Source organism: Bacteroides faecis MAJ27, assembly GCF_900106755.1.
Lineage (GTDB): Bacteria > Bacteroidota > Bacteroidia > Bacteroidales > Bacteroidaceae > Bacteroides > Bacteroides faecis.
In genome coordinates this window covers 1-230,686 of record NZ_FNNN01000007.1, presented here as the reverse complement: position 1 = coordinate 230,686, position 230,686 = coordinate 1, and the positions used below count along the sequence as shown (strand labels likewise).

Genomic DNA, 230,686 nt, shown 5'->3' with positions numbered 1-230,686 from the left:
AGGCAGGAGAGTATTGTAACGGATAAGGTATGCCCACTTATAGACGATTCCTACTATAAAACGGTTCTTAATACAGTCGATTTATCCTATCAGATTTTTCAATGGTTTGGAGAGCCGGTTGATTCTTCCTGGAATTTCGATGGTGAAGGCTGGGCATTAGATTACGTTTCTTTAAATAATTAAATTAGAATGCAATATGAAATGCTTTAATAAACTAAAAGCCGATTATGCAGTTTTGCTGTCATTCATTTCCTGTATGTTTTTTATGGGAAGCTGCAACATTGCTTATCAATATGATATCGAAAGCGGGACAGAAGATGATACCGCTGATTCTACCAATGTAACCATAGTAACAGGTGAAGGAATTGATGTCAGTATGTATGAAAGTGCCCGTGTTTTTCCGGGTTTGGTAGATACTTTAGTCGATAATACTGTCAATACACTGCTTGCGCTTGATTTAAGCAAGAGATACATTCCTGCATACGATCTTGACGTGCAACAAGTTCCTCGTCCGATATACAGTACCGGGCTTTATGCCGGAGCAGGTGAACTGATTACCATAACCATTAATGACAACACTATGGGGTTGACGGTTATCATCGGTTCTCATTTAGACGATTTGACGGATATTTCTCCCTACTTGCGTTTGCCGGTAGTTACTACTTCGAAGCAACTGTTCCCGGGAAAAAACACGATTCGTAATCCTTTGGGAGGTATGATATGGATCGAAAAAAGCAAGGATGTGAATGGCAGTGCGGATTTTGTAATGGAGATTAACGGGGCTTATCGTTCGCCTGATTTTATTGTCGGTTCTACTGATGTAACAGCGTGGGTTGAGCAGTTGCGTACAACGACTGTACCGTGGCTCGAGTTGCGTGGCCGGCATGTCGCTTTTTCCGTTCAGCGTGAACGATTATTGGATATGATAAATGATGATCCTTCTATAGCTGAAAAGATGCCGAACACACTGGAAGCATGGGACAATGCTGTCGAGACCTATTATTATAACTATTACAGTTTGCAGGTTGGGGCACAGGATTTTTCAATGCGTGCTCCCGATTTTCCTGAGCGTGTGGTGCTGGATGTGGAGTTGTTGGACAATCTGTATATTCGTAATGCCGATTATGGTGTAGTGGCATTGAATACAAATTATCTGTTGAATGAGCTGGCTAGCTATCAAACGTTGAAATCCGGTAATTCTATTGCTATTTTTAATGCGTTATATAGAAATTACTCTTTCAGAGATATAAAATCACCATGGTGGAGCGAAGTATCTGATGCAGTAAAAGCAATTCCCCTATATCGCATGGCTGAGAAAGGGTTAAGAGAGGATGGGTATCTGATGGGGCCGATTTTCCCGGAAGAAGGCAGCAGCATTGCGGAGCAATTCCCTAAAGCATTGGCATATGCAGATACCGATAGTAGTCGCTGGTTTGTATCTGATATAAAGTCGGAAGTACGGCCGACATACGCATTGGCAAGCCTTGTCCAATTAGCTAACTACAAAAATGATGATTGGGCCTTTTATATAGAGTTGAACCGTATGATTAAAGATAAAATTTCCGTAGATCATTCTACTTCTACCTATTTCTTTAAGGCTTTATGTGACTATTTTAAGGAAGATTTTTCACCATTCTTTGAGCATTGGGGCTATTCGCTGACAGACGAAGCCCGTGGTTATGCATCGAAATATCCGCTGATGGATAAAGCAATATGGAAATACTCGCCTCTGGCAGAAAATCCATCAAGTGGTGTGGTTGATTTCCCAAGTAACGGATATCACTACCGTCATAATCGGACTGACTGGGAGATTTATGCACTGGATGCAAACGGAAGCGATAACTTTAATTCCGGGCAGTCGCCGGACCGATTGCTGGACAGCGACAAATCAACAGGATGGACTTCATATTACAACAATGATACAAGTACTCCGCCACTTCCGTATTATTTGTTTATTGATATGAAAGAGACGACAGATGTGAATGGTGTATTTCTGACAGGCAACAATTCTGACTTGGCAGCAACTAAGCTGATTATTGAGACTCCGGTAAATCAGGGAGAAATAATTGAGAACCCACTTGATGATAACATAGCTTGGAGGGAGATTATGCAGGTAGACTCCATTGCATATCCCGAACTGCCATATACTAAAAATGAAGGTTTCTATGATTTTCCATCGAAAGAACAAGTGAGGTACCTGCGTATTAAACTTCCTGATCCTAATCGCAATGATAACTGGAATGAAACGGACATGTCTCGCTTCAAGTTCAGACAGCATTCGTTTACCGAGTTTGGGACATTTTATTATAAACCGTAAATTTATATCAGATGAATAAACTATCACATATTTTCACATACAGCTTGCTTGTTGTTTGTGTCCTGGCATTTAACTACGCTTGCACGGAATACGATACACCTGCTGAAATAGCAGACGATGGAACTATAGATACCGGCATATCTACCAAAATCCATCGTAAAGTATTGTGGATAAATATAGATGGTGCGGTTGGTGAAGTGGTGAAGAACTCCCTTCCTGCCGACGGTGCCATCGCTAAGATGCTGAAAAATAGTAAATATTCGTGGGCGGGAGTGAGTGACAATCGTACTCTGTCTGTCGAAAGGAACGAAGACCCTGTAACGTGGGCAACCATGCTCACTGGGGTCATACCCGAAAAACACAGTATAACAGATGATTCTTATACTGCTAATGTGGAGTACAATCCGAACAATCCGAATGAAAAGGTCATTCATTATCAAAATGTAATTAGTTATATTTCGAATAATGACGTGAATATGCTTTCATTATGTGTGACACCTTGGGCGAAACTGAACAAAAATATGCTTAATAATGCTAAGACTACCATTACTTCAGAAAATGACGTTCAAACCCGGGATGTGGTTCTTAATCATATTGTGAATGAAGATTACACATTCATTTTGGCCGATTTCTCAGGAATGTTGGAGGCCGGGAAGAGTGGGGGATTCAAAGCGGACAACGCCTCTTATGTCAGTGCACTTAAAACTATAGACGGATACATTGGTGAATTTTTGTCGGCGATTGATGCCCGTGAGAATGCATTTTACGAAGACTGGCTTATTGTTGTAACTTCCAATCACGGTGGATCGGCTGACGGTCGTTATGGTGGCGCTTCGGAAGTGGAGCGTAATACGTTTGGTCTGTTTTACTACAATCATTATACGGAAAAACATTTGAATGGTAATAGACTATACGGCGCATATTTTGATTCTCAGAATGAATACAAGGCTGTCGTTTTTGATAGTATAGGTAAATATTATTCTTTAGGTATGGATGCATTTTCAATGGAGATCATAATGCGTATGGTTCCTAGGCAGGACGGCACATATAATGGTAACAATTGGGATCGCATACTTGGAAAAGCCGGCTGGGGACTATATAGGCAGAGAGGAACTGTATCCATGAGAACAAATCCTAAGGAAGGTCCTGCTCTTGAGCAAGCTATTACCGGATACAATGATTCTAAATGGCATCACTATGGTGTTAGCATAAGTTCTGCTGCCTCCGGAAGGAGAAAGTGGCTCATCACTTTAGATGGTAAGTTACAGGGATCGGGAGCCACGGATACCCAGGGATTGGCTCCGGATTCAAGTCTTTTTGCGATAGGTGGTTATTCTGTACCAACTTCCTATTATATATCGGAAGTACGTCTATGGAAAAAGGATCTTGCTGAAAGAGAATTTTTGCAACTATCGGGAGAAATTGATATTGAACCTTCAGGTGATATGCTCGGCTATTGGAAATTTAAGCCAACAGAGCAACTTGAGAAATTAGAGGAGGATACATTAGTAATTAAAAATCAGATACAGGGTGGACTGAATATGTATTATATTAAAGATAAAACCAGCAGTTCTCCGGATATCGAACAGAAAGCCTCTGCCATGTTTGCAAATACCTTGCCTACCAATGTCAATGCTGAAAGAATCTGTGTTGAGAATACGCTGATAGTACCGCAAATTCTCTATTGGTTAGGCATCTCGGCGCCATCCACATTAGATGGATACGTGTTTATCAATAACTACGCGCTTTCAGAAGAATGGCGCGAAGAGGTGGATACGGAATAATCTGACGAAAATAAGAAAACTCTTGTCCGATGGTGGAATGAATGGAGGAGGACCGATTAAATATCAAATATTTGTGTCGGTACTCCTTCTCCTTGGATAAGACTTTAATCCACAGATATTTAGTTACTTGTTGATTTTGTTGGATGTAAAAGAATCTTTTATGAAAGCAATTAAATTATCAATCCTGTTTCTTGTCCAGATCCTATTTCTTTCATGTAGCGAACAAGTGTATGTCGATGGTACTTCCAAGCAAGTTATAAAAAGAGATAAGATGATTACTCAGGCTATCAGTCAACTGACACCCAAAAACAAACTGCTTGCAAGGGAAATTAATAAAAATGTTCAGGATACCATACTTGAACGGCTAAACATGAATATTGCAGGGAGATGGCATGATTCATCCTTGTCCTTAACTTTGATGAAGTCCACTATAAAGTTTGTACCGGTTATTGATTCGCCTTCAAGATTATATTTAGTGGACGATTCCGAAAAGGTATTTAGAATTCCAGAAAAGTTTGCTTGTTTTTATGGGCAGAATGATAATGGGGAAACAATCTATTTTTATGCTATATATCATGCTGAAAACTTTATGAAAGATGCTAATCCGAAAAGTTATTACCAAGGATATGTTGAAGTGTTTGGGAAGGAAGCTGCGGACAAGATGGTAGAAAGTAGCATAAAGAGGACAGAAGCGGAAAGATGGGAAATTATGCCGTTTACACCGCAAAAAAATGGAACAAAGAAGTTTGAATATGCTAGAGAACATTCTGATGATGGGACATTTTTTATTTTGACTCGCGAAAATACTTATCCTCATATATGTTTCTTTAAGGATAAAAAGCCTTATTATTGTTGGGGAGCAAATCAAGATGAATTATCTATGGAGCCATTGGAAAATTATTTGAAACCATAGTTAATACGAATTAATTGTGCATAATTAATCAGCCCTTCACCTTCTCTCTACATCCCTTATCAAATGGGAGAGAACGGGTGAAGGGCTTCCTGTTTCATCGCTCTTTCATCGTTCTTTGTATTTTAAATCTACCGATACCCTGTAATTACCCGGAACCGGAGTATAAATCGGTTGATAGATCGTCCCTTTATTTTGCAATTTCTTTTCTGCCATTAACCTCTTGATATGGCGATATGCAGTGATTTGCGTCATTCCGCAGAGGTATTGAAAGTCTTTCCGGGTGATAATCTGGTTTTCAGCAAAATATTCAGTCAGTTTCATGTCAATTTCTACTTCTGATAAATTGGCGGAGTGTGGTCTTATTTTAGAACGCTGGAATTTCATGTGACACAATTCCCCTTTCAATTCTTTATCAGCTTTAAACTTTATAGCTTTCAATTTTACCCGGTGCACACGTTTGTCTTTCGGGTTACGTATTTCTTCTTCGCAGGAAAGAGTGACCTGAAAGAATCCTAATCCGTCGACATGCACCTTTTTACCTTCCAGAAGGCACTGGGCTACTTCATTTTTCAGTTCTTCCAAGGTTGAAATAATGTCCGATACTCTTAATGTGGAGCGATCATGGATGCGATAAGCCAGTTTCTCGGTATTGACAGTTTCAAAACTTACCGGACGGGCATGATAACGCGTCTTGTTCTTTTTCTCCTTTGGCATCGGAGTCTTGTATAATTCAAATTGTACTGCCATTTCTGCTTTATCTTTAAATGATTTCTTGTTTTTAGTGCTGATATCTTATACTTATCATTGCTATGATAAGATCTTATCATAATAATGACGCTATTTTATCATAAAAGTGATAATATCTCATCACATCTGTGATAAGTATAATTTGTCGGTAACAAAGATAAGGTTTAATAGTATGATAAACAAGAAATGACAGGATAATAATGATAAGTCTGGTTTTCAAAAAATGAATAGGAAAGAAAGTTGCAAATGGCTTTTTTTTGATATTATATTCGCATCCATTAATTATAAAAAAGAAGAAAATGGAACAAAAAAATGGTTGGTTTGCCTTTTGGCAAAAATTGATGAAGTGTCTTTCAAAACAAGATGAAACGGGAGTAGGGGATACAAAAAGTGTAGCACCTGTCAATACTATTATTCAGTCGATTAAGGAGGTATCATCGTCTAAAGAAAAAGACTCATCGAAAGTGAAGTCACTAACTGAGAGCGTAGATACTTTTTTAAAATCCCGCTATGATTTCCGCTACAATGTGCTGACAGAAGAAACGGAATATCGTTTGTTGGAACGAATGGAGGAAGGATTTGCACCTGTGAGTCAGCGTGTCTTAAATACATTCTGCCTGGAAGCTCACGAATCAGGTATTTCTTGTTGGGATCGTGATCTTTCACGCTGTATTTTCTCCACCCGTATTGCAGAGTATCATCCTTTCAAACTTTATTTGGAAGAATTGCCGGTATGGGATGGAGTGGATCGCTTGGCGGCTTTGGCACGCAGAGTTTCGAGAGACCAATTGTGGGTGAAAGAATTCCATATATGGATGCGGGGTATGACAGCACAATGGATGGGGGTTACGGGAAGTCATGCCAATAGTGTGGCGCCTTTGCTTATCAGTACGGAGCAAGGATATTTCAAGTCTACTTTTTGCAAATCGCTACTTCCTCCTGCGCTTCAGCGTTATTATATGGATAAGGTGGATTTAACCAGTCAAGGGCATATAGAACGGAGATTGGCGGAGATGGGACTTCTCAATCTGGATGAGTTTGATAAATATGCTCCGACGAAAATGCCGTTATTGAAGAATCTGATGCAGATGGCTTCATTAAGCCTGTGCAAAGCTTATCAGAAAAATTATCGCTCGCTACCTCGTATAGCATCTTTCATCGGGACATCGAATCGAAAAGATTTGTTGACTGACCCGACCGGTAGCCGCAGGTTTATTTGTGTGCTGGTAGAATATCCTATCGATTGTGAGGGGATTGACTATGCGCAACTTTATGCTCAATTGAAAGCGGAGATTTTGGCCGGTGAACATTATTGGTTTACCAAAGAGGAAGAGACGGAATTGCAGCAAAGTAACATGATGTTCTATCGTCAGGGACCTGTGGAAGACGTTTTGCGTTCCTGTTATCGGGCGGCAGAAAAAGGGGAAGAGTGTGAACTGCTTTCGTCTGCTGATATCTTTCAGCGGTTGAAGAAGAAAAATCCGGCAGCTATGCGTGGGGCAAATCCGGCGAGTTTGGCACAAATACTGATAGCAGTGGGGATAGAACGTAAGCATACCAAGTTTGGGAATGTGTATCGGGTAGTCTCCGTCTGATGGGAGGTGAAGCGGATGGTGAACAAGAGACCTTCACCCGCAATCGTCGTGCCAGAGGGAGTTGTGAAGGGTGAAGGGAGGAAAGGGGATTTGCTTATTTGGGATGAAAAATTGTATCCTTTTTGGGGACACTCTTTCCTTTTCTTTTTCGTTTTTTCTTCTTATCTTGCGAATGATAATTCATCTCATGTAAAAAGGTGAAGTAGAGAGATGTTTGATTATGGACAACATAAAATTTAATAGAAAATGAAAAACATTATTTTAATAGTAAGTTTATTATTGATGGGTGTGAGTAGTCGGGCAGACATATTGAACTCTTCTGATAATAAGAATGTGGCAGATAAATTTGATCCGATGCTTAAAGCAGCGTTGTTCCAAATGAAGATTATAGCTGATACCAGCTCTATTTTATTATCGGATATTGATTACGTGGAGGATTTGGAGCTGAAAACCAGTTTATGGATTGATAATGACGTGAATAGAGCGAAAACTACGAGGCATGAAATTACCTCATTAAAAGGCCTTGAGTATTTTTCTTCTCTACGTCGGTTAAAATTGGTGGGAAATCGGACTGATACATTGGAGTGTATTCCTGATTTTTCTAGATTTAAAGAACTTCGTGAGTTGGAAATTATACAAATCTACCTTCCGAAACTGGATATAAGTGGTTGTAAAAATCTCACGACTTTAAGTTGTAGAAGTTGTGATTTGAATACGATAGACTTGAAAAAGAATATTCAATTAAGAACTTTAGATTGTACTTATAACCGACTGACAGAATTGGATCTTAGTCATAATAAACAACTTCGAACGGTTATTGTTAAATCTCAAAGAAATAAAGGATTACTTTCGGAAGGAGGTCGTGCCGGGATATTATCTAAGTTGATTCTTCCGGATAACCGATCGAATACAGAAGGAATAAGTATACTTGAATGTTCGGATAATAATCTGGAGAAATTGGATATTAGTCGATCACCGCATCTTAGAAAAATAAATTGTAGTTGGAATAAGCTAAAAGCACTTGAAACATCACATAATCAAGAATTGCGGGAACTAAATTGTGAAGCAAATTATATTGGAGAGTTGGATTTTAGTGCTAACCTAAAGATGGAATTTTTAACTTGCGGATTGCAGGGATATGAGTGGATACGCCAAGAAGGGAATGATTATCGTTTATTGAAGAAATTGATACTCCCTGAGCAAAAAGAGAATGTGGAAGGAGTTTCGCTGCGTAAACTTTCTATTAAAGAAATATCAGAAGAAGCAATTCCGGTTTTTAGTGACTACCCTTATTTAAAAGAATTAAATTGTGCTGATAACAGACTAAAAACAATTGATCTTAGTGCAAATATATATTTGGAGGTTTTGGATTGTAGTAGTAATGCTATATCTCAGCTTGATTTACATTCAAATGTCAACTTGTATTCGTTGAATATTTTAAATTGTCCATTGCAAGTACTGGACTTGTCTCAGACAAAAGTGAAGCTAATTATGTGTGATTTCTATGATAGAAGAGAGAGGGGTGTGAAAAATGGATACATATCTGCTTTGTATTTAAAATTGATTGTTCCTAAAGGATACCATGCTGAAACTATAAACTTTAGAACCCCCACCTTAGAAACTGCCTCTTTTAAAAATGGCTCTATATATAATTATTTACCTCCACAATATGTCAGGATGGTAGTGTCAGGAAAATAGATACAAAACCTGATATAGCAGATAAAAAATAGTTGGAAATTTCTGGTAATGGATTATTTTTAAACCTATTGAGCGATTTTTGAACTCTTTATTCTGTCTCATTTTAAGGAATTGGAGTATTTTGAATGATTTGAGTACTCATTTCTTTTCTATTTTTATCAACTTTGCCACCATCAATTTCTACGATGATTTTAAATTTTATAAAAATAGAATAGACATGAATGGCACAAAAATGAAGAATCTTTTTGGGAAAGGTATGTTAGGTATACTCCTTGGGGGGATAATAACACTTTCTGTTTATCCGCTTTCAGCCCAAACAAATAGTAGATCCGGTAAAGGATTATATGAAATCTTTAGTACTAAAATACCGGACGGGGCGCAGTGGAAAGCTCAGGATAATAAATTTGTCCGTGATGGGGGATACTCTAAAAAAACAGAAAATTATATATATGTAGGAGCCTCTAAAAGTCCGGCAGAGTTGACCGGGCTATCCATTCCTATTCGCGAGAATCCGGGACCGGGTGAGTTTCGCTATATCACTTTTGCCTGGGTAAAATGGGGAGGTGATCAAATTGGAATGAAATTTCATGTTTCCGAAAAGTCTGCAAATCAAAAAGGCAAGAAATATGATTTTACTTATATAGCCGGCAAATCCAAGGATTTGATAAATCCGATGGAAGGTCTTAATCTCGGTGAGCTACCGGGACACTGGATGGTGATGACCAGGGACTTATGGAAAGATTTTGGTAATATTACGTTGACCGGTATTTCTTTTATCTGCCCGGAGAGGCGTGATGCGGGATTTGATGAAATCTTTCTCGCTAAGACACAGGATGATATAAAGAATGCTCCGAAAGTACTTCCGAGCGAAATTGCAACTCCGGTACCCGTTGATGGAGAAGAGGAAGGGCTGGTATATGAAGAGGGAACAACTAATGAGGATGAACAACCGCAAGGAGTACAGATTGACTGGGCTGCACAGATTAAAGCGGGAGGATTCATGATGTATCCGTTGTATTTGCTTGGATTGCTTGCCTTAGTAATAGCTTTGCAACGCTTGCTAACTTCAAGAGAAGGAAGATTGGCACCAAAAGGACTGCGTAAAACAGTCAGCGAATGCCTTGCACAAGGAGATTTGAAAGGTGCGATTGCAGCCTGTGATAAATACCCTTCCACATTAGGAAATTCGCTGCGTTTTATTTTCGAGCATGTGAAAGCTGGAAGAGAAGCTGTCAGCCAGACAGCTGGTGATATGGCCGCACGTGATATCCGTACACATTTGTCACGCATATATCCTTTGTCAGTCATAGCTTCCCTGTCGCCCCTTATCGGTTTGCTGGGAACAGTTGTCGGTATGATCGAAGCGTTTGGTCTGGTAGCATTGTATGGTGACGAAGGCGGCGCTTCTATATTGTCCGATTCTATTTCAAAAGCTTTGATTACGACTGCTGCCGGTTTGATCATCGCAGCTCCTGCCATTGCTTTGTATTTCATTATTAAAAATCGTATTATGAAATTGGCTTCTTTGGTGGAAGTAGAAGTTGAAAATGTAATTACTACTCTCTATCTGGAAGGAGATTCGACGGATATGAACACACCGGGGAGTAAGGAGGAGAAGCATGAGACTAAACTATGATGAAGAAGACAAAGTAGAGGTGCAGATGTCGCCCTTGATAGACTGCGTCTTTCTGCTACTGATCTTCTTCCTTGTGACTACTATGATGAAGAAGTGGGAAATGCAAATACCTTTATCACTTCCTTCAATGACTTCCAGCTTGTCTACCACCCGCGCCGGAGAGGAAGCTGTTATCATAGCAGTGGATGAGGAGAAAAATGTGTATCAGGTAGTAGGACATGATGCGTATACTGGTGAGAACCACTATGTGCCGATTTTTGATCTGAATACTTTCCTTACAGAACTCCGCAACAGTGAAGGTACGGAAATTGCTATTGATGTGGCGGCTTACCGGACTGTACCCGTAAATACGGTAATAGAGATATTCGATCAATGTCAAATACAAGGATTCACGCGTACGCGTGTCCGTTTGGGTAGTAAACCTTATTAAGCTTATGAGACTATCACTATTTAATAATGAAGATGAACCGGAAGTGTCTATGTCGCCCTTGATCGACTGTGTGTTTCTGCTATTGATCTTCTTTCTTGTCTCTACAATGACGAAGGTGAAAAACAGGGATATTTCAGTGGATCTGCCGACTTCGGAATCAGCTATAAAACTGAAACCGGATGATAAACAGGCTATTGTAGGACTGGATGCTGAAGGTAACTTCTATTGGGACGGACAACCTTGTTCGACTAATTTTATGATGGAACAATTGCGGGAGACCTGTATCTCTGATCCGGGTCGGCGTATCCGCATTGATATGGATAAAAACACTCCATTCGGACGTTTTGTGGAAGTAATGGATGCTTGTCAGTTTTATAATTTAACGAATATAGGAATACGAACATATGACGAAAACTACAACAGGGAGTAGCCGTCTGACGGTTATCCTATCATGGGTTATTGCGCTGGTCTGTCTGGTAGGAGGAGCGTTGTTTATCTGGCTGATGCCATCACCAGGACAGGGAGCTATTGACTTGCAAGCGAAAAAACAGAAATCTCCGAAAAGTATCAGTGATAAAATAAAGCAGGAGCAGGCTCAGCGGGAGCTTCCCGCTAATTATTCTGAGCAATTAGTGAAGCAGTCGGAAGTATTGGTCAAGAAAAATTTGGAAGATCAGCTTCGCAAATTTCAGGAAATGGCTAAGAAGATGAGGCAGCGGAAAAATGAATTGTTGACTAAAGTAGAGCAAAGAAAGTTACCACGTACGGCACCGGATGATGCTAATGATACTTCGAAAGCAAGGAATATTCCGCAGGCGGGCAAGTTATCTGCGAATCCGTCGGTAGATGATATGTATGCTCTTTTAAGAGAATATGAGGCTGAAATACAGCAGAACCATTTGGCTGCCAATGCAGCTAAACAGGCGCTTTCCAAGGGACTTTCGTTTCCCGAGGTTTATAGTTCTCTGAAGACAGGTTCTTCCCGTATGCCAAGTTTTGATGAACTGATTCGAATGCAGACTAAAGGAGGGGAATGGGCTACTTCAGCGGGAAGTAATGCCAGCGCAGGTCTGGAAATAAAAAGTACGGCAGACTTGAACAATTACCGTGGTCTGTTGGGACAAGCGACCCGACAAGCCGGACTTGCTCAATCTCGGTTGGAAAATCTCTTTGGAGTAGTGAAGCAGGTCGGAAAGCCCGGTGGCGGCTTTGGAATTGGCAATGGTCAGCCGGGCGGAGGTGAAGGCAGTGGCAATGGGAACGGTTTCGGTGGCATGGGGGAGGCAGCTCAGGGCAGTGGAAACAGACGTCCGATGAATGCTTATGCAGGTCCCCGGCTTAATCAGGAAATGGTAAAAGCTCAGGCATTGCCCGGACGGCGTTTCTCAAAAAGTGCGGATCGTAAAGGGTGGTTATATATTAACACATGGTATATGATAGGACCGTGGGAAAGTTTTGGGCGAGAGGACTTTTCGATTGTCCATCCGCCTGAGATATCTGTGGACTTTGATGCGGTATATACTGACGGACAAGTAGGTACAGGGGTGATGGAAACGGATTCTCATCCGATAAAGGTCATAGGGGAAGAAGTGTATTTGGATGGTACGCTGCGATGGAAGTTTATGCAAAGTGAATCAATGCATAATACGGTTCCTGTCACTACCGGACATTCTACTTATTATGCTTATACGGAACTTTATTTTGATGAGGCTACTACCATGCTGGTTGCCATCGGTACGGATGATAGTGGCCGGGTATGGATAAACGGTAAGGATGTATGGCGTGATTACGGGACCAGTTGGTACAACATTGATGAACATATTGCTCCTTTCCAGTTTCGACAGGGATGGAACCGTATTCTTGTTCGATTGGAAAATGGTGGAGGAGGAGCGTGTGGTTTCAGTTTCTTAATTATTCCACAAGAATGATGTCATGGTACATATTGGTCGGCGTATAGAAGATGAATTGCATAAGCGGGGATTATCCGTGAGTTGGTTTGCTGAACAGCTTTGTTGTTCGCGAACCAACGTATACAAAATCTTTGAGAAATCAAGTGTTGATACCGAACTTCTTTTGCGAATTTCTAGTATCTTACAGTGTGATTTCTTTCAGTGCTATTCAGAATGTTTGAAAGGAGGGGGTCAAAAGTAACTAAACTCTCTGTCATTAATAATCCTTGCTCCGTGTTGACTGACGCTTTCCTTTGTTGCCGAAGGTGTTGAACCGATAGGCAATATATGCCATAAAGTATACGTTAGAAGTACTGGATTCTCTATCGGTGATTGAATTTTCGGAAATGGAACGTTCCGAACTTTCGTTCTCACGGAGGATATCATATAGGTGAAATCGGATGGTTGCTTTTTTCTTTTTGAGGAAGCTTTTTGAAATTTGGGCATTCCATAGGGTACGGTTAGTGTCATTTTTACCTCCATATCCTCTTTTTAACCTGCAATCAATATTAGATGAAATTTTGATATCCCAAGGTAAGTTTAAATTAGCTTCCGCTCCGAATGTATAATCAAATGTTTCCCGTTGGTTATCCTTTTTGATAGAATGTTCAGATTTTTGATATCTGATTCCTGCCGATAATTTTTTATTTCTTCTCCGTTGATGGTTAGCTTGCCGTCTTCGTTAATTTCTGCTCCGGGTAATTTCTTGACTAATTCTTCCAGTGCTGCTCCTTCATTGACACGGTATGCAGAGGCATTATAGGCGGTTGTGTCACCTGCAACCACTACCGGGGGAGCTTGTGCTACGATAACAGTTTCTTTTAGAAGTATAGCATCGGGTTTCAGTTCAATTTTGCCAAGTTGGATGATTGGCTTAGTTGTATTGTTTATTTGCAGGGTTTTAAATTCAGTAGTGAATCCGATAAACGACAACTTAATCAGAAAATGTCCGGGAGGAGTTGTAAGTGTAAAATTACCTTGTTCCAGGCTGGAAGCTCCTTTTACATAATTACTGTCGGGCAGAGATAATAACTGTATGGTAGCTTGTCCGATAGGGAGCTGAGTATCTTCTTCCAGAATAGTCCCCTGAATAGTGACATGTTTAGTTTGCGCTTGAACAAAAGCAACATCTATACATGATATAAATAGTATGAATAGTAGTATGTAAGTCTTTTCGTTCATAAGGTTACCCATTATGAGGCGTTTTAGTGTTTATGGTATCGGTCACAAAGGTCTTAATTTTTTTTGTAAAGTAAGTTTTTTAAGAGATAAATAAAGTTTGAATTTTGACCACAATGGTTTAAAAATAGTTCAAAATGCCGGATTCTTGCAAATTGAATGATAATTGTTCTGTTTTGACTGATTTGAGGACCTTTGTATAATAATAATGTCTCATCTTTGCAACGGATGAAGTTTTCAATAGGTAATAGTTTTGATTTTAGGGTAACAACCAGGATTAGTTTTTAAATTCTCTGTCGGTCTTAATGGAAACATTGACCGGCAGAGAATTTCTTGAGAATTTTAATGTATCATGAAAACAATAGATTGAAAATGAAAAAGCCTTTATTGTATTTACTTGTTTTATTGGTTGCTGTTTTTAGCACTTCCTGTACCCAATCTTCCAAAGGGACTTTTGAGGTAGGAGATAAGACTTTCCTGCTCAATGGAGAGCCGTTTGTAGTGAAAGCTGCGGAAATTCATTATCCTCGTATTCCTAAAGAATATTGGGAGCATCGTATCAAAATGTCTAAAGCTTTAGGCATGAATACCATTTGTCTTTATGTGTTCTGGAACTTTCATGAACCGGAAGAAGGAAAATACGACTTTACCGGTCAGAAGGATATCGCTGCATTTTGCCGCATGGCACAAGAAAACGGAATGTACGTCATTGTACGTCCCGGACCTTACGTTTGCGCAGAATGGGAAATGGGCGGACTACCTTGGTGGTTGCTGAAAAAAGAAGATATCAAACTTCGTGAACAGGACCCTTATTATATGGAACGTGTAAAATTGTTTATGAACGAAGTAGGCAAACAACTGGCTGACCTCCAGATTAGTAAAGGTGGTAATATTATTATGGTACAAGTGGAGAATGAATATGGTTCGTTTGGTATAGACAAACCATATATTGCTGCCATAAGGGATATGGTGAAACAGGCCGGTTTCACGGGAGTTCCTTTATTCCAATGTGACTGGAATTCTAATTTTGAAAATAATGCATTGGATGATTTACTTTGGACAGTTAATTTCGGTACAGGGGCTAATATCGATCAGCAGTTTGAACGTTTGAAGGAACTTCGCCCCAATACTCCGTTAATGTGCAGTGAGTTCTGGTCCGGATGGTTCGACCATTGGGGAGCCAAGCACGAGACACGCAGTGCGGAAGAATTGGTGAAGGGGATGAAAGAGATGCTCGACCGTAATATTTCGTTCAGTTTATATATGACCCACGGAGGTACTAGCTTCGGACATTGGGGCGGAGCGAATTTTCCAAATTTCTCACCGACTTGTACTTCTTATGATTATGATGCACCGATTAATGAATCGGGGAAAGTTACTCCTAAATTCTTAGAAGTCCGTGATTTGCTGAAACAGTATTTGCCGGAAGGTGAAGAACTGGCGCCTATACCGGATTCTATTCCGACAATAGCTGTTCCTGAATTTAAGTTGGATGAAGTAGCCGTCTTATTTGATAATTTGCCGGAACCGAAGATTAGCAAAGATATCAAGTCGATGGAAGCGTTTGACCAGGGATGGGGTAGTATTTTATATCGTACCACTCTTCCGGCCTCTAAAGAAGAACAAACTTTAATTATAACTGAAGCCCATGACTGGGCACAGGTTTTCCTGAATGGAAAGAAGCTGGCTACGTTAAGTCGCTTGAAGGGTGAAGGTACAGTGATACTTCCTCCGATGAAAGAAGAGTCCCGACTGGATATTCTGGTAGAAGCAATGGGACGTATGAACTTCGGTAAAGGAATTTATGACTGGAAAGGTATTACCGAAAAGGTAGAATTGCAATCGAATGATGGGAATATTACATCTTTGAAAGACTGGCAGGTATATAACATCCCGGTTGATTATTCATTTGCACAAAATAAAAAATATGAGAAACGGGATAATACAGAAAAATATCCTGCATATTATCGCGGAACATTTACTTTGGATAAAGTGGGCGATACCTTCCTGAATATGATGAACTGGAGTAAGGGGATGGTCTGGATCAATGGCCATGCAGTGGGCCGTTATTGGGAAATCGGACCTCAGCAGACATTGTATGTTCCGGGATGTTGGTTGAAAGAAGGTGATAATGAGGTTGTTATATTGGATATGGCTGGTCCTGTAAAAGCTGAAACGGAAGGATTGGAACAACCGATACTGGATAATTTACGAGTACATGGTGCTGCATATGCTCATCGTAAAGTTGGGGAAAATCTGGATTTGACAGAAGAAACTCCTGTTTATGAAGGAACCTTCAAGCCGGGAAATGGTTGGCAACATGTGAAGTTTGATAAGGAGGTGCCTACCCGTTATTTCTGTATGGAGGCTTTGAATGCTTATGATGGCAAAGATTATGCGGCTATTGCCGAACTGGAACTATTGGGAACGGACGGTAAGCCATTGTCACGTCAGCATTGGAAAGTGGTTTATGCCGATAGTGAAGAAACGGAAGAAGCTAACAATATAGCAACTAATGTATTTGATTTGCAGGAATCTACTTTCTGGCATACAAATTATTCGACTGCCAAACAGAAGTTCCCCCATCAGATTGTGATTAATCTGGGTGAAGATAAGGTGGTGACCGGATTCTCCTATCTCCCACGTGCCGAGGCGGGTAAGACCGGAATGATCAAAGATTATCGGGTATATATAAAGAAGAATCCCTTTAAGCTTTAAAAGGAAATGAATGTAGAATAACAGATATAGTGTGTATTTATAATTTATAGGGTAAAAGGTTAATTATATTGTTCATTAAATTATGAAATAGAGAGTGGCTTTCACGTGAGTGAAGGTCACTCTTTTAGTTTTGTTCGCAATTAAATTATTTTATAGTAACTAAAACCCTGATAGTGGTTATATTTGTTCTCTCATCTGAGAAGGTGATTTATATAATTAACTAGTGTGCAAATGATGAAAAAAAATGGGTTTAGCCGGTGTGCTGAAATGTACATCGGTCGTTTACGAAAAGAGGGGCGCTATTCAACAGCGCATGTGTATGAAAATGCACTTTTTTCTTTCAGAGGGTTTTGTGGTACCTCTACTGTGTCATTCGGACAAATAACTCGCGAACACTTACGGTGTTATGGGCAGTATCTTTATGAACGTGGTTTAAAGCCTAATACGGTGTCTACGTATATGCGTATGCTACGTAGTATTTATAATCGGGGAGTGGAGTCGGGAAGGGCACCTTATGTTCACCGATTGTTCCATGAGGTGTATACGGGAGTGGATGTCCGCCAAAAGAAAGCTTTGCCGGTAACAGAGTTGCACAGGCTTCTATACGAAGATCCGAAATCGGATCATTTGCGGCGTACGCAGGCTATTGCTGCTTTGATGTTTCAATTCTGCGGTATGTCGTTCGCTGATTTGGCACATTTGGAGAAGTCATCCTTAGACCGGAATGTTATTTATTATAATCGTATCAAGACGAAGACTCCAATGAGCGTAGAAGTATTGGATACCGCTAAAGATATGATTTATCAGCTCCGGAACAGGCAACCTTCGCTGCGGGACTGTCCTGATTATCTGTTTGGTATCTTGAGTGGTGATAAAAAACGGAAGGATGAAGATGCTTATCGCGAATATCAGTCTGCTCTCCGAAAATTCAATAACCAGTTGAGAGGACTTGCAAAAGCTTTGCACCTGACCTCTCCTGTCACTTCGTATACGATTCGCCATTCATGGGCTACTACTGCGAAATATCGCGGAGTTCCTATTGAAATGATCAGCGAATCGTTAGGGCACAAATCAATCAAAACAACACAAATCTACCTTAAAGGCTTTGCTTTGAAAGAACGTACTGAAGTTAATAAAATGAATTTATCTTACGTAAAGAATTGCTTTGCAAAACGGAGTAATGATACAAAGTGCTGATAACCAGTGTGTGTAAGTAGGAGTTACTTCTTAGGTAACGGAAATAATAATGACGCAAAGATAGACAAAAAAATAAATAACAAGCAAGTAAACTATCCTTTTTTTCTTTTTTGATTAAAAAATAAGATAAAAATAGTCCGGAATATGAAAGAACTCTTTTTTCATATTCTAAGATATTTACGTCCTATAATCAAAGAAATTTCACCCTACACCTAGGCTGAGCCTTCTTTGGTAGTCAGATATGTCCTTTTTTTCGTGTTTTTAGAGATTTTTCCCCTTTCCCTGCTTTTTCCGTTACCTAAGAAGTAACAGAAAAAAGAATGGTAAAAATAGAGGATTTATGAATTAAATTGGGGTAAGATCTCTATTTAGGAATACACATAGATAAAAAATGAAACAAATTGAAGCAATTTTGGGGGATATGCTATTTATTCCGTTAAAGGGTGTTGTATTAATTCTGATTCTAATCTTGACAACAAGCCAGATTCATGCACAATATGCTCTTGGGGCAACTGGGCAGATGATGATACCTACAGCCGAGATGCAGGAAACAGGAACCTTTATGGGAAGTGCAAACTTCCTTCCTGAAGAGGTTACACCCCATAAATTTAATTATCCTACCATGAACTATTCTGTTGATATGTCATTATTCTCTTTTGTAGAACTGACTTACCGTATGACATTACTCAAGATGCGAACGTATAATGGCAGAGTTGGTTATCATAATCAAGATCGCTCTAATACTATCCGTATCCGTCCATTGAAAGAAAGCCGTTATTTCCCTGCTGTGGTTATTGGTGCCGATGACCTTTTTACAGAAAAGGCGACTCAGTATTGGGGAGATTATTATGGTGTATTAACTAAGACATTCGGTTTCTGTAAAGGACATCAGTTGGCTGTTACGGCAGGCTGGTATTTTCATCAAGGCAATCAGCCTGCATTCAATAAAGGACCTTTTGGTGGTATCCGTTATACTCCCGCTTTTTGCCGTGAGTTAAAGCTTATGGCAGAATATGATACTCATGGCTGGAATCTTGGAGGAGCAATACGCCTTTGGAAACATTTGTCTATCCATGTGTTTACCCGCGAATTTACTTGTGTTTCTGCGGGCTTGCGTTATGAATGTACTTTAATACATTAAGAAGATGAAAAGAGTATTTAGTATATTATATATTATCTGTTGCTGCACATTGGAAAGTGTAAATGCACAGGCTGTACGGGTATCTGGAGTCTTGAAAGATTTGCAAATGGAAAATATCTCTGTAATACAGAAGCAGGATACGATTACGGCGGCATTTGAAACTTCCGTATATAGGGGATCTTATAATGGTATAGGTATCGCAATACGTCATTTGATAGCTGTTTCGGAGAATTCTACATTGCAGTTAGTTATATTGGATAATGCGCTGCCCCAACTTTGTATCACCTTACCTGCAAAACTGATCGAGGATTATCAATCGGGAAAGTGTGATTTGAATGAGGTGTATCGTACTATGCAGATGACTACTTCTACCCAAACTGCAATGGATGACTTGAAAGGGATAAAACGTGAGTCTACTACTTTGGGTAAGGTGGATTTAGTCGTTTATCCGGGGGTGATGTTGGTTAATAATGTTACTTACAAACTATATAAGGCTGCTTTTGAATTGCAACCGGCGGTAGAAATGCAACTTTGGAAGGGTGCTTCATTAAGGTTACAAGTTTGCTTGCCTGTCATTAACAATGAGCCGGGTAAATGGGATTGTATCCGACCGGGGTATTTGACATTGCGACAGGAATTTCGCTTGGATAATCATTGGAAAGGATACTTGACTGGTGGGAATTTCTCGGATGATCGTCAGGGGCTTGCTGCCGGTATCGGTTATTTCTCATCTGACGGTCGTTGGACAGTGGAAGGAGAAGGCGGTATAACCGGTTCCTCTCATTTATATGGCAGAGACTGGAGAATGAGTAAATGGAAGAGAGTCAATGGACAGTTTAGTGTGGGGTATTATATTCCACAAATGAATACACAGTTAAAGGTCAGTGGAGGCCGGTTTATATATGGGGATTATGGAGTATGCGGAACTCTTTCCCGCTATTTCGGTGAATATATTGTAGGGCTTTATGGTATGTACACAGATGGGGAAACAAATGCCGGATTTCATTTCTCGATTCCTTTGCCGGGCAAGAAGCGCAACCGTCATGCAGTACGTGTAATGCTTCCGGATCATTTTGCTTTTCAGTATGATATGCGTAGCGGGAATGAGTTTGCCCGCCGTGCTTTGGGAGTCAGCTATAGAACAGAACCGAAATCAGCCGAGAATAGCCGTTTCTGGCAACCGGATTATATTCGTTATTATTTGATTCGTACCAATGATAAGACAAAACTTAAATAAGAGTTGATATTAGTAATTTAAACAAAAAATGAACAATTATGAGAAATTTAAAATGGTTGTATGCATGCTCTTTGGCGATAGCCTTCGGTGTGCTGTCTTTCACTGCAGTTTCATGTCATGATGATGACGATGAACCCAAACAGGAACCGGGTGAAGAAATCGTAACTCCCGATCCGGTTGTTGAGTACTATATTATGGGTACTGTGACAGATGCTGGTAAAGGACTGTCTAATGTGGATGTGAAAATTGGTTCTGAAACAATTAAGACTGACAAGGATGGTAAGTTTTCTGTAACTGAGAAGAATACAGGCAAGTACTCAGTTGAAGTTGCCCCTAAAGGTTATCTTGCTCAGAATACATCTGTGGAAATTGCTGCTAATGCGGAGAACCGTAGTGTGGTAACAGTGGCTGTGGCTCTGACAAAGCAAAGTGAACCGGAAAATGTGAAGCAAGGTGAGGATGCTACTGTAAAAGATAATAGTGACTCTAATAAAGATATTCCGGACCCGACTACAACACCGGCAGATAAGGTTGTTGAAGATCTTCCTATTGCAACAGTAGAGGTAACTATTCCAAAAGATGCTCTTCCTGAAAGTGGAACGGGTATCAATGAAGACGGTTCTGCTGATATTAGTGTAACGACTTATGTTCCTGCTCCCGAAGAAGTAACAACAGAAGTAAAACCTGCAGAAGAGAATAAGGATGTGGAAAAGACCATTCCTTTAGCAGCTGCTCATTTTGAACCAAGTGGTTTGGAATTTGCAAATCCGGTCACCATTTCCATTCCTAATCCTATTCCTGACGTAACTTTTGCTGAATCAGATATGCAGCTTACTTATTTGAATACTAAAACAGGAAAATGGGATGTGCAAACAAGCAAGGTAAACTTGAAAGATGGTAACTATCAGGCAGCTATCACTCACTTTTCTTCTTATGCAGTAGAAAATAAAGTAACTAGTAAAGTTAGTTCTGAAACCGTTGTAAAGAGTGACATCTTGGGACAGGCAAGTCGTGATAATAGCGAGAATCCTAAAGCTGTGACTGGTATTGCATTGACTTATAAAGAGAAAGCTGGTTGGGAATGTAAAGATGCAGATATTACAAATACTGTAAAGAGCAAGCTGACGGGTGCTAGTGATGCAACAATCAATGCTATGGTAGCCTTCTTTAAAACTCGTCTGTACTCGTTAATGGGGTCAACATCTGGTGTGAAAACAACAGAACGTACCTATAATACTGTAAATGTAAATGGCTATACAACAATGAATTATACTTGCTATGCAAAGACTCGTACTACTACGTTGTCAGCTAAGGTGCTATATAAAGGAAGTCCTGTTACAATCTCAGTAACAGCAACACGCTATACCGGAACTGATCATCAGTATAAGACAGTTACTACTAATCCTACTCATAGTGGTGGTAAGGGTGGAAGTAACTAATAAATAATTCAGATCATAAAAATAACCCTTTTTTAATAAAACCCTTTTTTATAAACCCTGTTGGGTGATAATCATATGGGATATGAGGAGGAGGAAGTCACTGTGAAGTGGTTTTCTCCTTTTCGTTTTCATGTCTATGGATGTTTGAAGAGCGTTCTTTTTAGACAGAATTCTACTAATATAAGTTAATGTTTATAATTATGATTTGTTTCATGTAAATAAAGCCTATCTTTATCACCCAATACAACATAGGACAAATAAAATGTCATGAGCATAATTATTAAGAACCTTAATAAGATTTATCCCAACGGAAATCATGCTTTGAAAGATATCAATCTGGAGATTCCTGCAGGGATGTTTGGCTTATTAGGACCCAATGGCGCCGGCAAATCTACTTTGATGCGTATTCTAGTAGCCCTCATGGAACCAACTTCCGGGCAAGTAGAAATTTGCGGTTATGATTTGATGAAACAGCGGAAAGAAATACGCGGTATTCTGGGGTATCTCCCTCAGGACTTTCGTTTCTTTGCCAAATACAAAACGTATGAGTTTCTTGATTATGCGGCACGCTTATCCGGAATGACTCATAGCAGGCAGAGGAAACAGGCGGTAGATGAAATGCTCGAAAACGTTGGCTTGTTTGATGTTCGTGAACGATATGCCAATAAATTATCGGGAGGTATGAAGCGGCGGTTAGGAATCGCACAAGCGCTGATACATCATCCTAAAGTAATCATTGTTGATGAACCTACTACCGGACTTGACCCCGAGGAACGTATCCGTTTCCGCAACCTTCTTTCGGAGGTCAGCGAGAATGATGTGACTATTATTTTGTCTACTCACATTGTCGGTGATATTTCCAGTACCTGTAACAATATGGCGTTAATGAATAGGGGACAAGTTTCCTTCAACGGTTCTCCCCAGGATATGTTGAAATTAGCCGAAGGTAAGGTGTGGAGAATCAGGGCTGCCGGTGACCAGTTACATGAAATCGATAAAAAATATCCGGTAATCTCTACTATTCCATCGGGGACAATCTGGGAGGTACAAGTGGTTGCCGATAAAGTGGAGGGATACGAAGCGGAGCCATTTCCTCCTAATCTGGAACACGCCTATGTATATTACATGGAGAATCAATTAAACCTTTGGACAAACGACTAAACACGATATGCTGATATGACCTTTATATCTAATATACAATCGGTAGCAAAATATGAAAGCAAATTATTAATAAGAAGCTGGTTCTTCAGAGTATTCACGGTGCTCGCCGTAGCTATCATTACTTTTTTTAATTTCATGTTATTCGTATCGGAGGATAGCGGAGGTATTTGGATTGCAACAGCCATTCCATCCAATATTCCTTATCTAATCTTGTTATTGCTTAATACAGGACAGGCAGTTATAGCTATTTTTCTGGCCTCCGACTTTCTGAAAAGAGATAAAAAACTGGATACATCGGAAGTCTTTTATGTCCGTCCGTTGAGCAATGCTGAATATGTCATAGGTAAGATATGGGGAAACCTGCGTGTCTTTTTGCTGCTGAATCTTATTATTATGGCTATTACGGCAGCATTCAACCTGACATTGGGAGAAGTAGACTGGGTGGCTTATCTGCTTTATTTTTTCCTGATCAGTGTACCTACGTTGATTTTTATCATCGGATTGGCTATCTTTTTGATGCTGGTGCTTAAAAATCAGGCATTGACATTTGTATTGCTGCTGGGATATATCGGCTTGACGGTTTTCTATATTGAAGATAAGTTTTATTATCTTTTCGATTATATGGCCTATAGTCTTCCTTTGGTAAAGTCCAGTATTGTCGGCTTTTCCAACTGGGAAGTGATCTTGAATCATCGTGGCATTTACTTACTTGCCGGATTAGCGTTTGTCTTTTTCACTATTTCTCTGTTTCGGCGCCTTCCGAACTCATCGCGTAGTAATTATCCGTGGTTAGTTCTCTCTTTCTGTACTCTTATGTTAGCCTTCGTATGTGGTTACTGGCATATACATTCAATTTTGTATCAGAGTGATATACGGGCTACATATACGAAGATCAACAATCAATATGTTTCTACTCCGAAGATGTTCATTCATGAATATGATCTTTCAGTAGAACAGCATTCAGATGATTTTCTGTCGGAAGTAACAGTAAAAGGCGTGGCATTGGATTCATCTGCCGTATTCACTTTCTGTTTGAATCCGGGATTAACCGTGCATTCCGTCCGGTCGGGAGAACAACCGCTCAATTTTAAACGTGACAAGCAAATTGTGTTAGTGGATTTCGGAACAAACCTTGCCAAAGGAGATACGGTTTCTGTAACCTTCAGGTATGACGGGCAAATAGATAATTCATTCTGCTATCTGGATATTCCCCCCGAAGTATTGCAAGCCTCCAATAAGAAGTTTCTGTTTAACATAGACAAACAGTATAGTTTTCAGACAAAAGATTATCTGATGCTTACTCCTGAGACTTATTGGTATCCCCGTGCAGGAACAAGCTATAGTGACAAAAATCCTGATTGGCAACAAACTTATTTCAGTAATTATCGGTTGAAAGTCAAGCCTCTTCCGGGATTAGTGCCTATTTCCCAAGGTGAAGGAAAATGTGATGAGGAAGGAGTTTATTCGTTTAAAGGAGATTTTCCGTCTCAGACATTATCTTTATTAATAGGTGATTATCAGCAAAAAAGTGTCTATGCGGACAGTATTCTTTATAGTGTGTGGCACCTGAAGGATCACGACTATTTTACAGCGTCGTTCGATTCCATTCACGATACTATTCCCTGGCTTATACGTAATGTTAAAGATCAGTTGGCACGGCAATATAAACTGGATTATCCTTTTAAGCGATTCTCTATCATAGAAGTTCCGGTACAGTTTGCCAGCTATGAACGTGCCTGGTCTCAGGCCCAGGAAACGGTTCAGCCGGAAATGGTATTGTTCCCTGAAAAAGGAGCCATATTCTGGGAACTGGATGTAAAAAGGCAGGTTAAGAATCAGATCCGGTGGTCGGGAGAGAATGAGATCACTGTACAGGAAGCCCAGATGCGTACATTTAGTAATTTTGCCTGGATGTTTATGCGGACAGAAGGTGATTATAACTTTTCAACAGGTAGTAGGGGACGGGGAAATCTTTCGTCTGTGGCAAATCCTTATTTCCTTTTCCCGCAGATTTATAATTTCCGGTACAATATTTATTCCTCGGAATGGCCTGTAGCCAATCGTGCCATTGAGTTGTATCTGCAAAAGAAGTCAGAAAATGAAGGATGGGAGCGCCAGATAAATGGACTTAGTAATAACGAGAAGGCCAATCTTCTGCTGGAAAAACATACATTCAAGGAGTTGCTGGCTGATGTGGAACAGCGTAATCTGCAAAATAATATCGTAGGACTGGAGGCGAGCCGTATTTTCGCCCGATCAGAAATCAATATGGGGGTCGATGCTTTCAGAGATTCATTGTATGCGATGCTGAAGCGTAATACTTTTCTGAATATTAAGTTCGAAAATATGCTGGATACGCTAGGACAAATGAGCCGCACGGATATCTATTCCTCTTTGAAAGAATGGGAACAACTGACTCCTCTTCCTTTTTATTCGATCGGAGAGCCCGAGTTGACCAAAGTTGTCAATAAGGGGGGAGAAGAATTCTTTGTATTGAAAGTGCTGGTGAGCAATAACTCTGATTACGACGGAATAATACAGATGAATGTTCTTCAGAATGGCTGGTGGTACCAACCTCTGGAAGATCCCAGAGCCAGAAAAAAGGTTGAGATAGCTGCCCATACAACTAAAGAGTTTGTATCTGTCTGGGAAGAACAAATCCGTGAGGTAGAGGTCAACACGATGATTTCCGGAAATCTTCCTTATATGATCCGGCAATCCATAGGCAACGTAAAACAAGAACGAAATAAAATAGTCAAGGACAGTATCTATACACTACCGGAGTCGTCATTAGAAATGCCGGGAGAGATTATTGTGGATAATGAAGATTCTACTCTCTTTGTACTTTCTACTCCTCCTGTTGTAGGGCTTCTTCCTAAATGGCTGGATGAAGTAGAGGAAACTCCTTTTAAATATTCGGGTATATCCTGGTGGCGTGCGCCTTTACAATGGACGGCTACTACCAATGCTAAATATTATGGTAAATATATCCGTTCGGCTTATGTGATAAAGAGTGGAGACGGTAGTCAGACGGCTACATGGAAAATACCTGTGCCGGAAGCCGGTCAGTACGAACTCTATTATTATGTATTCAAGAACGATGAGCTGAGATGGAATGACCGCCTTCAAGGTGAATATCATTTTAGGGTGGCGTATGACAGTGAGGTAGAAGATGCCTATATCAACCTGAGAAAAGCCAATGAAGGTTGGGAACAGCTTGGTACTTATTATTTTAGTGCCGATACGGTTCGTGTCGTATTGACAGATGAATGTAAACTGCGGTCTGTGACGGCTGATGCAGTGAAAATAGTGAAACGATAATTATTAAAACAGCAAACTATATGCAAAGTGACTTACTACTATTTAAAAGAGTGCTGCTGACAATCGTAACTTTTACCGGGATTGCCCTGACATCGCAGGGGCAAATTCCCTTGACGATTGACAAGGCAATGGAGATTGCGCAGGAGAATAGTCCTTCTCTTCGCCGTTCCTATATGAATCTGGAGAGATATAAGCAGAATCTGCTGGCGCAGAAGGCTTCTTTAAAATCTCGATTTTCATTAAATTTGAATCCGGTGGACTATAACAAGAACAGGCGTTTTGATAATCGTTTGTCACAATGGTACACGAACGAAACATTCAACACCAGTGGAACTTTTCAGGTTGATCAGCCTATTTTATGGACAGACGGTACTATTTCTTTAATAAATCGTTTCGGATGGCAGGACAATAGTTCCATCATAGAAGGCGATAAGACCAGTAACCGTGCATTCAGCAATGACCTTTATCTGCAGTTGACTCAGCCTATTTTCACTTACAACAAGCGTAAAATGGAATTGAAGCAGATAGAGTATGATTATGAAAATGCCAATATTAGTTATGCTTTACAACAGCTGAATACGGAAAAAAGTATAACCGATCAGTTTTATTCGGTTTATATGGCACAAAGTAACCTGGAAATCAGTCGCGAAGAATTGGTCAATGCCCAGCAGAGTTATGATATTATAAAAAATAAAGTAGAAGCGGATTTGGCAGCTAAAGACGAACTCTTTCAGGCCGAACTGAATCTTGCTACGGCTCGTTCGTCTGTAGACGAAAGTCAGGTGAATCTGGAGAATGCGAAAGACAAACTCAAACAGACTCTCGGAATGAGGCTGGATGAAGATATTCTCGTATTTGCGGAAGTGGAGATTAAACCGATTCAGGTAAATCTGGACCAGGCCATATCGCATGGATTGGGTTCGCGTCTGGAACTTCGTCAACGTGAAATAGAGAGCAAGGAACTTGAGTTCGATATGATTAAGACAAAAGCGCTGAACGAGTTTAAAGGAGATGTATCTATCTCTTTCGGATTGATAGGAGATAATAGCCACCTGAATAAAGTTTATAATAATCCGACACAGAATCCGAGGGTTTCTATCAGCTTTGCTGTTCCTATTTTCGACTGGGGTGAAAAGAAAGCAAGGATTAAAGCACAAAAGATGGCCCAACGGATTAATGAACTCGAGTTTCAAGAGGATAAAGTGGATATCGAGCTGAATATTCGTCAGGTATGGCGTAACCTCGAAAACCTCCGGACTCAGATTAAAATCGCCGAGCAAAATGTACAGAATGCACAGTTGACCTATGATCTGAATCAGACTCGTTATCGGGAAGGTGACATAACCGGTATGGAAATGAGCCAGTTCCAGACTCAGCTTTCGAATAAGAAGATTACTTATACGCAGGCGTTGATTAATTACAGAATAGAATTACTTAATCTTAAAATCCTTTCATTGTATGATTTCGACAAGAATATCCCTCTTGTTCCTATGAAAGACATTATTGATAAAAAATAAGCAGACCATGAAACAGTATCAAATTTTTATTGCATCTTCTTTGTTAACAACCTTATTGTTAACTGGCTGTGGCAACAAACCACAAAACGCACCCAATAATATTGCAACTCCGGTATCTGTCGTGGAGCTGAAGAAAGGTTCTATCAGTAAATTAATAAATACAACAGGAACAGTGCAGCCGACTTACGGTGTATCTCAGAATGCGGAAATGAGCGGATTTTATAAACTTCAGACTAATCCGAGAACCGGAAAACCTTTCAAAATGGGAGACAAGGTAAGTAAGGGGGAACTGATAATCCGTCTGGAAGACAAGGAGTATGAAAACGGAATCGCTATTGACGCTAAAAAACTAAGTCTTGAAATTGCCGAACAGGAACAGTCAAAGCAGAAAGCTCTCTATGAAAAAGGTGGGGTGACGATGAGTGAAATGCGGAATACGGAAGTAAAAGTAACGAATGCCCGTTACGATTATGAAAACGCAAAACTTAATCTGGAGAAGATGAAAGTGAAAGCTCCGTTTGATGGTGTGATTGTTGATTTGCCTCACTATACGGCCGATACAAGAGTGGAACAGGGAAAGGCTATGGTGAGTCTGATGGCTTATGATAAAATGTATATGGATATCAATCTGCCGGAAAGCAGCATTCGTTATGTCAAGGAAGCGCAACCAGTATATATTACTCATTATACCATCCCCGGAGATACTTTAAAAGCGAGAGTCGGTGAGTTGTCTCCTGCAATCAGTACGGAGACACGTACTTTTAAAGGAAAGATTCTGATTGATAATGACCAACTGAAGTTGCGTCCGGGTATGTTCGCCAAAGCAGATATTATCGTTGACAGAGCTGATAGTTCTATCATTATACCTAAAGACGTAATCTTGTCCAATCGTCGCCGGAAATACGTATATATCGTCGAAAAGAATACGGCAAAGATACGCAATCTGCAAACAGGTCTGGAGGATGAATATAATATCGAAATTCTATCCGGACTTAATGTAAATGACAATTTGGTAGTGAAGGGTTTTGAAACACTGAAAGAAGACGCCAAAGTCAAAATCCAAAAGTAAATCATGGATGCGATATATGACCGCATCTTTTGAAAATAGGAAATACTTATGAAGAATATAATCAAATTTGCAGTAGGCAATCCGGTTACGATTTGTATGGTAGTATTTGCCCTCTTATTGCTGGGAAAAGTATCATACGATCAGTTGAGTGTGGATTTATTGCCCGATCTGAATAATCCCCGCCTGTTTATTGAATTAAAGGCGGGTGAACGCCCTCCCGAGGAGATCGAAAAGCAATTCGTTAAAAATATGGAGTCTATGGCGATCCGGCAGAGTGATGTTACTCAGGTCTCTTCTGTGATTAAAGCCGGGACGGCACGAATTACTGTAGAGTATACCTGGACAAAGGACATGGATGAGGCTTTTCTTGATTTGCAGAAAGCCATGAATCCGTTTGCCCAGAACAAGGATATCACTGAACTGAAGATTACGCAGCATGATGCGAACTTGTCTCCGGTAGTTTTGGTGGGAATGTCTCATCAGAGTATTACAGATATGGCGGAATTGAGGAAAATTGCTGAAAGCTATATCCGTAATGAGTTGATTCGTCTGGAAGGTGTGGCTGAAGTTACGCTTTCGGGAGAAGAAGTCAGCACTCTTACCATTCAGACTGATCCTTATAAACTGGATGCTTTTCAACTGAAAATAGAAGATATCGCTTCGCGCATCGAATCGAACAATCAAAGCATATCTGGGGGACGGGTCAGTGAACTGGGATTACAATATCTGGTGAAAAGTTCGAGCTTGTTTGCTTCAGAAGATGATTTTGAGAATCTGATTGTCGGATACAAAGCGATACAACAAGAGGAAGCATCTGGAAACAATGCTACGGGTACAGCAACCGCCAACAGTAATAAAGCTCCTGTTTTTTTGAAGGAAGTGGCTACTGTGCAGTTTTTGAACGCTCGTCCGGAGAACATTGTACGGATTAACGGGAAGCGTAGTATCGGACTGTCTATTTATAAGGAGATGCGTTTTAATACTGTAAAAGTGGTGGATGAGGTAACCCGCCAATTGGCAGTGATAGAGAATGCATTGCCCGGTTATCATTTTCAGGTGATTTCGAATCAGGGTACTTTTATAAAAAGTGCGATCGGAGAAGTAAAGAGCAGTGCTGTTTTGGGTGTTATCCTCGCTATTGTAGTCTTGTTTGTATTCCTTCGCCGGATGGGGACAACACTGATTGTCAGCCTTGCTATTCCAATCTCCATTGTAGCTACTTTCAATCTGATGTTCTTTAATGGGCTGACGCTGAATATTATGACATTAGGAGGACTGGCGCTCGGGGCGGGTATGCTGGTGGATAATGCGATTGTCGTCATAGAAAGTATCTTCCGAAATCAGGAAAAAGGATTGAGTATCAAAGAGGCTGCTATTAACGGGACAGCAGAAGTTGCCAATGCGGTAATTGCTTCTACTCTGACTACTATTGTCGTCTTCCTGCCGATTGTTTATCTTCACGGAGCTTCGGGCGAACTGTTTAAAGATCAGGCATGGACGGTAACTTTCTCACTGGTCTCTTCTTTGTTTGTGGCTATTCTGGTGATTCCGATGTTATATATCCAGCTTTCCGGCAAGAAGATTAAGCTGGAAGAAGTGAAGTCCATTCGTATTGCGGGATATAGCAGAGTGCTTCGCAGGCTGATTCAGCGACGTTGGCTGGTGGTCGGTATGGCAGTGTTGCTTCTTATCGTGACTGGGTTACTGACTCCGTTTATCGGAACTGAGTTTATGCCCCGTGCGGAAAGCAAGACGTTTACGGCTGTAGTCAAAATGCCCGAAGGTACACAGATGGAACGTACTTCCGCTGCTGTAGGCAATTTGGAAGAATTGTTATATACCATTGTTGGCAGTGATTCTTTATGTACGGTATACAGCCATATCGGAGAGGGAAGTGGTTCGGAAAATGCGATATTTGAAGGAGAAAATACAGCAATGATGAAAGTGATCCTTTCACCGGAATGTACACTTTCACCGGAAAAGGTGATTGCGTCTTTCGTGGAATCGGCCAAGAATCCTGACGGACTGGAACTGACGATTCAGCAGGATGAGAATTCTCTGAGTTCACTGTTAGGAAGCGAAGGGGCTCCTATTGTTGTGGAGGTCAAAGGAGAGGAGTTGGATGAGATTGCTCAGTTGACTGAAGAGGTGAAGGAACGGATGATTGGCGTAAATGGAATCTATGATGTTATTACTTCCGTGGAAGACGGTGCTCCGGAAGTTGTGATCTCGATTGACCGTACGATAGCCGGTATCAATAATCTGAGTGTGGCTATGGTAATCGAACAATTGAAGCAGCAATTAAGCGGTAAGGAAGTCGGTAAAATGGAATATCGCGGTGAGATGCGTGATATCGTCATAAAGGTGCCGGATATCCCGTTGAGTTCTCTTGGTGCTCTTGTCATCAAAAGTGGAACACAGGAATTTGTATTACAAGAGATTGCTACCATTACTCACGGACAAGCGCCCAAGGAGATTCTGCGCCGCAATCAAAGCCGTATCGGTAAGGTGATGGCTAATATGGATGCGAGTAAATCACTGGATAAAGTAGCAGCCGAAGTGCGTGAAACGGTGAAAGGTATTGAATTGCCTGCTAACTACAGTATCACAGTGACAGGAGAAGAAGAAAAACGACAAGAATCAATGAACAGTCTGTTGTTTGCTCTGATGCTTTCTGTTGTACTTGTCTATATGGTGATGGCTTCCCAGTTTGAATCCTTGCTGCATCCGTTTACGATCTTGCTGACTATTCCTCTGGCTGTAGTAGGTGCTATCTTACTTTTCTTCATTACTGGAACCACTATCAATATGATGGGAGTCATCGGTATTGTCATGCTGGGAGGTATTGCCGTCAATAACTCTATCATTCTGGTAGACCGTATCAATCAGCTTAGTCAGGCGGGAATGGAGTTGACTGATGCCATTGTAGAAGCAGGGCAACAGCGTATCCGTCCGATCATCATGACTACTTTGACTACGATTCTGGCCATGCTTCCGATGACATTCAGTTTTGGTGAAGGTGCTTCTTTACGTTCACCAATGGCTATAGCTGTGATCGGAGGATTGATAACTTCTACTCTGATGAGTTTGATGGTTATTCCTTGTGTCTATTATGTCTTGGAGAATATCAAAAGACGTATAAATCGCCGAACTAAAAACAGCTGAAGATGAACTTTTTACTAAATAGGAGAATAACGATTTGTATGCTGTTTATTGCACTCAGCCTGCTGGGCTATGTGTCGTATAAACAACTTCCGGTGGAGTTGCTGCCCAACGCAGAACTTCCGGTTCTGTTTGTCCAGGTGTCGTCACAGCAGGATATGGACCCTTCGTATGTAGAGTCGGAAGTGATTATTCCACTCGAAGGAGCGGTCAGTGCGATAGGTGGAGTAGACAAACTGCAATCCTACATTGACAGGAGGCAGTCCAGCATACAGATTGACTTTAAAAAGAATATCAACTTCAAGATGACCAGTCTTAAACTGCAGGAGAAAGTGAATGAAATCGCAGCCTCCCTGCCGACCGGTTTTACTGTACAGGTACAGAAAGTGGATATTGCTCAGATGAATAATAACTTCATGGTGCTTCAAGTGCGTGGTACGGGAGGAACTGACCGTGTCCGGAGTCTGGTAGACGAGGATGTTCGTTCTGATCTGGAGAACATAGATGGAGTAGCTTCCGTCAATATCTACGGAGGACGGCAGAAAGCCATTGAAGTGCGTCTGAATCCGGAGGCTTGCAAAGCTCTGAACCTCACAGCTTCCAAAATAAGCGGTTTGCTTTCGCAGAATACCCAGGAAAAGACATTTGTAGGCTTCGCAGATGAACCCGACAGCAAGAATTTTGTCCATGTCAATGCGATGTATACCAAAGTCTCTGATTTGGAGAATATAGTTGTCGCTCCCGGTCCTATTCTGCTGAAAGACGTGGCAACCGTCTTTTTTGACTTGAAAGATGAAACCACTTATAGTCGTGTGAATGGAAAAGAAGCCGTCTCGGTTGCTTTGATCAATGATTCACAGGCTAATCTGATTGAACTTTCACACCGTGTATCCGATGTGATTGAAAAGCTGAATGAGAAACTGGCTCCGCTCGAACTGGAAATTGTCATTCAGGAGAACAAGGCTGAAACCATGGAAAATAATATCAACCAGATTATTAATCTGGCATTGGTAGGGGGATTATTGGCTGTGTTTGTTCTTTGGCTTTTCCTGAAGAATATGCGGCTGGTGTTTTTTATCGCACTTTCCATACCGATTTCTGTCTATACGGCTTTCAACTTCTTCTACGCTTTTGGTATTACTATCAATAGTCTTACCTTGGTAGGAATGGCGTTGGCCATCGGAATGCTGCTGGATAATAGTGTCGTGGTGCTTGAGAATATTTATCGTTTGTCGGGAAACGGCTATACGCCCGAACGTTCGGTAACGCAGGGAACAAAAGAAGTGTGGCGCTCCATTGTGGCGGCTACCCTGACTACCATTACTGTATTCCTGCCGTTCGTTTTTTCTGATAATTTCCTGATAAAACTGATCGGGCACCATATCGGAGTATCCATTATATCAACTTTGACGATCTCGCTGTTTGTAGCTTTACTTTTTATACCGATGATTACTTACCTTCTTTTGAAGAGTAAGAGTGGGAACAGTGTCGTTTATGAAAAAGTATCGATCGTTCAGCGTCCGATGCAGGTCTATCTGGTCTTATTGAAGACTTGTATGCGTAATCCGGGAGTGACAGTCTTTGGAGCTGTGATCTTGCTTTTTGCAACGTTGATTTTGTCATTGACCTTGAATGTGCAACAGATGAAAGAAGTTGCTTCAGACCGGTTCAACATCAGTGTCGTGATGCCTACCGGAAGTACGCTTGAAAATACGGATAAGATTGTAAAGGTACTGGAAGAACGTCTGGAGGATTTTCCGGAAAAGAAAGATCTGATTTGCCGTATTCGGGAAAAAGAGGCGACTCTGACACTCGTTTTGCAGGAAGATTACACAAAGATCGCCAAACGGAAAATAGCTGATATAAAAGCGGATGTGCAGACTAAAGTTGCCAATATCAATGGTGCGGAAATCTATGTTTCTGATGCTATGGGAGGCGGAGGAGATAACTCGGCTCTGAGCAGTCTGGGCGGATTCATGCGTTTGTTGGGCATAGGTGACAACAGTGAACGGGTGGTGATCAGGGGATCTGATTTCGAAATGATGCAGATGGTGGCAGAGGAAGTGCGTTATTTGTTGGACGAACAGGATTTTGTACAGCATACTCATGTTTCGTATACTCCCCGTCAGGCGGAAATAAGTCTGAACTTTGACCCTATTCTGCTGACTGCCTATGATATTAACCGTGGCAATATTACCACCGGATTAACTGCGCTTAATAATGAATACTCTTCCGAAGCTACTTTCAAGGTGGGAGAGGATATTTATGATATTATTATCCGTGACGAAATACCGGAAAAGGAAATTGAAGAAGAGGCACAGGAAAAAGCTCAGAAAGAGAAAACTGTGGATGACTTGCGTGCTATCCGGATAGAAAATGCCAATGGCGGTATGCACAATCTAGAAGATATATCGTCTCTGAATTATGGACGTGGGCGTTCGCGCATCATCCGTGTCAATCAAGATAAGCAGATTGAGGTATACTATGCTTTTCCGAGAGATGTTCAGTCTTCGAAAGATTTATTGGGAGGATATCGTTCCGATATCGACCAGTTGATTGCCAGTTATAATCTTCCGTCCGGAGTCGCTGTGCAGGTATTCCATGAGGAGGATGAATTCGGGGATTTCAAATTCCTTATTCTGGCAGCTTTTCTTTTGATATTTATGATCCTTGCTTCAGTCTTCGAATCTGTAGTGACGCCTTTTGTGTTGCTTTTTACCATTCCGTTGGCTGCTATCGGTTCTTTGCTGGCATTATTGCTTTCGAGCAACAGTCTGATGAATGCGAATACACTGACAGGGTTCCTTATTCTGTTGGGAGTAGTTGTCAATAACGGAATCATTCTGATAGATTACGCCAACATTTTGCGTAAACGGGGATACCGCCGGAACAGGGCGTTGATGACTGCCGGTATGTCACGTATTCGTCCCATTCTGATTACTTCCATCACCACAATTGCTGCCATGCTTCCGTTGGCTATGGGAGATACGGAGTATGCAGGGGCTATCGGTGCACCTTTTGCCATTACAGTGATAGGCGGACTTTTCTTTTCCGCCATGCTGACGCTGATTTTAATTCCGACAGTTTGTATGGGACTGGAAAATGTGCTTCAGTGGTATCGTTCGTTATCCCGTAAACTATGGACCATTCACCTGATTCTTTTTGTGTCCGGTGTAATCTGTATCTGGCTATACACTGACGGAATCCTTTGGCAGTCAATCTATCTGGTAGTACTGATTGCAGGCATACCGGGGATGACATACTTTGCGCAAACCAGTCTTCGGAGAGCTAAGGCGGAGGTTATCAATCCGGATGAAGAAATTCGTATTTCTGTCCGCAATCTGGTTAAGATCTACGATTGGCCTGGACACATCAGCCGTCAGTGGAACAGTGGTTTGCAATTACGCAAACGTCTGGGATTGAGCAATGAATACCATTCTCTGAAGGACTTTATCAATGTGCTATGGCAGTTTGGTATTTTACTGTTTGCCATTTATTTCACCTATTTCTTCATTCATAACAGGCTTTGGATATTCCTGTTCTCGTTCGCTATTTATGCAGCGATACTGTATTTGTGGAGAAAGGTACGTTCCTATTTATATTATCGATACGGAGATAATCGGGTAACAAAGATCGTAAACCGGGTGATATTCTGGAGTCTTCCTCCCCTTATCCTGTTTCAGTTATTCCGGAAACTGGATAATAACGGGCTGGTCATCATGATCGGATTGTTATGGCTTGTGGGTATTGCCATCTATGTCACTTCCCAGTATCTGTATGATCATGATGTAAATATTGAGCGTGTCACCGGACGATTTGCAGGGCTTCGCCGTTCCTATTTCCGCATGGCGAAGAGTGTTCCTATGATTGGAAAACGACGCAAACCTTTCAAAGCATTGCGTGGGGTGTCATTCGAGATTCAGACAGGTATGTTCGGACTACTGGGACCCAATGGGGCAGGTAAATCGACCTTGATGCGTGTCATCTGTGGTATCTTTGAGCAGAGCTATGGTAGTATCTGGATCAATGGTCTGGATACACGTATCTACAGAGAAGAGCTACAGAGTCTGATAGGGTTCCTTCCACAGGAATTCGGAACTTATGAGAATATGACTTCGTGGGAGTTTCTGGATTATCAGGCTATACTGAAAGGGATTGTAGACGGTGAGTTACGAAAGGAGCGTCTGGATTATGTACTGAAAGCGGTACATATGTACGAGCGGAAAGACGAAAAGATAGGTTCTTTCTCGGGAGGTATGAAACAGCGTATTGGTATTGCGCTTATTCTGCTTCATTTACCGCGTATCCTGGTTGTGGATGAGCCTACAGCGGGACTCGACCCTCGCGAACGTATCCGTTTCCGTAATCTGCTGGTAGAGTTGAGTAAGGACCGTATCGTTATTTTCTCCACTCATATCATTGAGGATATATCCAGTTCCTGTAATCAGGTAGTGGTGATCAATAAGGGTGAACTGAAATATTTCGGTGATCCTTCGGACATGGTGGAAATGGCTAACGGGAAAGTATGGCAGTTTAATATAGATAAGACAGAATTTGAAAAAGTACTGGACAAATCGTTGGTAATACATCATATTCAGGAAGGCGATACGATTCGGGTGCGCTATCTTTCTGTCGGACAGCCTTATGAAGGGGCTGTAGAGGTAGAAGCTAATTTGGAAGACGCTTATCTCTGTCTGCTGAAGAATATGAATTAAAAAGAAAAGAAGGATATGACATTCAAACAATTGATACAACTGTTGCCTAAAGTAGTCAGGTATAACCTGAAGATTATATTTGCCGGGAAGTTTTTCTGGTTTCTGTTGGCTGCATTTGGCTTTTTTGCTCTTTTCATGTTTCAGAATGCCTGGAAACGGGAGGAGATTAACGAGGGACTCATCTATAGCATCCTGATGTTTCCGTCTATGTTGCTTATTTTCTACCCGGCTGTATTTGGCATTCAGAATGATGAAGATAGCCGGATATTGGAGATTCTTTTTGGAATCCCCGACTATAAGTATAAGGTTTGGGGCGTGCGGTTATTGATGATTTATGTGGCAATTTTTGTTATTCTGATTATCTTTTCATACATAGCCATTTTATTGCTGTATCCGGTCAATCCGTTTGAGATGGCATTACAGTTGATGTTCCCGATACTCTTTTTGGGAAATATGGCTTTTATGCTGTCTACCATTACGCGGAGTGGAAACGGAACTGCCGTATTTATGATTATTATAGGCATTGCATTGATGTTCTTAGGTAAGCCGGATTCTTTCTGGAACGTTCTGCTGAATCCTTTTCGTGTTCCCGATAATGTTCATCCGATCATTTGGGAGGGAATCCTTATCAAAAACCGCATTTTCCTTTTATCCGCCAGTTTAGTCTGGATGATGGTCGGATTACTTTATCTGCAGAAAAGGGAAAGGTTTGTATAACAGCAGATTAGGATGCTGAATATTCTCAAGTGTTCTTGCTGCGATGAGAAAAAATTCTCACTATGATGAGAAAAAAGTCTCATCGCAGTGAGAATTTTTTCTCATCATGGTAAGTATAGTCCTATATATGCGGGAACGGAAATAGGGAATCAGAAGTAGTATCCCAGATTCACATAACAGCTTCCTTTATCAGTCTGATTGGAATATCCGAACGTAATCTCCAATGGACCGAAAATACTGTCCATACCATATCCGGCACTGATACCAAACAGTTGTTTCCCTTTCAGTATTTCGAAGAAGTGACTGTCCGTCAAGCCATAATTACCTGTCAGAGTGAGATAATGAATGCTTCCCATCCGTTGTCTGAGTTTCACGGATGCAATCATGATAGAATTGTTCATCAGTTCCATATTGGTCACACCGGCAAACGGCAGTTGCTGTGGAATGTAGAGTCCGTATACTTCGCCGCCAATGGCATTTTGCAAGGGATAGGCGATGTCTTTTCCAATCAGAACACGACCATAGATGGATGGAATGATAGAAAAACGTCGGGTTACGGGAACTACGCTGCCCCACGAACCGCTCAGTGCGGAGAACGGGGCGTGATCATTATACTGAGCCATATTATCGGTGTAGAGTGAATAGGCAGCTTTGAATTCGGTTCCTTTGGAAGGGAAATATCCCTTGTCGAATGTACTATAATGTACCTGAGCGAAATAACTCAGGAAATGTTCGGATTCTACATTCAGTCCAATGAGTTCCGGTTTCTTGAAAAGAAAATCTTTGTATTTATAATATTCGAAACGAAGTCCGAGTCCGAAGCGGAGGTTTTTGTACCAGACATCCGAAAAGCCAAATTCAGCTAAATGATACTTGTAAGTAGTGTTATAGGCACGTTCACCTTCATCATAGATATTGATGTCATTATATTGAAACATATATGAGAAATTGAAATTGCGTTGCTGCATCGGTTCGAGAGTGTAATCGATGCGTGCGGCATATCGCTTTCCTAATCGGCCGGTCAGGGATAATCGGGAAGGAACATGAGTTTTGAGATCCGCTGTGGCATTAATCAGCAGGGATGCTATTTCTTCCGAGTCGAAACGGATGCCCAGATTGATTCTTTTCTCATATTTTTCTTCTAACAAGAAATTAAGGTGGTACCCTTCGGGAGTGTCGGTAAGTGTGTAGCTGGCGCTTGAGTAAGAATGACTGCCACGCAACTGATACACAGCTTGTTCTATCTGCTGAGTGGTAATGTTACTGTTCTCTTTGAGATTACACTTCTTCATCAGCCATTTTTTGTCATTAGCCTCTACACCGGAGAAAGATATATCTGTGATGTATACTGTTCGTGAATTGGAAAGAGAAGAGTACGGTCCGTGTTGTTTGGGGACATAATTGTCCGGTATACCGATTTCTTTTTTTAAGGCAATCAAGGAATTCCACTGTGCACGTGCGGCTTCTTCGCCTCGACGCATCAGGGAATCGATGGCTGCCGGAGTGAAGCTGGCGGAAGAAAATCCGTCTACATTTACCTTGATATAGGTATCAGTGAGTTCTACATTCTTTTCATGATTGGTCTGGCAAGTGAGATCAACAATCTGCCCCAATATGTCCGGAGCGCTGTTGAGCTTGTCGGCACTTTTCAGCGCATTCTGAACATCGACTCCGATAATAATATCGGCTCCCATTGCTTTGGCCACATCTGCCGGATAATTATTGACAATTCCACCGTCTACCAATATCATACTGTCTTTGCGTACCGGTGTGAATACACCGGGGATGGCCATACTGGCACGCATGGCAGTAGAGAGTACGCCATCATGGAATACGATCTGGTCTCCATTGACTACATTGGCCGATACACAGGCGAAGGGGATCGGTAACTTATTAAAATTGATCGAGTCATGGTAGCCCATTGTCAGATCAGAGAACAGATTGGCAAGATTCTGTCCTTTGATAATTCCTCCGGACATGGCAGCTTTCGGGTTCTTTGTAAAAGGAAGCGAAACAATGTATTTTGCAGAGCGTTCGCGTTCGGTGAGCGACATGGCACTGCGTTTGATACGATCGCTCAAAAGGAAAGTCCAGTCTTGCTTGCGTACCATACTGTCCAGTTGTTCCGGAGTATAACCGATGGCGTAAAGTCCACCGACTATAGATCCCATACTGGTGCCTACTATATAATCGATCGGAATGCCTGCTTCCTCGATGACTTTCAGTGCTTTGATATGTGCCACTCCTTTGGCACCACCGCCACTGAGGACAACGCCGACCTTCTTCCGTTGTTCTTGAGAATAAACAGAAAAAGGTAATATCAGGCACATTGCAAAAACTAATGTTGAAAAGATTTGTTTTTTCATTAGGACATGTTATTGTGTTGATGTACAATATAACTACAAATGTAGGGGATAAATTGTTTAGTTGATGAAACAAGAACTATAAAAAATGTTCTAAAAGTCGGAAATGTGGATAATTTCTACACTTTAAGGATGTTTTCCACACTTCTGTCTTCAAGGGGAAAAACGTAATACGTTGATAATAAACAGATAAGATAAAACAGGATATTTTGGTATGTGTATTGCATAATAGAGTGTAGAACAAACATAAGTTAAATTAAATAATAAGATTCGATATGAGATTATTCTTTTCGAAACATGAGTTGAAACTGAGGAGAAAGAGAACCATTGCTGCTGTAGTATGTATGGTAATTGTGTTGGGAGTGTATTGGATACTGACACGACCTCAGAAGGCTGCACCGGAAATGCCGACAGTGATTGTTGAACCGGTTATAAAAGACGATGTAGAAATATTCGGAGAATATGTGGGGCGTATCCGTGCCCAGCAATTTGTCGAAGTACGTGCCAGGGTAGAAGGCTATCTGGAAAACATGCTTTTTGCCGAAGGCACTTATGTAAATAAGAATCAGGTCCTGTTTGTGATCAATCAGGATCAATATCGTGCGAAAGCCGACAAAGCGCGGGCTCAGTTGAAAAAGGACGAAGCACAGGCATTGAAAGCTGAACGTGACTTGAAACGTATCCGTCCGTTGTACGAACAAAATGCCGCTAGCCAGCTGGATCTGGATAATGCGGAAGCAGCTTATGAAAGCGCTGTTGCGACAGTAGCGATGAGTGAGGCGGACTTGGCGCAGGCTGAACTCGAGTTAGGCTATACTATCGTTCGTTCACCTCTTGCCGGTCATATCAGTGAAAGAAATGTGGATTTGGGAACGTTGGTTGGTCCCGGAGGAAAATCGTTGCTGGCTACAGTTGTAAAGAGTGATACCGTATTGGTCGATTTCAGTATGACGGCACTCGATTATCTGAAAAGTAAAGAACGGAATATTAACCTCGGACAACAGGATTCTACTCGTTCCTGGCAGCCAAATATTACTATTACTTTAGCAGATAATACCGTATACCCCTATAAAGGATATGTTGATTTTGCCGAGCCGCAAGTCGATCCTCAAACGGGTACTTTCTCCGTACGTGCAGAAATGCCTAATCCGAAACAGGTATTGCTTCCGGGACAGTTTACCAAAGTAAAATTGCTATTGGACGTGCGTGAAGGAGCCATCGTTGTTCCGATGAAAGCCGTTACCATTGAAAAAGGAGGCGCTTATATTTATACGATGCGTAAAGATGATACAGTAGAGAAACGCTTTATTGAGTTAGGACCGGAAGTAGGGAATAACGTGGTAGTGGAAAGAGGACTCGCTGTAGGAGAGACAATTGTTGTGGAAGGTTTCCATAAGTTGACACCGGGTATGAAAGTACGGGCAAGTCGGCTGGATAACGCAAAAGGAGAATAATCAATGAAAGTTAGTTTTTTTATAGATAGGCCGGTATTTTCGGCTGTTATCTCTATCGTGATTGTGATTGTCGGGATTATCGGGCTGACCATGCTTCCGGTAGATCAATACCCGCAGATTACACCTCCAGTGGTAAAGATCAGTGCGTCATATCCGGGCGCGAGCGCATTAACTGTGTCGCAGGCGGTAGCTACTCCGATTGAGCAGGAAATCAATGGTACCCCCGGTATGCTTTATATGGAATCAAACAGTTCTAACTCCGGTGGTTTCTCGGCAACGGTTACCTTTGATGTATCTGCCGATCCGGATTTAGCTGCAGTAGAAATTCAAAATCGTGTGAAACTGGCTGAATCCCGTCTTCCGGTGGAAGTGATTCAAAATGGCATTTCCGTGGAAAAACAGGCACCCAGTCAGTTAATGACACTCTGTCTGACTTCTACCGATCCTAAGTTTGATGAAATTTACTTAAGTAACTTTGCTACTATTAATGTGCTTGATGTAATCCGCCGTATTCCGGGTGTGGGACGTGTTTCAAATATCGGTAGCCGTTACTATGCTATGCAGATATGGGTAGAGCCGGATAAGCTGGCTAACTTCGGATTAACCGTACAAGACTTGCAGAATGCCTTAAAAGACCAGAACCGTGAGTCGGCAGCCGGTGTGTTAGGACAGCAGCCGGTACAGGGACTGGATATAACGATCCCTATTACTACTCAGGGACGTCTTTCTACGGTAGGACAGTTTGAGGATATTGTAGTGCGTGCGAATGCCAATGGTTCTATCATTCGATTAAAGGATGTGGCACGTGTATCTTTGGAGGCTTCTTCTTACAATACTGAAAGTGGTATTAATGGTGAGAATGCCGCTGTACTTGGTATTTATATGTTGCCGGGTGCCAATGCGATGGAAGTGGCCGAGAATGTAAAAAAGGCGATGGAAGAGATCAGCGGGAACTTTCCTGAAGGATTGAGCTATGAAATTCCGTTTGATATGACGACGTATATCTCCGAGTCTATTCATGAGGTATATAAAACACTGTTTGAAGCATTGGTACTGGTTGTATTGGTCGTGTATCTGTCTTTGCAGAGTTGGCGTGCTACATTGATCCCGGTAGTAGCGGTGCCTATTTCTTTGATTGGTACTTTTGGATTCATGTTGATTTTTGGCTTCTCTATCAATATATTGACTTTGCTTGGCTTGATTCTTGCCATTGGTATCGTGGTCGATGATGCGATAGTGGTGGTGGAAGGAGTAGAGCATATTATGGAAACGGAGAAGCTAAGTCCTTATGAAGCGACTAAGAAAGCAATGAACGGATTATCAAGCGCGTTGATCGCTACTTCACTGGTATTGGCGGCTGTGTTTGTTCCGGTAAGTTTTTTGAGTGGAATTACGGGACAGTTGTACCGTCAGTTTACGGTGACCATTGTAGTATCTGTACTTATTTCTACCGTCGTTGCCCTGACGCTGAGTCCCGTGATGTGCTCGCTTATTTTAAAACCGGATAGTGGGAAGAAGAAAAATATAGTATTCAGAAAGATCAATGAATGGTTGGGAATTGGAAGCAATAAATATGTAGCTGCTGTCACTCGTACTATCAAACATCCGCGTCGGGTGTTAAGTGCTTTTGGTATGGTATTGATTGCTATTCTGTTGATTCACCGGATCATTCCGACCAGTTTTCTTCCGGTAGAAGATCAGGGATATTTTAAGATTGAACTAGAATTGCCGGAAGGAGCTACATTGGAACGTACCCGTGCTGTAACAGAGCGTGCGATTGCTTATCTGGATAAGAACCCCTACATAGAATATGTACAGAATGTGACGGGAAGCAGTCCGCGTGTGGGCAGTAATCAGGGGCGTGCCGAACTGACTGTCATCTTGAAACCTTGGGAAGAGAGAAAGAGTACCAGTATTGAGAAAATCATGGATACGGTAGAAAAACATTTGAAGGAATACCCGGAATGTAAAGTCTATCTGTCTACTCCTCCGGTCATACCGGGATTGGGTAGTTCCGGTGGTTTTGAAATGCAGCTGGAAGCTCGTGGAGAGGCTACTTTCGACAACTTGGTGGATGCAGCAGATACGTTGATGTATTATGCTTCCAAGCACAAGGAACTGACAGGTTTGTCTTCTTCTTTGCAGTCGGAGATTCCTCAACTTTACTTTGATGTGGACAGAGATAAAGTAAAGATGCTGGGAGTACCTTTGGCAGATGTGTTTTCTACGATGAAAGCTTATACAGGTTCGGTGTATGTGAATGACTTCAATATGTTCAACCGTATTTATAAGGTATACATTCAGGCGGAAGCTCCTTATCGTGAGCATAAAGACAATATCAACCTGTTCTTTGTAAAAGCCTCCAATGGAGCTATGGTACCGCTGACTTCTTTAGGTAATGCTTCTTATACAACAGGTCCGGGAAGTATCAAACGTTTCAATATGTTTACTACTGCTGTCATTCGGGGGACTGCCGCACAGGGATATAGTTCCGGTCAGGCAATGGAGATTATGGAACAGATCGCCCGTGATCATCTTCCAGATAATATCGGATTGGAATGGAGCGGACTTTCTTATCAGGAAAAGCAGGCGGGCGGTCAGACCGGTATGGTCATGGCATTGGTATTCTTGTTTGTCTTTCTCTTCCTTGCCGCACAATATGAAAGTTGGACAGTGCCGATTGCCGTATTGCTGTCTTTGCCTGTAGCGGCTTTAGGAGCCTACCTGGGAGTCTGGGTATGCGGACTGGAGAACGATGTCTATTTCCAGATCGGACTGGTGATGCTTGTCGGGCTTGCCGCTAAGAATGCTATTCTGATTGTAGAGTTTGCTAAAGTACAGGTAGATAAAGGAGAGGACTTGATACAGTCTGCCATTTATGCGGCAAAATTACGTTTCCGTCCTATTCTGATGACTTCTTTAGCATTTGTACTGGGTATGCTTCCAATGGTATTGGCAAGTGGTCCGGGCTCGGCAAGCCGTCAGGCAATTGGTACGGGGGTATTCTTCGGGATGATATTTGCTATCGTGTTTGGTATTATTCTCGTGCCGTTCTTCTTTGTGATGGTATATAAAACAAAGTCGAAAATCTTAAAACATAAGAAATAATGAAACTGAATAAACTATATATTGCTATACTATTGTTTGCAGGAATACTGACTTCCTGCAAAGTAGGCAAGAGCTACGTACGTCCTGACCTTCATTTGCCCGATAGTCTGGCCCAACATCAGGATACGGTCAGCTTTGGAGATAAGGATTGGGAAGAAATCTATACGGATTCTACACTTCGCAGTCTGATAGACCGTGCGTTGGATCACAATAAAGACATGTTGATAGCGGCTGCCCGAATCAAAGAAATGGCGGCTCAGAAACGTATCTCCACCGCTGCACTGCTTCCTGATATCAAAGGAAAAGTGACTGCTGAACGTGAACTTGAGAATCACGGGGGAGATGCTTTTAAGAAATCGGAAACCTTTGAAGCTCAGTTCCTTGTTTCATGGGAACTCGATCTTTGGGGAAATCTGCGATGGGCGCGTTCGGCCAGTATTGCCGAATATTTGCAGTCGGTAGAGGCGCAACGTGCACTTCGGATGACGATTGTGGCGGAAGTGGCACAGGCTTATTATGAACTGGTTGCGCTGGATACGGAACTGGATATTGTCAAGCAGACTTTAAAAGCCCGTGAAGAAGGGGTGCGCCTGGCACGTATCCGTTTTGAAGGAGGATTGACTTCGGAGACTTCTTATCGTCAGGCTCAGGTGGAGCTGGCACGTACAGCCACTTTGGTTCCTGATTTAGAACGTAAAATCTCGCTGAAAGAGAATGACATTGCTTTTCTGGCCGGAGAATACCCTAATCGCATCGCCCGTTCCCGACTGCTTCAGGAATTCAATTTTCCGGAAACACTTCCGATAGGGATGCCATCTACTTTGTTGGAACGCCGTCCCGACATACGTCAGGCAGAGCAGAAGTTGATTGCTGCCAATGCCAAAGTAGGGGTAGCTTATACGAATATGTTTCCTCGTCTCGCCCTGACAGGTGGTTTCGGTACTGAGAGTACGTCTTTGTCCGAACTTTTAAAATCTCCTTATGCTGTTATGGAAGGGGCTTTATTGACTCCTATTTTTGGCTGGGGAAAGAACCGTGCTGCATTGAAAGGCAAAAAGGCAGCTTATGAGGCGGAACTACATAGTTATGAGAAATCAGTTTTAACTGCTTTCAAGGAAACACGTAATGCGATTGTCAACTTTAATAAGATAAAAGAGGTGTATGCTCTTCGTGCCAATCTGGAACGTTCGGCTAAGAGTTATATGGACTTGGCTCAGTTGCAATACATTAATGGAGTAATCAATTATTTGGATGTTCTGGATGCCCAGCGTGGTTATTTTGATGCACAAATTGGTCTGAGTAACGCTATTCGTGATGAATTGATAACCGTAGTGCAGCTTTATAAAGCACTGGGTGGTGGCTGGAAGCAATAGCATCTGTACCGGTGTCACGAAATAAAATGAGAGCTTCTCTTTCATAATTCGAGGAAAAATGCGAAATTTGCAACGCTTTTCAAGTTTGACAAGAAACTTACTAACACCTTTAAATAAAAATAAAGAAAATGACTAAAAGTGCATTGCAAATCGCAAGGGCTGCTTATCAGCCCAAACTTCCGAAAGCATTGGCAACAGGAGCCGTTAAAGCTGTAGCAGGTTCTGCTACTCAATCTGTAGCCGATCAGGAAGCTATCAAAGCATTATTCCCTAACACGTACGGAATGCCGTTGATTACATTCGAAGCAGGTGAAGCTGTTCAACTTCCTGCCATGAACGTAGGTGTAATCCTTTCCGGTGGACAGGCTCCGGGCGGACACAATGTAATCTCTGGTTTGTTCGACGGTATCAAAAAACTGAATCCGGAAAATAAGCTGTACGGCTTTATTTTGGGACCCGGCGGTCTGGTAGACCACAACTATATGGAACTGACTGCCGACATCATCGACGAATACCGTAATACAGGTGGTTTCGATATCATTGGTTCGGGACGTACAAAGCTGGAAACTGAAGCTCAATTTGAAAAGGGATTGGAGATTATCAAGGAACTGGGCATCAAAGCATTGGTAATCATCGGTGGTGATGACTCTAATACAAATGCCTGCGTATTGGCTGAGTATTACGCTGCTAAAAAGTACGGTGTGCAGGTAATCGGTTGTCCGAAAACGATCGACGGTGACTTGAAGAACGATATGATTGAAACTTCCTTCGGTTTTGATACAGCTTGCAAGACTTATGCGGAAGTGATTGGTAACATTCAACGTGACTGTAACTCAGCTCGTAAATACTGGCACTTTATTAAGTTGATGGGTCGCTCGGCTTCTCACATCGCATTGGAATGTGCTTTGCAGGTACAGCCTAACGTATGTATTGTTTCTGAAGAAGTAGAAGCAAAAGATATGTCTCTGGATGATGTAGTGACATCTATCGCTAAAGTGGTGGCCGACCGTGCTGCACAGGGAAATAACTTCGGTACAGTGCTGATCCCGGAAGGATTGGTTGAATTTATTCCGGCAATGAAGCGTCTGATTGCTGAGTTGAACGACTTCCTGGCTGCTAATGCAGAAGAGTTCTCTCAGATTAAGAAGTCTCACCAGCGTGATTATATCATCCGTAAGTTGTCTCCGGAAAACTCTGCTATCTATGCAAGTCTGCCGGAAGGTGTAGCTCGCCAGTTGACACTGGATCGTGACCCGCACGGAAACGTTCAGGTATCACTGATCGAAACAGAAAAACTGTTGTCTGAAATGGTAGCTACCAAATTGGCTGCATGGAAAGAAGATGGCAAATACGTAGGTAAGTTTGCTGCTCAGCACCACTTCTTCGGTTACGAAGGACGTTGCGCCGCTCCGTCAAACTTCGATGCTGATTACTGCTATTCTTTGGGTTACACAGCTTCTATGTTGATTGCCGACGGTAAGACTGGCTATATGTCTTCTGTACGTAACACAACTGCTCCTGCTGCTGAATGGATTGCCGGTGGTGTGCCTATCACGATGATGATGAATATGGAACGCCGTCACGGTGAAATGAAACCGGTTATCCAGAAGGCATTGGTGAAACTGGATGGTGCTCCTTTTAAAGCATTCGCTGCACAACGTGACCGTTGGGCTGTTGAAACGGATTATGTATATCCGGGTCCGATCCAGTACTTTGGTCCTACGGAAGTTTGCGACCAGGCAACTAAAACTTTGCAACTGGAACAAGCTAAATAAGTAAACTTCACAGAGTTGTTGTATCAAGCAACGTTGTGATGAAGAGTTATTCAGGCACGGATTACGCAGATTAACACGGTTTTAAGAAATAGTATGCTAAAACTGTGTAATCCGTGTAATCCGTGCCTATCTTTCATATATTTATTCATCAAAACAAATGCCGTCACGTAATAATCCGATTTCTGCTGTCCAAAAGAAAAGAACAGTTGCCACTACCAGAAAAAAGGGGACCGTTTCTTCTTCCAAACCTTCCCGTGCCCAGAAAAAGGCACCGATGAAGCATGGTTATTCGATGCCCGGCTGGCTTCGCAATTTATTGGCTGTGGTGATTATCGGTTGTTTCTCCGTCATTTTCTATTATTTCTTTCTTCGTCCTTATGCCTATCGGTGGAAACCTTGCAATGGCATGAAGGAATACGGAGTCTGCATTCCTTCCGGATATGACATTCATGGGATTGACATTTCTCATTATCAAGGAAAAATAGACTGGGGAAGACTTTTACAAAATAAGCAGACGGCTACTCCTTTGCATTTCATCTTTATGAAAGCGACTGAAGGAGGAGATCATAACGATACTACATTCGAAGCCAATTTTGTAAACGCACGTAATCATGGTTTTATTCGTGGCGCTTATCATTTCTATATTCCTGGTACAGATGCTTTGAAACAAGCGGATTTCTTTATCCGCACAGTTAAACTGGATTCCGGTGACCTGCCCCCGGTACTCGATGTGGAAGTGACCGGACGAAAAGAGAAAAAAGAATTGCAGCAAGGCATTAAGCGTTGGCTGGATCGTATAGAATCCCATTATGGAGTGAAGCCCATTCTTTATACTTCTTATAAATTCAAGACCCGTTATCTGGAGGATTCTATTTTTAATGCTTATCCTTACTGGATTGCCCACTATTATGTCGATTCAGTGAAATATCAGGGTAAATGGCATTTCTGGCAACATACGGACGTTGGAAACGTACCGGGTATTAAAGAGGATGTAGACCTCAATGTATTCAACGGGACCTTAGAGGAACTCAAAAAGTTGACAATTAAGTAGCGGGTACGTTTCTTGTCATACAACTAATCTCTTCTTTCATTTGTTATAATCGTATTATTACTAAAAAGATACGATTATGAAATTTGATATAGCTATTATTGGTGGTGGCCCTGCTGGTTATACAGCTGCCGAAAGGGCGGGAGCTAACGGACTAAAAGCCGTTTTGTTTGAAAAAAAGGCAATAGGAGGAGTGTGTCTGAATGAAGGATGTATTCCTACTAAAACATTGCTATATTCTGCTAAAATACTGGATAGCATTAAGACTGCTTCCAAATATGGAATCTCAGCGGAGTCTCCTTCCTTTGACTTATCCAAAATCATGAGCCGGAAAGATAAAACAGTGAAGATGTTGACAGGTGGAGTGAAGATGACTGTTAATTCTTATGGTGTGACGATTGTAGAAAAAGAAGCGGTGATAGAAGGAGAATCCGGCGGACTGATTCGGATTGCTTGCGATGGAGAAAAGTACGAGGTCAAATATTTATTGGTTTGCACCGGTTCTGATACAGTAATTCCTCCGATACCCGGATTGTCAGAGGTTAGTTACTGGACTTCCCGAGAGGCACTGGAGATAAAAGAACTTCCCAAAACATTGGTGATTATTGGTGGCGGAGTAATCGGTATGGAGTTTGCCTCATTCTTTAACAGTATGGGGGTGAAGGTACATGTCGTTGAAATGATGCCGGAGATTTTGGGTGTAATGGATAAGGAAACCAGCGGTATGCTTCGCTCGGAATATGCAAAGCGCGGAGTCACTTTCTATTTGAATACTAAAGTGGTGGAAGTGAAGCTTGGTGGAGTTGTGATTGAAAAAGAAGGAAAGTCCTCAACGATTGAAGCGGAAAAGATATTGCTTAGCGTAGGGCGTAAGGCAAATTTGGACAAAGTCGGACTGGATAAACTGAATATAGAACTTTATCGGAATGGGGTAAAAGTTGATGAACATTTATTGACTTCTCACCCGAGGGTATACGCTTGTGGAGATATTACGGGGTATTCCTTGCTGGCACATACGGCAATTCGTGAAGCGGAAGTAGCTGTCAACCACATTTTAGGAGTGGAAGATCAGATGAACTATCATTGTGTTCCGGGAGTCGTTTATACAAATCCGGAAGTAGCCGGAGTGGGTAAGACGGAAGAGGAATTGATTCAATTGGGGCTACCTTATCGGGTTACTAAACTACCGATGGCATATTCCGGCCGGTTTGTTGCGGAGAATGAACAGGGGAATGGTATCTGCAAGTTGATTCAGGATGAGGAAGGACATATCATAGGTTGTCATATAATCGGGAATCCTGCATCAGAACTGATTGTTATAGCCGGTATTGCTATCCAGAAGGGATATACAATCGAAGAATTCCAGAAGAGTGTATTTCCACATCCTACGGTTGGGGAGATTTACCATGAGCTACTCTTCTCATAAGTAATTCTTTTGAAAGAATAAGGAGTATACATTATGGTTCGTTGTATTCATAGTCCTTTCACCGATATTTACTTCCATTTGGCGGCAGAAGAATATCTGTTGAAGCAGGGAGCTGATGATGTTTTTATGCTTTGGCAGGATACGCCTTCTGTGGTGATGGGCAAACATCAACGTGTACAGTCGGAAGTGGACCGGGAGTGGGCGGAACTGCAACAGATTCATATTGCCCGTCGATTTTCGGGAGGAGGAACGGTATATCATGATTTGGGCAATGTCAATTTGACTTTTATTGAGACAGTGTCCCGTCTGCCTGATTTCAAGACATATCTTCATCGCGTATTGGAATTTTTCGTTTCAATTGGCTTAACTGCCGAAGGAGATGAACGACTGGGCATCTATCTGCATGGCTTGAAGATATCGGGGAGTGCTCAATGTGTATATAAAAATAGAGTTCTGTATCATTGTACTTTACTCTATGATACGGATATGACCATATTGAATAAGGTTTTAAATCCGGAAGGAAAAATAGAAGAAAAAGAATCAGTGCCTGTATATGCCGTTCCTTCTGTCCGAAGTGCGGTCACTAATATTTCCAACTACTTGCCTATGGAGACGATTGAGGATTTCAAAAAGACTGTTTTCCAATATTTTAGTAAGGGGCAATCGGCTGTTGCTTTCAATGAATGGGAGCTAGGGGCTATTGACAAACTTCGGAAAGAAAAATATATCCGGGACGAATGGATATTCAGCCGCTGAAGTCCGGTTAAAAATACTTTAACTTAAAACTTTCTATTTCAGCGGGTTGTTTTAATATATCAAGGTTGAATAATAAATTTACTGTCTATGTCAAGATTCGAAATAAAAATGCCCAAGTTGGGCGAGAGTATAACCGAAGGGACTATTGTTTCTTGGTCTGTAAAAGTGGGGGATATCATTCAGGAAGACGATGTTCTCTTCGAAGTAAATACTGCAAAAGTCAGTGCGGAAATTCCTTCTCCGGTAGCCGGGAAAGTAGTGGAAATTCTATTTAAAGAAGGTGATACGGTTGCTGTTGGTACTGTGGTTGCTGTTGTGGATATGGGAGGAGAGGAAGATGATTCTTCTCAGGAGAATGTTAGTGATTCTCATGAAAAAGTATTTGCAGAGTCTGAGATTCAGAAGGGAAATCAGGAATCTATTGAGACAAAAGAGGAACGCTGGTATTCTCCTGTTGTCATTCAGTTGGCACGGGAAGCTAAAATTCCGAAAGAGGAACTGGATTCCATACAAGGTACAGGATACGAAGGGCGGTTGAGTAAGAAAGATATCAAAGATTATATTGATAGAAAGAAAAGAGGACTTTCCGGAACGCCGGAGCCTGCACCGTCTGTGCCCTCTGCATCGTCTCCAAAAACGGCATCACCGGTAGGCAGTGCACCTGCTGTATCTGCAAGTGTTGCACCTGTAACAACAGCACCCGTTGCTGTTGTATCATCCGCGGCGTCCAACATTCCGGGAGTGGAGGTGAAAGAAATGGACCGGGTTCGCCATATCATTGCAGATCATATGGTTATGTCAAAGAAAGTATCTCCGCACGTAACCAATGTTGTGGAGGTCGATGTTACTAAACTGGTTCGCTGGCGTGAAAAGAATAAAGATGCTTTCTTCCACCGCGAAGGAGTGAAGTTGACATATATGCCTGTAATAACAGAAGCTGTAGCAAAAGCACTGTCCACCTATCCTCAGGTAAATGTATCGGTCGACGGCTACAATATCCTGTTTAAGAAGCATATTAATGTGGGCATTGCTGTTTCTTTGAATGATGGTAACTTGATTGTTCCTGTGGTACATGATGCCGATCATTTGAATCTTAACGGATTGGCTGTTGCCATCGATTCATTGGCAATCAAAGCGCGTGACAACAAATTAATGCCTGAAGATATTGATGGAGGTACATTTACTATTACCAATTTCGGTACTTTTAAGAGCCTTTTCGGCACACCGATCATAAATCAGCCTCAGGTAGCTATCTTGGGAGTGGGATACATTGAGAAGAAACCGGCTGTCATAGAGACACCGGAAGGAGATACAATTGCCATCCGTCATAAAATGTACCTGTCTCTTTCTTACGATCACCGTGTGGTAGATGGTATGCTGGGGGGCAACTTCCTGCATTTTATCGCCGATTATCTGGAGAACTGGGAAGGTTGATACTTGATTATTTTATTCATTAAGAATTGCATTAACCATGAAAAAGAAATATGATATAAAGACAACAGATGTAGAAACCCTGAAAAAATGGTATCATCTGATGACACTAGGGCGTGCTTTGGACGAAAAGGCACCATCTTATCTGTTACAATCACTAGGCTGGTCTTACCATGCTCCTTATGCCGGGCATGATGGAATCCAGCTGGCTATTGGTCAGGTTTTCACACTTGGAGAGGACTTTCTGTTTCCTTATTACCGTGATATGCTGACTGTACTTTCTGCCGGAATGACAGCCGAAGAGGTCATATTGAACGGTATTTCAAAAGCGACTGATCCGGGTAGTGGCGGTCGCCATATGTCCAATCACTTTGCCAAACCGGAGTGGCATATTGAGAACATTTCTTCTGCTACCGGCACACATGACCTGCATGCAGCTGGTGTAGCGAGAGCAATGGTATATTATGGTCACAAAGGAGTGGCAATAACTTCACACGGCGAATCCGCCACTTCCGAAGGATTTGTTTACGAAGCTATTAATGGAGCCAGTCTGGAACGTCTTCCGGTGATCTTTGTTATTCAGGATAACGGATATGGCATTTCCGTACCTAAATCGGAACAAACTGCCAACCGTAAAGTTGCCGAAAACTTTTCCGGCTTTAAGAATTTGAAAATCATCTACTGCAACGGAAAAGATGTTTTTGATTCTATGAATGCTATGAGCGAAGCTCGTGAATATGCGATCAACACCCGTAATCCAGTGATAGTACAAGCCAATTGTGTTCGTATCGGTTCTCACTCCAATTCAGATAAACATACCTTATACAGGGATGAAGATGAACTGGAATATGTGAAAGAGGCAGATCCTTTGATGAAATTCCGACGGATGTTATTACGTTACAAACGTTTGACGGAAGAGGAATTGCAACAAATTGAAGTCGAGGCTAAAAAAGAACTGTCTGCTGCCAATCGTAAAGCGTTGGCAGCTCCTGATCCCGATCCTAAGAGTATTTATGACTTTGTGATGCCCGAACCTTATCAACCTCAGAAGTATAAAGAGGGGACTCATCAGGAAGAAGGGGAGAAAACTTTCCTTGTAAATGCTATTAATGAAACTTTAAAAGCTGAGTTCCGACATAATCCGGATACCTTTATTTGGGGACAGGACGTAGCAAACAGAGAAAAAGGGGGAGTTTTTAATGTGACCAAAGGGATGCAGCAGGAGTTCGGTGAAGCACGTGTGTTCAGTGCACCTATTGCCGAAGATTATATTGTAGGTACGGCCAACGGAATGAGTCGCTTCGACCCTAAAATTCACGTGGTGATAGAAGGGGCGGAATTTGCCGACTACTTCTGGCCTGCTGTAGAACAATATGTAGAGTGTACACATGAATATTGGCGCAGCAATGGTAAGTTTGCACCGAATATTACTTTGCGACTGGCTTCCGGAGGATATATCGGTGGTGGATTATATCATTCTCAAAATATAGAAGGTGCACTGACTACCTTGCCAGGTGCACGTATCGTTTGTCCTTCTTTTGCTGATGATGCAGCCGGACTGTTGCGTACCAGTATGCGTTCTAAAGGATTTACGCTGTTTTTGGAACCGAAGGCATTATATAATTCGGTAGAAGCAGCTGCCGTTGTTCCCGAGGATTTTGAAGTTCCTTTCGGAAAGGCACGTGTTCGCCGTGAAGGAACAGATTTGAGTATTATAACTTATGGTAATACTACTCATTTTTGTCTACATGCGGCTGAACGGCTGGAAAAAGAAGGAGGATGGAAAGTTGAAGTCATCGATATCCGTTCGTTGATGCCATTAGATAAAGAGGCGATTTTTGAATCAGTGAAGAAGACTAGCAAGGCATTGGTTGTTCACGAAGATAAAGTGTTTTCAGGCTTTGGGGCAGAGCTGGCAGCCATGATTGGTTCGGAAATGTTCCGGTATTTGGATGGTCCGGTACAACGTGTCGGTTCTACTTTCACTCCGGTTGGCTTTAATCCTATTCTGGAGAAAGAAATTTTGCCGGATGAAGCGAAAATATATGAAGCTGCCAAAAAGGTGCTGGAATATTAATCGAATAAAATGGAGGTATAGTTTATGAAAAAGATTGGTTTGTTTTATGCCACCAAAGCTGATAAGACTACTTGGGTGGCAGAGAAGATTCAGAAAGAATTTGGAAAAGATAAGCTAGAGGTTGTTGCTATAGAACAGGCGTGGCAGAATGATTTTACAGCATATGATTGTTTTATAGTAGGCGCTTCTACCTGGTTTGATGGGGAACTCCCAACCTATTGGGATGAACTCTTGCCGGAACTTAGGACGCTGAATCTAAAAGGGAAAAAAGTTGCCATCTTCGGATTGGGTGATCAGATACGTTATCCCGAAAACTTTGCAGATGGCATCGGACTGCTTGCCGAGGTATTTGAAGGAGATGGGGCCACATTGGTCGGTTTTACTTCTTCCGAAGGATATACTTTTGAACGTTCCCGGGCACTGCGCGGAGATCGGTGGTGTGGCTTGGTGGTAGATCTGGATAATCAGTCTGAGCAGGCGGAAAAGAGAATCAGGGAATGGTGTGAACAGGTAAAGAAGGAATTTGAATGATGTTGCCTGTGCTATGTGATTGAAAAAATAATAAGATAGCTGCGGTGATATCGCTATACTCCTTTTTTAGTATTGAGGGACATATTGCAAGAGATGCTGATCTCGTGCAGTATCAGATGAACATCTCTTGTGTGACAAGATGGGTATGTGGTACTGTACAAAATCAGCATCTCCTGTATTTTATAGTCTGAGACTGATAAAAATGTCTTAAAGATAAATTGCAAATAGCTAACCTTTGCAGACGAACTTAACCTCTGCCCAGCGATTTTTCTCCTTATAATGGACGAAAACCAGCCCATTTTTTTCTGCCTCTTCTCGGATAGCATGAATATCATCTATGTAGAACCCACTCATATAGAGTTCGGACCCCGGATGCATACAGGCAATGTAGTGTCTCATGTCGTTCAGCAGAATGTTCCGGTTAATGTTAGCGATAATCACATCAAAAGGACCTTTACCGACAAGTGATGAAGCATCTCCTTGCGAAACTGCAATTTCGTTTACACCGTTCAGTTCGATGTTTTCAATAGAGTTGCGTACACACCATTCATCAATATCGATGGCAGTACAGGGACGGGCACCTCTCATGCGTGCAAGTATGGCAAGGATCGAAGTTCCGCAACCCATGTCCAGCAGGGATTTGTCTTTTAGTTCGCTGTCCAGCAACTCTTCGATGATGAGGCTTGTCGTTTCATGATGTCCTGTGCCGAAAGCCATTTGCGGGTTTATTACAATATCATATTCTGCTTTCGGAACATCATGGTGGAATGTACTGTGAATTACACACCGGTCTCCGATAACAATCGGTTGGAAGAAATTCTTTTCCCATTCTTCATTCCAGTCCTTGTCTTCTGCCTCAGTGTAAGTATAGGTGATTTCTGTATCGGGCAGTGGAAAGTCTGCGATAGCATTTTTAATACTTGTTTCGTCACACAAGGATTGTTGAATATATGCGGTAAGTCCGCCTTCACATTCCATAAAACTCTCAAATCCGGCTTCACCAAGGACGGCTGCCAATACATCGTTCACCGTTTCGGTGCAGGGATGTGTACGGAATACAAATTCAAAGTATTTCATAATCTTTCTTTATTCTGAATAATGTGCAAAGATACTCAAAAAACGAATTATTAGCTAAGTAATTGTGTTAAGTATATGCTGCTATTGTTTTTTTGTATCTTTGTGTGAACGGTCGATAGGCAGAACCTGTTTGATAAAGAAACATGAACAAAAGAACATTCGTATTATTATTGGGCTTGGCTACGTATTTATTTACGGGTTTAGGGAATGCTGTCAATGCCCAATCCATTCATAAACTACCTCATTTATTATCTCTCTCAAATCGTAATCTGATTTATTCCACTACTTCCGTATGGAAAGATTCTATCTTGGCATTATGTGCGGAGGTAGAACAGGAAGCTTGGGAGTCAGAAGATTGGAATACTGCATTCCTGGCGGCACAGATAAAAGTCAATGCTACCTGTCTGAAAGGAGGAACAGGCGAGGCGATTGTTCAGGCGCAGGAGATGTATGAAAAGGCTAAACTGTTAAATTCATCACGGGGAAGAGCCTTGTCATTGCAGGCTATTGGGGATACTTATATGCATACAGGGCTTTATGCATTGGCAGTTGAGACGTTTCTGTCAGCCGAAGCAGAATTACAAAATAATAATGATGCCTTTATAAAGCTTCGCTTAGTTATTCAGCAGATTTATGCTTATTTGAAAATGAATGAGGTGGAGAAGGCAATGGAGTATCTGGATATAGCCGAGAGGCTTCTCCCTCAAAATTTAATAGGGAAAGAAGACTTTGAATTCTATATCCAGTCGTATCGCACACTAGGATATATTCAGGTTGGAAATAAAGAATTGGTTGAGAAATATTGGGAAAAGGCGACGAACTTGCAAAGAACAAATGAGTACTTGTCCGAATTATCACTGGATTTATATATCAGCTATTATCTTTTTCAGAAAAACTATACGAAGGCAGTTACTTTATATGATTCCCTGATTGTAGCTACAAAAGAAAGAGGGAATCTATATGAATATAAGAATGCTTTGCAGTCGAAAGGAGCTTTGTTGCATATTTTAGAAGACTTGCAACAGGCCGCTGTGCTTTATCATGAGGTGAAGGAGTTGAATCGCTCTTTAGAAACGGAACGTTTTGCAGAAGCTTTGGATTCCATACGTTCAACGTATATAGCCGATCGTATGAAATTGGAGAATGCGGAGGTATATGACGGGCTGTTGGCACGGATCATATGTTATACTCTCATTGTGCTTGTTATCATCGGAATATTAATTGTAGTGATTAAAAGAAATAATAAGGAATTAGACAAGTCACGCGTAAGATTGTCTGAAGCAAATGAGAGAGCTAAGCGGTCTATTTTATCTAAAAGTATGTTCCTCTCAAACATGACGCATGAAATCCGGACACCGTTGAATGCTATTGTCGGGTTTTCGGAAGTTCTTTCGTCTATGGGAGATGCAATTGATGATGAGACAAGGCAAATGTGTGGAGATAGTATCAGGCAAAATGCACAATTATTGCATAAACTAATCAATGATGTGATGGAATTGTCCGAACAAGAGGAGAACAATATGTCATTTAACTTAGAACGGCACGAAGTTGTAGCCTTATGTCAAAGAACCATAGAAACGATTGAAAAAGTAAAGCGGACTTCAGCAGAAATTGTATTTCATACATCGTTGAATGAATTGGTTTTAAAAACAGATAGTACCCGTTTGCAGCAAGTTCTGATTAATCTGTTGATTAATGCTACGAAATTTACTCCGAAGGGACCATTGCCCTTTTGCTTGATATCGATACCGAAAAGCAAGAGGCTGTCTTTACTGTGGAGGATACGGGGTGTGGTATTCCTTTGGATAAGCAGCCTGCTATCTTTTCTCGTTTTGAAAAGTTACATGAGGGAATTCAGGGTAGTGGAATCGGACTTTCTCTTTGTCGGTTTATTGTGGAACACCTGAAAGGGAAAATCTGGATTGATCCGAAATATACCTCCGGTGCAAGATTTGTATTTACACATCCGTTAGAAAATGATAGCCATGAGAATGAATAAAATAATATTATTGTTATCTTGGATGTTCCTTGGGGGGGTGGCGTATGTATACGCAGGTGATAGCAGTGCGAAAGAAATATTGATGCAAAAGTTGGAATCAACGGGACATGATACTTTACGATTGAAAACGTTATGCGAACTGGTTGATGTTTGCAAACCGGAACCAATCGTTAGAAAACAATATGTTGACGAACTATTGAAAGAAGCCGAGTCTCAAAAGGATAATCTTTATAAATGTCGTGCCTACCTATATCATATTTATATATGCTTCAATGAGAATAATCGGGAAGAACTTCGAAAGTGGCTTGATTTATTGGTGCCTTTAGCTAAGAAAGAAAAGTATTACGATTTAGTCTTTTTGGGAGAACAATGTGACATTGATTTATTAGTATTGAATGAGAGTTTTGAAGAGCTTGAAGACCGAGCTACGGATATGTTGCACGAAGCTCAGGCATTGAAGAATAATAAAGGCATTGTATTGGCATACCAAAGTATAGCACGAGCTTATCGTGTGACCGGTAGAGTGAAACAAGCTGGTGATATGCTGGAAAAGGCTTATGCTCAATCTCTGGAATTTAATGATTATACAATATCTGCTGATATAAATAATAGCCTGATAATGGTATATAAACTGCTTAAAGATTATCCCGGTCTGTTGAAATGCATACAGGAACGGGAGAGAATCATTCAGAATGAGATTCGCAGGCAACCGGATATGGAGCAAATGTTGCATCTTGATTTTTTTTATTTATATGTATCTTATGCCGAATATTATTTTGCAATGGGAGATTTGCCAAATGCAAAGAAGTATATTCAGTTGACCGATAAATATTATTCTGACAGATATTTTGTTAATAAATTGAGATACTACGAGATAAATAAAGCCTATTATGCGGCAACGGAGCAATGGGATGAGGCGATAGCCTGTGTGGATTCTCTTATTATCGGTTATCGAAAAGTTGACTATTCTTATTATAATAATGCATTACTCGATAAAGCTGATATTTTTCTGGATATGGAAGATTACGAACGTGCCTTGCCGCTGTATGAAAAGGCATTAAAGGCTAATGATTCAATTTCTGTTTCGATATACAACAAGCAGGTCAATTTTATTCGGAATACCCATGCTACAGAGAAAATCCAGTTGCAGACTTTACGTTTCCGTTATTATATAAGCATGTCCGTATTAATTTTGATGGCGGTGATCATTATTGTTTTATTAATTTTTTCCATTCTTAAATATCGTATCAACAGAGAACTGCGCAAGTCAGAAAGAAAAATGCGACGAATAGCCCAGGAAGTAGAAAAGGTAAATAAGGTAAAGGAATCATTTATTTCTAATATGAATAATGCGATACGGGAACCGTTGACGGAAGTTGTGGACTGCTCTCTGGCATTGGCTTCTGATAAAGAATTCACTGATGAGCAGAAGAACCGCGCCGCAGGTGTTATATCTAAAACGGCTACAGAATTATCTCAATTAATAAATGATATACTCGATCTATCCCGTTTAGAAGCAGGTATGATGAAGTTTCAGACAGCGGAGTTGTATTTTAATACTTATCTGGAAGAAGCTATCGGGACGGTTTCTGTTAATAAAGAGTTACAGATAAATAATAAATTGGAACAAGGTGTTAATTACTTGATTCGTTATGATGGAAACTGGTTGTTCAGACTTATGAAGACAGTGTTTATTCCAGTTGATGAGGTACCACGTGAGCCATTGAGAATTCTGATAGAAACGAATATGGTTAAGAATGAGATTATGGTTACTGTATATAATTCTATTTTTATCACCACTTCTCCTGTACAGAACATTGTGATTCAAAGTGAAATGAATCGTATGCTTGTGGAGCATTTCGGAGGAGCCTGGATTGTAAATGAGGAATATGTACAGTTTACTATTCCATTTGTTTGATAGACTGATTGCGGCAGTCTTGATATAACAAAATAATCTTTCCCCTTCATAAAAGTCGTGAAAATAGGGATTTCCCTATAATCGTTTGGGGAAAATCTCCCCTAAGTGGTAAATCTCTTCCTTATCTTTGTAATGTGAATAAGTTTAAGTAATTACATAAACCGAGATGATATGAAAAAGATTGTTTATTTCTTGCTAATTGCTTTATGCCTCCCTATAGGCTTGATGGCACAAAGCGTTGATGACGACCTTTATTTCGTACCTTCTAAAGACAAGCAGGAGAAGAAAGAAACGACTCCAGTGAAGAAGGAACCGAAAAAGCAACTCACGACCAACATCTATACATCACCGGGCACTACTGTTGTTGTTCAGGACCGTAAGGGAAACACACGGGATGTAGATGAATATAACCGTCGTTATGATGCAAAGGATAATGAATTCGTATTGGATAACGATACCTTATACATAAAAGAGAAAGATCAGCCGGATTTGGATGGAGAATGGGTAACTGGTGAATTCAATGGTACACAGGATGACTATGAATATGCCGAACGCATAATCCGTTTCCGTAATCCGCGTTTTGCTATCAGCATTAGCAGTCCTCTATATTGGGATGTAGTTTACGGACCTAATTCATGGGACTGGAATGTATATACTGATGGCATGTATGCTTATGCTTTCCCGACATTCAGTAATCCTCTTTGGTGGGATTGGCGTTACAACTCTTACGGTTGGGGATGGAACTATGGTTGGGGATGGAATCGTCCTTACTATGGCTGGGGATATTACCCGGGTTCATGGGGCGGCTGGTATGGTGGCTACTGGGGTGGCTACTGGGGTGGCTTCTATGGCGGCGGTGGCTATTGGGGACATCATCACCACTGGGGTGGTGGTCCTAGCTGGGGCTGGGGCGGTGGAGGCGGCAGCCATTGGGCTGGCAACTCATATACAAATCGTCGTTCTTATGCTCCTAACAGATCAATCTCTACCTCTCGTCGTTCAGATTATAACCGTTCACAGACTCGTAGAGCAACAAGTGTAACTTCGGGCAATCGTACCAGTACGACAGGACGGGTAGTTTCAAGAAGAGAGTCTGCCGTACGTTCAGGAGTAAGTACTCGCTCAGACGCATCTTCTTCAAGAAGGAGTACCTATACACGCCCAAGTAGTACTCGGAGTAGTTCTACCTATAATAGTACACGAGGAAGTAGCAGTACACGTAGTTCGTCTACATATTCTCCTTCTTCTTCATCGAGAAGAACTAGTTCTTCTACTTATAATAGAGGAAGTTCTACATCACCTTCACGTACTTATTCAGGAGGAAGCAGTACACGTAGTAGTTCTTCATCTACTCGTAGCTATACTCCTAGCAGTAGTAGCAGTTCTCGCTCAAGTGGTAGCTATTCATCAGGAAGTTCTTCTTCCCGTTCCAGTGGCGGTAGCTATTCTTCTGGTGGTAGTTCATCTCGTTCTAGTAGTGGAAGTAGCGGCGGTGGCGGGTCTTCCAGCAGAAGTAGCAGACGATAAAGTTGAGTAATATTCAAATGAATAATTTAAGATTATGAAAAAGATAATAACATTAGCATGTGCTCTATCTTGTATAATAGGTGCTAGTGCGCAATCTATATATGATGCTGCAAAGTTAGCTGAAAAGGATTTGAATGGTACTGCCCGTTTCGTAGGAATGGGCGGAGCAATGGGAGCCTTAGGAGGTGACATTACTACAATGGGGACAAATCCTGCCGGTATTGGTATATATAGAAGTAACGATGTGATGACTTCATTTAGTTTCTCTGCTTATGGTGCAGAAAGTAAATATGACAGAGAAACTTTTAATAATGATAAGAATCGGTGGTCGTTTGATAACATTGGCTTTGTTTTCTCTACCAAAGTTGGTAATGAAACTCCATTGCGTTATGTGAATTTTGGTTTCAATTACAAACGTTCGAAGTCATTGTATAAGAATATGTCAATGGCTGGATTTATGGGCGTATATGGTGATAGACCTGTATCACAGGCTAACTACATGGCGCAACAGGCTACTGACGCTGCAAAGTATGTTTGGGATTCATATAGAGAACCTCTGGACTATAGTAACAGAAATATCTATAGTGATAATGAAGCGGGATGGCTAGGAGCAATAGGATTTCAAGGTGGAATGATAGAGAAGGATAGTAAAGATGAAAATTTATATCATCCGTTAAATTATGGAGAACCTTATTCAGTTTTCAATTCTAGAGAACAAGGCGGAGTTGGAGAATATGATTTTAATATTGCTTTTAATATTAGTGATCGTGTTTATTTAGGTGTGACTGTCGGAGCCTATGACGTTAATTATAAAAAGTACTCAGGCTATGATGAATCGTATGATAATGATGAAGGTTATTTACTGGATAGCTATAGCAAGATCAAAGGATCGGGATTTGATATAAAGCTGGGAGCGATCATTCGTCCCTTTGAGAATTCTTCTTTCCGAGTTGGTTTTGCCGTACATACACCGACTTTTTATAAGTTGACTTATGCAACAAGTGCTCGTATGACTACTGATTACAAAGCGTCAACAGGTGATTGGGATCGTATAATCGTAGATACTTATGATTATGTAGGCGATATGGAACGGGATTACCGCTTGAATACTCCATGGACATTTAATGTAAATATGGGATATACAGTTGGAAATTCTTTAGCTTTGGGTGCAGAATATGAATATGAAGATTATTCTACAATGAAGTTTAAGTATCCCGGTAATGAAGGAGGAGGAGATATGGAATTTGAGACAGCTGAAGCTAAGAACTGTCTGAAAGGTACACATACATTCCGTTTAGGAGCCGAATATAAAGTAATTCCTCAATTTGCATTCCGTTTAGGATATAACTATACGTCATCAGCTTTTAAAGATGAGGCTGTGAAATATCTTCCTTCCAATTCTATTATGACTGATACTGATTTCTCTAATAAAATGTCACAGAATGTATTTACATTGGGTATAGGGTATAGGGGAAGTATATTTTATGCGGATTTAGCATATAAGTTTTCTGCATATAAAGAAGACTTCTATCCTTTCTTTAATGAATTTCAGGATGCTAAGTCTGGCGAATGGGCTTTAGTAACGCCACAGGCAACCAAAGTAACCAATACACGTAGTCAAGTACTGATGACTTTAGGTTTCCGCTTTTAATTAGAAACTGTTTTCAATTTCAATAATAACTTTTGTGTGTTAGAGTCCCTGGAATGCTGAGTGTCTACAGCGGTTCCAGGGATTTCTTTTTTTATTTTTTATTTGCTGACAAAACAGATTGTCGATGTTTCGTATATCGTAATATTCTCAGTGGATATAATTATTCTTTTTGTTTAAAGAAAAAAAACTACTTATTTTCTTGTTATTTAAAATAATTTCATATTTTTGTATTTGTAGTCAGAACCAAACTATGAAATATTGACGTCCTCTCTACACACAAACTTATTTTTATTAACCTTAAAAGAGCAGTATTATGTTTAAACCACTCAAATCAGTAAGTGTGCTGTTGCTCTTGTGTGCCATGCCGGCAGCAATTTCCTATGCAGCCTCTGACAATGGAGCAACAAGTGTGAATGTCACACAGCAAAACGGTACGTGTAAAGGTGTAGTAAAAGACAAAACAGGTGAAGCGGTTATCGGAGCTTCAGTTGTAGTCAAAGGTACTACAAATGGTGTAATTACCGATCTTGACGGTAATTTTGTTCTATCCAATGTTCCTGATGGGGCAGTTATTCAAATCTCTTATGTAGGTTATAGCCCCCAAGAAGTTAAATACACGGGCAAACCTTTAGACATTATCTTACAGGAAGATACGCAGACACTCGATGAAGTTGTAGTAACAGCTTTGGGTATTAAACGTCAGAAAAGGTCTCTCGGTTATTCTACTACGACAGTAGGAGGAAAAGACTTCACCGAAGCCCGTACTACTAACATTGGTAATGCCCTTTCCGGTAAGATTGCCGGTGTTTCCGTTTCCGGAAATGCAACCGGCCCGGGTGGTAGTAGCCGTGTCGTTATTCGTGGTAATGCTTCATTGACAGGAAACAACCAGCCACTCTATGTTATTGATGGCGTTCCGTTTGATAATACCAATATCGGTAGTGCCGGTCAGTGGGGCGGTAAAGATATGGGTGACGGTTTGTCAAGTATCAATCCGGATGATATTGCTGATATTCAGGTGCTGAAAGGTGCTGCTGCATCTGCGCTTTATGGATATCGCGGTGGTAACGGTGCTATCTTGATTACCACTAAATCGGGTCAGAAAGGGAAACCGGTTTCTGTTGAATTCAATAATAACCTGGCTTTTGATGTGATTTATGATTACCGTGATTTCCAGGATACCTACGGGCAAGGAACGCAGGGCAATCGCCCGCTTTCTGCGGATGTGGCAAAATCAACTGAAACATCCAGCTGGGGTGAAATAATGGATGGAGGAAAGGCTGTAAACTTCTTGGGCAAGGAATATGCTTATTCTCCTGTTGATAACTGGAAGAACTTTTATCGTACAGGGATTAACAATACGACAACCTTGGCTGTGAGCGGTGCTTCCGATAAGATATCCTATCGTTTTGGTGTTTCCAATATGGCGGTAAAGGGTATACTTCCTAATTCCAGTATCAGTCAGCAAGGTATCAATATGAATACGACTTATGACATTTCCTCGAAAGTTCATTTGATGGTGAATGCTAATTATGTATTTGACAAGAATAAAGGTCGTTCAAATTTGTCTGATGGTAACAGTAATACAAATGCCGCACTTCTTTATCATGCTAATTCTTTTGATATCCGTTGGTTGGAACGCGAAAATCCGGATTGTGACTGGGGTACCGGTGCTGACGGTAAAGAACTGTTAGGTGGTACAAACGGTTATTTCAATAACCCGTATTGGTTGCAGTATAGAGTTACCAATGAAACAAACCGTAATCGTCTGACTGGTGGTATGACTTTGAAGTATGATATCTTTGATTGGTTATACATCCAGGGTGCCGTAACACGTGACGGTTATAATCTGGAATATTCTGAAGTGAAGCCAATCGGTTCTGCTTCTCCGGAAGACCCGCGTGGTTATATAAAGGAATATACTCAGAACTTCTCTGAAATGAACCTGAACTATTTGATCGGATTCAATAAGACATTTGGCGACTGGAGTGTCGGTGCTACTTTTGGTGGAAACCGTCAGAGGAACATTACAAAGAAATATGGTCTGGACGATAAGGCATCTTCCTTCTTTGTTCCAGATTTCTATTCAAGCAGTAACACAGCGAAGCATCTGTACAAGAAGGAATATACAGAATACCGGGTAAATTCAATTTATGGTACCGCAGATCTTGGTTACAAGAATCAGGTTTTCTTGAACTTAACAGGACGTAATGACTGGTTCTCCACTCTGGACCCGGATAATAATCATTATTTCTATCCTTCTATTGGTATGTCATGGGTATTTAGCGATACATTCAAGACTCCCGACTGGTTTACTTTCGGAAAGATTCGGGCATCTTATGCTGCTGCATCTAACGGAACAAAAGCATATCAGAACCTTCTTACCTATAAAGTAGATAACTACCAGTCTAACGGACAGCCTGTGGTGACGATCAATAACTCTACCGTACCCAATAAAGGCTTGAAACCTGTTCAAATCTCCGAATGGGAAATTGGTTTGAATCTTTCTTTCCTGGACAACCGTTTATCATTGGATGCTGCTTATTATAAGAAGACAACCAAAGATGATATCGTACAGGTGACCACCAGTGGTGCTTCCGGATTTGAATCAGCTATTCAGAACGTTGGAGAAATCAGAAATAGTGGTGTGGAAGTGATGGTGAATGCTGTTCCTATTCATACGAAAGACTTCAACTGGAATTCTACATTCAATATAGCTTATAACAGCAGTGATGTAAAATACTTGGGAAAAGACGGAACGGGAGAAAACATAAAGAGACTGACACTTGATGGAGCTACCTCACGTTTAGGAAATGTTTCTGTTCAGAATATATTGGGACATCCTTATGGTGAATTAGTAGGTTATGAGTACAAGCGTACTCCGGACGGTCAAGTTATTTTTGAAAACGGTCTTCCCGTACATTCTGATGAAGTTCAGGTATTAGGAAACGGTGTTTATAAAGTAACCGGTGGATGGCGCAATGAATTTACTTACAAGAATATAACTCTTGCTTTCTTGATTGACTTCAAGGCAGGTGCTAAATTATTCTCCGGAACTAATTTGTCTCTCTATAGCAATGGTTTGCATAAGAATACTTTGCAGGGACGTGGCGCTGACGGTAAGGGAACAATGGTAGGCGATGGTGTAATGTCTGACGGTAAAGGCGGATATGTGAAGAATACTGTAGCTGTTTCTGCACAAGACTATTGGCAGGCTATTACCAATCAGAATATTGCTGAAGAGTTTGTTTATAATGCAAGTTTCATAAAACTGCGTGAACTTTCAATCGGATATACTTTGCCGCAGGCATGGTTGAATAAGCAGACACTTATAAAAGGTGTGACTCTTTCTTTAGTAGGTCGTAACCTTTGGACTATTTTGAAGCATACAGATAATATTGATCCGGAATCTGCTTATAATAACGGTAATGCTCAAGGTTTGGAATTGAACGGATATCCGGCTACGAGAAATGTGGGATTCAATGTAAATGTTAAGTTCTAACATCTTAAATACTGTAACAATGAAAAAGTTTACCTTATATATTTTGACAGCTTTCAGTCTGATGGGATTGACGACGAGCTGTAATGATTTTGGGGATGTGAATAATGACCCTATGAACCTGAATCCCGGAGTAGTGGATTATAAGATGGAGTTTACTCAAGTACAGGCGCAGATATGTGGTTCCGACTGGGATGTGTGGCGTAATGGCTGTATCTACACAGCCAATATGATACAGCATACAGCTACGGTGGACTGGGTGTATGGATCTTTTTATACATGGAGTGATCAGTATAGTGGTGCTTATTGGACAGGATTCTATTCCGGTGGTCGTGCGGCTATTCGTAATATAATAGATGTGATGAATAATTGGGAAGGAAATCCCGCTTATGAAAATGAGTATCAGATGTGCCGTATTATGAAAGCATATATGTTCCAGAATATGACCGATCTTTACGGTGATGTTCCTTATTCTGAAGCAGGTCAGGGATATTCTACAAATCCGATTCCGTATCCTAAATATGACACGCAAGAATCAATCTATAATGATTTGCTGAAAGAACTTGATGAGGCACAAGCCGCATTGAGCACCTCTGCCAGTAATACAATAGGAGCTGCGGACGTTATCTACGGAGGTGATGCTGCAAAGTGGAAGAAGTTTGCGAACTCACTGATGCTTCGGGTAGCAATGCGTTTGACCAAAGTTGCCCCTGATAAAGCGAAGACATGGGTGGCTAAAGCAGTAGCGAATGGTTTGTTTGTAAGTAACGATGATAATGCAATTGTCAGACATGCCAATGGTTCGCCGAGTGATGACTCTGCAGAACCTTATGGAAAAGTATTTTCCAGTCTGGATACTCAGGCATTTTTTATCAGTGAAACTTTTATAGAAATATTGAAAGACGATCCTCGCCTTCCTTTGATTGCTACGGTTTGTACTAAAGACCCGAAGCCAGGATGGGGTGATGCTGATTTTGATTTGGGAGATAATGCTTCTGATAAACAGAAAGGTATGCCGGTTGGATATGATTCAAAAGGAGGAGACTGGGATATCAGTAAAGCTCCTGGCTATCCGGGTGATGATTGGAGAAAAACTTATTCTGTTCCTAATCGCACAGTATATGCACGTCCGGATTCACCATCTATGCTTGTCACTCATGCCGGCAATCTGTTGTTATTGGCAGATGCGGTGAAACGTGGATTATATACAGGAGATGCAGAAAACCTTTATAAAGAGGGGGTGACTGCCGCCATGAAGCAATTCTCTTATTATGAAAAAGCCACTACTACAATTACGGATGCTGAGATAGCCGCCTATCTGGATGCTAATCCATTGAACGCTGATACGGAAAAGGCTTTGGAACAGATTAATACGGAATATTATATCCACACATTCTGTAATGAGTATGAAGCCTTTGCAAACTGGCGTCGTACCGGATATCCTAAGCTGACTCCGTCCCAAAATGCAGCCAGCTATCCTAATAATGTGACAAATGGAGAGATTCCTCGTCGTTTCATTTATCCGACAAGTGAAATAACAGCTAACCCTGTTAATTACAACGATGCCGTAAAGAGACTTAGCGGAGGGGATAAGATGACATCACGCGTATGGTGGGATAAACAATAAAATGTAATATATAAGCCAGCCGGTTCGCCTTGAACTAGCTGGCTTATTGTATAGTTTTTAGGTATAAACAAGAAAATGGGATTCGTGATGAGTCCCGTTCTTTTATGAATATAATCAGAAAGATTTCATTAATGTTATCTGTACAATGGAACATTACCATCGATAATACCGCCCCCGATTCTTCTTGACAGTCTGACAGAAAGTGTACTTCCTGCTTTTAAATCCAAATCTTCTACCGCACTGATTTTCTGAACTACTCCTCCGATAGTGATAGTACCGATTTCTTCTCCGGCATTGATCTTTTGCGGAAGCACATTGGTAACAGCACCTTCGGATACTTTCTTTACTTCGATATTCTCTGATAAAGCATTCTCGTTGACTTCAATAATACCGTTCAATAAATCCTGTGTACCTTCGTTTTTCAGGCTAAGTTCGACTTTAGCTTCCCCTTCATACGGATTATCATTTTCATCCAGTATAATAACCGGTACGGTCATTCGTTTGAATTTCAGGGATACATTCCGACTACCCGGAACGGCTTCTGCTGTTCCGAACAAATGTTCTTGTCCTCCTTTTAACAGGCGTTTGTTGCCACTTGATCTGGTAGCGGCTCCATCCGTCAGTGCAGGATAATGGGCGTAGAATGTAACTGTGCTTGTTGTAGCACCTATTTCACTCCAAGTACGGCTATCTTGGCCGACAATGAATGGGGTATAGTTCTGACCGGAAGCAGCCATAGAGATAACTTCTCCTGTGGTGATGCTGTTTTTGGCAGGAAACAGATCACTGCTGGTGCGGGTAAGCGGGTCAGAAAGAGCGTCGTCGATAGAGATTGAGAAGTTGGTTGCTTCTTTACTTGTTTCTTGCAGTTCATCCTGTTGCTGGCAACTGAACAAACATCCTGCGGCTAAAAGAACTAAAAAGTTTTTTCTTTTCATTTTACTAAGTATTAGTGAGTTTAAGTGAGATTTGGTGCTAATATTCTACTTTGTCTTCTTTAGACATCCAGGCTTCGAAGGCAGTAATGGCTTCGTTATGCAGCAGCACTTCGGAGGGAAGTTTTCTGTCGGCAGGCTTTAGAGCCAGTTCATCATAAATAAAGGAATCGTCGAAACCGATGTTCTTTGCATCCGTCTTATTATTACCATAATACATTTTGTCCAGTCTTGCCCAGTAAATGGCACCCAGACACATGGGGCAAGGTTCGCATGAAGTATAGATTTCGTATCCGCTGAGGTTGAATGTCCCCAATTTGGCGGCTGCGGCACGTATGGCACTTACCTCGGCATGAGCGGTGGGGTCACACGAAGAGGTTACTCTGTTGACTCCTGTAGCTATAATTTCCCCTTCTTTGGTTGCAATGACGGCTCCGAACGGGCCTCCACCATTAGCAACGTTTTCTTTGGAAAGCTCGATTGCTTTCCTCATTAGTTCTTCTTTGGTCATAGTTATAAAAAATAATATCGTTAGTTTTGCTTTTATTGCTACCTTTCGCAAATATAAAGAAAACTAACGATAGAATATAGTGATTAAATTATTTTAAGAAACAAACAAGGGCAGGCTTCTTCTTAAAGCTTCCCTAATATTTTGTCCATTACCCAGTTAGTCAAGGTAGCACTTTCTCCGTTGCAGGAACAAACGGACTTACCCAGCAGATGATCTACTACTGCCTGTATAAGTGGCTGTTGTACATGTTCGGGATTGCCGATGCAAATTTCTTCACGTCCTCGTTCGGTGTGCAGACCGATCGGTTCGTAAGTAAACACAGAGAAGCAGATCATTCCTTTATCTCCGATGATTTCGATACGGTCCTCACGGGCAGAATCATGGGCAACAAAGCACCAGGAGCCGCTGCCAACCAATCCGTTATCAAACTGAAAGCAAGCGCTCAGTGTATCTTCGGCGGGGTAAAGCCCTCCGCGGTTGCTTTTATATCCGCTGGCTTCGAGGATGCAGCCGAACATGTCTTGCAGCAAATCAATCTGGTGCGGGGCAAGATCATAAAAGTAACCGCCTCCTGCAATATCAGCCTGTACGCGCCAGGGGAGGTTTTCACGGTTGTAATCCAAATCACGTGGCGGCTGGGCAAAACGGACTTGTACGTTGATGACATTACCGATAGAGCCATTCTCCACCATTTCTTTCACTTTCTGGAAGTAGGGAAGATAGCGGCGGTAATAGGCTACGAAGCAGGGAACCCCTGTTTCCTGAGAAATACGGTTGATGCGTGTACACTCCTCATAAGTGACAGCCATTGGTTTTTCAATATAGGCAGGTTTTCCTGCTTTCATTGCCATAATGGCGTAGGTAGCGTGTGAAGAAGGAGGAGTAGCGATATAAATGGCGTTTACTTCCGGATCGTCAATCAGTTCCTGGGCGTCATCATACCATTTCTTGATTCCTCTTTCTTTCGCATAAGCCTTTGCTTTGGCGCCGTCGCGGCTCATTACAGCTACTACTTCAGAATGTTCTACCTTTTGAAAGGCGGGGCCACTTTTGGTTTTGGTTACTTCTCCGCAACCGATGAAGCCCCATTTAATCATCTTTTCATTCATAATATACCTATTGTGCTTGTTTTAACAACTCCCAAAGATAAAGCTATTTTTTATGAAGAACAACTTTATTGATTGTTAACTGTCAGAAATAGGTAAGGGGATGAGTTTTACTTTACCAGTACCAGCATACTCCGAAAGAGAAGGGATAAAGTTCGGGACCTTTGTTCTTCTCAAAAAGCCCGTATGTAGAGTAACGCATATATACACCCAGATCTGCATAACCGGCTTGCGCAAGTAAATTGATACCCAATGGACGTCCGTTCAGTCCCTTGTCAATCGTCTTCTTTGACCCGTTAACTTTTGCTTTCGATCTGAATCCGTGACGGATTTCAGCTTCGGGACCTACAGCAAAGAACAGAGGGCCTTTGCCATTGAGCCGGGTTTGCCACTCGATAGAGAGCGGAATACGGAAGTAGAAATAACGCAGACGACTTTTACTGTACTCTGTAGGTTCTTCTGCCTCTTCCCCGGAATAGATTTCGGTCACTCCGTCTATTTCACGGAATGCATAATTGCCATCCAGACGCATACTGCGGTATCCCCATCCCAATCCGATGGTAATTCCCCAGTTATAGGTAGGCGCAAAGGCGTGCGAACCGGTAAACAGATTACCGCCTATTTCCCACGAATGGCTGGAATTGAGATCGGCACCACTCGACGGATTGAATGAGAGAAAGTCATTGGACAGTCGGGTGTAGCCGATATAGAATCCGCCGGCATGAGGTTCAAATCTGTTTTTCTTGTTGTTCTTTTTGGAGAAGGGGAGGGCGCTCAGTACGGTGCGGCTTTCCGTACTCTGTCCGTTCAGGTAGACTCCTTCGAAGATTTGCGCGTTCGTTATCGTATCTCCGCCGGATGCGCGTTCGTAGAGTTTCACTTTGATCTTGTCACCTTGTTCCTTGATAACGATCTTTCGTCCGTTGACGTAAAGTGTTGTATCCTGCGGAGTGCTTTCATTTTGTGCCATGCCGCTCATTGGAGCCATCATGAGCCATAGTAATAATAGTTTTTTCATATTTGTATTTCTTAATCTGTTTTTATTCTTTCTTCATGAATAGCATGGTAATCAGGTCGTCGGCATCCAGTTCCCCTTCGATATAGATCAGGGTAGCCGAATCTTTCTTTCCGGTTTTGAAGAGGATAAACCGGTTCACATCCTCCTTAAGTTGGGGAAGCTGGTAATAACCGGATTTGATTTGCCCGTTGGAAACAACTTCTTTCACTTTCTTCGCTTTCTTCTTATCGGCTTCCAGGCAACGGAGAATAGTGGGAAGTGCATTGTTGACATCCTTGAAAACCAGACTTTTATAGAGAGTCATCTGGTAAGTTTCCAGCATTTCATTGGATAGCTCTACCATAGTCACCCCTTTTTGCTTTCCGTACTTCTGAAAGACGGTGGCAATCTGTAGTCCCTGTTGGGCGGCTGCATGGGCAGCGAATGTAAGTAACAGGGCGATTAGTGTGGTACGAATGATTTTATTCATCATAATTATATGCTGTTTTTATATTATTCATCAAATAAAGTAGCGAATATTTCTTCCTCGCTGAGGCTGACGTCACGGAAAGCGACCATCGCCTGTTCGCGGATCAAATGAACGTCCGTATATTCCTTGCCGTCAATGATCACATAGTTTGCCGGTGCAGGGGATATATGGCGGTAGATGCCCGATATGCCCAGTAATAACAGGAGGGCGGCAGCGGCAGCACCGAGGCTGTAAGTCAGATACTTTCTGACCGTTTTTGTCTTTTTCTCGAATATGGCAAGTTCAGGCATTTCGCCGGCATTACATTGACCGGAGACTTCCGTAAGTTCCTCCTGCTCTGCTTCGAAGAAGGCAAACATCGGGCGATATACCTCCAGGTGTTCCGGTACAAGGCCTTCGGCAAAGAAACGTCGTAGTCTGCGTTCTTCCTCGCAGGTGGTTTCTCCCTCGAAATATTTGTTGAGCAAGGTTTCTATATCTTTCATGCTTTGTTCCTCCTTTTTCGTTCTTGTATTGTTTGCAAATAGACTTCTCTTACTTTCTTGCGGGCTCTTGACAGATTGCTGCGAATGGCTTCTGCATTGCATCCGGTGATTTCGGCAATTTCTTCCGTTTCGTACTCTTCGATGTCTTTCATGCGGATGATTGTTCGTTGCAGCGTAGGCAAGGAGTCGATAATCTCCCGCATCAGTCTGAACTCATCTTTCTCTTCCAGCAATCGCTCCGGAGTAGCCGAAGGGGTGGGAGCCTGTACCCGGTCGAGTGATAAAGTGTCCGGTCGCTTGGCACGCCACAAGTCCATGCAAAGATGATGCGTCATGGTCATGGCTACAGCTTCGATGCTTCTGTACTCGTCCAGTTTCTGACGCAGATTCCATAGCTTCAGCATGACTTCCTGTACGGCATCTTCCGCATCCGAAGGATCATCAGTCATCCTCCGGGCATAGTTCAGTAGCTTATCTCGAAGGGGCACAACGGTTATTTTAAATTGTTTCAGTTCCATTTACACTGATAAGACGGTGCCAGATTAAAAACGTGACATCAAAAAGAGATTTTTTTCAAAAGTAGATCAATTTTTTGTCAAGAGCAACTTTATTGATTGTTAACTCTTTGGGGGACAGAGCTTCTGTTTATAGAGAATAAAGCATACTACATTCAAATACGAAAGTCAAGTCCTCGGGGGGGATCTTCACTTATTTAGTATAGTATTTCCGGTAAATTTTTTGATACTCTTTTTCTTTCTGGAATTTGTCCAGCCATGTATTCAGGCTATCGAGCAATGCGGGTGATTGTTTGCTGACTGCCCATGAATAGAACTGGGTAAAGCTGATTGCAGTATTGATGTCCAGCTGTGGCAATGAATCAGTCACTGCGCGGGCTATGCTTTCGTCGCAGACCGCATAATCGATATCTCCGTGAGCAACTAACGAAATCAGTTGCTCTGAACCGTATTTTTCTATTTCCTTTATATAAATGGTATCTCCGATTTCATTACCCAGATTATGAATACGCAGAATAGAAGGTGAGCCTTTTACCACATGAAGTGTCTTCTTGGCAAGGTCTAATTGGCTCCGGATATAAAGTGAATCATTTTCTCCGTTCGCTTTTCGCTGTACCAATACCTGCTTGTTGAGTATAATGGGAGAGGTGAGGAGCAGTGAATCCTTCAGCTCACTGGTTGCCAGTATTCCGTAAGCTATCACGTCGTAACGTCCGTCGCTCAATCCTTCCAGCCGTTCGTCGAAACTCATGACAGGAGTGATTTCAGTTTTTAGTCCCTTATCACGTGCGAACGCTTCTATCAGTTCATAGTGGAATCCGGACACAGTATCACTGTCTACATAGAAACTGATTGAATTATATTCGGTAGCTACACGTAAGATACCTTCTTTGGCAATAGCTGCATAATCGCGCGGATGTCCCGAAGGCTTTTCCTGCTTACCGCAATAGCGGACAGAGAAGATGAGTGCCAATACAATGACTACCGGCAACAGATATCTGAATAGTCTCAATTTCGGGCGCGTTTTCATAAGCCATAGAGATTTTGTTAATCATAGAAGTTCCATGAAAGTCCGAATTTCAGCACACGTGGATTGATGGGGTAATGAGGAGCCAGAAAATAATTGGGTTTGCTCATTCCCTGGTTGACGTGATACATCATCACATAAAAACGGGTACGTTTCAAGTGTAGGTTAGCATAAACATTCACTATCGGATAGCCGCCTATCTCTACTTTGCCTTCTTCCGGTTGCAGGTAGAACTGCTGTGTAGCAGGCATATAGGCAGGAGCGTCATACTTGGTGAAATAACGTACATCGGCACCTAACTGTACGCTCAATACTTTCTTCGCCAGTTTAAACTGCATATAGAAATTATGATACAGTGAGAGTTCCGGCAATGGCAGTACAGCCTGGTCACTGGATTTCTGCCAGATTACTTCATTGTCCAGATGAAAGATTCCCACCTTGAAATCCTGATTGAAGCAAGCCGACAAAACCTGCAAACTACCGCCTTTCTGTGTCGGCAAAGCCTGCTGGTTGAAGTAAGTATAGTTCTTTATATTTTCAACTCCGGCTCTCAGGCGTGTCCCCCAATTGGCTATGTTTAGTTCACCTTCGATGCGGGTGCGGAATTCCTTATCCATATCATCGTCCCACCAAAAATGTTTGGAATGATAATGGCGCATGTAGAATGGCGCAAGTTTATTACTGATTTCTCCGCGTGCAATTACACTCACTGTATCTTTCCATAAAGGGATATTTAAGTCGATATCTCCTTTTACATTAAACTGACCAATCGCTTTTCCTGCCATGCCCACTTCACCAATCGCGTGATAATGAAGAACGTTTCCTTGCTTTTTAGTCAGTTCACCGCCTATATAGATTTCCGTCTCGTTGTATTTATCCTGTCTTAGCGGGTCCAGGCTCATCAGCGAATATTTGCTCAGCTTATGGGAGGCAAAGGCTGTCAGTCCTGCTTTTGCATATTTATTGAAGCCTTCGAGGAGGGCGATACCTATTGTATTCTTTATTCCGACATAAACGGTACTGTCCCTGACGAATGTGTTTTCTTTGTCGAGATGGGTATCACTATAATAATCCTTTACGTTATCGTCCGAACGGAAATTATGGCGTGAGCGTTCTACCTGAATGGTGTGTATAAAGCTGGTGACCGGAACGAACTCTTGTTTGGCAGGCATCGTATCATTTTCCGCTTGTGGAATATCCCGCTGAAATCCCAGATTATAGCGTTGGGTCAGAAATACGTAGAAGTCGTGGTTACGGTTCGCACTGGCGTTGAGTACGGTAGGAATATTGACCGATTCATATTCCTTTCTTCCTTCTGCCATTTCTTCCGGTGCGGTAATGTAGCGGTCGTCAGTGATACCACCGTTCTCGTTTGTTTTCAGATAATTGTTGCTGTATATTCCTTGAATCTGATAGCGGTCGCCAATGTAACTACCGAAAAGTGCAGCATTAAAATAAGAAGTATTTTGATTGTTATAGTAGCCCCGGCCATACAGATAGTCGATATTAAAGCCGAAAGCCAGCTTCTTGTTTACATTGACTGAGAAATAGGATTTGAAACGTTCTTCTCCATTTTGCTTATTACCCGCCTTGTGATAGGTCAGGTTGGTATAAGGTACATTACTGTTTGTAAAGTTGAACTCCGTCGGACGAATGAAAAAGCTGGAGAAAGGCTCCATAAAGATGGTCGGTTCCGGATAATTGCGTTCAAAGAAGATACGCGACAGACGCGGAGAACCTAAATTGGCCAGGTAATTATAATGTCCGGTAATTCCGTCTGTAAGGTTTGTGTTTTGGAAATGATGATAAGTCGTATCTGCCGGAATCATTGTCCGGTCGCCTAATTGGTTCTTGATACGCCACATATATAGCGTAGGCGGCAATCCCTGTACTTCAACATTAGCACTGTCCAGTTTATCCGGAATCATGGCAGGGTCTACCTGATTACCATATTGGTCGCGTCCGTTTTCGTCGATTTGTTGGCGGGCAGGGTTGAGCTGCGCATGAATAGCACTCAATCCTACAACGGAAAATAATATATATAATAGTAAGATTCGTCTCATAATTGGAGGCAAAGATACATGAAAAATTGACAATTGACAATTGGCAATTGACAATTAACGTCTATATGCGTTATTTTGCCAATTTATGCCGATTGTAAATTGTCAATTAGTATCTCTAATTATCAATTGTCAACTGTCAATTGTCAATTATTTAGACTTCGTGGATTAATTCCATCCCTTTTTTGATCGCTTCCTCGTTCATGGGAATCAAGTGGTGATGGCGTTCCGGAAGAGTTTTCTTCAGTCCTTTGATGACATTTTCCAGTGTCACGATAGGACGGAGTTGCAGCAGTCCGCCGAGTACGATCATGTTGAAGGCTTTCGCGTTATTCATTTCGTTGGCAGCATCCATTGCGTCGATGCGATATACTTTGATATCCTTGCGGGTAGGCGGGTTGATAATTCCATATCCGTCGTAGATCAGGATACCGCCCGGTTTTACCTTGCTTTCAAATTTCTCCAGTGAAGGTTGGTTCAGTATGATCGCCGTATCATATTTGCTCAGGATCGGTGAAGATATCTTGTCATCGCTTACAATCACTGTCACATTGGCTGTTCCGCCTCGTTGTTCAGGACCATATGCCGGCATCCAGCTTACTTCTTTTCCTTCCATCAGTCCGGAATAGGCCAGAATTTTACCCATAGACAATACGCCTTGTCCACCGAATCCTGCAATAATTATTTCTTCTTTCATTGTTCTGTTGACTTTTGCGTTATTCTTTATCTTTTAAATCACCCAGCGGATAGAATGGGAACATATGTTCCTCCATCCATTTATTTGATTTTTCCGGAGTCATCTTCCAGCCGGAGCTGCAAGTAGATACGATTTCAACGAGGTTGGAACCTTTGCCGTTCATCGAATTCTCGAATGCCTTGCGTATCGCTTTCTTGGCTTTGCGGATGGCAGGTACTGATTGTACCGACTGACGGGTTACGTAAGCCGTTCCTTCCAGTTGGGCGGCAATCTCGGTCATTTTCAATGGATAGCCGTGCAGTTCTACATCACGTCCGTAAGGACAGGTAGAACTCTTCATGCCTACCAGTGTAGTCGGAGCCATCTGGCCGCCGGTCATACCGTAGATAGCGTTATTGATAAAGATAATGGTAATATTTTCGCCGCGGTTCAGTGCGTGAATTGTTTCGGCAGTACCGATACAAGCCAGGTCGCCATCACCTTGGTAAGTGAACACGAGACGGTCCGGCCATAGGCGTTTGACGGCAGTTGCTACAGCAGGAGCACGTCCGTGTGCTGCTTCTTGCCAGTCAATATCCAAATAGTTGTAGGCGAAAACTGCACATCCTACCGGAGAGATTCCCACCGTTTTATCTTCCATGCCCATCTCTTCTATCACTTCGGCGATGAGCTTGTGTACCACACCGTGACTGCAACCCGGACAGTAGTGCATGGCATTATCGTTCATCAGAGTCGGTTTCTTGTAAACCAGATTCTCGGGTTTGATTATTTCTTCTTTAGTCATAACTTCTTCTCCTTATCTGTTGGTGAACCGTATAAAAAACTCCATCAGCTTGACAAAGATTGCCGCGCCGCATATGTAGATAAACATTCTAAAATCTTCCTTTCCTGCTACGAAGTAAGTGATGATGGCGGCAAGTGCCAATATCATGAAAAGGATGTTCAGTACGTTCCTTATTTTATCGGGATTCATCGTCTTTCGTTATTTGATTATTTTTTCTTCCAAAGCAGTAACAATCTCGTCGGGATCGGGAACAATACCACCGAGGCGTCCGAAGTGTTCTACCTTTATTTTACCATTAACAGCCAGGCGGACATCTTCAATCATCTGTCCGGCATTTAATTCTGTAACGAGCATACCTTTTACTTTGTCAGCATAGGCTGCAATTGCTTTGGTCGGGAACGGCCACAGAGTAATAGGACGGAGAATACCGACTTTGATACCTTTTTCACGGGCCATTTCCATTGCTTTCTGGCCGATACGTGCCATTGAACCGAAAGCAATGATCAGGTATTCTGCATCTTCGCAGTTGATTTCCTCAAAGCGTACTTCGTTTTCTTCAATTTCGCGGTATTTAGCCTGGAAGCGGAGATTGTTTATTTCCATCGCTTCCGGTTTCAGTTCCAGAGAAGTGATAATGTTCGGTTTACGGCCTTTGGTTCTTCCGGTAGTAGCCCACGGGCATTGTTTGATGATTTCCTCATCAGTGCGACGTGGTTTCTGTGCGGGGAGAACTACTTTCTCCATCATCTGTCCGATTACACCATCGGCAAGAATGATAGCAGGATTACGATATTTGAATGCCAACTCGAAACCTAATGCAACGAAGTCCGCCATTTCCTGTACGGATGCCGGAGCAAGTGCGATCAGTCTGTAGTCACCGTGGCCACCACCTTTTACAGTCTGGAAGTAGTCTGCCTGGCTCGGCTGGATCGTTCCCAGTCCGGGACCGCCACGCATCACGTTTACGATCAAACAAGGAAGTTCGGCACCTGCGATATAGGAGATACCTTCCTGTTTCAAGCTCACGCCCGGGCTTGAGGAAGAGGTTAATACCATCTTTCCGCTACCTGCGCCTCCGTATACCATATTGATAGCTGCTACTTCACTTTCTGCCTGGAGTACTACCATGCCGGTTGTTTCCCACGGTTTCAGTTCGGCCAGCGTTTCCAGCACTTCCGATTGGGGAGTAATAGGGTAACCGAAGTATCCGTCCGCACCGCAACGGATGGCTGCGTGGGCGATGGCTTCGTTCCCTTTCATTAATACAACTTCTTCTGCCATATTCTTTTTCTTTTATTCTACTTTTACTTTATACACTGAGATACATCCGTCGGGACAAACTGTTGCGCACGAGCTACATCCGTTACAGGTATCTTCTTTTACTTGCCAGGCATAGTTATAGCCTTTCATATTTACCTCTTTATTGAGGGCGATTACATCGAGCGGACACGCTACTACACACAGGTTGCACCCTTTGCAACGCTCCGTGTCGACTACGATTGCTCCTTTAATTTTTGCCATAATCTCTATTTTATTACGTTATCTTTGAATTCGATTATTGATTGAACATATCTTTGTGGTAGAAATTCAGGATATCTATCGCCATTGTTCTTGCCTGAACAGCGGGACTGTCGGGATTGAGATCAATAGCATACTGGTAGTTATCCAGCGCTTGCTTCCAATCTCCTTTTTTTCGGTAGGCATTTCCCCGTAAATAGTAGAGCATATCTTTATCTTTCTCGACAGAATCGTCTTGGAGAAGTTGGTCCAGTTGCTTAATCGCTGTGTCCACATCCCCTTGATTGATAAGCTCTTTTAGGTTGTCTATTTGCTCCATTTTCTTTCGTCTTTCGGGATTCTGAGACGCAAAGATAGTTTTTATTTGTGTAAATGGGGGTAAATGCGGAAGGAAATTTGCGTCCTTTTGTTTTTATTGCATATTGGGTGAATAAATAGTCAATAATAAATATGCCTTAAGATAATTCTTGAGGATGAATGACAGAATTGAGAGGGAAGTAATCATATTAATAACCGGTAAAAACGTATATTTGCAAGCCGTTTGTTGATAAACAATGTATAGCAGGCAAGATGAATTACATCTTTTTTATGTGCTGAATCAAAGAATAATATGGAAATAAAAGAACGTATACAGTTGCTGCTGTCCGAAATGAACAGGGGAGTGTATGAGAAGGAGGCTGAAATCGGCTTGTCTTTGCTGGCTGCTTTGGCGGGCGAAAGTATTTTATTGCTGGGTCCTCCGGGAGTGGCGAAGTCGATGGTGGCACGGCGGTTGAAGAGAGCTTTTGTTGATGCGAGGGCATTTGAGTATCTGATGTCCCGTTTTTCTACACCTGATGAAATATTTGGACCGGTGAGCATTAGTCGTTTGAAGGAGTCGGATAAGTATGAGCATGCTGTGAACGGGTATCTGCCTACAGCGGATGTCGTCTTTCTGGATGAAATATGGAAAGCGGGGCCGGCCATTCAGAATACGTTGTTGACGGTGATCAATGAAAAGTTGTTTCGGAACGGAGATACGGAGTTAAAGCTTCCGTTGAAACTGCTGGTAGCCGCCAGTAATGAGCTGCCTACGCAGGGAGAAGGGCTGGAAGCCTTGTGGGACCGCTTTTTGATTCGTATGATCAGTACTTGTGTGAAGCAGGAGGAGGCATTCTACCAGATGTTGCTGGATGATGGTGATGAAGAAGAACAGGAAACGTGCCAGTGGCAGATTTCGGATGAAGAGTATGCCGGGTGGCAGAAAGAGATAAGACAGATCACGGTAGCTGCCGAAGTTCTGTCCTGCATCACGGAAATTCGCAGAAATCTGGAGAAAGTCGGGATCCAAGGTTCGGAAATACATCGGAATGTCTATGTAAGCGACCGTCGCTGGAAGAATATCGTGAAACTGCTGAAGGCTTCTGCTTTTGTTCACGGACGGAAGGAAGCTTGTCTGACAGATTTATTACCCATTTATCATTGCTTGTGGAATGAGCCGGACGAGTGTGCAGATATCCGGCAGATTGTTGTCCGTGCACTATTTGTACCCTGCGTAAAGGAGATTGCAGCTATCAACTTATCGTTAAAGTCGGATCTGAAAGTAAGCCGCGTGCGTGAAGCATTGGAGAAGGCCCGGCAGAAAGGGGATCGCAGGGACGATGATTTGATGATCATCGACCATTTTTATTATCAGATAGAAAATCACGGTACGGGGAATACCTATATCTTTATTGTGGACTATAAGAATCTGAAAGAATATAGTCCGAAGGATGCTCCTGCGACAGGAGTCATGTATGCTGATCCGCTGAATCTGAAGCGGACGATTATACGCACTTTCTCCGATGCCTCCAAAATGAAGGAACAAGGTGCCGAAAGGGTGACTCTTTACAGAGATGAAAAGAATCTTTATATCAATGGTGTCCGTTTTGCGATGCGGAGACTGAAAAGGGGAGAACAACAGCAGTTGTGGCTGGGCAATATGACTCTCACCGACCGGGATTATGAAACGGAACTGGAGACAGCTCACGGTAGGATAGAGAAATTAGTAAAAGATTTGTCTGAGAATATTTTCGTTTCTGAAGAAGACAAGAAAGGGGTTGCACAATATGTGGCGACCATCCGCAAAGAGATTGCCTGGGCACGCGTGGATGTCCGTAAACTGAGATACGGCGATGAGTCTTAGATATGATGCTGCATTTTATGTGCAGGTGTTGGATAGGTATGTAGCGACCGGAGAGTGTGCGGAAGCGGACAATGAACCGTTGTATGCCTATCTGCTTTCCGTCATGAACGATCCGATGATAAGGATACAGGTTTTGAGTGATGAGGTCTGTGCCCGAATTTTCTACGATGCGATGAGCCAGTTTATCCGGCTGAACCTGGAGAAACAAAGATACAATATGCAGAAAAGCCAGTCGGAACAGCAAGGAATGGAACTTGCCCTGGAATGGTCGGAGGTCAAACGGAAAGACGGATGGCAGGCTTTGCTTCAGCAAGTTTCCGACAAATATGGAGGCAATGGCTTCGACCGTGCGTTTTATCAGGGGCAATTCGGTAATGAAGGGAAATATGCCGATGATGAAGTCTGGGAAAGGATGGTGGACGACTGGAAAGAGGCTTTCCAACGGGATTTGCAGGAACAAAAGGAGAAAGAAGTAGAACAGCGCAAGGATGATTTTGAACGCAGGCTCCATGCTAATCTCAGGAATATTCCCGAATATATCCGGCAGAATAATATAGAGAAAGACGAGTTCTATCAGGCATGGGGATTGATGAGCGGTATGTGGAATACCATAGACTTTGAACGGATACGCAAAATAGTCCGTATTCAGAAAGAATATCCGGAAGTAGTCAAGGTGGCCAACAAGATGGGACGTATGGCAGACGATGAAGGAAAAGATCAGTTGCATGTTGCGCAGGGAGATGTGTATAAGATGGAGCATTCATCTAAAAGCGATATTCTGGGTATTACGACAGGAAATGACCTGAACGCATTGCTTCCTACGGAACTGGCACATTGTGCCGATGATGAACTGGAAGATTTATTTGTCTATAAGTATATTACCCGGAAACTCCAGACTTTCCGTTATAAATCTGAGATTATGCAACCTGCCCGGCGATTGGAAATAAAGCCTGCCACGCAGAAAGGACCGATGATTGTCTGTCTCGATACTTCCGGCAGTATGGTAGGGAAACCGGAAAAGATTGCATATTCACTGTTGATTAAAATATTGGAAATAGCCGACAGGCAGCGTCGGGACTGTTTTCTGATTGCTTTTTCTGTTTCCATCAATCCGATTGATGTCCGGAGAGAGAGGGCACGGCTGCTTGAATTCTTCTCGACCACTTCCTGTGGTGACACGGATGCTACCCGAATGCTGAAAGCTACATTCCGGTTGCTCCAGTCAAAAAAGGAATATATGAATGCGGATGTATTGTGGATCAGTGATTTTAAAATTCCGTTGTCTGTGCCGGAACTGACTGACCAAATGCTGGAATATAGAAAAGTGGATACACATTTCTACGGATTGCAGCTTGGAATTGCGGAGAATGAATGGATGCCTTTCTTCGATCGTATATATAGGATCGATTATACTCCTTCCCGCCGTTACTGACAGTTTTTGGAGGATTCGGTTTATTTGCTTAAATTGCTGCCGGAATAGAGGTTCTTGCTGTTCGATAGTATGAGATGTAAACTGATGAAGCAAGGATACGTATTACTTCTAATTGAGTAACTATGTTAGATATTATTTTGATTATACTAGGTGTGCTGTGCCTTATGACGGGATTGATGGGGTGTGTTCTTCCATTTCTGCCCGGTCCTCCTGTCGCATATCTGGGACTGATTTTCCTTCATTTCACGGATAAGGTGCAATATTCCACAACGCAGCTGATCGTTTGGCTGTTGATTGTTGTCGTCATACAAATATTGGATTATTTTACCCCCATGCTCGGCAGTAAATATAGTGGCGGCAGTAAATGGGGTAACTGGGGCTGTATCATTGGGACGCTTGTCGGCCTTCTTTTCTTGCCATGGGGAGTTATTTTCGGTCCGTTTCTGGGGGCAGTGATAGGTGAACTGATCGGAAACAAGGAATTTTCTCAGGCTCTTAAGTCGGGAGTCGGTTCATTAATCGGCTTTATGCTGGGAACCTTACTGAAGTTTGTGGTTTGCGGTTATTTCTGTTACCAGTTTATAATGGGCTTTCTTCGGTGATTACCTTTGGATCACTAACAATCTACCTTTTATTAAAAGTCATTTGAAAGCTACTTCAAGACAGTTTGATAGTAGTTTCAAAAAGTTTCAAGCGCTTGAAACACTTTGTTTCGTACGGTGAAACACTTTGTTTCATTGCTTAAAAGAGTGTAGTTCGTTTTAATCTTTTATAAATCAGCGATTAAAAGTGTTTTTATAAAGATGCAGGTAACGATATAGTAGTGGAAGTTCAGCTACACATTGCATTGCTCTGCATAATTTCAAATATCTCTGTAACACAAAGGTAAGCAATGTTTTTGATGCTTCCAAGTTAATCATAGCATATTTATAGAAGGGTTGACAATTAATTGTCAGCCCTTTTTTTATCCGATATCCTCTGTCATTCTATCAGTCTCTTTTTTAAGAAGGAGAATTGCGTGTATTCCCCTTTCTATCCTGATGAAGAAAAAATATTCTGAAAATTCACATTGATACCAAGTGAGTTACAAGGAAAATGTGGGGCTGGCGGTTACCGTCAGCCCTATTTTTTCATGCCTAATTTTGAAAACTTTGCAACCGAAGAAAGAAAAATAACCCATTAGAACAAAGGAATATTGTATGGAAGAGAACAGAAATGATATTGAGATACTCAAAGCAATGATAAAGGACAACTTTGAGGAACAACGAAAACTGATTGCCAAGCTGGAAACGGCTCTGGAAGCAGTAACCAGTTTCAACGGTAAGCAAATGCTGGACAGCCGGGATATGCGCCTGATGCTGAAAGTATGCGACCGGACACTGATCCGCTGGCGTAATTCCGGGAAACTCCCATTTTTCAAACTCAGCGGCAAGATTTACTTCTGGGCTTCTGACGTATATAAATTCCTGAGAGAAGAATGTCTAAACGAAGATTTCATATCCGATTCTATTAACTCATAAATAAAAATTCACATGGAAAATCAAAGTAAAGTAATCGTCATAGAACGAAACAAATTCGCAGCACTCGTCAAATCACACCGCAAATGCCTCCAGATGCTGAACATCCTGACTTACATCTACACAGTTAAGGAAGTAAGCCTTACCCTGACCTTGCAGGAAATCTGTGAAGTCCTGCACATGACTCCCGAAGAAGTGGAGATACAGCGACAGAAAGGATATATCCGCTTCACGACACAGAAAGGGATGACCGTCTATGAAATCACGGACCTGCTCCGATTGGAAAATATGCTGGAGATGGGGAGCATCTATCGTAAGATCGACAAAAAAGTAATGAACCTCGAACCTCTAAATAATGAATAAACAATGAAAGAAGAAGAGCAAGACAAGAAACAGCGGAAGCGTCTGGTACACGCTTCCCTGTTTAGTGGATTCGGCGCCCCAGACCTGGCTGCCGAATGAATGGGATGGCAGAATGCCTTCCATTGCGAGATAGACGATTTTTGTAATACCATTCTAAATTACTGGTTTAAAGATGCGAAAAGTTATACAGATGTCACAACGACAGATTTCAGGGAATGGAGAGGAAAAATCAATGTCCTTACAGGAGGTTTTCCTTGTCAACCATTCTCCGTCGCAGGCCAAAGAAAGGGAGCGGATGATAACCGCTATCTCTGGCCTCACATGCTCAGGGCCATACATAAGATCAGGCCCGATTGGGTCATTGGTGAGAACGTTGCTGGCATCCTCACGATGGTACAGCCCGGTCAGGAGACTGAAGTGGGAAGTCAATCCACTCTATTCGGAGAGAGTGAGCCTGTATTTAAAAGACGACAGCAATATGTTGTTGAAACCATTTGCCGTGATCTTGAACGCGAAGGATATTCCGTCCAGCCGGTACTTATACCGGCTTGTTCCGTCGGTGCACCTCACAGACGGGATAGAGTTTGGTTTATTGCCCACCGTGACGGCACAGGACTACAAGCGCAGGGGGCCGGGCAGCAGGCAGCAGGGACTACCGGAGATAATCCATGGAATGCTTCTGCCAACGCCAGTGGCAACAGAGATACACCATGCCGAAAGAGTCAGGAAATGGAAATCGATGAATTTATCCTCACCCCATGCCCAGATAGCCGGAGAGAAGAATCCCAACGGCCTGACGGATTTTCTGGACTTTTACGGGATACTACCGGAACCGATACCGGACAATACTGAGCTGGAAAACACGGACGGGAACAATCTGGAAGAATCGATCCTACAATGGCTGGCAGAAGGACAAGTGATGCCGACACCGACAGCGCGGGATTGGAAAGGCGCACCTTCACTGGAGAACCTGAAGAAACGGGGAAAGATACCACAGAAGAACAGCCTTCCGGATTTCTTCGCCCGGACTGGAAAGAGTTTCCAACTCAATCCCCTGTTTGTAGCCGAGATGATGGGCTTTCCACCCGATTGGACGGTATCTCCTTTTCTCGGTGAAGACAGGCATCCATTAAAGGATACGGGAACGCTATCGTCCCCCAGGTAGTCTACGAGATATTTAAAGCAATAGAAGAAACCTATAAATTAAACAGTCATGAATAAAGTATCGATATTTGAACATCCCGAGTTCGGACGCATCCGGACACTGGAAATTGACGGGAAAATATGGTTCTGCGCCTCGGATGTTGCCGCCGCACTTGGCTACTCCAATCCGAGAGATGCCGTCGTAAGACATTGTAAACCAATGGGTGTCGTGGTTTACGACACCCCTACACGCAGTGCCGTCCAGAAAATCAAGTACATCAGCGAAGGAAACGTATACCGGCTGATTGCCGGTAGCAAGCTGCCTTCCGCTGAGAAATTCGAAAGCTGGATATTTGATGAACTGGTTCCCGAAACACTAAAGAACGGTGGCTATCTTCTTAAGAAGAATGGCGAAACGGATAATGAACTGCTTGCGCGTGCCATATTGCTCGCACAGAACCGTATAAAAGAGCGAGACAGCCGTATTTCAGCATTGGAGAAGGAGAACAACTATGCTATCCTGAAACTCAAGCTACAGGCCCCAAAAGTTCAGTATTACGACAAAGTCCTGCAATCCCAAAGCACCTACACGACCACACAGATAGCGAAAGAATTGGGAATGACTGCCGGAATGTTGAACAAGCGGCTCCGATGGGCAGGCATCCAGTTCCGTCAATCCGGTCAGTGGCTGCTCAAAGCTCCTTACCAGAATCAAGGCTATACAGCAACCCGGACCCATGTATGGGAAAGCCGCACAGGAGAAACAGGCACGGCCATGTTGACGGTCTGGACGGAAAAGGGCCGGTTATTCATACATTATCTTTTTGAGGCTTATCTGGTATAGCCGGAATATAAGACCGGGATAAATAAAAAAGCTACTGAAACAAAAATTCAGTAGCTTTTTTATTGCTTTCAATTGATACTATCTCAACCGTGGTCCCGTTTTCTTCTTTTCTTTCACAGGCACAATTTCTTGTCGGGGTGCTTCTTGCGGCCTTATTCTTTCACTTACAGTCTCACTCTGAAGAAGCCTGTTTAAATACCGGAGGTCCTTCAGTAACTCCTGTTTGCATTCCATCTCCAGGGAATGGGCCATATTCGACATCGGGTTGGTACTTTTCTTGACAAGCGGACCGTTCAGGAGATCTTCTTCTATATACAGGGTACAACGCTTCAAATAGCCTTCAATGTCCTTCGGCGTTTCAGCGGTATCAATCGCCTCCTGAATGGCCTTATAATTCTTATCCATATAACAGGCCTTATACAAGTCATCGGCATGCCAGTCAAAGAAATGAAGATAGTTTTTTCCCAGTTGCTGGTTATACTCTTTTATATCGCTTTCCACAACCCCTTTCTTCTTGTCAAGATATTGCTGCAATTGTTCGATCCTTAAATCACTTTTATCCATTGTTGTCCGATTTATAGTTCCATGTCCGTTTCAGTTTCGCTCTGAAAGGATATATCCAGTTCTCTTTCCTGATGGAAATTATCCGCTATCACGAATTTAATTTCCGCATTCTTGCTGCTTCGGTTATGATAGAAGAGCGTGAATACCTGGCGGCAGGGATCGCTGTCATCCAACTCCGCTATCGAATCCAACGGTTGCATCTCCCGGTTCACCAGATAGACCTTCTTCTTGTCGTACACCTCGCCGCTACCCTCCATCTGTATATAACCGATTTGATAGCCGGCTTCCTCATAGTTTCCGCTACGATTGAGTGTCAGACGAATCTCCACGGTCTCATCCGGGGAAATGGTCTTCTGGAGATACCAGGACGTTAGCGAGAAATCATAAGCCTGCTGTACTTCCAATTTATCATCACAGCCACCCAGCAGGCAAAGCAATGTGAGCATGATACCACTTATTATTAATTTCATCTTCATGATTTTACGTATTACTAAATGAATAATTTACTTGATTGAGTCCGTTGTCGGCTAACGCCTGATGCCCGTTTTTATCTTTCTTTCAGGCGGCTCTTCTCTCTTCTTTTCTGTTTTATTAGCCGTCTGTTGCAAATTCTCTTCGGGAGGCGTTTGCGCAAGGATATTCGCGAATTCCCGGTAATCCCTAACTAACTGCTGCATACACTCCAACTTCAGGAAATGGGCAACATTCGTTGTCCGGCTGGAACTGTTACAATCCACCTGACCGTTCAACAGTTTGTTCTCACAGTAAGCAATGTTGTCCTCAACAATATTCCAAACCGTATCCATGCCCTTTGCCCCGTCCACCGCCTGCCGGAGTATCTTATAACACCCGGACATAAAATGAGACTTATACAGGCTCTCCGCATTCCATTCGAAAAAGTGTAGGAAATTCTCATTCATCTTCTTGCTTTGTTCACGTATGTTCCGGTCTTCCCGGTTTATTTTCATATCCAGCCAATGAAGCATCTCATCCACGTTCCAATTGCCTTGTTCCATACTGTTGCTGCTAATTGAAAATGTACTTGACACCGACAGCTGCCACCGTGTGGAAATTCCCCACGGATGATCCGAAGAATATCCTCTGGCGGACATTGAAAAGAAAAACCAGCCTGTCGGAAAGGAACGCCTCCATCTCGAAAGCCGGGGCAAAACCATAAATGAAGCATCCGTCATTCTTTAAAGTCGCCCCGTCATAGAGCAGCTTGCAGTTCCAGTTGGTCGTCTCATAACCCGCCAGAGCGGAAAGACCGGCAGAGAAGAACACGTTCTTACCACGGTCCGAGATGAACGGCACGAAATAACCTACCTCCCCGGTAAACTGCGCTTTGGGGATCGCAACATCCTTATAGGAATAGTGCTTTTTCACATAATCCGCCCCGAACAGCCAGCGGGAATGGTTCCGGTTATACCGACTCAGAGCCAGTCCGACCTGGAAATTACCATGCAGATGCTTCACATTTGAACCGAAGTCGTCTACACCGCCTAACGTAAGCTGGATACCTTTCTGCCCCGGCAGGTAACGCTGGGCAAAAGATTTGCCTGCCACAAAGGGCAGACAAATGCATAACAAAATAAATAAAACTCTTTTCATGATTACTCACCGATTAATTCATTCACAATACGCGCGTCCACCAGGTCACTGTTCTCAATATAGAACCGCTGGTGACGGCCTCCCCCTTTCTCGTAAATTTCCACTTCCAGCAACTTGTCGTCAGGAATGACAATTTTCGGAAAGGCATACACGATCCGTCCCGTGCTCTTTCCTTCGATGCGTGTCAGGGCATTGAGCGTGCGTACCGGTTCAATATAAGTTTCCTGCTGAGCCGTCCTTTTGGCTATCTTCTTATCCACTATCTTAAATCGCACGAAATCCACATCGAAAGGCACATTGGAATTGTTCGTCAGGGAAACATGGAAGAAGATCAGGTCCTTATGCACATAAATGCCCTTTAAAAGAGCCTGCATCCCGAACTGCCTGCATCCGATATGCTTCACGTCCCTACGGTCCAGCCGGTGGATGGTGTACATCACGCTGGCAATGACCGTCGGATCTTCCTCGCCCAGTTCCGTGACACGGATGGAGCTGCCTCCTTTCTTTTCTCCCTCGTCCGGGTTCATCCACTGGTCCATATTGATATTCAGTGTGGAAGGCTCTTCCTTATAAACGACATTGAAGGAAAAGAAAGAGCCGTCTCCTGTAATCACGGAGAAGTTCGTCTCTCCCGGAAACTCCTTCACCGCCGCTTTGACACGTACCACGTTCTCGACTCCGTCAGCCTTGCCTGCGATGATATTGTTACTGCCCAAATCCACGTAGCGCACTTCCGAAGGGAAGAGGATATGCACCGTCTTCCCAAAAGTGACCTCTATTTTATAAGGGATGATATGCTGGCCCGCCGTCAGAATCCTGACGGGATTTACCGGCCTTTCCTCCTGTGAAAAACCGGATACCGAGGCCAGAACAGCCATCAAGAATGCTATAACTATTTTCATTGTCTTGTCTTTTTTATTAAAGTGAATAATCCGTTATTGTCTCTTTGTGACCAGCAGCACCTTATATCCGGCTTTCAGTGTCACCTTGACCGCGCGAACCCGTCCGGCGATCAACCGCGTGCCGCCCTGCATGACTCCGCGCGTCAGGTCCATGACCACCTGCTGTCCGGCAGAACGTGCAAACGAAACGCTGTTTCCCATGCTCTCGCTGACCGTTCCAGCCGCATCCTTTGCCGCATTGCGGGTTTCCGATCCGGGAACGAAAATACCTTTCTGCCCGTCTATATCGTAAGTCGCCAACTGAACAGGAATGATATTCCCGGCATACTCGATGCTGCTGATCAGGATATCCAGACGCTCTCCCTGTATGACCGCCGCACCTGTTACCAGACTGTTCTCCGGAACGGTAATGTTGCCGGCTTGTAGAGGTTGCAGCAACCGGAGTTTTACCCTGCCTCCCTGTTCAATGATCTGGTTCTCCGAAATGCAGGCGGCGATGGTATTCGTCCCCATTTGGTAGCTGTTCCCGACAGCAGTATTAAAACCGTAATTCCTCTCGACAGTAAGCGAAGCGATATAGGCGGAATCCGTAACAGGTTGTGAAAGGCCGGAGGTCGTCTGATACTCCGCCCGCTGAACCGGAACAGTTTCCGTGGGTTCTTTTCCGACAGCTTTCTCCTGGACCGTATCCTTATCCGGGTTCAGATACTTTGCCGCCATCTTGTAGGACCGCTCCATCAGTTCTTCTCGGGTAGCCGCCTTGTTCTTCTCCTTTTCCGCCTCTTCCAGCTTTTTGTTCAGTTCATCTACTTTTCTTTCCAAATCGCTGTTTGCCGTCTCTTTGGGAGTCTCATAGAAGTCATTCAACTGCCCGGAGATTTGCTCGTAGGTATTAACGGACTGTTGCAACCGGTCTCCGTCCTTTTCTTTTTCACCGGTATCGGATGCCCCCTTTCCTTCGTTCATTAATGTCCCGGCAAGCTGCTCCAACGACTTCATCCGGCTTTCTTCCTCCACTTCCGCCTGTTGCTTCTCATAGGCAGCGGTCTTCTTATCCACCAGTTTGGCAGTGGTAGGTTCGGGTACGTTCACATTGAATCCTGAATTTCCGGGGGCTTCCGTCTCGTTTTCCTTGCCGGAGGGGGCAAATATTCAGTACATGACTCCCAGGAAGACCAGCACAAAGGCCGGAATCACAATGAACTTCCTTCTTTTTTCCATCTCTTCCGGTGTGAGCACCTTCTTCTCTTTTTCAGGTTCTTCCTTCAAGGCTCTGCCGTTTTCCGGCTGTACCGCCGTTTCTTCTGCCGCTTCGGGCTTTTCCAAATCTTTATCTTCCATTACTCGTTGGTTTTAGGGTGATACATTATACTGTCTTTATCCGCCCGGTGGAGGGAGTCCACCGGATGGACAAACGGCAACTCCTTTTGTGTGCCGTGAGAGAGAAAACGCCCGAAAGCGCGTGCTACGGTGATACCACATAGAACGGTACTGGTAACCAGCATGCCCACAAGCACTCCCTTACGCTCTTTTTCGGACAGCTCCTCGCAAACGTTCTTCAGTTTTTCGCTGATCTCTGTCTTTATCTTCCTGCTTTTCATTACCTTAATATATTAGCGTTCAACGGTCCTTATATCCCTGTTTTCCAAAATCTCAAAGCGTTCCGCCATGAAGCCTTGCGGATTATTATCCGACCTGACCGTACTCTGCAGGAAGCAACGGGTGACCAGGGAACGCTCGGTGATATTGCTGTTTCGGATAATCATCTGCCGGGCAAAGGTGGTGATCCGGTATGGATAGTTATCGAAATCACACTGCATGCTGTCTACCAGGACAGTCTGGTTAATATTACCGCTGATCAGACGATTATAATAGCCTTTCTCGTTCCAATCCCGGTAATAACTATAAAGACTCTTGTCCGCCAGATACATGGCCCGGTTGATATTGGATTCGATAGCGGCCTTATCGGGAGCCAGCGTAAAGAACAGTTCATGCATGCGGCGCACATGCTCGCGGGCCTCCACCGGACGGTTCAATGCCGCATCTTGGGATAACGCCACTATGAGTGACTTGCCCTGATCCAATACATATACTTTCTCCCGTTGCTGGTTAGCAAAGAGGTAGGACTTTCAGATGGCATACGTAGTCAGTGAGGCACAAATACCCAGAAAGACCAACGTGAACAGGCGGATCTGCCTGAACGAGGATTCGATGTTTTTAAAACTTTTAAATTCCATAATTTTATGTTTTTTCAATTTCTACTTTTTCAATAATACGGCACCGACATTTCCCGTCGAAGCACCCGCCGCAGCACCGGCTACATTGGTCACCTTGGATGTCGTATTGTTGACATTCCGGTTATAGGCACTCATACCTCCCGCTTGGACAATCCAGTTCGAAACAGTGGGCACACAAAAATATCCGATAATGCCGATGACCATGAATATCAGATAGATGGCCGAGGAACCGTCCACGTCAATGACACTCATCGGATCGGCCATCAGGTTCATCTCTTCCTGCAGGATTAGCGTCTGTATCTTGGCAAGCATCGCCCCGAAGAGATCAGCCACCGGTAGCCAGAGATAGACACTGATATAGCGTGCCAGCCATTGGACAAGCGTGTTCTGCAGTCCGTCAAAAACACTCAGGGCAAAGGCTATCGGTCCCAAAATGCTTAGGACTATCAGGAAAAAGGTACGGATCGTGTCGATGACCAGCGAAGCGGACTGGAAGAGAATCTCCAGCAATTTGCGCATGACCATCTGGACAATACCTTGCAGGGAGAAGGCATACGAAACCTCATACATGGTCTGCAAGGCCGTATGCTCCTCCTCACTCCAGCCCATGTTATCCAGTTCCGCATCCAGCTCCTCATTGGAAGCAAAGACACGTCCGGTCATCATCGTCTTAGCCATCATGTCCGCACGGAGCTTGTCCTTCTCCTGCTGGTACTTCTGCAAGTCGAAGGTCTGGTCACGGAGCAGCATTCCGGTTCCCTGAACGATGGGGCTAAAGATACCGTTGAGAGTTCCCAGCACCATCACGTCAAAGAAAAGGATACACATGCCCAGGACAAAAGGCCGTAACATCGAAAAGACATCGATGGGCTCCGCACGGGAGAGCGACTGCCAGACACGGTAAGCGATATAGAACAAAGCTCCTAATGCAGCGAGTGCCATCGCCATGTCCATCATCGGGTGGCAGAGTTTGGTCATCGTATCATAGAGATTCCGAAGAATCTGGTGCATATTTTCAAATGAAATGGATAATAATACCATAATTGATTCTTTTAAAATTGTAGACTACCAATAACGCTCATCCTTGCCGTACAGGTCAAATACCTGTTGCTGCTCGTTCTTCTCCTTGGCACGCAGGTAGGATACATGCAGGTTCTTGCGGGTGTAGTAGTTGGCCAATTCCTTGTAATGTGTCATTTCCCTGTATACCCGGTTCACCAGGTCAATGCGTTCCTTGTCGTTCATGGACATGCCGGTGGGATTGATGATATTCTTCAGCTCGGTAATGCTGCGGCTGCTCTTCTTCATGATGGTGTTATAACCGGCAGCTATCGCATTCAGCTCCCGCTGGCTGAAATTCTTGTCGGTTAGCATCTTGCCGAAATTGTTCACGTAAATCTCGGAGATATCACCGAGCATCAGGACGGACTCCTTGACTTTCTCGCTGCCGCTGATCAGGTCGTTCACTTTGCGCAGCTTGTCGTAATACTCACGCCCCTGCTCGAAAATCTTTGAGGTCTCCTTCCATGTGGAGAGGGCATTCTGCGCCGTTTCCGAGGTCTCCACTATTTCGTTGACACTGTTCACGATACCCTGGACGAGGTTGCCCGGATCGGACACCACCCACTGTGCCTGTACGCTTGCCGGTACTATAAAGGCCGACAGGACAAACAACATGCTTATAATTCTCTTTCTCATTGCTTCTTTATTTTAATCGTTTATTTTTTCTTTTTCTTCTCACTTGCCAACATTCGGATAGCCTGCTCCATATTGCCGCCCAGCTTCTCTGTCATTTGTGTGACTTCCAGTTTTTCGGTTTCTTCCGTGGTATAGGTGAGATACTCCTCGACAGAGGTTTCTGTGGCATAGACAGCGGACCGGACACCTCCCAAGCCTATTCAAACCTCCTTATACTTCCGTGCCGGATCGTTGGACTGATTGATAGACAATATCTGCCCTTTCTCTTTGTCGGTCAATCCGAGCAGGGACTGTACGGAGTCAAACTTGTTAATATACTTTCGCTGATCCAGCAGAATCTTACAATCGGCATTGTTGATAATGGTGTCTTTGATAATGGGACTTGATACAATATCGTCCAGTTCTTGAGTGACGACAACGGCCTCACCAAAATACTTTCTAACCGTTTTGTGTAGGCTAAGCACCCAGCGCCTTATCATATTTCTATGGTAGGTTTCCAAATGCTCGCCCCCGAACCGGACTTACACCTCTCAGCGTATCCGGCTCTCCACTAATTTCAGTCTATCTTTCCGTCATGTATCTTCTTGTGACAACTCCTGCACACGGCAATCGTCTTGCGTTTACGGGCAATCATGTGTCGTTCCCAGCTTTCCTTTCCCTGCAAGTTCTTTAGTTTCCTTACATGGTGCATAACAAGGTCGTCTGTCGCTCCACATAATTCACACTCACGGGCTTTCAGCCTTTCAACAAGGCTTGTCCGCCCCGCAGTATAAATTGTTCGTGGCATAATGTCACATTCCGATTTATAGGTGGGCTTCTTTCGTTTGAAGCCACCGTCGTAAAAGTATCTTTCCTTTACACCAGTTTTAGTCATGTGCGTTACGATAAACCTACCGTTCTTACGATATTTCTTGTTTACCTTACGTGTTCGGCACTTATATTTGCCTGCAAACGTTTTGTACATGCTGTATTCCATGATGTACTTGAAATTATTCAAGGCATGGGCGCAGTTGTTGGCTATGGAGTAGTAATTATAGAACCCCACGATTTCCCGATTATAACTATCAAGGATTTCAAGGTCGTCATTGAATATCAGTCCCGATTTACATTTCGGTTTCCATATTTCCTTTCCGTTACGGTTTGTCAGTTCCAATACTCCCCAATCGAAAAGTTTTTTACGGACTGTTTCCGTACTGACATTCAAGCAGACCCTTTTACCATAGGTTCTTCTCAATCTACCCCGTTTATCCCGTCTTTGGTCATTGGACTTTCTTACAGTGATTTCATATCCGAGAAACTTGGCCGGTCTTTCCGTGTGAGTGACAAGTGTCTTTTCATCGGACAGCTCCAATGCCAGTCTGTCAGCAAGGAAGTTTTTAATATCTTCTTTTATCTGTTGCGCATCCTGCTTGCTTCCGATAATTCCCACAAGAAAATCATCTGCATATCTTGCATATTTCATTCTTCTGTAATCGGCATCCATTTCTTCGCCGTTGGGATATTTAGCCCGTCCTTGTTCTATTGCTTTCAGTTCAAGGATTAGCTTTGTCCTTTGCCTTTCGTCTTTTACGAACTTCAATCTTCGCACAATACGTTTTCTTGCATTGCCAAAGTCCATACTTTCTCTACTGAATTTTCGTTTCTTCCCTTTGTCGAATTTGGCTGTGTATTCCTTTATATACTTATCCAGCTTGTCAAGGTATATATTAGCCAATATCGGGCTGATGATACCCCCTTGCGGTGTGCCACTGTAAGTATTGTGGAATTGCCAGTCTTCGATATATCCCGCTTTCATAAACTTGCGTATCAATCGGATGAAGCGTTCATCCGCAATACGCTCCAAGAGAATGTTTATCAATACATCATGGTTTATATTATCAAAGAAGCCTTTTATGTCTCCCTCCACAAACCATTTTGCACCATTAAACTCCTTTTGGATATGAGTTAATGCAGTATGGCAGCTTCGATTGGGACGGAAACCATGCGAGGTGTATTCAAAATTTCCCTCGTATATGGCTTCCAGTACCATTCTTACTACTTCTTGTATCAACTTGTCATTGAAAGTCGGCACGCCAAGAGGTCTTTTCTTACCGTTTTTCTTCGGTATGTACACCCTCTTTGACGGTTGGGGCTGGTACGTTTCATCTTTTAACGTATCAATCAACTTTTCAATTCGTTTCAGGCTCATGTTGTCAATGGTCTGACCGTCTGAACCTTTAGTCATGTTACCCTCTTTAGCGTAGATACGCTGATAGGCAACGTAGAACATTTCCTCATTGAACAAAATTCTGTAAAGACGTTCAAACTTATAGCTTGCATCCTTACTGTGTTCTGATAGACTGTTTAATACTCTTTCTGGACTTCTCATAATGTCTCTCACATTTTCCGTTAATTGTATTAATAATTAGCTGCTTCCCTTCGCCATGTACAAGGCGTTACCTTGCTCAAACTACTATGGAAGCTCCGTTACCACTCCGAATTTTCATAGGTCGAACCTAATAGCCTTTCGGCACTTCGGGATAGGTAATCCCCGTTTATTACATCGTAACTGTTGGCATGATAGATTGTCGGATACGACTTCCGTCCTTTACTCGCTTACTGCGGTTGTGTCGTGATAAGTTCTTGCTACCTTCATTCCTATACACTGAAGTAGTATCACGATATGGCGATTGATAGTTACCTTACGCCATAGCCTCAAGGGGGACCATTCGGACTATCGTTCAATCAATTCGGACTTTATCCTCATATCTATCTTTTCATCTCGCCATTCAGTCGCAGTTTGGTAACTAACTGACTTATGACTTTTCCGACATGCTACACTCCCTGCTCGGTTAAGTTTTCCCGAAACAGATAAGTCGGCTGATGATAGGTCATTTTCAAAGAACACTTTCCTAATCTCTTGCCAAAGAGATATTTACGATGCAACCTTTACGGGCGCACATAAAAACTTTATATAGTCAGCCATGCCTTCACGTGCGATTGCCTTCCAAGCCTCCTCTACAACTATCATCTTTCGCACCCCATGCAAACGTCTCATTTTGTTTATGAAAGCCTCCATAATGATGACAGTGACTACCGGAAAAAGAATTTTATGCTCCTTAATTTCGTCAATTTCAAATACCACAAAACGCTTGTTCAAGAGGTCGAGCTGCTCGTCGGAGTTCAGCAGATAATCGTACTCTCCACCACGATAATAAGGAGCCAATACATTCAGAAAGTTAGTGAGATCGAAATCCTTCTCGCGGTAATGCTTCTCCTCCAGTATTCCACGGAACTCTCCCTGTACGAACTCGTAGAAAGTATTAAAGGAAGGAACCAGCTCATTGTCCTCCTTTATCTTTTCAAGGAACAGGTTAACCGCCATTGAGAGTGCTACTTCCTCGGCACGGGTAATGACTTCCGTATCCCTTTTCCAGAGCGACATGATCAGCGTTTTAATGGACTCTTTCTTTTCCAGGTCAAAGACCTTGTCTTCGGTGAAAAATGGATTAAAAGCTATCGGATGTTTTTCACTATACGTATAATATATGCCATCCTCACCGTTTGTGCGCTGGTGAATCAGGTCACATAATCCCTTGTAACTGTTACCGATGTCGATCAATATAATGTGGGTATTCTGTTCCCAATACTGTCTCACAAGATGGTTCATAAAAAATGACTTGCCCGAACCGGAAGGCCCGATGACCAGCTTGTTACGGTTGGTTGTAATACCACGACGCATCGGTTCGTCCGAAATATCCAGATGCAGGGGCTTCCCGTTTGTCCGGTCTGCCATCTTGATACCGAATGGCGACAGGGAATCCGCATAGTTCGTCTCTTCCGTAAAGAAGCAGACTCCCTGTTCGACGAAAGTGAAAAAGGACTCCTCGGAAGGGAAATCGCCCTCGCCTCCCGGAATACCTGCCCAATACAAGGCAGGTGCGTCAATGGTATTATAACGGGGCTTGCATCCCATCAGGGCCAGAGCAGAACCGGTATCGTTCTTTATCACCTTGAGCTTCTCCCGGCTGTCCGACCATGCCATGACATTGCAATGGCAACGGATGGCGGTCAGCCCGAAGGAATGCGCCTCGTCCAGGTAGGCATCAATCCACTGCTTGTTAAGTTGGTTGGCTCGGCTGTATTTGGAAAGCGAGTGCATGTTGCGTGCCGTCTTCTCAAAGCGTTGCAGGATTTCTGCCGAATCATCGATGAACAGGAACTGGTTGTAAATATGGTTACAGGAGAGCATTAGCCCCACCGGAGCGGCAAAACTTAGACGGCAGTCGCTGCGGTCGGTGGAGTATTTCTCATACCGGGTATCCGTCTGGACGGAACCGGGAAGATCATCCACATCGGAAAGCGTATGTACGCAGAGGATATCATCCCCGATGCGCATCTCCGACGCGCTCATCTGTATATCCTTCAGTGTGGTCGTGTCCTGCTGCGAAAGAGAAAAATACTTTTCAATCAATCCGGCCTGCTGCGGTGTGCCGACTATCTCATCGGTGGTCAACCGCTCCAGACGGATAAAGGCCGAGTCATTCAGGATGCGCTCGAACTGGTCGACACTCTCCAAAAACAGGCTGACCGTTTCTTTGTCCCGGACTTCCTTCGGAATTATATTCCCCCGGCAGAGGATGGAGAAATTGCTCTGGCTGCGGCTGCGTTCCTTAGTCGTCTTGGTGATAAACAGGTAAGAGAAATGATTTAGGAAAGGCCGTTCATTAAAATGAAGTTCGAAAGAACGGTCCAAAAAACTCATCCCGTCTTTCTGCGTGTCGGCCTTGTAATTTTCTTTCAGAAACCAGTCCTGGCGGTGTACTATCGTATAATTCGGCAGTACCTTGACTGCCTTTGTTCATGTGCCGTGCATGGATGCATAATCTGCGGAAGTGACCGTGAACAGCTCCGGAAGAAAGACCTTGAAGCCGATGGTCACGTCCGCGTCTTTGGAGAGAATGCACCCTTCCTCCACGGACAGGATTGGAAACTTACTTTCCAGCGTTGCGGCTTTTAATATATTTCTCATGAATGCGTTTTTTAAATAAGGAAGATATACGTTTGCGATTGATGATATAGGACGGGTGGTACTTGACTGCGGCCAGCTTCATCAAGCCGTTGGGACCATACTTCTTGTTCAGGTGGAACACCCCGAAGATCAGAGAGAAAGCGGAGAGGACACCGAAACCGATACAGAACCACCGGTCAATACCTATCATATAGAAGATGACGAACAGCAGGAAAATGGCCAGCAAGCCCCCGACAAAAAAGTACAGGTATTGTGCCTGCAAGCCGTTGAATTCCACGTTGCGTCCGATTCCCTTGTTGATATTGTATTCCATAGCCTGCTATATTACAGGAAGAAGGAACGAAGGACTGTCGCCGCGACGATGAGGAAGACGCAGGCTCCAAACCAGCTCCCGGCGGTTTTACCGGTGTCGGGGTCGCCGCTACTGAACTTCGAATATACCTTAATGGCACCTATCAGCCCCACAATAGCCCCTGCCGCATATATCAACTTGGTGGCGGGGTCAAAATAACCGGTAAGCATGGATGTGGCCTTTGTTATACCGGCACTTCCGTCCCCTTCGGCATAGGCACTCAGGGTGGAAACAGCTATTCATGCGATAAGAGCAACCGTCTTTTTAAAATGTCTTTTCATATACAATCTAATTTTTTAATGTGAATAAAAACCTTGTTTCAAACAAACCGCAGGAAGTTTCCTGCCTGCGGATTTGTCCTTGCAACCACGATGTCTTTTTAGGATCAACCTGAGTCATAGTAACCAATCATAGATACCTCCGTTTTTAAGGGGTTAATCACTCTTTTAATGTTCGCTCCGGTAAAGGGTAAGGATCAACCGGAATCATAGAAGCCTCTCATATATCTATATCTTCCTTTTAACAGGTTATACACTACGTTTCAAGAACCCGTCCTGCCCGGATCAACCGGAGTCAAAGAAATCTATCATGCTTTTTCGTCTTTTTAGGTTATACATTCTGTTTTAAAACTCGCTGCACCCGGATCAACCGGAATCATAATACTGTCTCATATTCCTTACTTGTTCTATTTTATTGGGGCACATGCTCCGTAATATCAAATTCCCGGAGAATGTCGTCCCTATTCTTTCCAGTCAATAAATGGGGTTCACCCCGGTCTACATACAAACGCATATAGCGTTTCAGTTTATCGCTGCTTCCCAAGACGCTCGCCTGCAGTACCCTTTCCATGTTCGTGCCTTCCAGCTTTTGGAAAGTCTGCCGGGCCTGTTCCTGTTCCGCTTCCGTAAGTTCGTCCGATGCCATTGCTTTCTCAATCATATCCATATCGTCAAAGGTGACACCGGTTGCCCGGTGGGGATTGCTCCGCTGTACGTATCCCGTAATCTCGTAGCGTTCGGGAATCTCCTCTTTTTCTTCACCGGAAGAAGGAGAGGGCTCCTGCATATAATCAATTTCAGGATAATTCAGTTTTTGAAAAAGAGCCGGAACTTCCGGGAATTTCGTATTCTTATCAAGGGGTTCGTGTACTCGGAGAACCGGCTCTGTTTTCTTTTCGGGAGTAAAGGTATCACTCTTTTCTATGCCTGATTCAGGCTGTCCGCTATTGTCATCTATTGTCAGTGAATGTCGCATTTGGTATCGGCTTTTGCCTATTATTCCCGCCTGAGACGGAGCAATTGCCGGATGGATGGCGGCAGGTGCAGTCCGACGTTCCTTCTTGTCCTTTCTGCCTCTCCATGTGAAAATGCTGCCTGTATGCACATACTTTTCAATGCTCAGGTAAGAGGCATAGATGAACAGGATAATAAAAAGGTATTCCATGTCCTTATGATTTTAGTGATTGGTAATACTTCTCCAGCACAGCGTTTATCAATCCGCCGTTCTCTTCGAAATGATGTGCCAGCACCTGGTTTACAAAACCGGCTACGGTCACCTCGCCACGTCCCACCGCCCATACCAAGGAAGAGATGCGGCGATGCAGGTCGGCATCGATATGCAATGATTTACGGGATTTGGTCCTGACCGTATTCAGGAAGGATGCCCTGTAAGCGTCGATTTCCCCGGTGGTAAAGACCGGAGCTTCGCTACTCCCGGCAATCTCCTCTGCCGTATCCTCCGGCTTAGGGGATACACTCGTTGCAGGGGAGTCCGGTCGTATCGTCCCTTTCCTGGCGACAATATCCAATATGGCCTTCTCATCAATGCTCCGAGGGTCAAATTTCTTTTTTCCGCTGTCCATAATTCCTTTTATTATAAGGTATGGGAGGCATCCAGATGTGTTACGGCACATAACTCCTCTATCAGTTCACAGAGACCCGAACCTTTTATCTGGCGGTTGTCGGGAGGGAACAGTGTGGAACGGAAGATACTGTTCTTCAGGGAGCTCAACTCCTTGTTATAGCGTTTGGTATCCGGTATCCGTGACTCCAGCAGGTGTAACTCCGCTTTTTGTATGACACGGTTCCAGGACTCGTAGCTTTCTGTCCGTTCACGCTTGTCGACCATGTTCCAGAAAAGATAGATGCCTTTCAGGTTACAGTTGTGCCTGGCAATCAGTTCTTCCTCCACCACCTCGGCAAACTGGAGGGAACTCTGCATGACGACATTATCGGCCTTTAGGGGGATGAAAATGTAATCTATTGCGGAAATGGTATGGACAACCCCTTCGCTGCGGAGGGTTCCCGGAAGGTCGAACAGTACGACATCAAAGACGGCATCCTGCTCTTCGATGTAGCGGTACAGGTCTTCTATCGCTTTCTCCGGATTGCTTTTGATTACCGGATAGGAACGTTTCCGGATTTGTTCATGCTGCCGGTAGAGGACCACTTTGAGAAAATCACTTTCCTGCACGCTTTCTATGTCCCGGTCACGCATCCGGGAGATGCTGTGCTGGGGGGAGTCGCAATCCACGACACCCACCTTCAAACCTTTCTGGTAGTGAAGGATACTGGCCACCAGAACTGTGAAGGCAGACTTTCCGACTCCTCCTTTCTGGCTGGCAAAGGCAATTAATAACGGTTCTTTTTTCATACGCTTTCTTTATATAATCAGATAAAAATATAATGCTGTAAAACTGTAATGCTTATAATTGTATATCGTTCTACACTGCAAAAGAAAGGAATGCCGGGAAAAGATGAAATACCCTGTCACGGATAGTCATGGATAGTCAGGAATTGACAGGAGGAAACGCCGTCAGGCAGACAGGAAAGGTTGCAATGAAAAAAGAAAAATCCCTGCCTCATCTTTGAAGCAGGGACTAATAATAAAGGAGCGATACCGGTTACCGGACGTAACCGGCGGCTTGCAAGTCCGTCAGGAAATGTTCAGGGGTATCGGTGGCAACTGACACGCCATGCAGCTCCCCGTAACGCCGGGCAAAGTTCTCCATATACTCCTGATCCGTGCAATCATAGTCGAACCGGCTCCCCTCACGGAGCAGCCGGACGAACTCTTCCGGGCTGGCGGCGGTTATCTGACCGCCATCCAGCAAATGATAAGTCTGTATCATACCGCTAACTTTTTAGTTCTAAGTTTAAAAAATAATTTCTGTTTCCCGTCCAGGAAGGGTAACTCCTCCAATGTCATCCGGCTGGGAAGGCTGGATCTTTTCGCAAAGGTAATTAATCCGTTCAAGAACCGGATCCAATTCTCCATCTTTGTGAAATTGGTCGTACCGGAATGCTGGCGGAACTCAACGGTCCGGTGCCTAGAATAAGCCTCAAAATTGACCTTGTGGTATCGGTCATTATTAAAGACCTCCCGCAGGCCGTCTATCGTCCTTACCGATTTGATTCTCTCGTCGGAAACACCGGAGAGGGTTTTGCAGTAGGTATTGTTCCGGCGTGTCCTTGGCATAAAGGCATCAATCAGGTGTTCGAGATGCTTGTAGGTCAAAGTCAGATTCTTCCAGGTGTCCAGATTGAAACCAGCCGCATCCATATGGACATGGAACCCGCAACTGTCATTCACTTTTGCATTACAGATGTCAAGCACCCAGCATACCGTTTCCAGCTCTTTCAGGCCATTCTCACCCACCAGTATCGGGCTGACCAGCTCGAAAGTATTATTTCCCTGCAGGCTGCTGTCCGTCACCAGCTTCCAATGATCCTTGGTCGTGTGGTTATAACCCTCAACGGCAACATGGATACCGGCCTCCCTCAATTCGCGTGCCAGTCTTTCCATATTACAGTTATAGGCTTCAATCTCAATACCGAACTTGTGGGTGAAGGTGTAATCCATCAGGGTGGTTGCTGCCCTGTTCAGCAAGACTCCACCTTCTCTTTCAAGCATTTTCTTCTCAACATTATATACAAAACCATAGTTGCCACGTGTCACCAAATCGGCAATTTCCCTGCGCATCAGGCCCAGACGGAGCAGCTGCTCAATCTTGCTCGTCTTGGTGGTACTCTGTTCTAAGATATTTCTAACTTGTTCGTTCATAGCTTTTTATCCTTTATTATTATACCACTAAGGTAGCATAATAAACCCACATGTCATAGTATTAGAAGCCTTATTGTCAGACTGTTAGCTTAGTTTAGCTAAGGCTAAATACCCTTATTTTATGTATCCGATTATAACATTGCAGCAATCTACAAGGACAGCAATACAGCAATCTACAGTTCAGGGAACCTGTCTTTTTTTCTCATCGTTTCCCCGGTTAGGGAGATTAGATAATTATGCTTATTTTTGTGCATTGAAAACTTAACCCGTAACGAATAGATTATGATGAAATACCTGATTGTGTCCGACATACATGGCTCGTTACCGGCACTGGAACAAGTGCTGGCATTTTACAGGGAGCAGCAATGCGGAATGCTTTGTATTTTGGGAGATATCCTGAATTATGGTCCCCGGAACGGGATACCTCAAGGACTTGACCCGAAAGGGATCGCAGAACGTCTCAATGCGATGGCCGGTGAGATTGTCGCCATCCGTGGAAACTGTGATTCGGAGGTGGACCAGATGCTGCTGGACTTTCCCATCCTGTCCGATTACACCCTGTTGGTGGATAATGGAAAACGTTTCTTTCTCACCCACGGACATATCTACAATGAGGACAGACTGCCGAAGGGAAGGTTCGATTGTCTTTTTTATGGTCACACCCACCGGTGGAAACTTGAACGGACTGAGCATACAGCGGTCTGCAATACCGGCTCCATCACTTTCCCGAAGGACGGGAACATGCCAACATTCGCTATTTACTGTGACGGTACGGTATCCGTTCACCGGCTGGACGGCAGCAGGCTCAAGGAACTTTCTCTCTGATGGGGAATGTATAATAACAGCCTATTATAATTGTAGCCTTTTATAATTGCTTATCCATTATACAAATATAGCAATATCCAAAACGCCAATTATTCAGTTGTCACTGTGTAACATTCCAAGAGACTACAGATATAATAGTATTCGGATTATCCGATTATCAAAATATTCAGTTCTCTGAATATTCAATTATCACGAAAAAGAAGCCATCTGATGTGTCGGATAATCGTAGAATGCTCTACTATTACAGGAAGCTACAGCCTATTCCGCCTCCGGAATATTGGTAAAAAACGCCAACTTTCCTGAAGAAGCAGACCGAAATCGGGAGAGGTTGCCATCGGGAGGGAGGCACCAGTCGGGGCAATCTACAGTTCTACTTAAAAACGTTGTCCCCGTAGAGGGGACAGCAAGTTGTGTTTTCGTTTAACGAAAACCGGACGGTTTAACGGCATATTCCGCCGCCAAACCGTTCCTCAGAATATAGCTCCAGAGTCGCAAATTCAGCCAGAAAGAAACTGCATGTTGCAAGAGTTATTTATTGATATCTTCCTTTAAAGACTTGATTCTTTTATTATTAATCATTCTTCCCGGCTTGATTGAACTAAAAATAAAAAATAACTGTTACCCCAATTCCAATTGCAATGAATTTGGTTTTGGCATTTATCATCTTTAGTAGCTGTAATACATCCTTCTAAACTCTTCCCCTTGGTCTTGTTGGTCTGGTAACATGTTTGGATGGTCCCTACCAGAACTTATAGTTAAAGTAAAAACGGAATTGTTTTTTGTAATATCCCTTACAAAAAATAGGAAGTCCCAAATTAGATTCTGAATAATTAATTTTAAAGGCATTCTTTATGTCATCTAAAGAATTAAAAAATAGATTGCCATCTCCTTTTGTATCATCAGAAATAAGATATAATGTGATAATTGATTTTTGTAATATTTCTGTGTCTTTAGGGGAAAAACTTTGAAGACTTGACTATATCCTGTATTTTACAGGAAAGTATAAATTTGGACTGTGAACTAGAAATAAATTAGGGGATCTTTTTATTGGGGAGAACGTATGAACTGGTATATATTGGTATTGATAATTGACGTACCAGCTGTGCATCTGTCCATTTTCTATCTCGGTAGCGATATACAAGGTTGGAAGATGAATACAGAAGGGGTTGCACAAATGAGAAGAATTTAGTGGCTATACTGTTTTCGCTGTGCTGTATGCTGGCGGGAAGGATACTCCTTTTGGGAAAGTAGAAAGATAAAAGGCAGTCGGGCACTAGAGATAAAAAGTGAGAGGAGCTCCATAGAACGGAAGCTCTCCTCTTTTATTTTTTTATTTTGTACTAAGTTATAAGATTCCGGCTTGTCACAAGCAAGAATAATATAAGCAGATTCCTGTTTCACAACAGATATCTATGCCGCAAAGATACATGAAATATATATTAACACAATGATTTAACGGGTTTTGTTGGGGAAGCTGTCTGTGACGGGGGAATGGACGCTAAGGTGCTTGACATACTGGAGAACTGCTTCGAGTGGAACAGGGACAGGAAACTGATACGGAAAATAAGGAAAGAGGTGGAGGACTTCGAGCGTTGGACGGAAATGAAGGCGGCAGAAATGCTGCGTGCCAAGAGGCAGCAAAAATAAATCTCATTTATATCATATTATGCAATATACAAAGCTGATAAAATATTCAAAAAAAAATATTTTATCAGCTTTCAAATAATGAATTACTACATAACCTACATTAAGAAGTGCATTAGTATATAGAAAGTAGTGAATATACACTAGTTACGATAAGCCGAGTTTTTTTTACTAAAGATGGTGGCGAAGATTCTTGTTTCATTACTTCTCTGTCATCGAAATATGAAGTTAAAAACATAATTGTCAAAATCAACAAACGTGTATACTGTTTTATAATTAATATAATTAAGGTTAATACTGAATACGTTAAAAGTCAAAAGTGCCATGTTTATAAGAGGACCGGGAAGGTTTATAATAATCCTCACCCGGGGTCTGGGGTTGTATAAAATCTTGTCTGAATATTTCTGTAGGATTATCTGTAATTAAATCTGCATCATGGGTATATATGTTAAAATAGCACTCTGGATCTGTTTTTTGGTTATATGGTCCTTCTCCCACAAAAGAAAATTTGTAAAAAACAATTTTTTCTCCGTCTTTTCTGACTGTAAGGAACCAGACATTACCACTACTTATCGTTTTAAATCTCAATCCGTTTAATGATGAATAAGTTTCCTCTATAAACTGGCCATTCAAATATGTCTGTTTTTTACAAGTAAAAGGTGACTCAAATCTACCACCTTCAGCTGGTAGAATAAAAGGATTCTGTTCCGAATGGATTTTATACACAAATGTCAACTTTCCTTTATCTATAATTAGTGGAATTTTTTCTACTTTTATGCCATTAATAGTAGAGTAAGAAATCTGTAAATCAGCATTCAAAATTTTATCTTCTTTATTAATATTTGAGGTTATATTTAATACTACCAGATCGCCCTCCACTTTTGTTTCTATATCAGAAAAAAGAGTTTTATCAAATTCTACCGAAACATCCCTGGGAATAATCGGAACCTCTGAACTTAAAACATCATCTATTAATGTTTTTTTTATAATCGTAATCGTAATAATACGTTTCTCTCCAAGACAGCTAAACGGTTTGGATGCGTCCTTACTTGTTAATACTTGATACTCTGTTTTTCTATTGTTTTCCTCTTTTTGACAGGATAACAATGCTAAAGAAATAAACAAAAGAATAAATACCTTTCTCATATTAATGCAAATTAGTTACTATAAATAAAAGTAATATTTAATATTGTTGAAACCTCAACATCTGATACAAACTCTTTTGCGGAATCAACAAATTCATTTTTACTATTATAAGATAATTGAACAACAAGTATTTTGTTTTGAGAGCTTTATTTTGACCATTATCTTTTTTATCTTATTGGTATGATTATAAAACATATACTACAATTCTGGAAGAAGAATTGAATGTCCTTATAATGCAAAAGCTTTTTTACTAGATAAAATCAATAATATCATATTGTAAATATAAGGCTAAATCTGTATTTTACAGTTATAAAAAAAAACTTTAAATCTAACAAATAAATTTATATATGTATTATAATCAAATTCTTAAGATTAAAGTATCCGGAATTATCTAACATAAAACTAACATTTATATTTTAAAATAGAATCAGCTCACAAGCTATTTCTAGCTAAGCATTTCCGGTACCGTGAATGATGATTTCGGTCTGGTTACCGGTGCGTCAGTCTTCGTAAAAGGTACAAGCAACGGTTGTATCACCGACTGCATTAGCCAATGTATCTTCCGAAGAAACCTTGGTCATTTCATTCATTGGTTATCAAACACAAGAAGTTCCGGTAAACAATTAGCGGAAGTTTTTCATCAACTTAAGAGAGGGCTCACAACAACTGCAAGAAGTAGTGGTAATGGCAATGGGTTATGGTGATGTCCGCTGCAAACACCTAACAGGTTCTATCGTTAAAGCAGACATCAAGTTATTTGGGGATATTCCTAAAAAAATAAAATGTAAGAGGGTGCACTTCATCTTGAACAAGTATATGACATGCTCGATAAAGCATTTGATAAGTGTGATAACCTTGACGGACTCGTACTTCATTCTGATCAAGGTTAGCAATACCAACACTTCGGATATCGGAAAAGGCTTGAAGAGCATCATATAATTCAAAGTATGTCGAGAAAGGGAAACTGTCTGGACAACTCTATGATGGAGAATTTTTTCAGAATTATGAAATCTGAACTTCTATACGCTGAAAAGTTCGAGTCTCCGGAAGACTTCACAAAGGCTTTGGAAGGATATATAGATTATTATAATAATAAAAGAATTAAGTCCCGGTTAAAAGGAAAGAGTCCAGTACAATACCGAACTCTTTCTATAACTGGATAGTGTTTAACCAGTCCAAATTTTTGGGGTCACTTCATCAGTCGGACACCCTCTTTATTTTTGGAAGGAGGCTATCCCGAACTCGCGTTATAAGTTTAGTTGCCGAACCACTCTATAGCCATGGGATTTCCTATGGTGGTTATCATAGGAATAGGATTAATCTTATCTGTCTGAGGATTGAGATAATAGATGCCTTTTGTTGTCGTTGAAGCATTGGCGATTGCCAAACCGTCTTTATATTTAGACACTAACACGCCATAGCCATTGGACAAATCCAATCCTTCTATTTTCTTCATCTTCTGATTGTATAAATCAAAGACTACAGCTCGGCTCGCTATAGCGCCATGTCCCGTTTCTCCTGGTTTGTAATAACCGGGAATATCAATGTATCCGTAGGCTTTGCCATTGGCTGCATAACAAATTGAAGCGGCAAAACCAGCTACTTTCTCTTCTCCTTCGATAGAAGCTCCGGTTATCGTCCAATGGTATGTTGGATCAAAGTCTGTTTCTCCTTTCTTAATCCGAAGTATGCCGGCCTTATGACCTGCCACCATTCCGAAGTTCCCGAGACAAGAAATGTATATATCGCCTTTTTCATCCATGAATAAAGACTTGGGGTCGATCGGACGTGTGGCTTGAGAAAAACCACTGGTTTTCTCTGAAATCATCTTGACCAACTTGTCCGTCTTGGTGTCAATGACGGCTACATCTGCTTGTTTGTAATTCTCAGGGCTTGTCCAACCTCCCACCATCTGGCTTAGACCAGCAAACACATATCCGTCACGCTCAATCATGATTCCGATGTCCGGATTATTATCTTGAATACCCAAAGAGGTCAGGTTGATCTCTCCTGTCTTCTGCATCGTTTCGGGATTAAATATGTAAATCAGTCCTAGTCCGGCAAGCGATAGATAGGCTTTTGTGGAAGATAGTTTGACAAGATTGTTGGCACTGTTATTGGCAGGCAATTGCAAGCTTCCCTCTCTTTGTAAAATTCCATTCGTGCGACGGTATTTAATCAGTTCGTTTTTGTCCATTGTCAAATAATAGCTTGGGAAGACATAGACTTCCTGACCTATTATCATAGGATAAGAACTGCCAAAGGGAACATTTATACCATTGTTGTTATTGGTAGCCATCGTCTTGCCTAATACAGGCTCATCAATGAGTTGCATATAAACCGTTCCATCCATACCTGTTGCATTGGGTAGGGCTGTTGTTAGGAGAATCTTTCCCGAACCTCCTGCAATAGGATTGTCCGGATCATTCTTGTCACATGAGTTAAGGCACAATGCAGCGAATATCGCTGCTACAAAAAATACATTCTTTTTCATTTCTTTTTTTGTTTAATGATTGTTAATTTGTTACTTAAATACGTATCTGAATCTGATAGTGAAGCTACGTCCGGGTAAAGGACGGTTAAACTCGCTGATCATTTTTGTATCGGTCAGGTTGTTTATTTTTCCCATAATGAAGTAGCGCCCATTGCCAAAGCTTTGCTCAAAGCCTATATTGCACGAGAGGGCTCGAGGTATGCGATGCTGCTGGAATTGGCTTTGTTCGAAGTCGTACAGATATTCTTCCACAAATGAAGCATCGGTGAATATGCGCGTATTCATCCCGCTGCCTCCGAACAGATTTTCTTTGTGAAACTCCAATCCTGCGTTTGCCATCAGATAGGGTATATTGGGCATACGGCTACCTTTGGTAGGGTTGGCAACAATTGTATTTTGTTCATACTTACGCACATCTCGCAGATCTTGGTAAGTGGCGTTCACATAGCCATAGAGCCACCGTGTCATGTCGGCTTTCACCTCTGCTTCCATACCAAGAGTCCGCATCTCGCCGAAGTTCTGATACTGCGACTGCAAGAATCCGCCCGTAAAGCGAATCATGTCTTTGAGATGCATATAGTATCCGTTCAGTTCAATCTGTAAGTTAGAGGAGGCTTTTCCAGTTAAATCGAATAACATTCCTATGTTGACACTTATATTGCGTTCGGGAGTGAGATTGCCGGCAGGAGCTATCACGTATCCATCACCCAACAGTTCCTCTTCCGATGGAAGCCTTACATCATATCCGAACGAAGCTTTTGCCATCAGACTGGGTGTGATGCGGTAGCGAAGTGCATTGCTGATGCCGAAATCATTCTTGTGTGTGTCTATATCCTCTGCTGTCTTTACCAGGACACTTGCCATCCGCGTTTTCATCGAGTAGTAGTAATACTTGACGTTGAAAGAGTTAAGGAACTTATCGTTCGAGGTGCGATAGTCGTAATTCAAGCCTGCCACCCAACTGAACATATTGCTTGGAAAGTCGGTACGATAACCTATGACCTTGTCCTTCATCCCATCACGAGGGTTGGCATGAGCGTATTTCAGCAAAGAGTTGAAGTTTACCGAATGGTTCTCATTGACAAGATAGTTGAGATTCAATTTGTGCTGCAATTGATGCTTTTCATTCGTCAATAATGAAGCCCATTTGCCGATTTCGCCGCCGAATTCGGAAACTGCCGGATAATGCGTTCCATCCCAATGTGTGCGGTGCGAGGCGGTATCGGCAAAATGATAGTCGGTATAGATATACCCCAGCTGCCAGTCCAAGTCCAGGCCGTCTAAGAGGAAGTTTTCTTTCTCCATCTTATTGGCGAAAATAAAGGCGTTGGAATGGCTGTGTGCATGCCGGATGTTCGATTCTATCCCCTGTATATCTTTGTAAGTATGTATGAAAACGGGTTCAAACTCCACCAAGTCAAACCACCACTTCCGTGCCTTAAAGCTACCGCCGATGACTGTTTTTTTAAACTTGTCGTGATCGCGGGTTATAGTAAGCCCCTCTTGAAAAGGAGACTTCATCTTGTAGTCGTTGTCGGCATAGGTATAAAAACCTCCCAGCCCGAACTCGATTCCTTTTGGGGCAATGTTCATCTTGCTCACAACGGATGCATTGTGCGTATTGAAACTGCCGTAAGAATAGTTCACGTCCAAATATTTAGGCGGATACTCTTTGATGACAATATTGACCGCACCACCTACGGCAGAACCTCCGAACTTGGCAGGGACAACTCCTTTGTATATCTCGATGCGGTCGATCATTTCGACCGGAATATCATTGATGTCGATAAAATCGGAATTGTCGTTCATCGGATTCCCGTCAATGAAAAGCCCGATGCGTTTGCCTTCCAGTCCGCGCACCGATATGCGAGAGGTACTGCCCGTTCCACCCGTGGCACGCACGGTGATTCCGGCAGTTTTTGCCAGAATGTCTTGTACATTGTTAACCGTTCCTTGTATCTGGTTCATGCTGATAACGGATATGGGCATGGCCTGCTCCCGTAACTTACGGGCTTCGCTCTTACCCATCACTACCACCTCGTCCAACGATTTTGCTTCGGCTTTCAGGCGGATGATGATTTTTTTCCCTCTCTCTTTACCCACCGTGAGCTTGCGGGTTTGCGTGTGGTAGCCTATAAACCTTACAGTAAGCGTATAAGTGGCTGCGGGAACATCGGAAAGTAAGAACTCGCCATGCCCGTCTGTCACAATGCCCTTTTTCAGCTCTTCGATGAAGATGGTTGCGCCGGGCAGTGGTTCTTCGCCTGCATTGTCGATGACCACGCCTGCAATCCGTCCTCCACCTGTTTGGGCGGACACGCTGATACCTGTGAGCATCAGCGTGAAAAAGAAAAATAATACTTGCTGCTTCATTGTTTCTTGTTATGAATATTAAAGAGCAGAATCGGGTGCTTCGGGCAAATCTCCGGGATTCGGACTCGGTTTAGCCGATCCGGCCTCGCTTTCACGTATCACCACATGCTGTACGTTTTTTGCCTGATTGCGCATTTCGAGTTTGGGAAAAAACTGAATGCGTGGTGTTTTGAGAGTTTCGGCGGTAACGGCTTTTTCCGTTTCCACGCGTTTCCCGTTGGATACAACCTTAAATGACCCGAGGTTGGCCAGGTCAACGGTTCTGCCGCTGAGCATCTCTTCACGTACGATTTTCGCCAAGGCGGTGATGGCTGACCGCACGTCGGCACGGCTCAGGGCTGTGGCATTGACAATCCGATCCTCTAGCTGCTTGGTGGTAATCTTGTCTTGTGCAATGGGAGAGGCGTAATACATGGTTTTGCCCTTGTGTTTACCGATGCGCATCTCTTCTTTTTTTACGTTGTATAGTAACATGACTTTTGATGTTTTTGATGGTTATACTTTGAATAATTTTGCTGTTCTACTTAAACAGCTTCAGTAAACGGCTTTGATCGCTCCATTGGAACGTCTTTCACCGTTTAACTTAAACGATTCCGATTGCTTAAGTCCGCATTCTCTTTAACTGCTGTCGTATGTCTTCTTCATAATCTTTTCAAATTTTGTTTATGGTTATTAAAATGGTGTGGATCTCAAAAGCAGTATTTAGCCTTTGCCCATACTTCCGAATTGTGCTTATACGGGCCGAACATACCCTCGCTTCCTCCGAACCAGTCGTAGCCTGCCAAGAGGTGGATGTGGTCGTTCAGGGCATAGTCAGCCGTGAAACGGCTGAACCAGCCCTTGTGGTTGAGGTCGAAATAGGTGAAGTCGGAAAGCTGTAAGTTGCTGTCCAGTAACTTCTTCGACACGCAGAGCGTAAGGAGCGAATTATGGCGGGGCTGTGCGACGTAGCTTTCGTACTTGAAAATACTCTCGGAAGAGAACTGAGCCATCACTGTCCATTCATGAGGGGCATACCAGTCGGCCCCCACCAACCAATTGATGGTGTTGAATCCTTTTTGAGGGGTGGAGGCGGCTTGCTGTATGTAGCTGAAATGCTTCCCGAGGTTGAAGGCCGCTTCGCCGCGCAGCACGAACTGTCCCAAGGGCTTTGAGACATCGCCTCCGACGAATCCCATGCGGTAGTATCGGGGCGAAACCGTAAGTTGGGAGCCCGATGGTTTGTACTCGATGACGGGCATCTTGTTCCACGTATGCAGCGCGGCAAGCGAGAAGTCTACCCCCGGCAGGGCGAAAGAGAGCCTGCCCCCGTATTCTACGTTGGAGAGGCGTAGCTCGGGGCGGCTTCCCTCCGCGTCCCAGACAAGGGACCGGGGTGTTTCTTTAGGCAACACGCTCCACGGATTGGCGGCATCGGTGGGCAGCTTGTATCCTTCGAAAGTGGGAACGGCAAGCAGTTCGAGCTTTATCTTGTCGTTGAAGACGAAGAACCGCAGGGCATTGACGGGCATGCGGATGTCGTCGTAGTCTTGCGCCAAGAACTCGGTCATATCCATGGGTGAGACGAGGTCGGTGATACGTACGCCGTCGGCCGCACCCCAGATGACAAGTTGTCGCCCGAGACGAAAGCCCCAGTGCTCCTGCCGATGGTCAAGGTATGCTTCCCGCAGTTCAAAGCCGGTGCGCTCTTTCAGCAAGGCGTTGTAGGTAGCGTTGAACGAGACGAAGAGCGAAGAGCCTGCGAAGTTTTTGCCGACCTCGCCCCTGAGTCGGGTACGGGAAGACATCCAATCGTTCGGCTTTTCGGAGCGGAAGGCGTGGTAGGTGTCGACAAGGCCTTTGAGCTGCCACGACGATTCGCCCGCTCCTTGTCCCCAAACTCCATGCACGGGGCAAAACAGAAAGACCGAGAGGCAAAGCCCCGCGGAAAGACGATTGAACGCTTTCATCAGAACCTGCCTTTCTCTAACGTGGTCACGTTAAACTTGCTCTCCTCCATGGGAATGTTATACGTCGGATTCTTGATTTCGAGAACCGTCTGATGCTCGGTTTGCACGTTGGTCATGTGCATCTTCCGGGCTACCCAGAAGCCCTCTACCTTGGCAATATCCGACATCTCGAGACGACGGTGCAGCTTGCCCATCTTGTCGTAATATTCCACCCTGACAGGTATCAGACAGTCCTGACGTATCAGGGCCGTTTTCCTGGAGTAAATATCACGCTTGTCCTTAGGCAAGGATTCCAGTTTCCAGCACTTCTGTCCGTCGACGGTTTCTTCGCCCAGGAGCGTGTGCGTATCCTCGTCCACGTTGCGGCTGCCCATGTCGTCGTAGGTAAAGTCGCTACCCATAAAGTAGTCTTGCTTGGCAGACGAACCGCTGATACGGCGCGTTTTCTTTATGGCGGGCAGATAGAGCCATTTGTCATCGTCCTTGTTTAGCTCATCATAATCCCACGTCAAGAAGCCCGTCCCCTTTACATCGCCGGGATATTGGAAGAACATGATGCTCTTGCGGTCTTTCTTTTCTTTGCCCACATCGATGGAGTAGGAAATGAGCTTGCGTTCGCGCACCGCTCCGCGTTTGTTGATTAACGTCATAACCATTTCAGACCGACGGGTATCGCCGTCGGGACGGTCTTTTACCTTTTGGGCAATCTCTCTGCCCGTTTGTGCGCATGTTGTGGCAGCGAACCCCACCACAAGCATGGCTACTACTGCGATTGATCTCTTCATTTGTCCTTTTTCTTTATAATTGATTCTGATTGATTCGATTTATATTCCGGTCTCCTTCTGCCGTGCTACCATGCGGGCAAATTCGCCGTTTCGGGCAAGCAGTTCGTCGGGTGCTCCTTGTTCTGCGACGGTTCCGTCTTTCAGCACCACGATATGATGAGCGTTGGCAACGGTGCGCATACGGTGTGCGATGATGACGACGGTCTTGTTCTTGATCAACTCCGATATACCGGCCTGTATCAACGTTTCGTTCTCTACGTCCAGACTTGCCGTTGCTTCGTCCAAGAGGATGACAGGAGCATCTTTGAGAAGCGCACGGGCAATGGATATGCGTTGGCGTTCGCCTCCCGATAGCGATTCTCCGTTTTCGCCTATCAAGGTGTCGTAACCGTTGGGCAGCCGGGCGATGAACTCATCGCAACGGGCAAGACGTGCTACCGCTTTCACCTCTTCCTCGGTAGCGTCTTTCTTCCCGATTTTGATGTTGTCCATGACGGAAGCGTTGAAAAGCAACACGTCCTGAAAGACTACGGCATAGTTTTTCAAGAGCATTTCGGGATCTATTTTTGAGATGTCCCGTCCGCCAAGTGTGATCTTTCCGCCATGAATATCCCAAAAGCGGGCAGCTAATTTTGCCGAAGTGCTTTTGCCTCCCCCCGAAGGTCCCACAAGTGCCGTTACTTTGCCTTGCTTGGCAGTGAAAGAGACGTTGCGCAGCACCTGCTTGCTTGTCTCGTAAGCAAAATCGACCTTGTCAAAACAGATGTCGTAACCCTCTACCGTGCAATCCTCATCGCCTTGCTGTGCGGGCATGTCGTTCATCTCACGTATGCGGTCGATACGCACATCGAGTAGTATCAGTGTCGCCATATGGTTGAACACGTCCATGATGGGGTTGTAGATGCTGGCTACAACGAGCAGGAAGACCAAGTAAGTGAACATGTCGATGCTGCCCAAACCAAGTAAATAAGCTCCCGCAATGATAACGCTTGCCAAACCAAGTTTCAGGATAGACTGTGCACTGCCCACAAGCCCCGCTCCGAGAAATTCGCCTCGCTGCAGAGTGGCTTCATATATCTCGAGCTGTTTGTCTAAACGGTCGCAATAGGCTGCCTCTCCGTTGTACGATTTAATCTCCTGCGCCGCTTCAAGCCCTTCCTGTATCTGCTCGGTCGTATCACGCCTTACGTGATAGTACTCCTTATTAGCTTTATCCATAAGCCTTTTTCCTAAGAAGATGACCGTTGTCGCTACCGGTACGACCCCAAAGAGAGCAAGGGCCAGTTGCCAGTTGTAGAAGAACATCCCGGTGGCAATCAAGATAATGCTGATGACAGAGGCGAAGAGTTGTGGAACTGTGTGAGAGAAGAGGGTTTCCAACATGTTACAATCCTCCATCATCGTAGCGGTGAGATCCGAAAGATTCTTTTCTCCGAAGAAAGCCAAAGGCAATTTACGCAGCTTCTCGGCAATGCCAATACGACGGTTGGCACTCTCGGTATAGATTTTCGTGTAGGTGCTCTTGTACTGTATCATCGCAATCACAAAGAGTACCGTCATAAAACAGAGAGCCGTCAGCACGTAGTACCAGAGCCCGTGCGTCGTGCTGTTCCCGGCTTGGATAACAGGGTGCAGGTAATCGGTGATGAACAGAAAGATGAAGATTACCGGCAGCATCAGTGCCAGGTTGAGAAAAAGAGAAGCTATAACCCCTTTTATAAAGGTCTTTGCCCCGTCTTCCGATAAGGTGAATCTGTGTTGAAAATATTTACTAATATTCATAATGTTGTCTCCTGAGGTTTATACCGTCCATGTCACGGTTCGTTGATATTCATTCCACATGCTGTTATAGATGCCGTTTCGGGCTATCAACTCGCTGTGTGTGCCTTCTTCGGCAATCTTGCCTTGTGCTATCACCAGTATCTTGTCGGCATCCTGTACGCTAGTCAGATGATGGGCGATCATCAACACTGTCTTTCCTTTTCTCAGCTCGTGCAGGGCTTTTTGTATCAGGTGTTCGTTTTCGGGGTCGGCAAAAGCTGTTGCTTCGTCCAGGACAACAATCGGCGCATCTTTCAAGATGGCCCGGGCCAAGACAATGCGTTGCTGTTCCCCTCCCGAAAGGAATGTTCCATCTACTCCTATCTTCGTGTTCAATCCGTTGGGTAGCCGGTCGATGATCTCCCGACTTTGGGAAAGGTCTATGGCACGTTGCACGGCTTCATCACTCGCTGCCGGATTACCGTATTTGATGTTCTCCAGCAAAGAGGTCTTGAAGAGTTTTGTATTCTGGAAGACGAAAGCGATGTGGTTCATCAGGTTGTCTTTGGCAATGTTTTTCACATTTATTCCGCCAATCGTCACACTACCTGCTGATACGTCCCAAAAGCGGGGAATGAGTTGGGCAATGGTGGTCTTCCCTCCTCCCGATTGCCCCACAAGGGCAAAAGTCTTCCCTTCGGGGAGGTGGAAGCTGATACCGTCTACGGCATTTTGACCGGCATTGGGATAGGCAAACGAAACGTTCTCGAATGTCACATCGCAAGCGGTGATTTTCTCCGGATTTTCGGCTATTGGGAGTGGTTCGCTACTCGTCAGGTTTTCCACCCGGCTTATGGCTTGATCTGCCAGAAACATATCTTGTTGCAGATACATCACTTTCATCACATTGGTTGCTATCACCGGAGTAATCAGCACATACAGGAACATATCGGTGATGATGGGGGCAATGTTTTCGCTTTTGTTGCCGATAAGCAATATGACTACGGGGACAAGTAGGAAAGCAAAGCTATTGATGGCCACCGTGTAGAGTGACATCGGCTTTTGCCAACCCAGCGTGTATTTGGTAACTAAATCCCGGTAGGCGATGATGCTGTCGTAAAAACGTTTGAAAGAGAATATCGTTTGCTGGAACACTTTCACCACCGAAATACCACGTACGTATTCCACCGCTTCGCTGCTCATATGCTCTTGTGCTCCGAGGTATTCATTTTGGAACGCCTTCTGAGCAGTTGTATTCATCCGTGTCATGATGAAGACAGCCGCCGTGAGGGGGATCAGGCACGCCAGACCAAGTTGCCAGTTGAAGACGAAGATCAATATTATAACCGACAGCGGGGCTATAAAACTCCCCGCCAGGTCGGGCAAGAGATGTGCGACAAACGTGTGGGTTTCAGAAGCATTTTCATCAATAATCTTACGCATCTGTCCGCTGGTATTCCGGTCGAAGAAGCCAAGCGGCATCTGCATGATTTTTCTCATAGCCGTACGTCGCATATTGGTTTCTACCCGGAACGCCGCTAAGTGCAAAAGCATCAGCCCGGCAAAGTAAATGACAAGGCCGGCAACGGCTGTGCCTACCGCCCACCATGCATAGACGTTGATAGGGATTCCTGAGGCAACGCTGCCAGTCAATAGTAGCGAGCGTACGATAAGCCAAATGAAGATGAACGGCATAAGCGAGAGCAGACCGCTTAATCCCGACAGTGTCAGGGCTATGGGCATAAGCACCTTGCGTTTGCCCATGTAAAATTGAAGTTTCTTTAATGTATTCATATTAATTGATTGTTTCATTGGTTTCTATCTCTTTCCCGAATAACCGGAACTTTTGGAATAACACGGGTGTAACGCAGAGGTCGGCCACGAGTGCCGATACGATACCCGCTACGGAGAGCAGACCCATGTGTATAAAAGAGAGGCCTTCGGAAGTCATGTAAATAGCGAAGTTCGCACATATCACGACACTGGTCAGAATGATTGGTGTCCCGATCGTACGGAACGAGCGGAGAATGGCATCCCGATAATTACCTCGACGGTCGAACTCCAAATGCCCGTGGTTGATGAAGTGAATGGTGTCGTCGACAGCCAAACCGAGGATCATCGGCATAATGGTTGCGGTCATCATATCCAACGGGTAGCCCAGCCATCCCATCAGTCCGCCGACCACCAAAGCCGGAGTGATATTGGGTATCAAACCGATAAGCCCGATGCGTACACTGCCAAAGACCAACATCATTAGGATGCCGATAATAAGGAGAGAGATGGCAAATGAAACCATCTGCCCGCGAGCCACGTACTGCATCATCACGGTAAATTGCGGAATACTACCCACTGTAGTGACAGAAGCTTCGGGGAAGAGCCTGGCGGCATTGGCTGCAATATCGTTCAACTCTCGTTCTACCTCGCCGGAGTCAAAACTGCTGATCTCCACCATCAGGCGCAAACGTCGATAGTCGTAATCGATCCAATATTCCGCTTCGCTACCGCCTGCATTCTCGTAAAGGAGCAGCAGTTGTGCCACCTCTTCCGGATTCGTCGGAATACGATAATAAGCCGCATCTCCTTCGTGCAGGGTTTGATTCAGGTCTTTTAGGATATTCAGCACTGTAGTCGTTCGCTTGGTTAGCTTATAGCCTTCGGCCTTTTGTGCCAGAGAGTCTAAGCGTACAAGCATTGCCGGCGATTTTGTCAAGCCGTCTTCGGGCAGGTCTATCATGACGTCGTAGGTGTAGATGGATCCCAGTTCGCTTTCACCTACTTCCAGCAGATTGTTTACATAGGCTATTTTACGTCCCATGGTGCGTTCTATGTCAAAGGCGGTCTCTATCTTGGTGAATTGATAAATGAGTGCTGCGGTAAGCAGCCCTGCAATCCATAGGATCAATGTGCCATGCCGGAGTACGCTTTCTCCCAAACGCCCCAGTTGATGGTCGAGCCACCGTCCGCCGGTTTCCTGCACTTTGGGATGAGGTTTGCCGTTCTTGCCAAAACTCAACAGCACGGGCATCAGTGTAATGGCAATGAAGAAAGCCAGCATCACGCACGAGGAGGTAGCGATACCAATGAACCGCATGGGCTGCATCGGAATAGCGAGAAACGACAGCAGGGCGGCAAAGGTGGTGAGTGCACTGAACAACACAGGCCAGCCCATTTCACCCACGGTCTCTTCTACGGCTCGTCGACGTTCTCCGTGTAGAAGGAATTGCCGTTTGAAATAGGAAAAGATATGTATGTTATAGGCTATCGAGACGGCAAACGCCAACAGCATAGGTATCATCATCATACCGCTGTCTATCGTCATGCCGACATATCCCAACAGTCCATACACAATCACAATTGAGCCTGCCGCCGTGATAAGTGGAACGACAACGCCCCGTAGGGAGCGTGTTATGAGTAACAAAATAAGAATGGAAACGAGTGCGGCAATGCCCATCACACGGGGCATCTCTTTGCCAATCCATTTCATCTTCATGGCGGTAACGTAGGGCAAGCCTGTGCCTTTGGGATGGAGCTTTTGGTATTTGTCTTTAGTGATGATATGCTCCAGCTCATTCCCCGTTAGCACTTCAGGAGAAACGGCATTCTTACCTTTATTCCACACTGAATCTTTAGGAAAGGTACGCAACTTGAGAATAATCCACGAGAGCGTACCATCTTTGGAGACAAGCCGCTCGGCAATATGTGGCTTCATATAGGCTTTGCGACGTATCGTTTCCAGACTTGCCGCATCAGTGGGAATAAGGTCAGGCACTATCTGCTCGATAGTCATTCCTTCTTCATTCCCTACCATAAATTCGATGTCAGTGAGCGAAGTGATTTTGTCGGCGTATGAAATGCTATCCATCATTTCGTTCGTGAGTTCGCGGATGAGCTCTAAGTTCTCTTTCATAAACGAATTGTCGCATTGGGTCAGTACGGCGGCAAAATTGTCATTGCCGAATATATCCTTGAATTCTTTGGTCTTGACAAGCATCGGGTCGTCTTCGAGGAAGTAGTTTTCCCACGAAGCACTCACCTTGAAATATCTTAACCCTGTAAATCCTATGGCGAAGACGAGGATAAACAAGCTTAGTACAAGCCATCGTTTTTGTACCATCCATCTGCCCTGACGGGCAAACCAGTCATTGATTCTTTCTATTTTCATATCGTTTGTTATTGGTAAGTTCATTCATTTCAACACATTCAGCAGCGTGACGAGAAATAGCTTTCCACTTTGGGGCTACATATGATAATGGTGACAATGTGCGTGGACACAAGAATGCTCTTTGTGGGCATCATGCACGTGACAACGGCAGGAGTGAGAAGTGTTCATATTCTTTCTTTTTTTTACTTATGTTTTTTATATTACTTAGTCTTGCTAACACAACATCAGCAGGTTGAGTGCCATAACCGCCATGCCTGCTACCAAACCATAGATAGTATGATGGTGCTTACCGTATTCTTCGGCAGCGGGTAGTAACTCATCAAGCGAGATAAATACCATGATACCGGCAATCATCCCGAAAATAACGCCGAAAACATGGTCATTGAGGAATGGTGCCAAGATAAGATAGCCGATGACGGCTCCTACCGGCTCGGCCAATCCCGATAGAAATGAAAGCCAAAAGGCCCGTTTACGATTACCTGTAGCATAATAGATCGGAACGGAGACGGAAATGCCTTCGGGTATATTATGTATGGCGATGGCACAGGCAATAGGTATAGCAATGTTTATATCCTTCAATGCTGCAAGAAACGTAACCATACCTTCCGGGAAATTGTGTATTGCCAGCACCAAGGCTGTCACTACATCGACGCGTAATAATTGAGGCTTTATTTCAGTCTTTCGTTCTTCCTTTAAGCTCATTTCTTCCACCCGATGCATTTCGTGTGGATTTTCGTAGTGAGGAATTAGCTTATCAATAAGTAGAATCAATACGATTCCCCCGAAAAAAGAAAGTGTGGAATGAAGAGTTCCGTCGTCCTTGCCATGTATATTGGCAAGAGTCTGCAAAGAAGAGGCAAACAGATTGGCGAAAGACATATAAATCATTACTGCTGTTGAAAATCCCAATGAAAGAGAAAGGAATGAAGTATTGGTGCGCTTAGCAAAAAATGCAATCGCACTGCCTATCCCTGTGGATATACCGGCAAACGATGTTAGGAAAAATGCTATAAGTACTGGTTGAGACATGGCTATGATGGATTGGAAGTTAGTGCGTCAAAAGAGAACAAAAGTTTGTTTTGTTCAGAAGCAAAGCGAGCCGCTCTTTGCAGGCGGCTCGCTCGGTAGGAGAAACAGTTAGATTTAGAAATAAGACGTTTCATGCTTTTGGCAACTAAGTTTAGTTCGGTCAGTCTGCGGATGTACGATGTTGGTACTTTGATCTTTCGTCCCAATAATTTCTTTGGGCAAAACCTTTCCGATACGGGAGACTGCCCTGCTTTGCGTAACCCATGACTCCTCGCAGAAGAAAAGCCCGTTGACTCCTTGTACGAGTGTTAATTCGTCGTTGCTGATGATGTTGATGATACTCATATGCTGATTATTATTTAGTGATTCTTCTGGAATGACTCGGCGTTCCAACTCCTGCATCAAACGAAACGCTGCCTGACAAGATTGCAGCATCTGTCCATGCAGGCTATAGGTGTGGAGTCGAGCAGAAGGTAGCTGATGCCTATTGTCTCGGAATCAAATACAAAAGAGATTCGATTGTTTACAATCGTACAATCATTTCCGCAAGGCTTGCATTGCAGACAAGACGAGAAACGGATGTTTTGATTAGTTATCTCTTGACAGACAGGATGTTTCAATAGTTCTGCCTTCATCTTTCATTCTTTACATTCATGAGTTTCTTCCATCCTCCCGTGCTAAAGCGAATATACTCACTGATGAAACACTCTATCTCTTCGCAGGAAAGTTCCTTATGTTGCACCACCTCTTTCATCATATTAATCCACCAAGAGCAGGTGAAGTGCATGAAGAACGGAGAAATATCGGTATGTAGTTCCGGATGGAGTCTTCTCATCTTTTCCATATATTCCATCCCTATTGTGGCACTCTTCTCAATCCACTCTTCCAAATAATCTTTGAGGCGAGAATGCTGCGTAGAGAAAAACAGCAAATTTAATTCACTTCGGTAACGAGTTATAATGCCCATAAGCTCCTGCAAAGATGCACGATGATATTCATCTGAGATAAATATGTCAAGGGAGAAATTCTCCGGTCGGTTGTGATCTTCCAGCATCCTGTACATAGCAGCCAAAAGAGGACGCAACACATCAACCAGTAAATCGTCCTTACAGGGATAGTAATTGTATATATTGCTCAGACCAATGCCCGACAACTTAGAAATCTCACGCATAGACACCGACTTGAAGCCCTTTTCGAAAAAAGCTTTCTGCGCTGTTTCCAGCAATAGCTTACGTATATAATCCTTCGTTGTTTGCATAGGTCAGAACATAATTCTTTATTTTATAACGCAAAATTAGTCACATATTTTTTCGGTTGCAATACCTTAAAATGATGATTTTTTTACTTACCATTCCCCATTTATGGTAATTCAGCAAATGAAATTTATAACTTTCAATATGCTACTCCTAATCATATCAAAGCTACAAATACTCACTTATTTACAATCTCTAGCACTCACTTTTTTTTGTTTACTTTTGTCTGTAAACCGCTACTGACGTCATTAAATACATAGTAATATGAGCAAAAAAATCAAAGACCAAGAAGTTCTTTTGGTCAAAGATCAGAAGGACGATAGCCTCCGAGCCGTAGTCGGAGCAGATGGGAAAAGCGGACTGAAGTTGCATTCTTTCAAAGTCTCCTTTGAGAGTGTCGTTGCCAGCGTGCATGTATACCAATAGACGATTACTCACTACCAATATAAGGAAAAGTTGCATGCAAATGAAATTTATCATACGCCATGCAACTTTGGAGCCAATTCATAAGAAGAGGAGCTAACGGAGAAAAAGAACTTTTTCAGTGCCCTCAGATTTCGGGCTTCCTTTTTTATTTACCTTCAACAACTCCAAATATTCTTATTACATCAATCTTCGATAGTACATACACTTACACGGTTCCAATCCGGTTCGGTAAACATGTCACCTACTCCCTGATCTTCGGCAGTAATACGAGACGTATTAATCTTGTATTTATTAACAAGGATTGTTTTTACAGCTTCTGCACGTGCGGTAGCAATTTTTGCGTTGATCTCAACATTGCCTTCTGGAGAAGCGTACCCTTTAATAATGACTTTTGAATCGGGATATTTCTTCATGTAGGAGGCTACACGTTCCACATTCGGTAGCTGTGATGCATCCACTGATGAGCGACCTTGTCTGAAAGTAATGATAGATTCCGGAACGCGGGCAGTCTTGACTACTGTTTCAATGGGAACGACCTTTGTACGACATTCTTCCAACTCTTTATGCAAACCGCTAATTCTTTGGTTAGCATTGTTTAGTTCTCTGTCACGACTGCCCACCTGTTCGCGAAGTGCATTAATAGCAACATTCAAATCATCAATTTCGCTCTGATTGTAGACTTTTACTTTAGTAAAGTAATGATTCCCAGTACTCATCTTGAAGTGATAAGTCAATCCGGCAGTCAGTTCAAATGTTGCATTGTTTGCATTGAAACGACTCTTTGCCTGATTAAAATCACCTTGCATATCATATACGATAGCGGGCTTAATTCCCAATGTCCATGCTTTTGTTTCACCGAGGTTGAAATTAAGATTCAATCCGAGACGGGTAGACCATGAATTGTCATCTCCTTTACCATTTACATAATAATGCAACCACCCCATTCCGGCAATAGCTTCTATCTCAAACAAACGAGGTTTGCCCCGATAGCTTGCAAATAGATTTATTAAGTTAATTTTACTTAACAAGCTGACATCTAAAACATCAAAAGCTGTTTTACTCGGAGTTGTATTGATATATCCCATTCCCTGAAATTCCAAACCGAAAACTAGGAGTTAATTGTTTGGATATTCCAACTCCGAAACCGGGACGCATCCCTTTAAAGAAAGAGGCGTGAGTGAGAGGGGTAACTGCTCCTGCATTCACTCCTACAGACCAATTGTCCATAAACTTTGTTCCTTCTACAACTGATTGGGCATTTACAATAAATGTTCCCAAAGTAAAAACTAATAAAATAGCAATTTTCTTCATAATCTATTGTTTTATTTTTTTCGAATGCAAAAGTAAAAAGATTGCAGAGCTTTTTAGTTGTAGGACAAAAGAATAAATCTAATACATTGATTTTTATTTTACTTATAATCAGTAGTTTGCAAAAATGGTTCAATTAATAATCTAACACATATCTAACACCCTTGATAAAATTCAAAAAAGCACTTACACTTACACCTTTAGGGTAGTCAAGTTTATTTTTTAACAACAACGAGTGAACTGATACTTTTACTCTGAATAGCAATAACTTACTGCTATTTTGTACTATTACGATTATACATATTATATAATATGCTAATAAGCAATTATATATTGTTAGGCCCAATAAAAAATATATATAAATAGCGAGCGATAATCATATAAGTTAAAGAATAATTTATATTGGTAAAATATTCCTAATCGTCCATGCAAAAAATAAAACACATTATTATATTCGCAATATGAAATGTAAGATTATAATTGGACTATCAGCTATTCTCTATTTTACAGGTTGTTATAACAGGGAACAGACCCCTCGCCTTAGTGAGGCTGAAAAGCTAATGCAGAACAACCCGGATAGTGCATTAGCAATACTACAAAAACTCAAACCAGAAGGCAACCGGGCTGAACAGGCCAGATATGCATTGCTCTATTCCGAAGCTTTGGAAAAAAAACAAATGAAAGTTACTGACGATTCATTGATCCGCCAGGCTTGGCAATATTATAAACATTACCCCAAAGATTTACGTCACCAGTGTAAAACTCTATATTATTGGGGAAGAATTAAATTACGCACAGGTGATAAACCGGGAGCATTACGTCTTTTTCTCAAAATAGAAAAGAAACTGACAGATACCGATGAATCTTATTACAAAGGGCTTTTATACAGACAGATCGGTGAAGTATATTATAAACAAATGAACTACAGCCGGGCATATCATTATTTCCACGAAGCCAGAAATAATTTCCGCCAATCGGGTGATATCCAGGAGGAGACAAAGGCAACCCTTGACATGGCAGCCGCTACTTTTCACTCAAAAGATATAGAAAAAGCAATAAGGCTGTATTCGGCGGCTCTTGACTTGGCCGATGAACATAATAACAGTAATCTGATAGAAGTCAGCCTTACTAATCTTGCATCACTATATGTGATATCCAAACGGCATATATCCAATGACCTGTTACAGCGAATCGAACTTTCCGCCCGACAGGATACGGTATATGGATATCACACATTGACAGATGTAAGTCTTTTGAAGAATCATATAGACAGTGCACGGTATTATCTGGAGCTTGCAAAGGCGCACACTACTGATATTTGCGACATGGCAGAACTACAATACACTGCATACCATATCGAAGCGCAGGCTAAAAATTTTGAAAAAGCAACGGACAATGTACATCGCTATATCTACTTGAACGATTCAATAATGCGCTCAAACATGCAATTCTCCGCCGGTATGGTCGAGCGGGACTATTTTAAAGAGCGAACAAAATTCGCCCAATACAGAATGAAAAACCGGACTGTCTGGGAAATAGCTATAGCAGCCGCTACCTTTTTTATTATTGGAATTGCCTGGTATATCGTCCGCCAACGTTTACGCATGCAACGTGATCGTACCAACCATTATTTGTTATTGACAGAGAAAGCCAATTCCGAGTACAAGGCTCTTACTGAACGCGTGAAAGAACAGCAGACTACGGAAAGTTATTTAAGAGGATTGGCTGCTTCACGCTTTGACATTGTCGATAAACTTGGAAAGACCTACTATGAACGTGAAAATACAACATCGCAACAGTCAGTCATATTTAATGAAGTAAAGCAGATAATTACAGATTTTGCAGAAAGCAATGAAATACTGCAAGAATTGGAAAAAATCGTAAACACTTGTCATGACAATGCCATGTACAAGCTCAAGGAAGATTTTCCGACCATGAAAACTTCTGACACCAGGCTGTTATGCTATATTTTTGTAGGATTCTCACCACAAGTAATTAGCTTATTCATGAAGGATACGGTGGCTAACGTATATGCTCGAAAATCACGGCTCAAATCACGTATCAAATCTGCAAAAATAGTAAATAAAGAACTGTTTTTAAATCTTTTGGGATAAAACGGTACATTATTTACGGTAATATATTTTTGACAGGTAAAGGCGCATTTCAGTAATTATATGGATAAAACAAGGAATATGCTTGGCGAGATGAAATAACTATACACAATCCATCTTATAAGTTGTGATCAAGAAAAACAATATCAAAACAGATTTGAACAGTCTTCTTAAAAAGGCAAACAATCTACTTTTGCTTATATATTTGGAGAAGTAGCTAATTTGAAACATAATGCTTTAAATATATCTGACGGATACAATTCAGGAACAGATAACAGTTTATTTTTTTATTATATAAGAACATGCAAAAAAAGAATTTATTCGGAATACTTATTTTAATTGCTTATTTCGCTTCCTGTAATCAAATACATAAAACCCACTATGAGAATGGATGGTATCACATCCTATCACAGCAAAAAGACAGTATTGCTAAAGAGTCTATTGTAACAGTAAAAGATTTTGTTTCGTTACGAATGGATTCTGATGAAAATGGGACATGCGTAATTGTGGGGCAAATAAGCAAGCATAAACTAAAAAAATGGGCAAAAGAAACAGAAAAGGCAATTGGCAAACATATAGCTTTTGTACTTGACGATACGGTAATCACAAATCCAAAGGTGAATGCAAGAATTGAAAACGGTGTTTTTCAAATATCGTTACCTCATGGCTACGATTTAAAAAACATATATAATAAAATTAGGAAAGAGAAAATAGATTCTATTGAAAGTATATTCAAAGGTTGGGAGAAAGATTCCATCTATTACTCATCCAAAGAGAAAGCCGATTCAATTGTGTTTGCGATAGACTACTGGGAGGCTTCTGAATGGGTGGATATGTCGGTCAATCCCGAAGATCATTATTGGTGGGGAGATTTAGATACTGCCACCTACAGCAAATTAGAATCTGCCTTATGCGAAGAAATTGCCAAGCCAAATTTCAGCAGCCGTGCAGAAGATTATATGAAGTTGGATACATATAAGAGGTACAAGGCGTATCTTTGCGAAAATGCAGACTATATTAATCTCATGTTTCAAGGTTTCTTGTTTACAGAACCGGCTACCGGACTATGCGGGTTTCTAGTGGATGATATAGTGAGAAGCCGATATCCCACTGCCCCAAGTATTCGGGTAATGACCTTAAAGATAGATAACCAAGATGACGAGATGTTCGCCAAGTTGAAATATCAGAAAGCTATTTGGCGGTTGATGAATAAAGAAAGAGATGCGAAGAGTAACAAGCAATGAGAATGGTAGCTATGAGTAATTTGAAAAACAAAGTATTAACAGCAATGGGTATCATAAAATACTCATTTGGTTTCTGACGATTATTCCTGTCGGTATTCCTTTATGTGCTATTATTGGGCTTATGTATGGTATTAAAAATAAAGATACAATATTTACCAAATGCTCTGCCGTAGCTTTATTTGTTGGAATAGCTTGTATTGTTTATACTCTATTAGTTATAAAATCTACGTAGATTGAAATATTTACCAAATATGTGAATAAAAGATTATCAATAAATATAGGGAAACAAACCAAAGGTGTATGGATATAAATAAGGTTATTAATGATGTCTTCAAAATTGTACTAAATATTTTATTTGTATTTACAAAGAGTTATTTGACAACATAGCACCGCAAATCGCTGAAATTTGCACGGTTGCTAATTCGTTACCTCTATTTCTCAAATACTCTGCTAAAAGTTTATTCTTCAATCGGTTAAATCCAACCGATGAAAATCTAAAATAAAAATACACGATAAAGATATAAAAGAAATCGTGTTTTGTTTAGGTAGATTTTACACCGCTCGATATGCTTAAAAATTATCGTCAAAGTTGTAACGAATAAATCAGCAGCTTCCATACTCTGTTCACTTTCTTGGGAATAACCCAACAGATGCTTGACATCCTCTCCTTTTTTTTGGGGGGGGGTAAAAGTTATTTTTTTCTCCTGAAAATAAAATGGCCTTGGTAGTCTTGAAGTCCTATATCAACTTTTCATATTCATAACTGATTAAATATTTAACTAGTAATATTCGTTACCAGTTATTTAGTGGTGTTCAGATTGCCCCTCTTCATTCACTAACCAATCCTAAATCGTTAATGTGATTCGTCAGTAATTAGCAAATTTCCTTAATATTTAGTCCCTCCAGACTATTATTAAGGCAAGAAAAAACAAATCCGTTTAATTCGGAGGCAAAGTCAACAGTATACAGATAGATGAAATCTCCTTTATAGAACATATCTCCTTTACGGCTTTTAACGAAGTAATACATTTGAAAGACTGTATTCATTTACAACAACTGATCAAAGTTAGGATTAAGGTACTTGCTGCGGATTCAAGCTACACTAATAATATCAATTTAAAAAGTTTTACAAAACACTTCTTTAAGTACAAGGTCTGAGCTATCTAAATTGCTCCATTTCGTAAGATTTGATGGTCAGAACTCAGCCATGAAAGTGCTACCAGATTGAAAGGAAGTTTTAAAATGTAGAAATAATATTATTTACAGACCAGAATAAAAAGCCAGAAACAGGGAAGTGGAAATATTTTGGATTTTCTTTGGAGTACATACGTTCAATGCGGTATGTATGATTGAAAAGGTCACGAAGAAAAAAAAAGAACGGCAGCATAATCTGACTAAAATAAGAGGAGAGAGTGGGTGAACTTCACCTAAAAATGAGGTATATAATGCATGGATGGAAAAAATAGGAATATGTAAATGATATTCTATAAAAAATGGAAGACTGGGGCTTTTCGAAAAAATGAAGAGAAAAAAAATTATATAAAGTGTTTTTTTTATTAACTTATAGGAAAGAACATCTTATGAAAGAGAATCAATTTATTTTTCAAATCATTCGTATTTGTTTGTGTCATAAAAAGTCTTAAAACAAAGTTTATTTGAATATTAGATACTCATTATATCTTTGTGCCTTCAAACAAAGAGTACATTAAATCAGAACAAACAGCCGTTTGCACGAGCATTGAATTTAACTTTATAATAAATCTAGCTGTGTGGTGAGAGATGAGACTGCTAGCGAGATAATCTATTTATTAGAACTTAAGTGCCCCTATTGCATGAGTGAATGTTCAAGAGTATGGCCTGAATGATATCAAATGAGTACAGAAAGCGACTCGAAACGATATGGAAGATAGCTATATGATACCCTCTAAAAGTAAATCTATCAAGAGACGTCAGACGTTTATGACAATGTTTTTTTAACAATACGATGTCACAACACATAGCTTTTGTAGATGAGTTATTTTAAGATAATATTGGTGACAACAACCGACTTTTGTATGGTACCTCATTTCAATATCCTTAAGTTCGTCAGTATCCCCTCGGAAAACGTTTTGTCGTGGACTTGCGAGTACCTATCTCTTGCTGTTCAAGAAATCTTGTGCTATAGAAGATTTATTGTGTATGGTTTGAACACACGTTTTTGATCATCCACAATTATAGTTGAGTGATACCACCTTCAACTTGTAAAAAGAATGTTCCGTTTGTTGGATAAAATACTTTTTGAATTGGCCATCCTTTCTTGATTTTTATAGAATATGCTAAAAATACATTCAATTTTTACTTTGAATGGCTCATTCACTAATTAAGAATAATATTATAGGGAATATATGGTATTTGTGAAATATCATAAAAAGGGTCTTTTTCAAACACTGTTAGGGATACTGTAACAGTCGGTGTTATAATAGTGTATCACTCTATTATGAAGATTGACCATATAATCAGAATTAGCAATGTGAAACATATTTTTTTAAGTTTGATATTGGAATAATATTGTTTTTTTATGCTTTTCGAACAGATGTTAGTTCAATGTGAGATAAAATAATGTTTCATAACACTAAGGTGTTGATTGTTAGATGTATATGAATTGAGGTGTTAGATTTTTAAAATCATTTTATAATTCAAATACAATTTCGCTTTATTATTTTTGCTGGCAAAGAAAAAGTAAGAAAAATCTGACTTTTTTATTTATGAGTACTCATTAGCATTTTATCTATTAATTTAAATTTATCAAAAATGAAAACTAAACCTTTTTTAAAATCGATGGCATTAGTGATTTGTTGCTTAACTTCTTTTGTATTGGTATCATGTGATAAGGATGATGATAAGCCCAATTTAAAAATCAGTCCTAATAAAGTAGAAGTTGCAGTTGGTAAAACGGTTACTGTGTCTGTTAGTAATGGTACTGCACCATATACGACGAAATCAAGTGATGCAAAAATCGCAGTTGCGAAATCAGATAAAAATGCGATTGTAATTACCGGTGTAAAAGATGGTTCAGCAATGATAACTATTACGGACCGGAAGGGAGTTACAGGAAAAGTTGCTGTAACTGTAAGAACTGTAAAAGAGACCCCAAAAACTCCAAAAGGACTGGATTTTGATAAACAATCTATTACTGTGAGTGTTGGAAAAGATGGTATAGTAACAGTAAAAGGTGGTGCACAGCCATATTCTGCCGTTGCGAAAGATGTCAATATTGCTACGGTATCAGTCAAGGAAAATAAAGTCAACATAAGAGGAGTTAAGGCAGGAAAAACTACTATTACAGTTACAGATAAGGATAAGAAAACGGGAACTATCAATGTGACGGTTAAATAGTTTTCTTTTTTTTCTAATTTTATTGTAATGCATAGCGAGTGAGACGAAGATAATTTCGTTATATACTGCTATGCATTTACAATAAGTCTTTGTATATAATGATCTTGCGAGTTATAATTAACCTCAAATTATATGTTAAATATTTTAAATTATGAAATTGATTAAATTGCATTTATTGGTAGCAGCCATGATAATAGTAACATCAGGCTGTGTTGGATCTGGGAAGAAATATAAACAACAAGAAAATAGTGCTGCCGGAGTAGTGGATAGCAAAAACAAAGATTGTTATGGCACCTATGAAGGCATATTACCTTGTGCCGACTGTGGTGGCATCAAAACGACATTGAAAATTAATAGTGATGCAACTTATGATTTGCGGAGTGAGTATCTGGGTGAGGAGAATGGTATTTTTGAAGAGAGCGGTGTATATAATATGATAGGCGAAAACATCATTGAACTGGTTACTCCTTCATCGGGTGCCAAAACATATTATAAAGTTCTCGACGACGCAGTGGTCTTGTCTGACAGTACGGAAATCTTCAACAATAGCGGGCGGCTCGCAGCACAATATATATTGAAAAGACAGTAATGTTTATGTGTGATAGGACATGTGATTTGTTTAAGGTAGGAAATTTTAACATAAAAAGGTGCCTATTATTTCTTGTCTGTATAATGTTATTAGTTGCTTGTGGTGAGAATGATCCGATTGAATCCCGGAATCGACATCCCAGGCAACAGGAAGAATCTCATAGTGAACAATCCGGATCAGTTCCCGCTGTGGCTAAAGAGGATGTTGCAGCTTATTTTAGATTTGATATGTCTAGAGATATAAATGTTGCGTTAGGACTTGTTGAAGCACAGAAAGAGACGCTGCAGATAAACGGGAAAATGATAAAAATAACTGAGGCTGTAGTGAAAAGGAAAGATTATCAAAAAGGCTCATTTGTGCTATATGTTACAGGCACGGTAAATGGTTCACCTTTTAAGAATGAATTCACTTTTACCGGCTTTGTGAGCAAACCTGACGATTATCAAATGGTTAATGGTGCACAAGCTGAGTGGAAAGCAAATGCTGATTATTATGCAAAGCTTGATTTTGATAGCTTTTACAGATTACATAAAGTGAACATGTTTACAATTGAGAATTTAGGCCGGTTAGTGGACTTTTATTCTATAAATGTAGGGGGAGAAAAATATCTTTTTACTCTGGAAGATCTTGAGAAGACGGTTCTTGAAGATATAAAATATGAGCAAAATCAGCTTTCTTTCTATCTTAGGTACAATAATAGTAGGTCTAAAAAAAGAATATCACTTCTGTTTGACAAGAATAAATATTATGAAGGAAAGGTTACTGTAAATACAGATTTTATAAAACAGAAGTATATGAGAGGGATATATGAAAATCCATCTCTATTTAATGGTCACATTTTTTCATATGATGAAAGTGCGTATGCTGTGGAAATCAGTACAACTCTGAAAGAAAAAAGCGACACAGGCAACATGCTTACACTACATTTAAGCATGTATGCAAAGGGTAATGGTGGCTTGTTGCTTGCAGAATTTGATAAAATATTCACCGGTTTTAAACCCTTAAGTGAATTGAAGAATGAGTTGATAGCCTACTCAACACCGGATTTGCATGAGTTTGTGAAAAATAAACTTAAGAATAGTAATTATGGTGATGTGAAAAATAAGTTTTCCAATTCTATAGATAGATGGATACAGTATGTGGAATTTGTAATTAAGGATCATGATTCATTGCAATGGGAAAAGAATAAATGGAGCAAGAACGTCTTGAATGGTCTCTTTTCTTCTGTAAAGGATATATATTTGGATAATGTAAGATTTGAACTTAACTCCGCCCAATTAAAGGAGATTGGCGGAAAGCGTTTTTTGTATATTGTTTTTCAAATGATTGGTGCTAATGATTTGGTATTGACGAGTGACGCTATTCTTTTTAATATGTCCATACACATACCTTCTTCGTTATAAAATGATTTGTGACAAATTGATCCGGTCCAATATTGTGTTTATATTTAAATTGAAATTCACAATGATATCTAAGACAAAAATATTCCTTTTTTTTCTTGCAAGAGCTTTATTTATTAATGCACAACAATAAGAAAAAAAGAGGAAGTAAAAAATGATTCCGTTTACTAACTTCAGGAGGGTAGTAGTAGCCTCTCTCGACCAATAAATATAAAAAAATCTTTCTATTGGAATGAAGACAAGATAAAAGCTGGCATATCTGTACAAGGAAATTGGCGTAACCAAAACTTTCCAGGTACACTTCCGCAAAGAAAGAATATGGTAACCGGAACATTTGAACGCGATTTCGACATCAATCCTTTCTCTTATGCTTTGGGAATGAGCCGTACTTTGCGTCCTCGAAATATCAACGTGAACTGAAGTATTATCGTAACAATTGGACACCGTTCAATTTTAAACGAATTTAAAAACAATTATATGAGAATCGAAGTACTTGATTTTAAAATAATAATGCTCATCGGTCAAAACTTATCAAGAGATCATTACTGAATATTTTCTGGGAGAAGAATCATTTTGGTTTTAGGGGGCATCTTACACAGGCCCTCCAATATGAACAGGAATAAAAATAGGAAGATTTATTATAGCCTGTTATCATACAGCCGGTAACGATGTGTCGATTTATTTGATTCCCATATCAAAATAATCGGGACAATATATTTAATCGTACTTGATCGTAAAATCATCATTTATAGGTATTGCGTACAATTATGCAATCTGCTATCTTTACAACCTAATGGATAATGCAAGAAAAAAGCGGAAATACAGAGCCATAGTGGCATGCTTATTGTTGCTGACTATGATGCCTTTCTTCTTTGTGAAAGCCTTTCATGTTCACAAAGAAGATTTATGTATATCTCATGATGAGCAACAATCTTCCCATCATGATTCTGCCGATAAATGTGCTATCTGCCTGTTCACTTTATCTTCATTTACCGAAGCCGAGAGCTTTGAGTACAATTGCGTTCAGACAGAGAACCCCGTTGAATATCTTATCCAAAAGGAGAAGGACATTACTGTTACTTTTCCCCTATTGTCTCTCCGCGCTCCTCCTGTCCAACTATTACAATCCCTCTCATGGGTTGCATGCATTATAAGATGACATGTGAAAGAGGGATGCTGTGCCCTTTGGTTATCTTAAACAATTTATAACTTCATTACAATTTTCGTAAAGTATGACATTTCATGCATATTTCCAATATGTGTGTCTATTCATTGTCTGGCTGTGTGCAATATCTCCTACAAGGATGTATGCACAGAAATACCGACAGCAATCAGATACACATAGGACACTGTTGGTTGTAGATAAGGAAACCGGACGTCCGATTGAAGGAGCTTACATCTTATTGGAGAATCAACCCCTTGCCAGTTCAACCGGAGGAAGAATCATTATCCCTTGGAAGACAAATTCCAAGGATACAGTTCTTGTACAGAGTTTGGGCTACAAATCTCAATATATATATTTGAGTGAGGCATTCAAAAAGGTGAATATTCAAACAGTATATCTTTATCCGGAGATAAAAATTCTGGAAGAAGTCATTATTACCGGTGAGTGCTCCGGAGTGACTCGGAATACGGTAAGCAACAACCTTACTTCCTTCGCAATCAATCGCGCATTGGGAACTTCTCTCACCTCTCTGCTTGAACAGGTCAGTGGCGTAAGTTCCATCAGTACGGGGACGACAGTTGCCAAACCTGTCATCCAAGGAATGTATGGCAACCGGATATTAATCATAAACAATGGTTCCCGCCAGACAGGCCAACAATGGGGAGTTGATCATGCTCCTGAAGTGGATATGAACGGAAACGCTTCCATTCGGGTGATAAAAGGTTCTGACGCGGTACGATATGGTTCAGAAGCTTTGGGAGGAATTATTGTCATGGAACAGGCTCCCTTACCCTTCCGGAAGAAGGCCTTGAAAGGAAAGACTTCCATACTTTATGGAAGTAATGGTCACCGTTATGTGCTGACCGGACAGTTGGAAGGCACTTTCCCTTTTCTCCGTGACCTTGCCTGGCGAGTACAGGGGACATATTCAAATTCCGGAGACCGTTCCACCGCAAACTATCTTCTAAATAACACTGGAGCCAGAGAACATCATACCTCCGCTTTACTCGGCTATGACCGTGGACGTTTAAGAATAGAAGGATTCTACAGTCACTTTTACAACCGGACGGGAGTAATGTTCAGTGCCCAGATGGGAAGTGAAGATCTGCTGGCAGAACGTATCCGATTGGGACGTCCCCTGTACACAGATCCTTTCACGCGAAGTATCGCATACCCATATCAAAAAGTTACCCATCAGACAGCCATTGGTAAAATGAAGTTCAGTATGCGGAACGCAGGAAATCTTTACTGGCAAAGTTCCTGGCAGAAGGACGACCGACAGGAAAACCGCATCCGGCGTCTGGGTTCCGACATTCCAGCTGTTTCCCTGCACTTAAACTCATTACAAAACTCTCTCTGCTGGAAATTGAATTATAATTCATGGCAAACAGAGGTTGGGGGACAAATTATGTTCATTGATAATCACAGTCAGGCAGGAACAGGTATTGTTCCCGTTATTCCCAACTATACGGAGACACAGATGGGAATATATGGTATCGGGAAGTATAATTACAGTAAAGGAGGAATTGAAGCAGGTATTCGTTTTGACGGACAGGAAACCCGTGCCAGTGGTTATGACTGGACAGGAAGTCTCTATGGAGGAACAAGAAAGTTCAATAACGTATCATACAGTCTGGGAGGTCATCATCATTTCTCTGACCAATGGAAGCTCACTACTAATTTCGGGCTGGCCTGGAGAGCTCCTCACGTGTATGAATTATATAGCAACGGAAATGAACTCGGATCCGGAATGTTTGTCAAAGGAGATTCTACCATGCACTCCGAAAGGAGCTATAAATGGATATCTTCCATCAGTTACAGCAATAAGGTATTCAGTGCCCGAATGGACGGTTACCTGCAATGGATAAGCGGCTATATCTATGATGAACCGAAGAAAGAAACCATCACTGTTATTTCGGGGGTATACCCTGTATTCCAATACAAACAGACCCCGGCTTTCTTTCGCGGAATGGATTTTGACTTTCACTTCATGCCCATAAATTCATGGGATTATCACCTGATTGCTTCTTTTATACGGGCAAATGAACAGACGACAGGAAATTACCTTCCTTATATCCCCTCTTCCCGTTTCAGCCATGACCTCTCATGGCTTCACGAAACCAAATCGCATTCCAAATTACGTTTGAGTATCAGACATCGATTCGTGGCAAAACAGACCCGGTTTGACTCGAATACGGATCTTATTCCCTATACCCCTCCGGCATACCACCTCTTGGGGTTCGCTGCTAGCTTTGAGTGTCCTGTAAAATACGGATACAAACTACAATTCATGATAGCGGCAGACAATATCTTGAACAAAGAATATAAAGAATACACTAACCGTTCACGCTACTATGCACATGACATGGGATCTGATGTACGTTGTGTAGTGAACTGGAGTTTTTGATTTATAACAATTATTATTAACCAAATAAATAAAAAATGAAAACAAATGTATGTAAAATCGCATTGATGTTCCTGATAGGAACAGCTCTTTCGTTGTTGTTCAATTCATGCAGTAAAGATCCTGTAATTCCTGAAAATGAGACAGATAATAAATTGCATGAAGATCCTTCCAAAATGACTATCCGTCTTGTGGAATGTCACCTGCATGCAGACTGGAATGAAATACAGAAAGTCGGTGGACCTCACCAGAATCCGGAATCTCCGGCCAAGCACATGAAACGTATTCAGGAAATAACTTATGAGCTGAAAGCCGGCAAGGGTTGGAGGCTTGCCGAAGGCAGTCAAAGCAAGTTCTACGTGCAGAAAAATGGAGACTACTATACTTATGGGAAATACACCCCGGCTCCCGTTTATTTGATGTTCATCTATTACTATAACGCCAAAGGAGATTTGATGAACAGCCAGTTTATAGAAAACGGGCAGGATAATATTCATCAACATTTCTTCACGCCTGAAAATGTAAAACCCACATTTGACGGTCAGCCGGAAGCCGATGACAATGAACCGCAGAAATTGGTGGATTATCTTTATGTGGACACTACCCCCTGGGACAAGACCAAACATAGCAAGGAAGCTGAAATAACAGGAGACAGTAACCCGATAGGTTTGAAAGGAGTTATCCGTTTTTTGAAAGACCGTAAGGAATTCGACCTGAAAATTCGTCTTTATCACGGCTACAAATCCAAGGGCAATCCGGAAACAGGTACTTTTGATCCGTTCTATAAACCTTCCGGAATATTGATCCAGCGTGGTACATGGGATATCAACCTAAACATTCCGGTAGTGGTGTTCTGGAGCCGTGAAGAGACTGTGGGGGTAGACGAAGACACGAACCCCGAAGGGGTGGAAGAAGACGGGCTTGATGAAAAAAGTAATCGTGCCATACATTCAATTATGGGAACCTTCAATCTTACATGGAAAGAAGCGCTTGAAGAGTTTATAATTTACACTTATAAGTCAGGGGATGTGGAAGCCGGAGCGATTTGGCTTTGAAAATCGGTTTGGACTGCCATAAGTAACCATAAAACTGCCTGTTGTGACATTGGTGCCGGTATTGTTTCAACAGGCAGTTGTTCCTGTTAAACCGTTTCATCTTTTTTTGCAAGAATGAAACGGAAACAAGTGCCATTCGGCAGTGTCTCCAATGAGAACTGCCATAGGGCATTGAAAAGAAAATCATCTCGTGTTATAAACGATTAAATTCATGCTGTTTATTAGAATATTCAATATATTGTGAGATAATGAGTCATAATATTGTAAGATTATAAGAGGATTTGATTCTATGAATATCAGGAAATGGTTATTTACAATTCACATTTAAGATAAAATAGAGATTTTACAATGGAAGGCTATAATAAAAAAGTAATAATGAGTTATTGGACAATTTGCAGGATGAAAACAACGAAAAAAATCTACGTAAAGGTTAGCATTATCTTTTTATTGGGAGGAATTTTACTTTTTTCTTCATGCGAGAAGGAGGAAAATCAAAAGATAGAAGCCAACCGGAAAACATTATTCATGTATTTGCCATGGTCCTCAAATTTGACGAACTATTTTTATAATAACATATCTGACCTGGAAAAATGTATAACGAAAATAGGGCTGAACAATGAGAAAGTAATTGTTTTTATTTCTACCGGTAGTACGGAGGCCATGATGTTTGAAATTGTGTCTTCTCACGGGAGATGTAAACGTGAAATACTTAAAAAATATAAGTCTCCGCCTTTTACGACAATCGATGGGATAACAGCAATTTTAAATGATGTAAAGGCATTTGCTCCGGCTTCTGTTTATACCATGATTATAGGATGTCACGGTATGGGATGGCTTCCTGTTTATGAGATGAAAGTGCGTTCCGCACCTCACATGAAAATGCATTGGGAATATCAGGGTGTTCCATTGACACGTTATTTTGGAGGACTGACCGCCGAATACCAAACAGATATAAAATCTCTAGCCTCCGGTATTGCTAATGCAGGCATGAAAATGGAATATATTCTATTTGATGACTGTTATATGTCATCTATAGAGGTTGCCTATGAATTAAAGGATGTTACAAAATATTTGATTGGTTCTACCAGTGAGATGATGGCATACGGAATGCCTTATGCCGCTATTGGGGAATATTTACTGGGGAATCCCGATTATCAATCGGGATGTGAAGAATTTTACAATTTTTATTCAACCTATGAAATAATGCCTTGTGGGACATTAGCAGTAACGGACTGTTCAGAACTGGAGAATATGGCAGCCATCATAAAAAGTATCAATAGTAAATATTCTTTTGACAAATCCCTGAGGGGAACAATCCAACGTTTAGATGGTTATACTCCTGTAATATTTTATGATTTTGCAGATTATATAACCTCACTCTGTAACGATCCTATATTATTAAACCAATTTAGAGAGCAGCTAAATCATCTTGTTCCATATAAAACCCATACAAAAAATTTCTACACTATGGCCAAAGGTATTATTCCTATCAATACATTTTCCGGTATAACAACATCCGATCCGAGTGACAATCCTATGACTGTGCTGAAAGAAAATACATTATGGTATAAAGCAGCGCATAATTAAAGTTGATAATAAGATGAAGAATACTAAACTCCCAAGCCTGCATATTTTATAACTTTTTGGTTATTGTCTGTTTTTGGAAATGGTATATATAGGAATTGAGAACTATCATGCAGGGAATCATGCAAAAAAAGTATTTATGGTTTCTGTTGAGATACAAAGAATGTAATAATAATTATATTTCTTCTAATAAAAGCTTTCCGCATCGAAATGTGTTTGTTACTCCTAATATTCGCAATATGAAATATAAAATTATAATTGGACTATCAGCTATTCTCTATTTTACAGGTTGTTATAACAGGGAACAGACCCCTCGCCTTAGTGAGGCTGAAAAGCTAATGCAGAACAACCCGGATAGTGCATTAGCAATACTACAAAAACTCAAACCAGAAGGCAACCGGGCTGAACAGGCCAGATATGCATTGCTCTATTCCGAAGCTTTGGAAAAAAAACAAATGAAAGTTACTGACGATTCATTGATCCGCCAGGCTTGGCAATATTATAAACATTACCCCAAAGATTTACGTCACCAGTGTAAAACTCTATATTATTGGGGAAGAATTAAATTACGCACAGGTGATAAACCGGGAGCATTACGTCTTTTTCTCAAAATAGAAAAGAAACTGACAGATACCGATGAATCTTATTACAAAGGGCTTTTATACAGACAGATCGGTGAAGTATATTATAAACAAATGAACTACAGCCGGGCATATCATTATTTCCACGAAGCCAGAAATAATTTCCGCCAATCGGGTGATATCCAGGAGGAGACAAAGGCAACCCTTGACATGGCAGCCGCTACTTTTCACTCAAAAGATATAGAAAAAGCAATAAGGCTGTATTCGGCGGCTCTTGACTTGGCCGATGAACATAATAACAGTAATCTGATAGAAGTCAGCCTTACTAATCTTGCATCACTATATGTGATATCCAAACGGCATATATCCAATGACCTGTTACAGCGAATCGAACTTTCCGCCCGACAGGATACGGTATATGGATATCACACATTGACAGATGTAAGTCTTTTGAAGAATCATATAGACAGTGCACGGTATTATCTGGAGCTTGCAAAGGCGCACACTACTGATATTTGCGACATGGCAGAACTACAATACACTGCATACCATATCGAAGCGCAGGCTAAAAATTTTGAAAAAGCAACGGACAATGTACATCGCTATATCTACTTGAACGATTCAATAATGCGCTCAAACATGCAATTCTCCGCCGGTATGGTCGAGCGGGACTATTTTAAAGAGCGAACAAAATTCGCCCAATACAGAATGAAAAACCGGACTGTCTGGGAAATAGCTATAGCAGCCGCTACCTTTTTTATTATTGGAATTGCCTGGTATATCGTCCGCCAACGTTTACGCATGCAACGTGATCGTACCAACCATTATTTGTTATTGACAGAGAAAGCCAATTCCGAGTACAAGGCTCTTACTGAACGCGTGAAAAAACAGCAGACTACGGAAAGTTATTTAAGAGGATTGGCTGCTTCACGCTTTGACATTGTCGATAAACTTGGAAAGACCTACTATGAACGTGAAAATACAACATCGCAACAGTCAGTCATATTTAATGAAGTAAAGCAGATAATTACAGATTTTGCAGAAAACAATGGCATACTGCAAGAACTGGAAAAAATCGTAAACACTTGTCATGACAATGCCATGTACAAGCTCAAGGAAGATTTTCCAACTATGAAAGCTTCCGACACCAGGTTATTATGCTATATTTTTGTAGGATTTTCACCGCAAGTAATTAGCTTATTCATGAAGGATACGGTGGCTAATGTATACGCTCGCAAGTCACGGCTCAAATCACGTATTAAATCTACGGAAACAGCTAATAAAGAATTATTCTTAAGCCTTCTGGGATAGGTATTTCAACTTTATACTAGGTTCCAATGACTAATGCATCATCCGGTAATTAAATCTAGAATATGTTCAGATTGTTTTTGCCATAATACCGGAATGATGTAATTGTAGAATGGTTTTGTCATGGAGGTAAGCCATAACAGGTTTAATTCTCCTGGGAGGTATGTCCGGAAAGTATGAAGATGCTTTCATTATAATATCTGTTACTATTCCAGTCAATTGTCAGAAACTTATTGATTGCCCTATATTTTTTAAGGTTGTAAATCATCTGTTAGCGTCGTGTTAGAAAAATAAGAAGAACGAAGTCTTTATGTTTCTGTATTATAATGTTTTATGCAATGCGGACGTTAGATTTGTGGTTTCATTTTGTAACTCGTGATTTATGTGTTATTACTTTTGCAACCAGGAAAAACAAAACAGATGTGATAATATAAAACTGTTTCTTGTTCATTAAAATACTTCATTTTTACAGGTTGCACGTAGAATAAGAACAGTCTTATTATGATGACACAGCTTTTCATCCGTTTACTTTGGGTGCATGTTTTGTTTATCCACTTAAAGTTTGAGTTATCCTAGTTTGAATTATGAATTTGAATAGAAAAAAGTACTTTTTATGTTTTGCCTGTGTCTTGGCCTGCCTTGTGTATTCAGACAAGGTTTCCGCGCAGTTTTATTCTGTCAGAACCAATCTGGTGGGTTTAGGTACGGGGAATCTGAATGTGGAGGGTTCCATGGCTTTTTCCACGCATTGGTCCGCCCATCTTCCCGTACAGTACAATCCTTTCCGTCTTTGGGATGACGGCAAGCTTAAAAACTTCACAGTCCAGCCTGGTGTGCGTTATTGGATGCGCGAAACTTACGGAAGGGGTTGTTTTATCGGGCTCCACGGTGTGTTCTCCATATATAATGCGGGTGGTCTGTTCGGACATCGCTACCGTTACGAAGGCACAGCTTTCGGCGGCGGGCTTTCTGCGGGGCTGGTGCGCCCCCTTTCGCGTCGCTGGAATCTGGAGTTCGAACTGGGTCTCGGTGTTGTCTGGGCCGACTGGGAACGTTACCGTTGCGTGAACTGCGGTAAGCGTACCGGCAAGGGCTCCGGTGTCTATGTGACACCCACACGTACCGCCGTTAATCTGGTTTATCTTTTCTGAAACCATCTTATCTGTTGAAACAAGATATAAAAAGTTGAATGATGAATAAGTATCTCAAATCCCACATAACGGCCGCCGCTTTCTGCGCGGGAGTGTTACTGGCCGTGTCCTGTTCCACTTCCCGCGAACCGCGGACTATGCGGCTGTTTATGCAGTCCGGCCGTCCTAATATTTTTCTTCCCCACGAGGAGAGCGCACCTTCCGGAGTGCTTGCCGAACAGGTGGGGTTCACCACTTCTTCGGACACTCTTCCCGGTGAGTTCGAAGAGGTCTCCGACAGTACGGATGACGTATGGAAAACCATACACCTGGGCGGTGTTGACATCGTCGCTGCACGCACGGTCGTCAAGCAGGTCACCATGCGGGAAGGTTCCGTGCGTTTGGAATTCAATATCCATGTCCCTTCCCTCCTGATTGACAGTTGCTGGCGTGTCACACTCACCCCGATGCTCTGCACCTCTGACAGTTCAGGCTTCCCGCTACCACCTGTTGTGCTTTCCGGTTCTTCCTTTACCCGCATGCAGGAAGCGGACTATAAGGCGTACAGGCTGTTTCTTAATGGAATTGTCGATCCTTCGGCTTATGATAGTGTGTATCTTGACCGTAAAGGCATCAATAAGGATATCGCCTGCCGGCAGAGGTTCTTCTATGAACTTTACGGCAAGGAGCGCGACCGTCAGCTTGCCTACGAGAAGTGGAAACGCCTTGCCCTTGAACGCCAGAATTTCTGGAACACGCGTACGCAGGCCAACCGTGCGACACTCCGTCACCGCCTGGAACGCAAGCGGATCGAAGAAAGCGTACGGCGCTATGTGGCTGGTCGTGACACGCTCGGGTTGTGGGCCTCCTATGACCGTAAATATCATCGTACGGCCTCCTTTTGGCCGATGTACCGGCTGGAACGCGAGCTTACCGCCGATCGTGTACCTTCGAAATTCCGTGACCTTTATAACGGGGGGGCGCAGCCTGTCCAACATACACAACTATGTCCTCACCGCCACCGATTCGATGGACATCTCCCGCCACCGTTATTTCTACGACCGGATTGCCGAAAATGAGATGAATGACCGTAACCGTGATGAAATCCGCCGGCGTATGATTCCCTTCCCCTATATCGACTCCGTGATGGTCCGCCAGAATTCGGATTCAGTTTCCGGACATGATTATATCTACAACTATGTATATTCTCTGCCCGTCACCGATGGAATGAAAAAGCTCCGTGTGCGGCTAGAGTCTATCGTGGAAGCCACCGACCGCAGCACATGGCGGCCTGCCGCCTCGGACACGCTGCTCTTCATTGTGGCCTCGCTTAGCGACCTGGTTGACCGTTCCGCTCTGGACCAATATGTCATAGCTTCTGCGGAGACAGACTCTCTTGCGGCAAGCGGTCCCGTATATACTCCGCAGGGAGAAGAGTATGCCGAAGCCTTGCGGCTCCTTTCAGAGCGACAATACCGGCAAGCCTTGCCGATATTGGAAAAACGGCCTGACTATAACACCGCCCTTTGCCTGACACAGCTCGGTTATCATAAAGAGGCTTCCGCTCTTTTAGACCAGTTACCCGTAGATTCCCGCAAGGAATACCTGCATGCTGTGGTAAGCGCCCGGCAGGGCGATGATTACTTAGCAGTGGAACATATGCTTGCGGCCTGCCGCATGAATCCCAATCTTGTCCTGCGTATTCCCCTGGATCCGGAACTGTCGGACCTCATTCCCAAGTTCTTCGGGCTCCGTATGGAACTGGACAGGATAGCGGAAGGGAAATAGTAAAAAGTAGAAAGAACAAAACAGGAAAAAAAGTATAAGTACGAATTAAATATTAACAAGTGTTTTATTAGTGTTTATTTTTTTATTAACAATTTAATTACAATGATTATGAAAAAAAGTTTGTTAAGCGTGTTTACAATGGTTGCTATGGCTGCAGCATTCACCGCGTGCAGTAACGATGACATCGAAGTGCCTGACGTAAAGAACGGGGAAGCGAGAAGCGTATTCATGAAGCTGGAGTTGCCGACGCTGACGAGATCGACCGAGCCTCCTGTAGCCTCGGGAACGGTTGCTACGGTAAGTAATCTGCATGTATACTTCCATGACGGGACCAGCATTCTGAAATATGTGAACGCGACTACAACCACTCCCATCACGATTGCGAATCTGACTACCGGTACCCAAATAACGGATGTACCCGCGGCGGCTACCACTGTAACGGTATGTGGTAATATTCCTGCCGGAACTTCATTGCCTACAGGTGGAACCGTAGCTGCATTGAAAGCTGTACAACTGGAAATCACAAGCCAGTCTGCAGTTGCGGATGTGGTGTTGAGCGGCGATGACAAACCCCTGCAGACATGGACTACCGGTAGTCCGGCCCTGCCTTATGCCCCTGGAATAACGGACGGTGACAAGTATGCCGAAGTGGAAATCGGTCCTGCCGTGGCACGTGTCGAAATCGAAGGTCTGGCGACTACGGCCTCCAGTGCGGTGGATGGTTTTACGCTGGAAGGAATCTATGTGAATAACTTCTTTGAAAAGTTCAACCTGGCCGGTACCGTTGTGGGAACGAAAGTACAATATGGTGCTACTCCTGCTGCCTATGCTCAAGGACAGGGGCTTTACACCCCTGCTAACGCTGGAAAACTCTTTGACCAGTCTGCCGTCGCTGCTACAGGTATCCCAAAGGAAGTCATTCCGCCAACTGCAGGGCAACGTTGGGCATATCAGGTTGTTCCTAACGGTAACAGTACTGACGCGAACGAGCAACTCCAGCTCGTATTTAAGTTGAGTAATTTGGCTGCTAAGGCCGGCAGCAGCGTGAATTTCGGCACAGGTGACCAGTTTATCACCGTGAGAGGATTCAAAGATGGCAGTGGCAATATTGTAGAACTGGAAAAAGGAAAGATTTATACTATCTCGAAAGCCGACTTTACATTTGACGAGAGCAACCTTTCCACAATACCTAATACCAGTGCTGTCAGCGTTTGGTTGAAGGTGACGGTAAAAGCCTGGACGGTCGTTCCTGTCAAGCCTAATCTCTAACTGTCATACCATCAAGGTATATTGTATTTGTTTGTTTCTTTTACAAGTCCGTTTGCGTAGAGGAGATTTTTAGCTCATTTTACTAGTTCACCAGTTCCTCTCGCACGGCGGAATGTAAGCAGGTCGTGGGTGTCTTTTGCCCTGACCTCACGACCTGTATTTCTATAACCTGTTAAATCATAACACGTATATTCATATAAAGTCATAACCACAGTTATTCACCTAAAAGATACTACGCATGAAATTGTATAAAGCTATACGCTTCCTGATGCTTTCCGGTATTTTAACCTTAGTCTTGTCGAGGTGCATCAGGGAGTCCCTGGAGGGCTGCCCTCTGGATACCCTGTTACGATTTACCTACAAGCCTCGCGGCTCTGCCGCTGACCTTTTCGGAGAGCGTGTTCAGAGGGTGAGGCTGTGTGTGTACCGTCCCGATGGCAGTATTGAGCATATGCAGACGCTGGAGAAGAGTGAACTTGACCGTTTGCAGGGTGTTGAGATGTATCTGCCGCAGGGAAACTACACTGTCGTGCTCTGGGCGAATGCTTCGGATGCACAGACCAAGCTCGGCGGCTTTTCCGAAGGAGAAACCATAAGGAACCTTTCCGCCTCACACCCGCATGCGGAGACTTCCGCTTCCATCCCCACGCTTGATCGGCTTCTTTTCGCTGTCACGCCACTTACGGTCAGTGAGCACGAGACTGGAGACCATACTGTCAATTTCAGCCCCGGCACTATCCGTGTAAGTCTTCACCTTGATGGTGTGAGCGTGCAGCCTGTGGTACACATCACGGGCATGGAGTCAGCCTTGCGACCGGTGTTCGACGAAACCTCGGGCACATGGCGTCTCCAGTCCGTAAGCCGGAACAAGACATTCCAGCCTGCCGTAGCATATGATGTCACCAACCGCCATGCTAATGCCACGACTGACATCCCCCGTTTCAAGGCCGATACCCCCGGCATGGTGGAAATTATCGATCCCACCACGGGAAACCATATCGTGCCCCCGATTTCGTTGGCAGGGCTTATTGCCCGCTACCACATACCGATGGAGGAAGATATTGAAGTAACCATTCCTATCGAGATTACCTTTACAAACGGTCATGCGAAAATAACGATCAGGAATTGGGAAAATCAGAATGTAAAACCCGGAGGAGTGTAAAAAACGCACCGGTCAATCATGAAATGCAAATCATAAAACAATATATTATGCCAAGTAGTTCAATCATCATACCGTTCCGCAACCTGCTGTCGGTCCTGTTATTACTGCCGCTCGTACTTTCGTGCCGGCAAGACGAACTCATTCTTCCTGTTCCGCCCGTGTCCGGCAAAGGTGAGACGGCCGAAGTGACACTTTCTGTCAGGATTCCCGATTTCCGGGCGGCGAATACTCGTGGTGTAGACGAGAAAGGGATAACAGAGATTACCGTACTGATGTTTGCCGATGAAGGCGGTACGGAGAAAGTCAAGGTGAAATATGAGATTCTGGGCAGCTCGTTGCATACACTTTCAGGCTCTTCGGATACGAAATACTTCTCTGTGCCCGTTATTGCGGGCAGATACAAACGTATAGCTCTCATAGCTAATGCCCAAACAGAACTGGCAAATATAACAGCCGGTTCCACCTATGATGCTCTTAAGCAAGTGGAAGTCGTGGGTAGGTTCGGACAAGAAGGTACGGGCACATACATACCCATGTACGGCGAGCATGCCCCGGCGGGAGGCTTTGAACTGAAAGCCGGTGTGTCGCAAACCATTGCGCAGGAAATACCGCTTATCCGCATGCTGGCGAAGGTGGATATCATCAATCCTACAACTTCGGGAGCCACGACAGCTGCGGGAAAGGTTTACTTCGTCAATTCCGTAGGCAACGGACGCGTTTGGGTAGATCTTGCTACATACAATACCACCGCTTCACAGTCGGGATACATGACTCCCACACTGCCTGCCACATCGCAGCCAGCAGTCAGTGGCGGGCACCCGCTTGAGGGAACTGCAAACACCGCATCTCCGAATGTCATCACTTATTATTTGAATGAACAGTCGGCTATCTCCGGCGGCAGCCGTCCTTGTATAGTTATAAATCTTGCCTATCAAGGAAGAGAATACTACTACTGAATGGATTATACATGGGACGGTATCAAGGGCGGTGGCACGAGTCCTTACGAAAAGGGTAAATACATGCCCATTCTGCGCAACCACCGCTATATTTTCACCATCAAGGAAGTGAAAGGGCCGGGGTTTGCCACTTTGAACGAGGCTGTAACCAGCCCGGACAACTTTACCAACCATAACATCGTAGTAGTGCCCATCGTGATAGACGCATTCACAGATATAACGTTCAATGAATCGGGGCATTTCTTGGCAGTGACCCGAACGGCGATGACACTTCAAGGCAAGCACGATGCCACAAGCACACAGAACAAATTTTCTGTGCGCACCAATTACCCCAGTGGGTGGAAGGTCGGTGCCTATAATGCCGACGGAACAACAATTTCAGTTTCTAATTCATGGCTGAAACCCAGTCAAAACAGTGGGGCGGCTGGCGCCACTCTCACCAATCCGGTTACGGAGGAATTGCAGGCCATCACGAATGGCAAGGGATTCAAGGATGGTTATCTGTAGATACGGGCTGGACGACTTTATACTAAAATCAATATTAAGCAGATCGGTACGCCTTTGGATTATGTTGCCGAATATAACCTCGCCGGTGGCTCTATCTATAATTCTCCTTTCATTTCTTCCGTTCCTCCGGGTATTTCTCCCACTGCAGCCCAGACTGACCCTAATCTTCATTGGGCTTCGAGCCATAGCAATGACCAATCCGGTTATTATAATTGGTACGTGCTCACAGGAGAGAATAATGATACTTACAATCCAAATGCCAAGAAGCTCTTTGATGATGTCTTTTTTAAACTGGGGCATCCCGGTTATGGTTACCACCTGCCTTCCCGCTGGGAGTTGACGGGCGTTTTCTCCTACAGCGGTAATACCCAATATGATTCCCCTACTAATACTTCTAATGTCAACGAGGCTATTGAGTTCGGTGGCATCAAAAAAACTTTCGCCAACGATTATTTCTCTTCGGGTAACGGTGTTTGTTACGCTCTGCGTTTCAAACAAGGTACCGGTAATCCTATCGATGATTCTTCCCTATCCGATTTCCCTCTTGCTACTGATAATAATATGGTTTGTGCTTACCGTTACACCCGCGTGGGTTCGTTTGCCAACCATGACTTTACTTCCCTATTGAAAGTGGATTGTGTTTACTTGGGCAGCGCATTTACAGGAAACATTAGCACTATCAATAATGATTCTTGGTGGGATAGCCATACTTCCGAGGCTGTCGTTCGTATTTTTCCGGCTGCCGGTTATATCTCCTTCCCAACGTTCATTTCGAGTGGTTTGCTCGAAGCCCGAGGCGAATATGGTCGGTATTGGTCGAGCACGGAGTTTCCCAGCCTCCTCGGCAATGCTTGGAACGTGTCTTTCTACTCGTACTCTGCGTTCGCGAACTACAGAGACGTTAAACACCACGGGTTTTCCGTTCGTCTGTTCGCCGATAAATAAGTAAGACGGTATATGACCGATGCAATTTAGTTTGTAAGAAAGTTGATATAAAAAATAGATATATTACTAAAAAAAGAAGAAAAATGAATATAGGATTTCAGACTTCCGGTTTATCCGGTTTCACCCGTGTGGCATATCTGTGGAGGCGACATGCCTCAGCTGTGCTGTGGATTGCAATGGCGGCGCTCCTTCCGACCGCTTGCAGTGATGATGCGGAGCAGTCGGTGCCGCAAGCGAACGGACATACAGCCGTTATTTACCTGAACTTTAAAACCGGTGCTTCAAAACAGGCTGCTGAAATGAACACCTCGCAAAGTTCCGAAACGCGTGCGCCGCTGACACGTGCTATAGATGAAAATGGAATCAATACTGTAGATGTACTTTCATTCAAGGTTGATCCTGCAGATCCTACGAATATAAAGAAAGGTACATTCTTCTACCGTGCACAGGGTACATACGATATCGGCACACAAACCGTACGTGTACAGCTGATGGGAGCTCCCGAACATCAGACACTCGTGGTGCTTGCCAATGTCCGTGAGCAGGTGAATACCCTTGCTGCTGCATTCGGAGAACAGAAAGAGGGGGTAATGAACCGCCTGGCATTCGATGTCGGAACGGATGCCGCACCCGACTTTACGAATGGCATACCCATGTGGGGCGAGCTTCCCAACCAAGCGGTGGGCGAAGGTTTCTCTCCCTCTGGCGCTCCCCAAGAGGTGACGATGATACGTGCGGTAGCTAAGTTCACGCTTATCAATCCTCTTGAATCCGACCTAAAAGGCTTTTTCTATTATTACAACGATCTGCGGCTGTACAATTACCGGGCAAAAGGACGCATTGCACCGGACAACTATAATGTGACGGGCAAGCAAGTGAATACTCCCACCGTACCCGTCGGGGCACGGCAGACACGGGGTACATTCACCTCATTGAACAGCGATGTGTCACCCGGGAATATCGGTATTTTCAACGGCTCACAAAAGACGTTCTACCTGTGCGAGGTGGACAACAAGAACCGCCCCTCGGGCGGGAATGCGCTGGACGACCTTTGTCTGGTTATGCACGTGAAGCCGTATCTCACCGGCTCTAAGCCGTCGGTAGACGGTTACTACCGCCTCGACTTCAAGGACTACGGTTCGGGAGTGCCGATGGATATTCTGCGTAATCATGAATATAAAGTACAAGTGGAAAGTGTGGACGGGTTGCCGGCCCAAACTCCCGAGGAAGCTTTCAAAGGAAACCATACCCTTAAATGCCGTATCGTGCCGTGGAACGAGGTACAAGAAGAAGTAATAGTACGAGGGAACAAACGGCTGACGGTGGACAAACGGGTGTTCGCTTTTGACGGTGATATCCAAATAGGTGTCGCTTCATTACCCGTAAATATAACTACAGAGAATACCAATTGGCAAATAACCGGAAAACCTTCATGGATTTCACTCAGCCAAACCTCGGGTACAGCGGGAGTACCAGCCACGGTTACTATTTCGGCAAACAGTAAGAACTTTACCCAGAATATGCGTAGTGCTGTCCTTTCCATACGAACAGGAAATTCTGCTAACGAATTGGAATATCGTTTGCATGTAAGCCAGCAACCGGCTTGTGGTTTCGGAAATTCCATGAAACTTATGCGTATCGGTGGCAGTAACTATCAGACTACCCGTATGGGTAATGGTGGTGTTTGTTGGATGATAGACGCCAGTAGGGAAGGAGGTCCTAATATGGCTGCTCGTCCTCGTTCATATTCTTTGGCACCAGCTATGGTCGGACCCATTTATTATGGCAGTATTCCCCAACGTGCCTGCCCCGATGGCTGGCGACTCCCTACGGCTTGGGAGGTTATTAATCTGATACAGTCTATAACAGGCTCTTATCCTGTTGTATTTACTCGATTGATAGAAAGCGGTGCGGGAATAGCTAAGTCTTTTCCAGCCATATCTGCCCCCGATGGTGGATATGAAGAAGGCGTTTTAGCTATCTGGACACAAACTCCAATGATATATTCATCACCTCAACGACATTCTCCTGCCTCTGTATTACATACAGGAATATATTGGAATCCTGATATCGGAGCTGGAAAAACAGCGCCCACATATAGGGTTAATCGTAATAGATGGGCCTTAATGCATGGTGCCGGTAATGACATTCATAGTCCGGCCGGGTTACCTGCAGGGTTTAATGAATATTATGGTTATCATTATCTGCTGGGCGGTAGTGTCCGTTGTGTGCATGACCAGTAATTTAACCATTAAACAAACAGCACCATGAAACGATCAACTGTTTTAGTCTTTTTGTTTGGACTGTTTTTGGGGGGCTGTGGCAGTTCCCGTCAGGGCGGTGAAGAGGCGGAAGTTGTGCGACATTACGAATGTCTGCTGCGCGCCCTTGCAACAGATGATTCATAACTCTGGCGTTATTTTCATCTATTACATCTTGATATTCACTTCTTTCTATTACTCTGCCATTTTGATTTTGAGTACATTTTTCTCTTATTGAGCAATTTACACAAGCTGATGTTTTATATACTTTTGATCTATAATTGGGACGGATTCTCCATTTCCCTGTTGTTGTCATTTGTTCTCCACAAGGGCAGATATAATAATCTCCGTCATTTATATAATGAAATTCAACCAGTGGTATGGAATTCGAATTAGGTGATGTTGATGGCATAGGCGATGAATAAGTACATATTCCTGAATATTTACAGGCTTGTAGTTGGTCGCCGCTAGTATAACCGGCATCGCTAAGTGTGTTGAACGAATCTAATTGTAGTAGTTCCTGGACGGTCAATGCCGCTGTTGATAGTTCTCTTTTATCAGTTGATGCTCCAATATGAGAGTGAACCAATAATTTGTGTTTACTATCAAAGGCTGCTTGAACCGCATATTCAACTCCTGATACATTATTGGTTAACATTAATGCTCTTGAATCTTTGTCTGTTAGACTTATTTGAGTATCATTACTATTCTTCAATTCCGTATCAAGAGTTTCGTATTTCTTACGCCTGTCTTGTTGTAATTTAATCTTAGATTTAAGAAGTTCTTTTTCTTCTTCTTTATCAGTCTTATCTAAAGCTACTTCAAATTCTTCAATACGGTTATCTATATATTCAAGATGTCTGTCTATCTTCTTTTGTGTATAATTGTTTCTGAGACTATTTTGGGCAAATATCTTGAAAGAATCTATACCTATGGTTTCGCCTTCTATCAGACCCATATCCTTTAGCATAAGGACAAACTGCCTAAAGACTTTTCTAAAAGCCTCCGCATTATTTTTTTTTAAATAAGCAATTGTCCGAAAAGAGGGCATTAAGCCTCCTAATAGCCACCATAATTCCACATTTACTTTACAGGAAGTGTTCCAACTTTCTTGATGATCTTATTGAGTGCTTATAACCATATAAATACAATTTTAGTAATGTTGCAGGATTATACGGTGGTCTCCCTTCTGATTGAAGTTTGACATGTTTAAACCCAAGCTCATCTATAGGCAAGATATCCACAAATAAATCGATAAGCCTGCTCATCACCAAGAATGTTTTTCTCATAATCCAATAACTTTAGAAATTATTAATATCAACGTAACAAATCATTCATCTTTCAGATCGACAGTCGGCAAGTTAAAAACTTTTTCGATGCCAATCCAGCTTTCTGCCGCATCATCAAATAGCGTTTCATATTGATCATGGAATCCAAAAAGGTCACTAAAGAAATATGTTTTCAGTGTTGGATACATGCTTACTTTCCATTCGTTGTCAGCTCCATCAGGTACAGAAATAATAAAATCTGTGGACAAGCTACAAGTGGTTATCCCGGCCTTAGCACCTCCATTGACAGCACTCGACGCGTAACAAAACATATTAAAATGTGAAGAAGGTTCGCGTAAATTAAACTACCACCTAAGCTGTGGGCTTCCTTGGGCCGGATTGGTTCTATTGATAACTTCAATATCATTTATTGTTTCCGTATGGCTATTGGAAATGCTTATTCCTCCTGAAATCTCTGGTCCAGTGACACTGACACTTCCTCCTAACTCGAAAGAGACACTGCTGGTATAAGAGCTCTGGCGTTCCGTAGTTTGCGGGGAATGTGCATGAATAATGGCACCATTCGGGTGAACCGGAGCGAATTCCAAATTTACGTCAGTCAGGCAAAAGCCATACCCTTTCATTTTCAGAGTACTGACCTTGGTATGCCATTCTCCATAAAAAGAAGGTTCTACATAGGCTATAAAACCCAGATTTACCAAATAAAAATGTTCTTTCCGGTCTTTGCTATAAGCGGTCCATATCTTAGCTTCTACTTGAAAATTATCGGTTGTCCCTTTACCTTCATGTCCATGAACAGGAGGTGCGGTATAGCTATTTTGACCGATAACGATATAGGCAGATATCAAGTTTTTCAAATCCGACGAACCGTTTGACGGAGCTTTCGGTTCCAGGGCTCTTTGTAAACTTTGACTTGTCATGTCGCAATGAAATCCCTGCCCGTATTCATTAATCGTCTGTACAGATTCTTTGCCATCAGCTCCGGTAGCAGTACTGAGCGCATTGAGCTTGGAATAGAATCCGCTCGCCGACGGAAGCGGTCCAGAAAATACCCACAGCGGCAGTTCGTCCGAATAAGACTCATCTTCCTTCGCATAAGGATTATAGCAATCCAGCAACGTGCAGACGGTATTAAAATCCTCGTTCGTTCCTCCCTCCATCATCATCACGATGCTCCGCTTATGGAACATATCCTTGATGTCAGCCAGCAAATCGGTATCCGACTGAATCCGGTCAATGTCCTGCCGGGTAAAGAAGAACGCGTCGCCAACCTCCATCTTCTTTCCCGGAGCATAAGGAACCGCCTCCTTGTAACGGTTTATCATGTTCTCGGATATCATATGGTCTTCTTTGCTCCAGAACGAAAGGTAATAAAGCGTGTTGTTGTGTGTTACGCCTAACTGGTCGGTAGTAGGCAAAGGATCAGTTAGTTTCTCGGGATCATTTACATTGTCGGGGGCGTAGTCATCCTCGTCATCGCCGCACGATGTAGCTACCGCAAGAACCATGTAGCACAACAATAAGTAATGAAGTAAATGAATCTTTTTCATGACTTTTTAAAGGAGAATCCTATTGTTTGTATTATTCAAATTCAAGCTGTAGAACTCATTTGCCGCTTGAAATAGAGTTGTCTTTATTTGAAGTTATTTGGGTAGCATTTTCTTTTACACACGTTAAAATCACCCATAAAACCCTGTTTTACTCTTTTTGGAGATGACGCAGGCTCAACCGACAAGTGCAAAATAAGCGAAAAGATTTAAATTCAGCCCGATTCTTGCCTATAAAAATTGTCTCAATTGTCAGAATCGCACATCTTTGTGGTTTAGAACATTTTAGTTTTGTAGTTTAGGCTATTTTTTGTCGTTTGGGCTATTCCTCCATCCATAACACACCGTATTATTCCGCCTCTGTTTTCCTCCATTTAGGGGTACAGCCCGCATTTTCCTTGAACAGCCTTATAAAATGGCTTGGTGACAAAAAACCGGATTTCTCGGAGATGTCGGCAACCGTCAACCTCGGAAATCGCGCAAGCAGACGTTTCGCATATTCTATACGAAGTCCGATAATCCAATCGCGGAACGACATGTCATACGTAGTTTTGATGTACCCGGACAGGTAGGTACGGTTGGTATGAAGCACATCTGAAAGCTCCTTTATGGTAAGGCCGGGCCGGATATAACCGTCCGCATCGATACAACCTTTGATTTTTTTCGCTATTTCGGCATGGAAAAAAGGAGTATCCTGCCTCTGTGCCTGTTCCCGGTTTGTGGTGTCACACAGGTCTTCCTCTTCAGAAGTCATGCCATCTTCCATCGCGTTTTCCACCTGTTCGTAAAACAGCAGATAGTTCAGATAGCAAAGGAAGAGATAAATGTAAAACGGTACCGATGACAGAATCCAGATATAGACGTATTCATCAGGCAGGAATGTCAGCAGTCCGCATCCCACCCCGAATGTGACAGCCCAGTAGGTGAAAATGGAAAGCCATTTGATATAGGCACCGATGTCGTCCGCACGGGTGTCATCGAAAATGCGGATGACCCTGTGATAGGCCCGGAGAAGCCTACGGGTCAAGAACAGCCCATAGATAACCAACCATGCGGCCAAGGCAAACATCACCGTTGTCTGTAAACCACCTTTTGGTAACAACAGCAGAACGATGCCGGAAAGGATGGAAAACAGTATCCATAGACAGATATGCGTCCGTAACCGACGTTTGGTGATATAAAAGCGGTCAAGCAGAGTGGTGAGGGCCGAACTGAACAACTAGTAGCACAAAAAATAGGTGGACAGGTTCATCAGGATGGCGGCATCGGTATTCTTGAACCTGATTCCAAAAAAGAAATGTACCGAATAGTTGGCGGCAAGTAACAGTATGGCTACCCCCATAATTCGCCGGGAACGCAGATAATTATTGAAAATGGCTTTTTCCGAGGTTGGAGCCAACAAAAAATAAAAGCCGAAGAACAACATCAACGGTAGCGCAATACAAAGTGAATAACTGTATATAGATGGTTCCATTTTATTATGCCTAACTATTTTGAATGCAAAATTAGCGAAAATACTGAATATATGGCGGATTTGCCATGACGATTTACTTTCAACACCCTATTTTGATATAATCGAGGGCTTGTTGTATGGTATCCTTGCCATTATGTCATATTGATGGAAAAAGCAGGAAAAGGAATGGTATGTTCCCAATCCTGCCATATATATCCGCACACTCGTTCACATTTTTATACCTTTCGGTTTGCACTCGTCACGGACGTTGAATCCCGGCCGCCCGATGATGATGTGGTCGGCAATAAAATTGCCAGACGGACTGCGTTCATTCACCGAGCTGCGTATCTGCGGCACATCTTCGGTGTGTTGTGGAGATACGTTTCGTACACCTTCCGCATCCGGTTTGACCTCCTGTCCGTCATTCTCCTTTTCGGCGACTTCGGGCGTAGGCGGCTCAAGCTCCAACTGTATCTTTCGGTCGAGTGCTGCAAGTTCGGACTTCAACTGTTTCAGTTCGTCCTCCTTCTTCCATACCTTCCCGGCTATCTCCTACAACTGTGAGACCTCCTTTTCCTGCACCTCGTTCTTCGCCTTGTACTGGTCAATGATGGACGGAATCCTCTCCAATGCGTTCAGGAAATTGCGTGCGGCGGCTACCGGGTCAGCCATCGCCAGCATGCAGCCTATGTCATACAAGGATACTGATACTACGGGAGAACCTGTCGAGCATGTGACAGAACCGGACAAGCAAATTGCGCATTCGGCTCTCGGTGACTACGGACCATTCAGTGTGAAATATGCCACGAAGGACTTTCTCAGCTACGGGAACAAAAAGTTCCGCATATAGATTCTGATTTTGCTTGTTACAGATGGAAGCAACGGCAATATGCCAGAGGAGGCCGGGCTATACAAAAAATAAGGGGCTGTACACATGCGTCAGCTCCTTGTTTTTAAGGGGTAAGCGACTGCTCAACTACATCTTGTGCATTCAATTTTTCAGTGGGATGCACTCCATTGTAAGTGCATCTCAATTTCCATATACCAACTTATCTCAGGGTTGTCATTGAGTGTCAGTCTCGCTTTTTCCCGTTTTTTCCTGCATTTTCCCGGAACTGTCCTGATTATTTTCTCCATACATCCGGTAGCAGTTCCTTCAGGTCTCTGTCTGATTTGGGAGCCAGATAATAGGGGAGTTTACTGATCACATCATTCAGCCACTCTCTGGGGTTGACACCACGTTCCTTACATGAGCCAAGCAAGGAACAGATTATAGCCGTATTCTCAGCCGCTTCGTGGTTTCCGCAGAACAGCATGTTCTTTCTTGATATGACCAGTGGCCTCAGGGCATTCTCACAGCGATTGTTGTCAATGAAAATTCTTCCGTCATGGAGATACGGTTTCATTCTTGGCAGCAGGGAGTAGGCATAGGCTATGGCTTTTCCCATAAGACTTCGTTTTAGAACTTTAGGGTATGTGTTTTTAAGCCAGAGTTCAAAGCTGTCAAGCATCGGCTTGGATAGACGTTGGCGTAATTCAGCACGTCCTTCATACGGGAGTTCCTGTTTATCCGCCATGTATTCCACATTATACATATCCTGGATAAATTTGAGTCCCTGCATGGCATATTCCAGATTTTCTTCCTTGCACAGCTCTATATGTCTGCGGATATGCGCGAGACACCCACACAGACATACGTCCTCCCCATCCTCAAAGGCGTCATAAATGGGATGGCCGTCACTTTGGAGATATCCTTTGAAGTTTTTCAAAAGCCTGACCGCAACTTTTTGTGAACGCGATCCGTTGTCGTAATGGAAGAAGGCAGACGCGGCACAGCCGCTCGGACTATCCAGATGTATTCTTTTACGGCTTTATGCCTGTCGTGGTTTATAACCGGAAGCGTGGTCTCGTCAACCTGGAAGTAATCTGCGGCCAGTACTTTCTTCCTGAGTTCCAGATAAAGTGGCCTGAGAAGCTCGCAGACCGGTCTGAACCAGCCGTCCAATGTGTTTTTGGACAGTTTCACACCCAGATGTTCCAGCTGTTTCACTTGTCGGTAGAACGGGACATGATATTCGTATTTCTGTAAAAGGACCTCAGCGAGCATGGAAGCCCCTGGCATACCTTTATATATGGGCATCAGTGGCATGGGAGCGGTTATTACAGCCTTTTCTCCGTTATCAACGGCCTCCATTTCATTTTTCAGGGCGTATGTGGGACGTACCGTGTCTTTCACATAGAGGTAGCCGGGTTTCATCTCAAGGGTCCTGGTATGTTCCTCGCCTATCTTGACGTATCTGCTTAAATCGACATTCTCCGGTTCGATGACGACTGTTACAACCGGAAGGTTATCCATGACGACCCGGTTACGGCGCGGCGTTTTATTGGCGGCCCGGGACTTGAGGACGGTAATCTGTTCAGCCGCCCTGCTCCGGGCATCTTCGATTTCCGCCTCTATCTGTTCCAGGTCGCCATAGTCAAAAGGGAGCTTCGGGTCTCCGTTATCGACAGGCTTGCATTTCTCACTCATCTTTCCGAACACCTTCCTCTTCAGCCATGCCAGGGAGGCGTTCAACTCAACTATCGTACCCCGGAGTTCTTCTATGGTCCTTGCCTGGGCTGAGATGATCTCACTCTGTTTACGGTTGATATCCAGCAGCTGCTCCATTGAGGGTTCCACAGCTTGTCCGGTTGCATCTTCTTTTGCCATTCAATATCTTTTTTTTGATGATATAAAGATAGTCAAAAACAACAAGAAAAACAAGCCTTCAAGCTGTTTGTTTACAACTGTTTTACCAATGCTTTTTCAAATTGGAAAGCCGTCTTTGCCTGCCTTTGCTGACATCTTCATTGATGCCTTCCACCATAACGACCAGGTCACTCCAGGTCATGGGGTAAGAACGGGTGGCAGGATTATAGGCGGGTATCTTGAAGGTGCCTTCTTCAAGCAGTTTCTCATAAAGGACCAGACCGCCCGGTTCGGCATGGAGCAATTTTATCTTGGTCCGGAAACGGTTGTAGAAAATGAATACCTCCCCACTTCTGATGTCGCCTCCCATCCTCTCATGCACAAGGCCGCAAAGAGTGAACATACCTTTCCTCATGTCCGTATAACCGGGGCACAGGAAATATCTCATGCTGTCATTTAGGCAGAACATTGGCATTATATATTTTAGAGATCAGATTCAGGGCAGCTTCACAGCCGGAAGACCCTTTAAACTTCAACTTCAATCCGTTGGGTAATTCCAAGGATATTTCAGAGCTGTCCTTTCCTTTCAAGGGAAAGGGGACGCTAGGCTGGGGAGATGGCAGGGGAGCCTCGTGAGATATACCGGGGGATGGCGTGTCGCCATTGATTACTATGGGGACAAAGCTGTCTTTAACCCCTAAGCGGGAGGCTTCTGCCAATAACTCCCGCTCCGTTATACCGTATTTTTGTTTCCAAAGATAGAATCTACTACGGCTATAACCTTCATTCTCACAAAAATCAGCAATGGACAAACCACTCTGCTGCTGACGGAAAAGAACGGAGATAAATTTTTCTCTGCTCATCATGTGTTTACGTCGCTGCATCATAGGATATTATTTTTTTTGCAGCAAAAGTAAGGAGGGAAAATGAACTGTAGAAGATGTACTTACTCAGGCGCTTACTTTAAGGGGATATTCGACTTTTAGCCCCCAAAAAGATCAATATTGTTATGTACAACCGTCCAACCTGCGGGTAAAGTGCGCAACTCGGATCTGGACAGCAAGCTGAAAAGAGGCACAAGTATGTAGGCAACCCTGTTATAGCACCGGAATCTGCTGTGTCGCATGAATCAACCGTAGTCCCCGTGAAAGGCATGGCTATACCGCCAAGGGCTGTGGATGAAGTCGCAATGCGGAAAGCCGTCCTTTCCCAGGCAGTTCTCAGGAAGTCTTAAGAAAGAGGGGATAAACATCTGATACGGACAACTCGCAATACGATACGCAACGATGAAAGTGGTGAACAAATCTGGCACTAACGGATGCGCCTCTTTTATATGATTATAATATTAACAAGAAATGCCCGCCATTGTTCTTAAATGCGAATTATAACTTCTTACTGTTGGAAGATTATCTATAAATCGGGCATGAGGGTAAGAGTGCTTACAAACAATTCGGCCCGCTTTATTGGGGGCTGCCAAACCTCGACCGGCACCTGTACCACCCGCGGATATAAATTCGGACCGGAGGTATGGATGGTATTCCGCACACCGGACCAACGTACCCTTGCGGACAGTCCCGAGCCCGGCAAGCCATAATTCCGTCGGGTCAATTGAACAACCGCCTCTCGGAATATGTTCATATCATGGGCCGGTCCCGTATGCAGCTATTTTCCGGGGTACATGACATTGAGGACATACCGCCTGATGCCGACATCCGAGGTTATGTTTAAATTTGTATATTAATTTATATTTTTATATATTTGCAACTGTTGTTGTCTAATTTACATCAGAATGACACGTGTTCGGAATATGGGAAGAATACTGTCCGCATTCCTCATGCTGGGAATTTCCTCCATGTGCGGAGCCCAGATATATAAATACTTGGGAATAGAGGACGGATTGAGTAACCGGAGGATTTACCGTATCCAAAAAGACGGGAGGGGATACATGTGGTTCCTCACCCAGGAGGGGATGGACCGTTATGACGGCAAGCGGATCAGGCATTACACTGTTCTTGACGGCAATCTGAAGGTGGCCCCGCAAGTCAATCTGAACTGGCTCTACACCGACACGGAGAACACGCTGTGGGTTGTGGGAAGGAAAGGCCGTATTTTCCATTACGACACCCTCCATGACCGTTTCCGGATGGTATACAGGATACCCGGTCTTCAGGATGACTTCGCCACGGGCATGCTCTGTTACGCCTATATGGACCGTGGGGACCGCATATGGCTCTGTCAGGGTGACCATATCATCCGCTATGACACCCGCACAGGCATTGCGCAGCGGCTGGTCTCCCGTTTAAGAGGTGATATAACCGCTATCAGCGAGACGGACGGTACAAACCTTTTCATCGGTACCGTGAACGGACTTTTTCCGGTACGGGAAAGGGACGGTGTCCTTGAGGCGCTTGCGGACACGGACAGCATCCGGACGCCGGTCAGCGAACTCTACTACCACCCCGGTTCGAAGAAACTGTTCGTGGGAACCTTCAGGAAAGGCATACTTGTATACGGAGTGTCCGCAGGCAGTACGCTGCGGAATGTGGCCGTCAACCGGATCACCCCTCTCAATGACCGGGAGCTGCTGATAGCCACGGGCGGAAGGGGGGTATACAGGATGGATGTGGACTCGCTAGTGCCCAAACCCTATATAACCGCCGACTACGCCAGCCACAACGGCATGAACGGAGACAATATCAATGACATTTATGTGGATGGCGGGGACCGTATCTGGCTTGCCAACTACCCCGCCGGAGTCACAATCCGGAATAACCGCTACCAGAGCTATGAATGGTTCCGGCACTCACCGGGCAACAGCCGGTCGCTGGTTAACGACCAGGTGCACGATGTCATCGAAGACAGCGAAGGCGACTTGTGGTTCGCCACCAGCAACGGGATCAGCCTGCTGCAGCCTGCGGTAGGACGGTGGCGCTCCTTTCTCAGCCGGTCCGATGGGATACAGGATGGCGGGAACCATATCTTCCTGACGCTCTGCGAGGTCTCGCCGGGTGTCATCTGCGCCGGCGGGTACGCTTCGGGCCTGTACAGGATCGAAAAGAAAACCGGGAGGGTGGAATACTTTCCCCCCTCCTTTGCAGCAGAGGGGCGTCCAGACCAGTATATCAATGACATCGGAAAAGATTCCGGAGGATGTATATGGACAGGGGGCTGCCACAATCTCAAACGTTTCGATCCCCATGACGGCACAGTACGCCTGTACCCGGTCCCGGGCCCCATCACCGCCATACTGGAGAAGGCTCCGGAATGGATGTGGATCGGTACCGGCATGGGGTTGTACCTGCTTGACGGGCACGGGGGGACCTGCAGACATATCGCCTTTCCAGTCGAGGCGGTTCATGTCTATGCACTGTACCAGGCACCGGACGGGCTCCTGTATATCGGCACCGGCGGGGCGGGACTTCTCGTCTATGACAGCGTGGAGGACAGGTTCGTCCGCCAATACCAGACCGAGAACTGCGCCCTGATATCCAATAACATCCATACCATTGTCCCCCGTGCGGACGGCACCCTGCTACTGGGGACCGAAAACAGCGTGGCCCTGTTCCGGCGTGAGAGCGGCACTTTCAGAAACTGGACGGCAGAACAAGGGCTGGCAAGCGTATGCCTCAATGCCGGGGTATCCACTTTCCGGCACGGGGAAAGCTTCGTGTTCGGGAGTAACACCGGAGCCGTCATGTTCCCCTCCGACATGAGGATACCCGCCCCGCATTTTTCTCGGATGCTCCTGCGGGATTTCATGATCTCCTACCGCCCCGTCTATCCCGGGGACAAGGGATCCCCCTTGAGGGAGGATATTGACAATACCGTCAGGCTGGAACTTGCATATGACCAGAATACCTTCTCCCTGGAAGCTGTCTCCATCAACTACGACTATCCCTCGAACATCCTATATTCATGGAAATTGGAGGGGCTCTACGAGGGCTGGAGCCATCCGGTCCAGAGCGGGCGGATACAGTTCACGAGCCTGCCCCCAGGCAACTACACCCTGCGTATCCGTGCCGTCTCCAATGAGGAGAAATACAAGGTGTATGAGGAAAGAAGCCTCGGTCTGAGTGTCGCCCGGCCGCTGTGGGCGGGTACATGGGCCATTGCCGGATATGCGTCATTGTGTGTGTTGGCTGGGGTGGTGTCTTTTCGCGTTGCCATGTTGCGCAGGCAGAAAAGGATATCAGACGAAAAGACGTGCTTCTTCATACATACTGCCCATGATGTCCGTACTCCGCTTACGCTGATCAAGGCTCCGCTGGAAGAGGTGGTGGAGAAAGACATGGTGAAGGCGGAGGGGATGGACAATGTACGGATGGCCCTGAAAAGCGTGGACGGACTTCTGGGATTGGTCACCAGCCTGATAGATTTCGAGAGTACGGACAACTACACCTTGAGACTTCATGTCTCGGAATATGAGCTCAACAGTTATCTGGAGACGACCTGTGAGGCATTCCGCACATATGCCTCCATCAGGGACATCGATATCACCCGTGAGAGCGGCTTCCCTTACCTGAATGTCCGGTTTGACAAGGACAAAATGGACTCTATATTGAAGAATATACTGTCCAACGCACTGAAGTACACTCCACGGGGCGGGAGTATCCAGGTCCGTGCCTTCGCGGACCGGCATGTATGGGGTGTGGAAGTGGAAGACACGGGGATTGGCATTCCACCTGAGGAACGGAAGAAACTGTTCAGGAACCATTTCAGGGGCAGTAATGCCGTCAATCTGCAAGTGGCGGGAAACGGTGTCGGACTGATGATGGTACATAGGCTGGTAAGGCTGCACGGAGGCAGGGTCCGCGTTACCAGTACCGAGGGGAAGGGGACCATGGTATGTGTTATTTTCCCCCTGAGGAGCAGACGCCTTGACAAGGCATGCCCCGTTGCTTCGCCCAGGAAACAGGATACCGGGGAAACCCGCATGGGACCGGATTGCGGCCCCATGCGTGAGATCCTTCCAACAATGACCGGCGGGGACCGGCAGCGTATTCTTATTGTGGAGGACAATGACGATTTGCGGACCTACCTTGAGGGGCTGCTGAAAGAGGAATACCTGGTCCAAACCTGTTCCAACGGACGGGACGCGCTGCTTGTGGCGAGAGAATACAATCCGGACCTGATACTTTCGGACGTTATGATGCCTGAAATGGGAGGGGACGAACTTTGCGCGTCCGTCAAATCCGATATTGAGACATCCCATATCCCGGTCATGCTGCTGACCGCCTTGGGAGATGAGAAGGACATGCTGGAGGGGCTGGAAAACGGAGCTGACGCCTATATCACCAAACCGTTTAGCATAAACGTGCTCAGGGCGAATATCAGGAACATACTGGCAAACCGGGCACTGCTCAGACGGGCATACGCCGGTCTTGAGGACGGAGTCGGACAGGTTCCGCCGGACTGCCACAATACCCGGGACTGGAAATTCATGGCCTCCGTAAGGGAATGCGTCATGAAGAATATCGACAACCCCGGTTTCTGTGTGGACATGCTCTGTGGCATGCAGAACATGAGCCGCACCGGATTTTTCAACAAGTTGAAGGCGCTCACCGGCCATGCCCCGGCTGACTATATCCGCTCCATGCGGCTGCAATATGCGGCACAACTGCTCAGGGAAAAAGACTGTTCGATAACGGAAATCTCGGATGACTCGGGGTTCTCCGATGTCAGATATTTCAGGGAGGTGTTCAGGAAGTACTATGGAATGAGCCCGAGTGAGTACAGGAATTCGATGAGAGGATAACATCACGGGCAGACAGACTCCAGGATATGGCAGGTCTTATTGTCGGAGATGGTGTATGTTTCGCTCCGCACCGACAAGCCGGGCACGGTTAACTCGTTCACCGTAATGATGAAGGCGAACAGCCGCCCTGCCCCAGTATTGAGGCTCGTGCCTGATAGGGATAGTAGAAATAATAGTGTTCGTCCAACAGCCCGCCTGTGAGCGGTGTCGGACTTTCAGTTTTCCATACGAGACCGCCCGTGTCGGCATCCCTCTCGGCTGTCAGTTTCACGTTGGAATAGACTGTTTGAGTGCCCCGCACCACGTATAGGCCGCAGGCCCCGCCTTCGGAAAACTTGGTTTGGCAGCCATTCTCCACAGTACGGGTGGTTTTGCGAACAGCCGACGTATATCCACCATCGGTAACGGAGAAAGTAAGTTGCTGCGCCTTGTCTTGGTTGCCCGGGAGCTCTTCTTGCGTACAGGCGGCAAGCGATAGGAGCACCGCCGCCGGAATCGAATGTAGAATGCTTTGCTACAGTTTCTTTCTTTAATGTGATTAAAAAGCGCACACGGCCAGAAACCTAACTTTATAAGTACTTATCATTACTTTCCAGAGTGGCATCTGGAAAGTGTATGGCATATGCATTGTTAGGGCTATAATATGCCTCCGTAGACGACCAGTAAGAGGTGGTATAAATTGGCGTCGGACCGCCGGCAGCGACGAGGGATGGGTTGACTATATAATTCCAAATTTCGGCATTCGGAAAATCTTTCATCATAATCTTATCATCAGTAAGTCGGGCTGGGGTTAGTCTGCCTGTGGGGTCAGTGTCTTTCGGTATACAGAAGACGACACCGGCGACCGTCTTGCCCGCTACGGATTGCGGCTTCGGGTCTGCGATGACCTGAGCTTTCCCATTGGGATAGCGTTTGCGCAGTCCGCCGTCCGAAGTGCTCCTGCCCGAATAGATGTAGTCCCCAGCCTTCACTTCATCGGCAGTGTAGTGTATTGTTTTGGCTACCGCCACATTCTCCTCGCCGCCATCAATCCAGGTGTTGCCCGGCACCGTCTGCACCACGTCTATTTCATTCGTTTTTCCTCCGTGACACCTTCGCCCGCCATGAGCGTGAACTCTACTTTTGCCATGCGGTGGTTGAAACGGAGGCTGACGGCTTGGTCATAACCTCCCACTACGGTGACGTATAGAAGGCCGAAGCCGGCATACCCGCCACTTTGGTCGATATCGGCATTCGGAGTCCGTGCCGTGACACATGTCTCGGTAGTGCTCTTCCGGTAAATGGTGTTTTCAGCATCCTTTGGGACAGTATTGCCCGAGGCGTCCATTACGTACCTTTGGAGGCTGAGCATGCCATCCAGCATCACTCCTATCTCCTTGCCGCCGGCACGGGGGTGCGGTTGCGCCACCTCCGCTGTCAGTCGCAATGGGTACTTGCCATCGGGTAAACGTGTAGTAGATTCTCCCGTTTCCATCTTGCCGCAAGAGACGAGTAGCCCGCCCGCGAGCATCAACATCGGCTACCAGCCGCTGATGCGCATCCATCGTCCGGAATATCCTGTTCCTTTCACATCGTTATTTTTCTTTGTTTTATGTGGTTAGAAAGCGCACACGGCACGCACATTGAGTGCGCCGTCCTTTTCGCTGAGCTGTGCGAAGGCATTGTAGAAATACACGCTAAAAGCGCCATTCTTATTACTGGGGCTCTCCGAAGAAGACCAGAAACGTTTATGGTTATTGCGCGGTGACAATGCGTCACCGCCAACGGCGGAGATGGAGACTTCGACTATATCCCTCGTCTCTGTGTTGTCCCGTGTGTACGCAATATTATCGACATCCTTATAACATAGCATGTGCAGTTCCTTTACCGACGGCAAGAACCATCCGGTGCTGTTTGCCGGGGCTGGATTATTTGCGATAAATGTTTTCAGGACCTCAGCAGGATTGACCAAGGCATCGGTTTTGCCGTTTGTCTTGCAATATCCGTTATACGCCCACAGCACTTTCGTGTTCTGGTAACCGAGTATCCTGTTTATGTTGCCGGTCGCATCGAAACCAGTGGCAATGTTTACGTACTCATCCTTATCGACAGGATTGAAATCTGTTCCTCTTTGAAAATCCGCCACCCAGTCGTTAACGTTTTGCCACGAGACGTTGCCCGGAGCATCTTTAATCGACACGGCAAGGCCATGGGTGCAATTGGGATGTTCTTTCACCATAATCTTGTCGAAATCCAGAGACGCCGGCGTGATCCGTCCTTCAGGATTGGTCTCTGCCGGTGTCCAGAAGACGATGGCCGCCACGCTTGCCTTCTGCTCCTCGGTCAGGGTAGTACCCTTAGGCAGCAGGTTGCCGTCGGCGAGCAGGTAATCTCCCCGTTGCATCGTGTAGTCCTTTACAGTTGTCACCGCGCCGTCCACCTTGTATCTCTTGTAACTGCCGGTAGAAAGGCCGGACGGGGTTATGGTGAACTCCTTGCTTCCCTCGTCATAATGTCCTTCGATAGTCGGTGCGGGAGTCGCGTGATTCACCAAGTAGCGGTATGTACCATCGTTCACGCGCAGCGGCTGGGCAATGCCAGAGAATGTAGTGGCGGGTGACACGGCGTAATCAGGAATCCTCTCGTCGGTAAACTTGTATTTAACGGTATTCGGCATCTCGATGACGGCCAATGCCATACGATGGTTCATGGTGAAAGAGAGGTGGAGGGTGTTGTCTTCCCCTGTCGTTGCGGAGCCTTCGGCAGTCATCAAGTCGGAGGCGGTATATGCCGCATGAGTACTTTGGTCGTCCTGAGGCTGCCAAGCGGAAACCAACGGGGCGAAGAATTCCGTGTCGGTCAAGGCTGAGCCTGTGGGAGTGGCAGTCTTTCCACTCATATCCGTTTAGTAGGGATAGTAGAGGTAGTAGTGCTCATCCGACAATCCCCCCACAAGTGTCGTGTTGTCCTTGGACTTCCACACGAGGTCGCCCGTGGCGGCATCCCTCTCTGCGGTCAGTTTCACGTTGGAATAGAGGGTTTGAGTGCCGTGCGTCACGTATCGCCGTCAGGCATGTTTTTCCTGCCGCTATGAACAACGGCGGGGGTATATGGTTATCCGGATGTTGCCGATGGAAAAAATCGGCTGGAAGAAGAAATAAATTTCTCGCAACGTTTCACAACAGCTTTGACCTGATGCTTTTCAACACACGCCACACCGTCATGCCTGAGAGCTTTATTCTCTTCCTAAGCAGATAGTTGGCAATCCGTTGCGCTCCCCATCTTCTTGTCTCACGCACAGATTAAGGATAATGGTTTCAATTTCAGGTGTTATCTTCATATTGGCAAGTCTTGATGAACGTTTAGACTTATCGGACAATTCCGACTTGCCTTGTTCTTTCTCGCAATTTATCCAACGGTATAACGTGGAACGGGTAATCCCGCACCGAAGGGCAGTTTTTGTCACAGAACCCGTTTCGACGTATAGCTCAAGCCATTTTTGGCGCATCCGTATATCTTCTTTCATGCAACGAAGATACGGATTAAGATTTGCCAACGAAAAGAAAAAGTGTAGCGTATCTATTGATACTTTGCAATTAAATACTACTCCGCTTTTCAGCCATCTCCTTAATACCAGCCTGTCAATCTACACATTGTTGAGAAGCCATTCATGATTAATATGATCAAAACAACCCTTAATGTCACCTTCCAGTATCCATTGTGGTAAACAGTCTCTACTCAACCATCTATGAAGTGCGTCTATTGCATCCGCAGTACTTCTAAACTTTCTGAACCCATATGAGTTCGCATCCGCTTCACTTTCAGTTATAAGTTCTAAAGCCATAAGATATATCCTGCACGGCTCTGTCCTTCATGGTTGGTATTCCCAAAGATCTTGTCTTGCCATTTGCTTTGGCTATGTTGACCTTCCTCAGCGGGAAGGCCTTATATCCTCTCCTTTTCAATAAACATATAGCTTCTATTTTCTTGGCATCAGTGTCCCACTTCATATGGTCAACCCCTGCCGTACGTTTACCTTTATTGGAAGTTACTTTCCTTATCGCCAATGCCTTGGCTTCGTAGGAAGTGGCAAGTAGGTACCGTAAGGCCTTTACCTTGTTGTACCTCTTTTCTTTGTGGGCCTTTGCTATTCGGACCTGCAGTTTTCTCACTTTACGCTCATATTTGGAAGAATCGATATCTTTTCATGTCGTGTTTCGTACGGTTAAAGATGCACACTCGGCTTTTGCCTTGCTCATTTGCAGTTTCTTCATTTTATTAAAGTTCTACAATCGTTTCACAAAGAATTACCCTGCGGAAGTCTGCCTGATTTCGCATGGGGTGATGTTTAAACCTCTATCCTCCGCATTACACAGAATCATTCACTTTCTCCGCAATCCTTTACCCGCACCACATTCGGCTTTTCTTGCAATTGGCTTACCTGCCTGACATAGACAGGAGAAATACGGGTTTACCAAGTTCCGTACAAGTAACTGACGCCCGACTTAGAGCCCGCCCCTCCACCGCCAGTATGATGTCCGTGTAGCCTTACATTCCCAAAAGACTATCCTGACTACCCACCTTTTGGCTATAGCTTATAAATATCCGTAAGCTATTTCTTTATTACGATGGTGTAGCGATTCACATATGTTACTCATATCAGTCAGCCTAACAGCCTATACATTGGATATTTCTGTAAAGGACTGCATTGTCAAGAGGGCTTCGCACTAAACCATGACTGGTAAAGCACGCCTCTTTAGACTACTATTGACAGAACAATAGGTTCAGGCACAGTGCTGAACAATTACTTGTACGACTTCTTGTCGCACGGAATACCTAAAGATACAAAAAGGCCAACTAATTCGCAATAATTTGGCTATGAATTAGTTGGCTAATTTTATATTATTTAATAAATACCCCTATTCAGTTCGATTAATGGAGCTGAACTATAAATTTGGACGTTTGCCTTCTTATACAAGATTGACATTCATTGTTTCCGCTATTGTTTTGTTTTCAATCAGCATTCAACTGTATCAACATGAACAGTCGTTTGAAAACTTGAAACTCATTTTCCAAAAACATAAATAATCAACAGATTATTAAAGGTAATCAGTTGGACTATACATTATCTCAGAAAATATATCTATTTGACCTTCATTATATCTTTCAACAGTCCCAACGGCTCATCTGTAGTGATAAAGTCGACTTTATCCCAAAAGTATTGCATGTCCTCTTTTTTATTAACCGTCCATACATTCACTTTTAGCCCCAAGGCATGGCAACTTTCAATCCAATCGGTATAACGGTAAAATTCAGAGAAGTGATAATCCGGTCCGGCACTACCCAATTCTTTCAGTTGTTGTGGAGATAAGTCCCCTTTCAGATAATATACAGGAGTGCTTGTGGGAGCCTGACGGATCAGTTCCTTTAATGCGTGAGACGAAAAGGTGATATATATCATCCGGGGTTCGAGTCCCATCTTCTTTATCATCGAAACGATCTCTTCAACAGCTTTTATCTCCCGTTCGGGTTTACTATGAGCTTTCAACTCCAGCACCAGCTTCAAAGATGTTTTCCGCTTAGCTGTTTCCAGAAGCTCTTTTAAGGAGGGTACGCATTCTCCATTCGCTAACCATAACCCGGTTAATTCCTTCAGAGTGGACTCTTCAACCTTATGCCCTTGAATAATCCCATCATGGCTAACCACCAAACCATTATCTTTTGTCAGCCAGACATCAAACTCCGAACCATAACATCCTATAGAATCCGCTTTCAACAAAGATGTAATGCTATTCTGTGCTGATCCTTGGGTTTTCCAGAAACCACGATGGGCAATCACCCGTGTTTGTGCCGAAGTATTGGCAATCATAAACATAATTGCCAATAAACACATTACCTTTTTCATTTTGTCCTTTCCTCTAATTGTTAGTTATATAAGAGCTGATTCTCTAGTATCCCGGATTCTGCACTAGATTGGGATTTACTTCTATCTGATCTTGTGGAATAGCAAGCCAATAGTTCTTGGGAGCGGTAAAATTACGAACGCCGGTTTCTTTCATGTCCGTAAGTTTATAAAAACTATCAGCGGTTTTTCCGGATAATGTCCAGGATTTCTGATAACGCATCATTTCAGTATGGGCAATTTTCCAACGGCGCATATCATGGAAACGTCTGCCTTCCATAGCCAATTCAATGGAGCGTTCATCATGTAATATTTCGCGCAACTTCTCTCCTGAAGGAATACCACCGGCTTTTGCCCATGAATCTGCAAAGGTAGGTAATCCGCAACGTTCACGTACTTTATTCAAATAGGACAGACTGGCAGTACTCAGTGTGCCGCTATATTCGAAATCCGCTTCTGCATAACTCAGATAGAGTTCGGCCAGACGCATATAAGGAAAGCACCAACGGTTGTAGGTTATTTGATCGGTAGTCCTATTATAGGTATCATATTTAGACACCCATTTCTGACAATAATAACCGTTGTCCGTTTGATACTCATCCTTGGCATTGCCATTATTCTGCTGCATTTCACCACGTCTGCATTTGAGCACTATTGTCTTTCCCTGCACGTCATAATTTCCACGATCAAAGCCAATAGAGGCATAAAAGCGCGGATCACGATTCCTGTGAAAACGTACCGTACTATCACCTGGTGCAATGGAATACGGATCAAGCTTCTTAGTCTCGGGGTCATCTGCCCAAGGTAGACCGTTCTTGGTATAATACCTACTCACACAATCCCACGTCGGGAATAAGGACCCTCTAAAACCTTTGGTCGAATAACTTGTAAATTCAACACGAGGAGCCATATTCTTGATACAGTAGGAAATAGTTCCCTGTTCAGCAAAGCCAAACAGGACTTCATTCCAGTTAAATCCGCTACCACTGATCCCATCACCGACAAAGGCTTCATGATAGTTTTTCTTCCCTTGCTCCAAGTCATTGGTCGAATTTCCATAAAGTTTGTAACCGTTCTCTTCGCAAAGGTCTATGGCCTCTTTGGCAGCATCCATCGCTCTCTTCCACTTTTCCCGGTCATAAGTCTGGTTAATCAGAAAAGTGCCGTCGGGGTTTTTAAAGTCGGAATAAAACTCACTATTCCCATTGACTAACGGCGAGGCGGCATAAAGCAACAGCCGAGCCTTGAAAGCCAAGGCAGCAGAAGAGGTAGCCCTGTTTCTCTTACTTGAATCCCATACGCCAGGAAGTAATCTAGCTGCTTCCGAATATTTATTGGCAATGAAATCGACACATGTATCATAAGGAGAACGGGAGGTCATCATCTCGGCCGGAGAACTTTCCATTGGTATTTCCTTGTCAATAATAACTATCGGTCCATAGTACTCCAGCATGATCTGATGATAATACCCGATCAAAAACAGCGCTTCACCTTTCCACCAGCTCAGGTTTTCGGGGGTAATGTCCGATACCCTATCCAGATTATTAAGCACATTATAGCAATTGCGGATACTTTCCCATACTGCTTTCTTCACAGCACCCTGCGGATAAGATTTTGCTGTATTGCTCCATAATGAGTAATAAGTCGTTGTTGGGGATTCTTCCCCATAAACCAGACTGCGGAAATGAAACCAGCGCGTTGTTCCTCCTTTGCTCGTTATGATTTCGTTTCCTCCGGTAAAATCAGGAAATTGTTGGGGATGGAAATAGTTAGGGATATTCGCGTAGCAAGACAGTACCATTCCTTCAGCCTGATATTGTGTCCGGTAGATATCATCCACGGTAGCAGTACCTTGCGGAACCACATCAAGAAAATCACATGATGCCATCATTAAACAGCCGATTGCCGACAGGCATAACTTTGTATATATATTTTTCATAACTTATTCTGTTCTTAATTAATAATGAAACTGAATCCCGATCTTGGCCGTGCGCTGTAGCGGATATTTCAAACCATTCCCACTTCCCATTTCAGGATCCCAGGTACTGAACGGAGAGAATGTCAGCAAATTAGTACCTGCTGCATACACACGCAGCCACGGGAAGAAGGAATAGCCCAGTTCGGCATTCTTCAGGCGCAGGAAAGCTGCGTTACGTAGGTAATAAGTGCTGGTTTGCGCATTGTTCGTGATAAATTCGGGTGATAATCGGGGATAGGCGGCACCGGCTACATTATTGCTTTCCGACCAGTGGTCATCAACGATATACTGTGCAATGTTATATCCTTTATGGCCCGCTTCGCTGAACGGATGAATATCGCTCATCATTAAACTGACTTTGGCCACTCCCTGGAAAAACAGAGACAAATCCCACTTTTTATACTTCAACGTTCCTCCAAAACCATAGATAATCTCCGGAATTTCAGGATTGCCGATAATCGTCCTGTCATAACCATTCACCACGTTATCACCATTCAGATCTTTATATTTAATATCTCCCACCGTATAATTTCCGAACGACTGTTTGGGAGATCTGTCTATTTCCTCCTGAGAAGTAAACAATCCGTCAGACACATATCCTATAATACTGTTTATCGGGTGTCCGATTCTTGAAGAATAGGGTTCTACATTCACCGGTTCGTCTATCTCCGTAATCTCATTATGTGCATAGGTCAGACTACCGTTCAGGCGGAGCACCCAATCTTTGCCAATTACTTTGCTGTATGCTACACTCATATCCACACCCTTATTCTTTACCGAGCCAATGTTGGCATAAGGCAGCATACCTGTCACTCCCATTGTTGAAGGGACGGACGAACGTTGCATAAAAATTCCACTACGGTCTTCCTTGAAATAATCAATGGTTATATCCATAGATTCAAGAAGGGTCATATCGACACCTAAATTCAGCTTTTTCGATTTCTCCCATGTAGCGTTCGCATTACCATAAATATTTACAAGCGGCCCATTCACGCGGGTACCGCTACCAGTCCACCAATCCAAATTATTATTCATACTGACTTCTGTTACATAGGGAAAGCGAGTGGCAAGCGCATCATTTCCGGTCAATCCATAAGTAGCTCGGATTTTCAGAGTGGAAACTGTTTTTTTTAACGGTTGGAAAAACTTTTCATTAGAAATAGTCCATCCTAGGGCAATCGCAGGGAAGAATCCGAAACGATGCCCGCTTCTGAAATTCTCCGAGCCATTATAACCAAAGGTAGCCTCAAGCAGGTAACGCTGACCAAAACTGTAGGTCAGACGTCCGGCCATCCCTTGCTCACGGTAAGGAAGAAGATCTTTTTCAGCTCCGCCGTCCTTCACTTTCTTGGTTTCTTTCATGTGGTAAACAAGGGTAGCTCCCACATCATGTCCACCAAACTGGCGTGAGTAGTCCAGCGCTCCCTGTAAAGACCAGACACTCTCTGTCGGATCACGCCCGGAATTGCTCTTCAGATAAGGTTCTCCCGGCTCACCGATAGTCGAAGTCTTATAAAGGTAGTTTCCCTGATCATCCATCGTATAGTCATCAGATACTTTATAGTAGAAAGGTACAATCCAATGATCCAGCCAGTTAAAACTGTAATTATAGAAAGATGCCAGTCCGGTGAGTTTTAACCCTGGTGTGACAAACTTCAAGTCCTGTTCGAGATTGAAAGCGGTCGTCATATAGACATAATTTCGTTCCGTATAACCTTCACTCAATTTGGCGTAAGGATTCGGCTCTGATTTTCCCACATCCCACGGATCATTGCTACCGTAGCGGATGTATGTATCCCCTGGTTCAGCAGGAAGTGTAGCAGGAAAACGTACGGGATTCCCATGCATGGAATAGGCGAACAAATTCCGGGTACTTGTTTTGGGGGCATGGTGGTAGAACAACTGCGTATTCATATTTAGCCCCACTTTCGTCGTAGAGGTAACACGGGCTGTCACATTACTCTGAAACAGGTATTTCTTGTTGCGCATACCCACATCAAGCTTATCTTCCTTGGGTTGCCGGATGATACCATTTTCATAGAAGATTCCAGCATTCAGGAAGTAATCCACATTTTTGCTTCCGCCCTTGATGGAGATATTCAAATTCTGATTAACGGCGAAGTCTTTGAACAACATACTGTACCAGTCATTGTTTGGGAACAGGTAGGGATTTGCATTGGCACGTGTTTTATCTATCTTATCCCGGCTATAGAAAGGCTCATACTCTTGGTTATTGGCAATAGCCTGATTATAAACGGCTTCATTATACATATCCATGTAAGTCGGGCCATCTGCCATTTTCTGCACATAGGTAGGCATGGAGAAAGTATTATCAAAGCGGATATCTACAGACATTTTCTCGGAAAGCTGTCCTTGCTTGGTAGTAACGATGATAACTCCGTTAGCCCCCCGTGAGCCGTATAGGGACGTTGCCGTAGCATCTTTCAGCACAGAAAACGACGCGATAGATTCTGGAGGAATATTGTTCATCATCGTAGCGTTGATTTCCACACCGTCAAGTATGATCAGCGGTGAGGTATTCGAACCAAAAGTTGATATACCACGTATATAGAATTTCGCCTCATCAGAGCCTGGTTCACCCTGTGTTTGTACGGCGATGATACCTGGAACGTTCCCGGCAAATGAAGTACTAAGATTACTGGATGTCATCTTCAGGTCTTCCGGCTTCACTGCCTGCACAGCTCCCACGAGGGATTCTTTCTTTTGTTTGCCAAAACCGACCACGACCACTTCATCCAGCATCATACTCCTGTCCGGAGTCAAATTAACGGAAATGAACTTCTTATCTTTTACCACTACCGTTTTCTTCTGGTACCCAACATATGAAATGGTCAATGATGCGTTCTTTGCCAACTGTATAGTGAATATACCGTCCACATCTGTTATAACCCCGTTCTGCGTTCCACTTTCCAATACGGTAGCTCCAATAACAGGCTCTCCGTTTTCGTCTCCCACATATCCTTTCATTTCTGCTTTTACTTCTTTTTGCTGGCTCTCGTCGATCTTTCTATTATCTGCCGCCGTTACAACGGAAACGGGAAATAATGTGAAGGCTAACCATAACAGGATGCAACAGCTTTCGCTGGTAAGGCATCCTTGTTTTACTTTACAGTTCATATATCAATAGATTTTTTGATTAGTAGTGTAGATTTTTCTCTGAAATACAGGGAGGTGTGTCGTAATGCACGATGTACCCTCTTTTTTATTCATTACTATACAACTCTGTTCATTTTCTTTTCTATTATTCATTGTGTGTGCAATTTATTTTATAATTATTTCTTTGACTTTATATAAATTACAGTACAAATTCTCAAACTAAGAATCGTTTATATATACGATAGGAAAACAACTCTCTCTTCCGCCCGAAGGCTGGCTGGCAAAAAAAAGTAAATACCTTGTCATACATCAAATTTAGTTGTTAATATATTTGCAAAATTACCCGGAACAACTCGGATAAAATATCAGAAAATGACCTGATATTATAAAATTTAAAGCAAAATACATATTACTAGTGCGATATGAAATCTTTAGGCAGTACTCCGAACTGTTTTTTAAAACAGCTTGAAAAATAGGAGGGGGTACTGAACCCTACCATGTAAGAGACTTCCACCACTCCATAGGTTCCTTCTTTCAGTATGGAAGCTGCCTGCTTCAAACGGAAAAGGCGGAGATATTCGTTCGGACTCATATTTAGGATTCCTTTCAATTTCCGGTAAAAGTTGGAACGTCCCATATTCATTGCATCCGCTATATCATCAATTTGCAGGTCCGTATTATCAAGATGGCGTAATACATACTCATTTAACTTGCTAATAAACATCTCATCGGCCTTTGTCTGCGCCATTGCATCTGCTTTGATAAAAGGAAATTCAATAAAGTGACGGCGTAATCTTTCCCGATTACTCAACAGATTTGCTACATTGGCACGAAGATACTCCATAGAAAACGGCTTTTCAATATACGCATCCGCCCCTTCTTCAAGTCCTTCGATTCTTGATTCCAGATTAGTTTTAGCTGTCAATAATATTACAGGAATATGACTATAGTCCAGATTTTGTTTCAGATGCTTGCATAATTCAACCCCGTCCATCAGAGGCATCATAATGTCACTTATTATCAGATCCACAGATTTCTGTTCAAGAACGTCCAACGCCTCGACCCCATTTTCCGCAATCAGTACATGATACAATGAAGACAATTGCCTGAACACAAAAGCAAGCATATCCTTATTATCTTCTACAACCAATATGGAAGCAACCTCTCTTTTATCTTTATCAGAAACTTCACGATCTTCATCATCATACCCAGGTTTCTTATGTTGTTCTTCCGAATCATCCGGAAGTGTCTGGTGTAATATTGGAATGGAAAGAATGAAACGGTTACAATCTAGCTCCCGGTCCATCACCAGCATACCTTGATGCAACTCTGCCAAGTAACGAGCCATAGCTAATCCGATGCCTGTGCCCGAGACAATATCTTTCCCGTCCCGGTATTGGACAAAGGCTTTAAAAATATTTTCACGCATTTCGATAGGGACTATATTCCCATCATTACTCATAGAGATAGTGAACACCTCATTCTTCTCATCAACAGACAAATGGAGATAAACGTATGTCCGGGCATATTTCAATGCATTAGCAAACAGATTACTGAGAATTTTGGTCAAAGCCTCTTTGTCAACAGAAGCCAACAATTCTTCCTCTGGAACTTCTACTTCAAGTTTAATTCCCCTTTGCTTTGCCAAAGTGGTGAAATACTTATAAACAGAGTGGACGATAGTACCGATATTATATTCTTTCGGATTCAATTTAAAACCTTTATTTTCCGCTTTACGGAAATCAAGTAATTGGTTTATCAGGTTCAGTAACCTCTCCACGTTCTGATCCATAATTTCCAATTCCATCCTTACATTTTCGGAGAGTTCCCTATCAGCAAGTACATTCTCCAATGGGCACTTTATCAGTGTTAAAGGAGTACGGATTTCGTGTGCCACATTTGTAAAGAAATCTATCTTAGTGGTGTAGAGTTCCTGCTCCTTTTCCTGTTCGAACTTCTCCATCTCTTTACGCTGCTTTTCAATAGTACGCTTCCTTAAATAAAAGAAGAGGGCGAAAAATGTACCGAGTATCAATAGGATATAAATCAGGTATGCCCATACGGATAAATAAAACGGGGGCAATATCCTGATCCCCAATGTGCGTACATCTGGATTCCATACACCATCACTATTCGCACCTTTCACGCGTAACATGTATGTCCCATAAGGTAAATTGGAATACGTAATAGGGCCCTTACCCGCTGTATGCCATTCGGAATCATACCCTTCCAGTCTATATAGCAGTGTATTCATGCTCGGTGACTGATAACTTATCGCAGCTATCCTGAAGGAGAACGAATTCTGATTTGACTGAAGTTCGATATGGTTTGACAAAGTGATACTTTGTTTCAATGGAGAGCCTTTTTCTCCGACTACCACCTTTTTATTAAAGAGCATAAAATCGGTAATCAAAACAGAGGGTAAAAAATCATTATCAATAAAGGAGGAGGGGGCAAAGGAGATGAAACCGTTAATACAGCCAAAATAAATCCGTCCATTCTTATCCTTATAGCTGGACTGGTAATTAAACTGGTTACTCAGCAACCCATTAGCAACTGTATACACTTTAAAACTGGAATTCTTCGGGTTAAAATGCACCAGCCCTTTATTGGTTGAAACCCAGAACAATCCCTTTTCATCTTCTTCAATCCGATAAATGACGTTGCTTGGCAGACCGATACCGTCATAACGGACAAAGGTGTTGGCGGAAGGCACAAAGCGGCAGAAGCCACCTCCTTGTGTGGTAAACCATAGCTGATTTTGACTGTCTTCAAAAATACTCAGCACCTTATTGGATGGAAGGGTGGACGAGTCTGCTTCCTCATGTACGAAATGTTCCCAACCACCTGTACGGACATTCTTTTTATAGACGCCATCGGCATAAGTTGCCAGCCATAAATTCCCCTGCTTATCCTCCTTTATATAATAAACAAACGTCCACCCAAGTTCGGGGACGCGTTTAAAACGTTCCGTATCTGGGTTGTACCGAAACAATCCTATTGTTGTTCCAAGATACAGATCGCCCGCAGTTATCCGGCAGATAGAAAAGATATCACTTGCAATATTATCATAGTGCTTTACAGCGTATGTCCTCAAATCAATACGCTTCAATCCTTTTGCAAAATTCCCAACCCACAGATAATCTCCGTCCAAATACAATCCGTGAACATTATGATAAATATCCGGATGAATGAACGGTTCGATTTTTCCAGTACTAGGATAATAATGGAAAAGCCCCTTATCTTCTGTACCTATCCAGAGTGTGCCGTCATGGGCGGCACAAAACTCCCGCACCCTTTTTCCCATTTTGTTTGATTCTTTCTGGGGATAGACTTTATCAAAGTAGGTATATTGCCGGGGGTAATAATTCACACCCCCAAAATAAGTCCCTATCCACATTCCGCCTTCACGGTCTTTGAGAATCGAATAGATGGCATTGTCAGAGATTGAATAGGGATCACCGTTGACGTTCTGCAAGTGGATGATTTTTGCCGTGTGCAGATTATAGATATAAAGTCCCGATTCGGTTCCTATCCATAATTCGTCATCTGAATAAAATGCAAGTTCCCTGATATAAATATCACCTCCCAATTCATCCTTGGAAAGAAGGGTACGGATAGTCTTATTAGTTAGGTTCACTTCTTTCAGTCCGAATACAGTTCCCACATACATGCAATTATAGGGTCCGGGGAGCAATTTATAGATGTATTCATCTCTGAAAGACACTTTTGAATCTTCTGGAAAAATCGGAGTTAAAGTTTTAAGCTTGTCTTTTGAATAATACAGATTTCCATCACGTATGTCCAACCAGCAGACATCGTCCGAATCAAAATAGAGTTGGCCGGAAGTTTTAAGGTTCAGAGTACCGGACCCGTCCGACTGATAATTAACCAACTGGCTATCCTGGGGATTGTAATAGAAGATTCCCCGCGTCTGAGTTACAACCCAGATACCTCCTTTCTGGTCCCCAGTTATCAGATTGACCGTACAGTCTATATCTATGTTTGAATTACTTATCAGAGTAAAATGCCTGACCTTTTCCATTTGTGGGCAATAGACATATAGGCCTACGTCTGTCCCAATCCATATTTGCCCAAGATTGTCTTCATACAAAGAAGTGATGAAATTATTGCCCAAGGTTCCGGATTCTTTCATGAAAGTCCGAAAAGAGATACCATCATACCGGTCAAGACCATCCTTCGTCCCAAACCACATAAATCCTTGTTTATCCTGAAGGATGGCATGGACCGTATTCTGGGATAATCCATTATTGATATCAAGTGAACGGAATGCATATTGTCCTTCATTCAGAACGGCAAGGGAATAAAGAGGCATCAAAGAAAGAAGTATTAATATAACTAAAATACGTAGTCTCTGCATTGTCTTAATTGTTAGTTTCATTAATTAACATACAACAGGATATAAGAATATCCTGAAAAGTGGATATCAGAGCTATTTCAACAGTATATTCTCAGTACGTCCCGGTGTCAGCAATTCCCAAAGGGATGCTACCGTCCAACCGGGAGCAAACATGTCATTATAATATCCTTTTCCATTCCTTCCATAATCCCAGTTGGTGTGCTGGATCACTTCCGGATAATAACCAACTTTTATCACTCCACACATATGTCCTTTATAAGGAAGTAACTGGCACATGGAAGTAGAAATGACTTCAGCAAAATCAGAGAAACGAGGTTCATTATACTCTTTGGAAAGCCAACGGAGCACATCGGCAAATTCAAAAATAAATACATCAATATGATTATTCTCCACCGAGACATTTCCCCAGCCGCGAGTTTTCAGACCGATATCACCCAACATCTGCCCGGGAGCAAACGGAACGTCCCAGACGTAATACCAGGACAAGGCAAAATAAGCCGCTTTTCGTGTCAGAGAGGCATAGTGGTTATGTTCCGTACCATTTGTTATCAATGATAAATAGTAAGTTGCCGTAGCGGTATAGAGGGAAGCTTCCTTATCCTCACAGTTTGCATCCAGCGTAGAGGAGAAATAGTCAGCCTTTGATATAAGCTCTTTTTCCAGATATTCCGCAGTACGCCGGGCAGCGGACAGATAGCGTTTGTCCTTAAAATATTTATATCCCATAACCAGAGGTAATGTAGCGGATGGAGTACTTCCTCCACTTCCGTCAACAACTGTAAAGTCATCATGGAATTTACGTGGAAAACTTCCATCTGGATTTTGCAGTTGCAAGAACATATCGAGCATTTTCTTTAAGCGTTGTTCCCAATCAGGATGGTGACGTTTATACTTCTGTTCATAATTCAGATAATGAAACATGGCATAAATTCCTTCCGACTGACGACGTATGCTATGCACTGGGCGTTCTTCTTTCACATCACTATCATTTTCCAGATTTACCCATTCACGCAAATAACCGGTTTCCGTAAAGCCATTTTCTAAGTAACTATCAAATATCTTTTTACTGCTAGCTGCAAGGTCATCACGTCCATTCTCATTGCCAAACTCCCATGCATTGAAAGCGTTTAGAAGTACGCGACCGACAAAACCTATCTCTGCTACATTCATGTTGGCACAGGCTGCCACTTTCATTTCAGGGCTGGAGTAATAGGCAAGAGCTTTGTCCCCAACAAAACTTTCCACAAAATAATTGCTCAGCACTCCTTTTATCTCTTCTGGAGAAAAAGGTATTTTCACAGGTTGGGGACGGTATGTATCATAACAATATTCCCAAGTATGGCAAATAAAATCTGAGTAGTCTGTAGCCTGCCCCTCGATAAATTCCCAGGTCAGGAGTACTGTTTCTCCTTTTTTTAGATATTGGAAAGATGTAACCTCCGGAGCCAGCGTCAACTTACGAATATAGGTTTTAGGAGCTTCTCGGTAAGGAAATCCAAAAGATAGTGTTGATGTTCCGTCATGGCTCTCAAAGCCGGTGAACCCTAGGGACGTTTTGCCCGAGAGGATGATTTCGCCTGTTTGGTGGGTAGCAAGGGCATCCCATTGAAAATCGTCCTTGCGTGCCACAGTCATATAACGTCCATCTTTCTGATTGAAGATACCGGTAAGGGGTGAGCTCAGACGATCCTCACGTACCAGCCAACTCTCTGATATATGAAATGAAGGAGCACCTTTAGGAGAACGTAAATTGCGACTATACCAGAATCCTGGTAGATAAAACATACAGTCATTATGTCGGAAGCCTGTTTTCAACTGTTGTTGATAATTAAAGTACACGTCTTCCAATGCCGTAATACTTACTACCATTACACATTTAACATTGTCACGTTCTATTCTCTCTGTAATGATTAATGGTATTTTTTCTTCAGACTCTAACAGATAGATTCCCTTATCATCAACGGCTCCTTGAAAAGCAAGGGAATAGTTTCGTGATTGATTACCGGGAACCTTCAAGGAGACTTGTGCAGATATTCTTTTATATATATCATTAACAGTCCTAGCATCAATAGTAATAGTACAGATCATCAGGCAACAAAGCATACATCTTAATTTTGTCATATAAATCAGATAATTTAGTTTATTAATATTCTTTTAATTTGCGTTCCAAAATTAGGATATTACGTATACAAAGAATGTGATTTTTTGAGCAATTATTATAAGATTTCAGTAGAATTCATAAGAAACAGCCCATTAAGTATTTATTTTTTAATCCTCTATTAAGATCCCATTACAATATACACTTATATTTTTATTGGGATATTTAATACTACAAATGTAAATGTGTCAGAATGCGGGCACAACCTCAGGTCCCTAGCCTTTGTATTGACGAGACTTCTTTAAGCTGCGGAGAATTATATACTGTTGTCACTAATCGTGCGGGACGTGGTGGCAGAGGTACACTTGTGACCATGATACGTGGCACGAAGTCTGAAGACGTCATAAAGGTGCTTGAAATGATTCATGTCTCCAAGCGCAAGACAGCCAAAGAGGTCACTTTAGATCTTTTGCCGACCATGATGCGGATCGTCTGAACGGCTTTTCCCAATGCCACTATGACAGGTTATCGGTTTCATGTACCTTAATTCCGCAATACTATTGTAAATTAAATCTTTTAAGTAGAGGTTGTGTCAAAACGCTGACACACCTCTTTTAAATGCTATTTAATGCGAAATTACAAAAATACGCATTTAGATGGAGGCAAACTGTTTGCGCCATTGGCTAGGTGACATGCCCGTTTTTTGTTTGAATATACGATAAATCCATGTGTGGGATGAGAAACCGCACTCTGTGGAAATAGCGTCAATGCTATATTCGGGGTTGGCTTTCATCATGCGAACAGCCTCATTAAAACGAATGTCGCTAAGCCAGGTTCTAAAATTGGTGTATTCTGACTGATTGAAGTATTCTGTCAGTTCGTTTTTCTTGTATCCCAACTTGGTAGCTAGCGAATAGATGTTAACTTCATAGTCCTTATAAAATCCCTCTTCACACCATTTCTTGAGGGCTAATTCTATTTCCATCTTTCTATTAGCTGTCAAGATATTTGTGCCATGAGTGTTCTTGCCGTCTTTCATGTCTTCTGCTTCCGTGACTTTTGCTTCTGCGTCATTTTCCTCAGGAATGACTTCTTTGGGTGTGATGTAATAGCCCATAGCAATGAAAGTGTGGACGAAAAAGATGACAGAGAGTAATATCAAGGGACCTATTATATATAATAAGGTATTGAAGAGGATTGCTACAGGAAGGAGTCCAGCAGCAAAGTATAGCAAAATGATGCTGGCTTGCGAATAGCGCACGTATGGAATCAAGTCGATTCCGAAATTCTCCATGAGCTTCTGCTTTCGGGCTTTTGTTTCTTTGCGAATGATAAGAATAAAATATGCCATGCTAGCCACAAAAAGACCGAGCATCACATAGAGCATATTGCCAATGTGTAAACTTTGACTTTTGAACATGCCAATGACGAAAACTATGGCGATGAGTATGTATGCCATCATACCACGTAAACAATACCGTCGCACTTTGTTGCCTGTGCTCTCTATGTTGATTATGGAGAGAGTGATGGCAAATGCCACTGGAGTATAGAACAATATGTTGAATGCTGCGCCCACATCGGTACCTTGTGCACGGAGTCCATGAATCATCTGTAAGAGGTAGTGGACGGAGAAGAATAGCATGGATGCAACGAGAATCCATCTTGATATTTCGTAGCGCCACACCTTCCATCTCACCTGCAAACTTGCCATGGCTAATTGCAATGCTAGCATGGCTGTAATGACGCAACATACAAGTTGTAATATGAATAACGATTTCATAGTATTGTTATTACCTTAATTCCGCAACACTATAAATTTTAACTTTTATAATATCCTGAACAACAAAAAGTTCTTGGACAAGCCAAGCGGCAAAGCCGAGCGGCTCAGGATTTTGTCATGTCAAAGGATTCACTTAACTTAGTGTTGCAAAAATAGTCAAACAAAACCTCATCAAGCATGGTAAAAGTACAAATAAAATCCGAGAAACTCACATCTTTTGGTGGTATATTTCCAATTATGGAGAAATTCGACAGGATGTTGTCTTGTACAATAGACTCTACTTTAGGTTTGCGTAGCAAAGTGTATGGCTATCAATATAGCGAGATAATACGTTCTCTGATGTGCGTATATTTCTGTGGAGGGTCATGTGTCGAAGACGTGACCTCACACCTTATGGAAGCACTTTGCTTGCATCCACCCCTCCGTACATGCAGCGCAGACACAATACTTAGGGCCATTCGTGAATTGACCACACCGAATCTGACCTACAGGTCTGATTCGGGCAAAAGCTACGACTTCAACGTGGCTTCCGACCTTAACAATCTGCTTGTCAATGCATTGCTGGCAACTGGACAGTTGCTGCCAGACAATGAATATGACTTTGATTTTGACCACCAGTTCATTGAGACGGAGAAATTTGACGCAAAAATAACCTACAAGAAGTTTACCGGTTACAGTCCAGGAATAGCAACGGTCGGCGATGTCATCGTCGGGATAGAGAACCGCGACGGCAATACCAATGTCCGTTTCCATCAGGAAGACACTCTAAAACGTATTTTTGAGCGTTTGGAGAATGCCAGAATACATATAAACCGTGCGAGGATGGATTGTGGCTCATGCTCTGAGGCTATGGTGGAAATGGTGGAGAAGCACAGTCGGCATTTTTATATCCGCGCAAACAGGTGTGTATCGTTGTATGACGATATCTTTGCCTTGCGCGGATGGAAGACCGAATACATAAACGGTCACGAGTTTGAGATATGCTCCATCATTGCAGAGAAATGGGTCGGCAAAGCGTACCGCCTTGTCATACAGCGGCAAAGAAGCATCAACAAGGAACTCGACCTGTGGGAAGGGGAATATACATACAGATGCATACTGACAAATGACTATACTTCGACAGACCGTGACATCGTGGAGTATTACAACAAGCGTGGCGGTGCTGAGCGTGTATTGGACGACATGAACAACGGCTTTGGCTGGAAACGGCTGCCAAAATCGTTCATGGCGGAAAACACGGTGTTCCTGCTTCTGACCGCTTTAATACGAAACTTTTACAGACACCTCATATCTGACGCAAACATGAAGAGCTTTGGACTTAAACGCACAAGCAGAATCAAAACTTTTGTATTCAAGTATGTTTCTGTCCCTGCAAAATGGATTAAGACTGCAAGACAGCACATACTGAACATATACACAAGCAATGATGCATACATGATGGCCTTCAAATTTGATTTTGGGTAGCCTCAAATCTTCGTGGCCTTTTGCGTATTGCCTCAAGTCGCATCATGGGGTAAGGGGATTTTGTCTCTTGCGACTGCACCATTAGGGTTCTTTACGAAAACGAGTCGTTTTAGAGAGGTATCTGCAACCCCAGATATCAAAAATATTACAGGTTGCGGATTTTAGGATGTACAAAAGCTCTTTTATGAGGCAATTGATGAACTCAGGATTACTTATCGCTGAAGGGCACGGGATTTGGAGAGCGGAGAGCGATGAAATTCAGTGGCGCAGAGAGTAAAATAATAAAAAAGTTGGATTTTTATTGACGCGAATCAATTCTTTTAGTATTTTTGCCTTGTCTTTTACCAAAAAAGATTAATAACAGTAAGCGTTAGGCATTATCCATGTTCAGGAAATCCCCAATTTCAAGACAACAATTGGATAATACATCAGGTGTCCCTATGCACTATTATATCTTGTTAGCATATATAGGCGTGGGGCTTTGTGTATTATATGTTGTTGAGTATGGGGATACTTCTGAACGGTAATACCAAAGTTCCCACGCTTAACTTTATATAAACACAACTTCAGGGAACAGAGTTGTCATATAATCGCATTATGAAAGCAATTTGTTTCAAAACCGGACAGGTCCTGCCTTCCGTTTTCATTCCTCTGTCTGTTACTGTCTTTAGTGGAATTCTCTGCCTTTTTGTTTCCATTCCTGCCCCTTTTCGGGACTTGCGGCTATTATTACACAAATTACATGCCAAACAGTTTCTCTGAATCCATTTATGGCATTCAATAATCCCCCTGGACATACAGAAGAGGAACTTTGGCAACAAATACTCTCCCTGTCAAGGGAATTGCAGGAATGCAGGGCCTGCCTGCACTATCATAATACGCTGGATTACATATACGACAAGATCAACATGATAGAGAAAGAACTGGATATCTTGTTGAGAATGTTGTAGGGATCTTGTGACAAAAAGGCATGATAATTATACATTTTTATGACTATTTGTCTCGCAAGCATTAAAATTCATTTTACAACTCCATAAGAGTCCGATTTACAGATGCTATCACATAAATTCATGATTATTGCAGGATATGAATTACGATTTATTTTGTCTAATTTCAAATATCAGAACAGCCATGGATAAACGAATTGAATATGCGATGAACACATTGATCAATACAGAAATCTGGTCAACTAACCTGTACCTGTCATTGCAGGTCTATTTTGAGGGGCAGCAACTTCCGATATTGGCCTCATGGCTAAGTGCACAGGCACAGGACAATATGGGCAAGGTCTATCAGATGATGAACCGCATCTATCATGAAGGAGGTGCTGTAACCATCCATGAAATCAGGCGCGACATCCGGCAATGGCCGACACCGCTGGCTGCCTTGAACACCCTGCTTGAACATGAACAATATATATCCCGTCAGATATCCGAACTTCACGTACTATGCCAGAATACGGATTCATCCATCCATTCTTTCATCAAGGGGCTGTACACAAAACGGATATATGTAAGTACGGTGTTTATGGAATTGTTGCGTATCCTGGCCATGGAATATGAACGCAGGCTGCCCTGCTTCATATGATGTGTCAAATCGTGTAACCTGACCGGAGTTTATTGTTCACAGAGAAAATAATGGTCTAAAAATAAAACAAGTATCATCCTATGGATATATTCGCATACTCAATGTTGTGTTTCACTTCGTTGTTCACATTGATGGACCCCCTCGGAGTGATGCCGGTTTTCCTGCAGATGACCGAGGGCATGAGTGCCGGAGAACGCCGGAGCATCGCCTTAAAATCCTGCGCCCTCACGTTCGTCATACTGGTACTTTTCACCTTGTGCGGCAGGTTCCTGTTCCATTTTTTCGGGATCTCGACCAATGGTTTCCGGATTGCGGGAGGTATCATCATCTTTAAAATCGGATATGACATGCTGCAGGCACACTTCACCCATGTGAAACTGAACGAGAACGAGAAAAAAGAATATTCCAGGAACATCACCGTCACGCCTCTTGCCGTTCCGATGCTGTGCGGTCCGGGTGTAATTTCAAGCGGCATAACACTGATGGAAGATGCCCCTGAGCATATTTTCAAAATTGCACTGGTTTGCGTGATCGCCCTAGTCTGTCTCCTCTCTTTCATTATCCTTTGCGTGTCAACGCGGCTTTTGAAAATTCTTGGAGAAACCGGAAATAATGTGATGATGAGACTGATGGGGCTTATTCTGATGGTCATCGCCGTGGAATGTTTCATAAACGGGATGCAACCTGTCCTGACAGATATTTTGAGACAAGCACACGCTTGCCCCTGAATATGAAAAATAAAAAATAGTACCAACATTAAAAATTAGATTCATTATGACCGAGAATTTACAAAAGGCCCTGAACGGGCAGATTACTGCGGAATTATGGTCCGCCAACCTGTATCTTTCAATGTCCTTCTATCTGGAAAAGGAAGGTTTTTCCGGCATGGCCCGCTGGATGCGCAAGCAATCGGCGGAAGAGACAGGACACGCATGTGCCATCGCCGAATATATGGCCAAACGTGAGGCGGAGGCAAAAGTGGACAAGGTCGATGTGGTTCCACAGGGTTGGGGCAGTCCCACCGAAGTCTTTGAACATGCCTTGGAACACGAGAGACATGTTTCCAGATTGATTGACGAACTGGTACATCTGGCTTCCGAGGAGAAAGACAATGCCACCCGTGATTTTCTTTGGGGATTTGTCAGGGAGCAGGTGGAGGAAGAGGCGAATTTCCTGAACATCGTAAACCTGATGAAGAAAGCCGGAGAGAGCGGCATCCTTTTCATGGATGCAAAACTGGGGGAACGCCAGTCCTGATTTGGAATAAAAAAACGACTGACATGAGCACGATTATTGATTTGTTGGGAACGCAGGCAGGATACTACCTGGACCATGTATGCAAGACAATAGACAAGAAACTCATCCATATCCCCGAGCCGAATATGATAGACAAGGCATGGGTGGATTCCGACAGGAATATACGCACCTTGGAGAGCCTGCAAGCCCTGTACGGGCACGGGCGTCTGGCCAATACCGGGTATGTCTCCATCCTGCCGGTGGATCAGGGGATAGAACATTCTGCCGGAGCATCCTTTGCACCCAATCCTCTTTACTTCGATCCCGGGAACATTGTGAAACTCGCTATCGAGGGAGGATGCAACGCCGTGGCATCCACATTCGGAGTTCTGGGAGCTGTGGCACGTAAGTACGCCCATAAGATTCCTTTCATCGTGAAGTTGAACCATAACGAGCTGCTGACTTATCCGAACAGTTATGACCAGGTCATGTTCGGTACAGTGAAGGAGGCATGGAACATGGGTGCCGTTGCCGTGGGGGCAACTATCTATTTCGGTTCGGAACAAAGCCGCCGCCAGATTGTGGAGGTCTCACAGGCGTTTGAATATGCCCATGAGTTGGGGATGGCCACGGTATTGTGGTGTTATCTGAGAAACAGCAGTTTTAAGAAAGACGGGATTGACTATCATGCGGCAGCAGATCTGACAGGGCAGGCCAACCATATCGGGGTCACCATCAAGGCTGATATCGTGAAGCAGAAGCTGCCGTCCAACAATGGAGGTTTTAAAGCCATCGGATTCGGTAAGACCGACGGGCGTATGTATACGGAACTGGTCTCCGACCATCCGATAGACCTCTGCCGCTACCAGGTGGCCAACGGGTATATGGGAAGGGTTGGCCTGATCAATTCGGGGGGCGAGTCCCATGGGACATCTGACCTGCATGATGCCGTCGTAACCGCAGTGGTGAACAAACGTGCCGGAGGTATGGGACTTATCTGTGGGAGAAAAGCCTTCCAGAAGACGATGAAAGACGGGGTCTCGCTTCTGAACACCATTCAGGATGTCTATCTGGATCCTTCGATAACCGTTGCATAAAAACTATATGGCATGAAAAGGATCGTATTGTTGAGACATGGCGAGAGCCTATGGAACAAGGAAAACCGCTTTACCGGTTGGACCGATGTAGACCTGAGTGATAAGGGGATCGCAGAAGCCTGTAAAGCCGGTGATATGCTGAAAGAAGCGGGATTCTCTTTTGAGGCGGCTTACACATCCTATCTGAAACGGGCTGTGAAAACGTTGAATTGTGTTCTGGACCGTCTCAATGAAGACTGGATCCCGGTGGAGAAAAGCTGGAGGTTGAACGAGAAACACTACGGCATACTTCAGGGACTTAACAAAAGGGAGACAGCAGACAAATATGGCGAGGAACAAGTCCATATCTGGCGGAGAAGTTACGGCGTGTCGCCGGAGCCGGTGAAGGAAGACGATCCCCGCTATCCGGGGAACGACACCCGTTACGCCGGTGTTCCCGAAATGGAACTGCCACGGACTGAATCCCTGAAGGATGCCGTCATGCGTGTCATGCCCTATTGGGAATGTGTCATCCTACCCACATTGATGCATAGGGACAACCTGCTTGTCGTTGCCCATGGAAACAGTCTGCGCGGGATAGTCAAGCATCTCAAGAATATTTCCGATACGGACATATCCCTCTTGAACCTGCCCACGGCAGTACCTTATGTATTCGAATTTGATGAACGGCCGGTGCTTGTCAGGGACTATTTCCTCGGAGACCAGGAGGAGATACGGAGACGGACGGAGGCTGTAGCCGAACAAGGTATGATCAGACGATAAGAGTCAGTCAATCAGACTGATTTGTATTGTCTTTTTGAATATTTTATTTATTAACAATTTAAAAAAGGAGGTAAAAATGGTACCTGTAAAAACAAATTCAAACTGGTTGCCGAGTATTTTTAACGATTTCTTCGAGAATGAGTGGCTGGCAAAAACGGGAGTTACGGCTCCTGCCATCAATGTCATTGAGAATGACAAGGACTACAAGGTTGAAATGGCGGCTCCCGGAATGACGAAGGATGATTTCAAGGTGAATGTTGACGAAAACAACAACCTGACAATCTGCATGGAAAAGAAAGAAGAGAAGAAGGAGGAGAAGAAAGACAAGAAGTATCTCCGCCGCGAATTCTCTTATTCCAAGTTCCAGCAGACCATCCTGCTACCTGAAAACGTGGAGAAGGATAAGATTTCCGCAAAAGTCGAACACGGGATCCTGTCCATTGAAATCCCGAAAGTGAAGGAGGAAGAAAAACAAAAAACTTCCAAGGCTATCGAGGTTAAATAATTCCATATCTGGAATGGTGTAAGGCCGGACAGGCTTTTCCTGTCCGGAGAGCCGTCCGGCCTTTAACAGGCACTTCCGGAACAGGGAACCGGCACAACCGATGAAGGAATTCAATTTTGAAAAAGAGCTGCTTAGCGTACAGGACGAACTGTTCCGTTTCGCGTACAAACTGACAGCGGACAGGGAGAAGGCGGAAGATCTGCTGCAGGATACCCTGCTCAAGGCAATGCTTCACAAAGAAAGTTACAACAAGAACACAAATTTCAAAGGGTGGCTGTTTATCATCATGCGTAACACGTTTATCAACGGTTACCGGGCGGAGGTCGGTCATACCCGTCTGTACATATCCTCCGATCCTGCATATTATTCGCGGATCATGGACGAGTCCCGTACAGAGGAGGTGGACAGGAACTATGACCTGGAAAAGATACGTAATGCCATCAAAAGTATACCGGAGTCGCATTTCATACCTTTTGAGATGTACCTGTCAGGGTTCAAATACCGTGAGATAGCGGAAAGAACCGGTGTGAGTTTGGGAACCATAAAGAGCCGTATTTTTCACTGCCGGAAAAAACTGAAAGCTATATTGGCAGAATGAAACAAAACAAGAACTGAGATAGATGAAAAAAGATGAATATATAGGAATCCTTACTTCCGGAGGGGACGCTTCCGGAATGAATGCGGCAATCCGTGCCGTGACCCGTACCGCCATTTTCAACGGCTTCAAAGTCAAAGGAATTTACAGAGGGTACGAAGGCCTGATAGCGGGCGAGTCCAGGGAACTTACGACCGAGGATGTGAGCAGCATCATCCAGCGTGGGGGAACCATCCTGAAAACGGCACGTTCCGAAGCGTTCACCACCCCGGAAGGACGCAGAGAGGCATACGATACCATGAGGAAAGAAAAAATCGGGGCGCTGGTAGTCATCGGGGGCGACGGCTCACTGACTGGAGCCCGCATATTTGCCGAGGAATACCCTGTCACGTGCATAGGACTGCCCGGTACCATCGACAATGACCTGTACGGTACCGATTTTACAATCGGATATGATACGGCCCTGAACACCATTGTGGAGTGTGTGGACAAAATCCGGGATACAGCCACCTCGCACGACCGAATTTTCTTTGTCGAGGTGATGGGACGCGACGCCGGTTTCCTCGCCCAGAACAGCGCAATAGCCTCGGGAGCCGAGGCCGCCATTATTCCGGAAGACCGGACGGATGCGGATCAGCTGGAGACTTTTATCGGACGCGGATTCCGGAAGACCAAGAACAGCAGCATCGTCATCGTGACGGAAAGCCCGGGCAATAAGAATGGCGGAGCCATGCACTATGCCGACCGGGTAAAAAGGGAATACCCCGGATATGATGTCAGGGTCTCTATCCTGGGACATCTACAACGGGGAGGAGCGCCAAGTGCCAACGACCGCATATTGGCCAGCCGGCTGGGTGAGGCCGCCATACAGGCCCTGATGGAGGACCAGCACAATATCATGGTAGGCATACATAACAATGAGATTGTCTATGTTCCTTTTGACCAGGCTATCAAGAACGACAAGCCCATTGACAAAAACCTGATCCGTGTCCTTAACGAGTTGTCCATATAAAATGTTACTCCTATGTCGGAAGTTGCCCCTTTAATATCAGACCTTGCCACTATCTTGATTATAGCCGGTATCATAACCGTCATTTTCAAATGGCTGGGACAGCCGGTCATAGTGGGATATATTGTGGCCGGTATTATGGCAGGTCCTTCCATTTCCCTATTCCCGACTGTTTCCGACCAGGCCAATATCAAGATATGGGCGGATATCGGTGTTATTTTCCTCCTGTTCGCCATAGGACTGGATTTCTCGTTCAGAAAGCTGATAAGTGTGGGAGCCTCGGCCATATTCTCCACTGTTATCATCGTCTGCGGCATGATGTTCCTGGGATATACGGCAGGCAATGCGATGGGCTTCTCACACACGAGCTGTATCTTTCTGGGCGGAATGCTGTCCATGTCCTCCACCGCCATCGTATTCAAAGCATTCAGTGACATGGGGCTTCTCGATCAGAAATTTACCGGTATTGTCCTGGGGATACTAATCATTGAGGACGTGGTGGCGGTAATCATGATGGTGGTCCTCTCCACATTGGCTGTAGGCAAGCATTTTGAAGGCTTCGAAATGCTGGAGAGCATATTGAAACTTGCGGCCTTTCTTATTTTCTGGTCAGCATTGGGAATCTATCTGATTCCTACCCTTCTGAAAAGATTGAACCGCTTTATTAGCAATGAAATACTGTTGACAACCTCCCTGGGACTATGCCTGGGAATGGTGATGATAGCGACAAAGGCGGGATTCTCCGCCGCGCTGGGTGCGTTCGTCATGGGATCCCTGCTGGCAGAAACAGATAAAGCGGAAGAAATCGCACATATCGTGCAACCGGTAAAGGACCTGTTCGCCTCCGTTTTCTTCGTATCAGTGGGAATGATGATCGACCCTGCCATGATATGGGAATATGCCGTTCCTGTTTTTATCCTGACGGCACTGGTCCTATGCGGGCAGGTCCTGTTCGGGAGTTTCGGCGTGTTGCTTTCCGGACAACCGCTAAAGATTGCGATACAAGCCGGCTTTTCCCTGGCACAAGTGGGTGAGTTTGCGTTCATCATCGCTTCGTTAGGAATCAGTCTGAATGTAATGGACAAATACCTTTATCCGGTCATAGTGGCAGTATCGGTCATCACCACTTTCCTTACTCCTTATATGATAAGACTGTCGGATCCCGTCTACTGTTTTGCAGACAGGCACTTGCCACAATTCCTGAAAGATTACCTGACGCATTATTCTTCTGGAACAATGACCACAAGACATCAAGGCTCCTGGCACAAGCTCATCAGGTCCATGTTGGTATCCGTCACCCTTTATCTGGTGGTATGCCTGTTTTTCATAGCGCTGTTCTTCTCCTATGCGTATCCTCTGGTAATGGGACGTATTCCGGGGATGAAAGGAAGCCTGCTGAGCTTCGTTCTTGTCCTCCTTATCATATCCCCGTTTTTGTGCGCCATCATCATGAAGAAAAACAATTCCGTCGAATTCCGCAAACTTTGGGCGGACAACAGGTTCAACAGGGGGCTGCTGGTATCAATGATAGTGATCAAGGTGTTGATCTGTATCATTATCGTAATGGGTATCATCATCCGTCTTTTCAATGTCGCTTTGGGGTCAGGACTGATATTATCTTTCCTGATCATTGTCGTTATCTATTTTTCCAAGCGGATACGGAAACGATCGCTAAGTATGGAAAAACAGTTCCTCGAGAATTTCCAGGGTACAGCCGGGACATTTCCACAGGAAGAACCGGAAACAGGAGAAACCTCCACAGAAAAAAATCATGAACTATCAAATAAGTAAAATGTTATGGAATATTCAAGTTATCATGTAAACGTCCCACAATGGAGGGAGATTACAGTCGGTTCACACCTTCCGGCAGAATTGCGGAGATTTGCGGAGATGGCACATAATCTTTGGTGGACCTGGAACGAGGATGCGAAGAGTTTATATAGTGGTTTGAACCCGGAACTATGGGAAGAGGCGGAACAGAATCCGGTACTGTTTCTGGAACGGATGGATTATGAAGAGCTGGAGGCACTGACACATGACGGAAACTTCATGCGTAAGATGGAAAACGTATATTCCACTTTTAAGGCGTATCTTGATGTGGAGCCGGACCACAGCCGTCCGTCAGTTGCCTATTTCAGCATGGAATATGGTCTGGACAGGGTTCTTAAAATCTATTCCGGCGGTCTGGGCATATTGGCAGGTGACTATCTGAAGGAAGCTTCGGACAGTAACGTAGACCTCTGCGCTGTAGGGCTTTTATATCGTTATGGCTATTTTGACCAGGCTCTGGCGATGGACGGGCAGCAACAGGTTCATTATGACCCACAGAATTTCGGGCAGCTTCCGATAGAGAAAGTGATGCAGCCTGACGGGCGACAACTGGTAATCCATGTTCCCTATGCCGACAGTTTCACGGTCCATGCCAATGTATGGAAGGCCAATGTGGGACGTGTTTCCCTCTACCTGCTGGATACGGACAATGAACTGAACAGCGAGTTCGACCGTCCGATTACCCATCACCTGTATGGCGGTGACTGGGAAAACCGGCTCAAGCAGGAAATACTGCTCGGCATCGGAGGAATGATGACATTAAAAGTATTGGGCATCGAGAAAGATGTATATCACTGCAACGAGGGGCATGCCGCACTGATCAATATCCAGCGGTTATGCGACTATATATCCGAAGGCCTGGACTTCGGACAAGCCATGGAACTGGTTAGGGCTTCCTCGCTTTACACTGTGCATACACCTGTGCCTGCCGGCCATGACTATTTCGATGAGGGGCTTTTCAATAAATATATGAAAGGATATCCTGATAAGCTGGGCATTACGTGGGACGAGTTGATGAACCTCGGACGGCAAACTCCGGGCAACAAGGGAGAACGTTTCTGCATGTCGGTATTCGCCTGCAAAACCAGCCAGGCGGTAAACGGTGTCAGCAAGCTGCACAAGTCCGTTTCACAGCAGATGTTCGCGCCTCTCTGGAAAGGCTATTTCCCGGAAGAGAACCATGTGGGCTATGTGACGAATGGCGTACACTTTCCCACTTGGTGTACGGCGGAGTGGAAAAAGCTGTTTAAGGACAATTTCGATGAGAATTTCATGAACGACCAGTCCAATCAGGAAATATGGAAAGGCGTTTATAATATACCCGATGAAGAGATATGGAACATGCGGAAAAGGTTGAAAACCAAACTGATATCCTACATCAAGTGGAAATGCGGCCGGGACTGGCTCAAAAGCCAGGTTGACCCGGCATTGGGTGTCTCCATTTTCGAGAAGTTTAATCCGAATGCTCTTCTTGTCGGCTTCGGAAGGCGCTTTGCAACTTACAAAAGAGCTCATCTTTTGTTTACCGATTTGGATCGTCTGGCGCGGATTGTGAACAATCAGGAACATCCCATACAGTTTGTCTTTGCAGGAAAAGCCCATCCAAACGACACTGCCGGGCAAGGGCTCATCAAGCAGATTGTGGAGATATCCCGCCGTCCTGAATTCTTGGGTAAAATCATCTTCCTTGAGAATTATGACATGGACCTGGCACGGCATCTTATTTCTGGGGTTGACATCTGGATGAATACTCCCACCCGTCTTGCGGAGGCTTCCGGAACTTCCGGTGAGAAGGCTCTGATGAACGGCGTACTCAACTTCTCCGTGCTGGACGGTTGGTGGTACGAAGGCTACCGCAAGGAGGCGGGATGGGCCATCACCGACAAGGCCACCTATCAGGATGAACAGTACCAGAACCAACTGGATGCGGAAACAATTTATTTCCTGCTGGAACATAATATCCTGCCGTTATATTATGAACGGAAAGAAAAAGACTATCCGGAAACCTGGGTCAAGTACATCAAGAACTCGGTTGCGCAAATAGCTCCCCGCTTCACGATGAAAAGACAGCTGGATGACTACTATGACGGATTTTACAACAAGTTGTCGGAACACTTTCATGTTTTGGCGGCGGACAATTATGCAAAGGCGAAAACGCTTGCCGGCTGGAAGGCAGCTGTCGACAGCAGATGGAATGCCGTGGAAATCGTTTCCGTGAATGCGGGAAAAGGATTGGACGCCACGGTGGAGGCTGGTAAGGAATACGAGATGACGGTCGTCATTGACGAGAAAGGGCTGGACAACGCGATCGGATTGGAATCGGTCATTATACGGCATGAGGAGAATGAGGATCGCATCCATGAGGTCATTCCTTTTTCTTTGACATCCAAAGACGGAAACCTATACACTTTCAAGGCAATAACCAGAATGTTCAGCGCTGGAAGCTTCAAACAGGCATTCAGAATGTATCCCAACCATCCCCTGTTACCTCACCGGCAAGATTTTTGTTATGTACGATGGTTCTGAACGGACATGAATAAGCAAGAGTTACTGACAAATGGACGGTGTAAGAAGAAGGCGGACCGAGAAACCGTCTGGCCGGTTGTCATCATGAACTTCACCGGTGTGTATGCCCATGAGGTATTTGCACGGAACAATCAGTTCATTTGGCTAGACTGCCGTCACCTTTCTGGAACGAGAGGTTACTGTGACAAGGAGGGGATACGAAAATTGAAGCGGGTGATTGCCGGTTATCCAGCGGAAGGTATCCATTTCATTGATTCGGGCAATTATCATTACCTGACCAAATTATGGACAGACAAACTTCGAGTTCCGTTCTCTCTGATTGTATTCGACCATCACCCCGACATGCAGCCTCCCTTGTTCAAGGGCATGCTTTCTTGTGGGAGCTGGGTAAAAGACATGTTAGACTGGAATATGCTTTGCAAGAAAGTGGTGATAGTCGGTGCATCGGACAAACTGATACGCACCGTACCGGAAGAATACGGACAACGAGTCAGTTTTTATAGCGAAGCGACGTTAGCTCACGAGAAGGGCTGGCGCAATTTCTCCTCTGCGTATATTGAAGGACCGGTTTACTTGTCCATAGACAAGGATGTCCTGAACCCGGCATCCGCAGTAACAGACTGGGATCAAGGGTCTTTCAGCCTGCAGGAACTGGAGGAATTACTGGCAATTGTCCTTCGAAAGGAACGTGTAGTCGGCATTGATATCTGCGGGGAATGCTCCGCAACGCTTACTTTGTTTGAGGAGAGGCGGGAAGCCACCGTGGACAGCCGGGCGAACAAGGAGCTGCTCAAACTCATACAGTCATTCTCCTGTTTTTTATAAAGCTGTTGGATATTGTTAATTATATTATCACATAAACCATATTTTATTATTATGATGAAAACAATTGTTCGTAAAATCGGTCTGGTTGCACACGATGCAATGAAAAAGGACATGATAGAATGGGTTCTTTGGAACTCGGAACGTCTGATAGGGCATAAGTTCTATTGTACGGGAACCACCGGTACACTCATTAAAAAAGCGCTCGAAGAGAAACATCCTGAAACAGAATGGGATATCACGATTCTGAAATCCGGTCCTTTAGGTGGTGACCAGCAAATGGGCTCACGTATTGTGGAAGGAGAGATTGATTATTTGTTCTTTTTCACGGATCCGATGACATTGCAGCCACATGACACGGATGTAAAGGCACTGACCCGGCTGGCGGGAGTTGAAAATATAGTTTTCTGTTGTAACCGTTCGACAGCGGACCATATTATTTCCAGTCCTTTGTTTCTTGACCCGACCTACAAACGGATTCATCCAGACTATACCAATTATACACAACGCTTTGAAAACAAAGAAATTGTATCGGAAGCAGTAGAACGGGTGAAGAAACGGATGAGCCGAAATGAAAACAATATGATCGAATGAGAATGTAATGTCCAATAAAGGGGATGTGATATGTTTCAGTCATAAAAAGCAGGTTCCTATCCTTTCTGTGAGTATAAAAAAAGATTAAAAGATCAACTGTGTGATAGCAAACTTGCGAGGTATCCTCAAATGGTTTGAAACAGTAATAAACTTTTATCATAAGTTTCTATTATTCCCTTTTATATGAGCGAACACGCCTTTTTGTAGGATTCAATATAAGAATGAAGACTTCCATGTGGTTGAAACTTAAAATCCTTTTAGGATATGTCATACTGCTTCTCCTGCTCGTCCTGACCATTCATATCTTCCGCAAGGAACAGACGAGGCGGAACAGCCTGCGACAGGATGAGCATGAACTGGCCTGTATCCGGCATCTGGCCGGAGAAACATACGCGGGCTTGCTGGGACTGGCCACTTACGGTGAAACAGCCAGCGTCTGGGATGAAAGCGACCTTGGACTCTACCACACAAAAAAAGACAGTGTCTGTAACATGTTGCAGACACTGAAAAGGTATGTGAAGTCTCCCGAACAACAGTCGCGCATAGATTCGTTATGCCTGCTGCTGGAAAGAAAGGAACTGTTGTTAGACACGGTCATGGACACGTTCGGGCGTCTGCGCAAGACCGGCGAGATCGTGAACAGCAAGATTCCGGCAATCGTGTCCCATATCCAGCAGGCGGATGTCCTTCCTGCCGAGAAAAAGAAGGAGGAGGAAACTCCGAAGAAGGGTTTCTGGTCATTCATCAGGCCCGGGAGGAAAAAATCGGCCTATCTGCAGCAGAAGGAACAGCTGGAACGCCAGCGACAGTCCATTGGTAAACATCAGGGTACCACATCTGTCACGAGCATGCTGCACTCCCTTGACAGGGAGGTGACCGACATGCAGAAAGCCGAACGGGAAAGGCTGCTGGAACAGATGGACCTCCTGTACAGTAACAACACGGACCTGAACCACAGGCTACACCGGATTGTCAGGGACTTTGAGGCGGATGCTGGAATACGGCTTGATGAGCGTTACAGGCAATTCATTTCCACACGCGACCGCTCGTTCCATACGGTCTCTCTGCTGGCTGTCCTCATCTCGTTGCTGACCGTCCTCCTGTATCTTATCATCCACCGGGATCTGAACAGGATAAACCAGTATCAGCGTCAGCTGGAAGCCTCCAATCGTGAGAACACGGAGCTCCTACAATCCAGAAAACGCATGATGCTCACCATCGCTCATGACCTTCGTGCGCCACTGGCTACTATCAAAGGATGCGCCGAACTGCTCCCCGGGGAAGAAAAGAAGAGCCGCAAGGACGAGTATGCGGAAAATATACTCCATTCTTCCGATTACATGATCGGGCTGGTCAATACGCTGATCGGATTCTACCTGCTGGATACCGGCAGGAACAAACCCATCCTTTCGATTTTCCGGCTGGAGACCCTTTTCAGCGAAACAGCCCGGAACTACGGTTCGCTGGCCAAAAAGAAAAAGCTGCGGCTGACAACCGCCTTTTCCGGTCTGGATGTGGTAGTAAGCGGTGACCGTTCCCAGCTCCAGCAAATCCTGAACAATCTGCTTTCCAACGCCATTAAATTCACCCGGCAAGGTGAAATCCGCCTGCAAGCGGAATACCGGAATAAAGAATTGCATTTCTCGGTACAGGACACCGGTACCGGGATGACGGAGGAAGAAACAACCCGGATATTCACAGCTTTTGAACGGTTGGACAATGCCCGTAATGTTCCCGGTTTCGGATTGGGGCTGGCCATTGCAAGCAGGCTGGTCTCCGGGATGCAGGGAAGCCTTACCGTAAAAAGCAAACCGGGTGAAGGCAGCACGTTTACCGCATTCCTGCCACTCCTTGAGGCGGATGAATCCACCCAGATGGATGAGACACGCATCGCTACTGATTATCATCTGGATGGAATCAACGTACTGGTCATTGATGACGACCGGATGCAACTGAACATTACCAAAGAGATGTTTAACCGTAACGGAGTGCGGTGCGACTGCTGCCAGACCAGCCGTGAACTGGTTACCCGGCTACGGTCACAAAGATATGACCTGCTGCTGACGGATATACAGATGCCTGAAACGGACGGCTACGGAATACTTGAACTGCTCCGGGCATCCAATATGGAGAACGCAAAGACAATCCCCGTCATAGCGGTAACGGCACGGGTGGATGATGACAACGAGTATCTGTCGGGCGGCTTTTCGGGCTGCATCCATAAACCATTCTCTATGGAAGAACTGATAAATACAGTGGCACAAGTGATAGGAGAAAAAGACAGAAAGGAGTATGCTCCCGATTTCTCACTCATCCTTTCAGGAGAGGACAACAGGGAGGAAATGCTCGCCCTGTTTATCGAAGAGAGCCGGAAAGACCTTGCCGCATTAACCGCTGCCTTAGACCGACAAGACAAGGAGGCCGCCGCCTCCATCCTGCATAAGAACCTGCCCCTATGGGAAACCGTCCGTCTGGATTTCCCCTTGTCTCATTTACGGGAACTGGTGACAGAACCTGCGACAGAGTGGACCAATAGACAATCCATGGAAATGCGGGACATCATCCGGGCAGTGGAAAAACTGATAGTATACGCTGAAAAATACGGGAGGAAAGCCTATGAAAACAATCCTGATTATTGAAGATGATATTGTGTTCAGCCGTAGCATCAGCAACTGGCTGGTGAAAAAAGGGATGAAAACCGAATGCGTGGCAACCCTTGCGAATGCCCGTAAAGCCATCGGGCAAAAGGAGTTCGACCTAATACTGGCAGACCTGCGCCTGCCGGACGGAAATAGCACCTCGCTCCTGAAATGGATGAATGAGAAGTACTACTCTATCCCTTTTCTGATCATGACCAACTACGGACAGGTGGAGAATGCGGTGACAACCATGCAACTGGGAGCCATCAACTACCTGTGTAAGCCTGTGCAGCCAGACAATCTCCTGGCTCTGATAACGGAGATACTGGATAAAAACGATAATGAACAGGAGTTCTACCGAGGTGAAAGCCCCAAAGCCCATGAGATGTACCGTCTGATAGAGATGATTGCCTGTGCCGACATCTCCGTTCTGCTCCGTGGGGCTTCCGGCACCGGGAAGGAGCACATTGCAGCCGAGATACATGCCCGGAGCCATCGGAAGAACAAGCCGTATCTGGCTATCGACTGCGGGGCCATTTCCGATGAGCTTGCCGCCTCCGAGTTTTTCGGTCATCAGAAGGGAGCCTTTACCGGTGCGGAAAGCGACAAGGTCGGATTGTTCCGTGCCGTTAACGGAGGGACATTGTTTCTGGACGAGATAGGCAACCTTTCCTATAAGACACAGATGCTCCTGCTCAGGGCCTTGCAAGAGAAACGCTGCAAGCCGGTAGGTTCCACGAAAGAATACTCTTTTGATATCCGGCTGGTTGCCGCCACCAATGAGAATCTGGAAAAAGCCATCGGAGAAGGACGCTTCCGGGAAGACCTGTTCCACCGGCTCAATGAGTTCACTCTGCGGATTCCTACACTGGCAGAATGCCGGGAAGACATCCTTCCTCTGGCTTATTTTTTCTTGAAACTCACTTGCGCCAAGGCCCATAAATCGTTTCGTGGCTTTGACCGGCTGGCAGAGGCGGCACTGCTGGAATATCCCTGGCCGGGGAATATCCGTGAACTGAAGAATGTAATAGGTCGAGCCGTACTCATCTGCCAAGAGCAATGGATTTCCGTTTCAGACCTGAACCTTGAAATCTCCCTTCCTAAAGAAGAAGAAACGCAGTGGACGGAAGAAGAAAAAGAAAAGGCGTTGCTTCTCCAGACCCTTGAAAAGACGGGTGACAACCGTTCCAAGGCGGCCCGGTTGCTCAATATCAGCCGGACTACCCTGTATGAGAAACTAAGGAAATACCATATCATCGACTGACCGGAGGATAACCCGAAGCAAATGAGGTTTACAAAAGTGTAAGCCGTCCTAACATTCTTGTCAAGGACGGCTTACACTTTTTATTTACACCCGTTTCTATATGAAATTTGTTTATTGTTGATTGTCAGTATTTTAAAAAGGTATAGAGCTTTAAACGATAGCAGAGGCATTTCATTTGGCTTACTCCGGTATAAACAAATCAAATGTATGCCGTATGAAACCATTTACAGAATGCCGTATATTCAATTATTTATCTCTGGCTTCAAGCCCAAAACAGACAGTTTCCGATGAAGAATTCTCTTCCTCCTATACCGAATATGAACAATACCTTTACGACCTCGCCATCGAATCGGTTTCCGTATCGGAAAGGCTGCGCCATCTGCTTCACAGCAAGGTAGAACTGATTTCCCTAAAGAAGTTATTCACCCGAACAGGACATTTCCACACGGCAGTAGCCGAATTCTATCTGGACAAATGCCTCCTGCTGGTGGAGGCGGAAATAGAGCTGGTCAATTTTGGTGTACAGTACCCCGGAACCATCACGACACCTTCCTCGTTTCTTTCATCGCTCCATTGGAAAGGTTCGCTGGTCAACCTGATGGAACTGATCTCCTCGCTGGATTACAGCGGGCTGATTACGGACGAAAGCGGCAAACGCCTCTCTTTCGCCGGTATCGTTTCCGCTTTTGAGAAACTCTTCAATGTTGCCATTCCCAAACCATATGACCTGCGTGCCGACCTTGCCCGGCGCAAAAAGAACTATTCCGTCCTGCTGCCCAAACTAAAGGAAACCTTTGAAAAGAACATCGCGGCTTGCGGAAACGGGAAGTGAACAGGGGTATTTTTACCCCCTGTCACAAATAGTCATCTCTTGTCATTTGTAGTCACTTTCCGATTTTAGGTTCGTATCAAAATTATCACTTATTTTGCTGCCGGATAAATAAAACCTGAAAAGATATGGCTAAAATCAATAGTACACGCAAACCCGGACGGGCTGACACTTCGAGCAAATGAAGAGGCGGACGGAATCCCAAAGAGGAATCAGAACTTCATTCTTATTATTACGGATTCCGTCTGGACGAACTCCAGAACATCGAGTTTGAGAGGCTCTTTGAGAATTCGGGAGCTAATAATAAATCCCAGTTCATCCTTGCCGCCCTTTTCGACAAACCGATGAAAGTCGTGAAAATAGATAAGGCGGCAACGGACTACTACATCAAGCTGACCAACCTGCAGAGCGAATACCGCCGGATCGGAGTAAACTATAACCAGGCAGTCAAAGCTCTGCATACCGGACTATCCGAAAAGAAGGCTCTTGCCATGCTCTATAAATTGGAGCAACTGACTATTGAACTAATATCTCTCAACCGGGAGATTATCCGTCTCACCCAAGAATTTGAACAATGGTTGCAAAAATAACATCAGGAGCCTCCGTTTACGGGGCATTATACTACAATCAAGAAAAAGTGGACAAGCAGCAGGCACGGCCACTGGCATGAAACCGGATCATGGAACCGGCAGACGGCCATCCGACCATCCAGCACTGCATCCGTTCCTTCGAACCGTATCTGGCGGCTAACCGCCGGACTGAGAAGCCCGTTATCCACATTTCATTAAATCCACACCCGGACGATGTGCTGACCGATGAACAGTTGACCGCTATCGGCCAGGAATACATGGAAAAAATGGGATATGGCAACCAACCCTATATCATCTACCGGCATGAGGATATCGGCAGGCCCCACATCCATATCGTCTCCCTGCGTATTGACGAGCAGGGAAAGAAAATTAAAGATTACAAAGAATGGCAACGCTCGACCGCTGTTTGCCGGGAGCTGGAGAGGAAATACCATCTGTTACCCGCCGAGAAGATGGAGCGACGGGAATCCCTGCCGCTGACTGCCGTCGATTACCGGAAGGGGGATATCAAGCATCAGATAGCCAATGTGGTCAAGCCCGTCATGCAGGGATACAAGTTCCAATCCGTCAAGGAGTTTAAAGCCCTGCTTGGCCTTTTCCATGTAACGGTGGAAGAGGCCCACAAGACGATAAAGGGAAAGACCTATCATGGACTGGTCTATGCGGCTACCGATGAAAAAGGAGAACGGACCGGCGTAGCCATCAAATCCAGCAAGATCGGTAAAAGCGTAGGCTACGAGGCACTCCAAAAGAAATTTGTGAAAAGCAAACAATGAATTGCCCGACATCCCGTACCCGTACAGACGAAGGAAGCTATCGCTACCGCCCTGCAAGGACAGCCCACCCGTCAGGGATTCCTGCAGGAACTTTCTGGAAAAGGCATTGCCGCCATACTCTGGCAGAACGATTCCGGTGTGATCTATGGCGTGACCTACATCGACCATAACTCAAAGACCGTATTCAAGGGCTCGCTTCTGGGCAAAGAATATTCGGCATCGGTTATAAACCGGAAGTACGGCACGATCCCACCGGAAAAGACTGAAGAAGCCCCTGTTATCCATCCGTCCGAACCGGAAATGAAAGAGACGGAGCTGGTGGAAGGACTGCTTGATATATTCTCTTTGGAATCCTATCCGTATCCGGCAGACGACCTGACGCAAAGCCCTTACGGGAAAAAGAAAAAGAGAAAACGCAGAGGTCCGCATCTGGGCTAATAAAATGTATCACCATTAATTATCATACCGCTTATGTCACAAGACGAAACCAGAGGGCTCAATAAGAACCTTGACTTCATGAGGGCCATCAGCATCCTATTTTTAGTGATGAATGTCTATTATTTCTGCTATCCCTATTTTCTTTCCATGAACCTGAACATCGGTGTCGTGGACAAGATACTGCTCAATTTCCAGCGGGATACCGGGCTGTTTTCCCATTCGCTGGTGAGCAAGTCCTTCAGTCTGCTCTTCCTTTTCTTCTCCTGCATGGGAGCGAAAGGACGGAAGGACGTGGAGATGTCATGAAGGAGTATCGGCTGTTACCTTATAGCCGGGATGCTGCTCTTTTTTGGTAGCGAGCTCTTACTGACGGCACGCTTCCCCGTCGCGCTTCTAACCTTATTATATGTAGCTACCGTAGCTGCCGGATATATCAGCCTGCTTACCGCCGGAACCTGGATCAGCCGCCTGTTGAAGAACCAACTCATGGATGACGTCTTTAACGACGAGAACGAGAGCTTCATGCAGGAGCGCAGGTTGATTGCCAATGAATACTCGGTAAACCTGCCCACCCGTTTCCGTTACCAACGAAAGACCTATTCAGGCTGGATAAACGTGATTAATCCCTTCCGCGCCTCATTGATATTAGGCACGCCGGGATCAGGAAAGAGTTATGCCATCATCAATAACTATATCCGCCAGCAGATAGAGAAAGGATTCGCCGCCTATATCTATGATTTTAAGTATCCGGATTTAAGCATAATTGCTTATAACCAGCTGCTTAAAAACAAGGATAAGTATGCCAAGCCGGTCGGATTTTATGTGATTAATTTCGATGATCCCAGATACAGCCACCGGTGCAATCCCCTCAATCCTTCGTTTCTATCCGATATCGCGGATGCATACGAATCAGCGTATGTAATCATGTTAAATTTGAACAAGAGTTGGATTCAAAAGCAGGGAGATTTCTTTGTAGAAAGCCCGATTGTGCTATTTGCGGCGGTGATCTGGTATCTTAAAATCTATGAAAACGGGAAATTCTGCACCTTCCCACATGCCATAGAGCTATTGAATAAACCGTATTCCGACCTGTTCACCATACTGACCTCTTACCGGGAGCTGGAGAATTACCTGTCACCTTTTATGGATGCATGGAAAGGTGGTGCGATGGAGCAGCTCCAAGGGCAGATAGCTTCCGCCAAAATTCCGCTATCAAGGCTGATCTCACCTGCCTTATATTGGATTATGACCGGAGATGACTTCACGCTGGATATCAATAATCCGGAGGAACCCAAAGTTTTGTGCGTCGGCAATAACCCTGACAGACAGAATATTTACTCATGTGCGTTAGGATTGTATAATGCCCGTATCGTTAAAATGGTCAACCGAAAAGGCAGGCTCAAATGCTCTATTCTAGTGGATGAGGTTCCCACACTTTACTTTAAAGGACTTGACACCCTGATCGCTACCGCCCGTAGCAACAAAGTGGCAGTATGTCTGGGAGCACAGGATTTCAGCCAGTTAATACGTGACTACGGTGATAAGGAGGCGCGGGTGATCCAGAACACAATTGGAAATATCTTTTCCGGGCAAGTGGTCGGAGAAACAGCGAAAAACCTTTCTGAAAGGTTTGGGAAAGTGCTCCAACAGCGCAAATCCATTAATATGACCCGTGAAGACACCTCAACCAATATCAGTACCCAGCTCGACTCGCTGATACCTGCCTCCAAAATCTCCAACCTCTCGCAAGGAGAGTTTGTCGGCAGTGTCTGCGACAACTTCGGGGAGAAGATAGAACAGAAGATATTCCATTGCGAGATCGTGGTGGACAATGAACGGGTAGCCGCCGAAACAAAAGCCTACAAGCCTATCCCCGTCATAACCGACTTTACCGGTGCGGATGGTAAGGACCACATGCAAGAGGAAATCGAAAGGAACTACTATCAAATCAAGGAAGACGTGACGCAAATCATCGAAAAAGAGCTGCTTCGCATCCAAAATGATCCCAACTTGAAACACCTGCTGGAAACGGCAGACGATGAATAATCCCTATTTAATTTATTAATCATTTAAATGTTGTAAACATGGAAAAAAAGAAAAGTTCTCCGGCCAACCTGCCGGGAAAACCCTGCTTCCCCTGGGTGGGAGGTAAAAGAAGACTGCTTCCCGTACTTATCGAATCCCTTCCGAAAGACTTCGGACAGATGGATACCTATGTAGAACCGTTTGTCGGTGGCGGCGCCCTCTTCTTCTGAATAAGACAAGCCTATCCGGAAATCCGTTGCGTCATCAACGACTCCAACGAGGCTCTGATCAATGTCTACCGCGTCATCAAGGAATCCCCGGAGCAGCTTATTAAAGTGCTTGCCCGGATACAGGACGAATACATCGCGCTGGAGGAACATACCCGAAGAAGGGTCTACTTCATGGAGAAACGTACCTACTACAATGAAGGAAACCCGAATAACATCACCCGTGCCGCCCTGTTTATCTTCTTCATGCGTACCTGTTATAACGGCATCTACTCCGTGAACCATAGCGGAAAGCTGTCCGTCACTTTTGGTGCCGGGGGACGGGTAAAACTGTTGGAAGAGGAACTGATCCGCTTTAACCACAAGCTGCTGCAAGATGTTGTGATTCTGGACGGTGACTACCGGCAGACCGCAGAATACACCGGAGCCAACTCCCTATTTTATTTTGACCCGCCTTATAAGCCGGTCAATGAGGGTAACTCCTGCACCTCCTACATGCCACAGGACTTCGGAGATGAAGAGCAGATCAACCTGGCAAATTTCAATGAATAGAGGCTTTTTGTGTATTGCTTATGCTATGCTTTGTCATAGCGTGGCTTACACAGCTACTATTCATAGGTTTACCAGAACCTCCGTCTTGGAGTTGGGTAAGGCCACGCTTTCTCAAATACTTCTGCCGAATAATATTTATAGGTTAAATATTATACTTATGGCAAAACTCCAATTACTTGCAATCACTACTCTTGACGGATACCTCTTCGACAGGACTGTTTCTTCCCCTTTGTGGGATAATCCGAACAAATATGGCCTCACCAAAATACGGGAACGTGCTACACAGACTCTCGGGCCGGATGTATCTTTCATCTCATTGACACAATGGAAAAAGAAAAATGAAGGTATTTATTTCATAGAAGCGGCTCCGGATACAATTTCCGTTATAAGCAGCATGTTCAGATACTGGTTGGTGGATGAAATCATCCTTTTTGTCGCACCGTATATCCAAGGGGACGGCATACGTCTGTTTACAGAAATTCCCGGTCCTTCCTCATGGGAAATGACCGGGAACAAATGTTTCAGATCCGGTATTTGCAGGCTGGCCTACAAACGGATTGAATAACCTGCAATTATCTTCTTATCCTGACTGACTTGGTTTAGACAGGCATCTTATATTTCTCCCAATATTTTCTTGCCTTGTCCGGTCCTATCCAGTTCCGTTGGTCATCGATTCCCCTGTCCGAGAGTTGTTTCCTGACCAGCTTCTGGATATCAATCTCCCCTTTGGCTATCTTGATCAGCAGTTCGGAAGCAATCGTATTCAGCATTAAGTCCGGATTCAGTTCATCCGGTATCTCTTCCATTTCTTTTTTCATAAGTCGCTTCTTTATTTTTTAGGTTTATTATCCTTGAAAGTCATCTCAATCCTGTAATTGTCATCCAGCTCGAGTGATGCCTCATACTTCTTTCCTTTCTTGCTGGTAAACTTCAGATATCCGGTACGTTTCCCCGATAGCAGCAGGAGCATCTGATTATCCGTCAGTTCCCTGCCGTTGAACGTTCTAAATAACAGGAACCCACAATTGGGATCGCTGCATTTGGCGACCTTGTTAAAGACGATAATCGTTTCTGCTCCGCATTTGGGGCAGTTACAATGTGGCAAGTCCGGATGGTTAAGTTTCAGGGCAAGCAGTTCCGAGGTGATTTGTTGGGTATAGGAATTGATGCTCTGAGTAAATGTTTCCGTGGAAACTTTGCCGGTTTCGATTTCATGCAAGGCGCATTCCCACCCTCCGGTCATGCTCACGTTGGCGATCATCTTCTCTTTTACAATATCATATACTTCCAGTCCTTTGGGAGTGGGAATCAGTGACCGTCCGTTTCTTTCCACGTAGTGTCTGGCAATGAGCAGTTCGATGATTCCGGCACGTGTAGCCGGTGTACCCAAGCCGGAATCCTCCATTGCCTCTTTTTCCTTTTCATCGTCCAATGTTCTGCCACAACCTTCCATCGCAGCAAGCAGGCTTGCCTCAGTGAATATGGGCTGCGGTTTGGTTTTCTTGACCAATGTATCAATACCGAGCACGGGCAATATTTCGTCTTCCTGAAATTCGGGCAGAAGACTTCCTTCTTCTTTCTCACTGGGTTCGTTATAGATGCCTCTCCACCCCGGAACTTTGATTTGGCTTCCTTTTATCCCGAAAAGAACGCCGTTACAGTCCGCTTGTACGGATACCGTTTCTTTCAGGCATTTGCCGGAGAAAGCCTCCAACATGCGTCCCGCGATCATGGAATAGATATTCTGCTCGTCAAGGGAAAGCCTCTGGGGATAGTTCTCCGTAATGATTAACGCATGATGGTCCGTCATCTTGCTATCGTCCACACAGTGCCGGTTTAAAGGCTGGTTACAGAGGTTTTCCGCATGCCATGTGAAACGGGGATGTTGCTTAAGCAGGCCGATGAGGGAAGGGACTTGTTCGAAGATGTCTTCTGTGATATAGCTACATCCGGTACGGGGATACGAAATGTAGCCTCCTTCATATAATTTTTGAGCAATGTTCAGCGTCTGTTCTGCGGTCAGTCCGAGTTTGGTATTGGCACTTCGTTGCAGGGCGGTCAGGTCATAAAGTAGCGGAGCTTCTTCTGGAACCTCTTTCTTCTCCACTTGCACCACTTTGGCTGTCGTCTCTTCATACACTTTTTTACGGTCCACATCGAGTTTTTCCGGTGTATCATATTTCCCGGTACAGGTTAAGACGAGTTCTTTCCCTGCTTTCGTTGTCCGTAGCTGTAGCAGATAATAGGGTTTGGCTATAAAATCCCTGTTGTCCAGATATCGACGGCAAATCATGCCAAGTGCCGGTGTCTGTACTCTTCCCAGAGAATAGTTACTCTTGCCTGCAGCCATGCTCAAAGACAGGCTGGCATTCATACCGACGACCCAATCTGATTCTCTCCTGGCTTTAGCGGCACGGTACAGGTTGTCAAACTCCTTACTTGATTTGAGGCTATCAAATCCTTCCCGTATCGATTTTTCTGTCATGGAAGATATCCACAAGCGTTTGGTTTCCTTATGATATCCCAGATATTCAAGCACATATCTCATAATTAACTCTCCTTCCCGCCCTGCATCAGTACAGGATATCACTTGATCAGCCTGACCCAACAGTTTACGGATTACTTCCAATTGTTTCAGAGCCGTCGGATCAGCCTTGTATCCATCTTCGGTTTTAATCTGACGGACAACCAGTTTGAACGGGTCGGGAATAATAGGCAGCATCTCCTTTTCCACATGGACAATGCCGTAGTCTTGAGGCAGGGCCAATGCCAACAGATGGCCGTAAGTTCATGTGACGGCATATCCGTTCCCACTCAAGTATCCTTCCTGTTTCTCCGTTACGCCCAGGACCCGGGCAATGCTGCGTGCCACCGAGGGCTTCTCACAAATACAAATTGTTTTCATGTTACTTTCTTTTTTAATATGAATGACTATTTAATTTTTACACTCTTGACCTTTGATTTTTCTTTCCGTACCCTTTTCTTCGGTTCTTTGGGAATGGAGAGCTTCTCTTTCTTTTCCGATACTTGTATGCTTTCCGTCAGATTCGGCAGGGGTATTTCCTTTGCCGGAAAATGGCTGATTAAATCCATTGAGATTCCTGACATTCCCGCATTCAGTTTCACCTGATCTGCCGGTTGGAGGTATTTCTCCCCGTTCTTTCCGGTTGCCAGTTCGTACATGACTGTTTCACGGCCCTGGAGGATTCCTTCGTAATTTTGGTAAGGAAGGTTTGATTCAGACAGTCCGTTCTGCTGAAGCATCCCACAAATCTCATCGGGTGGCAATCCTCCGAACTTCCGGTCAAAAGGAGAAGAAAGAATGTACTTGTATGTTGCCAGAAGCTGCTTTTCATGGCTCATATCGGGACATCCTTCATATTCCTGCAGTTGTTTGATTTTCTTTTCAATGCTGTTCAGAGCTTTGAAAGTATGTCTGTCCTTATTCTGAATAGGCATACTACCCATTCGGACCAGTTCCATCTGGATACGGTTCAGGCTGGACGTTTCCCATTTATTCAACAGATTACTGCGATTGCTCCGGTAATCATCCCGGAGGATAGCGATTGGATTTTTGGTACGAAAGAATAATCCGATCCGTTTTCCCCATGAGGGTTCGTGGAGGTTGGACGCGCTCCAGCGGATCGTGTTGAAACGGTAAGTATCCATGAATCTCCTGAAATGATTCCGGCTGGTAAACAGGTTTCTGAAAGTTTGCAGGAATGCTTTCCTTCCGGCAGCCCTGCGGCTACGTGGTATCTCTTTTTCGGGAATGAATGTATTATTTATCAGTTCCATATGCATTATAATTTGGGCTTCGCCTGCTTTTTAACGGAAGCGGTTTTTGTCTTGACCTTTTTCTTTTCATTGCCACAGGACAGTCCGGGCTTGTCTTGCGGTTTTTCGGCTGTTTGAGCTTCTCCTTTCTTAGAAACAACAACAGGCGGGCTTACCCGATGATAGTTCTTCCGGACTCCATCCCTGTTTAACAGTGTTTGCGCCAATGACCTGGCAGCATTTTGTAATTCATCCATCTTCTGCCGGAAAGGATAATCCCGGTACAATTCCTTTTGCCGGGTAATCTCACGGATACCTTTCTCCACAAACAAGAAATCCTTTTTATAGGCAAACGATTCGTCTGCCGGTAAATGGGCGTATCCTCTGGCTGCTATGTCCTGAAGTGTCATAATGTTCCGGTTACGGATAGAGAGTTCCAATGCGCCGGCTGTGACAAACCGGTTGAGATTTTCTCCCGTAGGATGCATGTCGAAAGTGACGGACGGCTTGTAATTCGCCAGAATTTCCATCCCGGCCTGCGGCATGGTGGTCTGATTCCCGTTGGAGAGTTCCAGCATCCGGCGGGAGACGGTTTCTATCCGGTAAATATTCAATGACTCCACATCCTGCAAAGAGCTTGAGTAGAAATTGTCCGCTGTCGATTGCAGGTAATCCCGAAACTTTATAGTCCCGGAAAGTCCGTCATTGAATACGCGGACACCTTGTTCCGTTTCAGCTATGGTGTAGAACTGTTTGGCTTGCTTTCCTGCCGCAATCTTCTCCATCGCATCTTCGTGTGCAATAAAGCACTTATAAGCTGGTGAGTAGTCCAGATCCCGGATATTCTCTGCCGTCAGTTCCCTTTGGCATGCTCTCAAATAAGCCGCTTTCCGTAAAGGTACGGAGTTGTTTTCAGTGATGCCTCCGTAAGAGGCGATGAAACTGAGGGCTTTCTCACTGTCTTTCGCCGGTAGTTCGCTGGTGAAAGGAATATCTTTAGCAGGTATTCCCTCAAAATGCAGCAATAAGTTATCCGGTATGGTTTTCTGATCCATAGCAATCCGGGCGGTCAGATCCATAAATACCTGAAAAGAGTCCTTATCCGTCGGAACATACGACACGACCATGACAGTCGAGACTTGATTATCCGGCTGTAACACAATAAACAGGCTCTTTAAATCCGCTTTAGCGGTGAATGTATCTTTTATTTTTTCCATCCATGCAGGCATGATAATCAGTTTTAGATGCGGGGATTATGTGACTTGTTCTGACGGGAAGCCGTCTTTCTCTTTTCCGAAGCCGCCGGTCCGGTCAGTTGCAACGGAGGACAGGTCAGTCTGTATCTCAGGCCAAGTATCTTGTCCGCGAGTTGCTGCTGCCTGTTTTGAATATTGTAGAATGCCTTTTCACTATATCCCTTTTTGGATTGCAGTTCGGACATTTCTTGATCCAGCGGTTTAAAATTTCCTTTGTGGGTGAACTCCTTATAGCTTTCATTAGTATTGAAATCAGCCGGTAATCCGTATTCCCGTATAAAGAGCAGGGTGAATATCTCGGCATTCTCCGGTGTTACCGAAAGCCGGTAATCTTCCGTAAACTGTTTGAATGCATGGTATGTCGGCTCTATGGGATAGCCGCCTTTCTTCAACAGCTCGGATTGCTCTATCGGATACAATGGCATTTTCGCCAGCTGCCCGTAGAAAGGATTGGACCGGAAAAGGTCCAGATGCTTCTGCATGTAATGCTCCGTGCTATGGTTCGGGCAGGAAATATAGAATTCTCTGATTCGTCCCAGAGCCTGTACTTCCGGAGTGAAGAAACGGTCAGCCAGATATTGCAGGTAACACTGTTTATAGATGGCTCCTTCATCCGTGGCGGGCAGGTAGACGGCTCCTTTGGGAGTCTGGAGGGAAATGATGGGGTCTATCTCTTTGTTTTGCAGGCTGTCCGGGATAAGCCCGTAATCACGTTTCAGGATATAGGCCGCCTGATCCCGGATCTGTGATTTGACCTTCTCCTGTCCGCCTTTATTTTCAGCCGGAATATTCTGCAGCGCATTGAACTGGGAGTTGAAAGAATTCTTGTGTATGAACGGAATCCTTCTGGTTGTATAGTCTATCCCATAGATTCCTGCGGTTTCCTGTAAGGATAGTAACCGGAGTATCTGGGCATTGGCAATACTGGGGAGCACGTTATAGGAGGAAGCAAACTTGTCATAGGCATCGAATGTCGGTTCTATGCGGTGGCTCCTGTCCAGCCGGGCATTCCGCAGGATAGTCGCATCCAGATATTGTGCTTTCTCCGGCAGAAAAGAGTTTGTATATAAGGAGAAGGCATTGGGAGATGCTTGGAATGCCTTTACCACTTCTGCGTCCGGACGGGTCAGCTTGTACAGGTTGACAAACTCCGGTTTCTCTTCGTCCGTAATGAAGAAACGGTCGGCCAGATGTTGCATATAGGCATGGCAGCATGTCTTTCCAAAGCCGGAATATTCGAACAGAAGCACTCCTTTGGCGGTTTCCACGGCGGTCAGGGTTTCCGACGGATCGTCGTGGAGAGTATCCTGTGCCAGCGCGAACCGTTTGGCTTCCGGCTGTACAAGCAGGTGGTCGGCAAGTCCGCTGGCTACCAGCATGGGCAGGCTTTTTTCTTCATCGTGAGAATGCAGGTATTCCAGTCCGCGCAATGAGACATTGCCCTGCATGCTTCCTCCGTTCCGGGTGATGAATTTTTGTACCAAGCTGTTATCCTTGTCAAAGAGCCGGATATCCGGGTAGCTTACTCCTGCCGGAAACTGGTAGCGGCACAGATAAAGATCCGGCAAGTGGCTTTGGACAAGGGACGGCTTGTACATTTCCCTTTGCCGCTGGAGGTATTCGGTGAATCGTTGATTCATCATCGATACTTCTTTCTCCGGCATCAGGTGCATCTCCAGTTGTCGGGGTTGCCCTTCCAAGTCCTGGGTAACAAAGAAAATCATAATGTTTGAAATCTCTTGCTTTTGCATACGATTGAAATTTAAAATAGTTACATGGTGATACTTCTACTCTTTTTCTTTTCCTGTTTGGGCGGTTCATAGCCCCGTACCGCATAGTCCGTCTGTAGGATTCTCTTTGCCGTATCCTTGATGGTCCGTTCAAGTGCATTTTTCAGCAGTGTGCCATCCTGCTTCCCCACATAAGACAGCCTGATCCGTTCATCCAGGGAGACAAAGCTGTTTTGATGGTTGAACCGGCTGTCTTTTTCCAAATTCCCGATTTGCCCGGTCTTGCAGATCCGGTCGAGTACGCCTATGTTATAATTCTTCTGGCTCTTGCCCAGATTCAACTTTTCGGCCAGTTGGTTATAACATTCCAAAGAGGGAGCCATGCTGCATTCTACCGCCGGGGTATAGTTGGCTATCATATTTGAATCCAGGAAATGAGCCTTTTGGGGAAGGTATATCTTTTTTAAGCCATGTTCAAACATGTTCGAACACTTTGACGCCTCTTTGATCAGATTGATATTGGAAGTGCTGAAATAATATATTTGCAGTTTATCCGCATCCCTGTAAACCGGCGAGAAGAAATTATCGCCAATATGCTGCAGGTATTTCTGCGCACACTGTATCCCCCTGCCGGTATCATTGAACATCAGGACTCCCTGGTTCGTATTTATTGCAGTAATCACCCTGTTGTAGATATCTTTTTCCTTTTCTTGATGGAATGCGCGGTAAGCGTTCAGTTGTTTTTTCAGCAGGGGATTGTCTTTGGCCTTTTGAAGCATTCTCTGGATGCTATCCACATTATGGATGCCATAAGGAGATGTATTCTCGTAAACGAAGGCGATATCCCGCAATGGGAAATGAGTTGCACAAGACAGTCCTCCGTTATGGGTCATGTCCTTGATGAACCTTTCAATGTTCCCCGGTTGTACAGCACCCTGATATGGTATTAAATAGACTTCTTCCTTAGGAATGTAGGAGCCTTTCAAGGCCAGTTCTGCCTGCCCGAAAAGAAATTTGCCGCCATCTGAATTGATGCCATAACGATTCTCTATGGTCTGGAAATGTTCAATCTGCCTGTTGCTGTTCAAATTGAAACCAATGTATGTACTCATATTATTTTATGGTTTAGATGAATGGTTGATTAAGATAGTCTATGCCGTTTCGACGGGTCGGGAACTTTTTTATTCTTCATTTTCTGCTCCATTTTCTGTTTTTCTTCCAGGTCTATAGTCCATGGAAAACAGGTCATGATCTTGTCCGGGCAGCAAAGGGAGATTCTTTTTTGTTTCATGGACTCATCATCCAGCCGGATATAGACAAAGTAATCCAGTTCCCCTTTTCCGGTTTCTTCAATGGCTGTTACTGTTCCTTTATAGGGAACAACGGGAGTTTCCTCTTCCGGATCGTTCTCTACAATCCGCGCTCCGAGGTACATCTGACTTTTAGGTATCATATCGCTTTATTTTAAACGGTTATTGTTATGTCTGTTCTTATTCTCAGTCTTTTTAACGGTATTCTTCTCTTCCGGCAGCGGACAGAGCAGTCCGTCCTTTATCACGTATGTCCTGACGCCGAAGGGCTTGGAGGAACCCTCAATTCTGCCCTGCTCAAAGTCGGCCTTGCAAAAAAGGAGATGCCTTGTCGCCTCCTTGTTGTTTTCCGGGAGATACAGTGCGTATCCCGAAGCCAGTGCCGTCTTTTGAACTTCATTCAGTTTTCGGCTTCCGACGGTGAAGGTAACGGTGGAGTCATTCAACATATTCTCAAGGGAACGGTGCCCTCTCACATCGAAATCCCTTTTCAAAATTCCATCGGCAGCCTTCCGGATTTCCGTAGACAACCGCTTGAACTTTCCCGTATCGAATTCGCCGGCAGATTTAACCTGCGTGACTTTTTCAAATTCCTTGGCATACGGCAGCAGTTCATTGAAATAGGTAAACGGTTGTTCATGAATATTCATATAACCGTTACGCATGACGGTCAGCAGCCGGTAAATGTCATGGTTCTCCCGGCTGATGGAAACCTGCGTATCCTTATTGAAATGCCAGTCGGTGGCGAATTTTATAAAATCCCCGGCTGTCGCTTCCATCGAATGGTAGCATACCGGTTTTAAACTGTCGATGAATTCTTTGGGCAGTTCGTCAAGACCGATATAGGATGCCGGATAAAAATCGAAGGAATAATCCAGTTCCATCGGTTTGCACGGCTTGTAAGCGGCATCTATGAGAGGAACCAGGTTCTTGTCCATGAACGTACTGTCGTAGACGGCCAGATGGCCGGTATCGTAGTGCGGGTCGAAGTAATGGTCCGTGATGTACCGGATGCACTCCCTGAATCCGTTCCTGCCGATCTCGTTACCGGAAAAGATAAGGTATCCGAAGTCATTCTCCACCACTTTTAAGGGGAATGTGTACCGCGGCTGGCACCGGTACAATGTCCTTTTTTCCTGTTGCTGTAATCGAAACTCCAAGTATGCGGGTTCCTGCATGAGATACTTCTTCAATATGCCGCCGTCCGGTTCATTCTTGTATTTATAGGTATAGACCGCATCACGCAGGGAAATGCGTTTGGCAGGGGGAATGCAGTGTTCTTGAAAATACGGCAGCAGTTCCTTGCTGATATATTCCTCGAAAGGGGTATGGGTATCTACCGGTGGAACCTGCCTCATGTTCGCCAGGTCAAACCGGAGCAGTTCCGTATCCGGAATATAGGGGCAGCACTCCGCTTCCTTGATATTGTCAATCAGGAATTTGCGGAACAGGCTGTCCGCATCTCCTTTCTGAATGAATGTGAGGGCATTTCGGGGCTGGTGGGGAGAGTACTGATGGTAACGGTCCATACCGACAAAAATACTTCCCGGCTTGTCGGGATCGAAAAAAGAATTTTCCATTTGGTTTCTCTTGTCCATATTTCTACAATTTAGGGTGGGTATTTCTTTTCTTTTTCACGTCCTGCTTTTTATTCAAAGCCTTTTCGATGACTGTTTTCACTTTGAACACCTGTTTGTTCGCAGGAGGATCCTTAGAAAATACGATCCGGGTGAAATCCCCGTTTATCCATGCATAGGCATGGGACGGGTTGCTTTTTGCCTCTCCCGGCAGGAAGAGTCCGTGCCCTGCCGCCAATACTTGCCGGTGAGGGGTAAAGAGCCGGACACCGTCTACGGTGACACATTCCATCGGGTCGCGGAGGATGTTCCCAACAGTCCGGTGTCCACGCACATCGTAATACTGCTTGAGGAGTTTGTCCAGCAAGGCTTTATCCTGGCCGGTTTCTTCTATCTGCTGCCGGATATCCGATGCTGTACCTTGTTTGGAAAGCTCCAGTAATTTACGGTCCTTGCTTTCTATTTCCTCCAAAATATCAGCGATATTACGGTTGCGATGGCTGCTGGTACAATGCATATTGTGGCAGAAACTACCGAAATCCTCCCAGGTCGGCTTCATCTCATTCCGGTAGACCAGCTCCATTTCCGGTGTCTTATCCATCTGCAGGTAAGCATATTCCGGGTACAGGCCTTCACCCGGATTGACATAGGATCCATCCTTTAGGACTCCTTCTGCCCGGTAAACATTTACCGGACCAAGATTGAAATGGGGATCGAAGTAATGGTCTGCCATAAATTGCAGAAAGTCCTGCCTGTTTTTCTGTCCTTCCGTCGTATCAGTAAAGAACACAAAGCCATGGGCTGTCTCTATGGCTGTATAGGATTGTTCAGGTTGCTTCATATCATTACATTTTGAGGGAATTGTTCCTTTTCGTTTTCGATACCTTTTTCAAAGCCGGTACATATGGAATGATTTTGCCGTTTTTCTCCTGATACACGGTCTTGTTTACGGGAGATTTGGTATATGCCATTACCCGGTTGCATGTCTTTTCGGCATGGAGGAAATGTAAATCTGGCATTGACTTGGATATTTGGGGACAGTAGATCCACTTTCCTTCCAGCAAGGCTTGCCTCATGGCTTCGCCGGCATCGGTTCCATTGATGAGAAACGGGACGCTCCTGTCATTCAGTGTCCTTTCCAATGTACGGTGTCCACGGACATCGAAATCCGTCAGAAGGATATTCTTCGCTTTCCAACGCATGTCATCCAGCACATCTGACAAATCTGGCCCCGAGGACTGTCCGTTGATACAGTCGTCTATCCGGGTGACATACTCCTGAAAGACATTCCGGTATCCGAAATCGGGATCATTTATTATATCCCGCTTGAATCCGTTCTCCATCAGATACAACAGTTTGCTGATATCCGCATTGTTACGGCTCGCAGGACATCCGGCAAATTCATTCAGGCGGAGAAATTCAGAAGCGCTCGGCTCCATGTCCGTTTCAAACGCCAGTTTCCACTGTTTCCTGTCACGGAAAGCCTCTTTTGAGAATACAGCATTATCAAAATCATATTCCCCTTTTCCGCTTTGGGGATTCTTCCGGTAGCAGGCATCCACCAAAGGACAGATATCGTCGGACAGGCAGTTGACGTTGTATTGCCTGACAGGACCGGGTTCGCCATGAACCCAGAAATAATTGCCGGATAACTGTTGGTAAAAGCTCTTCAATCCCTCCCGTCCCATTTTGGTATCACTGAAAAACAAGATTCCTTTGGACGTTTCCACAGCATGCAGCGGTAATTTGTAAACCGGATTATAATCATACCTGGCAGCCAGCTCATCCTGCTTCTGATGAAAATGGACCAGCTCGTCCAACTGCTGTGTGGTCAGTTTCGGAAGTTCTCCCGATATCATGAGGATATCGCTGCGTGACTGCGCAAACAGGACATTTCTCAGATTGGTACTTATTAGAGGAGCCAGTCCCTTTTCCCGGATATAGGGTAGTAATACCTGATTGATATATTCCTTTTTGGAAATATCTCCGGAGATAGCCGGTACATCCGTCATCTTCGGGAATGAATAGATTTCCAGACGGGTATTCGGTACGAAGGCGGAGTATTTGGCTTTTATCGATTGTTGGCTGAACAAGGCCATAAACGTATAGACAGGGTCTTGCCTGTCGGGATTGGCAGGATAAAGCATATAGGAGGATTCTGCATGGGGTTTCTCCTTGCCGGTTTCATAACCGACAAGGAGCTGGCCTTCACCGTCTTTCCTGAAAAGCTCGTCCAATAGTTTGGGATCATCAGAAATATAGGTTGCCATTTTTCTTACATTTTAGGTGTGATGGACGGTTTACGGGTACGCGGTTTCTTTTCCGCTTGCTGTGAGGCTTCCTCTTTTTTCCGGGGTTTTCCGGCTACTTGTACCGGTGCATGGGGCTGCTGCTGGCTTCCGTCTTGTTCCTGACCTTGTTTCTGTGCCTCTTCCAACTTCTTGGTGCTTCTTTCCCAGAGGAATTCCACCCCTCGCTCGGCGGCACTCATCTGGATGGAGGTGGCATAAAATTTTCCATTATCAGACTTGAAACGGATCGGTACTTCCTCACCGCGCACGGCAGCATCGTATTCTTTCGGAGAAAGCGTATAATCTTTCACCTTACGCGGAATGCGTGCCTGCTCTACGGGCATATGGAACAATTCATTGGTCACCGGGTCTTTGGAAAGGTAGCAGGATTTGGTTTCTTTGGTACGGTAGTCAATGACTACATCCACCGCCTTGCCGAGATTGCCGGTCTGGTTCAGGGCCTTGAGGTCTTCTTCCGTCAGGACATGTCCCCTGTAGTCTTCCCCGATCTTGGGAGCCTGACGGATGTAGTGGATGTCGAACTTGACAGCTCCGTTCTCGTCGCGGAACAGGGAGAGTTTGGCATCCCCGTTTTCACGCCCCAGCTCGGAATTTTTTGCCACACGGAAAGCGATAGCGGAAGTCTTTCCCTGCAACATTCTTTCGAGGCTGTCCTTTGCGTTCTTCAGTCCGTCCGGGGTAATGCCGTATTTGGCGGCCTGTTCCCAATTCACTTCCCGCTCGTTGAAGCGATGGTTATTATACACCCTGGTCGAAGCCAGTTCCCTTCTGACTGCTTCGTTCTGTGGTTCCTGCGCCGCTTCGATCTTTTCTTTGGCCTGCTCTACGAGCGTTTCCTTCGGCATGTTGTAGAGGGAGTAACGACCGGGATTATTGTACTGGTAGAGAAAATTCTTCCCGAAGTTGGTGAAGAAGTTTCCACGTTGGTCCACTTTGATAAACTGGTCCCTGTTCGCCTCGTTAGCTTCGAGCGTTTCCAGCTCTCCGTTCGCTGCGATTCCTTTTACACCTTTGGCTTTCTGCTCTTTCTTGTCATACGCCATCAAATACCCGTGTTCCGGGGTTGCTTCCTTGTTTTCAGGAGCTAAATTCACATCGTTCATATACGTTAATTTTAAAGATTAATGAATCATTTACGAGGGTAAAATTACTATCTTTGTCATTAAATAGTTTGATTATGAGGAAGTTGTCATTAATTGTCATGTTCTGTCACTTATTGTCATGTCCGGCTTTTGCACAGTCCCCGTCAAAGGGATATAAAGCCGGACTCAGTGCTGTCATCTACCGTATCCACTCTGCCCGGCAGTGAAAGTCTTTCATATGAGACAGCCGGTTGCCGGTTACCGTACTGGCCGATTATCCTATTCTGTATCCATTGAATGAAAGTCGGAGGAGGTATGCCGTTTCTTCCGGTTTCGGTATAAGGATGCATCCGGTGAAAAAGAAAAGGATACTCCATGCCGGAGTGGATCTTGCCGCACCCTATGGCACGCCGGTCTATGCTTCAGGAAGCGGGAAAGTCGTTGAAGCCAGGTATAGCAGCAGTTACGGCTGGTACATCGAAATCCGGCACGCGGGCGGCTTTTCCACGTTGTATGCACACTTGAGCAAATTGCATGTGAGGAAAGGGAGCGATGTACGCATAGGTCGGCATATCGGCAATGTCGGTCATACCGGCATAGCGACCGGCAACCATCTGCATTTTGAACTGAGAAAAAACGGGAAGCCGCAGAATCCGTTGCAGTGGGTGATACTAAAGGATTCCCGTTCTAAAAAGAGTCATTAATTTAATCCGTTACACAATGAACATTGAAGAAGCCAAGAGCATTCAGTTGGAGGATTATCTCCGGCGTATGGGGTTCAACCCGGTAAAACAACAAGGGGACAGTATCTGGTATTGTTCCCCTTTCCGTGAGGAGAAGACACCTTCTTTCAAGGTGAGCGCATCCCGCAACCTATGATACGATTTCGGCATCGGACAGGGAGGGGACATCATCACCCTGGCGATGGAGCTTCAAAAGACGAAGGATATCTCTTATGCGCTTAAAACGATAGAGGGACATTTTCCGGCTGCTTTCCGTCCGGTAGCAGCCTCTCCCCGGCAGGCGGAACCGCAGGCTACCGGCTACCGGCAGGTACGCATTGATCCGCTGACGAACCCGGTCTTGCTGGGATATCTCAAAGAAAGAGGCATCTTGCCTGAAATCGCAAGGGAAGCATGCAAGGAAGTGCATTTTCAGAACAAGGGAAAATGGTATTTTGCCGTAGGCTTTGCCAACCGGAGCGGCGGGTACGAGATCCGTAACAAATACCTAAAAGGCAGCATATCGCCCAAAGAGATTACCCATATCAAAAATGGCAGCGACCGTTGCATAGTGGTTGAAGGCTTTATGGATTATCTCTCATACCTCACGCTCAAGGCTACACATCCCGGTAACGGACAGCCTAAAGGAAACGGTCCGGACTATATCGTTTTAAATTCGGTCAGCAATGTAGGCAAGGCTATCCCTGTCTTGAAAGAGTATAAGAGTGCCCTCTGCCTACTGGATAACGATTCCGCCGGAAGGCAGGCTTTTCAGCAGATGGCGCAAGCCGGATGCCCGGTCAGGGACAAGTCCGACTGCTACCGGGAGTATAACGATTTGAACGATTACCTGTTGGGCAGGAAGATGGCGCAGGAGAACAAGACGGATCATCAGCACGAAACAGCCCCGAAGCTGATTGAAAAGCCTGCAAAGAAACAGTCCGGTTGAAAATTATAAAATACTGGTCCTTGTCTGATGCATGAAAGGCAGGCAATAAAAAAGAGAGTCAAATCCCTGCTGGAGGGAATTTGGCTCTCTTTTTATTGCTACCCGGCTACCACCGGATATTTATTCTTAATAATTTCTGATCAGCAATTCATTGACCGCTTCTCTTTTCTCGGCTATGGAACAGATGGAACGGAAGATGCTGATTCGCTGGATATGGAAACCGGCATAGAGGTCGTCGAAGAAGGTGTTCTCAGGGTTCTTTTGCCGGGGATCGGAGTTGGAAAGCATTCATTTGGCACCGGTTTCACCTATTCCCTTGCAGAAATTTGCCAGATTTCCGTCTTGAGACATTCTGCGAATGTTATGTCTATATCTAATTGGAAGGCTATTGCCTGCCATTTAAATCTATATTTCGTTCCAAAGATACTCATATTTCTGATTTCTCCGAAGAAATCCATATCATAAAGAAATGTGGCAGGGCAAAAAAGGAAAAAAGATGAAAGAGTTACCATTTGTATAAGGGATGTCGGATTTCACGACTCCCCCGTTAAATAAAAAGTATAAGAAAAGCTACGCTGACAAAAAATGACTATTAATGACTATTAACGACACTGGAAACTAAACGATTGATTTATAGTAATATTCCCTTTATCTTGCACCCAATTTCATTATTCACAATTTAATTTATAAATCATGGAACTGACAATTATCGAAACAAGTGCTTATCAGGACTTGAAGAAACAACTAAGTATGCTGTCCGTGCAAATGATGGACTTTCAAAAGAAAATAGCCCCCGTAACACCGGACAAGTGACTGGATGCGCAGGATGTGTGCCTGGCTCTCAATATTTCCAAAAGGGCACTGCAGACTTACCGGGATAACGGGCTGATTCCTTATTCTAATATCGGTGGAAAATTCTTTTATAAAGAAGTGGACATCCAGCAAATTCTGGAGGAAGGACTAATCAAAAAAAGAAAATAAAGAGTATGGCAGACATTATCACTAAAGATTCGGAAGAGTTCAAGGAACTTACCGGATGGATCAAACGGACAGGAAAAAATCTGGAGGCTGCTGCGGCACGGATACGTCCGACGATTGCAGACGAACATTATCTGAGTGGAGATGAGGTATGCCGGATGCTTCATGTTTCCAAGCGTACATTACAAACACTACGGGATGAAAAGGCAATACCTTATACCTCAATTACCTCTGTCGGGGGTAAACTGCTCTATCCGGAAAGCGGGCTATACGAGGTACTAAAAAAGAACTATAAAGATTTCAGGCGTTACTTGAAATAAGCAACCTGCCTGAATACGAAAAACACCCTTCAACATTTGCTGAAGGGTGTTTTTTCATACTTATTCTAATTGGCCAAGCGATACACGGAACCAATCTTGTCGCACATCCTATCCGTATCTTCCCCAACCTTCGGATTGATCAGTTCAGCATAGACTTGTGTGGAAAGAATCGATTTGTGTCCTAATACTTTTTGCAAAGTTTCTAACGGCATGCCTTTCAATATAGCCAAAACTGCAAAGGTATGTCTCCCGATATGAGGGGTGATATTTACATTACAATCACACTTTTTCCCTAAAACCTTAAAACTACTTTTCATGGTTTCATAATCACCGACGGGGAAAACGCAATCAGGAGAATCTTTCTTTTTGTTATCACCCTTATACTTTTCTACAAGTTCAATTGCTATAGGTAATAATTTCACGACGTATGCTACGCCTGTTTTTATACGGTTTCCCATGAGCCATGTGCCACCATCAGAATCTGTATGGATATTCTTATAAGTAATTGCTTTCAGATCTGCGAAGGCGAGGCCTGTGAAGCACATGAAAAGTAGCATGTCACGCATAGCCTGCTGACGTTTATACCTCAATTCTACATGTATAAGCCTCTGCAGTTCTTCTTCAGAGAGAAATGAACGTCTTTTATATCCCGGCTTACATCCAAAACCCGTGAAGGGATGAACTTTTATTAAACCTTTCTCTTGAGCGATATGCATTAGCCATTTCATGGTATTAACACGTCCGAATGCTGTAGAACTGGCCGAGCCGCATGTGCCCAACATCCAATTATAATAGTCCTCAATAAAATCTTTGTCAAGTTCATCAAGTGCAATGTCCTCAACATTCTTTTTGTCTTTCAAAAAAAGCAATGCGCTCTTATAATCGGCTACTAAACCAAGATAGGTGCTTTTTGCCTTTTCCTTGCCTACTTTCTCCTTGTATGACTCAAGCTGTTCCCTGAAAAGCTCCATAAGGGTGTGGGAATCTTCTTTAAAACCGACATAGCGGCTATAGACTTTCTTGGCTGTGACAAAACTGTCATGATCGCATATGTATTGGTAATGCTTGGCAATTTGGGCTTTGGCATTATCAAGTTCCTGGTTTAACATTCTAGCTTCTTCGGATTTCCCTTTAGCCCTATTAGCTTTGGCGTCCCATAAAGAAATAGACACCTCCTTCTTACAGCTAAAGCAAGCTGTGGTCTTGTTGATGGTAATACGTCCCATTACAGGTACTTTACCATTCTTAATCGATTGATTTTTAGTGTAAAACAACACTCTGAATGTACTTCTCATAACTCAACTTTTTTAGTTACAAATTTAATTACTGTTGAGGTATTTGAAGTTATGAAGAATAATGCAATATATTGAAAACTAATGCCTTATATCCGATTAGTAGGCAAATTGGAAGAGGTAACAGATAAGTAACATAACTCACTCCCAAATATGCTCTATTTAGCTTTATTCACCACATCCGATTAAAACATTAGTTTTATAACTATTTGAATTTTAATAGGTTTGCACTATATTTGCGCATCTTGAAAAAACACTTTGTTTCATTGTTTGAAACACATTGTTTCAAAGCTTGGAACACTTTGTTTCAACCGATGAAACTGATCTTGGAACTACTTGTTTCGTTCTTTTCCTATAGGTACTATAAATCGGGCGTGTATATCTCCGCTAAATGGGCAAACTTAAAGTGACAATAAACGGGTGGATTTTTCTTATTGTCACTCTATTGTCACTTCCTATTATCACCTTTATTGTGTTGCAGGTCAATGTGTTAATGGCGAAAAGTGATAAGTGACAATAAGAACAGTCACTTTTTGCATGAGTAACGGTGAATAATTTTTGGATATCGATCTGTTTTTTGTAAGTCAGACAGAGTACTAAATGGATGTGTGCCCGTCCTAACTATAATAGCACATTGAGATAGTACCATGAAAAAGACTTTTACTGTTTTTGTTTTGATGGCTTCTTTGAGTATGTTTTCTATTCTTTTTGCTGGGGAGATTTACGTATCTCCTCGTGGAAATGACAAGAATGCAGGTACAAAAGAAGCTCCTTATCTTACCTTGAACCATGCCCTCAAGCAGGCTCGTGAATGGAGAAGGCTGAATGCTCCCGAAGTAGCCGGAGGAATTTCTATCCGGTTGGAAGACGGGATCTATGTACAGTCCGCTCCTTTGTTTATCAGGCCGGAAGATAGCGGTCGGCCCGATTCGCCGACACTCATAAGTGCAGTGGAGGATGCGCACCCGTTAATCAGTGGCGGAGTTGCAGTTACGGGATGGAAGCGGGGAAGCGAAGATCTGCGGATTGCCAGGGAATTAAGATCAAAAGTTTGGGTGGCAAAGGCACCTCTTGTCGGAAATAGAATGGTAGAAACCCGCCAGATGTGGGTGAATGGCAATAAAGCCCGGTGGGCGTCACAGTTCCCCGATGGAATGATGGAACGAATGATTGACTTTAATCCGGAAGAACAGACGATTACGATTCCTACCCATCAGATAGAGAAGTTGCAAAATGCAGGGCAACTGGAAATGATAGTCCATCAGCGTTGGGCAATTGCCATTCTGCGTGTGAAGAGTATAGACGTCAGAGGGGAACAGTCCGTTGTTTGTTTTCATCAGCCGGAGAGTCATCTGGAATTTGCCCATCCCTGGCCCCAACCTGTCATCGGAGAAGAAAAAGGAAATTCCTCGTTTTGCCTGACAAATGCTTTGGAACTGCTGGACCAGCCGGGAGAGTGGTTTCAGGAATATCCGTCGGGAACAATCTATTATTATCCCCGTTCGGGGGAAGACATGGAAACGGCTGAAGTTATCATTCCGGTTCTGGAAACATTGATGATTGCGGACGGTACGTTGGAACGTCCGATACGGCATATCCACCTGGAAGGAATCACCTTTGCCCATACCTCGTGGATGCGTCCTTCGTATCAGGGACATGTTACTTTGCAAGGGGGATTTCCGCTATTGGATGCTTATAAACTGCATGAACCGGGACTACCGGAAAAAGCGGAACTGGAAAATCAGGCATGGATTACCCGTCCCGAAACAGCAATACGTGTCAGGGGAGCCGAGTATTTTACGTTCAATCGCTGTACGTTTCAACATCTGGCGTCTACCGGACTGGATTATGAATGGGCGGTTTCGTCCTCCGGCGTAGAGAATTGTGTTTTTTCGGATGTCGGAGGTACAGGCATACTGGTGGGTGCATTTCCAGACGGAGGTTTCGAGACACATGTACCTTTTATCCCTTTGGACCAACGTGATTTATGCACGGATATCACTATTAAAAATAACCTGATAACGGATGTGACTAATGAAGATTGGGGGTGTGTGGGTATCGGTGCGGGATACGTGAGCGGTATCGATATTTCCCATAATGAAGTCTGCCACTTGAACTATTCGGGCATTTGTGTAGGGTGGGGATGGACCTCGCTGCAAAGCGGAATGAAAAATAACCGGATAGAAGCTAACTATGTACATCATTTTGCCCGTCGGCTGTATGATGCCGGAGGACTTTATACACTTTCCAGCCAACCGGGCTCTGTGATGCGGAATAACCGGATCGAGCATTTGGAAGAAGCACCTTATGCCACCAACGACAGGGCTTTTTATATCTATCTGGACGAAGCTACTGATGGATATACGATTGAAAACAACTGGTGTCCGGCTGAACGCTTCGACTCGAATCGCCCCGGTAACAGGAATGTATGGAGAAAAAATGGTCCGCAGGTGGCGGATGAGATAAAAAATAGTGCCGGAAGAATGAAATAGCACTTGAATCGATCAAGTAACTGAGATAGATCATAAATTAATAAGATAGATTGCAGATGAAACCTACTAATTACCATTTGTTTGATTTCCTTGATTTTGATACTGAGTTATCAAGGGATGAGTCGCTCTGGAAAGCATATAAACCGACAGCCGTTTATGAAAAGGACGGGGATGTCTGTGTGACAGTACCCTTTCAGAAACAGCAACTTGCCAATGATATGGCGGCGGATACCACTGTCCCCCAAGAGGAATATACATTAATAATACGTCAGTATAGTACAGGCATTACCCGTTTGTTTCTTGGGTTTGGTGAATATGAACTGACGGACCGGTCGGAAATGTTGCAATTCAGTGAGCGAATCCGGAAAGTACCTTTGTCTGTGGAGAAGCAGGAAGGTAAATGGGTTCTTTCGACCGAAGACGGAACGAAGCGTGCCGTTATCAATGTGGAACCATCGGTTCTGGACCGTTGGAGTGAGTTATTGCCCGACCCTCAGGAAACACTGGACATTACTTTATATCCTGACGGAAAGCGGGAAATCCGTCTGGCAGCTTATGACCATTTCTCACCTCCCCGCTACGACGGACTGCCCATTGCCTTCTGCAAACGGATGGGGAAAAAGGAACGTGCCACCCTCTCTTTCGAGAGCAAACCGGATGAGTGTTTTGCAGGGACCGGAGAACGTTTCTTCAAGATGGACTTAAGCGGACAGACACTTTTTCTGAAAAATCAGGATGGGCAGGGAGTAAACAACCGGCGTACCTATAAGAATATACCTTTCTATCTCTCCAGTCGGATGTACGGGACTTTCTATCATACGTGTGCCCACAGCAAACTTTCGCTGGCAGGACATTCCACCCGTTCCGTACAGTTCCTGAGCGATCAGGCTATGCTGGATGTATTTATCATAGCGGGTGATACGATGGAGGAGATACTTCGTGGCTATCGTGACCTGACCGGATATCCTTCGATGCCTCCTCTCTGGAGCTTCGGAGTGTGGATGAGCCGGATGACTTATTTCAGTGCCGATGAAGTAAATGAGATCTGCGACCGTATGCGCTCCGAACATTATCCTTGTGATGTCATTCATCTGGATACCGGTTGGTTCAGAACCGACTGGCTGTGCGAATGGAAGTTTAACGAGGAACGTTTTCCCGATCCGAAAGGATTCATACAGCGGTTGAAAAAGAATGGTTACCGTGTATCTCTATGGCAGTTGCCTTATGTTGCCGAAAATGCGGAACAGATCGGGGAAGCAAAAGCGAATGATTATATAGCTCCGCTGACCAGGCAGCAGGATACGGACGGCTCTAATTTTTCAGCTCTGGACTACGCGGGGACTATCGACTTTACTTATCCGAAGGCAACAGAATGGTATAAAGGACTGTTGAAGCAACTTCTGGATGTGGGAGTCACTTGTATTAAAACTGATTTCGGAGAAAATATCCACATGGATGCTGTCTACAAAGGTATGAAACCGGAACTGTTGAACAATCTGTATGCCTTGCTCTATCAGAAAGCGGCTTATGAAATAACGAAAGAGGTGACTGGAGATGGCATTGTCTGGGCACGTGCAGCCTGGGCAGGTTGCCAGCGTTATCCTTTGCATTGGGGAGGGGACTCTTGCAGTTCATGGGACGGCATGGCGGGTTCGCTCAAAGGAGGTTTACATTTTGGTCTGTCGGGGTTTGCTTTCTGGAGTCATGATGTCCCCGGATTCCATACCTTGCCCAACTTCATGAACTCAATCGTATCGGATGATGTCTATATGCGCTGGACACAGTTTGGAGTATTCACATCACACATCCGTTATCATGGAACCAACAAGCGGGAGCCTTGGCATTATCCGGCTATCGCCCCGCTGGTGAAGCAATGGTGGAAACTGCGTTATTCGCTGATTCCCTATATCTTAGAGCAAAGCAAACTGGCAATAGAGAGCGGCAGTCCGTTGTTGCAGGCACTGATCCTGCATCATCCGGAGGATAAGATCTGCTGGCATATCGACGATGAGTATTACTTCGGCAATGAGTTTCTGGTGGCTCCGGTGATGAATAGTGAGAACCGTCGTGACGTTTATCTTCCCGAAGGGCAATGGGTGAATTTCTTTACCGGAGAACGTCTGCAAGGTGGATGCTGGCTGAAAGATATATATGTGCCATTGGAAGAAATGCCGGTATATGTGCGCGAGAATGCCGTGATCCCGATTTATCCGGAAGAAGTGGATTGTACGGACGAAATGGATTTAAGCAAAAGTGTTGTTTTGCACATTGATCAGGATTACAAGGGATTTTGGAAGATATGAAATTGAACAATTAAAAAAGACTGGCAGAGTATGAAAACTTGGAAAACGAATTTAGAAGAGACTCAACAACGTTATATAAACTGGTGGAATCATAAAGGAATTATTCTCTCTATGTGGGAACACTTTCAGGAAGGTGTGAAACCGCATGCGGACATTGCTCCGCCTGCCCCGGCAAAAGACCTGGCGCAGAAGTGGTTTGATCCTCAGTGGCGGGCGGAATATCTGGATTGGTATGTCGCTCACAGTAGTCTGATGGCGGATATGCTCCCTGTTGCAAATACTCAGCTGGGACCCGGCTCTTTGGCTGCAATCCTGGGCGGAGTTTTTGAAGGAGGTGAAGATACGATCTGGATACATCCCGACCCGGACTTTAATGATGAGATTGTATTCAACCCGGAGCATCCCAACTGGATTTTGCATAAGGAACTTCTGAAAGCCTGCAAGGCTAAAGCCAACGGGAATTATTTTGTCGGTATGCCCGACCTGATGGAAGGACTGGATGTGCTGGCTGCTTTGAAGGGGACTGATATGGTATTGCTGGATACGGTCATGCAGCCCGAAGTACTGGAGCAGCAGATGCAGCAAATCAATGATATCTATTTTAAAGTATTTGATGAACTCTACGACATTATCCGCGAAGGAGATGAAATGGCATTCTGCTATTTCTCCTCATGGGCTCCGGGTAAAATGAGTAAGTTGCAGAGCGATATTTCTACCATGATCAGTCAGGATGATTATCGTCGTTTTGTACAGCCGTTTATTCGCGAACAGTGCCGGAAGATAGACTATACACTTTATCATCTGGATGGAGTAGGAGCGATGCATCATCTTCCTGCCCTGCTTGAAATTGAAGAGTTGAATGCGATCCAGTGGACGCCCGGTGTTGGTGAGCCGCAGGGAGGTTCTCCGAAATGGTATGATTTGTATAAGAAGATACTGGCAGGAGGTAAGAGCGTCATGGCTTGCTGGGTGACTCTGGATGAGTTGAAACCTTTATTGGATAATATCGGAGCGGACGGGGTGCATCTGGAAATGGACTTCCATAATGAAAGAGAAGTGGAACAGGCGATGAGGATTATAGAGGAATATACCGGTTCTTCTGTACCTGTGCCGGCGGATACGGATGGAATCCAACAAGAGGCAGGACAAAGTAATGTACAGGAAAGTATTCGGGTCAGAGAAGAAAAGAATCGGGAAGAGGACCAGCTGAAACCTTTGTATGATGCTATCGTAGCCGGAAAACTGGAACCGGCAGTTGAAGTCACCAGGAAAGCTATCGCTGACGGAGTAGTACCGCAGGATATCATCAATGGATATATGATAACAGCTATGGGAGAAGTCGGGCAACGCTTTCAGGACGGCAAGGCCTTTGTGCCGCAACTTTTAATGGCAGGGCGTGCCATGAAAGGGGCTTTGGAACTTCTGAAACCTTTGCTGGCTGGTAATGCATCAACCACAATCGGAAAAATTGTAATCGGTACTGTAAAGGGGGATCTGCATGATATTGGAAAGAATCTCGTAGCTTCCATGCTGGAAGGCTGTGGCTTTGAAGTGATCAATATCGGCATTGATGTTACCTGTGACAAGTTCGTTGAGGCAGTCAAGGAAAACAATGCTGATATTTTGTGTATGAGTGCCCTGCTGACTACTACCATGACTTATATGAAAGATGTGATTCAGGCATTGGAAGATGCAGGCATCCGCAGTCAGGTGAAAGTGATGATCGGAGGGGCTCCCGTCAGTCAGGGATTTGCCGATGAGATTGGCGCGGACGGATATAGTGATAATGCTAATACAGCGGTGGCAGTAGCTAAAGAGCTGATGGGAAATAAAAAATAACAGGCATGGATTATCTGGTTTGGCACTGTCCACCATTTTGTGTAAATAGAAAACTTCAGGATTCGGGTTTTATACTTGAATCCTGTTTTCAAATATAGTAATAAATTGGTTAAATA

Annotated in this window: 183 protein-coding genes and 14 pseudogenes (1 of these 197 cut by a window edge); 107 read left to right on the top strand and 90 right to left on the bottom strand. The window is 43.8% G+C overall.

The features are described 5' to 3' along the window. The 4 genes from BLW31_RS08745 to BLW31_RS08730 form a co-directional block, all read left to right on the top strand. Positions 1-183: the final stretch of a LamG-like jellyroll fold domain-containing protein gene (locus tag BLW31_RS08745; RefSeq protein ID WP_229035620.1), read on the top strand. 1,647 nt of this gene lie to the left of the window's left edge; the window shows 183 of its 1,830 coding nt (coding positions 1,648-1,830); the start codon falls outside the window, past its left edge; it ends in the stop codon at positions 181-183. A gap of 13 nt (positions 184-196) precedes the next feature. Beyond that, positions 197-2,317: a M60 family peptidase N-terminal accessory domain-containing protein gene (locus BLW31_RS08740; protein ID WP_010537548.1), complete on the top strand. Its 2,121-nt coding sequence runs from the start codon at positions 197-199 to the stop codon at positions 2,315-2,317. 11 nt (positions 2,318-2,328) lie between these two features. Beyond that, positions 2,329-4,101: an alkaline phosphatase family protein gene (locus tag BLW31_RS08735; protein WP_010537549.1), complete on the top strand. Its 1,773-nt coding sequence runs from the start codon at positions 2,329-2,331 to the stop codon at positions 4,099-4,101. 160 nt (positions 4,102-4,261) lie between these two features. Then, a complete protein-coding gene (locus tag BLW31_RS08730; protein WP_010537550.1) occupies positions 4,262-5,014 on the top strand; it encodes a hypothetical protein in 753 nt (250 codons plus the stop codon). 105 nt (positions 5,015-5,119) lie between these two features. Here the strand turns inward: BLW31_RS08730 and BLW31_RS08725 are convergent, their stop codons facing one another. After that, positions 5,120-5,761, bottom strand: coding sequence for an HU family DNA-binding protein (locus tag BLW31_RS08725; RefSeq protein ID WP_008760576.1), 642 nt, complete (start codon positions 5,759-5,761; stop codon positions 5,120-5,122). Between the two features lie 299 nt (positions 5,762-6,060). Here BLW31_RS08725 and BLW31_RS08720 point away from each other — a divergent pair, with 299 nt between their 5' ends. From BLW31_RS08720 to BLW31_RS08690, 6 genes are all read left to right on the top strand, one after another. Further along, a complete protein-coding gene (locus BLW31_RS08720; RefSeq protein WP_010537551.1) occupies positions 6,061-7,356 on the top strand; it encodes a DUF3874 domain-containing protein in 1,296 nt (431 codons plus the stop codon). 246 nt (positions 7,357-7,602) lie between these two features. After that, positions 7,603-9,054, top strand: coding sequence for a leucine-rich repeat domain-containing protein (locus tag BLW31_RS08710; protein WP_010537553.1), 1,452 nt, complete (start codon positions 7,603-7,605; stop codon positions 9,052-9,054). A gap of 217 nt (positions 9,055-9,271) precedes the next feature. Next, the gene (locus BLW31_RS08705) at positions 9,272-10,690 is read left to right on the top strand and encodes a MotA/TolQ/ExbB proton channel family protein (RefSeq protein WP_022302281.1); all 1,419 of its coding nucleotides are present in this window, start codon (positions 9,272-9,274) and stop codon (positions 10,688-10,690) included. Further along, entirely contained in the window at positions 10,674-11,120 is a 447-nt protein-coding gene (locus BLW31_RS08700) for an ExbD/TolR family protein (protein WP_010537555.1), read from the top strand. Before BLW31_RS08705 ends, BLW31_RS08700 begins: the two co-directional genes overlap by 17 nt. Positions 11,121-11,124: 4 nt before the next feature. Further along, on the top strand, positions 11,125-11,550 hold the full coding sequence (locus BLW31_RS08695) for an ExbD/TolR family protein (RefSeq protein WP_008760582.1): 426 nt from the start codon (positions 11,125-11,127) through the stop codon (positions 11,548-11,550). Then, on the top strand, positions 11,525-13,048 hold the full coding sequence (locus BLW31_RS08690; RefSeq protein WP_010537557.1) for a hypothetical protein: 1,524 nt from the start codon (positions 11,525-11,527) through the stop codon (positions 13,046-13,048). Before BLW31_RS08695 ends, BLW31_RS08690 begins: the two co-directional genes overlap by 26 nt. A gap of 238 nt (positions 13,049-13,286) precedes the next feature. Here the strand turns inward: BLW31_RS08690 and BLW31_RS24750 are convergent, their stop codons facing one another. Together BLW31_RS24750 and BLW31_RS24055 are read right to left on the bottom strand one after the other, a co-directional pair. Then, on the bottom strand, positions 13,287-13,670 hold the full coding sequence (locus tag BLW31_RS24750; RefSeq protein WP_231946180.1) for an outer membrane beta-barrel protein: 384 nt from the start codon (positions 13,668-13,670) through the stop codon (positions 13,287-13,289). Next, the gene (locus BLW31_RS24055; RefSeq protein WP_229035622.1) at positions 13,610-14,251 is read right to left on the bottom strand and encodes a carboxypeptidase-like regulatory domain-containing protein; all 642 of its coding nucleotides are present in this window, start codon (positions 14,249-14,251) and stop codon (positions 13,610-13,612) included. Before BLW31_RS24055 ends, BLW31_RS24750 begins: the two co-directional genes overlap by 61 nt. Before the next feature lie 369 nt (positions 14,252-14,620). Between BLW31_RS24055 and BLW31_RS08670 the strand changes: the two genes are divergently transcribed. The 12 genes from BLW31_RS08670 (at position 14,621) to BLW31_RS08615 (ending at position 37,642) form a co-directional block, all read left to right on the top strand. After that, positions 14,621-16,966: a beta-galactosidase gene (locus BLW31_RS08670; protein WP_010537561.1), complete on the top strand. Its 2,346-nt coding sequence runs from the start codon at positions 14,621-14,623 to the stop codon at positions 16,964-16,966. A gap of 231 nt (positions 16,967-17,197) precedes the next feature. Then, positions 17,198-18,163: a tyrosine-type DNA invertase cluster 3b gene (locus tag BLW31_RS08665; RefSeq protein ID WP_022302280.1), complete on the top strand. Its 966-nt coding sequence runs from the start codon at positions 17,198-17,200 to the stop codon at positions 18,161-18,163. A gap of 391 nt (positions 18,164-18,554) precedes the next feature. Beyond that, positions 18,555-19,304, top strand: a complete 750-nt coding sequence (locus BLW31_RS08660; protein WP_010537563.1) for a YjbH domain-containing protein — start codon at positions 18,555-18,557, stop codon at positions 19,302-19,304. Between the two features lie 4 nt (positions 19,305-19,308). After that, positions 19,309-20,541 carry a YjbH domain-containing protein gene (locus BLW31_RS08655; RefSeq protein ID WP_010537564.1) on the top strand — a complete coding sequence of 411 codons (1,233 nt, stop codon included), beginning with the start codon at positions 19,309-19,311 and terminating at the stop codon, positions 20,539-20,541. Between the two features lie 38 nt (positions 20,542-20,579). After that, positions 20,580-21,980, top strand: coding sequence for a carboxypeptidase-like regulatory domain-containing protein (locus tag BLW31_RS08650; RefSeq protein WP_010537565.1), 1,401 nt, complete (start codon positions 20,580-20,582; stop codon positions 21,978-21,980). Positions 21,981-22,247: 267 nt separating this feature from the next. Continuing rightward, positions 22,248-23,141 (top strand): ABC transporter ATP-binding protein, encoded by an 894-nt coding sequence (locus BLW31_RS08645; protein ID WP_010537566.1) that lies wholly within the window; start codon positions 22,248-22,250, stop codon positions 23,139-23,141. 15 nt (positions 23,142-23,156) lie between these two features. Further along, positions 23,157-26,462: a golvesin C-terminal-like domain-containing protein gene (locus BLW31_RS08640; RefSeq protein WP_010537567.1), complete on the top strand. Its 3,306-nt coding sequence runs from the start codon at positions 23,157-23,159 to the stop codon at positions 26,460-26,462. A 20-nt stretch (positions 26,463-26,482) separates the two neighbouring features. After that, positions 26,483-27,979 (top strand): TolC family protein, encoded by a 1,497-nt coding sequence (locus tag BLW31_RS08635; protein ID WP_010537568.1) that lies wholly within the window; start codon positions 26,483-26,485, stop codon positions 27,977-27,979. Between the two features lie 7 nt (positions 27,980-27,986). After that, positions 27,987-29,048, top strand: coding sequence for an efflux RND transporter periplasmic adaptor subunit (locus tag BLW31_RS08630; protein WP_010537569.1), 1,062 nt, complete (start codon positions 27,987-27,989; stop codon positions 29,046-29,048). A 48-nt stretch (positions 29,049-29,096) separates the two neighbouring features. Continuing rightward, positions 29,097-32,213, top strand: coding sequence for an efflux RND transporter permease subunit (locus BLW31_RS08625; protein WP_010537570.1), 3,117 nt, complete (start codon positions 29,097-29,099; stop codon positions 32,211-32,213). Between the two features lie 2 nt (positions 32,214-32,215). Further along, entirely contained in the window at positions 32,216-36,925 is a 4,710-nt protein-coding gene (locus tag BLW31_RS08620; RefSeq protein ID WP_029425483.1) for an efflux RND transporter permease subunit, read from the top strand. Between the two features lie 15 nt (positions 36,926-36,940). After that, on the top strand, positions 36,941-37,642 hold the full coding sequence (locus tag BLW31_RS08615; protein ID WP_010537572.1) for a hypothetical protein: 702 nt from the start codon (positions 36,941-36,943) through the stop codon (positions 37,640-37,642). A 149-nt stretch (positions 37,643-37,791) separates the two neighbouring features. Here BLW31_RS08615 and BLW31_RS08610 read toward each other — a convergent pair whose 3' ends face one another. Then, complete coding sequence (locus BLW31_RS08610; protein WP_022302276.1) at positions 37,792-40,008, bottom strand: patatin-like phospholipase family protein; 2,217 nt, start codon at positions 40,006-40,008, stop codon at positions 37,792-37,794. A 272-nt stretch (positions 40,009-40,280) separates the two neighbouring features. Between BLW31_RS08610 and BLW31_RS08605 the strand changes: the two genes are divergently transcribed. The 10 genes from BLW31_RS08605 to BLW31_RS08560 all read left to right on the top strand — a co-directional run bounded on the left by BLW31_RS08605 (position 40,281) and on the right by BLW31_RS08560 (position 54,984). Next, positions 40,281-41,459 carry an efflux RND transporter periplasmic adaptor subunit gene (locus tag BLW31_RS08605; protein ID WP_010537574.1) on the top strand — a complete coding sequence of 393 codons (1,179 nt, stop codon included), beginning with the start codon at positions 40,281-40,283 and terminating at the stop codon, positions 41,457-41,459. A 3-nt stretch (positions 41,460-41,462) separates the two neighbouring features. Then, complete coding sequence (locus BLW31_RS08600) at positions 41,463-44,567, top strand: efflux RND transporter permease subunit (RefSeq protein WP_010537575.1); 3,105 nt, start codon at positions 41,463-41,465, stop codon at positions 44,565-44,567. Then, positions 44,567-45,940, top strand: coding sequence for an efflux transporter outer membrane subunit (locus BLW31_RS08595; protein WP_010537576.1), 1,374 nt, complete (start codon positions 44,567-44,569; stop codon positions 45,938-45,940). The genes BLW31_RS08600 and BLW31_RS08595 overlap by 1 nt, the downstream gene beginning before the upstream one ends. Before the next feature lie 128 nt (positions 45,941-46,068). After that, complete coding sequence (locus tag BLW31_RS08590) at positions 46,069-47,715, top strand: diphosphate--fructose-6-phosphate 1-phosphotransferase (protein ID WP_010537577.1); 1,647 nt, start codon at positions 46,069-46,071, stop codon at positions 47,713-47,715. Between the two features lie 157 nt (positions 47,716-47,872). Continuing rightward, positions 47,873-48,766 (top strand): glycoside hydrolase family 25 protein, encoded by an 894-nt coding sequence (locus BLW31_RS08585; protein ID WP_010537578.1) that lies wholly within the window; start codon positions 47,873-47,875, stop codon positions 48,764-48,766. A gap of 76 nt (positions 48,767-48,842) precedes the next feature. Further along, positions 48,843-50,189, top strand: a complete 1,347-nt coding sequence (gene lpdA / locus BLW31_RS08580; protein ID WP_010537579.1) for a dihydrolipoyl dehydrogenase — start codon at positions 48,843-48,845, stop codon at positions 50,187-50,189. Between the two features lie 33 nt (positions 50,190-50,222). Next, on the top strand, positions 50,223-50,945 hold the full coding sequence (locus BLW31_RS08575) for a lipoate--protein ligase family protein (protein ID WP_010537580.1): 723 nt from the start codon (positions 50,223-50,225) through the stop codon (positions 50,943-50,945). Between the two features lie 87 nt (positions 50,946-51,032). Then, positions 51,033-52,379, top strand: coding sequence for a dihydrolipoamide acetyltransferase family protein (locus BLW31_RS08570; protein ID WP_029425484.1), 1,347 nt, complete (start codon positions 51,033-51,035; stop codon positions 52,377-52,379). A gap of 37 nt (positions 52,380-52,416) precedes the next feature. Continuing rightward, complete coding sequence (locus tag BLW31_RS08565) at positions 52,417-54,453, top strand: alpha-ketoacid dehydrogenase subunit alpha/beta (RefSeq protein ID WP_010537582.1); 2,037 nt, start codon at positions 52,417-52,419, stop codon at positions 54,451-54,453. Between the two features lie 24 nt (positions 54,454-54,477). Further along, positions 54,478-54,984 (top strand): flavodoxin, encoded by a 507-nt coding sequence (locus BLW31_RS08560; protein ID WP_010537583.1) that lies wholly within the window; start codon positions 54,478-54,480, stop codon positions 54,982-54,984. Between the two features lie 228 nt (positions 54,985-55,212). Here the strand turns inward: BLW31_RS08560 and prmA are convergent, their stop codons facing one another. Continuing rightward, on the bottom strand, positions 55,213-56,061 hold the full coding sequence (gene prmA, locus BLW31_RS08555; protein ID WP_010537584.1) for a 50S ribosomal protein L11 methyltransferase: 849 nt from the start codon (positions 56,059-56,061) through the stop codon (positions 55,213-55,215). A 143-nt stretch (positions 56,062-56,204) separates the two neighbouring features. On the opposite strand from prmA, the pseudogene BLW31_RS08550 reads away from it, so the two are divergent. From BLW31_RS08550 to BLW31_RS08520, 7 genes and pseudogenes are all read left to right on the top strand, one after another. Beyond that, a pseudogene (locus BLW31_RS08550) lies at positions 56,205-57,563 on the top strand (histidine kinase dimerization/phospho-acceptor domain-containing protein); the annotation flags it as partial. A gap of 272 nt (positions 57,564-57,835) precedes the next feature. Continuing rightward, the gene (locus BLW31_RS25050) at positions 57,836-58,060 is read left to right on the top strand and encodes a sensor histidine kinase (protein WP_157998588.1); all 225 of its coding nucleotides are present in this window, start codon (positions 57,836-57,838) and stop codon (positions 58,058-58,060) included. Next, the gene (locus tag BLW31_RS08540) at positions 58,053-59,978 is read left to right on the top strand and encodes a histidine kinase dimerization/phospho-acceptor domain-containing protein (protein ID WP_029425485.1); all 1,926 of its coding nucleotides are present in this window, start codon (positions 58,053-58,055) and stop codon (positions 59,976-59,978) included. The genes BLW31_RS25050 and BLW31_RS08540 overlap by 8 nt, the downstream gene beginning before the upstream one ends. A gap of 171 nt (positions 59,979-60,149) precedes the next feature. Then, positions 60,150-61,505 carry a hypothetical protein gene (locus BLW31_RS08535; protein WP_010537588.1) on the top strand — a complete coding sequence of 452 codons (1,356 nt, stop codon included), beginning with the start codon at positions 60,150-60,152 and terminating at the stop codon, positions 61,503-61,505. Positions 61,506-61,539: 34 nt separating this feature from the next. Then, positions 61,540-63,156, top strand: a complete 1,617-nt coding sequence (locus BLW31_RS08530; RefSeq protein WP_010537589.1) for an OmpP1/FadL family transporter — start codon at positions 61,540-61,542, stop codon at positions 63,154-63,156. 313 nt (positions 63,157-63,469) lie between these two features. After that, a complete protein-coding gene (locus tag BLW31_RS08525) occupies positions 63,470-66,658 on the top strand; it encodes a SusC/RagA family TonB-linked outer membrane protein (RefSeq protein WP_010537590.1) in 3,189 nt (1,062 codons plus the stop codon). Positions 66,659-66,677: 19 nt separating this feature from the next. Then, complete coding sequence (locus tag BLW31_RS08520) at positions 66,678-68,282, top strand: SusD/RagB family nutrient-binding outer membrane lipoprotein (RefSeq protein ID WP_022302267.1); 1,605 nt, start codon at positions 66,678-66,680, stop codon at positions 68,280-68,282. 134 nt (positions 68,283-68,416) lie between these two features. On the opposite strand, the gene BLW31_RS08515 is transcribed toward BLW31_RS08520, so the two are convergent. From BLW31_RS08515 to BLW31_RS08450, 15 genes are all read right to left on the bottom strand, one after another. Beyond that, the gene (locus BLW31_RS08515) at positions 68,417-69,220 is read right to left on the bottom strand and encodes a fimbrillin family protein (protein ID WP_010537592.1); all 804 of its coding nucleotides are present in this window, start codon (positions 69,218-69,220) and stop codon (positions 68,417-68,419) included. Positions 69,221-69,257: 37 nt separating this feature from the next. Then, positions 69,258-69,728, bottom strand: coding sequence for a nucleoside deaminase (locus tag BLW31_RS08510; RefSeq protein ID WP_008760614.1), 471 nt, complete (start codon positions 69,726-69,728; stop codon positions 69,258-69,260). A gap of 122 nt (positions 69,729-69,850) precedes the next feature. Then, complete coding sequence (locus tag BLW31_RS08505) at positions 69,851-70,837, bottom strand: Gfo/Idh/MocA family protein (RefSeq protein WP_010537594.1); 987 nt, start codon at positions 70,835-70,837, stop codon at positions 69,851-69,853. A gap of 112 nt (positions 70,838-70,949) precedes the next feature. Next, positions 70,950-71,852, bottom strand: coding sequence for a hypothetical protein (locus BLW31_RS08500; protein ID WP_022302265.1), 903 nt, complete (start codon positions 71,850-71,852; stop codon positions 70,950-70,952). Between the two features lie 22 nt (positions 71,853-71,874). Beyond that, positions 71,875-72,321, bottom strand: a complete 447-nt coding sequence (locus tag BLW31_RS08495; protein WP_029425486.1) for a DUF6108 family protein — start codon at positions 72,319-72,321, stop codon at positions 71,875-71,877. A 23-nt stretch (positions 72,322-72,344) separates the two neighbouring features. Beyond that, entirely contained in the window at positions 72,345-72,806 is a 462-nt protein-coding gene (locus tag BLW31_RS08490) for a PG0215 family putative anti-sigma factor (protein WP_010537597.1), read from the bottom strand. Continuing rightward, positions 72,803-73,324, bottom strand: a complete 522-nt coding sequence (locus tag BLW31_RS08485; protein WP_029425487.1) for a GFO_1088 family ECF-type sigma factor — start codon at positions 73,322-73,324, stop codon at positions 72,803-72,805. Before BLW31_RS08485 ends, BLW31_RS08490 begins: the two co-directional genes overlap by 4 nt. 190 nt (positions 73,325-73,514) lie before the next feature. Further along, the gene (locus BLW31_RS08480) at positions 73,515-74,351 is read right to left on the bottom strand and encodes a transporter substrate-binding domain-containing protein (protein WP_010537599.1); all 837 of its coding nucleotides are present in this window, start codon (positions 74,349-74,351) and stop codon (positions 73,515-73,517) included. A 17-nt stretch (positions 74,352-74,368) separates the two neighbouring features. Further along, positions 74,369-76,411, bottom strand: coding sequence for a putative porin (locus BLW31_RS08475; RefSeq protein WP_022302264.1), 2,043 nt, complete (start codon positions 76,409-76,411; stop codon positions 74,369-74,371). 151 nt (positions 76,412-76,562) lie between these two features. Next, positions 76,563-77,105 (bottom strand): 2-oxoacid:ferredoxin oxidoreductase subunit gamma family protein, encoded by a 543-nt coding sequence (locus BLW31_RS08470; protein ID WP_010537601.1) that lies wholly within the window; start codon positions 77,103-77,105, stop codon positions 76,563-76,565. Positions 77,106-77,124: 19 nt separating this feature from the next. Continuing rightward, the gene (locus tag BLW31_RS08465; protein WP_010537602.1) at positions 77,125-77,889 is read right to left on the bottom strand and encodes a thiamine pyrophosphate-dependent enzyme; all 765 of its coding nucleotides are present in this window, start codon (positions 77,887-77,889) and stop codon (positions 77,125-77,127) included. 12 nt (positions 77,890-77,901) lie between these two features. Next, a complete protein-coding gene (locus BLW31_RS24050) occupies positions 77,902-78,078 on the bottom strand; it encodes a hypothetical protein (protein ID WP_010537603.1) in 177 nt (58 codons plus the stop codon). A 9-nt stretch (positions 78,079-78,087) separates the two neighbouring features. Continuing rightward, positions 78,088-79,170 (bottom strand): 3-methyl-2-oxobutanoate dehydrogenase subunit VorB, encoded by a 1,083-nt coding sequence (locus BLW31_RS08460; protein ID WP_010537604.1) that lies wholly within the window; start codon positions 79,168-79,170, stop codon positions 78,088-78,090. A 12-nt stretch (positions 79,171-79,182) separates the two neighbouring features. Continuing rightward, positions 79,183-79,410, bottom strand: coding sequence for a 4Fe-4S dicluster domain-containing protein (locus tag BLW31_RS08455; protein WP_004297419.1), 228 nt, complete (start codon positions 79,408-79,410; stop codon positions 79,183-79,185). A gap of 34 nt (positions 79,411-79,444) precedes the next feature. Further along, on the bottom strand, positions 79,445-79,726 hold the full coding sequence (locus BLW31_RS08450) for a tetratricopeptide repeat protein (protein WP_010537605.1): 282 nt from the start codon (positions 79,724-79,726) through the stop codon (positions 79,445-79,447). Positions 79,727-80,017: 291 nt separating this feature from the next. Here BLW31_RS08450 and BLW31_RS08445 point away from each other — a divergent pair, with 291 nt between their 5' ends. The 8 genes from BLW31_RS08445 (at position 80,018) to BLW31_RS08410 (ending at position 86,870) form a co-directional block, all read left to right on the top strand. Beyond that, positions 80,018-81,571 carry an AAA family ATPase gene (locus tag BLW31_RS08445; protein ID WP_010537606.1) on the top strand — a complete coding sequence of 518 codons (1,554 nt, stop codon included), beginning with the start codon at positions 80,018-80,020 and terminating at the stop codon, positions 81,569-81,571. After that, the gene (locus BLW31_RS08440) at positions 81,561-83,003 is read left to right on the top strand and encodes a vWA domain-containing protein (RefSeq protein WP_010537607.1); all 1,443 of its coding nucleotides are present in this window, start codon (positions 81,561-81,563) and stop codon (positions 83,001-83,003) included. Before BLW31_RS08445 ends, BLW31_RS08440 begins: the two co-directional genes overlap by 11 nt. Before the next feature lie 122 nt (positions 83,004-83,125). Beyond that, positions 83,126-83,605, top strand: coding sequence for a DUF456 domain-containing protein (locus tag BLW31_RS08435; RefSeq protein WP_010537608.1), 480 nt, complete (start codon positions 83,126-83,128; stop codon positions 83,603-83,605). Between the two features lie 597 nt (positions 83,606-84,202). After that, entirely contained in the window at positions 84,203-84,523 is a 321-nt protein-coding gene (locus BLW31_RS08430; RefSeq protein ID WP_004308054.1) for a helix-turn-helix domain-containing protein, read from the top strand. Positions 84,524-84,535: 12 nt separating this feature from the next. After that, complete coding sequence (locus BLW31_RS08425; RefSeq protein WP_004313787.1) at positions 84,536-84,883, top strand: hypothetical protein; 348 nt, start codon at positions 84,536-84,538, stop codon at positions 84,881-84,883. A gap of 99 nt (positions 84,884-84,982) precedes the next feature. Beyond that, positions 84,983-85,735 carry a DNA cytosine methyltransferase gene (locus BLW31_RS08420; RefSeq protein WP_004313786.1) on the top strand — a complete coding sequence of 251 codons (753 nt, stop codon included), beginning with the start codon at positions 84,983-84,985 and terminating at the stop codon, positions 85,733-85,735. Further along, entirely contained in the window at positions 85,623-86,048 is a 426-nt protein-coding gene (locus tag BLW31_RS25045; protein ID WP_132061476.1) for a hypothetical protein, read from the top strand. Before BLW31_RS08420 ends, BLW31_RS25045 begins: the two co-directional genes overlap by 113 nt. Before the next feature lie 48 nt (positions 86,049-86,096). Continuing rightward, entirely contained in the window at positions 86,097-86,870 is a 774-nt protein-coding gene (locus BLW31_RS08410) for a phage antirepressor KilAC domain-containing protein (protein WP_004308051.1), read from the top strand. Positions 86,871-86,948: 78 nt separating this feature from the next. Here BLW31_RS08410 and BLW31_RS08405 read toward each other — a convergent pair whose 3' ends face one another. From BLW31_RS08405 to BLW31_RS08295, 21 genes and pseudogenes are all read right to left on the bottom strand, one after another. Then, on the bottom strand, positions 86,949-87,434 hold the full coding sequence (locus BLW31_RS08405; RefSeq protein WP_004318733.1) for a hypothetical protein: 486 nt from the start codon (positions 87,432-87,434) through the stop codon (positions 86,949-86,951). A gap of 11 nt (positions 87,435-87,445) precedes the next feature. Continuing rightward, entirely contained in the window at positions 87,446-87,910 is a 465-nt protein-coding gene (locus tag BLW31_RS08400; RefSeq protein ID WP_004308050.1) for a TraQ conjugal transfer family protein, read from the bottom strand. A 51-nt stretch (positions 87,911-87,961) separates the two neighbouring features. After that, on the bottom strand, positions 87,962-88,450 hold the full coding sequence (locus BLW31_RS08395; RefSeq protein ID WP_004308049.1) for a hypothetical protein: 489 nt from the start codon (positions 88,448-88,450) through the stop codon (positions 87,962-87,964). Between the two features lie 10 nt (positions 88,451-88,460). Further along, positions 88,461-89,045 carry a conjugal transfer protein TraO gene (locus tag BLW31_RS08390; protein WP_004308048.1) on the bottom strand — a complete coding sequence of 195 codons (585 nt, stop codon included), beginning with the start codon at positions 89,043-89,045 and terminating at the stop codon, positions 88,461-88,463. Positions 89,046-89,047: 2 nt separating this feature from the next. Then, positions 89,048-89,947, bottom strand: a complete 900-nt coding sequence (traN, locus tag BLW31_RS08385) for a conjugative transposon protein TraN (protein ID WP_004308047.1) — start codon at positions 89,945-89,947, stop codon at positions 89,048-89,050. Positions 89,948-89,980: 33 nt separating this feature from the next. Then, positions 89,981-91,099, bottom strand: coding sequence for a conjugative transposon protein TraM (traM, locus tag BLW31_RS08380; protein ID WP_072067469.1), 1,119 nt, complete (start codon positions 91,097-91,099; stop codon positions 89,981-89,983). After that, complete coding sequence (locus BLW31_RS08375; RefSeq protein ID WP_004308045.1) at positions 91,100-91,288, bottom strand: hypothetical protein; 189 nt, start codon at positions 91,286-91,288, stop codon at positions 91,100-91,102. After that, a complete protein-coding gene (locus BLW31_RS08370) occupies positions 91,288-91,548 on the bottom strand; it encodes a hypothetical protein (RefSeq protein WP_004318726.1) in 261 nt (86 codons plus the stop codon). The genes BLW31_RS08375 and BLW31_RS08370 overlap by 1 nt, the downstream gene beginning before the upstream one ends. 12 nt (positions 91,549-91,560) lie before the next feature. Then, positions 91,561-92,184, bottom strand: a pseudogene (gene traK, locus BLW31_RS08365) (conjugative transposon protein TraK). A 21-nt stretch (positions 92,185-92,205) separates the two neighbouring features. Next, positions 92,206-93,225: a conjugative transposon protein TraJ gene (gene traJ / locus BLW31_RS08360; protein ID WP_004308042.1), complete on the bottom strand. Its 1,020-nt coding sequence runs from the start codon at positions 93,223-93,225 to the stop codon at positions 92,206-92,208. 24 nt (positions 93,226-93,249) lie between these two features. Continuing rightward, positions 93,250-93,882 (bottom strand): DUF4141 domain-containing protein, encoded by a 633-nt coding sequence (locus BLW31_RS08355; RefSeq protein WP_004318720.1) that lies wholly within the window; start codon positions 93,880-93,882, stop codon positions 93,250-93,252. Between the two features lie 20 nt (positions 93,883-93,902). Beyond that, a pseudogene (locus tag BLW31_RS24745) lies at positions 93,903-94,349 on the bottom strand (TraG/VirB4 family ATPase); the annotation flags it as partial. Between the two features lie 89 nt (positions 94,350-94,438). Next, on the bottom strand, positions 94,439-96,250 hold the full coding sequence (locus BLW31_RS08340; protein WP_004318718.1) for a reverse transcriptase/maturase family protein: 1,812 nt from the start codon (positions 96,248-96,250) through the stop codon (positions 94,439-94,441). A 558-nt stretch (positions 96,251-96,808) separates the two neighbouring features. Continuing rightward, a pseudogene (locus BLW31_RS08335) lies at positions 96,809-98,893 on the bottom strand (TraG family conjugative transposon ATPase); the annotation flags it as partial. Continuing rightward, on the bottom strand, positions 98,856-99,206 hold the full coding sequence (locus tag BLW31_RS08325) for a DUF4133 domain-containing protein (protein WP_004309896.1): 351 nt from the start codon (positions 99,204-99,206) through the stop codon (positions 98,856-98,858). The pseudogene BLW31_RS08335 and the gene BLW31_RS08325, both read right to left, overlap by 38 nt. Positions 99,207-99,217: 11 nt before the next feature. Next, positions 99,218-99,484 carry a DUF4134 domain-containing protein gene (locus tag BLW31_RS08320; RefSeq protein WP_029425492.1) on the bottom strand — a complete coding sequence of 89 codons (267 nt, stop codon included), beginning with the start codon at positions 99,482-99,484 and terminating at the stop codon, positions 99,218-99,220. A gap of 451 nt (positions 99,485-99,935) precedes the next feature. Next, positions 99,936-100,688 (bottom strand): hypothetical protein, encoded by a 753-nt coding sequence (locus BLW31_RS08315; protein ID WP_004309898.1) that lies wholly within the window; start codon positions 100,686-100,688, stop codon positions 99,936-99,938. Between the two features lie 4 nt (positions 100,689-100,692). Continuing rightward, positions 100,693-101,106: a DUF3408 domain-containing protein gene (locus tag BLW31_RS08310; RefSeq protein WP_004309899.1), complete on the bottom strand. Its 414-nt coding sequence runs from the start codon at positions 101,104-101,106 to the stop codon at positions 100,693-100,695. An 11-nt stretch (positions 101,107-101,117) separates the two neighbouring features. Next, positions 101,118-101,897 (bottom strand): ParA family protein, encoded by a 780-nt coding sequence (locus BLW31_RS08305; protein ID WP_004309900.1) that lies wholly within the window; start codon positions 101,895-101,897, stop codon positions 101,118-101,120. Positions 101,898-102,147: 250 nt separating this feature from the next. Next, complete coding sequence (locus BLW31_RS08300; protein ID WP_004309901.1) at positions 102,148-102,375, bottom strand: hypothetical protein; 228 nt, start codon at positions 102,373-102,375, stop codon at positions 102,148-102,150. Beyond that, a complete protein-coding gene (locus BLW31_RS08295; RefSeq protein ID WP_004309902.1) occupies positions 102,372-103,307 on the bottom strand; it encodes an amidoligase family protein in 936 nt (311 codons plus the stop codon). The genes BLW31_RS08300 and BLW31_RS08295 overlap by 4 nt, the downstream gene beginning before the upstream one ends. 285 nt (positions 103,308-103,592) lie before the next feature. Between BLW31_RS08295 and yfcE the strand changes: the two genes are divergently transcribed. Beyond that, positions 103,593-104,132, top strand: coding sequence for a phosphodiesterase (yfcE, locus tag BLW31_RS08290; protein WP_004309903.1), 540 nt, complete (start codon positions 103,593-103,595; stop codon positions 104,130-104,132). Between the two features lie 1,491 nt (positions 104,133-105,623). Then, the gene (locus tag BLW31_RS24435; protein ID WP_004309904.1) at positions 105,624-105,779 is read left to right on the top strand and encodes a hypothetical protein; all 156 of its coding nucleotides are present in this window, start codon (positions 105,624-105,626) and stop codon (positions 105,777-105,779) included. Between the two features lie 303 nt (positions 105,780-106,082). Here BLW31_RS24435 and BLW31_RS08275 read toward each other — a convergent pair whose 3' ends face one another. After that, complete coding sequence (locus BLW31_RS08275; RefSeq protein WP_010537609.1) at positions 106,083-106,922, bottom strand: hypothetical protein; 840 nt, start codon at positions 106,920-106,922, stop codon at positions 106,083-106,085. A gap of 947 nt (positions 106,923-107,869) precedes the next feature. Between BLW31_RS08275 and BLW31_RS23775 the strand changes: the two genes are divergently transcribed. Further along, positions 107,870-108,085 carry an IS3 family transposase gene (locus BLW31_RS23775; RefSeq protein WP_004312979.1) on the top strand — a complete coding sequence of 72 codons (216 nt, stop codon included), beginning with the start codon at positions 107,870-107,872 and terminating at the stop codon, positions 108,083-108,085. A 92-nt stretch (positions 108,086-108,177) separates the two neighbouring features. On the opposite strand, the gene BLW31_RS08265 is transcribed toward BLW31_RS23775, so the two are convergent. The 12 genes from BLW31_RS08265 to BLW31_RS08210 all read right to left on the bottom strand — a co-directional run bounded on the left by BLW31_RS08265 (position 108,178) and on the right by BLW31_RS08210 (position 122,733). Beyond that, on the bottom strand, positions 108,178-109,416 hold the full coding sequence (locus tag BLW31_RS08265) for a DUF4374 domain-containing protein (RefSeq protein WP_010537611.1): 1,239 nt from the start codon (positions 109,414-109,416) through the stop codon (positions 108,178-108,180). Positions 109,417-109,446: 30 nt separating this feature from the next. After that, on the bottom strand, positions 109,447-111,789 hold the full coding sequence (locus tag BLW31_RS08260; RefSeq protein ID WP_010537612.1) for a TonB-dependent receptor: 2,343 nt from the start codon (positions 111,787-111,789) through the stop codon (positions 109,447-109,449). A gap of 18 nt (positions 111,790-111,807) precedes the next feature. Further along, on the bottom strand, positions 111,808-112,263 hold the full coding sequence (locus BLW31_RS08255; RefSeq protein ID WP_004318713.1) for an HU family DNA-binding protein: 456 nt from the start codon (positions 112,261-112,263) through the stop codon (positions 111,808-111,810). Positions 112,264-112,478: 215 nt separating this feature from the next. Continuing rightward, positions 112,479-113,738 (bottom strand): DUF1302 family protein, encoded by a 1,260-nt coding sequence (locus BLW31_RS08250; RefSeq protein ID WP_004309910.1) that lies wholly within the window; start codon positions 113,736-113,738, stop codon positions 112,479-112,481. Further along, positions 113,738-114,523 carry an outer membrane lipoprotein-sorting protein gene (locus BLW31_RS08245; RefSeq protein ID WP_004309911.1) on the bottom strand — a complete coding sequence of 262 codons (786 nt, stop codon included), beginning with the start codon at positions 114,521-114,523 and terminating at the stop codon, positions 113,738-113,740. Before BLW31_RS08245 ends, BLW31_RS08250 begins: the two co-directional genes overlap by 1 nt. Before the next feature lie 39 nt (positions 114,524-114,562). Next, on the bottom strand, positions 114,563-116,305 hold the full coding sequence (locus BLW31_RS08240; RefSeq protein ID WP_004309912.1) for an ABC transporter ATP-binding protein: 1,743 nt from the start codon (positions 116,303-116,305) through the stop codon (positions 114,563-114,565). A gap of 18 nt (positions 116,306-116,323) precedes the next feature. Beyond that, on the bottom strand, positions 116,324-118,078 hold the full coding sequence (locus tag BLW31_RS08235) for an ABC transporter ATP-binding protein (protein WP_004309913.1): 1,755 nt from the start codon (positions 118,076-118,078) through the stop codon (positions 116,324-116,326). A gap of 1 nt (position 118,079) precedes the next feature. Then, positions 118,080-120,446, bottom strand: a complete 2,367-nt coding sequence (locus tag BLW31_RS08230; RefSeq protein WP_004309914.1) for an efflux RND transporter permease subunit — start codon at positions 120,444-120,446, stop codon at positions 118,080-118,082. Positions 120,447-120,659: 213 nt separating this feature from the next. Further along, positions 120,660-121,475 carry a zinc transporter ZupT gene (gene zupT, locus BLW31_RS08225; RefSeq protein WP_004309915.1) on the bottom strand — a complete coding sequence of 272 codons (816 nt, stop codon included), beginning with the start codon at positions 121,473-121,475 and terminating at the stop codon, positions 120,660-120,662. 114 nt (positions 121,476-121,589) lie between these two features. Then, on the bottom strand, positions 121,590-121,820 hold the full coding sequence (locus BLW31_RS08220; protein WP_004309916.1) for a hypothetical protein: 231 nt from the start codon (positions 121,818-121,820) through the stop codon (positions 121,590-121,592). A 56-nt stretch (positions 121,821-121,876) separates the two neighbouring features. Continuing rightward, positions 121,877-122,110 carry a hypothetical protein gene (locus tag BLW31_RS08215; protein WP_004318707.1) on the bottom strand — a complete coding sequence of 78 codons (234 nt, stop codon included), beginning with the start codon at positions 122,108-122,110 and terminating at the stop codon, positions 121,877-121,879. Then, positions 122,107-122,733 carry a TetR/AcrR family transcriptional regulator gene (locus tag BLW31_RS08210; protein WP_004309917.1) on the bottom strand — a complete coding sequence of 209 codons (627 nt, stop codon included), beginning with the start codon at positions 122,731-122,733 and terminating at the stop codon, positions 122,107-122,109. The genes BLW31_RS08215 and BLW31_RS08210 overlap by 4 nt, the downstream gene beginning before the upstream one ends. Positions 122,734-122,992: 259 nt before the next feature. Between BLW31_RS08210 and BLW31_RS24430 the strand changes: the two genes are divergently transcribed. Then, on the top strand, positions 122,993-123,154 hold the full coding sequence (locus tag BLW31_RS24430) for a hypothetical protein (RefSeq protein WP_004318703.1): 162 nt from the start codon (positions 122,993-122,995) through the stop codon (positions 123,152-123,154). A 182-nt stretch (positions 123,155-123,336) separates the two neighbouring features. Here BLW31_RS24430 and BLW31_RS08205 read toward each other — a convergent pair. Further along, positions 123,337-124,465 (bottom strand): annotated as a pseudogene (locus BLW31_RS08205) (OmpA family protein). 458 nt (positions 124,466-124,923) lie between these two features. On the opposite strand from BLW31_RS08205, the gene BLW31_RS08195 reads away from it, so the two are divergent. From BLW31_RS08195 to BLW31_RS08095, 20 genes and pseudogenes are all read left to right on the top strand, one after another. Then, complete coding sequence (locus BLW31_RS08195) at positions 124,924-126,576, top strand: tetratricopeptide repeat protein (protein ID WP_070750381.1); 1,653 nt, start codon at positions 124,924-124,926, stop codon at positions 126,574-126,576. Positions 126,577-126,875: 299 nt separating this feature from the next. Then, positions 126,876-127,817, top strand: coding sequence for a SecDF P1 head subdomain-containing protein (locus tag BLW31_RS08190; protein ID WP_004311519.1), 942 nt, complete (start codon positions 126,876-126,878; stop codon positions 127,815-127,817). 2,790 nt (positions 127,818-130,607) lie between these two features. Continuing rightward, positions 130,608-131,192: a pilus assembly protein N-terminal domain-containing protein gene (locus BLW31_RS08180; RefSeq protein ID WP_004318691.1), complete on the top strand. Its 585-nt coding sequence runs from the start codon at positions 130,608-130,610 to the stop codon at positions 131,190-131,192. A 151-nt stretch (positions 131,193-131,343) separates the two neighbouring features. Continuing rightward, positions 131,344-131,781, top strand: a complete 438-nt coding sequence (locus BLW31_RS08175) for a copper resistance protein NlpE (protein ID WP_004318689.1) — start codon at positions 131,344-131,346, stop codon at positions 131,779-131,781. Then, positions 131,781-133,184 (top strand): hypothetical protein, encoded by a 1,404-nt coding sequence (locus BLW31_RS08170; protein WP_004318688.1) that lies wholly within the window; start codon positions 131,781-131,783, stop codon positions 133,182-133,184. Before BLW31_RS08175 ends, BLW31_RS08170 begins: the two co-directional genes overlap by 1 nt. 204 nt (positions 133,185-133,388) lie before the next feature. Continuing rightward, positions 133,389-133,688, top strand: a pseudogene (locus BLW31_RS24425) (hypothetical protein); the annotation flags it as partial. Positions 133,689-133,974: 286 nt separating this feature from the next. After that, entirely contained in the window at positions 133,975-134,340 is a 366-nt protein-coding gene (locus BLW31_RS24740; protein WP_008017067.1) for a hypothetical protein, read from the top strand. Between the two features lie 73 nt (positions 134,341-134,413). Next, entirely contained in the window at positions 134,414-136,753 is a 2,340-nt protein-coding gene (locus BLW31_RS08155; RefSeq protein WP_004318683.1) for a TonB-dependent receptor, read from the top strand. 35 nt (positions 136,754-136,788) lie between these two features. Further along, positions 136,789-137,805 carry a hypothetical protein gene (locus BLW31_RS08150; RefSeq protein ID WP_004313753.1) on the top strand — a complete coding sequence of 339 codons (1,017 nt, stop codon included), beginning with the start codon at positions 136,789-136,791 and terminating at the stop codon, positions 137,803-137,805. Between the two features lie 399 nt (positions 137,806-138,204). Beyond that, positions 138,205-139,392: a clostripain-related cysteine peptidase gene (locus BLW31_RS08145; protein WP_008771494.1), complete on the top strand. Its 1,188-nt coding sequence runs from the start codon at positions 138,205-138,207 to the stop codon at positions 139,390-139,392. A 236-nt stretch (positions 139,393-139,628) separates the two neighbouring features. Further along, on the top strand, positions 139,629-141,281 hold the full coding sequence (locus BLW31_RS08140) for a tetratricopeptide repeat protein (RefSeq protein WP_032854233.1): 1,653 nt from the start codon (positions 139,629-139,631) through the stop codon (positions 141,279-141,281). 581 nt (positions 141,282-141,862) lie between these two features. After that, entirely contained in the window at positions 141,863-142,429 is a 567-nt protein-coding gene (locus BLW31_RS08135; protein WP_004318675.1) for a DUF3575 domain-containing protein, read from the top strand. A gap of 38 nt (positions 142,430-142,467) precedes the next feature. After that, positions 142,468-143,487: a hypothetical protein gene (locus tag BLW31_RS08130; RefSeq protein WP_008771489.1), complete on the top strand. Its 1,020-nt coding sequence runs from the start codon at positions 142,468-142,470 to the stop codon at positions 143,485-143,487. Continuing rightward, on the top strand, positions 143,438-144,196 hold the full coding sequence (locus BLW31_RS08125) for a hypothetical protein (RefSeq protein WP_004308152.1): 759 nt from the start codon (positions 143,438-143,440) through the stop codon (positions 144,194-144,196). The genes BLW31_RS08130 and BLW31_RS08125 overlap by 50 nt, the downstream gene beginning before the upstream one ends. Before the next feature lie 108 nt (positions 144,197-144,304). Beyond that, positions 144,305-145,465, top strand: a complete 1,161-nt coding sequence (locus BLW31_RS08120; protein WP_004318672.1) for a hypothetical protein — start codon at positions 144,305-144,307, stop codon at positions 145,463-145,465. Positions 145,466-145,703: 238 nt separating this feature from the next. Further along, positions 145,704-146,627 carry a FimB/Mfa2 family fimbrial subunit gene (locus BLW31_RS08115; protein WP_004308149.1) on the top strand — a complete coding sequence of 308 codons (924 nt, stop codon included), beginning with the start codon at positions 145,704-145,706 and terminating at the stop codon, positions 146,625-146,627. Positions 146,628-146,674: 47 nt separating this feature from the next. Next, positions 146,675-147,583 carry a fimbrial protein gene (locus BLW31_RS08110; RefSeq protein WP_029425498.1) on the top strand — a complete coding sequence of 303 codons (909 nt, stop codon included), beginning with the start codon at positions 146,675-146,677 and terminating at the stop codon, positions 147,581-147,583. Beyond that, the gene (locus BLW31_RS08105) at positions 147,584-148,090 is read left to right on the top strand and encodes a hypothetical protein (RefSeq protein WP_004308147.1); all 507 of its coding nucleotides are present in this window, start codon (positions 147,584-147,586) and stop codon (positions 148,088-148,090) included. It begins immediately after the preceding gene. Between the two features lie 54 nt (positions 148,091-148,144). Beyond that, positions 148,145-149,035 carry an Lcl C-terminal domain-containing protein gene (locus tag BLW31_RS08100; protein WP_004308146.1) on the top strand — a complete coding sequence of 297 codons (891 nt, stop codon included), beginning with the start codon at positions 148,145-148,147 and terminating at the stop codon, positions 149,033-149,035. 83 nt (positions 149,036-149,118) lie between these two features. Continuing rightward, on the top strand, positions 149,119-151,278 hold the full coding sequence (locus tag BLW31_RS08095; RefSeq protein ID WP_004308145.1) for a BACON domain-containing protein: 2,160 nt from the start codon (positions 149,119-149,121) through the stop codon (positions 151,276-151,278). Positions 151,279-151,432: 154 nt separating this feature from the next. On the opposite strand, the pseudogene BLW31_RS08090 reads toward BLW31_RS08095, so the two are convergent. The 5 genes and pseudogenes from BLW31_RS08090 to BLW31_RS24735 form a co-directional block, all read right to left on the bottom strand. Further along, a pseudogene (locus tag BLW31_RS08090) lies at positions 151,433-152,561 on the bottom strand (transposase); the annotation flags it as partial. 65 nt (positions 152,562-152,626) lie between these two features. Beyond that, entirely contained in the window at positions 152,627-152,896 is a 270-nt protein-coding gene (locus BLW31_RS08080) for a hypothetical protein (protein ID WP_004318665.1), read from the bottom strand. A gap of 33 nt (positions 152,897-152,929) precedes the next feature. Next, positions 152,930-154,135, bottom strand: a complete 1,206-nt coding sequence (locus BLW31_RS08075) for a hypothetical protein (RefSeq protein ID WP_004308143.1) — start codon at positions 154,133-154,135, stop codon at positions 152,930-152,932. 346 nt (positions 154,136-154,481) lie between these two features. Next, positions 154,482-155,606, bottom strand: a pseudogene (locus BLW31_RS08070) (helix-turn-helix transcriptional regulator). A 207-nt stretch (positions 155,607-155,813) separates the two neighbouring features. Beyond that, positions 155,814-156,263, bottom strand: a pseudogene (locus BLW31_RS24735) (hypothetical protein); the annotation flags it as partial. Between BLW31_RS24735 and BLW31_RS24420 the strand changes: the two are divergent. Then, positions 156,193-156,435, top strand: a complete 243-nt coding sequence (locus BLW31_RS24420) for a hypothetical protein (RefSeq protein ID WP_010537621.1) — start codon at positions 156,193-156,195, stop codon at positions 156,433-156,435. The pseudogene BLW31_RS24735 and the gene BLW31_RS24420 overlap by 71 nt on opposite strands. 274 nt (positions 156,436-156,709) lie before the next feature. On the opposite strand, the pseudogene tnpC reads toward BLW31_RS24420, so the two are convergent. The 3 genes and pseudogenes from tnpC to tnpA form a co-directional block, all read right to left on the bottom strand. Next, positions 156,710-158,295 (bottom strand): annotated as a pseudogene (gene tnpC / locus BLW31_RS25145) (IS66 family transposase). Positions 158,296-158,377: 82 nt separating this feature from the next. Beyond that, positions 158,378-158,722: an IS66 family insertion sequence element accessory protein TnpB gene (gene tnpB / locus BLW31_RS08055; protein WP_074759520.1), complete on the bottom strand. Its 345-nt coding sequence runs from the start codon at positions 158,720-158,722 to the stop codon at positions 158,378-158,380. Positions 158,723-158,726: 4 nt separating this feature from the next. Next, the gene (gene tnpA, locus BLW31_RS08050) at positions 158,727-159,161 is read right to left on the bottom strand and encodes an IS66 family insertion sequence element accessory protein TnpA (protein WP_004308135.1); all 435 of its coding nucleotides are present in this window, start codon (positions 159,159-159,161) and stop codon (positions 158,727-158,729) included. Positions 159,162-159,697: 536 nt separating this feature from the next. Here tnpA and BLW31_RS24415 point away from each other — a divergent pair. Further along, positions 159,698-159,868, top strand: coding sequence for a hypothetical protein (locus BLW31_RS24415; RefSeq protein ID WP_008643590.1), 171 nt, complete (start codon positions 159,698-159,700; stop codon positions 159,866-159,868). A gap of 195 nt (positions 159,869-160,063) precedes the next feature. Next, positions 160,064-164,029: a hybrid sensor histidine kinase/response regulator transcription factor gene (locus BLW31_RS08040; RefSeq protein WP_029425499.1), complete on the top strand. Its 3,966-nt coding sequence runs from the start codon at positions 160,064-160,066 to the stop codon at positions 164,027-164,029. A gap of 97 nt (positions 164,030-164,126) precedes the next feature. On the opposite strand, the gene BLW31_RS24720 is transcribed toward BLW31_RS08040, so the two are convergent. The 12 genes and pseudogenes from BLW31_RS24720 to BLW31_RS07980 all read right to left on the bottom strand — a co-directional run bounded on the left by BLW31_RS24720 (position 164,127) and on the right by BLW31_RS07980 (position 181,507). Beyond that, positions 164,127-164,330 (bottom strand): hypothetical protein, encoded by a 204-nt coding sequence (locus BLW31_RS24720; protein WP_157998589.1) that lies wholly within the window; start codon positions 164,328-164,330, stop codon positions 164,127-164,129. A 268-nt stretch (positions 164,331-164,598) separates the two neighbouring features. After that, entirely contained in the window at positions 164,599-165,090 is a 492-nt protein-coding gene (locus BLW31_RS08030) for an Lcl C-terminal domain-containing protein (protein ID WP_004318655.1), read from the bottom strand. A gap of 2 nt (positions 165,091-165,092) precedes the next feature. After that, complete coding sequence (locus tag BLW31_RS08025) at positions 165,093-165,545, bottom strand: hypothetical protein (protein ID WP_004312652.1); 453 nt, start codon at positions 165,543-165,545, stop codon at positions 165,093-165,095. A gap of 81 nt (positions 165,546-165,626) precedes the next feature. Further along, a complete protein-coding gene (locus tag BLW31_RS08020) occupies positions 165,627-166,907 on the bottom strand; it encodes a fimbrillin family protein (RefSeq protein ID WP_004308132.1) in 1,281 nt (426 codons plus the stop codon). 263 nt (positions 166,908-167,170) lie between these two features. Further along, positions 167,171-167,534, bottom strand: a pseudogene (locus tag BLW31_RS25040) (helix-turn-helix domain-containing protein); the annotation flags it as partial. Between the two features lie 120 nt (positions 167,535-167,654). Further along, entirely contained in the window at positions 167,655-167,852 is a 198-nt protein-coding gene (locus BLW31_RS08010; RefSeq protein ID WP_008775183.1) for a reverse transcriptase domain-containing protein, read from the bottom strand. Beyond that, the gene (locus BLW31_RS08005) at positions 167,830-168,180 is read right to left on the bottom strand and encodes a reverse transcriptase N-terminal domain-containing protein (protein WP_004308130.1); all 351 of its coding nucleotides are present in this window, start codon (positions 168,178-168,180) and stop codon (positions 167,830-167,832) included. Before BLW31_RS08005 ends, BLW31_RS08010 begins: the two co-directional genes overlap by 23 nt. Before the next feature lie 971 nt (positions 168,181-169,151). Next, positions 169,152-169,913 (bottom strand): glycerophosphodiester phosphodiesterase family protein, encoded by a 762-nt coding sequence (locus BLW31_RS08000; protein WP_004308129.1) that lies wholly within the window; start codon positions 169,911-169,913, stop codon positions 169,152-169,154. 43 nt (positions 169,914-169,956) lie between these two features. Next, entirely contained in the window at positions 169,957-171,849 is a 1,893-nt protein-coding gene (locus tag BLW31_RS07995) for a RagB/SusD family nutrient uptake outer membrane protein (protein ID WP_004318653.1), read from the bottom strand. Between the two features lie 18 nt (positions 171,850-171,867). Beyond that, positions 171,868-175,026: a SusC/RagA family TonB-linked outer membrane protein gene (locus BLW31_RS07990; RefSeq protein WP_010537625.1), complete on the bottom strand. Its 3,159-nt coding sequence runs from the start codon at positions 175,024-175,026 to the stop codon at positions 171,868-171,870. A gap of 391 nt (positions 175,027-175,417) precedes the next feature. Next, a complete protein-coding gene (locus BLW31_RS07985; protein WP_004318650.1) occupies positions 175,418-179,386 on the bottom strand; it encodes a two-component regulator propeller domain-containing protein in 3,969 nt (1,322 codons plus the stop codon). A 72-nt stretch (positions 179,387-179,458) separates the two neighbouring features. Continuing rightward, entirely contained in the window at positions 179,459-181,507 is a 2,049-nt protein-coding gene (locus BLW31_RS07980) for a hypothetical protein (RefSeq protein ID WP_004318649.1), read from the bottom strand. Positions 181,508-181,737: 230 nt separating this feature from the next. Here BLW31_RS07980 and BLW31_RS07975 point away from each other — a divergent pair, with 230 nt between their 5' ends. Then, positions 181,738-181,980 (top strand): transposase, encoded by a 243-nt coding sequence (locus tag BLW31_RS07975; protein ID WP_004318648.1) that lies wholly within the window; start codon positions 181,738-181,740, stop codon positions 181,978-181,980. Between the two features lie 156 nt (positions 181,981-182,136). Here the strand turns inward: BLW31_RS07975 and BLW31_RS07970 are convergent, their stop codons facing one another. Then, complete coding sequence (locus tag BLW31_RS07970; protein WP_004312658.1) at positions 182,137-183,264, bottom strand: AraC family transcriptional regulator; 1,128 nt, start codon at positions 183,262-183,264, stop codon at positions 182,137-182,139. 177 nt (positions 183,265-183,441) lie between these two features. On the opposite strand from BLW31_RS07970, the gene BLW31_RS07965 reads away from it, so the two are divergent. From BLW31_RS07965 to mobA, 18 genes and pseudogenes are all read left to right on the top strand, one after another. Beyond that, positions 183,442-184,728 carry an IS1380-like element ISBfi1 family transposase gene (locus BLW31_RS07965; RefSeq protein ID WP_004312659.1) on the top strand — a complete coding sequence of 429 codons (1,287 nt, stop codon included), beginning with the start codon at positions 183,442-183,444 and terminating at the stop codon, positions 184,726-184,728. A gap of 770 nt (positions 184,729-185,498) precedes the next feature. Beyond that, entirely contained in the window at positions 185,499-185,678 is a 180-nt protein-coding gene (locus BLW31_RS07955; RefSeq protein WP_008771119.1) for a hypothetical protein, read from the top strand. A gap of 181 nt (positions 185,679-185,859) precedes the next feature. Beyond that, the gene (locus BLW31_RS07950; protein ID WP_010537627.1) at positions 185,860-186,315 is read left to right on the top strand and encodes a ferritin-like domain-containing protein; all 456 of its coding nucleotides are present in this window, start codon (positions 185,860-185,862) and stop codon (positions 186,313-186,315) included. A gap of 80 nt (positions 186,316-186,395) precedes the next feature. Further along, positions 186,396-187,043, top strand: coding sequence for a MarC family protein (locus BLW31_RS07945; protein ID WP_004308119.1), 648 nt, complete (start codon positions 186,396-186,398; stop codon positions 187,041-187,043). Between the two features lie 46 nt (positions 187,044-187,089). Next, positions 187,090-187,572: a ferritin gene (locus BLW31_RS07940; protein ID WP_004308118.1), complete on the top strand. Its 483-nt coding sequence runs from the start codon at positions 187,090-187,092 to the stop codon at positions 187,570-187,572. Positions 187,573-187,595: 23 nt separating this feature from the next. Beyond that, positions 187,596-188,648: a class I fructose-bisphosphate aldolase gene (locus tag BLW31_RS07935; protein WP_004308117.1), complete on the top strand. Its 1,053-nt coding sequence runs from the start codon at positions 187,596-187,598 to the stop codon at positions 188,646-188,648. Positions 188,649-188,660: 12 nt separating this feature from the next. Next, complete coding sequence (gpmA, locus tag BLW31_RS07930; RefSeq protein WP_004308116.1) at positions 188,661-189,410, top strand: 2,3-diphosphoglycerate-dependent phosphoglycerate mutase; 750 nt, start codon at positions 188,661-188,663, stop codon at positions 189,408-189,410. Positions 189,411-189,486: 76 nt separating this feature from the next. Then, complete coding sequence (locus BLW31_RS07925; protein ID WP_004308115.1) at positions 189,487-189,915, top strand: Hsp20/alpha crystallin family protein; 429 nt, start codon at positions 189,487-189,489, stop codon at positions 189,913-189,915. A 100-nt stretch (positions 189,916-190,015) separates the two neighbouring features. Further along, positions 190,016-190,513 (top strand): RNA polymerase sigma factor, encoded by a 498-nt coding sequence (locus BLW31_RS07920; RefSeq protein ID WP_004308114.1) that lies wholly within the window; start codon positions 190,016-190,018, stop codon positions 190,511-190,513. Positions 190,514-190,535: 22 nt separating this feature from the next. After that, entirely contained in the window at positions 190,536-191,522 is a 987-nt protein-coding gene (gene pfkA / locus BLW31_RS07915) for a 6-phosphofructokinase (RefSeq protein ID WP_004308113.1), read from the top strand. 12 nt (positions 191,523-191,534) lie between these two features. Next, entirely contained in the window at positions 191,535-193,310 is a 1,776-nt protein-coding gene (locus BLW31_RS07910) for a cation:proton antiporter (protein ID WP_004308112.1), read from the top strand. A gap of 6 nt (positions 193,311-193,316) precedes the next feature. Next, a complete protein-coding gene (gene glgP / locus BLW31_RS07905; protein ID WP_004313433.1) occupies positions 193,317-195,875 on the top strand; it encodes an alpha-glucan family phosphorylase in 2,559 nt (852 codons plus the stop codon). Positions 195,876-195,881: 6 nt separating this feature from the next. Continuing rightward, a complete protein-coding gene (locus BLW31_RS07900; RefSeq protein ID WP_004308109.1) occupies positions 195,882-196,700 on the top strand; it encodes an arginase family protein in 819 nt (272 codons plus the stop codon). A gap of 54 nt (positions 196,701-196,754) precedes the next feature. Further along, positions 196,755-197,291, top strand: a complete 537-nt coding sequence (locus tag BLW31_RS07895) for a methylglyoxal synthase (RefSeq protein WP_008775197.1) — start codon at positions 196,755-196,757, stop codon at positions 197,289-197,291. Positions 197,292-197,524: 233 nt separating this feature from the next. Beyond that, positions 197,525-199,930, top strand: a complete 2,406-nt coding sequence (locus tag BLW31_RS07890; RefSeq protein WP_004312905.1) for an ATP-binding response regulator — start codon at positions 197,525-197,527, stop codon at positions 199,928-199,930. Continuing rightward, the gene (locus BLW31_RS07885) at positions 199,908-201,194 is read left to right on the top strand and encodes a sigma-54-dependent transcriptional regulator (protein WP_010537628.1); all 1,287 of its coding nucleotides are present in this window, start codon (positions 199,908-199,910) and stop codon (positions 201,192-201,194) included. The genes BLW31_RS07890 and BLW31_RS07885 overlap by 23 nt, the downstream gene beginning before the upstream one ends. 214 nt (positions 201,195-201,408) lie before the next feature. Continuing rightward, positions 201,409-202,026 carry an RteC domain-containing protein gene (locus BLW31_RS07880; RefSeq protein ID WP_004308105.1) on the top strand — a complete coding sequence of 206 codons (618 nt, stop codon included), beginning with the start codon at positions 201,409-201,411 and terminating at the stop codon, positions 202,024-202,026. 188 nt (positions 202,027-202,214) lie between these two features. Then, positions 202,215-202,613: pseudogene (gene mobA, locus BLW31_RS07875) on the top strand (conjugal transfer protein MobA); the annotation flags it as partial. A gap of 37 nt (positions 202,614-202,650) precedes the next feature. On the opposite strand, the gene BLW31_RS24715 reads toward mobA, so the two are convergent. Next, complete coding sequence (locus BLW31_RS24715; protein WP_231946749.1) at positions 202,651-202,803, bottom strand: hypothetical protein; 153 nt, start codon at positions 202,801-202,803, stop codon at positions 202,651-202,653. On the opposite strand from BLW31_RS24715, the gene BLW31_RS24410 reads away from it, so the two are divergent. The 5 genes and pseudogenes from BLW31_RS24410 (at position 202,730) to BLW31_RS07845 (ending at position 207,196) form a co-directional block, all read left to right on the top strand. Beyond that, positions 202,730-203,389, top strand: coding sequence for a relaxase/mobilization nuclease domain-containing protein (locus BLW31_RS24410; RefSeq protein WP_250708284.1), 660 nt, complete (start codon positions 202,730-202,732; stop codon positions 203,387-203,389). The genes BLW31_RS24715 and BLW31_RS24410 overlap by 74 nt on opposite strands. Before the next feature lie 138 nt (positions 203,390-203,527). Beyond that, entirely contained in the window at positions 203,528-203,827 is a 300-nt protein-coding gene (locus BLW31_RS24405; RefSeq protein WP_004308101.1) for a hypothetical protein, read from the top strand. 33 nt (positions 203,828-203,860) lie between these two features. Then, a pseudogene (mobC, locus tag BLW31_RS07860) lies at positions 203,861-205,873 on the top strand (conjugal transfer protein MobC). A gap of 38 nt (positions 205,874-205,911) precedes the next feature. Next, a pseudogene (locus tag BLW31_RS07850) lies at positions 205,912-206,631 on the top strand (DNA adenine methylase). 157 nt (positions 206,632-206,788) lie between these two features. Continuing rightward, positions 206,789-207,196, top strand: coding sequence for a dihydrofolate reductase family protein (locus BLW31_RS07845; protein WP_004311882.1), 408 nt, complete (start codon positions 206,789-206,791; stop codon positions 207,194-207,196). Between the two features lie 34 nt (positions 207,197-207,230). On the opposite strand, the gene BLW31_RS07840 is transcribed toward BLW31_RS07845, so the two are convergent. From BLW31_RS07840 to BLW31_RS07785, 11 genes are all read right to left on the bottom strand, one after another. Further along, on the bottom strand, positions 207,231-207,449 hold the full coding sequence (locus tag BLW31_RS07840) for a hypothetical protein (RefSeq protein WP_004318621.1): 219 nt from the start codon (positions 207,447-207,449) through the stop codon (positions 207,231-207,233). 11 nt (positions 207,450-207,460) lie between these two features. Then, positions 207,461-209,353 carry a type IA DNA topoisomerase gene (locus tag BLW31_RS07835; RefSeq protein WP_005680137.1) on the bottom strand — a complete coding sequence of 631 codons (1,893 nt, stop codon included), beginning with the start codon at positions 209,351-209,353 and terminating at the stop codon, positions 207,461-207,463. Positions 209,354-209,562: 209 nt separating this feature from the next. Further along, positions 209,563-210,435, bottom strand: a complete 873-nt coding sequence (locus tag BLW31_RS07825) for a hypothetical protein (protein ID WP_010537630.1) — start codon at positions 210,433-210,435, stop codon at positions 209,563-209,565. Further along, positions 210,435-211,637 carry a DUF6047 family protein gene (locus BLW31_RS07820; protein ID WP_004315703.1) on the bottom strand — a complete coding sequence of 401 codons (1,203 nt, stop codon included), beginning with the start codon at positions 211,635-211,637 and terminating at the stop codon, positions 210,435-210,437. The genes BLW31_RS07825 and BLW31_RS07820 overlap by 1 nt, the downstream gene beginning before the upstream one ends. A gap of 11 nt (positions 211,638-211,648) precedes the next feature. Then, a complete protein-coding gene (locus BLW31_RS07815; RefSeq protein WP_004311887.1) occupies positions 211,649-213,415 on the bottom strand; it encodes a DUF6047 family protein in 1,767 nt (588 codons plus the stop codon). A gap of 20 nt (positions 213,416-213,435) precedes the next feature. Continuing rightward, complete coding sequence (locus tag BLW31_RS07810; RefSeq protein ID WP_004311888.1) at positions 213,436-214,506, bottom strand: DUF6047 family protein; 1,071 nt, start codon at positions 214,504-214,506, stop codon at positions 213,436-213,438. Positions 214,507-214,535: 29 nt separating this feature from the next. Next, the gene (locus BLW31_RS07805) at positions 214,536-214,847 is read right to left on the bottom strand and encodes a hypothetical protein (protein ID WP_004311889.1); all 312 of its coding nucleotides are present in this window, start codon (positions 214,845-214,847) and stop codon (positions 214,536-214,538) included. Positions 214,848-214,853: 6 nt separating this feature from the next. After that, the gene (locus BLW31_RS07800) at positions 214,854-216,302 is read right to left on the bottom strand and encodes a DUF6047 family protein (protein WP_029425500.1); all 1,449 of its coding nucleotides are present in this window, start codon (positions 216,300-216,302) and stop codon (positions 214,854-214,856) included. A 4-nt stretch (positions 216,303-216,306) separates the two neighbouring features. Continuing rightward, on the bottom strand, positions 216,307-217,122 hold the full coding sequence (locus BLW31_RS07795; RefSeq protein ID WP_004311891.1) for a DUF6047 family protein: 816 nt from the start codon (positions 217,120-217,122) through the stop codon (positions 216,307-216,309). 4 nt (positions 217,123-217,126) lie between these two features. Next, entirely contained in the window at positions 217,127-218,551 is a 1,425-nt protein-coding gene (locus BLW31_RS07790; protein WP_004311892.1) for a DUF6047 family protein, read from the bottom strand. A gap of 5 nt (positions 218,552-218,556) precedes the next feature. Beyond that, entirely contained in the window at positions 218,557-219,696 is a 1,140-nt protein-coding gene (locus tag BLW31_RS07785) for a DUF4099 domain-containing protein (protein WP_004318630.1), read from the bottom strand. Between the two features lie 74 nt (positions 219,697-219,770). Between BLW31_RS07785 and BLW31_RS24710 the strand changes: the two genes are divergently transcribed. From BLW31_RS24710 to BLW31_RS07770, 4 genes are read left to right on the top strand one after another with little or no spacing between them, the layout of a single operon-like run. Continuing rightward, positions 219,771-219,902, top strand: a complete 132-nt coding sequence (locus BLW31_RS24710; protein WP_004311894.1) for a hypothetical protein — start codon at positions 219,771-219,773, stop codon at positions 219,900-219,902. A 24-nt stretch (positions 219,903-219,926) separates the two neighbouring features. After that, positions 219,927-220,379 carry a M23 family metallopeptidase gene (locus BLW31_RS07775; RefSeq protein ID WP_008771124.1) on the top strand — a complete coding sequence of 151 codons (453 nt, stop codon included), beginning with the start codon at positions 219,927-219,929 and terminating at the stop codon, positions 220,377-220,379. 16 nt (positions 220,380-220,395) lie between these two features. Continuing rightward, positions 220,396-220,554 (top strand): hypothetical protein, encoded by a 159-nt coding sequence (locus BLW31_RS24400; protein ID WP_004311895.1) that lies wholly within the window; start codon positions 220,396-220,398, stop codon positions 220,552-220,554. 45 nt (positions 220,555-220,599) lie between these two features. Further along, positions 220,600-221,346: a DUF8464 domain-containing protein gene (locus BLW31_RS07770; protein WP_004318633.1), complete on the top strand. Its 747-nt coding sequence runs from the start codon at positions 220,600-220,602 to the stop codon at positions 221,344-221,346. Between the two features lie 126 nt (positions 221,347-221,472). Here the strand turns inward: BLW31_RS07770 and BLW31_RS24395 are convergent, their stop codons facing one another. Continuing rightward, positions 221,473-221,634 (bottom strand): hypothetical protein, encoded by a 162-nt coding sequence (locus BLW31_RS24395; RefSeq protein WP_004308096.1) that lies wholly within the window; start codon positions 221,632-221,634, stop codon positions 221,473-221,475. A 525-nt stretch (positions 221,635-222,159) separates the two neighbouring features. On the opposite strand from BLW31_RS24395, the gene BLW31_RS07755 reads away from it, so the two are divergent. Both BLW31_RS07755 and BLW31_RS07750 read left to right on the top strand, forming a co-directional pair. Beyond that, positions 222,160-222,327: a helix-turn-helix domain-containing protein gene (locus BLW31_RS07755; protein ID WP_008771129.1), complete on the top strand. Its 168-nt coding sequence runs from the start codon at positions 222,160-222,162 to the stop codon at positions 222,325-222,327. A 5-nt stretch (positions 222,328-222,332) separates the two neighbouring features. Then, the gene (locus BLW31_RS07750; RefSeq protein ID WP_004311879.1) at positions 222,333-222,644 is read left to right on the top strand and encodes a helix-turn-helix domain-containing protein; all 312 of its coding nucleotides are present in this window, start codon (positions 222,333-222,335) and stop codon (positions 222,642-222,644) included. A 65-nt stretch (positions 222,645-222,709) separates the two neighbouring features. On the opposite strand, the gene BLW31_RS07745 is transcribed toward BLW31_RS07750, so the two are convergent. Continuing rightward, a complete protein-coding gene (locus tag BLW31_RS07745; RefSeq protein WP_004311878.1) occupies positions 222,710-223,939 on the bottom strand; it encodes a site-specific integrase in 1,230 nt (409 codons plus the stop codon). Positions 223,940-224,583: 644 nt separating this feature from the next. Here BLW31_RS07745 and BLW31_RS07740 point away from each other — a divergent pair. From BLW31_RS07740 to BLW31_RS07730, 3 genes are read left to right on the top strand one after another with little or no spacing between them, the layout of a single operon-like run. Then, positions 224,584-226,428: a right-handed parallel beta-helix repeat-containing protein gene (locus BLW31_RS07740; protein WP_029425502.1), complete on the top strand. Its 1,845-nt coding sequence runs from the start codon at positions 224,584-224,586 to the stop codon at positions 226,426-226,428. A 56-nt stretch (positions 226,429-226,484) separates the two neighbouring features. Next, entirely contained in the window at positions 226,485-228,731 is a 2,247-nt protein-coding gene (locus BLW31_RS07735; protein ID WP_010537636.1) for a glycoside hydrolase family 31 protein, read from the top strand. Positions 228,732-228,761: 30 nt separating this feature from the next. Continuing rightward, positions 228,762-230,570, top strand: a complete 1,809-nt coding sequence (locus BLW31_RS07730) for a corrinoid protein (RefSeq protein ID WP_010537637.1) — start codon at positions 228,762-228,764, stop codon at positions 230,568-230,570. Positions 230,571-230,686: the final 116 nt, after the last annotated feature.

Excerpts from the sequence above, each read along its gene's own strand:
- BLW31_RS08740 (WP_010537548.1), top strand. The coding sequence starts at position 197 with ATGAAATGCTTTAATAAACTAAAAGCCGATTATGCAGTTTTGCTGTCA.
- BLW31_RS08735 (WP_010537549.1), top strand. The coding sequence starts at position 2,329 with ATGAATAAACTATCACATATTTTCACATACAGCTTGCTTGTTGTTTGT.
- BLW31_RS08730 (WP_010537550.1), top strand. The coding sequence starts at position 4,262 with ATGAAAGCAATTAAATTATCAATCCTGTTTCTTGTCCAGATCCTATTT.
- BLW31_RS08725 (WP_008760576.1), bottom strand. The coding sequence starts at position 5,761 with ATGGCAGTACAATTTGAATTATACAAGACTCCGATGCCAAAGGAGAAA.
- BLW31_RS08720 (WP_010537551.1), top strand. The coding sequence starts at position 6,061 with ATGGAACAAAAAAATGGTTGGTTTGCCTTTTGGCAAAAATTGATGAAG.
- BLW31_RS08710 (WP_010537553.1), top strand. The coding sequence starts at position 7,603 with ATGAAAAACATTATTTTAATAGTAAGTTTATTATTGATGGGTGTGAGT.
- BLW31_RS08705 (WP_022302281.1), top strand. The coding sequence starts at position 9,272 with ATGAATGGCACAAAAATGAAGAATCTTTTTGGGAAAGGTATGTTAGGT.
- BLW31_RS08700 (WP_010537555.1), top strand. The coding sequence starts at position 10,674 with ATGAGACTAAACTATGATGAAGAAGACAAAGTAGAGGTGCAGATGTCG.
- BLW31_RS08695 (WP_008760582.1), top strand. The coding sequence starts at position 11,125 with ATGAGACTATCACTATTTAATAATGAAGATGAACCGGAAGTGTCTATG.
- BLW31_RS08690 (WP_010537557.1), top strand. The coding sequence starts at position 11,525 with ATGACGAAAACTACAACAGGGAGTAGCCGTCTGACGGTTATCCTATCA.
- BLW31_RS24055 (WP_229035622.1), bottom strand. The coding sequence starts at position 14,251 with ATGAACGAAAAGACTTACATACTACTATTCATACTATTTATATCATGT.
- BLW31_RS08670 (WP_010537561.1), top strand. The coding sequence starts at position 14,621 with ATGAAAAAGCCTTTATTGTATTTACTTGTTTTATTGGTTGCTGTTTTT.
- BLW31_RS08665 (WP_022302280.1), top strand. The coding sequence starts at position 17,198 with ATGATGAAAAAAAATGGGTTTAGCCGGTGTGCTGAAATGTACATCGGT.
- BLW31_RS08660 (WP_010537563.1), top strand. The coding sequence starts at position 18,555 with ATGAAACAAATTGAAGCAATTTTGGGGGATATGCTATTTATTCCGTTA.
- BLW31_RS08655 (WP_010537564.1), top strand. The coding sequence starts at position 19,309 with ATGAAAAGAGTATTTAGTATATTATATATTATCTGTTGCTGCACATTG.
- BLW31_RS08650 (WP_010537565.1), top strand. The coding sequence starts at position 20,580 with ATGAGAAATTTAAAATGGTTGTATGCATGCTCTTTGGCGATAGCCTTC.
- BLW31_RS08645 (WP_010537566.1), top strand. The coding sequence starts at position 22,248 with ATGAGCATAATTATTAAGAACCTTAATAAGATTTATCCCAACGGAAAT.
- BLW31_RS08640 (WP_010537567.1), top strand. The coding sequence starts at position 23,157 with ATGACCTTTATATCTAATATACAATCGGTAGCAAAATATGAAAGCAAA.
- BLW31_RS08635 (WP_010537568.1), top strand. The coding sequence starts at position 26,483 with ATGCAAAGTGACTTACTACTATTTAAAAGAGTGCTGCTGACAATCGTA.
- BLW31_RS08630 (WP_010537569.1), top strand. The coding sequence starts at position 27,987 with ATGAAACAGTATCAAATTTTTATTGCATCTTCTTTGTTAACAACCTTA.
- BLW31_RS08625 (WP_010537570.1), top strand. The coding sequence starts at position 29,097 with ATGAAGAATATAATCAAATTTGCAGTAGGCAATCCGGTTACGATTTGT.
- BLW31_RS08620 (WP_029425483.1), top strand. The coding sequence starts at position 32,216 with ATGAACTTTTTACTAAATAGGAGAATAACGATTTGTATGCTGTTTATT.
- BLW31_RS08615 (WP_010537572.1), top strand. The coding sequence starts at position 36,941 with ATGACATTCAAACAATTGATACAACTGTTGCCTAAAGTAGTCAGGTAT.
- BLW31_RS08610 (WP_022302276.1), bottom strand. The coding sequence starts at position 40,008 with ATGAAAAAACAAATCTTTTCAACATTAGTTTTTGCAATGTGCCTGATA.
- BLW31_RS08605 (WP_010537574.1), top strand. The coding sequence starts at position 40,281 with ATGAGATTATTCTTTTCGAAACATGAGTTGAAACTGAGGAGAAAGAGA.
- BLW31_RS08600 (WP_010537575.1), top strand. The coding sequence starts at position 41,463 with ATGAAAGTTAGTTTTTTTATAGATAGGCCGGTATTTTCGGCTGTTATC.
- BLW31_RS08595 (WP_010537576.1), top strand. The coding sequence starts at position 44,567 with ATGAAACTGAATAAACTATATATTGCTATACTATTGTTTGCAGGAATA.
- BLW31_RS08590 (WP_010537577.1), top strand. The coding sequence starts at position 46,069 with ATGACTAAAAGTGCATTGCAAATCGCAAGGGCTGCTTATCAGCCCAAA.
- BLW31_RS08585 (WP_010537578.1), top strand. The coding sequence starts at position 47,873 with ATGCCGTCACGTAATAATCCGATTTCTGCTGTCCAAAAGAAAAGAACA.
- lpdA (WP_010537579.1), top strand. The coding sequence starts at position 48,843 with ATGAAATTTGATATAGCTATTATTGGTGGTGGCCCTGCTGGTTATACA.
- BLW31_RS08575 (WP_010537580.1), top strand. The coding sequence starts at position 50,223 with ATGGTTCGTTGTATTCATAGTCCTTTCACCGATATTTACTTCCATTTG.
- BLW31_RS08570 (WP_029425484.1), top strand. The coding sequence starts at position 51,033 with ATGTCAAGATTCGAAATAAAAATGCCCAAGTTGGGCGAGAGTATAACC.
- BLW31_RS08565 (WP_010537582.1), top strand. The coding sequence starts at position 52,417 with ATGAAAAAGAAATATGATATAAAGACAACAGATGTAGAAACCCTGAAA.
- BLW31_RS08560 (WP_010537583.1), top strand. The coding sequence starts at position 54,478 with ATGAAAAAGATTGGTTTGTTTTATGCCACCAAAGCTGATAAGACTACT.
- prmA (WP_010537584.1), bottom strand. The coding sequence starts at position 56,061 with ATGAAATACTTTGAATTTGTATTCCGTACACATCCCTGCACCGAAACG.
- BLW31_RS08540 (WP_029425485.1), top strand. The coding sequence starts at position 58,053 with ATGAATAAAATAATATTATTGTTATCTTGGATGTTCCTTGGGGGGGTG.
- BLW31_RS08535 (WP_010537588.1), top strand. The coding sequence starts at position 60,150 with ATGAAAAAGATTGTTTATTTCTTGCTAATTGCTTTATGCCTCCCTATA.
- BLW31_RS08530 (WP_010537589.1), top strand. The coding sequence starts at position 61,540 with ATGAAAAAGATAATAACATTAGCATGTGCTCTATCTTGTATAATAGGT.
- BLW31_RS08525 (WP_010537590.1), top strand. The coding sequence starts at position 63,470 with ATGTTTAAACCACTCAAATCAGTAAGTGTGCTGTTGCTCTTGTGTGCC.
- BLW31_RS08520 (WP_022302267.1), top strand. The coding sequence starts at position 66,678 with ATGAAAAAGTTTACCTTATATATTTTGACAGCTTTCAGTCTGATGGGA.
- BLW31_RS08515 (WP_010537592.1), bottom strand. The coding sequence starts at position 69,220 with ATGAAAAGAAAAAACTTTTTAGTTCTTTTAGCCGCAGGATGTTTGTTC.
- BLW31_RS08510 (WP_008760614.1), bottom strand. The coding sequence starts at position 69,728 with ATGACCAAAGAAGAACTAATGAGGAAAGCAATCGAGCTTTCCAAAGAA.
- BLW31_RS08505 (WP_010537594.1), bottom strand. The coding sequence starts at position 70,837 with ATGAATGAAAAGATGATTAAATGGGGCTTCATCGGTTGCGGAGAAGTA.
- BLW31_RS08500 (WP_022302265.1), bottom strand. The coding sequence starts at position 71,852 with ATGAAAAAACTATTATTACTATGGCTCATGATGGCTCCAATGAGCGGC.
- BLW31_RS08495 (WP_029425486.1), bottom strand. The coding sequence starts at position 72,321 with ATGAATAAAATCATTCGTACCACACTAATCGCCCTGTTACTTACATTC.
- BLW31_RS08490 (WP_010537597.1), bottom strand. The coding sequence starts at position 72,806 with ATGAAAGATATAGAAACCTTGCTCAACAAATATTTCGAGGGAGAAACC.
- BLW31_RS08485 (WP_029425487.1), bottom strand. The coding sequence starts at position 73,324 with ATGGAACTGAAACAATTTAAAATAACCGTTGTGCCCCTTCGAGATAAG.
- BLW31_RS08480 (WP_010537599.1), bottom strand. The coding sequence starts at position 74,351 with ATGAAAACGCGCCCGAAATTGAGACTATTCAGATATCTGTTGCCGGTA.
- BLW31_RS08475 (WP_022302264.1), bottom strand. The coding sequence starts at position 76,411 with ATGAGACGAATCTTACTATTATATATATTATTTTCCGTTGTAGGATTG.
- BLW31_RS08470 (WP_010537601.1), bottom strand. The coding sequence starts at position 77,105 with ATGAAAGAAGAAATAATTATTGCAGGATTCGGTGGACAAGGCGTATTG.
- BLW31_RS08465 (WP_010537602.1), bottom strand. The coding sequence starts at position 77,889 with ATGACTAAAGAAGAAATAATCAAACCCGAGAATCTGGTTTACAAGAAA.
- BLW31_RS24050 (WP_010537603.1), bottom strand. The coding sequence starts at position 78,078 with ATGAATCCCGATAAAATAAGGAACGTACTGAACATCCTTTTCATGATA.
- BLW31_RS08460 (WP_010537604.1), bottom strand. The coding sequence starts at position 79,170 with ATGGCAGAAGAAGTTGTATTAATGAAAGGGAACGAAGCCATCGCCCAC.
- BLW31_RS08455 (WP_004297419.1), bottom strand. The coding sequence starts at position 79,410 with ATGGCAAAAATTAAAGGAGCAATCGTAGTCGACACGGAGCGTTGCAAA.
- BLW31_RS08450 (WP_010537605.1), bottom strand. The coding sequence starts at position 79,726 with ATGGAGCAAATAGACAACCTAAAAGAGCTTATCAATCAAGGGGATGTG.
- BLW31_RS08445 (WP_010537606.1), top strand. The coding sequence starts at position 80,018 with ATGGAAATAAAAGAACGTATACAGTTGCTGCTGTCCGAAATGAACAGG.
- BLW31_RS08440 (WP_010537607.1), top strand. The coding sequence starts at position 81,561 with ATGAGTCTTAGATATGATGCTGCATTTTATGTGCAGGTGTTGGATAGG.
- BLW31_RS08435 (WP_010537608.1), top strand. The coding sequence starts at position 83,126 with ATGTTAGATATTATTTTGATTATACTAGGTGTGCTGTGCCTTATGACG.
- BLW31_RS08430 (WP_004308054.1), top strand. The coding sequence starts at position 84,203 with ATGGAAGAGAACAGAAATGATATTGAGATACTCAAAGCAATGATAAAG.
- BLW31_RS08425 (WP_004313787.1), top strand. The coding sequence starts at position 84,536 with ATGGAAAATCAAAGTAAAGTAATCGTCATAGAACGAAACAAATTCGCA.
- BLW31_RS08420 (WP_004313786.1), top strand. The coding sequence starts at position 84,983 with ATGGGATGGCAGAATGCCTTCCATTGCGAGATAGACGATTTTTGTAAT.
- BLW31_RS25045 (WP_132061476.1), top strand. The coding sequence starts at position 85,623 with ATGAATTTATCCTCACCCCATGCCCAGATAGCCGGAGAGAAGAATCCC.
- BLW31_RS08410 (WP_004308051.1), top strand. The coding sequence starts at position 86,097 with ATGAATAAAGTATCGATATTTGAACATCCCGAGTTCGGACGCATCCGG.
- BLW31_RS08405 (WP_004318733.1), bottom strand. The coding sequence starts at position 87,434 with ATGGATAAAAGTGATTTAAGGATCGAACAATTGCAGCAATATCTTGAC.
- BLW31_RS08400 (WP_004308050.1), bottom strand. The coding sequence starts at position 87,910 with ATGAAGATGAAATTAATAATAAGTGGTATCATGCTCACATTGCTTTGC.
- BLW31_RS08395 (WP_004308049.1), bottom strand. The coding sequence starts at position 88,450 with ATGGAACAAGGCAATTGGAACGTGGATGAGATGCTTCATTGGCTGGAT.
- BLW31_RS08390 (WP_004308048.1), bottom strand. The coding sequence starts at position 89,045 with ATGAAAAGAGTTTTATTTATTTTGTTATGCATTTGTCTGCCCTTTGTG.
- traN (WP_004308047.1), bottom strand. The coding sequence starts at position 89,947 with ATGAAAATAGTTATAGCATTCTTGATGGCTGTTCTGGCCTCGGTATCC.
- BLW31_RS08375 (WP_004308045.1), bottom strand. The coding sequence starts at position 91,288 with ATGGAAGATAAAGATTTGGAAAAGCCCGAAGCGGCAGAAGAAACGGCG.
- BLW31_RS08370 (WP_004318726.1), bottom strand. The coding sequence starts at position 91,548 with ATGAAAAGCAGGAAGATAAAGACAGAGATCAGCGAAAAACTGAAGAAC.
- traJ (WP_004308042.1), bottom strand. The coding sequence starts at position 93,225 with ATGGTATTATTATCCATTTCATTTGAAAATATGCACCAGATTCTTCGG.
- BLW31_RS08355 (WP_004318720.1), bottom strand. The coding sequence starts at position 93,882 with ATGAGAAAGAGAATTATAAGCATGTTGTTTGTCCTGTCGGCCTTTATA.
- BLW31_RS08340 (WP_004318718.1), bottom strand. The coding sequence starts at position 96,250 with ATGAGAAGTCCAGAAAGAGTATTAAACAGTCTATCAGAACACAGTAAG.
- BLW31_RS08325 (WP_004309896.1), bottom strand. The coding sequence starts at position 99,206 with ATGGAATACAATATCAACAAGGGAATCGGACGCAACGTGGAATTCAAC.
- BLW31_RS08315 (WP_004309898.1), bottom strand. The coding sequence starts at position 100,688 with ATGGAATACCTTTTTATTATCCTGTTCATCTATGCCTCTTACCTGAGC.
- BLW31_RS08310 (WP_004309899.1), bottom strand. The coding sequence starts at position 101,106 with ATGGACAGCGGAAAAAAGAAATTTGACCCTCGGAGCATTGATGAGAAG.
- BLW31_RS08305 (WP_004309900.1), bottom strand. The coding sequence starts at position 101,897 with ATGAAAAAAGAACCGTTATTAATTGCCTTTGCCAGCCAGAAAGGAGGA.
- BLW31_RS08300 (WP_004309901.1), bottom strand. The coding sequence starts at position 102,375 with ATGATACAGACTTATCATTTGCTGGATGGCGGTCAGATAACCGCCGCC.
- BLW31_RS08295 (WP_004309902.1), bottom strand. The coding sequence starts at position 103,307 with ATGAACGAACAAGTTAGAAATATCTTAGAACAGAGTACCACCAAGACG.
- yfcE (WP_004309903.1), top strand. The coding sequence starts at position 103,593 with ATGAAATACCTGATTGTGTCCGACATACATGGCTCGTTACCGGCACTG.
- BLW31_RS24435 (WP_004309904.1), top strand. The coding sequence starts at position 105,624 with ATGGACGCTAAGGTGCTTGACATACTGGAGAACTGCTTCGAGTGGAAC.
- BLW31_RS08275 (WP_010537609.1), bottom strand. The coding sequence starts at position 106,922 with ATGAGAAAGGTATTTATTCTTTTGTTTATTTCTTTAGCATTGTTATCC.
- BLW31_RS23775 (WP_004312979.1), top strand. The coding sequence starts at position 107,870 with ATGTCGAGAAAGGGAAACTGTCTGGACAACTCTATGATGGAGAATTTT.
- BLW31_RS08265 (WP_010537611.1), bottom strand. The coding sequence starts at position 109,416 with ATGAAAAAGAATGTATTTTTTGTAGCAGCGATATTCGCTGCATTGTGC.
- BLW31_RS08260 (WP_010537612.1), bottom strand. The coding sequence starts at position 111,789 with ATGAAGCAGCAAGTATTATTTTTCTTTTTCACGCTGATGCTCACAGGT.
- BLW31_RS08255 (WP_004318713.1), bottom strand. The coding sequence starts at position 112,263 with ATGTTACTATACAACGTAAAAAAAGAAGAGATGCGCATCGGTAAACAC.
- BLW31_RS08250 (WP_004309910.1), bottom strand. The coding sequence starts at position 113,738 with ATGAAAGCGTTCAATCGTCTTTCCGCGGGGCTTTGCCTCTCGGTCTTT.
- BLW31_RS08245 (WP_004309911.1), bottom strand. The coding sequence starts at position 114,523 with ATGAAGAGATCAATCGCAGTAGTAGCCATGCTTGTGGTGGGGTTCGCT.
- BLW31_RS08240 (WP_004309912.1), bottom strand. The coding sequence starts at position 116,305 with ATGAATATTAGTAAATATTTTCAACACAGATTCACCTTATCGGAAGAC.
- BLW31_RS08235 (WP_004309913.1), bottom strand. The coding sequence starts at position 118,078 with ATGAATACATTAAAGAAACTTCAATTTTACATGGGCAAACGCAAGGTG.
- BLW31_RS08230 (WP_004309914.1), bottom strand. The coding sequence starts at position 120,446 with ATGAAAATAGAAAGAATCAATGACTGGTTTGCCCGTCAGGGCAGATGG.
- zupT (WP_004309915.1), bottom strand. The coding sequence starts at position 121,475 with ATGTCTCAACCAGTACTTATAGCATTTTTCCTAACATCGTTTGCCGGT.
- BLW31_RS08220 (WP_004309916.1), bottom strand. The coding sequence starts at position 121,820 with ATGAGTATCATCAACATCATCAGCAACGACGAATTAACACTCGTACAA.
- BLW31_RS08215 (WP_004318707.1), bottom strand. The coding sequence starts at position 122,110 with ATGAAGGCAGAACTATTGAAACATCCTGTCTGTCAAGAGATAACTAAT.
- BLW31_RS08210 (WP_004309917.1), bottom strand. The coding sequence starts at position 122,733 with ATGCAAACAACGAAGGATTATATACGTAAGCTATTGCTGGAAACAGCG.
- BLW31_RS24430 (WP_004318703.1), top strand. The coding sequence starts at position 122,993 with ATGAGCAAAAAAATCAAAGACCAAGAAGTTCTTTTGGTCAAAGATCAG.
- BLW31_RS08195 (WP_070750381.1), top strand. The coding sequence starts at position 124,924 with ATGAAATGTAAGATTATAATTGGACTATCAGCTATTCTCTATTTTACA.
- BLW31_RS08190 (WP_004311519.1), top strand. The coding sequence starts at position 126,876 with ATGCAAAAAAAGAATTTATTCGGAATACTTATTTTAATTGCTTATTTC.
- BLW31_RS08180 (WP_004318691.1), top strand. The coding sequence starts at position 130,608 with ATGAAAACTAAACCTTTTTTAAAATCGATGGCATTAGTGATTTGTTGC.
- BLW31_RS08175 (WP_004318689.1), top strand. The coding sequence starts at position 131,344 with ATGAAATTGATTAAATTGCATTTATTGGTAGCAGCCATGATAATAGTA.
- BLW31_RS08170 (WP_004318688.1), top strand. The coding sequence starts at position 131,781 with ATGTTTATGTGTGATAGGACATGTGATTTGTTTAAGGTAGGAAATTTT.
- BLW31_RS24740 (WP_008017067.1), top strand. The coding sequence starts at position 133,975 with ATGGATAATGCAAGAAAAAAGCGGAAATACAGAGCCATAGTGGCATGC.
- BLW31_RS08155 (WP_004318683.1), top strand. The coding sequence starts at position 134,414 with ATGACATTTCATGCATATTTCCAATATGTGTGTCTATTCATTGTCTGG.
- BLW31_RS08150 (WP_004313753.1), top strand. The coding sequence starts at position 136,789 with ATGAAAACAAATGTATGTAAAATCGCATTGATGTTCCTGATAGGAACA.
- BLW31_RS08145 (WP_008771494.1), top strand. The coding sequence starts at position 138,205 with ATGAAAACAACGAAAAAAATCTACGTAAAGGTTAGCATTATCTTTTTA.
- BLW31_RS08140 (WP_032854233.1), top strand. The coding sequence starts at position 139,629 with ATGAAATATAAAATTATAATTGGACTATCAGCTATTCTCTATTTTACA.
- BLW31_RS08135 (WP_004318675.1), top strand. The coding sequence starts at position 141,863 with ATGAATTTGAATAGAAAAAAGTACTTTTTATGTTTTGCCTGTGTCTTG.
- BLW31_RS08130 (WP_008771489.1), top strand. The coding sequence starts at position 142,468 with ATGATGAATAAGTATCTCAAATCCCACATAACGGCCGCCGCTTTCTGC.
- BLW31_RS08125 (WP_004308152.1), top strand. The coding sequence starts at position 143,438 with ATGGACATCTCCCGCCACCGTTATTTCTACGACCGGATTGCCGAAAAT.
- BLW31_RS08120 (WP_004318672.1), top strand. The coding sequence starts at position 144,305 with ATGAAAAAAAGTTTGTTAAGCGTGTTTACAATGGTTGCTATGGCTGCA.
- BLW31_RS08115 (WP_004308149.1), top strand. The coding sequence starts at position 145,704 with ATGAAATTGTATAAAGCTATACGCTTCCTGATGCTTTCCGGTATTTTA.
- BLW31_RS08110 (WP_029425498.1), top strand. The coding sequence starts at position 146,675 with ATGCCAAGTAGTTCAATCATCATACCGTTCCGCAACCTGCTGTCGGTC.
- BLW31_RS08105 (WP_004308147.1), top strand. The coding sequence starts at position 147,584 with ATGGATTATACATGGGACGGTATCAAGGGCGGTGGCACGAGTCCTTAC.
- BLW31_RS08095 (WP_004308145.1), top strand. The coding sequence starts at position 149,119 with ATGAATATAGGATTTCAGACTTCCGGTTTATCCGGTTTCACCCGTGTG.
- BLW31_RS08080 (WP_004318665.1), bottom strand. The coding sequence starts at position 152,896 with ATGTTTTGTTACGCGTCGAGTGCTGTCAATGGAGGTGCTAAGGCCGGG.
- BLW31_RS08075 (WP_004308143.1), bottom strand. The coding sequence starts at position 154,135 with ATGAAAAAGATTCATTTACTTCATTACTTATTGTTGTGCTACATGGTT.
- BLW31_RS24420 (WP_010537621.1), top strand. The coding sequence starts at position 156,193 with ATGATGGACGGAATCCTCTCCAATGCGTTCAGGAAATTGCGTGCGGCG.
- tnpB (WP_074759520.1), bottom strand. The coding sequence starts at position 158,722 with ATGAGATATTTCCTGTGCCCCGGTTATACGGACATGAGGAAAGGTATG.
- tnpA (WP_004308135.1), bottom strand. The coding sequence starts at position 159,161 with ATGATGCAGCGACGTAAACACATGATGAGCAGAGAAAAATTTATCTCC.
- BLW31_RS24415 (WP_008643590.1), top strand. The coding sequence starts at position 159,698 with ATGAGGGTAAGAGTGCTTACAAACAATTCGGCCCGCTTTATTGGGGGC.
- BLW31_RS08040 (WP_029425499.1), top strand. The coding sequence starts at position 160,064 with ATGACACGTGTTCGGAATATGGGAAGAATACTGTCCGCATTCCTCATG.
- BLW31_RS08025 (WP_004312652.1), bottom strand. The coding sequence starts at position 165,545 with ATGTTGATGCTCGCGGGCGGGCTACTCGTCTCTTGCGGCAAGATGGAA.
- BLW31_RS08020 (WP_004308132.1), bottom strand. The coding sequence starts at position 166,907 with ATGAGTGGAAAGACTGCCACTCCCACAGGCTCAGCCTTGACCGACACG.
- BLW31_RS08010 (WP_008775183.1), bottom strand. The coding sequence starts at position 167,852 with ATGGCTTTAGAACTTATAACTGAAAGTGAAGCGGATGCGAACTCATAT.
- BLW31_RS08000 (WP_004308129.1), bottom strand. The coding sequence starts at position 169,913 with ATGAAAAAGGTAATGTGTTTATTGGCAATTATGTTTATGATTGCCAAT.
- BLW31_RS07995 (WP_004318653.1), bottom strand. The coding sequence starts at position 171,849 with ATGAAAAATATATATACAAAGTTATGCCTGTCGGCAATCGGCTGTTTA.
- BLW31_RS07990 (WP_010537625.1), bottom strand. The coding sequence starts at position 175,026 with ATGAACTGTAAAGTAAAACAAGGATGCCTTACCAGCGAAAGCTGTTGC.
- BLW31_RS07985 (WP_004318650.1), bottom strand. The coding sequence starts at position 179,386 with ATGCAGAGACTACGTATTTTAGTTATATTAATACTTCTTTCTTTGATG.
- BLW31_RS07980 (WP_004318649.1), bottom strand. The coding sequence starts at position 181,507 with ATGACAAAATTAAGATGTATGCTTTGTTGCCTGATGATCTGTACTATT.
- BLW31_RS07975 (WP_004318648.1), top strand. The coding sequence starts at position 181,738 with ATGCGGGCACAACCTCAGGTCCCTAGCCTTTGTATTGACGAGACTTCT.
- BLW31_RS07970 (WP_004312658.1), bottom strand. The coding sequence starts at position 183,264 with ATGAAATCGTTATTCATATTACAACTTGTATGTTGCGTCATTACAGCC.
- BLW31_RS07965 (WP_004312659.1), top strand. The coding sequence starts at position 183,442 with ATGGTAAAAGTACAAATAAAATCCGAGAAACTCACATCTTTTGGTGGT.
- BLW31_RS07955 (WP_008771119.1), top strand. The coding sequence starts at position 185,499 with ATGGCATTCAATAATCCCCCTGGACATACAGAAGAGGAACTTTGGCAA.
- BLW31_RS07950 (WP_010537627.1), top strand. The coding sequence starts at position 185,860 with ATGGATAAACGAATTGAATATGCGATGAACACATTGATCAATACAGAA.
- BLW31_RS07945 (WP_004308119.1), top strand. The coding sequence starts at position 186,396 with ATGGATATATTCGCATACTCAATGTTGTGTTTCACTTCGTTGTTCACA.
- BLW31_RS07940 (WP_004308118.1), top strand. The coding sequence starts at position 187,090 with ATGACCGAGAATTTACAAAAGGCCCTGAACGGGCAGATTACTGCGGAA.
- BLW31_RS07935 (WP_004308117.1), top strand. The coding sequence starts at position 187,596 with ATGAGCACGATTATTGATTTGTTGGGAACGCAGGCAGGATACTACCTG.
- gpmA (WP_004308116.1), top strand. The coding sequence starts at position 188,661 with ATGAAAAGGATCGTATTGTTGAGACATGGCGAGAGCCTATGGAACAAG.
- BLW31_RS07925 (WP_004308115.1), top strand. The coding sequence starts at position 189,487 with ATGGTACCTGTAAAAACAAATTCAAACTGGTTGCCGAGTATTTTTAAC.
- BLW31_RS07920 (WP_004308114.1), top strand. The coding sequence starts at position 190,016 with ATGAAGGAATTCAATTTTGAAAAAGAGCTGCTTAGCGTACAGGACGAA.
- pfkA (WP_004308113.1), top strand. The coding sequence starts at position 190,536 with ATGAAAAAAGATGAATATATAGGAATCCTTACTTCCGGAGGGGACGCT.
- BLW31_RS07910 (WP_004308112.1), top strand. The coding sequence starts at position 191,535 with ATGTCGGAAGTTGCCCCTTTAATATCAGACCTTGCCACTATCTTGATT.
- glgP (WP_004313433.1), top strand. The coding sequence starts at position 193,317 with ATGGAATATTCAAGTTATCATGTAAACGTCCCACAATGGAGGGAGATT.
- BLW31_RS07900 (WP_004308109.1), top strand. The coding sequence starts at position 195,882 with ATGAATAAGCAAGAGTTACTGACAAATGGACGGTGTAAGAAGAAGGCG.
- BLW31_RS07895 (WP_008775197.1), top strand. The coding sequence starts at position 196,755 with ATGAAAACAATTGTTCGTAAAATCGGTCTGGTTGCACACGATGCAATG.
- BLW31_RS07890 (WP_004312905.1), top strand. The coding sequence starts at position 197,525 with ATGTGGTTGAAACTTAAAATCCTTTTAGGATATGTCATACTGCTTCTC.
- BLW31_RS07885 (WP_010537628.1), top strand. The coding sequence starts at position 199,908 with ATGAAAACAATCCTGATTATTGAAGATGATATTGTGTTCAGCCGTAGC.
- BLW31_RS07880 (WP_004308105.1), top strand. The coding sequence starts at position 201,409 with ATGAAACCATTTACAGAATGCCGTATATTCAATTATTTATCTCTGGCT.
- BLW31_RS24715 (WP_231946749.1), bottom strand. The coding sequence starts at position 202,803 with ATGTGGATAACGGGCTTCTCAGTCCGGCGGTTAGCCGCCAGATACGGT.
- BLW31_RS07845 (WP_004311882.1), top strand. The coding sequence starts at position 206,789 with ATGGCAAAACTCCAATTACTTGCAATCACTACTCTTGACGGATACCTC.
- BLW31_RS07840 (WP_004318621.1), bottom strand. The coding sequence starts at position 207,449 with ATGAAAAAAGAAATGGAAGAGATACCGGATGAACTGAATCCGGACTTA.
- BLW31_RS07835 (WP_005680137.1), bottom strand. The coding sequence starts at position 209,353 with ATGCTGCCTATTATTCCCGACCCGTTCAAACTGGTTGTCCGTCAGATT.
- BLW31_RS07825 (WP_010537630.1), bottom strand. The coding sequence starts at position 210,435 with ATGCATATGGAACTGATAAATAATACATTCATTCCCGAAAAAGAGATA.
- BLW31_RS07820 (WP_004315703.1), bottom strand. The coding sequence starts at position 211,637 with ATGCCTGCATGGATGGAAAAAATAAAAGATACATTCACCGCTAAAGCG.
- BLW31_RS07815 (WP_004311887.1), bottom strand. The coding sequence starts at position 213,415 with ATGCAAAAGCAAGAGATTTCAAACATTATGATTTTCTTTGTTACCCAG.
- BLW31_RS07810 (WP_004311888.1), bottom strand. The coding sequence starts at position 214,506 with ATGAGTACATACATTGGTTTCAATTTGAACAGCAACAGGCAGATTGAA.
- BLW31_RS07805 (WP_004311889.1), bottom strand. The coding sequence starts at position 214,847 with ATGATACCTAAAAGTCAGATGTACCTCGGAGCGCGGATTGTAGAGAAC.
- BLW31_RS07800 (WP_029425500.1), bottom strand. The coding sequence starts at position 216,302 with ATGGACAAGAGAAACCAAATGGAAAATTCTTTTTTCGATCCCGACAAG.
- BLW31_RS07795 (WP_004311891.1), bottom strand. The coding sequence starts at position 217,122 with ATGAAGCAACCTGAACAATCCTATACAGCCATAGAGACAGCCCATGGC.
- BLW31_RS07790 (WP_004311892.1), bottom strand. The coding sequence starts at position 218,551 with ATGGCAACCTATATTTCTGATGATCCCAAACTATTGGACGAGCTTTTC.
- BLW31_RS07785 (WP_004318630.1), bottom strand. The coding sequence starts at position 219,696 with ATGAACGATGTGAATTTAGCTCCTGAAAACAAGGAAGCAACCCCGGAA.
- BLW31_RS24710 (WP_004311894.1), top strand. The coding sequence starts at position 219,771 with ATGAGGAAGTTGTCATTAATTGTCATGTTCTGTCACTTATTGTCATGT.
- BLW31_RS24400 (WP_004311895.1), top strand. The coding sequence starts at position 220,396 with ATGAACATTGAAGAAGCCAAGAGCATTCAGTTGGAGGATTATCTCCGG.
- BLW31_RS07770 (WP_004318633.1), top strand. The coding sequence starts at position 220,600 with ATGGAGCTTCAAAAGACGAAGGATATCTCTTATGCGCTTAAAACGATA.
- BLW31_RS24395 (WP_004308096.1), bottom strand. The coding sequence starts at position 221,634 with ATGCTTTCCAACTCCGATCCCCGGCAAAAGAACCCTGAGAACACCTTC.
- BLW31_RS07750 (WP_004311879.1), top strand. The coding sequence starts at position 222,333 with ATGGCAGACATTATCACTAAAGATTCGGAAGAGTTCAAGGAACTTACC.
- BLW31_RS07745 (WP_004311878.1), bottom strand. The coding sequence starts at position 223,939 with ATGAGAAGTACATTCAGAGTGTTGTTTTACACTAAAAATCAATCGATT.
- BLW31_RS07740 (WP_029425502.1), top strand. The coding sequence starts at position 224,584 with ATGAAAAAGACTTTTACTGTTTTTGTTTTGATGGCTTCTTTGAGTATG.
- BLW31_RS07735 (WP_010537636.1), top strand. The coding sequence starts at position 226,485 with ATGAAACCTACTAATTACCATTTGTTTGATTTCCTTGATTTTGATACT.
- BLW31_RS07730 (WP_010537637.1), top strand. The coding sequence starts at position 228,762 with ATGAAAACTTGGAAAACGAATTTAGAAGAGACTCAACAACGTTATATA.